The organism is Variovorax sp. V15 (genome assembly GCF_041154425.1).
GTDB classification, from domain to species: domain Bacteria; phylum Pseudomonadota; class Gammaproteobacteria; order Burkholderiales; family Burkholderiaceae_C; genus Variovorax; species Variovorax guangxiensis.
The window spans coordinates 3,474,295-3,697,299 of sequence record NZ_AP028659.1 but is presented as its reverse complement, the minus strand read 5'-3'; the positions used below and the strand labels follow the sequence as shown (position 1 = coordinate 3,697,299).

General features: G+C 67.5%; 214 protein-coding genes, 2 tRNA genes and 3 pseudogenes (2 of these 219 cut by a window edge). 120 read left to right on the top strand and 99 right to left on the bottom strand.

Annotated elements, in window-relative coordinates:
* Positions 1 to 913, top strand: the 3' portion of a protein-coding gene (locus ACAM57_RS17460) for an adenylate/guanylate cyclase domain-containing protein (protein ID WP_369658306.1). Its footprint begins 986 nt before the window's first position; 913 of the gene's 1,899 nt are visible here — the last part of the coding sequence; its start codon lies off the left edge, out of view; its stop codon occupies positions 911 to 913.
* Here ACAM57_RS17460 and ACAM57_RS17455 read toward each other — a convergent pair.
* The 3 genes from ACAM57_RS17455 to ACAM57_RS17445 are packed head-to-tail and all read right to left on the bottom strand — an operon-like array spanning position 887 to position 4,094.
* On the bottom strand, positions 887 to 1,870 hold the full coding sequence (locus ACAM57_RS17455; protein WP_369658305.1) for a 2Fe-2S iron-sulfur cluster-binding protein: 984 nt from the start codon (positions 1,868 to 1,870) through the stop codon (positions 887 to 889). The genes ACAM57_RS17460 and ACAM57_RS17455 overlap by 27 nt on opposite strands.
* Positions 1,867 to 3,090 (bottom strand): Rieske 2Fe-2S domain-containing protein, encoded by a 1,224-nt coding sequence (locus tag ACAM57_RS17450; RefSeq protein ID WP_369658304.1) that lies wholly within the window; start codon positions 3,088 to 3,090, stop codon positions 1,867 to 1,869. Before ACAM57_RS17450 ends, ACAM57_RS17455 begins: the two co-directional genes overlap by 4 nt.
* Positions 3,087 to 4,094, bottom strand: a complete 1,008-nt coding sequence (locus ACAM57_RS17445; RefSeq protein ID WP_369658303.1) for a Bug family tripartite tricarboxylate transporter substrate binding protein — start codon at positions 4,092 to 4,094, stop codon at positions 3,087 to 3,089. The genes ACAM57_RS17450 and ACAM57_RS17445 overlap by 4 nt, the downstream gene beginning before the upstream one ends.
* A gap of 84 nt (positions 4,095 to 4,178) precedes the next feature.
* On the opposite strand from ACAM57_RS17445, the gene ACAM57_RS17440 reads away from it, so the two are divergent.
* On the top strand, positions 4,179 to 5,120 hold the full coding sequence (locus ACAM57_RS17440) for a LysR family transcriptional regulator (protein ID WP_369658302.1): 942 nt from the start codon (positions 4,179 to 4,181) through the stop codon (positions 5,118 to 5,120).
* Here ACAM57_RS17440 and ACAM57_RS17435 read toward each other — a convergent pair.
* On the bottom strand, positions 5,107 to 5,850 hold the full coding sequence (locus ACAM57_RS17435) for a TetR/AcrR family transcriptional regulator (protein WP_369658301.1): 744 nt from the start codon (positions 5,848 to 5,850) through the stop codon (positions 5,107 to 5,109). The genes ACAM57_RS17440 and ACAM57_RS17435 overlap by 14 nt on opposite strands.
* 112 nt (positions 5,851 to 5,962) lie before the next feature.
* On the opposite strand from ACAM57_RS17435, the gene ACAM57_RS17430 reads away from it, so the two are divergent.
* Positions 5,963 to 7,273 carry an aspartate aminotransferase family protein gene (locus ACAM57_RS17430; RefSeq protein ID WP_369658300.1) on the top strand — a complete coding sequence of 437 codons (1,311 nt, stop codon included), beginning with the start codon at positions 5,963 to 5,965 and terminating at the stop codon, positions 7,271 to 7,273.
* Here ACAM57_RS17430 and ACAM57_RS17425 read toward each other — a convergent pair.
* The 9 genes from ACAM57_RS17425 to ACAM57_RS17385 form a co-directional block, all read right to left on the bottom strand.
* Positions 7,270 to 8,352, bottom strand: a complete 1,083-nt coding sequence (locus ACAM57_RS17425; protein WP_369658299.1) for an NAD(P)/FAD-dependent oxidoreductase — start codon at positions 8,350 to 8,352, stop codon at positions 7,270 to 7,272. The genes ACAM57_RS17430 and ACAM57_RS17425 overlap by 4 nt on opposite strands.
* On the bottom strand, positions 8,310 to 8,639 hold the full coding sequence (gene fdxA / locus ACAM57_RS17420) for a ferredoxin FdxA (protein ID WP_126019243.1): 330 nt from the start codon (positions 8,637 to 8,639) through the stop codon (positions 8,310 to 8,312). Before fdxA ends, ACAM57_RS17425 begins: the two co-directional genes overlap by 43 nt.
* Before the next feature lie 44 nt (positions 8,640 to 8,683).
* Complete coding sequence (locus tag ACAM57_RS17415; RefSeq protein WP_369658298.1) at positions 8,684 to 10,024, bottom strand: sulfate adenylyltransferase subunit 1; 1,341 nt, start codon at positions 10,022 to 10,024, stop codon at positions 8,684 to 8,686.
* Positions 10,025 to 10,138: 114 nt separating this feature from the next.
* Entirely contained in the window at positions 10,139 to 11,080 is a 942-nt protein-coding gene (gene cysD / locus ACAM57_RS17410) for a sulfate adenylyltransferase subunit CysD (protein WP_126019247.1), read from the bottom strand.
* A gap of 46 nt (positions 11,081 to 11,126) precedes the next feature.
* Complete coding sequence (locus tag ACAM57_RS17405) at positions 11,127 to 11,747, bottom strand: phosphoadenosine phosphosulfate reductase family protein (protein ID WP_126019249.1); 621 nt, start codon at positions 11,745 to 11,747, stop codon at positions 11,127 to 11,129.
* Between the two features lie 21 nt (positions 11,748 to 11,768).
* Positions 11,769 to 12,164 (bottom strand): DUF934 domain-containing protein, encoded by a 396-nt coding sequence (locus ACAM57_RS17400; protein WP_126019251.1) that lies wholly within the window; start codon positions 12,162 to 12,164, stop codon positions 11,769 to 11,771.
* Entirely contained in the window at positions 12,161 to 13,966 is a 1,806-nt protein-coding gene (locus ACAM57_RS17395; RefSeq protein WP_369658297.1) for a nitrite/sulfite reductase, read from the bottom strand. The genes ACAM57_RS17400 and ACAM57_RS17395 overlap by 4 nt, the downstream gene beginning before the upstream one ends.
* A gap of 283 nt (positions 13,967 to 14,249) precedes the next feature.
* Positions 14,250 to 15,218, bottom strand: coding sequence for a Bug family tripartite tricarboxylate transporter substrate binding protein (locus ACAM57_RS17390; protein WP_369658296.1), 969 nt, complete (start codon positions 15,216 to 15,218; stop codon positions 14,250 to 14,252).
* Between the two features lie 21 nt (positions 15,219 to 15,239).
* Complete coding sequence (locus ACAM57_RS17385; protein WP_369658295.1) at positions 15,240 to 16,577, bottom strand: arylsulfatase; 1,338 nt, start codon at positions 16,575 to 16,577, stop codon at positions 15,240 to 15,242.
* 93 nt (positions 16,578 to 16,670) lie between these two features.
* Here ACAM57_RS17385 and ACAM57_RS17380 point away from each other — a divergent pair, with 93 nt between their 5' ends.
* Positions 16,671 to 17,576 carry a LysR family transcriptional regulator gene (locus ACAM57_RS17380; RefSeq protein WP_126019260.1) on the top strand — a complete coding sequence of 302 codons (906 nt, stop codon included), beginning with the start codon at positions 16,671 to 16,673 and terminating at the stop codon, positions 17,574 to 17,576.
* Positions 17,577 to 17,601: 25 nt separating this feature from the next.
* On the opposite strand, the gene ACAM57_RS17375 is transcribed toward ACAM57_RS17380, so the two are convergent.
* The 8 genes from ACAM57_RS17375 to ACAM57_RS17340 form a co-directional block, all read right to left on the bottom strand.
* Positions 17,602 to 18,420 (bottom strand): M55 family metallopeptidase, encoded by an 819-nt coding sequence (locus tag ACAM57_RS17375; RefSeq protein WP_369658294.1) that lies wholly within the window; start codon positions 18,418 to 18,420, stop codon positions 17,602 to 17,604.
* A 16-nt stretch (positions 18,421 to 18,436) separates the two neighbouring features.
* Positions 18,437 to 19,519, bottom strand: a complete 1,083-nt coding sequence (locus tag ACAM57_RS17370) for a P1 family peptidase (RefSeq protein WP_369658293.1) — start codon at positions 19,517 to 19,519, stop codon at positions 18,437 to 18,439.
* Positions 19,520 to 19,537: 18 nt separating this feature from the next.
* Positions 19,538 to 20,461 (bottom strand): glutathione ABC transporter permease GsiD, encoded by a 924-nt coding sequence (gene gsiD, locus ACAM57_RS17365; protein ID WP_184638303.1) that lies wholly within the window; start codon positions 20,459 to 20,461, stop codon positions 19,538 to 19,540.
* A 10-nt stretch (positions 20,462 to 20,471) separates the two neighbouring features.
* Positions 20,472 to 21,392, bottom strand: a complete 921-nt coding sequence (gsiC, locus tag ACAM57_RS17360; protein ID WP_126019272.1) for a glutathione ABC transporter permease GsiC — start codon at positions 21,390 to 21,392, stop codon at positions 20,472 to 20,474.
* Positions 21,393 to 21,517: 125 nt separating this feature from the next.
* Complete coding sequence (gsiB, locus tag ACAM57_RS17355; protein WP_126019275.1) at positions 21,518 to 23,074, bottom strand: glutathione ABC transporter substrate-binding protein GsiB; 1,557 nt, start codon at positions 23,072 to 23,074, stop codon at positions 21,518 to 21,520.
* Positions 23,075 to 23,143: 69 nt separating this feature from the next.
* Complete coding sequence (locus ACAM57_RS17350; protein ID WP_369658292.1) at positions 23,144 to 25,021, bottom strand: dipeptide ABC transporter ATP-binding protein; 1,878 nt, start codon at positions 25,019 to 25,021, stop codon at positions 23,144 to 23,146.
* A 30-nt stretch (positions 25,022 to 25,051) separates the two neighbouring features.
* Positions 25,052 to 26,032, bottom strand: a complete 981-nt coding sequence (locus ACAM57_RS17345; protein ID WP_369658291.1) for an isoaspartyl peptidase/L-asparaginase family protein — start codon at positions 26,030 to 26,032, stop codon at positions 25,052 to 25,054.
* Positions 26,029 to 27,006: a MurR/RpiR family transcriptional regulator gene (locus tag ACAM57_RS17340; RefSeq protein WP_369658290.1), complete on the bottom strand. Its 978-nt coding sequence runs from the start codon at positions 27,004 to 27,006 to the stop codon at positions 26,029 to 26,031. The genes ACAM57_RS17345 and ACAM57_RS17340 overlap by 4 nt, the downstream gene beginning before the upstream one ends.
* 274 nt (positions 27,007 to 27,280) lie before the next feature.
* Here ACAM57_RS17340 and ACAM57_RS17335 point away from each other — a divergent pair, with 274 nt between their 5' ends.
* Both ACAM57_RS17335 and ACAM57_RS17330 read left to right on the top strand, forming a co-directional pair.
* Positions 27,281 to 27,823 (top strand): demethoxyubiquinone hydroxylase family protein, encoded by a 543-nt coding sequence (locus ACAM57_RS17335; protein WP_184638297.1) that lies wholly within the window; start codon positions 27,281 to 27,283, stop codon positions 27,821 to 27,823.
* A 115-nt stretch (positions 27,824 to 27,938) separates the two neighbouring features.
* On the top strand, positions 27,939 to 28,241 hold the full coding sequence (locus tag ACAM57_RS17330; protein WP_369658289.1) for a hypothetical protein: 303 nt from the start codon (positions 27,939 to 27,941) through the stop codon (positions 28,239 to 28,241).
* Positions 28,242 to 28,307: 66 nt separating this feature from the next.
* Here the strand turns inward: ACAM57_RS17330 and ACAM57_RS17325 are convergent, their stop codons facing one another.
* The 3 genes from ACAM57_RS17325 to ACAM57_RS17315 form a co-directional block, all read right to left on the bottom strand.
* On the bottom strand, positions 28,308 to 28,763 hold the full coding sequence (locus ACAM57_RS17325) for a GNAT family N-acetyltransferase (protein ID WP_184638293.1): 456 nt from the start codon (positions 28,761 to 28,763) through the stop codon (positions 28,308 to 28,310).
* Between the two features lie 94 nt (positions 28,764 to 28,857).
* On the bottom strand, positions 28,858 to 29,412 hold the full coding sequence (locus ACAM57_RS17320) for a hypothetical protein (protein ID WP_369658288.1): 555 nt from the start codon (positions 29,410 to 29,412) through the stop codon (positions 28,858 to 28,860).
* Positions 29,409 to 29,750, bottom strand: coding sequence for a hypothetical protein (locus tag ACAM57_RS17315; protein WP_369658287.1), 342 nt, complete (start codon positions 29,748 to 29,750; stop codon positions 29,409 to 29,411). Before ACAM57_RS17315 ends, ACAM57_RS17320 begins: the two co-directional genes overlap by 4 nt.
* A 275-nt stretch (positions 29,751 to 30,025) precedes the next feature.
* On the opposite strand from ACAM57_RS17315, the gene ACAM57_RS17310 reads away from it, so the two are divergent.
* On the top strand, positions 30,026 to 31,054 hold the full coding sequence (locus ACAM57_RS17310; RefSeq protein WP_369658286.1) for an aldo/keto reductase: 1,029 nt from the start codon (positions 30,026 to 30,028) through the stop codon (positions 31,052 to 31,054).
* Positions 31,055 to 31,062: 8 nt separating this feature from the next.
* Here the strand turns inward: ACAM57_RS17310 and ACAM57_RS17305 are convergent, their stop codons facing one another.
* Positions 31,063 to 31,956 carry a LysR substrate-binding domain-containing protein gene (locus tag ACAM57_RS17305; RefSeq protein WP_369658285.1) on the bottom strand — a complete coding sequence of 298 codons (894 nt, stop codon included), beginning with the start codon at positions 31,954 to 31,956 and terminating at the stop codon, positions 31,063 to 31,065.
* A 169-nt stretch (positions 31,957 to 32,125) separates the two neighbouring features.
* Between ACAM57_RS17305 and ACAM57_RS17300 the strand changes: the two genes are divergently transcribed.
* Genes ACAM57_RS17300 through ACAM57_RS17290 form a run of 3 tightly spaced genes read left to right on the top strand, consistent with a single transcriptional unit; the run spans position 32,126 to position 35,403 of the window.
* On the top strand, positions 32,126 to 33,280 hold the full coding sequence (locus ACAM57_RS17300) for a branched-chain amino acid ABC transporter substrate-binding protein (protein WP_369658284.1): 1,155 nt from the start codon (positions 32,126 to 32,128) through the stop codon (positions 33,278 to 33,280).
* Positions 33,281 to 33,294: 14 nt separating this feature from the next.
* Positions 33,295 to 34,194: a delta(1)-pyrroline-2-carboxylate reductase family protein gene (locus ACAM57_RS17295; protein ID WP_369658283.1), complete on the top strand. Its 900-nt coding sequence runs from the start codon at positions 33,295 to 33,297 to the stop codon at positions 34,192 to 34,194.
* A gap of 36 nt (positions 34,195 to 34,230) precedes the next feature.
* The gene (locus tag ACAM57_RS17290) at positions 34,231 to 35,403 is read left to right on the top strand and encodes an NAD(P)/FAD-dependent oxidoreductase (protein WP_369658282.1); all 1,173 of its coding nucleotides are present in this window, start codon (positions 34,231 to 34,233) and stop codon (positions 35,401 to 35,403) included.
* Between the two features lie 11 nt (positions 35,404 to 35,414).
* Here ACAM57_RS17290 and ACAM57_RS17285 read toward each other — a convergent pair whose 3' ends face one another.
* Together ACAM57_RS17285 and ACAM57_RS17280 are read right to left on the bottom strand one after the other, a co-directional pair.
* Positions 35,415 to 36,731, bottom strand: coding sequence for a DUF3443 family protein (locus tag ACAM57_RS17285; protein ID WP_369658281.1), 1,317 nt, complete (start codon positions 36,729 to 36,731; stop codon positions 35,415 to 35,417).
* 73 nt (positions 36,732 to 36,804) lie between these two features.
* Positions 36,805 to 37,359, bottom strand: coding sequence for a DUF2844 domain-containing protein (locus tag ACAM57_RS17280; RefSeq protein WP_369658280.1), 555 nt, complete (start codon positions 37,357 to 37,359; stop codon positions 36,805 to 36,807).
* Positions 37,360 to 37,529: 170 nt separating this feature from the next.
* Between ACAM57_RS17280 and ACAM57_RS17275 the strand changes: the two genes are divergently transcribed.
* A complete protein-coding gene (locus ACAM57_RS17275) occupies positions 37,530 to 38,537 on the top strand; it encodes a class I fructose-bisphosphate aldolase (RefSeq protein ID WP_369658279.1) in 1,008 nt (335 codons plus the stop codon).
* Between the two features lie 12 nt (positions 38,538 to 38,549).
* Here the strand turns inward: ACAM57_RS17275 and msrA are convergent, their stop codons facing one another.
* The 4 genes from msrA to ACAM57_RS17255 form a co-directional block, all read right to left on the bottom strand.
* On the bottom strand, positions 38,550 to 39,254 hold the full coding sequence (gene msrA, locus ACAM57_RS17270) for a peptide-methionine (S)-S-oxide reductase MsrA (RefSeq protein ID WP_369658278.1): 705 nt from the start codon (positions 39,252 to 39,254) through the stop codon (positions 38,550 to 38,552).
* Positions 39,255 to 39,350: 96 nt separating this feature from the next.
* On the bottom strand, positions 39,351 to 39,602 hold the full coding sequence (locus ACAM57_RS17265; protein WP_184638273.1) for a pentapeptide MXKDX repeat protein: 252 nt from the start codon (positions 39,600 to 39,602) through the stop codon (positions 39,351 to 39,353).
* Positions 39,603 to 39,706: 104 nt separating this feature from the next.
* Positions 39,707 to 40,498: a molybdopterin-dependent oxidoreductase gene (locus ACAM57_RS17260; protein WP_369658277.1), complete on the bottom strand. Its 792-nt coding sequence runs from the start codon at positions 40,496 to 40,498 to the stop codon at positions 39,707 to 39,709.
* The gene (locus ACAM57_RS17255) at positions 40,495 to 41,139 is read right to left on the bottom strand and encodes a cytochrome b/b6 domain-containing protein (RefSeq protein WP_369658276.1); all 645 of its coding nucleotides are present in this window, start codon (positions 41,137 to 41,139) and stop codon (positions 40,495 to 40,497) included. The genes ACAM57_RS17260 and ACAM57_RS17255 overlap by 4 nt, the downstream gene beginning before the upstream one ends.
* 99 nt (positions 41,140 to 41,238) lie before the next feature.
* Between ACAM57_RS17255 and ACAM57_RS17250 the strand changes: the two genes are divergently transcribed.
* The 3 genes from ACAM57_RS17250 (at position 41,239) to ACAM57_RS17240 (ending at position 44,475) form a co-directional block, all read left to right on the top strand.
* Positions 41,239 to 41,964: a response regulator transcription factor gene (locus tag ACAM57_RS17250; protein WP_369658275.1), complete on the top strand. Its 726-nt coding sequence runs from the start codon at positions 41,239 to 41,241 to the stop codon at positions 41,962 to 41,964.
* A 2-nt stretch (positions 41,965 to 41,966) separates the two neighbouring features.
* Entirely contained in the window at positions 41,967 to 43,457 is a 1,491-nt protein-coding gene (locus tag ACAM57_RS17245; RefSeq protein WP_369662449.1) for an ATP-binding protein, read from the top strand.
* Positions 43,458 to 43,542: 85 nt separating this feature from the next.
* Positions 43,543 to 44,475 (top strand): crotonase/enoyl-CoA hydratase family protein, encoded by a 933-nt coding sequence (locus tag ACAM57_RS17240; protein ID WP_369658274.1) that lies wholly within the window; start codon positions 43,543 to 43,545, stop codon positions 44,473 to 44,475.
* An 18-nt stretch (positions 44,476 to 44,493) separates the two neighbouring features.
* Here the strand turns inward: ACAM57_RS17240 and ACAM57_RS17235 are convergent, their stop codons facing one another.
* On the bottom strand, positions 44,494 to 45,402 hold the full coding sequence (locus ACAM57_RS17235; protein ID WP_260319278.1) for a transglutaminase family protein: 909 nt from the start codon (positions 45,400 to 45,402) through the stop codon (positions 44,494 to 44,496).
* A gap of 132 nt (positions 45,403 to 45,534) precedes the next feature.
* Between ACAM57_RS17235 and ACAM57_RS17230 the strand changes: the two genes are divergently transcribed.
* Positions 45,535 to 45,870: an antibiotic biosynthesis monooxygenase gene (locus tag ACAM57_RS17230; protein WP_369658273.1), complete on the top strand. Its 336-nt coding sequence runs from the start codon at positions 45,535 to 45,537 to the stop codon at positions 45,868 to 45,870.
* 122 nt (positions 45,871 to 45,992) lie between these two features.
* Here the strand turns inward: ACAM57_RS17230 and mnmC are convergent, their stop codons facing one another.
* The gene (gene mnmC / locus ACAM57_RS17225; protein ID WP_369658272.1) at positions 45,993 to 47,924 is read right to left on the bottom strand and encodes an FAD-dependent 5-carboxymethylaminomethyl-2-thiouridine(34) oxidoreductase MnmC; all 1,932 of its coding nucleotides are present in this window, start codon (positions 47,922 to 47,924) and stop codon (positions 45,993 to 45,995) included.
* A 15-nt stretch (positions 47,925 to 47,939) separates the two neighbouring features.
* A complete protein-coding gene (locus ACAM57_RS17220) occupies positions 47,940 to 48,215 on the bottom strand; it encodes an oxidative damage protection protein (RefSeq protein WP_126019332.1) in 276 nt (91 codons plus the stop codon).
* Positions 48,216 to 48,380: 165 nt separating this feature from the next.
* Here ACAM57_RS17220 and ACAM57_RS17215 point away from each other — a divergent pair, with 165 nt between their 5' ends.
* The 19 genes from ACAM57_RS17215 (at position 48,381) to ACAM57_RS17125 (ending at position 65,137) form a co-directional block, all read left to right on the top strand.
* Positions 48,381 to 49,430, top strand: coding sequence for a sulfate ABC transporter substrate-binding protein (locus tag ACAM57_RS17215; protein ID WP_184638257.1), 1,050 nt, complete (start codon positions 48,381 to 48,383; stop codon positions 49,428 to 49,430).
* A gap of 133 nt (positions 49,431 to 49,563) precedes the next feature.
* A complete protein-coding gene (gene ssuE / locus ACAM57_RS17210) occupies positions 49,564 to 50,148 on the top strand; it encodes an NADPH-dependent FMN reductase (protein WP_126019337.1) in 585 nt (194 codons plus the stop codon).
* Between the two features lie 140 nt (positions 50,149 to 50,288).
* A complete protein-coding gene (locus ACAM57_RS17205; protein WP_165909539.1) occupies positions 50,289 to 50,426 on the top strand; it encodes a hypothetical protein in 138 nt (45 codons plus the stop codon).
* Between the two features lie 31 nt (positions 50,427 to 50,457).
* Positions 50,458 to 51,414: a sulfonate ABC transporter substrate-binding protein gene (locus ACAM57_RS17200; RefSeq protein ID WP_369658271.1), complete on the top strand. Its 957-nt coding sequence runs from the start codon at positions 50,458 to 50,460 to the stop codon at positions 51,412 to 51,414.
* Positions 51,414 to 52,583, top strand: a complete 1,170-nt coding sequence (ssuD, locus tag ACAM57_RS17195) for an FMNH2-dependent alkanesulfonate monooxygenase (RefSeq protein WP_369658270.1) — start codon at positions 51,414 to 51,416, stop codon at positions 52,581 to 52,583. The genes ACAM57_RS17200 and ssuD overlap by 1 nt, the downstream gene beginning before the upstream one ends.
* A gap of 121 nt (positions 52,584 to 52,704) precedes the next feature.
* Entirely contained in the window at positions 52,705 to 53,553 is an 849-nt protein-coding gene (gene ssuC / locus ACAM57_RS17190) for an aliphatic sulfonate ABC transporter permease SsuC (RefSeq protein WP_369658269.1), read from the top strand.
* Between the two features lie 10 nt (positions 53,554 to 53,563).
* A complete protein-coding gene (locus ACAM57_RS17185) occupies positions 53,564 to 54,538 on the top strand; it encodes an aliphatic sulfonate ABC transporter substrate-binding protein (RefSeq protein WP_369658268.1) in 975 nt (324 codons plus the stop codon).
* A 7-nt stretch (positions 54,539 to 54,545) separates the two neighbouring features.
* A complete protein-coding gene (locus ACAM57_RS17180) occupies positions 54,546 to 55,388 on the top strand; it encodes an ATP-binding cassette domain-containing protein (protein WP_369658267.1) in 843 nt (280 codons plus the stop codon).
* A gap of 145 nt (positions 55,389 to 55,533) precedes the next feature.
* Complete coding sequence (locus ACAM57_RS17175; protein ID WP_369658266.1) at positions 55,534 to 56,823, top strand: O-acetylhomoserine aminocarboxypropyltransferase/cysteine synthase family protein; 1,290 nt, start codon at positions 55,534 to 55,536, stop codon at positions 56,821 to 56,823.
* Between the two features lie 22 nt (positions 56,824 to 56,845).
* Positions 56,846 to 57,442: a malonic semialdehyde reductase gene (locus ACAM57_RS17170; RefSeq protein ID WP_369658265.1), complete on the top strand. Its 597-nt coding sequence runs from the start codon at positions 56,846 to 56,848 to the stop codon at positions 57,440 to 57,442.
* Positions 57,443 to 57,506: 64 nt separating this feature from the next.
* A complete protein-coding gene (locus ACAM57_RS17165; protein WP_007829250.1) occupies positions 57,507 to 57,722 on the top strand; it encodes a molybdopterin-binding protein in 216 nt (71 codons plus the stop codon).
* Between the two features lie 260 nt (positions 57,723 to 57,982).
* Positions 57,983 to 58,645 carry an N-acetylmuramoyl-L-alanine amidase gene (locus ACAM57_RS17160; RefSeq protein ID WP_369658264.1) on the top strand — a complete coding sequence of 221 codons (663 nt, stop codon included), beginning with the start codon at positions 57,983 to 57,985 and terminating at the stop codon, positions 58,643 to 58,645.
* Positions 58,642 to 59,208 carry a hypothetical protein gene (locus ACAM57_RS17155; RefSeq protein ID WP_369658263.1) on the top strand — a complete coding sequence of 189 codons (567 nt, stop codon included), beginning with the start codon at positions 58,642 to 58,644 and terminating at the stop codon, positions 59,206 to 59,208. Before ACAM57_RS17160 ends, ACAM57_RS17155 begins: the two co-directional genes overlap by 4 nt.
* Positions 59,209 to 59,376: 168 nt before the next feature.
* Positions 59,377 to 60,333: a TauD/TfdA dioxygenase family protein gene (locus ACAM57_RS17150; RefSeq protein ID WP_369658262.1), complete on the top strand. Its 957-nt coding sequence runs from the start codon at positions 59,377 to 59,379 to the stop codon at positions 60,331 to 60,333.
* Between the two features lie 137 nt (positions 60,334 to 60,470).
* The gene (locus ACAM57_RS17145; protein WP_369658261.1) at positions 60,471 to 60,956 is read left to right on the top strand and encodes a rhodanese-like domain-containing protein; all 486 of its coding nucleotides are present in this window, start codon (positions 60,471 to 60,473) and stop codon (positions 60,954 to 60,956) included.
* A gap of 39 nt (positions 60,957 to 60,995) precedes the next feature.
* Complete coding sequence (epsC, locus tag ACAM57_RS17140; RefSeq protein ID WP_126019365.1) at positions 60,996 to 61,910, top strand: serine O-acetyltransferase EpsC; 915 nt, start codon at positions 60,996 to 60,998, stop codon at positions 61,908 to 61,910.
* Positions 61,907 to 62,176: a helix-turn-helix transcriptional regulator gene (locus tag ACAM57_RS17135; protein ID WP_125950756.1), complete on the top strand. Its 270-nt coding sequence runs from the start codon at positions 61,907 to 61,909 to the stop codon at positions 62,174 to 62,176. Before epsC ends, ACAM57_RS17135 begins: the two co-directional genes overlap by 4 nt.
* Positions 62,177 to 62,239: 63 nt before the next feature.
* Positions 62,240 to 63,172, top strand: a complete 933-nt coding sequence (locus tag ACAM57_RS17130) for a family 2A encapsulin nanocompartment shell protein (protein WP_184638231.1) — start codon at positions 62,240 to 62,242, stop codon at positions 63,170 to 63,172.
* A 6-nt stretch (positions 63,173 to 63,178) separates the two neighbouring features.
* A complete protein-coding gene (locus tag ACAM57_RS17125) occupies positions 63,179 to 65,137 on the top strand; it encodes a family 2A encapsulin nanocompartment cargo protein cysteine desulfurase (protein ID WP_369658260.1) in 1,959 nt (652 codons plus the stop codon).
* A 17-nt stretch (positions 65,138 to 65,154) separates the two neighbouring features.
* Here ACAM57_RS17125 and ACAM57_RS17120 read toward each other — a convergent pair whose 3' ends face one another.
* Positions 65,155 to 66,165 (bottom strand): alpha/beta hydrolase family protein, encoded by a 1,011-nt coding sequence (locus ACAM57_RS17120; RefSeq protein WP_369658259.1) that lies wholly within the window; start codon positions 66,163 to 66,165, stop codon positions 65,155 to 65,157.
* Positions 66,166 to 66,270: 105 nt separating this feature from the next.
* Here ACAM57_RS17120 and ACAM57_RS17115 point away from each other — a divergent pair, with 105 nt between their 5' ends.
* Positions 66,271 to 67,629 carry an NAD(P)/FAD-dependent oxidoreductase gene (locus ACAM57_RS17115; RefSeq protein ID WP_184638225.1) on the top strand — a complete coding sequence of 453 codons (1,359 nt, stop codon included), beginning with the start codon at positions 66,271 to 66,273 and terminating at the stop codon, positions 67,627 to 67,629.
* Here the strand turns inward: ACAM57_RS17115 and ACAM57_RS17110 are convergent.
* Positions 67,616 to 68,284, bottom strand: coding sequence for an Asp/Glu/hydantoin racemase (locus ACAM57_RS17110; RefSeq protein WP_369658258.1), 669 nt, complete (start codon positions 68,282 to 68,284; stop codon positions 67,616 to 67,618). The two genes, ACAM57_RS17115 and ACAM57_RS17110, sit on opposite strands and share 14 nt — an antisense overlap.
* Before the next feature lie 7 nt (positions 68,285 to 68,291).
* Positions 68,292 to 69,233: a 2-dehydropantoate 2-reductase gene (gene panE, locus ACAM57_RS17105; RefSeq protein WP_369658257.1), complete on the bottom strand. Its 942-nt coding sequence runs from the start codon at positions 69,231 to 69,233 to the stop codon at positions 68,292 to 68,294.
* A 336-nt stretch (positions 69,234 to 69,569) separates the two neighbouring features.
* Here panE and ACAM57_RS17100 point away from each other — a divergent pair, with 336 nt between their 5' ends.
* Positions 69,570 to 70,124, top strand: a complete 555-nt coding sequence (locus ACAM57_RS17100; protein WP_184638219.1) for an NADPH-dependent FMN reductase — start codon at positions 69,570 to 69,572, stop codon at positions 70,122 to 70,124.
* Between the two features lie 70 nt (positions 70,125 to 70,194).
* On the opposite strand, the gene ACAM57_RS17095 is transcribed toward ACAM57_RS17100, so the two are convergent.
* Positions 70,195 to 70,842, bottom strand: coding sequence for an FMN-dependent NADH-azoreductase (locus ACAM57_RS17095; RefSeq protein ID WP_369658256.1), 648 nt, complete (start codon positions 70,840 to 70,842; stop codon positions 70,195 to 70,197).
* Positions 70,843 to 70,978: 136 nt separating this feature from the next.
* On the opposite strand from ACAM57_RS17095, the gene ACAM57_RS17090 reads away from it, so the two are divergent.
* From ACAM57_RS17090 to ACAM57_RS17055, 8 genes are all read left to right on the top strand, one after another.
* Positions 70,979 to 71,893: a LysR family transcriptional regulator gene (locus ACAM57_RS17090; RefSeq protein WP_126019381.1), complete on the top strand. Its 915-nt coding sequence runs from the start codon at positions 70,979 to 70,981 to the stop codon at positions 71,891 to 71,893.
* A 131-nt stretch (positions 71,894 to 72,024) separates the two neighbouring features.
* Complete coding sequence (locus ACAM57_RS17085) at positions 72,025 to 72,666, top strand: peroxiredoxin (protein WP_126019383.1); 642 nt, start codon at positions 72,025 to 72,027, stop codon at positions 72,664 to 72,666.
* Between the two features lie 24 nt (positions 72,667 to 72,690).
* Entirely contained in the window at positions 72,691 to 73,266 is a 576-nt protein-coding gene (locus ACAM57_RS17080) for an RBBP9/YdeN family alpha/beta hydrolase (protein WP_369658255.1), read from the top strand.
* Positions 73,263 to 74,279, top strand: a complete 1,017-nt coding sequence (locus ACAM57_RS17075; RefSeq protein WP_369658254.1) for a sulfate ABC transporter substrate-binding protein — start codon at positions 73,263 to 73,265, stop codon at positions 74,277 to 74,279. The genes ACAM57_RS17080 and ACAM57_RS17075 overlap by 4 nt, the downstream gene beginning before the upstream one ends.
* Complete coding sequence (gene cysT / locus ACAM57_RS17070) at positions 74,280 to 75,167, top strand: sulfate ABC transporter permease subunit CysT (protein ID WP_184638211.1); 888 nt, start codon at positions 74,280 to 74,282, stop codon at positions 75,165 to 75,167.
* Between the two features lies 1 nt (position 75,168).
* A complete protein-coding gene (gene cysW, locus ACAM57_RS17065; protein WP_369658253.1) occupies positions 75,169 to 76,071 on the top strand; it encodes a sulfate ABC transporter permease subunit CysW in 903 nt (300 codons plus the stop codon).
* Between the two features lie 21 nt (positions 76,072 to 76,092).
* Positions 76,093 to 77,190, top strand: coding sequence for a sulfate/molybdate ABC transporter ATP-binding protein (locus ACAM57_RS17060; protein WP_126019394.1), 1,098 nt, complete (start codon positions 76,093 to 76,095; stop codon positions 77,188 to 77,190).
* Positions 77,187 to 77,690 carry a disulfide bond formation protein B gene (locus ACAM57_RS17055; protein WP_369658252.1) on the top strand — a complete coding sequence of 168 codons (504 nt, stop codon included), beginning with the start codon at positions 77,187 to 77,189 and terminating at the stop codon, positions 77,688 to 77,690. Before ACAM57_RS17060 ends, ACAM57_RS17055 begins: the two co-directional genes overlap by 4 nt.
* Positions 77,691 to 77,764: 74 nt before the next feature.
* Here the strand turns inward: ACAM57_RS17055 and ACAM57_RS17050 are convergent, their stop codons facing one another.
* Positions 77,765 to 78,115: a hypothetical protein gene (locus ACAM57_RS17050; RefSeq protein WP_369658251.1), complete on the bottom strand. Its 351-nt coding sequence runs from the start codon at positions 78,113 to 78,115 to the stop codon at positions 77,765 to 77,767.
* Between the two features lie 364 nt (positions 78,116 to 78,479).
* Between ACAM57_RS17050 and macA the strand changes: the two genes are divergently transcribed.
* The 3 genes from macA to ACAM57_RS17035 are packed head-to-tail and all read left to right on the top strand — an operon-like array spanning position 78,480 to position 83,030.
* Positions 78,480 to 79,646, top strand: coding sequence for a macrolide transporter subunit MacA (macA, locus tag ACAM57_RS17045; RefSeq protein ID WP_369658250.1), 1,167 nt, complete (start codon positions 78,480 to 78,482; stop codon positions 79,644 to 79,646).
* Complete coding sequence (macB, locus tag ACAM57_RS17040; RefSeq protein ID WP_369658249.1) at positions 79,643 to 81,640, top strand: macrolide ABC transporter ATP-binding protein/permease MacB; 1,998 nt, start codon at positions 79,643 to 79,645, stop codon at positions 81,638 to 81,640. Before macA ends, macB begins: the two co-directional genes overlap by 4 nt.
* Positions 81,633 to 83,030, top strand: a complete 1,398-nt coding sequence (locus ACAM57_RS17035; protein WP_369658248.1) for an efflux transporter outer membrane subunit — start codon at positions 81,633 to 81,635, stop codon at positions 83,028 to 83,030. Before macB ends, ACAM57_RS17035 begins: the two co-directional genes overlap by 8 nt.
* Positions 83,031 to 83,043: 13 nt before the next feature.
* Here the strand turns inward: ACAM57_RS17035 and ACAM57_RS17030 are convergent, their stop codons facing one another.
* From ACAM57_RS17030 to ACAM57_RS17020, 3 genes are read right to left on the bottom strand one after another with little or no spacing between them, the layout of a single operon-like run.
* Positions 83,044 to 83,820 carry a glycosyltransferase family 2 protein gene (locus ACAM57_RS17030; protein ID WP_184638195.1) on the bottom strand — a complete coding sequence of 259 codons (777 nt, stop codon included), beginning with the start codon at positions 83,818 to 83,820 and terminating at the stop codon, positions 83,044 to 83,046.
* Positions 83,787 to 84,584 carry a 1-acyl-sn-glycerol-3-phosphate acyltransferase gene (locus ACAM57_RS17025; protein ID WP_126019414.1) on the bottom strand — a complete coding sequence of 266 codons (798 nt, stop codon included), beginning with the start codon at positions 84,582 to 84,584 and terminating at the stop codon, positions 83,787 to 83,789. The genes ACAM57_RS17030 and ACAM57_RS17025 overlap by 34 nt, the downstream gene beginning before the upstream one ends.
* Positions 84,585 to 84,632: 48 nt before the next feature.
* Complete coding sequence (locus ACAM57_RS17020; protein WP_240650476.1) at positions 84,633 to 85,715, bottom strand: Rid family hydrolase; 1,083 nt, start codon at positions 85,713 to 85,715, stop codon at positions 84,633 to 84,635.
* A 126-nt stretch (positions 85,716 to 85,841) separates the two neighbouring features.
* Between ACAM57_RS17020 and ACAM57_RS17015 the strand changes: the two genes are divergently transcribed.
* From ACAM57_RS17015 to rng, 9 genes are all read left to right on the top strand, one after another.
* Positions 85,842 to 86,567: a YebC/PmpR family DNA-binding transcriptional regulator gene (locus ACAM57_RS17015; RefSeq protein ID WP_126019416.1), complete on the top strand. Its 726-nt coding sequence runs from the start codon at positions 85,842 to 85,844 to the stop codon at positions 86,565 to 86,567.
* 56 nt (positions 86,568 to 86,623) lie between these two features.
* A complete protein-coding gene (gene purD / locus ACAM57_RS17010; RefSeq protein WP_126019418.1) occupies positions 86,624 to 87,922 on the top strand; it encodes a phosphoribosylamine--glycine ligase in 1,299 nt (432 codons plus the stop codon).
* Complete coding sequence (gene hemF, locus ACAM57_RS17005; protein ID WP_369658247.1) at positions 87,922 to 88,839, top strand: oxygen-dependent coproporphyrinogen oxidase; 918 nt, start codon at positions 87,922 to 87,924, stop codon at positions 88,837 to 88,839. The genes purD and hemF overlap by 1 nt, the downstream gene beginning before the upstream one ends.
* Positions 88,836 to 89,471 carry a nicotinate-nucleotide adenylyltransferase gene (gene nadD / locus ACAM57_RS17000; RefSeq protein ID WP_369658246.1) on the top strand — a complete coding sequence of 212 codons (636 nt, stop codon included), beginning with the start codon at positions 88,836 to 88,838 and terminating at the stop codon, positions 89,469 to 89,471. Before hemF ends, nadD begins: the two co-directional genes overlap by 4 nt.
* A complete protein-coding gene (rsfS, locus tag ACAM57_RS16995; protein WP_126019424.1) occupies positions 89,471 to 90,136 on the top strand; it encodes a ribosome silencing factor in 666 nt (221 codons plus the stop codon). Before nadD ends, rsfS begins: the two co-directional genes overlap by 1 nt.
* Entirely contained in the window at positions 90,133 to 90,600 is a 468-nt protein-coding gene (gene rlmH / locus ACAM57_RS16990; RefSeq protein ID WP_070060813.1) for a 23S rRNA (pseudouridine(1915)-N(3))-methyltransferase RlmH, read from the top strand. The genes rsfS and rlmH overlap by 4 nt, the downstream gene beginning before the upstream one ends.
* On the top strand, positions 90,597 to 91,301 hold the full coding sequence (locus ACAM57_RS16985) for a phytanoyl-CoA dioxygenase family protein (RefSeq protein WP_369658245.1): 705 nt from the start codon (positions 90,597 to 90,599) through the stop codon (positions 91,299 to 91,301). Before rlmH ends, ACAM57_RS16985 begins: the two co-directional genes overlap by 4 nt.
* A 3-nt stretch (positions 91,302 to 91,304) precedes the next feature.
* The gene (locus ACAM57_RS16980) at positions 91,305 to 91,907 is read left to right on the top strand and encodes a nucleoside triphosphate pyrophosphatase (RefSeq protein WP_184638187.1); all 603 of its coding nucleotides are present in this window, start codon (positions 91,305 to 91,307) and stop codon (positions 91,905 to 91,907) included.
* A gap of 135 nt (positions 91,908 to 92,042) precedes the next feature.
* The gene (rng, locus tag ACAM57_RS16975; RefSeq protein ID WP_184638185.1) at positions 92,043 to 93,572 is read left to right on the top strand and encodes a ribonuclease G; all 1,530 of its coding nucleotides are present in this window, start codon (positions 92,043 to 92,045) and stop codon (positions 93,570 to 93,572) included.
* Between the two features lie 10 nt (positions 93,573 to 93,582).
* Here the strand turns inward: rng and msbA are convergent, their stop codons facing one another.
* On the bottom strand, positions 93,583 to 95,367 hold the full coding sequence (msbA, locus tag ACAM57_RS16970) for a lipid A export permease/ATP-binding protein MsbA (RefSeq protein ID WP_369658244.1): 1,785 nt from the start codon (positions 95,365 to 95,367) through the stop codon (positions 93,583 to 93,585).
* 255 nt (positions 95,368 to 95,622) lie between these two features.
* Here msbA and tolB point away from each other — a divergent pair, with 255 nt between their 5' ends.
* The 5 genes from tolB to ACAM57_RS16945 all read left to right on the top strand — a co-directional run bounded on the left by tolB (position 95,623) and on the right by ACAM57_RS16945 (position 99,139).
* Entirely contained in the window at positions 95,623 to 96,849 is a 1,227-nt protein-coding gene (gene tolB, locus ACAM57_RS16965) for a Tol-Pal system beta propeller repeat protein TolB (protein WP_221297482.1), read from the top strand.
* A 28-nt stretch (positions 96,850 to 96,877) separates the two neighbouring features.
* Positions 96,878 to 97,393: a peptidoglycan-associated lipoprotein Pal gene (pal, locus tag ACAM57_RS16960; RefSeq protein WP_126019437.1), complete on the top strand. Its 516-nt coding sequence runs from the start codon at positions 96,878 to 96,880 to the stop codon at positions 97,391 to 97,393.
* Positions 97,393 to 98,142: a tol-pal system protein YbgF gene (gene ybgF / locus ACAM57_RS16955; protein ID WP_126019439.1), complete on the top strand. Its 750-nt coding sequence runs from the start codon at positions 97,393 to 97,395 to the stop codon at positions 98,140 to 98,142. The genes pal and ybgF overlap by 1 nt, the downstream gene beginning before the upstream one ends.
* Before the next feature lie 19 nt (positions 98,143 to 98,161).
* Complete coding sequence (locus ACAM57_RS16950) at positions 98,162 to 99,013, top strand: ThiF family adenylyltransferase (protein WP_369658243.1); 852 nt, start codon at positions 98,162 to 98,164, stop codon at positions 99,011 to 99,013.
* Positions 99,014 to 99,063: 50 nt separating this feature from the next.
* Positions 99,064 to 99,139, top strand: a tRNA-Lys gene (locus ACAM57_RS16945).
* Positions 99,140 to 99,224: 85 nt separating this feature from the next.
* On the opposite strand, the gene ACAM57_RS16940 is transcribed toward ACAM57_RS16945, so the two are convergent.
* The 7 genes from ACAM57_RS16940 to ACAM57_RS16910 all read right to left on the bottom strand — a co-directional run bounded on the left by ACAM57_RS16940 (position 99,225) and on the right by ACAM57_RS16910 (position 107,116).
* Positions 99,225 to 99,503 (bottom strand): hypothetical protein, encoded by a 279-nt coding sequence (locus ACAM57_RS16940; protein ID WP_369658242.1) that lies wholly within the window; start codon positions 99,501 to 99,503, stop codon positions 99,225 to 99,227.
* Positions 99,504 to 99,965: 462 nt separating this feature from the next.
* Positions 99,966 to 101,093 carry an ABC transporter ATP-binding protein gene (locus tag ACAM57_RS16935; protein WP_369658241.1) on the bottom strand — a complete coding sequence of 376 codons (1,128 nt, stop codon included), beginning with the start codon at positions 101,091 to 101,093 and terminating at the stop codon, positions 99,966 to 99,968.
* 12 nt (positions 101,094 to 101,105) lie between these two features.
* Positions 101,106 to 101,957, bottom strand: coding sequence for a carbohydrate ABC transporter permease (locus ACAM57_RS16930; RefSeq protein ID WP_369658240.1), 852 nt, complete (start codon positions 101,955 to 101,957; stop codon positions 101,106 to 101,108).
* The gene (locus ACAM57_RS16925; RefSeq protein ID WP_369658239.1) at positions 101,950 to 102,819 is read right to left on the bottom strand and encodes a carbohydrate ABC transporter permease; all 870 of its coding nucleotides are present in this window, start codon (positions 102,817 to 102,819) and stop codon (positions 101,950 to 101,952) included. The genes ACAM57_RS16930 and ACAM57_RS16925 overlap by 8 nt, the downstream gene beginning before the upstream one ends.
* Positions 102,820 to 102,846: 27 nt before the next feature.
* Positions 102,847 to 104,103: an ABC transporter substrate-binding protein gene (locus ACAM57_RS16920; RefSeq protein ID WP_369658238.1), complete on the bottom strand. Its 1,257-nt coding sequence runs from the start codon at positions 104,101 to 104,103 to the stop codon at positions 102,847 to 102,849.
* Between the two features lie 158 nt (positions 104,104 to 104,261).
* A complete protein-coding gene (locus ACAM57_RS16915) occupies positions 104,262 to 105,629 on the bottom strand; it encodes a carbohydrate porin (protein ID WP_369658237.1) in 1,368 nt (455 codons plus the stop codon).
* Between the two features lie 509 nt (positions 105,630 to 106,138).
* The gene (locus ACAM57_RS16910; RefSeq protein ID WP_184638165.1) at positions 106,139 to 107,116 is read right to left on the bottom strand and encodes a LacI family DNA-binding transcriptional regulator; all 978 of its coding nucleotides are present in this window, start codon (positions 107,114 to 107,116) and stop codon (positions 106,139 to 106,141) included.
* 251 nt (positions 107,117 to 107,367) lie between these two features.
* Between ACAM57_RS16910 and ACAM57_RS16905 the strand changes: the two genes are divergently transcribed.
* Positions 107,368 to 109,989: a GH92 family glycosyl hydrolase gene (locus tag ACAM57_RS16905; protein WP_369658236.1), complete on the top strand. Its 2,622-nt coding sequence runs from the start codon at positions 107,368 to 107,370 to the stop codon at positions 109,987 to 109,989.
* 101 nt (positions 109,990 to 110,090) lie between these two features.
* Entirely contained in the window at positions 110,091 to 113,024 is a 2,934-nt protein-coding gene (locus tag ACAM57_RS16900) for a GH92 family glycosyl hydrolase (RefSeq protein WP_369658235.1), read from the top strand.
* A 17-nt stretch (positions 113,025 to 113,041) separates the two neighbouring features.
* Here the strand turns inward: ACAM57_RS16900 and ACAM57_RS16895 are convergent, their stop codons facing one another.
* The 4 genes from ACAM57_RS16895 to ACAM57_RS16880 all read right to left on the bottom strand — a co-directional run bounded on the left by ACAM57_RS16895 (position 113,042) and on the right by ACAM57_RS16880 (position 120,200).
* A complete protein-coding gene (locus ACAM57_RS16895; protein ID WP_369658234.1) occupies positions 113,042 to 116,137 on the bottom strand; it encodes an efflux RND transporter permease subunit in 3,096 nt (1,031 codons plus the stop codon).
* Positions 116,138 to 116,147: 10 nt separating this feature from the next.
* Positions 116,148 to 117,317: an efflux RND transporter periplasmic adaptor subunit gene (locus ACAM57_RS16890; protein ID WP_369658233.1), complete on the bottom strand. Its 1,170-nt coding sequence runs from the start codon at positions 117,315 to 117,317 to the stop codon at positions 116,148 to 116,150.
* A gap of 53 nt (positions 117,318 to 117,370) precedes the next feature.
* Complete coding sequence (locus ACAM57_RS16885; protein WP_369658232.1) at positions 117,371 to 118,999, bottom strand: efflux transporter outer membrane subunit; 1,629 nt, start codon at positions 118,997 to 118,999, stop codon at positions 117,371 to 117,373.
* 484 nt (positions 119,000 to 119,483) lie between these two features.
* On the bottom strand, positions 119,484 to 120,200 hold the full coding sequence (locus ACAM57_RS16880) for an XRE family transcriptional regulator (RefSeq protein ID WP_126019449.1): 717 nt from the start codon (positions 120,198 to 120,200) through the stop codon (positions 119,484 to 119,486).
* A gap of 69 nt (positions 120,201 to 120,269) precedes the next feature.
* Between ACAM57_RS16880 and ACAM57_RS16875 the strand changes: the two genes are divergently transcribed.
* Both ACAM57_RS16875 and ACAM57_RS16870 read left to right on the top strand, forming a co-directional pair.
* Positions 120,270 to 120,509 carry an XRE family transcriptional regulator gene (locus tag ACAM57_RS16875; RefSeq protein WP_126019452.1) on the top strand — a complete coding sequence of 80 codons (240 nt, stop codon included), beginning with the start codon at positions 120,270 to 120,272 and terminating at the stop codon, positions 120,507 to 120,509.
* A 13-nt stretch (positions 120,510 to 120,522) separates the two neighbouring features.
* A complete protein-coding gene (locus tag ACAM57_RS16870) occupies positions 120,523 to 120,759 on the top strand; it encodes a hypothetical protein (RefSeq protein WP_184638158.1) in 237 nt (78 codons plus the stop codon).
* Here ACAM57_RS16870 and ACAM57_RS16865 read toward each other — a convergent pair.
* The 10 genes from ACAM57_RS16865 to ACAM57_RS16820 form a co-directional block, all read right to left on the bottom strand.
* On the bottom strand, positions 120,710 to 121,213 hold the full coding sequence (locus ACAM57_RS16865) for a hypothetical protein (RefSeq protein WP_126019457.1): 504 nt from the start codon (positions 121,211 to 121,213) through the stop codon (positions 120,710 to 120,712). The genes ACAM57_RS16870 and ACAM57_RS16865 overlap by 50 nt on opposite strands.
* 43 nt (positions 121,214 to 121,256) lie before the next feature.
* Positions 121,257 to 123,236, bottom strand: a complete 1,980-nt coding sequence (locus tag ACAM57_RS16860) for an ABC-F family ATP-binding cassette domain-containing protein (RefSeq protein WP_369658231.1) — start codon at positions 123,234 to 123,236, stop codon at positions 121,257 to 121,259.
* 155 nt (positions 123,237 to 123,391) lie between these two features.
* Entirely contained in the window at positions 123,392 to 124,273 is an 882-nt protein-coding gene (gene prmB, locus ACAM57_RS16855) for a 50S ribosomal protein L3 N(5)-glutamine methyltransferase (protein ID WP_369658230.1), read from the bottom strand.
* Positions 124,270 to 125,451 (bottom strand): succinyl-diaminopimelate desuccinylase, encoded by a 1,182-nt coding sequence (gene dapE / locus ACAM57_RS16850; RefSeq protein ID WP_184638151.1) that lies wholly within the window; start codon positions 125,449 to 125,451, stop codon positions 124,270 to 124,272. Before dapE ends, prmB begins: the two co-directional genes overlap by 4 nt.
* A gap of 122 nt (positions 125,452 to 125,573) precedes the next feature.
* Entirely contained in the window at positions 125,574 to 126,722 is a 1,149-nt protein-coding gene (locus ACAM57_RS16845; protein WP_126019465.1) for a PilT/PilU family type 4a pilus ATPase, read from the bottom strand.
* A gap of 84 nt (positions 126,723 to 126,806) precedes the next feature.
* Positions 126,807 to 127,640 (bottom strand): 2,3,4,5-tetrahydropyridine-2,6-dicarboxylate N-succinyltransferase, encoded by an 834-nt coding sequence (gene dapD / locus ACAM57_RS16840; RefSeq protein WP_184638149.1) that lies wholly within the window; start codon positions 127,638 to 127,640, stop codon positions 126,807 to 126,809.
* A 46-nt stretch (positions 127,641 to 127,686) separates the two neighbouring features.
* The gene (gene dapC / locus ACAM57_RS16835; protein ID WP_369658229.1) at positions 127,687 to 128,907 is read right to left on the bottom strand and encodes a succinyldiaminopimelate transaminase; all 1,221 of its coding nucleotides are present in this window, start codon (positions 128,905 to 128,907) and stop codon (positions 127,687 to 127,689) included.
* A 71-nt stretch (positions 128,908 to 128,978) separates the two neighbouring features.
* Positions 128,979 to 129,617 carry a LysE family translocator gene (locus ACAM57_RS16830; protein WP_369658228.1) on the bottom strand — a complete coding sequence of 213 codons (639 nt, stop codon included), beginning with the start codon at positions 129,615 to 129,617 and terminating at the stop codon, positions 128,979 to 128,981.
* Positions 129,618 to 129,653: 36 nt separating this feature from the next.
* On the bottom strand, positions 129,654 to 131,000 hold the full coding sequence (gene argA / locus ACAM57_RS16825) for an amino-acid N-acetyltransferase (RefSeq protein ID WP_126019475.1): 1,347 nt from the start codon (positions 130,998 to 131,000) through the stop codon (positions 129,654 to 129,656).
* Positions 131,001 to 131,078: 78 nt separating this feature from the next.
* Positions 131,079 to 133,076, bottom strand: coding sequence for an AAA family ATPase (locus ACAM57_RS16820; protein ID WP_369658227.1), 1,998 nt, complete (start codon positions 133,074 to 133,076; stop codon positions 131,079 to 131,081).
* A 471-nt stretch (positions 133,077 to 133,547) separates the two neighbouring features.
* On the opposite strand from ACAM57_RS16820, the gene hrpA reads away from it, so the two are divergent.
* Positions 133,548 to 137,333, top strand: coding sequence for an ATP-dependent RNA helicase HrpA (hrpA, locus tag ACAM57_RS16815; RefSeq protein ID WP_369662448.1), 3,786 nt, complete (start codon positions 133,548 to 133,550; stop codon positions 137,331 to 137,333).
* A 74-nt stretch (positions 137,334 to 137,407) separates the two neighbouring features.
* On the opposite strand, the gene ACAM57_RS16810 is transcribed toward hrpA, so the two are convergent.
* The 7 genes from ACAM57_RS16810 to lptF form a co-directional block, all read right to left on the bottom strand.
* Positions 137,408 to 137,566 carry a DUF3309 family protein gene (locus tag ACAM57_RS16810; protein ID WP_126019481.1) on the bottom strand — a complete coding sequence of 53 codons (159 nt, stop codon included), beginning with the start codon at positions 137,564 to 137,566 and terminating at the stop codon, positions 137,408 to 137,410.
* Between the two features lie 99 nt (positions 137,567 to 137,665).
* Complete coding sequence (locus ACAM57_RS16805; RefSeq protein ID WP_369658226.1) at positions 137,666 to 138,121, bottom strand: DUF3592 domain-containing protein; 456 nt, start codon at positions 138,119 to 138,121, stop codon at positions 137,666 to 137,668.
* 32 nt (positions 138,122 to 138,153) lie between these two features.
* Complete coding sequence (locus ACAM57_RS16800; protein WP_369658225.1) at positions 138,154 to 139,320, bottom strand: pyridoxal phosphate-dependent aminotransferase; 1,167 nt, start codon at positions 139,318 to 139,320, stop codon at positions 138,154 to 138,156.
* A gap of 160 nt (positions 139,321 to 139,480) precedes the next feature.
* Complete coding sequence (locus ACAM57_RS16795; RefSeq protein ID WP_125950822.1) at positions 139,481 to 140,422, bottom strand: CysB family HTH-type transcriptional regulator; 942 nt, start codon at positions 140,420 to 140,422, stop codon at positions 139,481 to 139,483.
* A gap of 63 nt (positions 140,423 to 140,485) precedes the next feature.
* Positions 140,486 to 140,863, bottom strand: a complete 378-nt coding sequence (locus ACAM57_RS16790) for a sirohydrochlorin chelatase (protein ID WP_369658224.1) — start codon at positions 140,861 to 140,863, stop codon at positions 140,486 to 140,488.
* Positions 140,860 to 141,972, bottom strand: coding sequence for an LPS export ABC transporter permease LptG (gene lptG / locus ACAM57_RS16785; RefSeq protein ID WP_126019490.1), 1,113 nt, complete (start codon positions 141,970 to 141,972; stop codon positions 140,860 to 140,862). Before lptG ends, ACAM57_RS16790 begins: the two co-directional genes overlap by 4 nt.
* Positions 141,969 to 143,099, bottom strand: coding sequence for an LPS export ABC transporter permease LptF (gene lptF / locus ACAM57_RS16780; RefSeq protein WP_369658223.1), 1,131 nt, complete (start codon positions 143,097 to 143,099; stop codon positions 141,969 to 141,971). Before lptF ends, lptG begins: the two co-directional genes overlap by 4 nt.
* 21 nt (positions 143,100 to 143,120) lie before the next feature.
* Between lptF and ACAM57_RS16775 the strand changes: the two genes are divergently transcribed.
* The 4 genes from ACAM57_RS16775 (at position 143,121) to ACAM57_RS16760 (ending at position 146,851) form a co-directional block, all read left to right on the top strand.
* Positions 143,121 to 144,662, top strand: coding sequence for a leucyl aminopeptidase (locus ACAM57_RS16775; RefSeq protein ID WP_369658222.1), 1,542 nt, complete (start codon positions 143,121 to 143,123; stop codon positions 144,660 to 144,662).
* Complete coding sequence (locus tag ACAM57_RS16770) at positions 144,659 to 145,099, top strand: DNA polymerase III subunit chi (protein ID WP_369658221.1); 441 nt, start codon at positions 144,659 to 144,661, stop codon at positions 145,097 to 145,099. Before ACAM57_RS16775 ends, ACAM57_RS16770 begins: the two co-directional genes overlap by 4 nt.
* Before the next feature lies 1 nt (position 145,100).
* Positions 145,101 to 145,496, top strand: coding sequence for a hypothetical protein (locus ACAM57_RS16765; protein WP_369658220.1), 396 nt, complete (start codon positions 145,101 to 145,103; stop codon positions 145,494 to 145,496).
* 137 nt (positions 145,497 to 145,633) lie between these two features.
* Entirely contained in the window at positions 145,634 to 146,851 is a 1,218-nt protein-coding gene (locus tag ACAM57_RS16760) for a branched-chain amino acid ABC transporter substrate-binding protein (protein WP_126019500.1), read from the top strand.
* An 84-nt stretch (positions 146,852 to 146,935) separates the two neighbouring features.
* Here the strand turns inward: ACAM57_RS16760 and ACAM57_RS16755 are convergent, their stop codons facing one another.
* The 5 genes from ACAM57_RS16755 to ACAM57_RS16735 form a co-directional block, all read right to left on the bottom strand.
* Entirely contained in the window at positions 146,936 to 147,325 is a 390-nt protein-coding gene (locus ACAM57_RS16755) for a response regulator (protein ID WP_126019503.1), read from the bottom strand.
* Positions 147,326 to 147,415: 90 nt separating this feature from the next.
* On the bottom strand, positions 147,416 to 147,772 hold the full coding sequence (locus tag ACAM57_RS16750) for a hypothetical protein (protein ID WP_126019505.1): 357 nt from the start codon (positions 147,770 to 147,772) through the stop codon (positions 147,416 to 147,418).
* Between the two features lie 180 nt (positions 147,773 to 147,952).
* Positions 147,953 to 148,043, bottom strand: a tRNA-Ser gene (locus ACAM57_RS16745).
* Between the two features lie 25 nt (positions 148,044 to 148,068).
* Positions 148,069 to 149,013, bottom strand: a complete 945-nt coding sequence (locus tag ACAM57_RS16740) for an SPFH domain-containing protein (protein ID WP_369658219.1) — start codon at positions 149,011 to 149,013, stop codon at positions 148,069 to 148,071.
* Between the two features lie 40 nt (positions 149,014 to 149,053).
* Positions 149,054 to 149,479, bottom strand: a complete 426-nt coding sequence (locus ACAM57_RS16735; protein ID WP_126019510.1) for an NfeD family protein — start codon at positions 149,477 to 149,479, stop codon at positions 149,054 to 149,056.
* Positions 149,480 to 149,708: 229 nt separating this feature from the next.
* Between ACAM57_RS16735 and ACAM57_RS16730 the strand changes: the two genes are divergently transcribed.
* Complete coding sequence (locus ACAM57_RS16730) at positions 149,709 to 152,015, top strand: arginine/lysine/ornithine decarboxylase (RefSeq protein WP_126019512.1); 2,307 nt, start codon at positions 149,709 to 149,711, stop codon at positions 152,013 to 152,015.
* Between the two features lie 50 nt (positions 152,016 to 152,065).
* On the opposite strand, the gene ACAM57_RS16725 is transcribed toward ACAM57_RS16730, so the two are convergent.
* Together ACAM57_RS16725 and fabI are read right to left on the bottom strand one after the other, a co-directional pair.
* Positions 152,066 to 152,908, bottom strand: a complete 843-nt coding sequence (locus ACAM57_RS16725; protein WP_369658218.1) for a DNA ligase — start codon at positions 152,906 to 152,908, stop codon at positions 152,066 to 152,068.
* Between the two features lie 70 nt (positions 152,909 to 152,978).
* Entirely contained in the window at positions 152,979 to 153,761 is a 783-nt protein-coding gene (gene fabI, locus ACAM57_RS16720) for an enoyl-ACP reductase FabI (protein WP_126019517.1), read from the bottom strand.
* Between the two features lie 61 nt (positions 153,762 to 153,822).
* Between fabI and ACAM57_RS16715 the strand changes: the two genes are divergently transcribed.
* From ACAM57_RS16715 to ACAM57_RS16660, 12 genes and pseudogenes are all read left to right on the top strand, one after another.
* On the top strand, positions 153,823 to 155,631 hold the full coding sequence (locus tag ACAM57_RS16715; protein ID WP_260319275.1) for an extracellular solute-binding protein: 1,809 nt from the start codon (positions 153,823 to 153,825) through the stop codon (positions 155,629 to 155,631).
* Positions 155,632 to 155,688: 57 nt separating this feature from the next.
* Positions 155,689 to 156,702: a microcin C ABC transporter permease YejB gene (locus tag ACAM57_RS16710; protein WP_126019520.1), complete on the top strand. Its 1,014-nt coding sequence runs from the start codon at positions 155,689 to 155,691 to the stop codon at positions 156,700 to 156,702.
* Positions 156,695 to 157,753 carry an ABC transporter permease gene (locus tag ACAM57_RS16705; RefSeq protein WP_240650478.1) on the top strand — a complete coding sequence of 353 codons (1,059 nt, stop codon included), beginning with the start codon at positions 156,695 to 156,697 and terminating at the stop codon, positions 157,751 to 157,753. Before ACAM57_RS16710 ends, ACAM57_RS16705 begins: the two co-directional genes overlap by 8 nt.
* Positions 157,753 to 159,414, top strand: coding sequence for an ABC transporter ATP-binding protein (locus ACAM57_RS16700; RefSeq protein WP_369658217.1), 1,662 nt, complete (start codon positions 157,753 to 157,755; stop codon positions 159,412 to 159,414). The genes ACAM57_RS16705 and ACAM57_RS16700 overlap by 1 nt, the downstream gene beginning before the upstream one ends.
* A 19-nt stretch (positions 159,415 to 159,433) precedes the next feature.
* Positions 159,434 to 160,642 carry a YbfB/YjiJ family MFS transporter gene (locus ACAM57_RS16695; protein ID WP_369658216.1) on the top strand — a complete coding sequence of 403 codons (1,209 nt, stop codon included), beginning with the start codon at positions 159,434 to 159,436 and terminating at the stop codon, positions 160,640 to 160,642.
* A 191-nt stretch (positions 160,643 to 160,833) separates the two neighbouring features.
* Positions 160,834 to 161,478 (top strand): ribosome maturation factor RimP, encoded by a 645-nt coding sequence (gene rimP / locus ACAM57_RS16690; RefSeq protein WP_126019526.1) that lies wholly within the window; start codon positions 160,834 to 160,836, stop codon positions 161,476 to 161,478.
* A gap of 16 nt (positions 161,479 to 161,494) precedes the next feature.
* Entirely contained in the window at positions 161,495 to 162,988 is a 1,494-nt protein-coding gene (gene nusA, locus ACAM57_RS16685) for a transcription termination factor NusA (protein WP_184638110.1), read from the top strand.
* A gap of 24 nt (positions 162,989 to 163,012) precedes the next feature.
* Complete coding sequence (infB, locus tag ACAM57_RS16680; protein WP_184638108.1) at positions 163,013 to 165,976, top strand: translation initiation factor IF-2; 2,964 nt, start codon at positions 163,013 to 163,015, stop codon at positions 165,974 to 165,976.
* A gap of 117 nt (positions 165,977 to 166,093) precedes the next feature.
* The gene (gene rbfA / locus ACAM57_RS16675) at positions 166,094 to 166,465 is read left to right on the top strand and encodes a 30S ribosome-binding factor RbfA (RefSeq protein ID WP_019652808.1); all 372 of its coding nucleotides are present in this window, start codon (positions 166,094 to 166,096) and stop codon (positions 166,463 to 166,465) included.
* Between the two features lie 2 nt (positions 166,466 to 166,467).
* Positions 166,468 to 167,423: pseudogene (truB, locus tag ACAM57_RS16670) on the top strand (tRNA pseudouridine(55) synthase TruB).
* Positions 167,420 to 169,257: pseudogene (gene typA / locus ACAM57_RS16665) on the top strand (translational GTPase TypA). The pseudogenes truB and typA overlap by 4 nt, the downstream one beginning before the upstream one ends.
* 46 nt (positions 169,258 to 169,303) lie before the next feature.
* Positions 169,304 to 170,221, top strand: a complete 918-nt coding sequence (locus ACAM57_RS16660; protein WP_369658215.1) for a DMT family transporter — start codon at positions 169,304 to 169,306, stop codon at positions 170,219 to 170,221.
* 9 nt (positions 170,222 to 170,230) lie between these two features.
* On the opposite strand, the gene ACAM57_RS16655 is transcribed toward ACAM57_RS16660, so the two are convergent.
* From ACAM57_RS16655 to smpB, 6 genes are all read right to left on the bottom strand, one after another.
* On the bottom strand, positions 170,231 to 171,655 hold the full coding sequence (locus ACAM57_RS16655) for a hypothetical protein (protein ID WP_369658214.1): 1,425 nt from the start codon (positions 171,653 to 171,655) through the stop codon (positions 170,231 to 170,233).
* 99 nt (positions 171,656 to 171,754) lie between these two features.
* Entirely contained in the window at positions 171,755 to 172,150 is a 396-nt protein-coding gene (locus ACAM57_RS16650; RefSeq protein WP_126019540.1) for an ATP-binding protein, read from the bottom strand.
* Between the two features lie 94 nt (positions 172,151 to 172,244).
* Positions 172,245 to 173,057, bottom strand: coding sequence for an anti-sigma factor (locus ACAM57_RS16645; protein ID WP_369658213.1), 813 nt, complete (start codon positions 173,055 to 173,057; stop codon positions 172,245 to 172,247).
* Positions 173,058 to 173,079: 22 nt separating this feature from the next.
* On the bottom strand, positions 173,080 to 173,595 hold the full coding sequence (locus ACAM57_RS16640) for an RNA polymerase sigma factor (RefSeq protein ID WP_369658212.1): 516 nt from the start codon (positions 173,593 to 173,595) through the stop codon (positions 173,080 to 173,082).
* Between the two features lie 15 nt (positions 173,596 to 173,610).
* The gene (locus ACAM57_RS16635; RefSeq protein ID WP_184638094.1) at positions 173,611 to 173,979 is read right to left on the bottom strand and encodes a hypothetical protein; all 369 of its coding nucleotides are present in this window, start codon (positions 173,977 to 173,979) and stop codon (positions 173,611 to 173,613) included.
* A gap of 93 nt (positions 173,980 to 174,072) precedes the next feature.
* Positions 174,073 to 174,552 carry an SsrA-binding protein SmpB gene (gene smpB, locus ACAM57_RS16630; RefSeq protein ID WP_126019548.1) on the bottom strand — a complete coding sequence of 160 codons (480 nt, stop codon included), beginning with the start codon at positions 174,550 to 174,552 and terminating at the stop codon, positions 174,073 to 174,075.
* Between the two features lie 63 nt (positions 174,553 to 174,615).
* On the opposite strand from smpB, the gene ACAM57_RS16625 reads away from it, so the two are divergent.
* Together ACAM57_RS16625 and ACAM57_RS16620 are read left to right on the top strand one after the other, a co-directional pair.
* Complete coding sequence (locus tag ACAM57_RS16625; RefSeq protein WP_126019549.1) at positions 174,616 to 175,062, top strand: type II toxin-antitoxin system RatA family toxin; 447 nt, start codon at positions 174,616 to 174,618, stop codon at positions 175,060 to 175,062.
* Positions 175,063 to 175,069: 7 nt separating this feature from the next.
* Complete coding sequence (locus ACAM57_RS16620) at positions 175,070 to 175,408, top strand: RnfH family protein (RefSeq protein ID WP_126019551.1); 339 nt, start codon at positions 175,070 to 175,072, stop codon at positions 175,406 to 175,408.
* A gap of 15 nt (positions 175,409 to 175,423) precedes the next feature.
* On the opposite strand, the gene ACAM57_RS16615 is transcribed toward ACAM57_RS16620, so the two are convergent.
* A complete protein-coding gene (locus ACAM57_RS16615) occupies positions 175,424 to 175,957 on the bottom strand; it encodes a DUF4124 domain-containing protein (RefSeq protein ID WP_126019553.1) in 534 nt (177 codons plus the stop codon).
* Between the two features lie 128 nt (positions 175,958 to 176,085).
* Here ACAM57_RS16615 and guaB point away from each other — a divergent pair, with 128 nt between their 5' ends.
* From guaB to guaA, 4 genes are all read left to right on the top strand, one after another.
* Positions 176,086 to 177,555 carry an IMP dehydrogenase gene (gene guaB / locus ACAM57_RS16610; protein ID WP_369658211.1) on the top strand — a complete coding sequence of 490 codons (1,470 nt, stop codon included), beginning with the start codon at positions 176,086 to 176,088 and terminating at the stop codon, positions 177,553 to 177,555.
* Positions 177,556 to 177,631: 76 nt separating this feature from the next.
* Positions 177,632 to 177,880, top strand: coding sequence for a type II toxin-antitoxin system Phd/YefM family antitoxin (locus tag ACAM57_RS16605; RefSeq protein WP_093195299.1), 249 nt, complete (start codon positions 177,632 to 177,634; stop codon positions 177,878 to 177,880).
* Positions 177,877 to 178,311 (top strand): type II toxin-antitoxin system VapC family toxin, encoded by a 435-nt coding sequence (locus ACAM57_RS16600; RefSeq protein WP_184638092.1) that lies wholly within the window; start codon positions 177,877 to 177,879, stop codon positions 178,309 to 178,311. The genes ACAM57_RS16605 and ACAM57_RS16600 overlap by 4 nt, the downstream gene beginning before the upstream one ends.
* 11 nt (positions 178,312 to 178,322) lie before the next feature.
* Complete coding sequence (guaA, locus tag ACAM57_RS16595) at positions 178,323 to 179,942, top strand: glutamine-hydrolyzing GMP synthase (RefSeq protein ID WP_184638090.1); 1,620 nt, start codon at positions 178,323 to 178,325, stop codon at positions 179,940 to 179,942.
* Between the two features lie 66 nt (positions 179,943 to 180,008).
* Here guaA and ACAM57_RS16590 read toward each other — a convergent pair whose 3' ends face one another.
* Complete coding sequence (locus tag ACAM57_RS16590) at positions 180,009 to 180,620, bottom strand: porin family protein (protein ID WP_369658210.1); 612 nt, start codon at positions 180,618 to 180,620, stop codon at positions 180,009 to 180,011.
* A 218-nt stretch (positions 180,621 to 180,838) separates the two neighbouring features.
* Here ACAM57_RS16590 and ACAM57_RS16585 point away from each other — a divergent pair, with 218 nt between their 5' ends.
* Positions 180,839 to 181,414 (top strand): 2'-5' RNA ligase family protein, encoded by a 576-nt coding sequence (locus ACAM57_RS16585; protein ID WP_369658209.1) that lies wholly within the window; start codon positions 180,839 to 180,841, stop codon positions 181,412 to 181,414.
* A 104-nt stretch (positions 181,415 to 181,518) separates the two neighbouring features.
* Positions 181,519 to 182,013 (top strand): RidA family protein, encoded by a 495-nt coding sequence (locus ACAM57_RS16580; RefSeq protein ID WP_369658208.1) that lies wholly within the window; start codon positions 181,519 to 181,521, stop codon positions 182,011 to 182,013.
* On the opposite strand, the gene ACAM57_RS16575 is transcribed toward ACAM57_RS16580, so the two are convergent.
* Positions 182,010 to 183,080: a DUF72 domain-containing protein gene (locus ACAM57_RS16575; RefSeq protein WP_126019565.1), complete on the bottom strand. Its 1,071-nt coding sequence runs from the start codon at positions 183,078 to 183,080 to the stop codon at positions 182,010 to 182,012. The genes ACAM57_RS16580 and ACAM57_RS16575 overlap by 4 nt on opposite strands.
* Positions 183,081 to 183,140: 60 nt before the next feature.
* Here ACAM57_RS16575 and ACAM57_RS16570 point away from each other — a divergent pair, with 60 nt between their 5' ends.
* From ACAM57_RS16570 to ACAM57_RS16535, 8 genes are all read left to right on the top strand, one after another.
* Positions 183,141 to 184,628: a sensor histidine kinase gene (locus ACAM57_RS16570; protein ID WP_126019567.1), complete on the top strand. Its 1,488-nt coding sequence runs from the start codon at positions 183,141 to 183,143 to the stop codon at positions 184,626 to 184,628.
* The gene (locus ACAM57_RS16565) at positions 184,625 to 185,269 is read left to right on the top strand and encodes a response regulator transcription factor (protein ID WP_369658207.1); all 645 of its coding nucleotides are present in this window, start codon (positions 184,625 to 184,627) and stop codon (positions 185,267 to 185,269) included. Before ACAM57_RS16570 ends, ACAM57_RS16565 begins: the two co-directional genes overlap by 4 nt.
* A gap of 118 nt (positions 185,270 to 185,387) precedes the next feature.
* Positions 185,388 to 185,900, top strand: coding sequence for a heme-binding protein (locus ACAM57_RS16560; protein ID WP_369658206.1), 513 nt, complete (start codon positions 185,388 to 185,390; stop codon positions 185,898 to 185,900).
* Complete coding sequence (locus ACAM57_RS16555; protein WP_369658205.1) at positions 185,900 to 186,598, top strand: ankyrin repeat domain-containing protein; 699 nt, start codon at positions 185,900 to 185,902, stop codon at positions 186,596 to 186,598. Before ACAM57_RS16560 ends, ACAM57_RS16555 begins: the two co-directional genes overlap by 1 nt.
* Positions 186,599 to 186,651: 53 nt before the next feature.
* The gene (locus ACAM57_RS16550) at positions 186,652 to 187,296 is read left to right on the top strand and encodes an FMN-binding negative transcriptional regulator (RefSeq protein ID WP_369658204.1); all 645 of its coding nucleotides are present in this window, start codon (positions 186,652 to 186,654) and stop codon (positions 187,294 to 187,296) included.
* Between the two features lies 1 nt (position 187,297).
* Positions 187,298 to 187,522, top strand: a complete 225-nt coding sequence (locus tag ACAM57_RS16545; RefSeq protein WP_126019577.1) for a hypothetical protein — start codon at positions 187,298 to 187,300, stop codon at positions 187,520 to 187,522.
* Positions 187,512 to 188,621, top strand: a complete 1,110-nt coding sequence (gene tadA / locus ACAM57_RS16540; protein WP_369658203.1) for a tRNA adenosine(34) deaminase TadA — start codon at positions 187,512 to 187,514, stop codon at positions 188,619 to 188,621. The genes ACAM57_RS16545 and tadA overlap by 11 nt, the downstream gene beginning before the upstream one ends.
* Positions 188,618 to 189,586 carry an LD-carboxypeptidase gene (locus ACAM57_RS16535; RefSeq protein WP_126019582.1) on the top strand — a complete coding sequence of 323 codons (969 nt, stop codon included), beginning with the start codon at positions 188,618 to 188,620 and terminating at the stop codon, positions 189,584 to 189,586. The genes tadA and ACAM57_RS16535 overlap by 4 nt, the downstream gene beginning before the upstream one ends.
* Before the next feature lie 62 nt (positions 189,587 to 189,648).
* Here the strand turns inward: ACAM57_RS16535 and ACAM57_RS16530 are convergent, their stop codons facing one another.
* Positions 189,649 to 189,984 (bottom strand): hypothetical protein, encoded by a 336-nt coding sequence (locus ACAM57_RS16530; protein ID WP_126019584.1) that lies wholly within the window; start codon positions 189,982 to 189,984, stop codon positions 189,649 to 189,651.
* A 351-nt stretch (positions 189,985 to 190,335) separates the two neighbouring features.
* Between ACAM57_RS16530 and ACAM57_RS16525 the strand changes: the two genes are divergently transcribed.
* The 5 genes from ACAM57_RS16525 to ACAM57_RS16505 all read left to right on the top strand — a co-directional run bounded on the left by ACAM57_RS16525 (position 190,336) and on the right by ACAM57_RS16505 (position 195,697).
* Entirely contained in the window at positions 190,336 to 191,283 is a 948-nt protein-coding gene (locus ACAM57_RS16525) for an adenylate/guanylate cyclase domain-containing protein (protein WP_126019586.1), read from the top strand.
* Positions 191,284 to 191,410: 127 nt separating this feature from the next.
* The gene (locus ACAM57_RS16520; protein WP_126019588.1) at positions 191,411 to 191,764 is read left to right on the top strand and encodes a hypothetical protein; all 354 of its coding nucleotides are present in this window, start codon (positions 191,411 to 191,413) and stop codon (positions 191,762 to 191,764) included.
* A 204-nt stretch (positions 191,765 to 191,968) separates the two neighbouring features.
* Positions 191,969 to 193,804 (top strand): DUF1800 family protein, encoded by a 1,836-nt coding sequence (locus ACAM57_RS16515; protein WP_369658202.1) that lies wholly within the window; start codon positions 191,969 to 191,971, stop codon positions 193,802 to 193,804.
* 28 nt (positions 193,805 to 193,832) lie between these two features.
* Entirely contained in the window at positions 193,833 to 195,293 is a 1,461-nt protein-coding gene (locus ACAM57_RS16510) for a DUF1501 domain-containing protein (protein ID WP_369658201.1), read from the top strand.
* Positions 195,290 to 195,697, top strand: a complete 408-nt coding sequence (locus tag ACAM57_RS16505; RefSeq protein ID WP_369658200.1) for a hypothetical protein — start codon at positions 195,290 to 195,292, stop codon at positions 195,695 to 195,697. The genes ACAM57_RS16510 and ACAM57_RS16505 overlap by 4 nt, the downstream gene beginning before the upstream one ends.
* Here the strand turns inward: ACAM57_RS16505 and ACAM57_RS16500 are convergent.
* The 5 genes from ACAM57_RS16500 to ACAM57_RS16480 are packed head-to-tail and all read right to left on the bottom strand — an operon-like array spanning position 195,694 to position 202,270.
* Complete coding sequence (locus ACAM57_RS16500) at positions 195,694 to 196,053, bottom strand: response regulator (RefSeq protein WP_126019594.1); 360 nt, start codon at positions 196,051 to 196,053, stop codon at positions 195,694 to 195,696. The genes ACAM57_RS16505 and ACAM57_RS16500 overlap by 4 nt on opposite strands.
* Positions 196,050 to 197,297: an ATP-binding protein gene (locus tag ACAM57_RS16495; protein ID WP_369658199.1), complete on the bottom strand. Its 1,248-nt coding sequence runs from the start codon at positions 197,295 to 197,297 to the stop codon at positions 196,050 to 196,052. Before ACAM57_RS16495 ends, ACAM57_RS16500 begins: the two co-directional genes overlap by 4 nt.
* Entirely contained in the window at positions 197,287 to 197,904 is a 618-nt protein-coding gene (locus ACAM57_RS16490) for a chemotaxis protein CheB (protein ID WP_369658198.1), read from the bottom strand. The genes ACAM57_RS16495 and ACAM57_RS16490 overlap by 11 nt, the downstream gene beginning before the upstream one ends.
* Complete coding sequence (locus tag ACAM57_RS16485) at positions 197,901 to 198,776, bottom strand: protein-glutamate O-methyltransferase CheR (protein ID WP_311737013.1); 876 nt, start codon at positions 198,774 to 198,776, stop codon at positions 197,901 to 197,903. The genes ACAM57_RS16490 and ACAM57_RS16485 overlap by 4 nt, the downstream gene beginning before the upstream one ends.
* On the bottom strand, positions 198,773 to 202,270 hold the full coding sequence (locus ACAM57_RS16480; RefSeq protein ID WP_369658197.1) for a response regulator: 3,498 nt from the start codon (positions 202,268 to 202,270) through the stop codon (positions 198,773 to 198,775). The genes ACAM57_RS16485 and ACAM57_RS16480 overlap by 4 nt, the downstream gene beginning before the upstream one ends.
* Before the next feature lie 143 nt (positions 202,271 to 202,413).
* On the opposite strand from ACAM57_RS16480, the gene ACAM57_RS16475 reads away from it, so the two are divergent.
* The 4 genes and pseudogenes from ACAM57_RS16475 (at position 202,414) to ACAM57_RS16460 (ending at position 206,867) form a co-directional block, all read left to right on the top strand.
* Positions 202,414 to 204,717: a helicase C-terminal domain-containing protein gene (locus tag ACAM57_RS16475; RefSeq protein WP_369658196.1), complete on the top strand. Its 2,304-nt coding sequence runs from the start codon at positions 202,414 to 202,416 to the stop codon at positions 204,715 to 204,717.
* 181 nt (positions 204,718 to 204,898) lie between these two features.
* A pseudogene (locus ACAM57_RS16470) lies at positions 204,899 to 205,306 on the top strand (hypothetical protein); the annotation flags it as partial.
* Positions 205,307 to 205,318: 12 nt separating this feature from the next.
* A complete protein-coding gene (locus ACAM57_RS16465) occupies positions 205,319 to 206,173 on the top strand; it encodes a family 16 glycosylhydrolase (protein WP_369662447.1) in 855 nt (284 codons plus the stop codon).
* A 1-nt stretch (position 206,174) separates the two neighbouring features.
* Positions 206,175 to 206,867 carry an alpha-ketoglutarate-dependent dioxygenase AlkB gene (locus tag ACAM57_RS16460; RefSeq protein WP_369658195.1) on the top strand — a complete coding sequence of 231 codons (693 nt, stop codon included), beginning with the start codon at positions 206,175 to 206,177 and terminating at the stop codon, positions 206,865 to 206,867.
* Here the strand turns inward: ACAM57_RS16460 and ACAM57_RS16455 are convergent.
* The 3 genes from ACAM57_RS16455 to ACAM57_RS16445 are packed head-to-tail and all read right to left on the bottom strand — an operon-like array spanning position 206,761 to position 208,018.
* Entirely contained in the window at positions 206,761 to 207,489 is a 729-nt protein-coding gene (locus ACAM57_RS16455) for a UdgX family uracil-DNA binding protein (protein WP_369658194.1), read from the bottom strand. The genes ACAM57_RS16460 and ACAM57_RS16455 overlap by 107 nt on opposite strands.
* Positions 207,462 to 207,812 carry a four-helix bundle copper-binding protein gene (locus tag ACAM57_RS16450; RefSeq protein ID WP_240650482.1) on the bottom strand — a complete coding sequence of 117 codons (351 nt, stop codon included), beginning with the start codon at positions 207,810 to 207,812 and terminating at the stop codon, positions 207,462 to 207,464. Before ACAM57_RS16450 ends, ACAM57_RS16455 begins: the two co-directional genes overlap by 28 nt.
* Positions 207,809 to 208,018: a hypothetical protein gene (locus tag ACAM57_RS16445; protein ID WP_184638047.1), complete on the bottom strand. Its 210-nt coding sequence runs from the start codon at positions 208,016 to 208,018 to the stop codon at positions 207,809 to 207,811. The genes ACAM57_RS16450 and ACAM57_RS16445 overlap by 4 nt, the downstream gene beginning before the upstream one ends.
* A 257-nt stretch (positions 208,019 to 208,275) precedes the next feature.
* Here ACAM57_RS16445 and ACAM57_RS16440 point away from each other — a divergent pair, with 257 nt between their 5' ends.
* From ACAM57_RS16440 to bioD, 5 genes are all read left to right on the top strand, one after another.
* The gene (locus ACAM57_RS16440; RefSeq protein WP_126019609.1) at positions 208,276 to 208,587 is read left to right on the top strand and encodes a plasmid stabilization protein; all 312 of its coding nucleotides are present in this window, start codon (positions 208,276 to 208,278) and stop codon (positions 208,585 to 208,587) included.
* A gap of 20 nt (positions 208,588 to 208,607) precedes the next feature.
* Positions 208,608 to 209,474, top strand: coding sequence for an NmrA family NAD(P)-binding protein (locus ACAM57_RS16435; RefSeq protein WP_369658193.1), 867 nt, complete (start codon positions 208,608 to 208,610; stop codon positions 209,472 to 209,474).
* Positions 209,475 to 209,784: 310 nt separating this feature from the next.
* The gene (gene bioA / locus ACAM57_RS16430) at positions 209,785 to 211,170 is read left to right on the top strand and encodes an adenosylmethionine--8-amino-7-oxononanoate transaminase (protein WP_369658192.1); all 1,386 of its coding nucleotides are present in this window, start codon (positions 209,785 to 209,787) and stop codon (positions 211,168 to 211,170) included.
* Positions 211,154 to 212,389, top strand: coding sequence for an 8-amino-7-oxononanoate synthase (gene bioF / locus ACAM57_RS16425; RefSeq protein ID WP_369658191.1), 1,236 nt, complete (start codon positions 211,154 to 211,156; stop codon positions 212,387 to 212,389). The genes bioA and bioF overlap by 17 nt, the downstream gene beginning before the upstream one ends.
* On the top strand, positions 212,386 to 213,132 hold the full coding sequence (bioD, locus tag ACAM57_RS16420) for a dethiobiotin synthase (RefSeq protein ID WP_369658190.1): 747 nt from the start codon (positions 212,386 to 212,388) through the stop codon (positions 213,130 to 213,132). The genes bioF and bioD overlap by 4 nt, the downstream gene beginning before the upstream one ends.
* Here bioD and ACAM57_RS16415 read toward each other — a convergent pair.
* Positions 213,115 to 214,167, bottom strand: a complete 1,053-nt coding sequence (locus tag ACAM57_RS16415) for an aldo/keto reductase (protein WP_369658189.1) — start codon at positions 214,165 to 214,167, stop codon at positions 213,115 to 213,117. The genes bioD and ACAM57_RS16415 overlap by 18 nt on opposite strands.
* 261 nt (positions 214,168 to 214,428) lie before the next feature.
* Between ACAM57_RS16415 and ACAM57_RS16410 the strand changes: the two genes are divergently transcribed.
* The 4 genes from ACAM57_RS16410 to ACAM57_RS16395 all read left to right on the top strand — a co-directional run bounded on the left by ACAM57_RS16410 (position 214,429) and on the right by ACAM57_RS16395 (position 219,309).
* Positions 214,429 to 215,421, top strand: a complete 993-nt coding sequence (locus ACAM57_RS16410) for an AraC family transcriptional regulator (RefSeq protein ID WP_184638033.1) — start codon at positions 214,429 to 214,431, stop codon at positions 215,419 to 215,421.
* Between the two features lie 27 nt (positions 215,422 to 215,448).
* Entirely contained in the window at positions 215,449 to 216,378 is a 930-nt protein-coding gene (locus ACAM57_RS16405; RefSeq protein WP_369658188.1) for a cation diffusion facilitator family transporter, read from the top strand.
* A 120-nt stretch (positions 216,379 to 216,498) separates the two neighbouring features.
* The gene (locus ACAM57_RS16400) at positions 216,499 to 217,731 is read left to right on the top strand and encodes a class I SAM-dependent methyltransferase (protein WP_369658187.1); all 1,233 of its coding nucleotides are present in this window, start codon (positions 216,499 to 216,501) and stop codon (positions 217,729 to 217,731) included.
* Between the two features lie 84 nt (positions 217,732 to 217,815).
* Positions 217,816 to 219,309 (top strand): MFS transporter, encoded by a 1,494-nt coding sequence (locus tag ACAM57_RS16395; protein ID WP_369658186.1) that lies wholly within the window; start codon positions 217,816 to 217,818, stop codon positions 219,307 to 219,309.
* A 6-nt stretch (positions 219,310 to 219,315) separates the two neighbouring features.
* Here the strand turns inward: ACAM57_RS16395 and ACAM57_RS16390 are convergent, their stop codons facing one another.
* On the bottom strand, positions 219,316 to 219,744 hold the full coding sequence (locus ACAM57_RS16390; RefSeq protein ID WP_369658185.1) for a GNAT family N-acetyltransferase: 429 nt from the start codon (positions 219,742 to 219,744) through the stop codon (positions 219,316 to 219,318).
* Positions 219,745 to 219,881: 137 nt separating this feature from the next.
* Between ACAM57_RS16390 and ACAM57_RS16385 the strand changes: the two genes are divergently transcribed.
* The 3 genes from ACAM57_RS16385 (at position 219,882) to ACAM57_RS16375 (ending at position 222,827) form a co-directional block, all read left to right on the top strand.
* The gene (locus ACAM57_RS16385) at positions 219,882 to 221,501 is read left to right on the top strand and encodes an FAD-dependent oxidoreductase (RefSeq protein WP_369658184.1); all 1,620 of its coding nucleotides are present in this window, start codon (positions 219,882 to 219,884) and stop codon (positions 221,499 to 221,501) included.
* Positions 221,498 to 221,827 carry a 4Fe-4S binding protein gene (locus ACAM57_RS16380; protein WP_369658183.1) on the top strand — a complete coding sequence of 110 codons (330 nt, stop codon included), beginning with the start codon at positions 221,498 to 221,500 and terminating at the stop codon, positions 221,825 to 221,827. The genes ACAM57_RS16385 and ACAM57_RS16380 overlap by 4 nt, the downstream gene beginning before the upstream one ends.
* A 91-nt stretch (positions 221,828 to 221,918) precedes the next feature.
* Positions 221,919 to 222,827: an ABC transporter substrate-binding protein gene (locus ACAM57_RS16375; RefSeq protein ID WP_369658182.1), complete on the top strand. Its 909-nt coding sequence runs from the start codon at positions 221,919 to 221,921 to the stop codon at positions 222,825 to 222,827.
* 18 nt (positions 222,828 to 222,845) lie between these two features.
* Here the strand turns inward: ACAM57_RS16375 and ACAM57_RS16370 are convergent, their stop codons facing one another.
* On the bottom strand, positions 222,846 to 223,005 hold the end of the coding sequence (locus ACAM57_RS16370; RefSeq protein ID WP_369658181.1) for a substrate-binding periplasmic protein. 716 nt of this gene lie beyond the right edge of the window; 160 of the gene's 876 nt are visible here — the last part of the coding sequence; its start codon lies beyond the right edge, outside the window — the gene reads right to left on this strand; it ends in the stop codon at positions 222,846 to 222,848.

The window sequence follows — 223,005 nt, the reverse complement described above, 5'->3', positions numbered from 1 at the left end:
GCCCGAGGAGCTGCTGCTCGGTGGCCTGCAGCGCTCGGTGCTCTGGTCGCTGGCGCTGACGGTCAGCTTCCTGGCGCTGGCGCTCATCATTTCGCTGCGGCTGTCGAAGCTGGTGACCGGGCCCATCGAGAACCTCTCGCGCGTCGCGCGCCGCATCGGGCGGCTGGAACTCGACGATCTGCCGATCGAGCCGAGCCGGGTGCTCGAGGTGCAGCACCTCAACCAGGCGCTGGACGAATCCGCGCGCAGCCTCAAGGCCTTCAGCAAGTTCGTGCCGGTGGACATCATCCGGCAACTCGTCGCGGAAGGGCACGCGCTGGGGCCGAGCGGCTCGCCGAAGCGCATCACCGCGATGTTCACCGACGTGGAGGGCTTCACCAGCATCTCGGAGTCGATGCCGGCCGAGGTGCTCGTGCGCCAGCTCACCGAGTACTTCAATCTCGCCGCCGGCATCTTCGCGCGTCACGGCGGCGTGATCGACAAGTTCATGGGCGACGGCATCATGGTGCTGTGGGGCGCACCCACCGAACTCGAGGATGCTGAGTACCGCGCCTGCCTCGCGGCGATCGAGCTGCATGCCGAGATGAACGCGCTCAACGAGAAGTGGCGCGCCGAGGGCCTGCAGGAGTTCCGCACGCGCGTGGGCATCCACACCGGCCATGTGATCGCGGGTGTGCTCGGCTCGAGCAACCGCCTGTCGTACACCGCCATCGGCGACGCGATCAATGCGGCGAGCCGCATCGAGGGTGCCAACAAGGAGCTGGGCACGCGCACGCTGATCTCCGAGGCCACCTTCGAGGGGTTGGGCGGCCGGCTCGCCACGCGCCGCATCGAAGAGCTCGCGGAGCTGCGCGGCCGGCAGACGCGCATGGTGCTCTACGAGCTGCTACAGATCGAGCATCAGCCGGGCTGAACGGGCCCGCGAGCAGCAGGGCAGGAACTGGTCGTTGGCGGCCTGCTCCTCGGGCGTGAGATAGAGGTCGCGGTGCTCGACCTCGCCCTGCAGCACGCGCGTAAGGCAGGTGCCGCACACGCCCTGCGCGCAGGACACGGGGATGTCGACACCCTCGGCCGCCAGTGCGTCCACCACGCTGAGCGAGGCTGGCACGCGCACCACGCGGCCCGAACTGCGCAGCTCGACTTCGAACTCGCCTTGTTCGCCTGCCGGCTGCATCGCGCCCGAGAAGTATTCGAAGTGCACCTGGGCGTCCGGCCATTGCAGGTCGCGTGCCATGGCTCGCACCGCATCGAGGAAGCCCTGCGGGCCGCACACGTAGATGTGCCTGCCGGGTGCCGGGCGGCCGATGGTCGCGGCGAGATCCAGCCGTTGCGTGGGCGGACCGTCGTCATGGTGGAAGAACACCCTGTCGGCGAAGTCGCTGCCTTCCAGCCGACGCCGGTAGGGCGCCCGCGCGGCGGTTCGGCTGCAGCAGTGCAGCGCGAAATCGGCACCCAGCGAGGCCAGCCGCTGAGCCATCGACAGCAGCGGGGTCACGCCGATGCCGCCGGCCAGCAGCAGGCTGTGCGCGGCGCCTTCGTCCAGCGGAAAGTGGTTGCGCGGCGGGCTGATGTTCAGCACCGCGCCTTCATGCACCGCATCGTGCATCGCGAGGGAGCCGCCGCGTGAGGCGGCGTCGCGCAGCACACCGATCTCGTAGTGCTCGTCTTGCCCTGGCAGGTTGCACAGCGAATACTGGCGCACCAGCCCGCCGGGCAGCGACACGTCGATGTGCGCGCCTGGCGCGAAGCCCGGCAGCGGCGCGCCGCTGGCCGAGACCAGCCGGAAGCTGGCCACGTCCTCGGCCTCGACCGTCTTGCGCGCCACCCGCACGGCGATGGGCTGGCCCGCGATGGACGCCGCTGCGCTCATTCGCTCACGATGAAGTTTCCGGCGTCGAAATGCACGGGCGGCGGTGCCGGGTCGAAGCTCACGCCCGCCGGATCGCGCCCCTCGCGCACCGCATCGAGCTGGCGCTGCAGCAGCCGGCGCAGCATCACGATGCCGCGGTCGGAGGTGGCCAGGTGCTCTTCCGAATGCGCGGTGATCGCGCCCTGGCTCACCTGCGCTTCGTAGTCGCCCGGGAAGGCGCGGTGCTCGGCCTCGGTCAGTTCTTCCCACAGCTTGCCGTTCAGGCGCGAGCGCACGCGGGCCAGGTCGCCCGGCGTCTTCACGCGGCCCACGGTGTAGATGCGGAAGCTGTGGTCGTCGATGGGCAGCACCCAGCCGATGGACTCCACCCGGCCGTAGGCCGCCACGCGCGGGTTGGGCACCACGCGCAGCGTGGGCAGCACCGGACCCGCCACGCGGCGGAAGACGCTGCCGTCCTCCAGCTTGCGTATCGAGATGATCTTCACGCCGGTGTCGGTGCTCTCGAAGGTCACGTCGGGCATCTGGCCCATCAGTGCCACGAACTGCGTGCCACTGAAGCTGCCGTGCAGCACCGGCACGTGGAAGGGATCGGCCACGTTCTCGTAATGCTGCAGCCAGTTGCACGGAATGATCTGCGGCCCGCCGCCGCCGATGCTGTTGCCGTCGGCTTCCAGCGTCTCGCCCTCATCCAGCGTCTCCAGGCAGTCGTAGCGCGGCAGCACCGGCTTTTTCTCGGCCGGGCCGAGGTAGGCCCAGATCAGCCCGTACTGTTCCTGCACCGGATACCAGGGCTGGCGCACGCGGCCCCGGCTGCGCGCGCCGCCGTCGGGCTCGCAGGGCTGGTCGACGCAGTGGCCCTGCACGTCGAACATCCAGCCGTGGTAGCAGCAGCGGATGCCTTCTTCCTCGACGCGCCCGTAGTAGAGCGAGGCGCCCCGGTGCGCGCAGCGCCAGTGCACGAGGCCCGCTCGGCCCTTCCTGTCGCGAAACAGGATGAGGTCCTCGCCCAGCACGCGCACCTGGCGTGGCGTGTCAGTGGCGTCGGCGGCAAGGCCGATCGGGTGCCAGTAGCGGCGCAGCAGCTCGCCCATGGGCGTGCCGGCGCCGACCTCGGTCAGCTCTGGCTTGTGGCTGGGCGGCTTACGGCCGTAGGCGGTGCCGGTATCGAAGGCGATCGGCTGCCATTCGGCAGCAGGGGATGCGGATGCGACGGTGCTCATTCGGGAGTGACTCCTGCGGCCTTGATCAGGTCCGCGACACGGGGAAAGTCGGCCATGTAGCTGGCCCTGAACTCGGCGGGCGTGCTGCCTAGCGGCTCGAATCCGAAGCCGGCCAGGCGCTCCTGGATATCGGGCATCTTCGTGATCTCGCGCAGCGCGCTCGACCATTCGTCGAGCACGGGCCGAGGCGTCTTCGCGGGGGCATACACGCCGATCCAGCTGTCGAGGTCGAAACCGGGAAAGCCCTGTTCGGTGAAGGTCGGCACGTCGGGCATCGAGCGCACGCGCTGGCGCCCGGTGATGCCCAGGACCTTGATGCGCCCGGCCTGCGCGAGGCCGCGCGCAGTCGCCGGATTGGCCCAGGCCACGCCCAGCGCCTCGCCGAACATGTCGTTGTGCGCCGCGGCCTCGGCCTTGTAGGGCACATGCACAAGATCGAGCTTGTTCTGTCGCGCCAGCAGCTCGCCGAACAGATGCGCGTTGGAGCCGTTGCCCCAGGTGCCGTAGGAGATGCCGGGATGCGCCTTGGCATAGGCCACGAACTCGCGCACGTTCGAGAACGGCGCCGAGGCGCGCGCGATCAGCATCGGCCCGCCGGTGGCCAGCTGCGACAGCGGCTCGAAGTCCTTCACCGGGTCGTAGGGCAGCTTCGGCTGCAGCACCACGTTGTTGATGTGCGTGAGCGGCAGCGTCAGCAGCACGGTGTAGCCGTCGGGCGCAGCCTTGGCGACGGTGTCGGCGGCGATGGTGCCGCTCGCGCCCGGCTTGGCCTCGACGATCACCGGCTGGTTCCAGCGCGCCTTGAGCTTTTCGGCGTAGACGCGGGCGATGGTGTCCATCGGGCCGCCGCCGGAGCCGAAGGGGATGATGCGCACCACGCGGCTCGGAAAGTGCGGCGTCTGCGCGAAGGCCGGCAGGGCGAGTGCCGCGAGGCCCGCGCCGAGGGTGCTGAGCGCGCGGCGGCGTGTGGCCTCGCCGGGCGGCGAGGGTCTGAACCGATTCATCGTGTCTCCAGTCGTGATGTACTTGTGCGCTCGACGATACGGACAGCCCGCCCCGCGGGCAATTCGAAGCTTTTGATATGAGATATGGCCCAACGTGATATCCGCAGCCTCGACGTCGGCATGCTGCGGACCTTCGATGCGCTGATGCGCGAGCGCAGCGTGTCGCGCGCGGCGACCCGGCTCTTCCTGAGCCAGCCTGCGGTGAGCGCCTCGCTCAACCGGCTGCGCGATACCTTCGGCGATCCGCTCTTCACCCGCACCGCGCACGGCGTGGAGCCCACCGCCCGCGCGCAGGCCCTGGCCGGGCAGGTAGAGCGCGTGCTGGCCGACCTGTCGGCGATGCTCGAGCCCGGCGAGGGCTTCGACCCGGCCGGGTCGCAGCGCATCTTCCGCATCTCGGGCGGCGACTACGCGAGCCACCTGCTGCTGCCGAGGCTGGCCAACGAGCTGGTGGCCTGCGGCTCGCGCGTGCGCATCTACTGGGAGACCAGTTCCTTCCTCACGCTGACCGAGCGGCTGCGCAAGGGCGACTTCGACATCGCCGTGCTGCCGCGGCTGCAGCCGCCGAGCGACTGCGAATCGGAGTTGCTGTACGAGGACCGCTACGTGGTCGCGGTGCGGCTGGGCCATCCGACGATGACGCAGCAAGCCACGCTCGACGACTTCTGCGAGGCGCCGCACGTGTTCCTGGGCTACGGCAGTTCGGCACTCGACGATCTCATCGACCAGGTGCTGGCGCGGCTGGGCCGCACGCGCACTATGAGCGTGGCCATGACCAGCTTCGGCCAGATCGTCGACCTGCTGGCGCAGACCGACCATGTCGCCGTGATGCCGCTGCGCGTGGCCGAGCGCTTCAGGCATCTGCTCGCGGTGCATCCACTGCCCTTCGAACTGCAGGGCTACCGCTCGGTGGTGTGCTGGAACCGGCGCTCCAACTCCGACGCCGGCCTGCTTTGGCTGAAGGACGCGCTGCTGCGCATCGGGCGCGACGCGCCGGCCGAAGGCGCTGCCGCTAGCGGGCTCTGATCCGGCGCGCGAAGGCTTCGAGCCCGTCGATGGTGATCTGGATATGGCGCTCGAAGCTGCTGTCCAGCGGCACCGTCGTGCCGTTGTCCCAGCGCAGGATGAAGGCCTTGTTTGCCAGCTGAGCGAGATTGCGCGTGAGTACCGGGTGGTCGAGCGGACGGATCGTGTGCACGCGTTCGCGCAGCTCCTCGGCCCAGGCCTGCGTGTTGTCGGCGGGCAGGGGCGAGAACTCCATCGTCAGGAAGCCCAGCATCGCGGCGACCACGCAGTTGTAGGCCTCCAGCAGCGCTTCGTCTTCGAAGCCGGCGTCGGCCAGCGTGGCGAGGATGCCTTCGACCAGCTCCATCGGCAGGCTGCCGTTGGACACCAGCTGCGCGCCCAGCAGCTGCGCCACGTTCGGATGGCGCCGTACGGTGGCGCGGCAGCGGCGGAAGAGTTCGGCGATCCAGTCCTTCCAGACGAGCTTGCCGGGCGGCGGCGCGACCTCGGCCATGACCAGCGCCGCCACTTCGGCCAGCAGTGCCTCGCGCGTGCTCACGTGCCAGTGCACGGTGGCCGGGTAGACGTCGAGCCGGGCCGCCACCTCGCGCATGCTGAAGGCGCCCAGGCCGAATTCGTCGATCTGCGCGAGCGCCTCCTCGGCGATGCGCTGCTTCGTCAGGCCACCGCCGCCGGAGGGGCGGCCGGCAGTGCGGGGTTTCGGTGGCTTGGGGGGCGATTGCTTCGTCATGGTTGCAGCCATTGTGCGGCAGTCGGGTTGACTGTATAAACAAAATAAATTGAGCATCGAACAATAAATCGCGCTGCATGCGACGGGCGCACAACCTACGAAGGACATCGCCATGGCGCACGCCGACATCGACCAGGCCCTCGCAGCAGCGCACCGCCGCTTCACCGAAGGCAATCCCGCCAGCCTGCGCCAGTTCGAGGCGCAGGCGCGCTACATGCCAGGCGCCAACAGCCGTTCGGTGCTGTTCTATGCGCCGTTCCCGCTGACCATCGCGAAAGGCGAGGGTGCGACGCTGTGGGACGCCGACGGCCACCGCTATGCCGACTTCATCGCCGAGTACACGGCCGGCGTCTACGGCCATTCGGCGCCAGAGATCCGGGAGGCCGTCGCCGAGGCGATGAACAGCGGCATCAACCTCACAGGCCACAACCTGCTCGAAGGCCGGCTCGCCAGGCTCATCTGCGAGCGCTTTCCGCAGATCGAGCAACTGCGCTTCACCAACTCCGGCACCGAGGCGAACCTTATGGCGCTGACGGCGGCGCTGCACTTCACCGGCCGCCGCAAGCTCGTCGTGTTTTCGGGCGGCTATCACGGCGGCGTGCTGGGCTTCGGCGCCAAGCCGCTGCCGACGACCGTGCCCTTCGACTTCCTGGTGCTGCCCTACAACGACGAGCGGACCGCGCGCGAGCAGATCGACAGGCTCGGCCCCGAGATCGCCGCCGTGTTGCTGGAGCCGATGCAGGGCGCGGGCGGTTGCATTCCGGGCCGGCTGGAGTTCCTGCAGGCGCTGCGCGAATCGGCCACCCGCGTCGGCGCGCTGCTGATCTTCGACGAGGTGATGACTTCGCGCCTCGCGCCGCATGGGCTGGCGAACAAGCTGGGCATCCGCTCCGACCTGACCACGCTGGGCAAGTACATCGGCGGCGGCATGTCCTTCGGCGCTTTCGGCGGACGTGCCGACGTGATGGCGCTGTTCGATCCGCGCACCGGGCCGCTGGCCCATTCGGGCACCTTCAACAACAACGTGCTGACCATGGCGGCGGGCCATGCCGGGCTCACGAAGCTGTTCACGCCGGAGGCCGCGGGCGCACTGGCAGCGCGTGGCGATGCGATGCGGCAGCGGCTGAACGCACTGTGCGCAAGCGAGGGCGTTGCGATGCAGTTCGCCGGCATCGGCTCGCTGATGAACGCGCATTTCGTGGGCGGCGAGGTGCGCAGCACCGACGACCTTGCACCGGTCGACGCCCGGCTGCGGCAGTTGCTGTTCTTCCATCTGCTGAGCGAGGGCATCTACACCTCGCCGCGCGGCTTCGTGGTGCTGTCGCTGCCGCTGACCGATGCGGACATCGACCGCTACGTGGCCGCCATCGGCAGCTTCATCGGCGAATACCGGGCGCTGCTGCCCGGTGCCGCCAGGAACTAGCGGGAGCCGGCCACGCCCAGCAGCTCGTGCAGGCGGGTGCTGGTGGTCGTGTACTGCAGCGGAACGGCCTTGCCGGGAAACACGATGGCCGTGGCGCCCCAGGCAGCCAGCGTGGCCTCGTGGAAGCCGCAGACGATGAGCTTCTTCTTGCCCGGATAGGTGTTGATGTCGCCCACCGCGAACACGCCGCGTTCGCGGGTTTCGTACTTCTCTGTGTCCACCGGCACCTGCTTGCGCTCCAGCTCCAGCCCCCAGTCGGCGATGGGGCCGAGGCGCGGCGAGATGCCCAGGCAGGCGACCAGCGCGTCCAGCGGCAGATCGAGCGTGGTCGCGTCGGGCGTGGTGATCTGGAACTGCTTGCCGTCGAAGGCCGTGGGCTGGCCGACCTGGAAGGCCATCTTGCTCGCGGCCACGAGGGCGCGCATGGCCGAAACGGTGGCTTCCTCTGCCTGGAAGCCGTCGCGCCGGTGCACCAGCGTGACCTGCTTCGCGATGGCGGTGAGTGCAATGGCGGTTTCGAGCGCGATGTCGTCGCCACCGTTGACCACCACCGTCTGCCCGGCGAAGCGGTCCAGCGAATCAGGGTGATAGAAGAGCGAGGAGCCCTCGAATTGCGCGATGCCTTCGACCGCGATGCGCTTGGGCACGAAGGCGCCGACACCGGCCGCGATGAACACCGTTTTGGCGAGGAATGATTTGCCCGCCGAAGTGGTGAGAAGCAGCCGCCCGTCGGCCCCGCGTGCCAGGGTGGAAACCTGTTCGCCGAAATGGAATTGCGGCTTGAAAGGCGCCACCTGCTGCAGCAGCGACTGCGCCAAGTCGCGCCCGCTGGTCACGGGCGTGCCGGGGATGTCGTAGATGGGCTTGTCGCCATACAGCGCCACGCACTGGCCGCCGGCGGCGGGCAGTGCATCGACGATGTGGCAGGAGATTTCGAGCAGGCCCAACTGGAAGGCCTGGAACAGCCCCACGGGGCCGGCGCCGACGATCAGCGCGTCGGTCTCGATCGGGGAAACGGCAGGGGCGGCGGGCTGGTTCAGCGCACCAGCTCCCCGATCTTGTCCGTCTTGTCCTTCCACTCCTCGGCGTCGGGCAGGGCGGGCTTGCGCTTGGTGATGCTCTTCCAGCCGTCGGCCTGGGCCAGCTCGGCGTTGATCTTGATGAAGGCGATCTGGTTGGCCGGCAGGTCTTCCTCGGCGTAGATCGCGTTGACCGGGCACTCGGGGATGCACACCGCGCAGTCGATGCACTCGTCCGGGTCGATCACCAGCATGTTGGGACCTTCGCGGAAGCAGTCGACGGGGCAAACGTCCACGCAGTCGGTGTATTTGCAACGGATGCAGGCTTCGGAGACGACGTGGGTCATTTGTTTTCTGGCGTCAGTGGTGAGGTCGGGGAAAACCCGGGATTTTAGGCCTTTGCGGCGGAAGGCTGCACGAGCACGGCAGCGGCGGTCTTGTGGGAGGCCGTATCGACCAGCACCAGCGAGCCCAGGGCGCGCGATTGCGTGAAGGGCAGCACCGCCAGCGGCTGCTGCAGCGCCAGCACCACGTCGCCGATGGCGTTGGCCTCGATCTGCGTTGCGGCTTCCGATTCGAGCGTGGTGATGTTCACGCGATCGACGATGCGCGCGACCTTGGCCTTGACCCAGCGGTGGCCCTGCAGAGCCCAGTAGACGCGTCCCGCGACCAGCGGCTCGTCGTCGAGCCAGGCCACGGTGGCGGTGATCTCGCGCACCGGCTCGAAGGCGCCGGGCGCCAGCAGCCAGTCGCCGCGCGAGACGTCGACCTCGCGGTCCAGCACGATGCCGGCGCTGTGGCCCGCATGCACCGCCTTCGGCTGGCGCGTGTGGCTCAGCACTTGGGCGACGGTGGCGGTCTGGTTGCTCGGCAGCACGGTCACGCGCTGGCCCGGCTCCACGTGGCCCGAGGCGACGCGGCCCCAGAACACGCGGCGGCCCTGCGAGGTGTCGGCCGACGACGAGAACTTCTCGACCCACTGCACCGGGAAGGCGAAGGGCACGGCTTCGTCCTGCGCCGTCACTGGCAGGTCTTCCAGCAGCTCGAGCAGGCTGGGGCCTTCGTAGCCGACCCAGTCGGCATGGCGCGTGGCCACGTTCCAGCCCTTGAGCGCGGAGATCGGCACGATGGCCGCGACCTTCACGCCGGCCGCTTCGGCAAAGGCGTTCAGCGCGGTCGAGATGCGCTCGAAGGCAAGGCCGGCATCGCCGATGGCGTCGAGCTTGTTGATGGCGAAAACGATCGACTGCACGCGCAGCAGGTGGCACAGCAGCGTGTGGCGGCGCGTCTGCGGCAGCAGCTCGCGCTTGACGACGGTGCCGTCTTCCACCTCGGCGGCCCAGGCCAGCTTGGTCGCGTCGACCAGCACCACGGCCGCGTCGGCGGCCGAGGCGGCCGTGACCATATTGCGCGTGTACTGCTCATGGCCCGGCGCGTCGCCGATGATGAACTTGCGCTTGGCCGTCGAGAAGTAGCGGTACGCCACATCGATGGTGATGCCTTGCTCGCGCTCGGCCGAGAGGCCGTCGGTCAGCAGGGCCAGGTCGGTCTCGCCGCCGCGCTGCACGCCGGCGAGCTGGTCCTGCAGCACGGTCTTGCTGTCGACCAGCAGTCGGCCGATGAGCGTGCTCTTGCCGTCGTCGACGGAGCCGCAGGTGATGAAGCGCAGGGCGGTGCCGGTGTCGCCGTGGACTTCGGCGGGCGAGGCGTTTGAAATGACAGCAGCGTTCATTGAGTGATTCTCCAATTCGTGGAACACCGCGGAACCGGCTCTGCCGGGCCGCTGGTGTTGCCCCTTCGAGGGGGTGGGCGTAGCGACACGAAGTGCGCGAAGCCTGGGGGTGGGTCAGAAGTACCCGTCTTTCTTGCGCTTCTCCATGGAAGCTTCCGAAGTCATGTCGTCCATGCGGGTGGCGCCGCGCTCGCTCACGTCGACCGACAGCGTCTCGAGCACCACGTCGCTCGCGTCGGCCGCCAGGCTTTCCACCGGGCAGGTGGTGGTGATGTCGCCCACGGTGCGGAAGCGCACGTCGCGCACCTGCACCGTCTCGCCGTCGCGAGCGGGGGTCAGCCCGGTCACCGGCACCAGCAGGCCGCGGCGCTCCACCACTTCGCGCTTGTGCGTGTAGTAGATCGAAGGCAGGCCGACTTCCTCACGGGCGATGTACTGCCACACGTCGAGTTCGGTCCAGTTCGAGATCGGGAACACGCGGAAGTGCTCGCCCGGGGCGAGGCGGGTGTTGAACAGCGTCCACAGCTCGGGGCGCTGGTCCTTGGGCTGCCACTGGCCGAAGCTGTCGCGGTGCGAAAAGATGCGCTCCTTGGCGCGCGCCTTCTCCTCGTCGCGGCGGGCGCCGCCGATCAGCGCATCGAAGCGGAATTCTTCAATGGCTTCCAGCAGCGTCACCGACTGGTGCGCATTGCGCGACTCGCCGGGGTGCGCCAGGCGCACGGTGCCGCGCTTCATCGAGTCCTCGACGCTGCGCACGATCAGCTCGGCACCCAGTTCCTTCGCGCGACGGTCACGGTACTCCGTGACCTCGGGGAAGTTGTGGCCGGTATCGATCATCAAGAGCGGGTAGGGAATGCGCCCGACGCCGAAAGCCTTCTCCGCGCACTTCAGCAGCACCAGCGAATCCTTGCCGCCCGAGAACAGCAGGGTGGGGCGTTCGAAGGCGGCCGCCACTTCGCGCAGGATGAAGATGGTTTCTTCCTCCAGCGCGTCGAGGTGCGTGTTGGACAGGTGCGCCGGCGGCAGCAGCAGTTCGGTTTCGGTTCGGGCGTTCATCGGAGGATGGGGTGCTGGATGCGGTAGGTCGATGCGGTGCAGGGGCTCAGTGCGCGAGGTGCAGTCCGCACTCGCGGTTGTCTTCGCCCTTGGTCGGGTCGACGTAGTCGAAGTTGTTGGGCAGGCCGTGCTTCACGCAGTACTCGTGCAGGTCCTTGGAAGACCAGTGCAGCAGCGGCGCGACCTTGATCAGCCCGTCGGGGTTGATGCTGACCGGGTCCATCTGCGCACGCACGGCCGTGTCGGTGGCGCGCAGCGCGGTGAACCACACTTTCGGCGCCGTCTCGCGCAGGGCGCGCGCGAAGGGCTCCAGCTTCACCTCTTCGGTGAATGCGGCGTGGCGCGGGTCGTCCAGCGCGGGTGTCGGGCCTTCCACCGCCTCGCGATGGGCGCGCGAGCGGCGCGGCAGGTAGATGTGCAGGTCCAGGCCCAGCTGCTTCGTCACTTCGTCGGCGAAGCGGTAGGTGGCCTCGGTGTTGTAGCCGTTGTCCATCCACACCACCGGCACGTCGCGCTTCACCTGAGTGACCAGATGCAGGATCACAGCCTCGAAGGGGCGGAAATTGGTGGTGACGATGGCCGGCTGGCCCAGGCCGAGTGCCCAGTCCACCAGGCCCTGCGCGTTTCGGCCGAGTTCGGCGTTGATGCGTTCGATGTCGATGCTCATGTGCGGTGCTTTCCTGCGCTCTCAGTTGCCGGCCGCGAAGTGCGGCGCGGTCTTCACCGCGTCGCCCTGGTAGAAGGAAGCGAAGCGGTCGAACTGGCGCTGCGCGTCGGTGGCGTCCACGCCTTCCTTGAGCACGGCGCTGGAGAAGCCGGTGCGCTCCATCTGCACGAGCTGGTCGATCAGCACGTCGCCGGTGGCGCGGATGTCGCCGGTGAAGCCCAGGCGGCGGCGCAGCAGGAAGGCCTGGCTGTAGGCGCGGCCGTCGGTGAACTTCGGAAAGTGCAGGTCGATTCGCTCGATGTCGGCCAGGCACTCCTCGATGGCGAGCGGGTCGGCGTCGTTGGCCAGCTGCAGCACCTTCGGGTCGCCGTCGTCGACGTGCTCTTCCGCCGAGAGAATGTTCAGGGTCTTCTTCATGCTGCTTCCTCCACCTTGAAACGTGCACCGTTGGCGGCGGCCTTGAACGCGTCGTGGCCGACGCGGCGCAGCGTGTCGATGAAGTTCTCGCCGCTTTCGCGGGTGTCGCGGTAGGTGTTGAGCACGGCCTCGATCACGCCGGGCACTTCTGCCGCCGAGAACGAGGGGCCGACCACCTTGCCGGCCTGCGGCGTGCCGCTGAGCGCGGAGCCGTCGGAGCCGCCGAGGGTGACCTGGTACCACTCCTTGCCGTCCTTGTCGACGCCGAGGATGCCGATGTGGCCGCTGTGGTGGTGGCCGCACGAGTTGATGCAGCCGCTGATGTGCAGGTCGATCTCGCCCAGGTCGTCGAGCTCGTCGAGGTCCTGGTAGCGCTCGGTGATGGCTTCGGCCACCGGAATGGAGCGTGCGTTGGCCAGCGCGCAGAAGTCGCCGCCGGGGCAGGCGATCATGTCCGTCAGCAGGTGCACGTTGGCGCTGGCGAAGCCGGCGGCGCGGGCTGCGATCCACAGCGCGTGCAGGTCTTCGGCATGCACCCAGGGCAGCAGCACGTTCTGGTCGTGCGTCACGCGGGCTTCGCCGGCCGAGAAGCGGTCGGCGAGTTCGGCGATGGTGTCGAGCTGGTCGGCCGAGGCGTCGCCGGGCGCCTGCTTCAGGCGCTTGAACGACAGCGTCACGGCGCGCAGGGCCGGGTTCTTGTGCGGCGCCACGTTGCGCGCCAGCCAGCGTGCGAACTGCACGTCGTCGGCGGCGTGGTGGCGCAGCTCGGCGTCGGTCTTCTCGGCGCTCTGCAGCACGCGGGTGGCGAGCGCGGGCGGCACGAAGGACGCAGCCACGCGGTCGTACTCTTCCTGCGTGATGGTGTGCGGCGCGCCGTCGTGCTCGAGGATCTGCTTGTACTCGGCCTCGACATCGTCGATGTAGCGCTGCCCCTCGGCCTTCACCAGGATCTTGATGCGAGCCTTGTAGATGTTGTCGCGCCGGCCGTACCGGTTGTAGACGCGGATCACGGCCTCGAGATAGTTCATGATCTGCTGCCACGGCAGGAACTCGCGCAGCACCGTGCCCACGATGGGTGTGCGGCCCATGCCGCCGCCCACCTGCACGCGGAAACCCACATCGCCAGGGGCGATGTTTTGTGATGCATCGCCGGCTTCGTGCTTCACCACGTGCAAGCCCACGTCGTGCCAGCCGGTGGCGGCGCGGTCCTCGGTGGCGCCGGTGATGGCGATCTTGAACTTGCGCGGCAGGAACGCGAACTCGGGGTGCAGCGTGCTCCACTGGCGCATGATTTCCGCGAACGGACGTGGATCGGCCACCTCGTCGACGGCGATGCCGGCGCGCTCGTCGCTCGTGATGTTGCGGATGCAGTTGCCGCTGGTCTGGATGCCGTGCATGTCGACCGAGGCCAGCAAGTCCATCACGTCGGCCGACTTGGCCAGCGGAATCCAGTTGTACTGGACGTTCTGGCGGGTCGTGAAGTGGGCGTAGTGGGTGGGCAGCTTGTGGCTGCCGAGCAGGCCCTGCGTCTCGATGGCCTTCTTGTAGACCTCCGCCTCGGGCTCGTCGTATTCGCGGGCGATGCGGGCCAGCACGCGCAGCTGGCGGCTCGACAGTTCGCCGTAGGGCACGGCCACGCGCAGCATCGGCGCGTAGCGCTGCACGTACCAGCCGTTTTGCAGGCGCAGGGGGCGGAACTCGTCTTCGGCGAGCTTGCCCTTCTGCCAGCGCTCGAGCTGGTCGCGGAATTGGGCAGCCCGCTGGTGGACGAACTGGCGGTCGAATTCTGTGTATTGGTACATCGTGCGTTTGTCTTGAGGGAAGTGCGGTGCCGCGCGCGTAGCGGGTACCCCAGCAAGAAGGCGCGATTGTCCAAGCGCTCCTTATGGAACCAAACTATTTTTTGGTTCGCGCTTTATGCGGATAAGCTTATTCGCCAGTATCCATGCGGGTTTCCGGACGGTTTGATGCTTATTCCGGATAAGGCGAGGCAGCCGGAGCGAAGAGTCCGGCAAGGCGTTTCCGGGCACGCGCCTGCCCGGTGGCGGAAAGACGGAGGGCCGGGCAGCGCCGGCCGTCATCCGCTCAATCCAGCGGCAGATCGGCCTTCTTCGCCAGCGTCTGCCAGCGCTGGAGTTCCTGCACCACGAAGGCCGTGGTCTGCTCCGCCGTGGCGGGAGCCGGCGTCACGCCCGCGGCCGCGTAGCCCGACTGCACCTCGGGCTTCTGCAGCGCCTGCGCAATCGCCGCGTTGAGCGCACGCACCCGCTCGGCCGGCACGCCCGCGGGCGCGGCCACCACGAACCACTGGTCCGCGTCGAAACCGGGCAGGCCGGCTTCGCGCAGCGTGGGCACATCGGGCAGCGCAGGCGAGCGCGTGGCAGTGGTCACGCCGTACGCATGCAGCTTGCCCGACTTGATGTGCGGCAGCACCGGCGTGATGCCGAGCATGCCCAGCTGCACCTGCCCGCCGACCACATCGGTGGCGGCCTGGCTGCCGCCCTTGTAGGGCACGTGGACGATCCGCGTGCCGGCGATCTGGTTCATCAGCTCGCCGGCCAGGTGCTGGCTGGTTCCGTTGCCGGACGATGCGAAGCTGAAGGCCTTCGGGTCCTTGCCGGCGGCGAGCAGCGCGGCCAGCGTGGGCGGCATCGGGCTGGCCGTGGTGCCCACCAGCACCATCGGCCCCTTGGCCAGCGTGGCCACGCCGGTCAGTTCCTTGCCGATCCGGGGCACGGGCATGCTGGTCAGGATCGGCCCGGGAATGGTGACGACCGTCAGCCCGTCATGCGGTGCCCGTGCGGCCGCCTGCAGAGCGATGGCGCCCGCGGCGCCGGGCCGGTTGTCCACCACCACCGGCTGGCCGAGCGCCTGCTCGACGTGGCGCGCCACGAGGCGGGTCAGGATGTCCACGCTGCCGCCGGCCGGCTGGCCGACCAGCCAGGTCAGCGGGCGGGCACCTTGGGCAAAGAGGCGGGGAGAGGCCGCGAGCGCGACGGCGCCACCCAGGGCGGCCATTGCATGACGACGGGAGACGGAAGGCATCTTGTTCATGGGAGCTCGCTGTTCATCAGGTTAGTCGTCAAGCTGGCCGGGCGGCGTGTTCGGATGCCGCGCGAAGCTGTCCTGGAACGCCTTCACCAGCTTGAGCACCGGCCCCAGCACCCAGGTGTTGTAGACCAGCACGTCGGTCGTCTCCTTCGGGTCGCGGGTGATGTTGAAGAGGTAAGGCGACTCCAGCTTGCCCTTGCCTTCGTTGACCTCGGGCTCCCAGTAGAAGTGCAGCTTCCAGTCGCGCCATTTCACTGCCCGCAGCTCGTTCTTTATGTAGAAGGGAAAGGCCTCGCGGGCCGACTTCTCCTGCTCGCCCAGCAGGAAGGGCAGTTGGTCCACGCCGTCGATAGGTCTGTCCTGCGGCAGCTCGGCACCGGCCACGCCCGCCAGGGTGGTGAAGAGGTCGGTCACGTGCACGATCTCGTTGCTCACCCGGCCGGGTGCGATGCGGCCCGGCCAGCGCGCGATGAAGGGCACCCGCAGGCTGCCTTCCATGGCGGTGTGATAGGTGCCGCTCCAGGGGCCGGCCGTGCCCCGGTAGGGAGCGCGGAACTCGGGGCCGTTGTCGCTGCAGAAGATCAGCAGCGTGTCCTCGGCCGCGCCCATCTCGTCGAGCGCGCGCACCACCTGGCCCACGCGGTGGTCCATTTCCACCATCGAATCGGCGAAGTCGCCTGCGCCCGTGCGGCCGGCGAACTCGGGGTGCGGCAGCGTCGGGAAATGCAGATGCACCAGCGGCAGGTAGAGAAAGAAGGGCTTGCCGGCCTCGCGCTGGCGCCGCATGAAGCCGATGGACATGTCGACCAGGTCGGCGTCGATCTGCCGCCGCGCTTCCAAGTCGTACACCTTCACGCCTTCCGAGGGCTCGCCGCTGCGGCCGCGCATGATCCAGGGCAGCTCCACCACGCTGGGGTCGAAGCCCACCGTCGAGGTGAACTGGCTCTCGTCCGTGGTGCGCGGAATGCCGTACCACTCGTCGAAGCCGCGGTCCGACGGAAAGCGCCCCGGCACGTCGCCCAGGTGCCACTTGCCGTAGTGCGCGGTGGCATAGCCCCGGGCAGAGAGCAGCTGGGCCAGCGTGATCTCGCGCCGCGTCAGCCCCTGCGGAAGGCCCGGCGGCACCGACTGCAGGCAGCCGGTGCGGATCGGGTGGCGCCCGCTCATCAGCGCGGAGCGGGTCGGCACGCAGTCGCTCTCCACATTGAAGTTCTGCAGCAGCAGGCCCTGCTTTGCGAGGGCGTCGATGTTCGGCGTGGGTGCGCCGCGCAGCGCGCCGCCGCCGTAGCAGCCCAGCTCGCCCCAGCCGAGGTTGTCGGCGACGATGAGCACGATGTTGGGAGAGTAGGAGGGTGAGGGCATGGCGATGGGCTCCGGGATTGGCGTTTTCGGAATCTAAGTGCCGGTGCTTCCCAGGCTCATTCCCAAGTCATCACTGAGTCATAAACTCGGGGAATGTCCCTGTCGATGCGCGATGTCCAGTATTTCCTCGCCGTGGCCAAGACCGGCCTGCTTTCCGCCGCGGCCGACGAGCAGGGCGTGACCCAGCCCGCCTTGACCAAGGCCGTGCGCCGGGTCGAGGGCGAGTTCGGGCTGCAGCTGTTCGAGCGCAGCGCGCGCGGCATGGTGCTGACTTCGGCCGGGCAGCGGGTCGCCGAACAGGTGCGGCGCCTGCAGGCCGACTACGCCGACACCGTGTTGCTGGCCAACGAGATGCGGGCGCAGCAGGCCGGGCTGCTGCGCGTGGGCGTTACCGATACCACCTCGGGCAACCGCGTCGCCGCTGCGTTGGGCACGCTGCTGAACCAACGCCCGGGGCTGCGGGTGCGCCTGCGCGTCGACCGCTCCGACACGCTGGCCACACTCGTGCGCGAAGGCGAGCTCGACCTGGCGCTGGTGCCCGCCTACGAGGGCCAGCCGCTGGACGCCGAGCGCACCAAGGTCGACAACGACCCGATGCTGCCGCTGGTGCGAACCGGCCATCCGCTGACGCAGCGCTCGCGGGTCTCGCTGGCCGATGTCACGGCCTACGGATGGATCTCGGGCCCGGCCACGTCGGCCGCCTTCAAGGCGATCACCGACATCTTCGCGCGCAACAACCTCGCTGCGCCCCGGGTCGTGATGGAAGTGCCGTTCGCGTCCGAGCTGAACCTGTCGGTGCTGGCCGCGACCGACCTGGTCACGCTGGTGCCGCGTTCCTTTATGCGGCATGCCGACGACAGCCGCTTCGCGGTGCTGCCAGTGCCGGCACTGCGCGTGCCGCGCGCGGTTGTGCTGCTTTCGCGCCCGGGCTCATCGTGGTCGCCGCTGATGCAGGCGCTGCGCGACAGCCTGCTGGCGCTCAAGGCCGCGTCGGCCTGAGTTGTTTGGATTGGGTCGTCGCGCCTCAGCGCAGCATCGACGACATCGCCGAGCAGCAGTTCAGCATGCGCACGGCCGCCTCCACCGTCGGCGCGGTGAAGCGCAGGGTGACGCCGTCCACGCGCTCGAAGCTCGGCCACTGGCAGAACAGGTCGGCCAGCGCGGAGGTCTGGGCGCGCAGCGTCACCGTCTGCGGCCCTTCGAAGACGAGCGGCTTGGCATTCGCGCGGGCCGCCAGTGCTTCTTCCACGCCCGCACGGATCGCCCGGCGCGACTGCTCGGGCGAGAGCGACACGCCACTGGTGCAGCCCGTGGCCTTCTTCGTTTCGACGAAGGTGGCGTGCGGGAAGAGCGGGCGGTTCTCGGCGATGAACACGTCGTCGCCGCTGGCCATCACCACCGGCACGCCGTATTCGCCGGCCAGCGCGCCGTAGAGCCCGGCCTCGCCCAGTTCCTCGCCGCCGAGCGAGATGCCCGCGAACGCGAAGCTGTTGATCGTGTGCGCGAGGATGCCGCGCCCCTGCGCGCGCGAGTGGTAGCCGACCATGCACAGAGCGTCCACGCCTTCTTCCACGCCCGCCACCATGCTCAGGTACCGCGGCTTGCCCTGGATCACGCGGGCGCGTGCGTCGAGCAAATCCGGCGGCATGTTGCGAAAGCCCCCGTGCGAATCGTTCACCAGCACCTCGGTCGCGCCCGCGTCGAAGGCGCCGGCGATGGCTGCGTTGGCCTCGTGCGTCATCAGCAGCCGCGCGCGCTCGTATTCGGGGTTGCCCGCGCGCACCTGCTCGGAGTGATAGACGCCGGCGACGCCTTCGATGTCGGTGGAGATCAGGACTTTCATGGGTGAAGGCTCGCGCTCAGGCGTGGTTTGAGAAGAGGGTGGAGGCGGGCAGCACGTCGGCCAGCGAGGCGCGGTGGTTGCCGTCGCGGCCGGTGACGGCGGTGGCGCGCCAGAGGGCATGGATGATCGCCTGCTCGGTGCTGTCGGCCGCGGCCTGGAACAGGCCGTCGAGCAAGCCGTCGTGCAGCATCGCCACGGCGGGCATCGGCCGCTCGACGCTGTCGGGCACGGTGTAGGCGGTGGAGAAGGCCAGCACGATGTCGCCGCTGCCGTGCCCGAAGACCGAGCCCGTGCGGGCCAGCCCGGCGCCGGCGCGCAGCGCGAGGCGGCGCAGCTGGCGCGCGTCCAGCGGCGCGTCGGTGGCCACCACGATGATGATCGAGCCCTTCTCGGCCTCGTTCACCGCCGGCAGGCTGCGTTCGGCCTGCAGCGCGGCGAGCCGTTCGCCCACGGCGTGGCCGGCCAGCAGCAGCTGCGGCTGGCGCCCGTAGTTCGCCAGCACCAGCGCGCCGACCGTGTGGCACAGGCCCTCGCGCGCCGACACCCGCCGCGAGGCGCTGCCGATGCCGCCCTTGAGCTGGAAACTCGACATGCCGCGCCCCGCGCCGACCGAGCCCTGCTCGAAGTCAGGGGTGGCGCCGGCCAGCGCGTGCAGGTAGTCGGCCTCGCTCACGGCCATGCGCTGGATGTCGTTGAGAAAGCCGTCGTTGCACTCGAACACCAGCGGATTGACCGTGGGCAGCGTGCGTCCGCATTCGGGGTTGTCGGCCACGCAGCGGCGGATCTGCGCCGCCGCCACCGCGCCGACCGAGAAGGTGTTGGTCAGCGCGATGGGCGTTTCGAGCACGCCCAGTTCTTCGACCTGCAGCAGGCCGACGCTCTTGCCGAAGCCGTTGAGCACGGCCACGGCGGCCGGCACCTTGTCGCGGAAGAGGTCGCCGGCGTGCGGACGGATGACGGTCACGCCCGTCTGCACGGGGCCGTCGGCCAGCGTGCGGTGGCCCACGGTGACGCCTGCGACGTCGGTGATGGCGTTGCGTTCGCCCTGGAGCAGGCTGCCGATGAAGGGAAGGGAGGCCTGCTGCTTGCTGGAAGACATGAAGAAGGAGAACCGGATTTACTGGCGGTCGATCTTCGGATCGAGCGCGTCGCGCAGTGCATCGCCCAGCAGGTTGAAGGCGAGCACGGTGAAGAAGATGGCCAGGCTGGGGAAGAGCGCCACGTGCGGCGAGGTCACCATGTCGGCGCGGGCCTCGCTGAGCATCGCGCCCCATTCGGGCGTCGGCGGCTGCGCGCCCATGCCCAGGAACGAGAGGCTGGCGGCCGTGATGATAGAGGTGCCCACGCGCATCGAGAAATACACCACGATCGACGAGATGGTGCCCGGCAGGATGTGCCGCACGATGATGGTCCAGTCCGAGGCGCCGATGCTGCGCTCGGCCTCGATGTAGGTCTGCTGCTTCAGCACCAGCGTGTTGCCGCGCACGAGGCGCGCGAAGGCCGGCACGCTGAACACCGACACAGCCACCACCACGTTGGTCATGCTGCTGCCCAGGATGGCCACCACGCCCAGCGCCAGCAGGATGCCGGGGAAGGCGAAGAGCACGTCCGAGATGCGCATCACGATGCGGTCCCACCAGCCTTCGTAGTAGCCCGCCAGCAGGCCGAAGGCGGTGCCGACGATGCCGCCCAGCACCACCGACAGGAAGCCCGCCATCAGCGAGATGCGCGCGCCCATCAGGATGCGGCTGAAGATGTCGCGGCCCAGCGGGTCGACGCCGAACCAGTGCGCGGCTGAAGGGCCGGTGTTCAGCATGTCGTAGTCGAAGAAGTTCTCCGGATCGAAGGGCACGATCCACGGCGCGAACACCGCGACGAACACCAGCAGCAGCACGAAGAGCGCGGCGACGATGCCCACCGGCTGCTTCTTGAAGCGGCGCCAGCACTCGCCCCAGGGCGTGCGGACCTTGCCGGCGGTTTGAACGGCCACGACCGGTGGCGCGATGGTTTCGGCAGGCACGCCGGAAGCTTGTTGCGTCATGGCTGCTTGCTCACTTGTATCGAATAGTCGGGTTGATGTAGCCATAGAGCACATCCACCACCAGGTTGATCAGGATGAATTCGAGCGAGAACAGCAGCACCAGCGTCTGGATCACGGGGTAGTCGCGCATCTGCACCGCATCGACCAGCAGGCGGCCGAGGCCGGGCCAGTTGAACACCGCCTCCACAAGAATGGAGCCGCCCAGCAGGAAGCCGAACTGCAGGCCCATCATCGTCACCACCGGAATGAGCGCGTTGCGCAGGCAGTGCTTGATGATCACGGCGCGCTCGCGCACGCCCTTGGCGCGCGCGGTGCGCACGAAGTCTTCCTGGATCACCTCGACGAAGGAGGCCCGCGTGAAGCGCGCCATCACGGCCGCCACGGCCGCGCCCAGGGTGATGGAGGGCAGGATGTAGTGCTTCCAGCTGCTGGCGCCCACCGTGGGCAGCCATCCGAGCTGGACCGAGAAGATCTGCATCAGCAGCATGCCGAGCGCAAATGCGGGAAAGGAGATGCCCGAAACCGCGAGCGTCATGCCCAGCCGGTCGGGCCACTTGTTGCGGTACACGGCCGAGACGATGCCGATGGCCATGCCGAAGATCACCGCCCACACCATGCTGGTGATGGTCAGCATCACCGTCGGGAAGAAGCGCTCGCCGATCTCGGTCGCCACCGGCCGCCGCGTGCGGATGGAGGTGCCGAAGTCGCCCTGCAGCATGTGGGTGAAGAAGTTCACGAACTGCTGCGGCAGCGGCTTGTCCAGCCCGAGCTCCGCGCGGACCATGGCCACGGTCTGCTCGTCGGCGTCCTGGCCGGCGGCGAGACGCGCCGGATCGCCGGGCAGCATGTGGACGAACAAGAACACCAGCACCGCCACGATGAGCAGCGTGGGGATCAGGCCCAACAGTCGTTTGAGGAAGTAATTCAGCATGGCATCAGGAAACAGTCACCCTCATTCGGGGAACACCGCGGAACCGGCTTTGCCGGGCCGCAGGTGTTGCCCCCGGCGAGGGGGTTGGCGTAGCGACACGAAGTGCGCGAAGCCTGGGGGAGTACTTAGTTCGACACGGCGATGGCGTCGATGTTGATGTTGCCGTCAGGCATCACGAACACGCCCGACAGACGCTTGGCGTGCGCCGACAGGTTCTGCTCGGTGATCATCGGCACGCGCGGCAGGTCCTTGCGGATCTCTTCCTGCGCGGTCTTGTACAGCGCGGCGCGTTCCTTCTCGTCGGTGGTCACCAGCGCCTTGGCCAGCGAGCTGTCGACCACCTCGCTCTTGTAGAACGACATGTTGTTCAGCTTCGGAGCCCAGGCTTCCGAGGCGAACAGCGGGCGCAGGCCCCAGTCGGCCTCGCCGGTCGACGACGACCAGCCGGTGTAGTACATGCGGACCTTGGCCGTCTTCGGATCGGGCCATGCATCCACCTGCTCGGTGCGCTGGCCCACTTCGAGCGCCTGCACCTGCAGCTTGATGCCGATCTGCGCGAGCTGCTGCTGCACGAACTGGATCGTCTTCTGCGAGGTCGTGTTGTTGTAGGCGCTCCACAGCACCGACTCGAAGCCGTCGGGGTAGCCGGCTTCCTTCATCAGCTCCTTGGCCTTCTTCAGGTCGTAGGGAATGGGAGCCATCTTCTCGGCGTACTTCACGCCCTGGGGCAGCACGCCCTGCGCCGGGAAGGCATAGCCGCCGAACGCCACCTTGGCCAGCGCCTCCTTGTTGATGGCGTAGCCGATGGCCTCGCGCACCTTCGGGTTGTCGTAGGGCTTCTGCAGCATGTTGAATGCCAGGAAGCGCGTGATGATCGAGGGCGTTGCCACCACTTCGAGCTTGTCGCTCTTCTTCAGCAGCTCGGCCTGTTCATAGGGAATGGGGAATGCGAAGTCGGCCTCGCCGGTCTGCAGCATCGCGGCGCGCGTGTTGTTCTCGAGCACCGGCTTCCACGAGATGTTGTCGACCTTCGGGTAGCCCTTCTTCCAGTAGCCGTCGAACTTCTTGGCCTTGACGGCTTCGGTCTGCTTCCACTCGACGAACTCGAAGGGGCCCGTGCCCACTGGGTGGAAGGCGATGTCCTTGTTGCCCCACTTCTTCAGCGCGGTGGGCGAGATCATGGCGGCCGATGCGTGGGCCAGCGAGTTGATGAAGGGGCCGAAAGGCTCCTTCAGCGTGATGCGCACGGTGCTCGGGTTGACCACCTCGACCTTGCTCACGCGGTTGAACTGGTTGTAGCGCAGCAGCTTGTTGTCCTGGTTCAGCACGCGGTCGAGCGTGAACTTCACCGCGTCGGCGTTGAAGTCGGTGCCGTCGTGGAACTTCACGCCGGTGCGCAGCTTGATCGTGTAGACCAGGCCGTCCTTCGACACTTCGTAGCCCTCGGCGAGCACGTTCTGCACCTTCAGGTCCTTGTCGAACTGGAACAGGCCTTCATAGAAGGTCTTGGTCACGGCCGTGGTGATGGTGGTGTTGGTGTTGTACGGGTCCAGCGTTTCCGGCTGGTAGCCGATGGACAGCACCACGTCTTTCGCGGCCAGTGCCGTGCCCGAGGCGGCCAGCGCGGCCAGGCCCAGCAGTGCGGATGCCCATCGCAGGGAGGAGGAAGCTTGTTGCGTCATGGAAGAACTCCAGTCGGTTCGAGGAAAAAAAGCAGGAGGGCCTGCGGGTTGAAAAAATTGATTGACCGTTCAGAACGCACCGCCGATGGCGTGCTGCGCGACGAAGTGACCCGGCGCGACCTGCACCAGCGGCGGCACCACGGGCTCGTCGCCCACGGCGCGGATCGGGCTGGGAATCTCGCCTTCGAGCAGCGCGCGCGGCTTGTGGCGGCGCGACGGGTCGGCCACCGGCACCGCGGCCATCAGCTTGCGCGTGTAGGGGTGCTGCGGCGCCTCGAACACCGCGCGGCGCGGGCCGATCTCGACGATCTGGCCCAGGTACATCACGGCCACCCGGTGGCTGATGCGCTCCACCACCGCCATGTCGTGCGAGATGAAGAGGAAGGCCACGCCCAGCTCGCGCTGCAGGTCGAGCATCAGGTTGACGATCTGCGCCTGGATGGACACGTCCAGCGCCGACACCGATTCGTCGGCCACCACCACCTTGGGGTTGAGCGCCAGTGCCCGCGCGATGGCAATGCGCTGGCGCTGGCCGCCCGAGAACTCGTGCGGATAGCGCTGCGCCGCCTCGGGCGGCAGGCCCACCTTCTGCAGCAGCCAGTCGACGCGCTGCTGCGCCTCGGCGCCCTTGGCGATGTTGTGGATGAGCAGCGGCTCCATGATCGAGAAACCCACCGTCACGCGCGGATCGAGCGAGGCGAACGGATCCTGGAAGATGAACTGGATGTTGCGGCGAAGCGCCTGCAGCTCGCGCGTGGGCAGTTCGCGGATGTTCTTGCCGCCGAACTCGATCGCGCCGCTCTGGCTCTCGACCAGACGCAGCAGCGAGCGGCCGGTGGTCGACTTGCCGCAGCCCGATTCGCCAACCAGCGCCAGCGTCTCGCCGGGGTACAGGTCGAAGCTGATCTTCTCCACCGCATGCACGCGGCGCTTCACGCGGCCGAAGAGGCCGCTGCGCACGTCGAAGCGGGTGACGAGGTCGCGCACGCGCAGGATCGGGCCGGCGTCGGCGCGCACGGTGTCCTGCGGGGTGGCCTGATGGGGCGCCGCGGCGTCGGCGCTGGCCTCGGTACGCAGCAATTCGAACTTGGCCGGCAGGTCGGTGCCCTGCATCGCGCCCAGCTTGGGCACGGCCGACAGCAGCGCGCGGGTGTAGGGGTGCCGAGGCGCCGCGAACACGTCGTCGGAGACGCCTTCTTCCACCTTGTCGCCGCGGTACATCACCAGCACGCGGTCGGCGATCTCGGCTACCACGCCCATGTCGTGCGTGATGAAGAGCACGCCCATGCGCATCTCCTTCTGCAGCTCGCGGATGAGCTGGAGGATCTGCGCCTGGATGGTCACGTCCAGCGCGGTGGTGGGTTCGTCGGCAATCAGCAGCTGCGGCTTGCACGACAGCGCCATCGCGATCATCACGCGCTGGCGCATGCCGCCCGAGAGCTGGTGCGGGAAGCGGTCGAGCACGTTGCGCGCCTCGGGAATGCGCACCAGCTCCAGCATGCGCAGCGCCTCGGCGCGCGCTGCCGCGTCGCTCTTGCCCTGGTGGATGCGGATGGCCTCGGCGATCTGGTCGCCGGCCGTGAACACCGGGTTCAGCGATGTCATCGGCTCCTGGAAGATCATCGCGATGTCCGCGCCGCGGATGTTGCGCATGGCGCTGTCGCGCGCCTGCGCCAGGTCGAGCACCTCGCCGTTGCGGCGGCGGAACATCATGCTGCCGTTCAGGATGCGGCCGCCGCCGTGCTCCACCAGGCGCATCAGCGCCAGCGAGGTCACCGACTTGCCCGAACCCGATTCGCCCACCACCGCGAGCGTTTCGCCATGGTCGACGTGGAAGGACAGCTTCTTCACGGCATCGACCGTGCGCTCGGAAGTCGAGAAGCGAACGGTGAGGTCGTCGACGGCGAGAACGCGGCCGTCCGGCAGGGCGAGGGAAGGGGTGGACATGGGAATGCGAGGAAAAAAGGGGCTGCTGCGTCAGGCGAAGATGGCCGTGAGCGGCGCTTCGTTGCCGCGCGCGTGGCCGCGGTACATGCCTTCGCTGTTGAAGGCCAGGCTCAGGTTGCCGTGGCGGTCCACGGCGATCAGCCCGCCGGAGCCGCCGATGGCCGGCAGCGACTGCTGCACCACGGCGTGCGTGGCGGCTTCGAGCGTCGCGCCGCCGTAGGCCATGCGCGCGCACACGTCGTAGGCGGCGGCGACGCGGATGAACATTTCGCCGCTGCCGGTGCACGACACGGCGGCGGTGCGGTCGTCGGCATAGGTACCGGCGCCGATGAGCGGCGAATCGCCGATGCGGCCCATGCGCTTGTTGGTCATGCCCCCGGTGGAGGTGGCTGCGGCCAGATGGCCGTGCATGTCGAGCGCGACCGCGCCGACGGTGCCGAACTTCTTGTCCTCGTCGAGCGGGGACGGAGTTGCTGCTGCAGCCGCCGCCATCGTCGCGCCTTCATGGTCCGTCACCACGCGGCCCGTGCCGCGCACGCGGTAGAGCTGCTGGCGGCGCGCCTCGGTGGAGAAGAACGAAGGCTCGACCATCTCCAGCCCGCGTTCGCGCGCGAATGTCTCGGCGCCGGCGCCTGCGAGCAGCACGTGAGCGCCGTCTTCGAGCACGGCGCGCGCGGCGCGCACCGGGCGGCGGATGTGGCAGACGCCTGCGATCGCGCCGGCGGCGAGCGTGGCGCCGTCCATCACGGCGGCGTCGAGCTCATGGGTTTCGTCGTGCGTGAACACCGCGCCGTGGCCGGCGTTGAAGAGCGGACACTCCTCGAGCATCTCCACCGCGAGGCAGGTGGCATCGAGCGCGGAGGCGCCCTTGAGCAGCATCGCCTGCGCGGCGGCCACGATGTTCTTCAGAGCATCGTGATAGGCCTGCGCCTGTTCCGCGCTCGTCGTTGCGGCGCTGATGGTGCCGGCGCCGCCATGGATGGCGATCACGGGCACATGGGTCTGGGTCATCGGGAAGCTTTCTTCTTCTTGCTGCCCGCGCCGCTGGGGGCGGGGGCATCGGGTGTCTGGGGTGCTGCCGCGGCGGTTCCGCTGATGCGCTGCAGGCCGTTGGCGCCATGCAGCCAGGGGCGCACAGCCTGCAGGATGCGGCCGGCCGACTGCACAGGGTCGGGCGCGCGCAGCGACACCGCGCTGGTCAGCGCCTCGATCAGCGCGAGCACGCTGGTCTCGCAGTTCGGGCGGTAGCTGGTTTCGGTCTGGCAGAACAGCGCCACGTCGGCCAGCGGCGCCAGCGGCGAGCTGGGCCGGTCGGTGAGGGCGATGACGGCGCAGCCCTGGCTGCGCGCGAGCTGCGCGAGCGAGATGGTGTCGGTCAGGTAGCGGGGAAAGGTCAGGCCGATGAACACGTCCTGCGGCCCCGCGTGCATCAGCGTGCGCGCCGCATGCGTGACGCCGCTCACGCTGGAGAGCATGCGCACGTCGCTGCAGCTGCCGTCCAGCCCGTGCTGCAGCAGCCCGGCGAGCCACGCGCTCGCGCCGAAGCCGCCGATGTACACCGAGCGCGCCTTGCCGATGCGCTCCACGGCCGCCTCGCAGGCGGCGTAGTCGAGCGTCTGGCGCGTCGCGTCGATGTTGCGGCGGCTCTCGTCGAGCGCGGTGGCGAACACCTCGGCCACCGTGGTCGGCCGCTCCAGATTGCCCCGCAGGCGCTCCACCGGCGCCACCAGCGGCTCGAAGCCACGCACGAGCTCGGCGCGGAAGGTGGCGTAGCCGTCGAAGTCGAGCGCCCGAGCGAAGCGGTTGGCCGTGGCCACCGACACGCCCACCACCGCAGCCAGCTCGTCGATGGGCAGCGTCGCCACCTGCAGCGGGTGCTCCAGCACGTAGTCGGCCACCTGCCGGTGCGAGCGCGACAGCCGCGGCAAAGCCTGCGCGATGCGCTGTGCCACGGTGGTGCCTGGGGTATCGAAAGGTGTGCTCATGAAGGGTGCGTTGCGCCCGAAAGTGTGCGTTTTTTGAAAACCAGTTTACAAATATAAGTCAGATAAGAAAATTTTCTGTCATTTTTGATCACGATCGCAAGTAGCGGGCCAGGGGTGAAGGGGATTCGGGAGGTGTAGAGGCGCGCCGTTTCCCTCGTGGAGGGAACGCCCGGGCCGGTGACGGCGTGGTCTCTAGGTATTTCCCCTGATGTCGCTGATTTGCGCCGGCTGAAGGCCCGACTCGTCAAAATCCTCGGCAAATGAGGGATCTGCAATGAATGAGGGGAAGCAACCGGACCGGGGTTCGACGCTGGGCGGACGGATCCTCAAGGTCGACCATGCGGGCGAGCAAGGCGCGGTCAACATCTACAGGGCGCAGATCTTCGTGGCGCAATGGACCGCACCCTCGCTCGTACCGGAGTTGCGTGAGTTCAAGTCCCACGAGGAAAGACACCGGGCTCTGTTCTGGGCAGAACTGCAGAGACGGGGATTGCGCAGTTGCCGCAGCTATTGGTTGTGCGGCATCGGCGGATGGGTACTGGGTCTGCTCACCGGGCTGCTGGGTCGCGATGCCATCGCTGCGACCACAGTGGCTGTCGAGCGCGTGGTGCTGGGACACCTGAAGACGCAATTGCGCGAACTGGCTGGCAAGGACGAAACGGCCGTCCATGTCATCTCGCAAATCGTCGAGGAGGAGCAGTTGCATCACGACCAGTCGGCGTCGCATGTGCGTGCGGGCCATGTGTGGACGAAGTTGCTGAGCCCGGTTGTTGCGGCCTCGACCGAGACGGTAATCTGGCTCGGAATGCGGCTTTGAGTTCGCTTCGATGAGTTCTTCATCCGGGCGATAAACTGCGCCCCGCACGTCGAAAGCTCGGCGTGCTCGGGATTGGCGTCTCGAAGCATCTCTGCGTTTTCACCGGAGGCCATTCATGGCTGCTTCTACTCGCTCGCGTACGCCATCCGCATCAACCCGCTTCGACGCTGCCGAAGCCCTCGCTCTTCAAGCCTGCGACGACATCGACAGTCTTCGCGAAGTGCTCTGCGCCTATACATGCCTTGAAAAGCTCATCGCGCCGCTGGAGGTGGGCGATACAGAACAACTCGGTCCCACGCGCACCGAACTCGGCTCCTTGGTGCGTCTGGTCAATGACGAAATGAGCCGTCGCATCGAAGCTGCCGACAGCGCGACCCGCGCGATGCGTGCGGCGTTGTCGGGGCCGGAGGCAGGCTGAGCGCAGCGCGGCCTTGGTGCGGATCAGGCGCTGACCGGATTCATCGGCGATGGAGGCTGCGGCCTCTCAGCCCGCGACTTCCTTTTGCATGAACACGCTCAGCGGATCGTCCGGGTACGTCCCGAACGGTCCGCGCCGCGCATAGCCCGCGCGCGCATAGAACGAGAGCGCCTCCGGCTGGCTCACGCCCGTTTCGAGCCTGAACATCGCGCAGCCGCGCGCCTTCGCTTCGCCCTCAAGGAAACCCAGCACTTTCGCGGCGACGCCTTGCCCCCGGTTCTCGGGCCGCACGTACATGCGCTTGAGTTCACCGAAGCCGGGCTCCATCACTATGGCGCCGCAGCCCACGGCCGTGCCTTCGCCATCGCGGGCGACCGCGAACAGCACGTTCGGCGCAGACAGCGCCGCAATGTCGATGCCGTAGTGGCACTCGGGTGGATACAGCGGCTTCTGGTAGGCGTCGAGGTCGTCGATGAGCTGGATGACGTCGGGCTGGGCGGGGCTTTCGAGGGAGATTCGCATCGGGTGATGGTAGCCAGACGCTGGTCTGCCCAATGCGAGAGGTTGCGAGGGTCGGAGCCAGAGAAACCCGCCGAAGCGGGTTGGGTGTAGTCGCTCAGCGGCTGATTCGCAAGGCTTTCAGCCGGCGCTCGGCCTCGCCGGGAGGGATCTTTCCTTCCGCCTCCAGCCTTTTGAGCCGTCGCTCGTCTGCTCTGTCCAGCGCATCTTTCAGGAGCGCCATCTTGCGGTCCCGGCAAGGGCTGCATTCGTAGAAGCTCGTCGGACTGTTCATGCGGTTCATCCTTGCGTCGTACTCGAGAGCAAGAGTTCGTCCGTTGGGCTCGATACCCATGATGAGGATTTTTCCGTTCTTGAACGTGACGTTGGCACCTCCTTCGCACCCCGTGGTATCGGTTTTTTCAGGGTCGTAGGCACTGCGCGAAATCCGGCGCATATGGCGTAGGACAAAAAGAACGTCCTCTTCCGTCAAAACTACATCATCGCAATCGAGAAAATCCTTGTTCTCCCATACCGTTCTGCCCGAAGGTTCTGTGATCTCAACCTTCTGTACACGGCTGATGGGATATCGCCTGTCGGACGCTTGTGCCGGAAACACCGCAGCCGCAATCAGCACTGCCGCTGGAATCAAGAAATCGATGCTTCGTTTCATGGCGTTGGCACCTGCATTTTCCAATTTGCCCCCTGAGCCTCTGTCGGGTTCTTGCGGCTGACCAGAGGATGGCGAAAGACTTCCTCGCTATCGATTCGAATTGCCTCCTGAAGCACGCTGACAAGCCATGAGAGCGATTGATTCTGCGCCGCAGTCGGCTCGTCATAGATTCCACGCCTGCCGCGCAATTCATCAAGAGTCAGTTCTGCTTCTTTCCCAACAGCTTTAAATCCCGCAGGCAATCTGGCCCTTCCGACGATCTCGATCCCGATTGGACTGCGCGCATGTCGCACGCGCGCGTGACTGATCATTCCGTGTTCGTCGATTTCGACAAGCATGGGTTTTCCTCCCTGAAGAATTTGTTGGTTATCGACTCTCTGCAGAAGCCAGGCCTCGCGCATCGGATGAGCGCGAGGCCACGACCTCGCGGCGCATGCTAAAGGCTTAAAAAGTGAACTGGTTGATGACTTCGTCAACCACTTGTGACCCGCTGCGCAAAGCCCATTCGTCCGCAGGGTTGAACGCGCCAACCAACAATGGCCGCGCGGCAGTCCGACCGGTCTGTCGGCCACCTTTCTTCATCCCGAATCCGCAAGCACCAAGGAGCACCACTTTGGAATACCGTCATCTGGGCAAATCCGGCCTCAAGGTCCCCGTACTGAGTTTTGGCACCGGCACCTTCGGGGGCAAGGGCGAGTTCTTCAGCGCATGGGGCAGCACCGACGTGGCCGAGGCGCGCAAGCTCATCGACATCTGTCTCGAAGCCGGCGTGAACATGTTCGACAGCGCCGACATCTATTCGTCCGGCGCGGCCGAGTCGGTGCTCGGCGAGGCGATCAAGGGGCGGCCGCGCGACAGGCTGTTGATCTCGACAAAGGCCACCTTCCGCAGCGGCGAGGGGCCGAACGACGTGGGCTCTTCGCGTCACCACCTCGTGCAGGCGGTCGATGGTTCGCTCAAGCGGCTGGGCACCGACTACATCGACCTGTTCCAGTTGCATGGCTTCGACGCGAGCACGCCGGTGGAAGAGACGCTCTCCACGCTCGACGACCTGGTGCGCGCGGGCAAGCTGCGCTACATCGGCGTGTCGAACTTCTCGGGCTGGCACCTGATGAAGTCGCTGGCCGTGTCGGAGCGCTACGGCCTCGCGCGCTATGTCGCGAACCAGGCCTACTACTCGCTGGTCGGCCGCGACTACGAATGGGAGCTGATGCCGCTGGGCATTGACCAGGGCATCGGCGCCGTGGTGTGGAGCCCGCTGGGCTGGGGCCGGCTCACGGGCAAGATCCGCCGCGGCCAGCCGCTGCCTGCCAACAGCCGCCTGCACGTGACGGCCGACATGGGTCCGCCGGTGCCCGACGAGTTGCTGTACCGCGTGGTCGATGCGCTGGAAAAGATCGGCGCCGAGGTCGGCAAGACGGTGCCGCAGGTGGCGCTCAACTGGCTGCTGCAGCGCCCGACGGTGTCCAGCGTGGTGGTCGGCGCGCGCGACGAGGCGCAGCTGCGGCAGAACCTCGGCGCGGTGGGCTGGAACCTCACGCCCGAACAGGTTGCCGAGCTCGACGCGGCCAGCGCGACGACGCGGGCCTATCCCTACTGGCACCAGCAGGGATTTCTCGAACGCAACCCGAACCCGGTCTAGCGCCTTTCCTAGCCGGGTGTCAGCCCGAGCACCCAGCGCTTGAAGTCTTCCAGCGCCCCGGAGGCCGGCCGGCCTTCGGGGTACGCGAAGTAGTAGCCCTGGGGCACGTCGAGGTGCCGGTCGACCGGAATCACGAGTTCGCCCGTGCGCAGCTCGTGCTCGATCAGGATGCGCGGCGCCAGGCCCACGCCCATGCCGGCGGCCGTGGCCGCCACCACCATGGTGAAGAGTTCGTAGCGCGGCCCGCGCGAGGCGTGCACCGTGTACTCCCAGCCCTGCTGCGCATACCAGTCGCGCCATGCATGGGCGCGCGTGCTCAGGTGCACGTGGCGGCAGCGCTCGAAGCCGGCTTCGTCCCACGGCCCGTGCGCGTCGCGGAAGGCGGGGCTGCAGATGGGCACCATCTCGCCCTCGGAAAAGATCAGCCCGCCGCGCGTGTTCGGCCAGAACTGGTCGCCGAAGTAGATGGCCGCGTCGTAGGCGTTCTCCTGGAAGGAAAAAGGCTGCGAGCGCGCCGACAGGTTCACCGTGATGTTCGGATGCAGCCGGCTGAACTCCGGCAGGCGCGGTATGAGCCACTGCGTGGCGAAGGTGGGCACGACGGCAAGCTCCAGCATGAAGCCCATCTCGTGGCCGGCGCTGATCTCCAGCGTGTCGCGGCGGATCTGGTCGAGGTGGCGGCGGATGCGCGCCGCGTATTCGCGCCCCGTGTCGGTAAGCGTGAGGCGGCGCCGCACGCGCGAGAACAGCGGCACCCCCAGGCGCTGCTCCAGCATGGCCACCTGCCGGCCGACGGCGCTCTGCGTGAGCGCCAGTTCGCTCGCCGCGCGGGTGAAGCTGCCCAGCCGCGCAGAAGCCTCGAAGGCCTGCAGCGCGCCGAGGTTGGGAATGTCTTTTCTCATCGATCGATAGCCAGCAGTTGTCTCGTTGCCGGTGCCGAAGCACCGGTCGTGCCCGGGTCGGATTCCTTCCCGGCTCGCACAACGTTGTGAGTTTTTAGCGTTTGTTCCGTGTCCGCCCGCGACTCTATTCTGCGTGCCGACCCCTGCCAACGATACGAGGAGACTTCCGATGATTGTTTCGCGCACCCGTCGCAATGCCGCCATTGGCATCGCGCTGGCTTCCGCCCTGGGTCTGCCCGCCGCCGCGTTCGCGCAGGCCGCCGCGGAGCAGACCGTCACCATCGGCCACGCGGGCCCGCTCACCGGCGGCGCGGCCCACTGGGGCAAGGACAACGACAACGGCGCGCGCCTCGCGGTCGAAGACCTGAACAAGCAGGGCCTCGTCATCGGCGGCAGGAAGATCAGGTTCGTGCTGCAGTCCGAGGACGACCAGGCCGACCCCAAGCAGGCCATGGTGGTCGCCAACAAGCTCACCGACATGGGCGTGAAGGGCATCCTGGGCCACTTCAACTCGGGCGCGGCCATTCCGGCCTCGGCGGTCTACAGCCGCGCGGGCCTGCCCGACGTGTCCACCGCCACCAACCCGAGCTTCACGAAGCAGGGCTACGACAACGTATTCCGCATCCTCGCGAGCGACGAGGACGTGGGCATGGCCATCGCCAGCTACACGGTGAAGGACCTGAAGGCGAAGAACATCGCAGTGATCGACGACCGCACCGCCTACGGCCAGGGCGCCGCCGAGGTGTTCACGCGCGGCGTGAAGGCGCTGGGCGGCAACGTCGTGGCGCAGGAGTACGGCAGCGACAAGGCCACCGACTTCATGGCCATCCTCACCACCATCAAGAGCAAACAGCCCGACGTGGTGTTCTACGGCGGCATGGACGCGCAGGGCGGTCTCATCGCGCGGCAGATGAAGCAGCTCGGCATCACCGCCAAGCTGCTGGGCACCGACGGGCTGTGCACCGACGAGGTCGCGAAGATCAGCGGCGGCGCGGTCGACGGGCTGCTGTACTGCACGCGCGGCGGCAAGGAGGTCGAGAAGACGTCCAGGGGCGCCGAGTTCGAGCAGCGCTACAAGGCCCGCTACGGCACCGAGGTGCTGACCTACGCGCCGTACCTCTACGACGCCATGATGGCGCTGGCCGCCGGCATGCGCGCCGCCAACTCGGTCGAGCCGCAGGCCTACCTGCCGGCCATGCGCAAGGTGAAGTTCGACGGCGTCACCGGCACCATCAGCTTCGACGCCAAAGGCAACCTGCAGAAGCCCGACTTCACCGTCTTCACCTACAAGGACGGCAAGCGCGTGCGCGTGGCGGGTTCCTGAAGAGGGTGGCCCGCATGCGCACGCTGGATGCCGCGCAGACCGCCGCCGCGCTTCCTTACGGCGCGCTGGTGAAGGCGCTGCTGCAGATGTTCGAGCGCGAGCGGCTTGGCGAGGCGCATGCATCGCCGCGCACCTGCGTGCAGCTCGCCGGAGGCGGCGTCATGCTGCTGATGCCGGCCGCCGGCCGGCGCTTCGCCGCCCTGAAGACGGTGACCGTGCACGCCGCCAACGCGGAACTCGGCCTGCCCGTGGTGCAGGGCGATGTCACGCTGATGGATGCGGCCACCGGCACCCGGCTGCTCGCGATGGATGGCAACGTGCTCACGGCGCGTCGCACGGCGGCGCTGTCGCTGGCCGGAGCGGCGAGGGCGGGACGCACGGAGGCGCGTCGCATGCTGCTGATCGGCGCCGGGGTGCAGGCTCGCGCGCATGCCGAGGCCTTCGCGGAGGTCGGGGGCGTGCAACAGATGAAGATCCACGCGCGGACGCCCGAGCACACCGAGGCGCTGGCCCGGCACATGCGCTCGCAGGGCGTCGATGCCGAAGCGATCGCCGACCCTGCTGCGGCAGCGGAAGAGACCGACCTGATCGTCGCCGCGACCAATTCGCAGGAGCCCGTGGTGCCGCCAGGCGTGAGGCCGGACGCCACCCTCATCGCCGTGGGCGCCTATCGCCCCGACATGGCCGAGGTGCCGCCAGAACTCGTGCGCCGCTGCGCCGTGTTTGTGGATACGCTGGAGGGCGCGCGCAACGAGGCGGGCGACCTGATCCGCGCGGGCGTGGACTGGGCGGCGGTGCAGGCGTTCCGCGATGCATCGCCGGCGTCGCCGGGCCGCCCGGTGCTGCTCAAGACGGTGGGGCATGCACTGTGGGACCTCGCGGCGGCGCAATTGGCCCATGAAGGGCAGGGCTGAATCAATGAAGGCAGACAGCAGCAAGGAAGGCAATTCATGCGGCGTGTGGTGATCATCGGCGGCGGGGCCATCGGCTCCGCCATCGCCTACTTCCTGACCCGCGACTCCGACGGCGAGCGCTTCGAGGTCACGGTGGTCGAGCGCGACTTCTCTTACAAGCAGGCATCGTCGGCGCTGTCGGCCAGCTCGATCCGCCAGCAGTTCTCCACCGCCATCAACATCCGGATGTCGCTCTACGGCATCGACTTCTTCCGCAATCTCGGCGAGACCCTGTGCGTGGGCGATGAGGTGCCCGACATCGGCCTCGTCGAGCCCGGCTACCTGTACCTGGCCTCGCAGGCCGGCGTCGAGGTGCTGCGCGAGAACCACGCGATGCAGAAGGCGCACGCGGTGGACGTGGCGCTGCTCACGCCCGATGAACTGAAGGCGCGCTTTCCGTGGATCTCGACCGACGGCGTCGAACTCGCCTCGCTCGGTCTCTCAGGCGAGGGCTGGTACGACGGCTACAGCCTGCTGCAGGCTTTCCGCAGGAAGGCGGTGTCGCAGGACGTGCGCTACGTGCAGGCGCATGCGATAGGCCTGCGCCGACACGGCCGCACCGTGACCGGCGTGCAGCTCGACAGCGCCGAGACGCTGGAAGCCGACTTCGTCGTCAACGCCGCCGGCGCCTGGGCCGCGAAAGTGGCGCAATGGGCCGGCATCGACCTGCCGGTGCGCGGCCGCCGCCGCAGTGTCTTCAGCTTCTCGTGCCCCGAGACGCTGCCCGGCTGCCCGCTGGTGATCGACACCTCCGGCATCTGGCTGCGCCCCGAGGGCCGCCAGTTCATCTGCGGCTTCGCGCCGCCGGAAGACCATGACCTGGATGACGCGCCGCTCGAGGTCGAGTACGAAGCCTTCGACAGCTTCATCTGGCCCTCGCTGGCCGAGCGCGTGCCCGCTTTCGAAGCCATCCGCATGACCGGCGCCTGGGCCGGCTACTACGAGATGAACGTGTTCGACCACAACGCCATCCTCGGCCTGCACCCCGACTGCGACAACCTCTACTTCGCCAACGGCTTCTCGGGCCACGGCCTGCAGCAGTGCCCGGCGGCGGGGCGCGGCGTGGCGGAGTTGATCCGCTTCGGCGAATACCGCAGCCTCGATCTGTCGCCGGTGTCCTTCGCGCGGATTCTCGAGAACAGGCCCTTGCTCGAGAAGAACGTGATCTAGGTCCTGTTTCGTCAGGGCATCGCCAGCGCGGTGAACGGCCCTTGCTGGCCCAGCGCGGATTGGCCTTCATTGAGCACCGCGACCAGCCTGCCGTAGAAGAACGGAAGGCCGAAGTCGATCGCGCTGGTGCCCGAACTCGCGGCGGCGATGTTGTCGACCGCCACGACGCCTGGATTGCCGGTGAAGAGCGATTGCGCGCTCGCGATCGCGAAGCTCTGGCTCAGCGCCGGGCCCGTCGCAGCCGTGAAGCTGGCGCTGAGGGCCAGTGTGCTCGCAGGGCAGTAGAAGCCCTTGAACGTGCCATTGCTCGCGCACTGGGCGATCGTGGAATCGTTGAGAAAGAAGAAGTTCGACCCGCTGTCCAGGAAGCTGTCGGGAAAGCTGGTGTTCTTGTAGCTGACCGAAACGCTGAGCGTGCGCGAGTCGGTTTTCAGCACCGTGGCTCCGCTCATGGCGTTGTTGCCTTGCGTCGCCACGCCGAAGTAGAGCGTGCCGACGGTCACGCCTTGGCCGGCCGATGAGATCGCCGGCAGGCCGAGCACGACGCCGTTGTTGTCCTGCGCGAAATTGGCGACCACGTTCTGGGCCTGCATCGCGAGCGGAACCGTGGTCCCCCTGCACGACGCGCCGGCGGCGCAGGTGTAGTAGGTGGCCGGGATGGCCTGCTGCGCGCATGCCGAGCCGCAGTCCTGGAGAACCGCGGCGACGCCGATGATGCCGTTCGTACCGAGTTTGTCCGGAGTGTTCTCGGGCTGCAGCGTGTTGTTGTCCGAGCATGCGGCGGGCACGTTGCCGGAGTTCGGATCGCCCACGATCTGCAGCGGCTGCGCGCTGGCGGACTTCGGCCCGAGCGTGACGTCGGCGACGCGCATCGTTCCCCATGTGTAGCCGTCGAGGAACTGGGCGCAGGCGTTCAGCGGCGCTCCGTTCACGGCTTCCTGGGGCAGGGCCGACTTCATCGCCGAGTTCAGTGCGTCGGCCGCGATGCGGATGCCGGTGGAGCCGGTGTCGACCAGCACGTTGTCGATGGTCTGGCAGGTGCCGGTTCCCGGTGCGCAGAGCCTGATGCTCACCTGCGGCAGGTTGACGCCGCTCGAGTCGGTGCCGTTGGACACGGTGAGCGGCATCGAATTCTGCGAACTCGACGCGGCGGTGGCGGGGGGAGTACTGGGCGCCGGAGCAGGCGCCGGCGCGGAACTGCCCGCGGCCGGCGTCGAAGTGGGCAGGAGCCCGATCGGCAATGCGCCACCACCGCCTCCGCCGCCGCCACCGCAGGCAGCAAGGCCCAGCAGGCTCGCGGCACAAGCCACGGCGCGAAGAAGGTTCATGGCACCGGCTGCGCGCCGGTTGCCTGCTTGTCGTGAGTCCATGGGCACGAAGGGCGAAGATGAGTTGAAACGATCAGGAGCCTTGCGCGATGGCCAGCGAGTCGGGGTCGACTCCCGCGGGCAGCATCCGCGGAAGCCAGGCGACGCCGGCCGACAGCCGCTGGTGCGACGAGGCATGGACCGCGAAGTCCTCGTCGTGTTGCGACGTCGTGGCGTGGGAGCCCCTGCCAAGCTGGCGCTGCGCCCGGGCGTTGTCGGCCATCTGCCTGGCGTAGCGCGTGCCAAGCAGCACCGAGAGTTCCGGTCGGCGCGGCCCGCGCCACGCGACGGCGAACACCGTGCCGTCGGCCGTCAGGTACTCGCGCTGGACCAGGCCATCGTCGGACGTGCTTTCCCGTGTGCTCCAGTCGGTGGCGGATTCCGTCTTGGCTGCGGCACCGGTCGCTTCGGCAGCGGCCGCCTTGCGCGACACCATGTCGATCCGCTGGCCCGGCGCCAGCGTGGGCGCGCCGCCTAATTCGGCGAACGCGAAAGGCGTGGCGAACAAAGACGCAGCCAGCGCCAGGGCCGCCCGCATCGATGCCCTTCCGGCGCCGCGCGCATTGCACTCTCGTGACCCACGTTCCATTCAGTTTCCTTTCCGTCCCGACCGCGCGCAGATTACTGCCGGCCAGCGTCGGCTTGATAAAGACCCGGCGGGCCGCACAGGCAGGAGCGCCAAGTCGGCCAGCGATCAGGTTCGCGGTGTTAACGAGTGAGCGGCACGGGCGTACCATGCCCGCCAGAGAGGTGCCCCGCATGACCGAACGAACACTGATCGACACCGCCCGCGCGCTCGTCGCGGACGATAAGGGCCTGCTCGCGATGGACGAGAGCAACGCCACCTGCAACAAGCGCTTCGCCGCACTCGGCATACCGCAGACGGAGGCTGCGAGGCGCGACTGGCGAGAGCTGATCGTCACCGCACCGGGCCTGGCCGACAGCATCTCTGGCGCGATCCTTTTCGACGAGACGATCCGGCAGAAGACCAACGCAGGCCAGCCCTTCGCGAAGGCGCTGGCCGACGCCGGCATCATTCCCGGCATCAAGGTCGACACGGGCGCCAAGCCGCTGGCCGGGCACCCGGGCGAGACCGTCACCGAAGGGCTCGATGGCCTGCGCGAGCGCCTTGCCGAATACGCCACGATGGGCGCGCGCTTCGCCAAGTGGCGCGGCGTGATCGCCATCGGCGACGGCCTGCCGAGCCGCGCCTGCATACGTGTCAACGCACATGCACTGGCACGCTATGCCGCCTTGTGCCAGGAGGCCGGGCTGGTGCCCATCGTCGAGCCCGAGGTGCTGATGGACGGCGACCATTCGCTCGCGCGCTGCGCAGAGGTCACCGAGGAGGTTCTGCACCGCACCTTCGTTGAATTGCGCGCACAGGGCGTCCTGCTCGAAGGCATGCTGCTGAAGCCCAACATGGTGCTGCCGGGGCTGAAGGCTGCCGTGCAGGATTCCGTCGAGGCAGTGGCAGAGGCGACTGTGCAGTGCCTGCTGCGTACCGTGCCGGCCGTGGTGCCCGGCGTGGCTTTTCTCTCGGGCGGCCAGCCTGCGCAGCTGGCGTCGGTGCGGCTCAACGAAATGAATCGCCGCTACAAATCGCGCCTGCCATGGGCGCTGACCTTCTCGTTCTCCCGCGCGGTGCAGCAGCCAGCGCTCGACGCATGGAAGGGCGATGCGGCCAATGTGGCGACTGCACAGCGGGCGCTGGTGGAGCGCACCAGCGCCAACCGGGCCGCGCGCCGCGGCGAATACAAGGAATGACCTGGCGCCCGCTCAGCCTGCCTTGGCCGCCTTCACCAGTGAAGGCGTGGCCTTGTAGCTTTCGGGGAAGAGCTTCTTCAGGTCGTCGATCTTCGGCATGTCGTTGATCGCGATGTAGGGCTGGCTCGGGTGCAGCGTCAGGTAGTCCTGGTGGTAGTCCTCGGCCGCGTAGAAGGGCTTCGACAGCTCGACCGTGGTGGCCAGCGGCTTGCCGAAGGTCTTCGCCTGGTTGAGCTGCGCGATGTAGGCGTTGGCGATGCGGGCCTGCTCGGCGTTCTCGGCGAACACGGTGGAGCGGTATTGGGTGCCGGTGTCCGGCCCCTGGCGGTTGAGCTCGGTGGGGTCGTGCGCCACCGAGAAATAGATCTGCAGCAGCTTGCCGTAGCTGACCTGCTGAGGGTCGTAGGTGATGCGCACGGACTCGGCATGTCCCGTGCGGCCCGAGCCGACTTCATCGTAGCGGGCGGTCTTCGCCTCGCCGCCGGCATAGCCCGACACGGCGTTGCTCACGCCCTTGACGCGCTGGAACACGCCCTGAACGCCCCAGAAGCAGCCGCCGGCGAACACGGCGGTTTCGGTCTTCGTGCCCGGTGCCGAGACGAGGTCGGCGGTGGGCGCGGGCACGCGGCGGGCGGTTTCTGCGAAGGAGGGCGCCGCCTGCCAGACGAGGACTGCGGCAGCCAGCGTGCCGGCGGTGAGTGCGAAGGATTTCTTCATGGTGCGGATTCCTTGAGGGAGGTGACATTGACGCCGAATCGCCCCGGCGTCAATGGTGATGCGGTAGCGCTGTGGGGCGGCAGCGCGGCGGGGCGCCTACTTCTTCATCTCGTCCTTGCCCATGGCGTCCTTCTTCATGCCGTCCTTGGACATGGAGTCCTTCGCCATCGAGTCCTTCTTCATCGCGTCTTTCGACATGGAGTCCTTGGCCATCGAATCCTTCTTCATGCCGTCCTTGGACATCGAGTCCTTGGCCATGCCGTCCTTCGCCATTTCGTCGGCGGCAAAGGCCGAGGCGCCGGCGAAGGCCATGCAGGTGGCGAGAAGGGTTGCGGTGAGCTTGTTCATTTGGCGTCTTCCTGAGTGAGTTGAGGTTGGGTCTTCAATGTCGGCTCGGTCCTGGTGGAACTCCGCCTTTCGCTTTCTTCGGCAGTCGAGTGGCTGTCGGCCCCTCAGCTCCCTCCGAACCAGTTGTAGCCCTGGTCTTCCCAGTAGCCACCGGAATAGGTGTTGGTGACGAACATCGCCTTGATGTGCTTCGGGTTCTTGTAGCCAAGCTTGGTCGGCATGCGCAGCTTCATCGGAAAGCCGTACTTCGGCGGCAGCGGCTGCCCGTCGTAGCTCAGCGCGAGCAGCGTCTGCGGATGCAGGGCGGTGGGCATGTCGATGCTGGTGTAGTAGTCGTCGGCGCACTTGAAGCCGACGTACTTGGCCGTGAGGTCGGCGCCGATGTGGCGCAGGAAGTCGGCGAAGCGCACGCCGCCCCATCGGCCGATGGCGCTCCAGCCCTCCACGCAGATATGCCGCGTGATCTGCTCCTGCTGCGGCATGGCGCGCAGTTCGGCCAGCGTCCAGGCGTGCCTGTCGGCGACCATGCCGGTCACTTCCAGCCTGTAGCTGGCCTCGTCGACTTCGCGCACCTCGTCCTCGCCGTAGTAGGCGTTGAAGGGGAAGGGGCGGGTGATCTCGGCCTCCGTGTAGGTCGGCGCGAGCTGCGTGGGGCTGAAGATCAGGCCCTGCACCTTGTCGTTGAAGCGGGAGATCTTCGTGAGCGCGGCCTCCACCTGCGCGTTGTCGCTGATGCTGCAGCCGGTGAGCAGCGAAAGGCCGCCGAGGGTCAGCGAGCGCCGCAGGAAGACGCGGCGCGAGGGCTCGTCGAGCTTCTTCGAGATCAGCGTGCGGGCTTCGCGCAGCACGGCGTCGCCGTCGATGCCGCTCAGGGTGGGGGCTTTGAAGATTTTCATCGGGCTTCGGGCTTGCCGCCGCGGATCATGGTGAGGAGCGTGCGGGGCACCAGGGCCACCATCACGAGGTGCACAACGACGAAGGCGACGATCGCGGCCATGCCGAAGAAGTGCACGCGGCGCGCCGACTCGTAGCCGCCCATCAGCTCGCGCAGCACCGGGAACTGCACCGACTTCCACAGCACCAGGCCCGAGAGCACGATCACGATCAGGTCGAGCATCACGAACAGGTAGGCCAGCTTCTGCACGCTGTTGTAGTGGCGCGGGTCGGCGTGCGAGAGCCTGCCCTTGAGCGCGGCCAGTGCGTCGTGCAGCACGCCGCGCGGCGTCAGCGGAAAGAACTTCGTGGCCAGCCTGCCGGTGGCGATGTTCATGAACAGGTAGAACAGGCCGTTGGCCACCAGCAGCCACATCGCCGCAAAGTGCCATTGCAGGGCGCCGCCGAGCCAGCCGCCGAGCGTGACCACGGTCGGGATGGTGAAGGGGAAGAAAGGCGAGGCGTCGTAGATGCGCCAGCCGCTGGTCACCAGGATCCCCACGGCCAGCGCGTTGAGCCAGTGCGAGATGCGCATCCACAGCGGATGTACCGGCCCCGCCTCGGCCGTGGCGGGGATGGGGGCGGTGGCTGTCGTGCTGTTCATGGGGCGGATTGTTCGGCGCACCCCATGGCCGATTCATCACGCAAAGTTCAATTAATCGTGATAACTCCGCCGGCCGGATGGCGGGACAATGGCGCCACCATGGACACTCCCAAGCGCGTGCTGATCGTCGAGGACGACGCCCACATTGCCGAACTGCTGCGCATGCACCTGCGCGACGAGGGCTACGCCATCGAGCACGCCGCCGACGGCCACGCCGGCCTGCGCGAGCTGGAGCGGGGCAACTGGGACGCGCTGGTGCTCGACCTGATGCTGCCCGGCATCGACGGCCTCGAAATCTGCCGCCGCGCCCGCGCGATGGCGCGATACACGCCGATCATCATCATCAGCGCCCGCTCGAGCGAGGTGCACCGCATCCTCGGCCTGGAACTGGGGGCCGACGACTACCTGGCCAAGCCCTTCTCGGTGCTGGAGCTGGTTGCGCGCGTGAAGGCGCTGCTGCGGCGCACTGACGCGATGGCGCGCAACGCACGCATGGACTCGGGCAGCCTCACGCTGGGCAACCTCGACATCGAGCCGCTGGCGCGAGAGGTGCGGGTGGACGGCAAGCCGGTGGAGCTCACGCCGCGCGAGTTCGACCTGCTGTACTTCTTCGCGCGCAACCCTGGCAAGGTGTTCTCGCGGCTCGACCTGCTCAACCAGGTCTGGGGCTACCAGCACGACGGCTACGAGCACACCGTCAACACCCACATCAACCGGCTTCGCACCAAGGTGGAGGCCGACCCCGCGCAGCCGAAGCGCATCCTCACCGTGTGGGGGCGCGGCTACAAGCTCTCGGCCACCGGCAGCGCGGAGGAGGCCGCATGACGATGGCCTGGGCCACGCTCTCGCGGCGGCTCTCGGCCGTGTTCGCGGTGCTGCTGCTGGTGTGCTGCGGCGCGTCGGTGTGGCTGCAGGTTCGCTCCAACGGCATGCACGAGCAGGAAGTGGTGCAGCGCCTCTCGCTCGGGCTGGCGGCGCACATCGCCGAAAACTCCGAACTCATGAAGCCCGGAGGGCTCGACCAGGCGGCGGTGAAGGACCTGTTCGACAAGCTGATGGCCGTCAACCCGAGCGTGGAGGTCTATTTGCTCGGGCTGGACGGCCGCATCGAGGCGCAGGCCGCGCCGCCGGGGCACCTGAAGCGCGACAGGGTCGACCTGGGGCCGGTCCGCAAGCTGCTCTCGGGCGCACCGCTGCCCATCGCGGGGGACGATCCGCGCAGCCCGAACGGCGCCAAGGTGTTCAGCGCCGCGCCGCTGCAGATGGGCGGGCGCGACGCGGGCTATGTCTACGTGGTGCTGCAGGGCGAGGATCATGACGCGCTGGTCGCCAACGTGGCGGCCGACAACGTGCTGCGCACCACGCTGTGGGCGATGGGGCTGGTGGCGCTGCTCGGGCTGCTGGCGGGGCTGGCCGCGTTCCGGCTCATCACGCGGCCGCTGCGCGAACTCACGGCGGCGGTGAAGCGCTTCGAGACCGAAGGCATCGCGTCGCTCGAAGGCGAGGCGCCCACGCTGGAGCGGCTTTCGAGCGGCAGCGACGAGATCGCCCAGCTGGGCCACGCCTTCGCGCAGATGACGCGGCGCATTGCCGAGCAATGGCGCGAGCTGACCTTGCAGGACCAGCAGCGCCGCGAGCTCTTCGCCAACATCTCGCACGACCTGCGCACGCCGCTCACCTCGCTGCATGGCTACCTCGAAACGCTGCTGCTCAAGGCCGGCACGCTCGACGAGGCGGAGCGGCGGCGCTATCTGGAAATCGCCCTCGGCCAGAGCCGCAAGGTCGGCCGGCTGGCGCAGGAGGCCTTCGAACTGGCGCGGCTCGAATACGGCGTGGTCAAGCCCGAGAAGGAAAGCTTCGCGCTGGCCGACCTGGTGCAGGACGTGTTCCAGAAGTTCGAACTGGCGGCAGAAGCAAGGCACCAGCGCCTGAAGCCCGACATCGCGCCGGGCCTGCCGGTGGTGTCGGCCGACCTCGGCATGATCGAGCGCGTGCTGACCAACCTGCTGGACAACGCCATCCGCCATACGCCCGAGGGCGGAGAGATCGCGGTGCAGCTGCGCGCCGAGAACGGCGGCGTGACGGTGCAGGTGAGCGACACGGGGCCGGGCATTCCGGGCGAGCTGCAGAAGGCGATCTTCACGCGCCCGGTGTTCATGAGCGGCTCGCGCGCCGACGGCACGGCGAGCAGCGGCGGGCTGGGGCTGGTGATTGTCAAGCGCATCCTGCAGCTGCACGGCAGCGACATACGGCTGGTGCAGCAGGCCGACAAGGGCGCGGTGTTCCGCTTCCAGCTGGGTGGGGCAACAGCGGGCTGAAGGCTCTTTCCGGGTCTGGGCGTGCGAGGCGGTCGATGCTAAAAAAGCAGCGCGACCGCCCCTCAACACAAGGAGACAGCCCGTCATGCCAGCCTTCGAAACCGTCCTGATCGACAAGGACCCGCAGCACCCGCGCATCGCGCGCCTCGTGCTCAACCGGCCCGACAAGCTCAACGCCATCGGTGAGACCACGCCCGCCGAGATACGCCGCGCGGTCGAATGGGCCGAGGCCGACGAAGAGGTGCACGTGATCGTGGTCGAGGGCGCGGGCCGTGCCTTCTGCGCCGGCTACGACCTCGGCGACTACGCCGAAGGCCATGGCCGCCAGGGCGAAGGTGAGCAGGGCGACCACCCCTGCCGGCAGGAGAAGACGCCCTGGGACCCGATGCTCGACTACGCCGCCATGAAGCGCAACACCGACGACTTCATGGCCCTGTGGCGCAGCCGCAAGCCCACCATCGCCAAGGTGCATGGCTACGCGGTGGCCGGCGGCAGCGACATCGCGCTGTGCTGCGACCTGCTGACCATGGCCGACGATGCGCGCATCGGCTACATGCCCACGCGCGTGTGGGGCTGCCCGACCACCGCGATGTGGACCTACCGCCTCGGCGCCATGCGCGCCAAGCAGCTCATGTTCACCGGCGACACCATCACCGGCACGCAGGCAGCCGAATGGGGGCTGGCCAATCTCTCGGTGCCGGCCGAGCGGCTCGAGGAGGCCACGATGCAGCTCGCGCAGCGCATCGCGGGCGTGCCGAGCTCGCATCTCATGATGCACAAGCTGGTCGTCAACCAGGTCTGGCATTCGATGGGGCTGGAACAGAGCCAGATGTTCGCCACTGTGTTCGACGGCATCACGCGCCACAACCCCGAGGGCATGTGGTTCAGGCGGCAGGCGGAGGCCGAAGGCTTCAAGAGCGCGGTGCAGTGGCGCGACAGCGGCCGGCCGATTCCGGAAGGCGACGAGGCGAGGGCGCGCATCGCCGAACTTGAAGCGAAGCTGGCGGCGCGCGGTTGAGCACCGCTGCCGCGGCGCTCAGCCTTCGCGGCGCGTGACGACCACCGTGGCCTCGAGTCCGTCGTAGGCCTCGGGGTCGCCGAACCAGCTGCCCGAGATCGGCGCCGCCAGCGAAGGGTCGCGTGCCACGCCGACACGGATCAGCTGGCCGCTGCCCATGAGGTTGTTGGTGGGGTCGAAGGCGAGCCAGCCCACGCCCGGCAGGTAGGCCTGCAGCCAGGCGTGCGTGGTGCCGGCGCCGGTCATCGAGTCGGGCTCGCCCTGCGCCCGCGCGGCGGTGTCGAGTGCCGCGTCGTAGAGGTAGCCCGAGACGAAGCGGGTCGCGATACCCAGGCGGCGCGTGGCTTCCATCATCAGCAGCGCGTAGTCGCGGCAGCTGCCGCTGCCCAGCGCCAGCGTTTCCAGCGGCGTCTGGGTGCCTTCCTCGTCGCGCGCCTTGTATTCGAAGCTCCGGCCGATGTGCGCGTTCATGCGCGTGAGCACCTCGCGCGTGCTGTTGGGCTTGTCGGCCTGCAGGAACTGGTGGGCCCAGCGGATCAGCGTACCTTGCTCGTCGTCGTCGTGGTGCGGGCGCAGGTAGTGCTCCAGGTCGAGCCGCTCCTGCACCGAGTAGGCGAAGGGCAGGAATTCCGCGGACGGATCGAGCGTGAACAGGTCGCGCTGCGACGGCGGCACGTGCTCGATGGTGAAGGAGCACACGATGCGCAACTCGGTGGCTTCGCCCAGCGGCTGCACCAGCGCGACGGAGTTGGAGTACGGGTCCTGGATGAGCCGCGTGTTCGCTTCCGGGCTCACCTGCAGGTCGGTGGCCAGCACGCGCAGGTCGTGGCTGTCGCGCGGGCGGAACATCACCCGGTGCAGGCCGAAGCTGACCGGCTGGTTGTAGCGGTAGACGGTGGTGTGCCTGATGTCGTACTGGGTGGCCATGCGCCGCATTCTCGTGCCTTCGCGCGGCAAAAGTGTGGAACGCACGTGCGTCGATGCCGCAGAATCGGCGCCCGTCCATTCGACCGTCCGGCTCGCACATCCGTTGCGCCACCCAGGAGATTCCGGCCCGCCATGTACTGCGCCACCTTCATCTTCGCCAAGAAGCAGTTCGACGACGAGTTCCATCGCCTCGACCAGACCATCGCCGCAGCCGCCAGGTCGCTGCCCGGCTACCTGGGCGAGGAGACGTGGGAAAACCCCGGCAACGGGCTCGTGTCGAACGTCTACTACTGGGATTCGCTCGACAGCCTGCAGGCGCTGATCAGCCACCCCGCGCACCAGCAGGCCAAGGCCGCGCAGGCGAACTGGCTCGACGGCTACAAGGTGGTGATCTCCGAAGTGCTGCGCACCTACGGGGACAGCCGCATCGACCACATGCTGGCGCCCTCGGTGCACAGCGCCGGGTAGCCAGGCAGGCAACCGATGCCCGAAGCCTTCGGCCCTTTGCAGGTTCTCGGCGGGCCGGCGATCGGCATCTTCCCGGGCGCCATGGTGGCCTGCTGGGCGTGACCCCGGCGACGGGCTGATTCTCAGAGCCGCTGAGTGCCGAGCGCCTTGGCCAGCGTGGCGGGCAGGGGCAGCGGTTCGGCATGCCACTGCGCGGCGAGCAGCTCGGCGCACAGGGCCGCGAAGCTCAGGCCGCGCGAGCCCAGGGCTGTGCAGGTCCAGAGGCCGGCATCGACCGGGCCTGCAAGAGGGCGCCGGTCGCCCGAAGCGCATCGAACGCCGACCCATGTGTGGCTCTCGCCGCCGGCCAACGCCCTGGCGGCGTCCGGGTGCAGACGCTCGAGGCGCTCGCGGTTTGCGTTGCTGTCCGCCTCGGTGGGGTCGAGGCTGGTGCTGTCGCGATCGAAGGTGGCACCGGCCAGCCACATCGGGGCCTCGCCGTGTTCGCCTGGGACGTGAGCGACCAGATGGCCGTCGCCGTTGACTGGCGTCGTGGGTAGCAGGGCGCTGTCGTCGGGCATCGGGCCCCAGGCGACCTGCCCGCGCACCGGCTGCAAGGGGAGCGCGGGAGCGAAGCGGCCCGATTCGAAGCCGGCGCAGATGACGACGCGATCTGCTTCGGTCAGCAGCTCGCCCGCCGCGTCGAACAGTTGCCAGCCGTCTGCATGGCGCTCCAGCCGTTCCACCCGGCAACCGCCGCGGAACTCGATGCCCGGTTGGCGCAGCCAGGCTGCGACCAGCCGCTGCGGCTTCACCCAGGCCGCCCGCGCATGCCAGATCGCGGGAGTGCCGGCGGGCAGGCCGGCCGCCGACAGCTCGTCGCCATCGGCAGGCCACGATTCGTTCGGCCCCTGGCTGCTCCAGCCGGCGGGCACGCGGACATCGCCATCGGGCCGGCGCTCCAGCACGCCGCTGGCGCGCCAGTCCCGGCCTTCTTCGAGCAGCCGTGTCAGTTCGATCCAGGTCGCACGGATGCCGGCGCGCGTGAGCCGCGAGAGCAGCGCGTCGTCGGGCGATACATGCGGCGCGAGCATGCCCACCGGCAGCCCCGAGGCGCCGGATGCGGGCCAGTCGGCCGCGTCGAACACCGTCACCTGCCAGCCGCGCCGTGCCAGGCTGGCCGCCACGGCTGCACCCGCGAGGCCCGCGCCGATGACGGCACAGCGGCCCGGCGCCTCGACGCGCTCCGGCGCTGGTTCGCGGCGGCGCACGGTCCAGGCGGGGGCGAAGGTGCCGCGCAGGCAGTCGCGCTTGGGCGGCAGGCCGGGTCGCTTCTCGACGGCGAAGCCTTGCTGCGCGAGCGCATCGCGGATCGCCCGCGCGATGGTCCAGGTGGCGATGCGTGTGCCCTGGCGGGCGAAGCGCGACACGGCCTTGAGCGTGTCTGCGGACCACATTTCCGGGTTCTGTTGCGGGCTGAAGCCGTCCAGGAAGATGCTGTCGGCCTCGAAGCGCTGGGCGCGCAACATGGGCTGCACGTCGCCGACGCACAGCGTGAGCAGCACGCGGCCCTCGTCGAAGGCCAGCCGGTGGAAGCCGGGCAGCAGGCCATTCCACTGCGCGGCCAGTTCACCAGCCAGGGGTGCGAGTTCGGGGTACGCCCCGGCCGCGCGCACCAGATCGCCGGCCGAGACCGGATGGGCCTCGACCGAGACGAAGTGCAGCAGCCGAGGCCGTGCCGGATCGGCGCGCCACGCCTGCCAGGTTGTCAGGAAATTGAGGCCCAGGCCGAAGCCGGTTTCGAGAATCCGCCATTGGGGTTGTCCGCCCCAGGCCTCGGGCAGGCTGCAGCCGCCGAGGAAAACATGGCGCGACTGAGCCAGTGCGCCGGTTTCGGTGTGATAGATGTCGTCGAAGCGCTCGCTCCGAGGAACGCCGTCGGCGCGCCAGGTAACAGGCTCACCCCCAGGCTTCGCGCACTTCGTGTCGCTTCGCCCACCCCCTTCGAGGGGGCAGCACCTGCAGCCCGACGAAGTCGGTTCTGCGGTGTTTCCCGAAGAAGAGGGGGGCGGCAATCGCAGGGGTGACCGTCAGGGGGCCGATGGGGGAACGTAGCCCTGGGCCACGTCGGCGCCTTCGCCGAAGAAGTGCTTTTCCATCTGCCGCGCCAGGTACTGGCGGGCGCGCAGATCGGCAAGGTTCAGGCGGTTTTCGTTGACCAGCATGGTCTGCTGCTTCAGCCAGGCAGCCCAGGCTTCCTTGCTGACGCTTTCCCAGATCCGCTTGCCCAACTCGCCGGGGTAGGGCGGGAAGTCGAGACCTTCGGCTTCTTTGCCGAGCTTGATGCACTGAACCATGCGTGCCATTTCTGTTGCCTTTTGAACGGGAAAAGTGGGGATACGGGGAAAAAGCGGGAAAGGGCTGCTTAGTTGATTTGGCTATTTAGAACTGAAAACTTGGTCGTTCCAGTTTCTATATGTCGTATTGAGAATACGCAGCTTCATCGATATGCCTTTTCAGAGCAAGACACCATGAGCCTTCGCCGCGACTTTATCAAGCTTTCCCTGGGTGCCGGCGTGGCCGGTGCCATGGCCCTGTCGGCGTTGCCGACGTTCGCGCAGGGCGCCGCGGCGGCCAAGGGCCCCGTGACGCTGCTGAACGTGTCGTACGACCCGACACGCGAGCTCTACGTGGACTACAACCAGGCCTTCGCCAAGTACTGGAAGGCCAAGACCGGCCAGGACGTGACGGTCAAGCAGTCGCACGGCGGCTCGGGCAAGCAGGCCCGCTCGATCATCGACGGCATCGACGCCGACGTGGCCACGCTGGCGCTCGGCGGCGACATCGACGCGCTGGTTTCGCACGGCGGCCTGGTCAAGGCCGACTGGCAGAAGCGCCTGCCGCACAACTCCGCGCCCTACACCTCGACCATCGTGTTCCTGGTGAAGAAGGGCAACCCCAAGGGCCTGAAGGACTGGGACGACCTGGTCAAGCCCGGCGTGCAGGTGATCACCCCGAACCCCAAGACCTCGGGCGGCGCCCGCTGGAACTACCTGGCTGCGTGGGAATTCGCCAAGCGCAAGTACGGCGGCGACGCGAAGGCCAAGGAATACATCGGCAACCTGTTCAAGAACGTGCCCGTGCTCGACACCGGCGCGCGCGGCGCGACCATCACCTTCGTGCAGCGCGGCGTGGGCGACGTGCTGCTGGCCTGGGAGAACGAAGCCTTCCTGGCGCTGAAGGAATTCGGCCCCGAGAAGTTCGAGATCGTCGTGCCGTCGATCTCCATCCTGGCCGAGCCCAGCGTGTCGGTGGTCGACAAGGTCGTCGACAAGAAGGGCACGCGTGCCGTCGCCGAGGAGTACCTGAAGTACCTGTACTCCGACGAAGGCCAGGACATCGCGGGCCGCAACTTCTACCGCCCGACCTCCGAGAAGGCCAAGGCCAAATACGACAAGCAGTTCCCCAAGCTCACGCTGGTGACCATCGACCAGGCCTTCGGCGGCTGGGCGAAGGCCGACAAGGAGCACTTCGCCGACGGCGGCTCCTTCGACCAGATCTACACAGCGAAACAAAAGTAACCCCCCCCCAGGCTGCGCGCACTTCGTGTCGCTTCGCCCACTCCCCTGCCGGGGTGCGGGCCGGCCGCTTCGGGCGGCCGTGCGCGGCGGCCCCCGCGAATTCGCGCTTTTTTTCATCGAACTGAGGTTTTCCGTGTCCGTTCTCCTGATTGCCGGTAGCCCGACGGCCCCGTCCCGTTCCACCGCCTTGCTCGATGCGGTGGGCGAGCGGCTGGCCCGGCGCCATGCGCGGATCGAGCGGCTCGCCGTTCGCGAACTGCCGGCGCAGGCGCTGCTCCTGGCCGAGTGGAACCATCCGGCCATCGAGCGCGCCATCGCCCAGGTGGCGGCGGCCCGCGTGATCGTGGTGGCCACGCCGGTCTACAAGGCGGCCTACAGCGGCCTGCTCAAGGTTTTTCTCGACCTGCTTTCGCAGAACGCGCTCAAGGGCAAGACGGTGCTGCCGCTGGCCACCGGCGGGAGCCCGCACCACATGCTCGCGCTCGACTACGCGCTGCGGCCCGTGCTGCAGTCGCTGTCTGCGCGCCACATTCTTCCGGGCGTATACGCCAGCGAATCGCAGATCGCGCTGACGCCCGAGAACGCCTACCAGGTGCACAACGACCTGGCCGAACGACTCAACGAGGCCGTCGAGGTACTGGCCACCGAGGGCCTGAAGCTGCCGGCGACGCACGGCTTCGAGCCGGTGCCGTTCTCGCGCGTGCGATGTAGCGTCTGAAAGCACGGGCCGCGCGCCAGCGCGAGCCCGGCTTTTCCGGAACTCTTCCTCCGGTCATCCCGCTTCCCTTTTTGAACACCGCCTGTGCGCGGTGCGGGACAGCCTTTGCCTTTCGTTTCGCAACACCAAGGAACCCACGCATGACTCCCGTTGCCACCGAAGACTCCGTGCTCGACACGACCCCGCGCTCCCTCTGGCATGCGCTGGGCGACCTGGCCGCGAGCGTGATCGTCGTCAGCGCCGTCGCGCTGATCGTGAGCTTCATCGCCGCTGCCTGAGCGCGCGGCCAACACAGTCGAAAGCCTTCTCATGACACTGATCTCCGCACCCCGCCGCCGCCTGCTGCAGGGCGTTGCCGCCGCCATCGCGCTGCCTTCGTTCGGCGCGCTGGCGCAGTCGCCGGCGCGCCAGTTCCGCATCGGCCACCAGAAGGGATACCTCACGCTGCTCAAGGGCCGCGGCACGCTCGAGAAGCGCCTCGCGCCGCTGGGCGTGAGCGTGAAGTGGACCGAGTTCACCGCCGGCCCCGTGCAGCTCGAGGCGCTGAACGTCGGCTCCATCGACTTCGGCGACGTGGGCGAGGCGCCGCCGATCTTCGCGCAGGCCGCCGGCGCGCCGCTGGCCTACGTGGGCGCGACCGTGCAGCGTCCGCAGTCCGAAGCGGTGCTGGTGCCCAAGGGCTCGGCCATCAAGACGGTGACCGAACTGAAGGGCAAGAAGATCGCGCTCAACAAGGGTTCGAACGTCCACTACTTCATCGTCAAGCTGTTCGAGAAGCACGGCCTCTCCTACGCCGACCTTAACCTGGTCTACCTGCCGCCCGCCGACGCGCGCGCGGCCTTCGAGAAGGGCTCGGTCGATGCCTGGGTGATCTGGGACCCGTTCCTGGCCGCCGCCGAGAAGTCGCTCGAAGCACGCGTGCTGGCCGACGCCACCGGCGTGGTCGGCAACCGCGCCTACTACTTCTCCTCGCTCGATTACGTGGCGAAGAACGCCGACGTGCTCGCCATCGCGATCGAGGAGCTGAACAAGGTCGACGTCTGGGGGGCCGCCAACAAGGGCGAACTGGCCGGCGAGCTGGCCACGCTCTGGGGCCTGCCCAAGCCGGTGGCCGAACTGTCTGTGAACCGTTCGGCGTACGGCACCACGCCCATCACCAAGGGCATCCTGGCAGAGCAGCAGAAGATCGCCGACACCTTCTTCGAGCTGAAGCTGATCCCGAAAAAGATCAACGTGCTCGAAGCAGCCGGTGCGGGAGTCGCGTGATGCAGATCTTCTGGTTCCTCCCCACGCACGGCGACGCCCGCTACCTCGGCACCAGCGAGGGCGCGCGCCCGATCGACCTGGCCTACCTGCAGCAGATCGCCGGCGCGGCCGACAACCTCGGCTACGAGGGCGTGCTGATTCCGACGGGCCGCTCCTGCGAAGACCCGTGGGTCATCGCCTCCAGCCTGATCGGCGCGACGAAGAAGCTCAAGTTCCTGGTGGCGGTGCGCCCCGGGCTGCACCAGCCCAGCCTGGCCGCGCGCATGGCAGCGACCTTCGACAGGCTCTCGGGCGGGCGCCTGCTCGTCAACCTCGTTACGGGCGGCGACCAGGCCGAGCTCGAAGGCGATGGCGTGTACCTGGACCATGCCTCGCGCTATGAGCAGTCGGCCGAGTTCATCCGCATCTGGCGCGAGATCATCGCGCGCAGCCACGACGGGCAGGCCTTCGACTACGAGGGCAAGCACCTGAGCGTGAAGGGCGCGAAGCTGCTCTACCCGCCGGTGCAGAAACCGTATCCGCCCGTGTGGTTCGGCGGCTCCTCCGCGCCCGCGCACGAGCTGGCGGCGGAGCAGGTCGATGCCTACCTCACCTGGGGCGAGCCGCCCGCCGAAGTCGCGAAGAAGATCGCCGACGTGCGGGCGCGCGCCGAGCGCAAGGGCCGGCGAGTCGAGTTCGGCATCCGCCTGCATGTGATCGTGCGCGAGACGGAAGACGCCGCCTGGAAGGCCGCCGAGGAACTCATCAGCCGCGTGGACGACGAGACCGTGATCCGCGCGCAGGCCGCCTTCGCGCGCATGGATTCGGAAGGACAACGCCGCATGGCCGCGCTGCACGCGGGCGGCGCCAAGCGCACCCGCGCCGAGCTGGAAATCGCGCCCAACCTGTGGGCCGGCGTGGGCCTGGTGCGCGGCGGTGCCGGCACGGCGCTGGTGGGCGATGCGAAGACGGTTGCGGCGCGCATCGAGGAATACGCGGCGCTGGGCCTGGACAAGTTCATCCTGTCGGGCTACCCGCATCTCGAAGAGGCCTACCGCTTCGCCGAGCTGGTGTTCCCGCTGCTGTCGCGCAAGGCGAAGACACGGCTGGCGGGCGGCTCGCTGAGCGGCCCGTTCGGCGAAGTCGTCGCCAATCTCGATGCGCCTTCGCGCCTCGTCTCCCAAAGTTAGAAATGACACACACCCCCAGTCTTCGCGCACTTCGTGTCGCTTCGCCAACCCCCTTGCAGGGGGCAACACCAGCGGCCCGGCAAAGCCGGTTCCGCGGTGTTTCTCGAAAAGAGGGAACCAGATGACCGAACAAGTTCAGGAACTGCCGGCGGTCGTGCCGGCCGAGGAGACAGGCGGCAGCGCGTTCAAGGCCTTCGCAGCCAGCGTCGCGAAGCGGCTGGTGCCGTGGCTCGTGCCGGTGGGGCTCATCGTCTTCTGGCAGATCGCCTCGTCGCTGGGCTGGCTCAGCACCCGCGTGCTGCCGGCGCCGGTCGACGTGGTGAAGGCCGCGTGGAACCTCACGGTGTCGGGCGAGCTGTGGACGCATGTGAAGGTCAGCGCGGGCCGGGCGCTCGCGGGACTGGCCATCGGCGGCGGCGCGGGACTGGTGCTGGGGCTGCTCACGGGTTCGGTGAAGTTCTTCGAGACGCTGCTCGACTCCACCATCCAGATGGTGCGCAACATCCCGGCGCTGGCTCTGATCCCGCTGGTGATCCTGTGGTTCGGCATCGACGAGTCGGCCAAGCTGTTCCTCATCTCGGTCTCGGTGTTCTTCCCGATCTACCTCAACACCTTCCACGGCATCCGCAACGTCGATCCGCAGCTCATCGAGATGGGGCGCACCTACGGCCTGTCGCGCTGGCAGCTGTACCGCGAGGTGATCCTGCCGGGCGCGCTGTCGTCGATTCTCGTGGGACTGCGCTTCTCGCTGGGCCTGATGTGGGTGATCCTGATCGTGGCCGAGACGATCTCGGCGCAGGCCGGCATCGGCTACCTCACGATGAACGCCCGCGAGTTCCTGCAGACCGACATCGTGCTGGTGGGCATCCTGCTGTACGCGCTGCTCGGCAAGCTGGCCGACCTGTTCGCGCGCGGTCTGGAGCAATGGTGGCTGCGCTGGCACCCCGGCTACCAGAAGAAGGCGAAGTGAGGGCAGGGGAATGACGCATTCATCAGCCTCCATCTCCCGCCGCACCGCCATCGCGACGATCGCGGCGCTCGGCTCGGGCGCGGTGCTCGCGCAGGGCGTGGCCGCCCGGCCCGCCACCGTGCGCCTGGGCTACCAGAAGTCGTCGACGCTCATCGCCGTGCTCAAGGCGCAGGGCACGCTCGAGAAGCAGCTCGCACCGCTCAACGCCGCGCTGAGCTGGCACGAGTTCACCAGCGGCTTGCCGCTGCTGGAGGCGCTGAACCTCGACAACCTCGACATCAGCGCCGACGTGGCCGACACCGTACCGGTGTTCGCGCAGGCGGCTGGTGCCGACCTGACCTTCATCGCGCAGGAAGCGCCGTCGCCCGCCGCGCAGGCCATCGTGGTGCGCGAAGACTCGCCGCTGAAGACAGTGGCTGACCTGAAGGGCAAGAAGATCGGCTTCGCGAAAGCGGCCGGTGCGCACTACCTGCTGATCGCCGCGCTCGACAAGGCCGGCCTCTCGTTCAAGGACATCGAGCCCGCCTACCTCACGCCCGCCGACGGCCGCGCCGCCTTCGAGAAGGGCGCGATCGACGCCTGGGTGGTGTGGGACCCGTTCCTAGCCGCGGCCCAGCGCCAGTCGAAGGTGCGCGTGCTGGCCGACGGCGCGGGCATCGCCTCGTACCAGCGCTACTACCTCGCGAGCAGCAAGTTCGCCAAGGCGCGGCCCGACGTGCTGCGCGTGGTCTACGCCGAGCTGGAGAAGACCGGCAGATGGGTGAAGCAGAACCCGAAGGAGGCGGCCACGCTGTTGTCACCGGTGTGGGGCCTCGACGCCGCCACCATCGAGCAGGCCAACGCCCGCCGCAGCTACGCGGTGCGCCCGGTGGTGCCCGAAGTGCTGGGCGAGCAGCAGCGCATCGCCGATGCGTTCCTCGCCGAGAAGCTGCTTCCCAGAAAGATCGACGCGCTCAACGTGGCGCTGTTCAAGTCAGGAGCCTGAAGACATCATGAGTGCCGTCCTCAAAGACATCCAGACCCCGCCCGAGCCGCAAGCCGTTGCCGGCGGCGTGCGCCTGGAGGCGCGCAACCTGCACAAGCGCTACGGCGCGCGCGAGGTGCTGCGCAACACCCGCCTGACCATCGAGCAGGGCCAGTTCATCGCCATCGTCGGGCGCAGCGGTTGCGGCAAGAGCACGCTGCTGCGGCTCGTCGCGGGCCTGGAGGAGCCGAGCTCCGGCGGCCTCTACACCGACGGCAAGGCCGTGAACGGCCTGCACGACGACACGCGCATCATGTTCCAGGAGGCGCGCCTCTTGCCGTGGCGCCGCGTGCTCGACAACGTGACGCTGGGGCTGCCGAACGACGCCAAGGCGCGCGGCAAGGAAGTGCTGGCGCAGGTCGGCCTGGCCGATCGCGAGAACGAATGGCCGGCGCGCCTGTCGGGCGGCCAGCGCCAGCGCGTGGCCCTGGCGCGCGCGCTGGTGCACCACCCGCGGCTGCTGCTGCTCGACGAACCGCTGGGCGCGCTCGACGCGTTGACGCGCATCGAGATGCATCGCCTCATCGAGAACCTGTGGCAGCGCCACCGCTTCACCGCGCTGCTGGTGACGCACGACGTGCAGGAAGCCGTTGCGCTGGCCGACCGCGTGATCCTGATCGAGGACGGGCGCATCGCGCTCGACGAGAACATCGCGCTGGCCCGTCCGCGCTCGCAGGGCGACCCGGCCTTCGCCGCGATCGAAAAACGAATCCTCGACAGGGTGCTGCAGAAGTCCGGAGAGACCGAAGCCGAGAGCACCGACGCCAGCTGGCTCGCCACGCCCGCGCACGCATTGCGCTGGGCGATTTGATGTCCACCCCCAGGCTTGCCCACTTCGAGTGGCCGCCAACCCCCTCGCCGGGGGCAATACCAGCGGCCCGGCAGAGCCGGTTCCGCGGTATTCCTGGATGAACCCGTCAGCCCGTTCTTTCCTTCAACCCTGAAAGGTATTCCGCATGTCGCAGAACTGGAAATTCGAAACCCTGTCGGTCCACGCCGGCTATTCGCCCGATCCGACCACCCGCGCCGTGGCGCCGCCCATCTACCAGACGGTGGCCTACGCTTTCGACAGCGCCCAGCACGGCGCCGACCTGTTCGACCTGAAGGTGCCGGGCAACATCTACACCCGCATCAACAACCCGACGCAGGACGTGCTGGAGCAGCGCGTGGCGGCGCTCGAAGGGGGCATCGCCGCGCTCGCGCTGGCCTCGGGGCAGGCGGCTGTGACCTACGCGATCCAGACCATCGCGGAGGCCGGCGACAACATCGTCAGCAGCACCGCGCTGTATGGCGGCACCTACAACCTGTTCGCCCACACGCTGCCGCAGTTCGGCATCACCACGCGCTTCGCGGACCATCGCGATCCTTCGAGCTTCGAGAAGCTCTTCGACGAGCGAACCAAGGCCGTGTTCGTCGAATCGCTGGGCAACCCGGCGGGCAACGTGACGGACATCGCGGCCATCGCCGAGATCGCGCACCGCAACGGCGTGCCGCTGATCGTCGACAACACGGTGCCCTCGCCATACCTGAGCCGGCCCATCGAGCACGGCGCCGACATCGTGGTGCACTCGCTCACCAAGTACCTGGGCGGCCACGGCACCAGCATCGGCGGCGCCATCGTCGACTCGGGCAAGTTCCCGTGGGCGGAGCACAAGCAGCGCTTCAAGCGCCTGAACGAGCCCGACGTGAGCTACCACGGCGTGGTCTACACCGACGCGCTGGGACCGGCCGCCTACATCGGCCGCGCGCGCGTGGTGCCGCTGCGCAACACGGGCGCGGCCATCTCGCCGTTCAACGCCTTCCTGATCCTGCAGGGCATCGAGACGCTGGCGCTGCGCGTCGACCGCATCAGCGACAACGCTCTGCGCGTTGCGCAGCACCTGAAGACCCACAAGGCGGTGAAGTGGGTCAACTACGCGGCGCTCGAAGACCACCCCGACCATGCGCTGGCGAAGAAGTACCTCGGCGGCAAGGCCAGCGGCGTGCTGACCTTCGGCATCGGCTCGGGGCGCGAGGGCGGCGCCAGGTTCCTCGACGCGCTGAAGCTCTTCACGCGCCTGGTCAACATCGGCGACGTGCGCTCGCTGGCCACGCACCCCGCATCGACCACGCACCGGCAGCTCTCGCCCGAGGAGCTGGCCAGGGCCGGCGTGACCGAGGACACGGTGCGCCTGTCAGTCGGCATCGAGCACATCGACGACCTGATCGCCGACCTCGACCAGGCGCTGGCGGCAGCATCGAACTGAATCAAAGCTTTCTCCTGAAGCCATGACCACACTGCTATCGATTCCCGAAGCCGCGCTGGACCAGCTGTTCCGCAAGGCCCGCACCGTGCACGCGTTCAAGCCCGTGCCGGTGACCGACGAGCTCATCCACAAGCTGTACGACCTCCTTAAGTGGGGCCCGACCGCCTTCAACGCCCAGCCGGCACGCTACCTGTTCGTGCGAAGCGAGGAGGCCAAGGCGAAGCTGAAGCCGGCCGTGTCGGCGGGAAACACCGCGCAGACGCTGGCCGCAGGCGTCACGGTGATCGTGGCGCAGGACACGCGCTTCTACGAGCACCTGCCCAGCCAGTTCCCGGCCTACGACGCCAAGCCGCTCTTCGAGAAGAGCGCCGAGGCCGCGCAGGCCACGGCCTTCCGCAACAGCAGCCTGCAGGGCGCCTACCTGATCCTGGCCGCGCGAGCGCTCGGGCTCGATGCGGGGCCCCAGTCGGGCTTCAACGCCGACCTGGTCGACAAGGCCTTCTTCCCCGATGGCCGCTATCGCGCGAACTTCCTCGTCAACCTCGGCGTGGCCGACCACGCGGGCACCTTCGAGCGCGGGCCGAGGCTGGCGTTCGACGACGTGGCCGAGATCGTCTGAGCGCCACCAGTACGCCGTGCTTTTCCTCAACGAATTCCCTCATCAACCTGAAAGAGAAACCATCATGTCCATCCAAGCCATCAACGTCCGCAACCAGTTCAAGGGCAAGGTCCGCGAAATCATCCGCGGTGATGTCGTCTCCGAAGTCGACGTCGAAACCGCCTGGGGCATCGTCACCTCGGTCATCACCACGCGCTCGGTCGACGAACTGCAGCTGAAGGTGGGCTCCGACGTGGTTGCCCTCGTGAAGTCCACCGAGGTTTCGATCGCGAAGCTCTGACGGACCCTCGGGCATCTGCGACGACCCGGCGCTGTGATGGCGCCGGGTTTTTTCGTTTGCGGGGTGTGAGTTTTCAGCGGTTTACAGGCTGCGAGCTCATCGACTGTGCGTAATTCCGGAAATCGTTCGAATCTTTCAAAGACCTGAATCTTCCTTGAAGTCGTCGCCATAGCATGCGCCGCGAAGTCGTGATCCGCACATCGATGCGTCGATCACGGCTTCGTGAATGCATTCAAACAGACACTTCAGGGAGGAACCGCATGCTCGTTGAGATTGACGAACATGGAATGATCAGCCACGCGCGAGTGAGACATGCTCGCAGTCCACAGATCGAACGAGGGAAGAGGGCCGGGGCGATCACCGGCATCGTCGTGCACCAGACGGACGCCGATACTTCGGCGTCTTCGTTGAACAGCTACAAGCGGCCGAAGGCGAACGGGGCGCACTTTCTCATCGACAAGGATGGGACGATTTATCAGACGGCGGCCATTTATCAGCGGACGAATCATGTGGGGCCGTTGAAAGCGCGTTGCCTGATCGCGGGGAAATGCAGCCCGGGCGATTTCAAGAGCGTAGGAGCCGAGGGAATGCATCGCATCGAGATGCGCAAGCCACCAGGTGAACGCTATCCGAGCAACATGGAGGCAATCGGAATCGAGATAGTCGGTAGAGCCAGGTTGCCTGCGGGGTTCAAACCAGCTGGCAAGCAGATCGAATGGTCGCTCGAGAAAATTCGAGGCGAACACGGCATCTTCGATGAGCCTACCGCAGCCCAGAATCAAGCGCTCTCCTGGCTCGTCAGCGTGCTCGCGGAGTCGATAAAGATCGGATCGACCGAAGTATTTCGTCATCCGGTGGTCAGCAGAAAGAACATCACGGAGGCACAAGGCGCGAACTGGAGTCCGGCCGTAACGACACCATGAACAACATCAGCATTCTCAAAATCGCAGCCGCGCTTATCGCAATGGCTGCGGCGCTCCTGGCGCAAGCGGCGGACAAGCGATATCCGATCGATTACGTGCGGAAGGTGAAAGTCACCGAGCCATCAAAGCGAAACATTGCCTGGGAGAACAAGGATTTCTTGAACTGCGATGACGTTGTATTGACGCAGGAGGACGTCCTTTACGCCTTGCGGCATATGCGGAGAGTCTCGTGGAAAGGCTATGACCCGGAAAAGGTGGACGCCACCGGATGCGAAGGGGAGGCACTCGTGACGTTCAAGAACGGGCAAGTACTCGCCATGGGCATCGAGCCCACGGGACGGATCGGTACTGCGGAGTACGACGCGCAGATGAAGATCGTTTCGGGCTCCACGAGCTTCTATGAGTGTGTTCCATGCCGAGACCGCAAGATGGCTCTCCTGAAAGATGCGCTGTACCGCGCAGATGAGCGAAGGCTGAAGAAGCTGGTCGTAGAAGGCCAGCTCTCCGCCAGCGAAGCGCAGACCCGGCTGAAGAGGGCTCGAGATTCGCGCGACAAGCCCTGAGTGAGGTATCGATCGATCCGAAAACCCGCCACGGCGGGTTTTCTTTTGCCAACCCTTCATCGACGCCCCTCTTAGTTGCCCTGTGCATTAGAAATTGCAAACACCTTCCTTCCACCCCCAACAGGCGCCTCGCAGAATCTTCCGGATCCCCCGAAAAAAGGACCTCCGATGAGCGCCATTCCTTCTTCCACAACCCCCGCGCAAGCCGAGCATCACCACGAACTCGACGTCGTCCGCCAGGCCGGCCACATCGGCGCCGAGGTGCGCGGCGTGCGCCTTTCGGGCTTGCTCCAGCCCGAGGTGTTCGGCGCCATCAAGGCCGCGCTGCTGAAGCACAAGGTCCTCTTCTTCCGTGGCCAGCAGCATCTGGACGACGCGCAGCAGGAGGCCTTCGGACGCTTGTGGGGCGAACTGGTGCCGCATCCCACCGTGCCTTCCCGGGACGGCACGCGGCTGCTGGAGCTCGACTCGCGCCACGGCGGCCGCGCCAATTCGTGGCACACCGACGTGACCTTCGAGGTCGCCTATCCGCAGGTGTCGATCCTGCGAGCGGTGGTGATCCCGGCCTATGGCGGCGACACGGTCTGGGCCAACACGGTGGCGGCCTACGAGAGCCTGCCCGACGATGTGAAGGCGCTGGCCGACCGGCTGCGCGCCATCCACGGCAACGACTACGACTACGCCGCCACGCGCTCACCGGCCGATCTGGACGAGGAGGGCACGAAGCGCTACCGCGATGTCTTCACTCGCCGCCTGCTCGAGGCCGAGCATCCGGTTGTGCGCGTGCACCCCGAGACCGGCGAACGCAGCCTCGTGCTCGGCCACTTCGTGAAGCGGCTGGCCGGGCATTCCACGCACGATTCCGGCCATCTGCTGAACGTGCTCCAGAGCCATGTGCACCGGCTGGAGAACACGGTGCGCTGGCGCTGGACCCAGGGCGACGTCGCCATCTGGGACAACCGTGCCACGCAGCACTACGCGATCAACGACTACGGCGACCAGCACCGCGTGGTGCGCCGCGTGACCATCGCGGGCGACGTGCCGTATGGCGTGGACGGTGCGAAGAGCGTGGACCTGACGGCCCCGGCCGTGCGTGCGGCCGAAGCTGCACGAGCCGTCGCCTGATCGCGCCTGAATCGATCCTTTACAACGGCTGGTTGTTAGAAATCGACTTTTCGGTTGTTTGAGCTTCGGCGCCCGGCTCCTACAGTGGTGGTTATCGCCACCAAGGCGTATCCAACGCACAACAGGAGCCTCACAGCATGTCAGCGGAAGTTGAAGAAGAAGTCATCGCCTTGCCCGAAGTACTCGAACAGGCGCGCGCCAGGGCCGCCGGCAGCAATCTGCCCTATGCGGGCGGCGTCGCGCCGCAGAAAGCCTGGGAACTGGTACAGAACGGCCAGGCCGTACTGGTCGACGTGCGCTCCGGCGAGGAGCGCAAGTTCGTCGGCCACGTGCCCGGCAGCCAGCACGTGGCCTGGGCCACGGGCACGGCGCTCACGCGCAATCCGCGCTTCGTGCGCGAGCTCGAAGCCAGGCTCGCGAAGGACGGCGGCAAGGAAGCCGTCGTGCTGCTGCTGTGCCGCAGCGGCAAGCGTTCCGCGCTGGCGGCCGAGGCTGCGGCAAAGGCCGGCTTCACGAACGTCTTCAACGTGCTCGAAGGCTTCGAGGGCGAGATCGATGCGCAGCAGCACCGCGGCGGCTCCGACGGCTGGCGCTTCCACAAGCTGCCCTGGGTGCAGGACTGAGACCGCACCCGAACACTACTTCTCCGGGAGGAACTACAGATGGCCCATTTCGAGGTGAGCGACATCGTGCGCGCACTGCATGGCGTGCGCGACGAGTGGCGCGATTCGCAGCGGCGCTCGCGCGAGCCCGGCGCGCGCGAGTTTCCGTCGCGCGATGCGCTCGCGCAGATCGTCGAGTCGCTCAAGGGCGCACTCTTTCCGATGCGGCTCGGCCCGCCGGACCTGCGCCACGAGAGCGAGGACTTCTACGTCGGCCACACACTCGACTCGGCCCTGCAGGCGCTGCTGGTTCAGGCGCGGCTGGAGCTGAACTTCAATGCGCGCCACGAGCCGCGCCCTGCCAGCGAAATCGACGATATCGCCACCGAGGCCGTGCGCCGCTTCGCGAATGCGCTGCCGGGTCTGCGCAGCCTGCTCGACAGCGACGTGCTCGCCGCCTACCAGGGCGATCCGGCCGCGCGCAGCGTCGACGAGGTGCTCCTGTGCTATCCCGGCGTGCTCGCGATGATCCACCACCGCCTCGCGCATGAGCTCTACAAGCTCGGGCTGCCGCTGCTGGCGCGCATCGTGGCCGAGCTGGCGCATGCGCAGACGGGCATCGATATTCATCCGGGCGCGAAGATCGACGCGGGCTTCTTCATCGACCACGGCACGGGCGTCGTGATCGGCGAGACGGCCGTCATCGGCAAGCGCGTGCGGCTCTACCAGGCCGTCACGCTGGGTGCCAAGCGCTTCCCGACAGATACCGAGGGCAACCTGCAGAAGGGCCTGCCGCGCCATCCGGTGGTGGAGGACGACGTGGTCATCTACGCCGGCGCGACCATCCTCGGGCGCGTGACGCTCGGCAAGGGCGCCGTCATCGGCGGCAACGTGTGGATCACCGACGACGTGCCGCCGGGCGCGAGCGTCACGCAGGCCAGCCTGCAGAACGCACCGAAGGCAGGTGGCGTATGAAGGCGTTCGTCGAAGACTTCGGCGTGACCATCCGTCAGCTGCGCGAGGACAGGGGCTGGTCGCAGGAGGAACTGGCTGAGCGTTCCGATCTGAACCGCTCCTACGTTGGGGAGATCGAGCGCGGCCGCGTCATTCCATCGATCGTCACCGCGCAGAAGCTGGCTACCGCGCTGGGTATCAACATGGTCGGCCTGCTCATGCGCTGCGAGCAGTTGGAGCAGTCGCGTCTCGCGCGAAGGATCAACTTGGCGGCTATAGCCTGTTGAGGGAAAACCCGTGGCCGCCGGACACTGGCGGCCACTTTTTTCTCAACCACGAAAGCCTGATCCATGAGCGCAACAGTTGGTGGTACCACCGCCCTTGGCGACAACGCCGCAAGACAGCTGGCCAATGCCACCAAGACAGTCCCCCAACTCGAGACCATCAGCCCGCGCTGGCTGACGCACCTGCTGCAGTGGGTTCCGGTGGAGGCGGGCATCTACCGCGTCAACAAGGTCAAGAACCCGGAGGCCATCAAGGTCACCTGCACGTCGCGCGAAGAAGAGAACCAGCTGCCGCGCACCTTCGTCGACTACGAGGAGAACCCGCGCGAGCACTACCTGAACGCCGTGAGCACCGTGCTCGACGTGCACACCCGCATCTCCGACCTCTACAGCAGCCCGCACGACCAGATCAAGGAGCAGCTGCGCCTGACGATCGAGACGATCAAGGAGAACCAGGAGAGCGAGCTCATCAACAACCCCGACTACGGGCTGCTGGCGCAGGTGAGCGAAGAGCAGCGCATCTTCCCGCTGACCGGCGCGCCCACGCCCGACGACCTCGACGAGCTGCTGGCCAAGGTGTGGAAGGAGCCGGCCTTCTTCCTCACGCACCCGCTGGCCATTGCCGCCTTCGGCCGCGAAGCCACGCGCCGCGGCACGCCGCCGCCCACGGTAAGCCTCTTCGGCTCGCAGTTCATCACCTGGCGCGGCATTCCGCTGATCCCGTCGAACAAGGTGCCGGTGGCCGATGGCAAGAGCAAGATCCTGCTGCTGCGCGTGGGTGACAAGCGCCAGGGCGTGGTGGGCCTCTTCCAGCCGGGTCTGTCGGGCGAGCAGGGCCCGGGGCTGTCGGTGCGCTTCATGGGCATCAACAACCATGCGATCGCGTCGTACCTGATCTCGCTGTACTGCTCGCTCGCGGTGCTGACCACCGACGCACTGGCGGTGCTCGACGATGTCGAGATCGGCAAGTACCACGACTACGCCGACACCTACAAGTAAGCCGCTGTGAGCAGCACTCCATCGATCCCGGGCGAGGCGCCGTTCGACCCGGCGGTTCTCGCGCGCATGGCCAGCGCCATGTTTTCCGCACTGCCGGGCACGCCGCCCGACTCGGTGCCCGGCGTGGCGAACGGGCTGGTGCCGGGAGCGCAGTTTCCGACCAACGTCGCGCCCGCGGGTTCGCCGCTGGCGAGCCCTGCCGGCTTCGGGCCCAGCGTGCCGGGTACGCCCTTCCCACAAGGGCAGATTCCGGGCGCCAACCTGGTGCCGGCATCGCCGACGCAGGTGCCTTCGCTCGCGAACCGCGCGCCGGCGCTGGTGCCGCACGCGGTGGCGGGCAACGGCGTGCCGGACAGCGTGCTCTCGGTGGCGCCGGCCTTCGAGCCGCGCTCGGGTGGCACGGTGCAGGGCGTGCCACAGCTGAATGGGGCAGTGGCACCGCAAGCCGCGGCTTCGTCGTTCTACTTTCTGGACAACGGCTACGGGCATCCGTCGGCCGGCGCGACTCCCGTGGTCTCGCCCCCTCTCCCGCTTGCGGGTGAGGACTGGAGTGAGGGCCAGCGGACGACGCAAGGTGCGGGGCTGCCCCTCACCCCAACCCTCTCCCCAGAGGGGGGAGGGAGTGAACCCCAGTTCTACTTCGTCGACGCGGTGCGCCTGCCCAGCGGCTTCGTCACGCCCGCCAAGCCCGATCCGCGCGGGCCCGGCGCCGTGCCGCTGGCCGGCAGCGGCCAGCATCCTCCCTTCGACATCCACGCCGTGCGGCGCGACTTCCCGATACTGCAGGAGCGGGTGAACGGCAAGCAGCTGGTGTGGTTCGACAACGCGGCCACCACGCACAAGCCTCAGTCGGTCATCGACCGCATCTCGTATTTCTACGAGCACGAGAACTCCAACATCCACCGAGCGGCGCACGAGCTGGCCGCGCGCGCGACCGACGCCTACGAAGGCGCCCGCGAGCGCGTGCGCAGGTTCATCAATGCGCCCGAGGTCGAAGAGGTGATCTTCGTGCGCGGCACCACCGAGGCCATCAACCTCGTGGCCAAGAGCTGGGGCGGGCAGCACGTGGGCGAGGGCGACGAGATCGTCGTGTCGAACCTCGAGCACCACGCCAACATCGTGCCGTGGCAGCAGCTTGCCGCCGCCAAGGGCGCGAAGCTGCGCGTGATTCCGGTGGACGAATCGGGCCAGGTGCTGCTCGACGAATACCGCAAGCTGCTGAACGACCGCACGAAGATCGTCGCCGTCACGCAGGTCTCCAACGCGCTGGGCACGGTGGTGCCGGTGAAGGAGATCGTCGAGCTGGCGCACCGCGCTGGCGCGAAGGCGCTGGTGGACGGCGCGCAGTCGGTCTCGCACATGCGCGTGGACGTGCAGGACATCGGCGCCGACTTCTTCGTCTTCTCCGGCCACAAGGTGTTCGGCCCGACCGGCATCGGCGTGGTGTGGGGCAGGCGCGAGGTGCTCGAAGACATGCCCCCGTGGCAGGGCGGCGGCAACATGATTGCCGACGTGACCTTCGAGAAGACGGTGTTCCAGCCGATCCCGAACAAGTTCGAGGCCGGCACCGGCAACATCGCCGACGCCGTGGGGCTGGGCGCCGCCATCGACTACGTCAACAAGATCGGCATCGAGAACATCGCGCGCTACGAGCATGACCTGCTGGTGTACGGCATGGCGCAGCTCGGCGCGATTCCAGGCGTGCGGCTGATCGGCACGGCAGCCGACAAGGCCAGCGTGATGTCCTTCGTGCTCGACGGCTACACCACCGAGGAGGTGGGGCAGGCGCTGAACGAGGAGGGCATCGCGGTGCGCACCGGCCACCATTGCGCGCAGCCCATCCTGCGCCGCTTCGGCGTGGAGACGACGGTGCGGCCCTCGCTGGCCTTCTACAACACCTTCGACGAGATCGACCGGCTGGTGGCGGTGGTGCGGCGGCTCGCGTCGCAGCGGCGCGCGGGCTGATGCCTGGTCAGTGAAGGTCAGTGCGTTGGCCCGAGGTGGCGGCTGAAGAAGGCCGCTACCTCGGCGTTGAATGCCTTGTGGAAGGCGATTCGGTCGAAGCCGGGCGCGTCGCGGCAGATCTCGATCCTGGCGTCGAGCTGTGCTTGCGAGCACGGTGCGAGAAAACCGAAGTGTTCGGCCTTGTCGGCCACATGCCATTCGGGCGCCACAGGCAGGTTGCCGCGAACGGCTGCCACGCTCTCGGGCGTGACGCCGTCGCCGCCGTAGGTCGACGCCCAGAGCTCGATCGGGATCTTCATGTTCTTCAGGCCCCGGGCGTCGAAGAGCATGCCGAGCGGGTCGGCGATCACGGCCGCCTTGATGCGGGTGTCGTGCGTCAGTGGCGTGGCCAGCAGTTCCTGGAAGCCCTGCTTCACCCATTCGCACGCCTTGCCTTCGGGCTGCGTTGCGCACGGGGATGAGGGCAGCGGCGACAGCCGCTCGAAGTCCGGGCGCGCTCCCGCGAGCACGAGGCCCGTGTAGCCGCCCCTCGAAAAACCGTAGAAGCCGATCCGGTCGGCCGCGATCCTGCCGTGCGCGGGCCACTTCTGGAGCATGTGGTCGATCAGCCGCTTGATGTCGGTGGTTCGCGTCGCCAGCGCGACGATCCTGTCGTCCGGGCCGCCGCGGAGCTGGAAGTTGTCTTGCGAATGGCTGATGGCCGCGACGATGAAGCCCGCGTCGGCGAGCGCCTGCGCCGTGTCGTGATGGCCGAGGAAGGAGCCGCCGTAGCCGTGCGAGATCACGATGAGCGGCAGCCGGGCGTTGCCCGGCGGGAGCGGGCAGTCCCGCACGCCCTGGATCGTGTTGCGGCCCAGCTTGATCTCGCCCGCGGGTGCGGCGCACGGTGTCCATACGGCGCCCTGCATCGCCGGGCCTTCGCGGTCGGCAGGTATATCGATGGTGCTGAAGCCGGCGGCATGGGTGAACACCGCCGACAGGCATGCGGCGGCGAGGCAGAAGGGGCGCAGAAGATGGAGGAGGCGCATTGCCCCAGTGTGCGGCGCCAGCCGGTGGGCTGCTTAGCAGGCTTTGCGGTCTTCGCAGGCCGCCGCGCTATGCTTGCGATTGTTAACAACGTTGCCTGCCTTCGCATGTCCCTGTCCCAAGCTTCTTCTCCCGCGCCCCGGGCCGCCGACGAATCCTGCGACGTGCTGGTCGTCGGCGGCGGTCCCGCCGGATCGACCATCGCCACGCTGCTGGCACGGCAGGGCCGCAAGGTGGTGCTGCTGGAGAAGGCGCACCACCCGCGCTTCCACATCGGCGAATCGCTGCTGCCCGCGAACGTGGAGCTGTTCGACAAGCTCGGCGTGCGCGACCAGGTCGAGAAGATCGGCATGCCGAAGTTCGGCATCGAGTTCGTCTCGCCCGAGCACGAGCACCGCAGCTATGTGGAATTCGGCGAGGGCCTGGACAAGTCGCTCGACTCGGCCTGGCAGGTGCGCCGCTCGGAGCTGGACGAGCTTCTGTTCCGCAACGCCGCCACCTGCGGCGCGCAGGCCATCGAAGGCTGCAAGGTGCGCGACGTGGCCTTCGACGCCGAGGGCGCGACGGTCCAGGCCGAGATGGACGACGGCGCGCGCCGCAGCTGGCGCGCCCGCTTCGTGGTCGATGCCACCGGCCGCGACACGCTGCTGGCCAACAAATTCCGCTGCAAGCAGAAGAACCCCGACCACAACAGCACCGCGCTCTTCGGCCACTTCACCAACGCCGAGCGGCTGGAGGGCAAGAAGGAAGGCAACATCAGCATCTGCTGGTTCCCGCACGGCTGGTTCTGGTTCATTCCGCTGGCCGACGGCACCACCAGCGTGGGCGCGGTGTGCTGGCCGTACTACCTGAAGACGCGCGACAAGCCGCTCAAGGAGTTCTTCTACGACACCATCGCGACCTGTCCGGTGCTGGTGGACCGCCTGAAGAACGCCACGCTGGTCGACGACGCGGTGCATGCCACCGGCAACTTCTCGTACTCCAGCACGCACGCCACGGGCGATCGCTACCTGATGCTGGGTGATGCCTTCACGTTCATCGACCCGATGTTCTCCTCGGGCGTATACCTCGCCATGCACAGCGCCTTCGACGGCGCTGAACTGGTGGCGACAGCGCTCGATAAGCCGGCCCAGCTGGCCGCGGTACGCAAGGGCTTCGAGGCCATGATGCGCAAGGGCCCGCGCGAGTACTCGTGGTTCATCTACCGCGTGACCAACCCGACCATCCGCGACATGTTCATGCATCCGGGCAACCCGTTCCGCGTGAAGGAAGGGCTGATGACGCTGCTGGCCGGCGACATCTACCGCGGCACGCCGATGCGCGGCCCGGTCGGCATGTTCAAGGTGCTGTACTACCTGATCTCCATCGGCAACATGCGCCGCACCTGGGAAGGCTGGAAGCGCCACCGCTTCAACATCCGCGACATGGGGATGCTGAAGGGCGAGACGATCCTCAAGTCGGACTGAGCGCCAGGGCCAGTGTCACCGCGTGGGCGGTGCCGGGTACGGGGCTGCTGAGCACGTCGATGCCCAGGTCGGCGAGCGTATCGGCCACGGGGGCCATCGAGGCCTGGGCCAGCACGACGACGTCGGCCTCGATTGCCGCCGCACGGATCGCGCCAGCCAGTGTCTCGATGTAGCGCGCGTGGGCTCCGGCTTCGAAATGCGGCCATGCGTCCTCGACGAACAGCAGGGCCGGCTGGACGGCGATTCCAGCGTTCTGTGCGGCGGAAAGAACGAGGGCCTTCGTAGGCGCCAGCGTGCTTTCGAGCGCTGCGGCGATCAGCACGCGAGGCCCGGTGCGAACGGCCTTGTCGGCCATGGCCCGGTCGATGCGCAGGGCTCTGAATGCATCGCCGGAGGGCGTGCGTTCCGCGATGGCGCCGATGGTCGAGCAGGTGCACACCACGACCTTTGCGCCGCCCGCGGCGGCTTCGTGCATCGCCTCGTTAACGCGGGCGATGAGGTCGGCGTCGTCGACGCCGGTGACGCGCGCGTCAGCCAGCAGCTCTCCGCGCACCACGTGCCGCACACGCAGCGCGGGCGCGTTCTCGCGCACCAGCCGCTCGAATGTCGGCACGTGGACCTGTGCCGTGTGCAGGAAGGCGAGCGCGTCTTTCATCGGATCCTCAAACAGCCGCGGCAGCCTCGCGTGCGCGTCGCGCCTCGTAGGCCTTGAGGTGCACGTAGGCGGTGCGCAGCACGGTGGGCACCGTGGCGTTGCCGCGCGCTGCGCGGCTCAGGAGGTCGCCGACGATGTGATCGGCTTCCACGGCCGCGCCGCGCGCCATGTCCTTGTACATCGAGGCCGTCATCGGCGAGCCGGCGGCCGTGATGATGGCGCGGCCGCGCTGCACGGCGGCGGGGCGCGGCGCGAAGCCGTTGTGGGCGGCGATGGCGCAGCACTCGTCGAAGATCGACAGCGCCACGTCCTGCCCGCCGGCGGCCACGATGTCGCCGATGGAAGCGTGCATCAGGCTGGTGAGGCCGGCGGCCGAGGCGATGAAGACCCACTTCTCCCACATGTCCTGCGAGATGTTCTCGCTGGCGGTGGCATCGAACTTCGCGCCGGCGAACTGCGCCGCGATGGCGTCGACCCGCGCCGAGCGGCCGCCCGCGCGTTCGCCGAAGCTCAGGCCGTGCATGTCGTTGAGATGCAGCACGCGGCCTTCGTCGTCGAGGGTGGCGGAGATCATGCACAGTCCGCCCAGCACGCGCTCGCTGCCGAATCGCTCGGCAAGCCTGTCGATGTGGCTCATGCCGTTGAGCAGCGGGAGGATCACGGTGTTCGGGCCCACGGCTGGCGCGAAGGAGTCCATGGTCGAGCCGAGGTCGTAGGCCTTGCTGCCGACCACGATCACGTCGTAGGTGCCGTCGATGCCATCGGCCAGCACATGCTTCGGAGATGGCAACTGCAGGTTGCCGAAGGGGCTCTGCACCACCAGCCCGGTCTTGGCGAGCTGGGCCGCGCGGCGCGGGCGCAGCAGGAAGGTGACGTCGCGTCCCGCCTCCAGCAGACGGCCGCCGAAATAACCACCGAGTGCGCCGGCACCCACCACCAGAAATCTCATCGCGTTTCGCTCCTGTATTCGACAGAGGAAAAAAGACCGGCCGCGATGATGCCCGGGATCGCCGCAGCCTGCTTCGAGCGGGCGCCTTCCCCGGCTGTCGGCGGCGGGCAAATGGCAAGAGGTGGAACACGCGCGGGCGGTCCGGCACATGATGCGCGATGGCATCGCCCGGCAGGCCTGGGCGCAGGGCAGGTTCGACATGCCCCGAGCGCATCGATCGCGAGGCAGCGATCGGGTGCCACGGTGTAAATGCATGAACTTTTCCGGATAAGGTCTTGGGCGCTTCGCATAATCGCGTTCGTCATTTCCGACCCCCTCATCAAAGGAGCTTCACCCATGGCACAGACCCGCATCGCCGTCATCGTCGGCAGCCTGCGCAAGGATTCGTTCAACCACAAGCTGGCCCTCGCGCTGGCGCAGCTCGCGCCCTCGGACTTCACCTTCGAAAGCCTGCGCATCGACGACCTGCCGCTGTACAACCAGGACGACGACGCCAACCAGGCTCCTTCGGTGAAGCGCCTGAAGACCGAGATCGCGGCGGCCGACGGCCTGCTGTTCGTCACGCCCGAGTACAACCGCTCCATTCCCGGCGTGCTGAAGAACGCCATCGACCACGCCTCGCGCCCCTACGGCCAGAGCGCCTGGGCGGGCAAGCCGGCCGGGGTGGTCGGCATCTCGGTCGGCGCCATCGGCACCGCGCTGGCGCAGCAGCATCTGCGCAACATCCTGGCCTACCTCGACGTGCCCACGCTTGGCGCCCCCGAAGTGTTCCTGCAGGCCAAGGACGACCTGTTCGACGACAAGGGCCACATCGGCAACGAGGGCTCGAAGAAGTTCCTGCAGGGCTGGATGGACAAGTACGTGGCCTGGGTGAAGAGCCACTCGGCCTGAGATTCCCCGCAGGCCGGAACGAAAAAACCGCCCATCGGGCGGTTTTTTCATGGTGCGAGGCTGAACGTGCTCAGGCAGCCTGCGCGACGCTCTTCTGGTTCGCGGCTTCTGCCGTCGCCACCAGGATGTCGGCGCGGGCAGCCGCCAGGGCGCTGTTGCGGGCTTCGTCGCCCATCGCCACGCCCTCGGCGCGCACGATGCGCACGTCGGTGATGCCGAAGAACCCGAAGACTGCCTTGAGGTAGCTCTCCTGGTGTTCCATGGCCTGGCCGCCTTCGCTGGTCGAGTAGACGCCGCCGCGGCTGGAGGCCACGATGATGGTCTTGCCGCCGGCCAGGCCCACGGGGCCCTTGTCGGTGTACTTGAAGGTGCGGCCGACCTGACCGAGGCGGTCGATCCACGCCTTGAGCTGCGTCGGGATCGAGAAGTTGTAGAACGGCGTGCCGATGACGACCACGTCCGAAGCCAGGAACTGGCTCACAAGCTTTTCGGACAGGGCGTTTTCACGCGCCTGGGCTTCGGTGGGCTGGGCCTGCACGCCGACCTTGATGCCCAGCGCGTCGGCGCTGAAGTGCGGGGGTGCGTTGACGGCCAGGTCGAGGTACTCCACGGTGGTGTCGGGGTGGGCGGCGCGCCATGCGGTCACGATCTCGGCCGAAAGCAGGCGCGAGGTCGAGTTGGTGCCGAGGATGCTGGAGTCGATGTGGAGCAGCTTCATTTCAATCGATCACTTTCTGTGTTGGCTGTCGGCACTCAAAATCGGCCGGCAATGGCGTAATTCTATTTTTGGGTCGAGTTGCCGATAAGTAGCCAAAAATTGCATAGATCGTCCTGATTGCAGGACAATGGCCGCCATGCAGGACCTCAACGACATGGTTTTCTTCGCCGAAGTGGCCGAGCGCGGCGGCTTCGCGGCCGCCAGCCGGGCCTTGGGCATTCCCAAGTCGCGGCTCTCGCGGCGGGTGGCGGAGCTGGAAGAGCGCCTCGGCGTGCAGCTGATGCAGCGCAGCACCCGGCGGCTGTCGCTCACGCCGGCCGGCGAGATCTACCTGCGGCACGCTTCCGCGATGCGCGACGCGGCGCAGGCGGCGGCCGAGGCGGTGGCGCAGGTGCAGACCGAGCCCAGCGGACTGGTGCGGCTGAGTTGCCCGGTCACCATCGCGCACAGCGGGCTGGCGCAGCTGATGCCGGTGTTCATGGAGCGCTACCCCGCGGTGCGCATCGACATGAAGGTGATCAACCGGCCGGTGGACCTGATCGAGGAGGGTATCGACATCGCGCTGCGCGTGCGGCCGGCCATCGAGGACAGCACGGTGCTGGTGGCCAAGACCTTCGGCTACAGCCGGGGCGTGCTGGTGGCGAGCCCGGGGCTGCTGGCGCGACACGGGCCGGTGCAGACGGTGGCCGACCTGGGGAAGCTGCCCACGGCGGCCATGTCGGTCAACGGGGAAGGGCGCAGCGACTGGCGGCTGGAAGGCCCGAACGGCGAGAGCCTCGTCCATTCGCACACGCCGCTGTACGTAGCGGACGACCTCGCCACGCTGCAGTTCGGCGCGCTGGGCGGCATCGGCGCGACCATGCTGCCCGACTACATGTGCCGTGCCGACGTGGAAGCCGGCCGTCTGGTACGGCTGCTGCCGGGCTGGGGGCCGCCGCCGGTGGTGGCGCACATGGTGTTTCCGGCGCGGCGGGCGCTGGTGCCGGCGGTGCGCAAGCTGATCGATTTCCTGATGGAACACCTGCAGAGCGCAGACATGCGGATGTTCTAGCGCCCGGCCGATTTGGGGCCGGGTTGCCCTCGTTATGCGGAAAACGTCATATCCAAACAAGCAGATATTCGTTTGGCATTGAAGCAAGGGTTCGCACAATCCGGGACTCCCATCCCCATCCAGGAGCGATCATGGCTACTCTGCGTCTAGGCGACACCGCCCCCAATTTCACCCAGGATTCCAGCGAAGGCCCCATCGACTTCTACCAGTGGGCCGGCGATTCGTGGGTCGTGTTCTTCTCGCACCCCGCCGACTTCACGCCCGTGTGCACCACCGAACTCGGCAAGACCGCGGCGCTGTCGGGCGAATTCGCCAAGCGCGGCGTGAAGCCCATCGCGCTGAGCGTGGACCCGGCCACCAGGCACAAGGAGTGGATCGGGGACATCAACGACACGCAGAACACCACGGTCAACTTCCCCATCATCGCGGACGCAGACCGCAAGGTGGCCGACCTGTACGACCTGATCCACCCGAACGCCTCGGCCACGGCCACCGTTCGCAGCGTGTTCATCATCGACCCGAAGAAGATCGTCCGCACGACCATCACCTACCCGGCGTCCACCGGCCGCAACTTCGACGAGATCCTGCGCGTGATCGACTCACTGCAGCTCACCGACAGCCACAAGGTCGCCACGCCGGTGAACTGGAAGGACGGCGACGATGTGGTCATCATCCCGGCCATTCAAGACCCGGCCGAGCTGGCCGAGCGCTTCCCCAAGGGCTTCAAGGCCGTGCGCCCGTACCTGCGCATCACGCCGCAGCCGAACAAGTAAGCAAGCGGGCAGGGCGGCTCAGTCATGAACACGCGCGTTGTCATCGTGCCTGGGTGGCGCGACTCCGGGCCCGGCCACTGGCAGAGCCTGTGGCAGGAGCGCATTCCGGGCGCAGCGCGCGTGGTGCAGGACGACTGGGCCTCGCCCAAGCGCGAAGCCTGGGTGAGCACGCTGGCCAGGCTGGTGCTCGAGAGCGAAGGCCCGGTGGTGATCGCCGCGCACAGCCTGGGCTGCATCGCCACGGCGCACCTGCCGCCCGAGGCGGCTGCCCGCATCCGCGGCGCGCTACTGGTGGCGCCGGCCGACCCCGAGCGCCGCGCCGTGTTGTCCGATTTCGCACCCGTGCCTTATGCCGCGCTGCCGTACCGCAGCATCGTGGTGGCCAGCAGCAATGACCCGTACTGTCCGATCCGCCTGGCAGGCGCATATTCGCGCGCCTGGGGCAGCGAGTTCGTCCGGATGCAGAATGCGGGCCACATCAACATCGATTCGGGGCACGGGGACTGGCCGCTGGGCCTTGCCTTGCTCCAGTCGCTGACCGACGAGCCCGCCGCATGGTCGGCGGGCCGTGAATTTTCAGAGAACCTCGCAACCACATGACTTCCAGAATCAAGACCTTCGTCGCCGTGCTCGCGCTGGCGTCCTCCGCACTCGCCGGCAGCACCGCCTTCGCACAGGGCACGTCGCTGCTGAACGCCTCCTACGACGTGGCGCGCGAGTTCTACAAGGACTACAACGCGGCCTTCGTGGCGCACTACAAGAAGGCCACCGGCAAGGACGTGAAGATCGACCAGTCGCACGGCGGCTCCAGCGCGCAGGCCCGCGCGGTGGCCGACGGCCTCGACGCCGACGTGGTGACGATGAACACCTCCACCGACATCGACTTCCTCGCCAACGCCGGTGTGGTCGCGAAGGACTGGAACAAGAAATTCCCCGAGAACGCATCGCCGACCACGTCGACCATGCTGTTCCTGGTGCGCAACGGCAACCCCAAGGGCATCAAGGACTGGGACGACCTGGTCAAGCCCGGCGTGCAGGTCGTGATCGTCAACCCCAAGACCGGCGGCAACGGCCGCTACGCCTACCTGGCCGCCTGGGGCTACATCAAGAAGAAGGGCGGCACCGATGCCCAGGCCGCCGAGTTCGTCGGCAAGCTCTTCAAGAACGTGCCGGTGCTGGCACGCGGCGGCCGCGACGCGACCACCGCCTTCCTGCAGCGCAACATCGGCGACGCGCTGATCACCTTCGAGTCGGAAGTGGTCTCCATCGACCGCGAATTCGGCACCGGCAAGGTCGACTCGGTCTATCCGTCGATCAGCATCGTGGCCGAGAACCCGGTGGCCGTGGTCGAGCGCACCGTCAACAAGAAGGGCACCGGCGAGCTCGCCAAGGCGTATCTCGACTGGCTGTACTCCGAAGAGGCGCAGGAAATCGCCGCCAAGCATGCGCTGCGTCCGCGCTCGCAGACGGTGCTCAAGAAGTACGCCTCGACCTTCAAGCCGCTGCAGCTCTTCACGGTGCAGGAACTTTTCGGCAGCCTCGGTGAAGCGCAGAAGGTGCACTTCAACGACGGCGGCCAGTTCGACAAGCTGTACACCCCTGGCGGCAGGTAAATGAGCGGCGCTGTTACTTCGGCGCTCCCGTCTGCGGGAGCGCCTTTTTCTCGTGCCAACCGGGCAGGCGGCGCCAAGCGCGTGCTGCCCGGTTTCCACATCACGCTGGGCTTTTCGATTCTTTATCTGAGCCTGATCGTGCTGATCCCGCTGTCGGCGCTGGTCTTCAAGACCTTCACGCTGAGCTGGGAGCAGTTCTGGGTGGCCGTGACCGCGCCGCGCGTGATGGCTTCCTACCGGCTGACCTTCGGCGCATCGCTGCTGGCCGCCATCGTGAACGCTGTGTTCGGCCTGCTGGTGGCCTGGGTGCTGGTGCGCTACAAGTTTCCGGGCAAGCGCATCGTCGACGCGCTGGTCGATCTGCCTTTCGCGCTGCCCACGGCCGTGGCCGGCATTTCGCTGACCGCGCTGCTCGCGGGCAACGGCTGGATCGGCCAGCTGCTGGAGCCGCACGGCATCAAGCTGGCCTTCACGCCGGCGGGCGTGGTGATCGCGCTGATCTTCATCGGGCTGCCCTTCGTGGTGCGCACGGTGCAGCCGGTGCTGGAAGACGCCGAGAAGGAGCTGGAAGAAGCCGCCACCTCGCTGGGCGCGACGCGTCTGCAGACCTTCACCAAGGTGATCTTCCCGTCGATCGCGCCTGCGCTGCTGACGGGCTTCGCCATGGCCTTCGCCCGCGCCATCGGCGAGTACGGCTCGGTGATCTTCATCGCCGGCAACATGCCGATGATCTCGGAGATCACGCCGCTCATCATCATCGGCAAGCTGGAGCAGTACGACTACGCGGGTGCCACCGCGGTCGCGCTGGTGATGCTGGTCATTTCCTTCGTGCTGCTGCTGGTCATCAACGGCCTGCAGGCATGGCAGCGTCGCCGTTCGGGGAGTTGACATGAGTGCCCCTTCCAAAGTCGTTCGCCGCGCGCAGGCCGGCACTACCGAGGCCGCCTGGGTGCGCTGGCTGCTGATCGGCCTCGCGCTCGGGTTCATGTTCCTGTTCCTCGTGCTGCCGCTGGCCGCCGTGGCGACCGAAGCGCTGCGCAAGGGCGTCACGGCCTATCTCGAAGCGTTGAAGGAACCCGATGCCTGGAGCGCCATCCGCCTCACGCTGATCACGGCCGCCATCGCGGTGCCGATGAACCTGGTGTTCGGCGTGGCCGGCGCCTGGGCTATCGCCAAGTTCGAGTTCCGCGGCAAGGCGCTGCTGACCACGCTGGTCGACCTGCCGTTCGCGGTGTCGCCGGTGGTGGCGGGCCTGATCTACGTGCTGGTGTTCGGCGCACAGGGCTGGCTGGGCCCGTGGCTGGCCGAGCACGACATCAAGATCATCTTCGCGGTACCCGGCATCGTGCTGGCGACCGTGTTCGTGACCTTCCCGTTCATCGCGCGCGAGCTCGTGCCGCTGATGCAGGCGCAGGGCACCGACGAGGAGCAGGCCGCCATCGTGCTCGGCGCGACCGGCTGGCAGACCTTCTGGCGCGTGACGCTGCCCAATATCAAGTGGGGCCTGCTGTACGGCGTCATTTTGTGCAACGCGCGCGCCATGGGCGAGTTCGGCGCGGTGTCGGTGGTGTCTGGCCACATCCGCGGCCAGACCAACACCATGCCGCTGCACGTGGAAGTGCTCTACAACGAATACCAGTCGGTGGCCGCCTTCGCCGTGGCGTCGCTGCTGGCGATCCTGGCGCTGGTCACGCTGGTGATCAAGTCGGTGATCGAATGGCGCCACGAGCGCGAGATGAAGGCCATTGCCGAGCTGCCCCCGGAACGCCCCCCTGAAGCCACCGCGGCCTGAGAGAGTGAGAGAGAAGAAATCATGAGCATCGAAATCCGCAACATCAGCAAGCAGTTCGGCGACTTCCGCGCGCTGCGCGACGTGAGCCTCGACGTCGATTCGGGCGAACTGGTCGCGCTGCTCGGCCCCTCGGGCTGCGGCAAGACCACGCTGCTGCGCATCATCGCGGGGCTGGAGACGGCCGACACCGGCAGCATTCTTTTCTCGGGCGAGGACACCACCGACGTGCACGTGCGCGAGCGGCAGGTGGGCTTCGTGTTTCAGCATTACGCGCTGTTCCGCCACATGACGGTGTTCGAGAACGTGGCCTTCGGCCTGCGCGTGAAGCCGCGCAAGGAGCGCCCGAGCGACGCGCAGATCAGGCAGAAGGTGACCGACCTGCTCAAGCTGGTGCAGCTCGACTGGCTGGCCGACCGCTATCCCTCGCAGCTCTCCGGCGGCCAGCGCCAGCGCATCGCGCTGGCCCGCGCGCTGGCGGTGGAGCCCAAGGTGCTTCTGCTCGACGAACCCTTCGGCGCGCTCGACGCCAAGGTGCGCAAGGAACTGCGCCGCTGGCTGCGCCGGCTGCACGACGAGCTGCATGTCACCTCCATCTTCGTCACGCACGACCAGGAAGAGGCGCTCGAGGTAGCCGACCGCGTGGTGGTCATCAACAAGGGCCAGATCGAACAGGTCGGCTCGCCGCAGGAAGTGTGGGACCAGCCCGCCAGCCCCTTCGTCTACGGCTTCCTCGGCGACGTGAACCTGTTCCACGGCCGTGCCGACAACGGCGCGGTGCAGCTCGACGGCATGCGCCTCGAGTCTCCCGAACACAGCGGCGCGCGCGACGCCAAGGCGCGTGCTTATGTGCGCCCGCATGACATCGACGTGACACCCTACGTGAACGGCGCCTCGGGCATCGTCGCCACGCTGTCGCGCGCGATCGTCGTCGGACCCATTGCGCGGCTGGAACTTGAGCCCACGGAATCGAATCCAGATAATCCGGGCTCCGGAACCATCATCGAAGCGCAACTCCCTGCGCAACAGTTCCGCGATCTGGGCTTGAAGGAGGGCGACACCGTCGTCGCCAATCCGCGCAAGGCCAGAGTGTTCGTAGAAGAAGATTGGGTATCTCCTTGATCGATTGGTACTTCGGCGCGCCGCGCCGCGCGTTCGGGCTGATCTGCCTGGCCTGTGTCCTGATGCTGGCCTTCGGGCTCTACCTGCAGCACGTGGTCGGGCTCGAACCCTGTCCCATGTGCATCGTGCAGCGCTACGCGCTGGTGCTGGTGGCGCTGTTCACCGGACTGGCCGGCGTGTTCCGCAACGTGGGCCTGCGTGTGGTGAGCGGCGTGCTGGCGCTGCTGGCCGCTTTCGGCGGCGCCTACACGGCGGCCTCGCAGAGCTGGCTGCAGTGGTATCCGCCCGAAGTCGTCACCTGCGGGCGCGACCTCTACGGGATGATCGAGACCTTCCCGCTGAAGCGCGCTCTGCCGATGATCTTCCGCGGCGGCGGCGATTGCTCGAAGGTCGACTGGTCGCTCTTCGGCCTGACGCTGGCGAACTGGTCGTTCATCGCGTTCGTGGTTCTGTCGCTGATGCTGATCACGCTGCTGATTCGCTCGCGTCGCGCGCGCTGAGACGGTCGCGCAAAGAAAACGCCGCCCGACAGGCGGCGTTTTTGCGTTCTCGAAGAGAGCGAGGCGGATTCGCCTCAGTTGAACCAGCCCTGGCCCGAGAAGCCGCAAGCCATTTCTTCCAGCAGGCTGCGCCAGTACCAGCGGGCCGAGCAGCTGTTGACCATCGCGGTGTTCATGGGCTGAGCCGTTTCGGTCTTGGCAGCAGGCGCGACGAAGCTCAGCAAGTCCTGCTGGGCCGAAACCTCTTCCACCTTCGTCTTCGAAGCGGGCGCGCCGACGCTGGCGATGACGCCCGTCGTCTGCATCATGTCGCTGTCCTGCGGCGTATGGGCCGCGCCCGCAATACCGCTGAAAGCCAGCAGCGTCGCAATTGCACCGGCCAGGGCTGCATTGCGCAGCAGCGTGTTCGACTGTTTGAATTTCATGGTCGTTTCCCTTAATTGAATACGTCGGAAAAGTGATGCCCCGGTCGCGAAAAAAGATATTCGCGGGCCCATTGGCATCTGCTGTGGCGGGCGGCTTTCAGTGCACTGCCCAATTGCCAATGTAGGAGGGCAATTCGCGTGCATACAGTGCCTAAAGTCACGATCTGGCCGGGGTGTGAGCCGCAGTGCGTTTCCTTGTAAGAGGATGGTGTCAATGCACTGCGCTGGTCTTTAAAAGTCCTTCAGCAAACGCGGCTAGGATCGTGCGAAAACCGTGGAGCTTCTCCGGAACTTCCTTTCCGGCGCCGAATTCTTCTTGAAGGAAAGCGGCCCGCCCCGGAGCCTTTCATCCATTTCCTTCCGCATGCCCAATAACCCACCCCGGCGATCGCGCAAATACCTGATCGGCATTGCCGTTTTCATCGTGCTGGTCGTCATCGCCTCTTCATGGCTGCGGCCGGCGAAAAAAAGCGAATACCTCACCGCCACGGTGCAGCGCACCGATCTCGAGAACGCGGTGCTCGCCACCGGCGTGCTGCAGGCGCTCAAGCAGGTGGAGGTGGGCGCTCAGGTGAGCGGCCAGCTCAAGTCGCTGAAGGTGGTGCTCGGGCAGACGGTGAAGAAGGGCGACTGGCTCGCCGAGATCGACCCCGTCATCTCGCAGAACACCCTGGCGCAGGAGCAGGCCAGGCTCGACAACCTGCAGGCGCAGAAGCTCGCGAAGGAAGTGCGCGTCAAGCAGGCGCAGCTCACCTGGACCCGCCAGCAGGAAATGCTCGCGCAGGACGCCGCCGCCAGGCAGGACATGGAGAGCGCGGACGCTGAACTGCGTGCGCTGCGTGCAGACGCGGTGTCGCTCGAGGCGCAGATCCGCCAGCAGAAGCTGGCTGTCGCCTCGGCGCAGCAGAACCTCTCTTACACGCGCATCGTCGCGCCCATCGACGGCGACGTGGTTTCCATCAACACGCTCGAAGGCCAGACCGTGGTCGCCGCTTTTCAGGTGCCCACGCTGATGAAGCTGGCCGACCTGTCGACCATGACCGTGAAGGCGCAGGTGTCGGAAGCCGACGTGGTGCGCGTGAAGCCGGGGCAGCCGGTGTACTTCACCATCCTCGGCGACCCCGACAAGCGCTATCACGGCACGCTGCGCGCGGTGCAGCCTTCGCCGGAGAAGATCAACAACGCCGTGTTCTTCAACGCGCTGTTCGACGTGCCCAACCCCGACCGCACGCTGCGCGTGGACATGACGGCGCAGGTCGCCATCCTGCTGGGCGAAGCGAAACAGGCGCTGACGGTGCCGTTGACCGCACTGGGCGCGCGCGACAAGGACGGCCGCCAGGAGGTGCGCGTGCTCAAGCCCGACCAGACCGTGGAGACGCGCAAGGTGCGCGTCGGCATCTCCAACAACTTCCAGGCGCAGGTGCTCGAAGGCCTGAAGGAGGGCGACAGCGTCATCACCGGCGACGCCTCGGCGGTACCCGAGCGCGGCGAGACCGCCGACAACGGCGGCGGACGAGGCAAGCCTCAATGACGCAGCCGCTGCTCAGCCTGCGCGGCATCGGCCGCAGCTTTCCCTCGGGCGAGCAGGAAGTGCAGGTGCTGAAGGACGTGAACCTCGACGTCGGCAGCGGCGAAATGCTGGCCATCGTCGGCGCCTCGGGTTCGGGCAAGTCGACGCTGATGAACATCCTGGGCTGCCTCGACCAGCCGAGCACGGGCTCCTACACCGTCTCCGGCCAGGACGTGGGGGCGCTCGACAGCGACGCGCTGGCCGAACTGCGGCGCGAGCACTTCGGCTTCATCTTCCAGCGCTACCACCTGATGCAGCACCTGACGGCCACCGGCAACGTCGAGGTGCCCGCGGTGTACGCCGGCACCGACGGCCAGGCGCGCGAGTCGCGTGCGCGCCAGCTGCTCGCGCGGCTGGGCCTGGGCGACCGTACCGAGCACCGGCCCAGCCAGCTCTCGGGCGGCCAGCAGCAGCGCGTGAGCATCGCGCGCGCGCTCATGAACGGCGGGCAAGTGATCCTGGCGGACGAGCCGACCGGTGCGCTCGACAGCCGCAGCGGCCAGGAGGTGATCGGCATCCTGCGCGAGCTGCATGCCCAGGGCCACACGATCATCATCGTGACGCACGACATGCAGGTGGCGAGCTGCACCGAGCGCATCATCGAGATCGCCGACGGCGTGATCGTGGGCGACAGGCCGAACGTGCCGAGTGTGCCGACCGTGGCGGCCCCGGCGCAGGAGGCTTCGCAGGCCGCAGGCGAACCTCCGGCTGCGATGACGAAGCCCGGGCTGGGCATCGCCCGCTTGAACACCGGCTGGGCCCGCTTCGCGGAAGCCTTCCGCATGGCCTGGCGCTCGATGATGGCGCACCGCATGCGCACGGCGCTCACCATGCTGGGCATCGTCATCGGCATCACTTCGGTGGTGTCGATCGTGGCGATAGGAGAGGGCGCCAAGCGCTACGTGCTGTCGGACATCCGCGCCATCGGCACCAACACGCTCGATGTGTACCCGGGCCGCGACTTCGGCGACGACAAGGCGTCGAGCATCCGCACGCTGATACCTCCCGACCTCGACGCCATCGCGGCGCAGCCCTACGTTCACAGCGTGACGCCCGTGACCTCGCGCAGCCTGCGGCTGCGCTACCGCAGCGTGGACATCAACGGCACGGTCAACGGCGTGAGCGACAGTTTCTTCCGCGTGCGCGACATGCAGATGGCCAGCGGCGCGGCCTTCACCGCCTCCGACGTGCGCCACCAGTCGCAGGTGGTTGTTATCGACCAGAACACGCGGCGCAAGCTGTTTCCCGACGGAACCGAACCGGTGGGCAAGATCATCCTCGTAGGCAGCCTGCCATGCACGGTGATCGGCGTGGCGCAGGAGAAGAAGACGGTGTTCGGCGACGGCAACAAGTCGCTCAACCTCTGGCTGCCCTACAGCACGGGCGCGAGCCGGCTCTTCGGGCAGCAGCACTTCGACAACATCACGGTGCGCATCCGCGACGACCAGCCCACCAAGGCGGCCGAGGACAGCATCGTCAAGCTGCTCACGCTGCGCCACGGCACCAAGGATTTCTTCACCTTCAACATGGACAGCATCGTCAAGACGGCCGAACGAACCAGCCAGTCGCTGACGCTGCTGCTGTCGCTCATCGCCGTGATCTCGCTGGTGGTGGGCGGCATCGGCGTGATGAACATCATGCTGGTGTCGGTGACCGAGCGCACCCGCGAGATCGGCATCCGCATGGCGGTGGGCGCGCGCCAGAGCGACGTGCTGCAGCAGTTCCTGACCGAGGCGGTGCTGGTGTGCCTGGTGGGCGGCCTGATCGGCGTGACGCTCTCGTACGGCATCAGCTTCCTGTTCTCGCTTCTCGTCAAGCAATGGCAGATGATCTTTTCAATCGGCGCCGTGGTTTCGGCGTTTCTCTGTGCATCGCTGATCGGCGTGCTGTTCGGCTACCTGCCGGCGCGCAACGCGGCGCGGCTGGACCCCATCGAGGCGCTGGCTCGTGAGTAAGGCGGATGTTCTTTCCCTGGCCTCGGTGGCCATCGCGGTGCTCGCCCTGGGCGGCTGCACACTGTTCCAGCCGGAGCAGCGCGCCCAGCGGCCGTTCGACATTCCGCCGCGCTGGCAGCAGTCGGCTTCGCCCGCGACCACCGGGGCCGCGGTGGCGCTGTCCGCCCACTGGTGGACGGCCTTCGATGATCCGCAGCTCGACCGGCTGATCGACAACGCACTGCGCACCAACAACAACCTGGCGGTGGCCGGCATCCGCGTGCAGCGCGCGCAGCTGCAAGCCGGGCTCACGAACACGAATCTCACGCCGGGCGTGATCGGGCAGGCCAGCACCAGCCGCAGCTACGACCTCAAGCGCGGCGGCGTCGCCGGCTCGGCGTCGAACTCGTCGGTGGCGCTGAGCTACGAACTCGACCTGTGGGGCCGGCTCTCGGCGCTGCGCAGCGCCGCCGACTGGGAGCTGAAGGCCACCGAGTCCGACCGGCAGGCGACTGCGCTGTCATTGATCGGCACCGTGGCGGGGCTCTATTGGCAGACCGGCTACCTGAACCAGCGCATCGCGCTGAGCGAGGCGGGCATGGAAGACGGCCGGCGCATCCTCGCGCTGGCGCGGGCCAAATACGCGGCCGGCGCGGTGTCGGGGCTGGACATGGCGCAAGCCGGCCAGAATCTCGCGACGCAGGAAGCCGCCCACACTCAACTGCTGCAGCAGCGCGTGGAGGCACGCAACGCGCTGGCGATCCTGTTCGACCAGCCGCCGGAGCCGATGGCCGCCGAGCCGGCGCAACTGCCCGACATCGCATTGCCCGCCATCGATGCCGGCGTGCCCGCGAGCCTGCTGGGCCGCCGCCCCGACCTGCGCGCTGCCGAGCAGCGCCTGCGCAGCGCGCTGGCAAACGTAGACGCCACGCGCACCGGCTTCTATCCCACGCTGAGCCTGACGGGCACGCTGGGCACGTCGAGCACCGCGCTCGGCGAACTGCTGAAGAACCCCGTCGGCACGCTGGGCGCCGGGCTGACGCTGCCGTTCCTGCAATGGAATACCGCGCGGCTGACGGTGGCCGTGTCGCAGACGCAGTACGAAGAGGCGGTGGTGGGCTTCAGGCAGTCGCTGTACACGGCGCTGTCGGAGGTAGAGAACGCGCTGTCGTCACGCACGCAGCTGCGTGCCGAAAGCGAGAGCCTGGTGCTGGCGCTGCAGGAGGCGCAGCGCGCCGAGCGCCTGTCGGAAGTGCGCTACCGCGCGGGGGCGACCGCGCTGCAGCCGGTGCTCGACGCGAAGGACAGGCGCCGCGCGGCCGAGGTGTCGCTGGCGCAGAACCGGCTGAACCAGCTCAACGCGACGATGACGCTCTACAAGGCGCTGGGCGGGGCGGCCGACGCGTCGTAGCCGGACGGCTTCCTCAGTCCTGGAACGGCGGCTTCTTCGCCAGCTTGCGCAGCAGCAGCAGGGGCAGGCGCAGCACGAACTCGACCATAAGCCGCGTGTGCATCCAGGTGAGCAGCACGTTGTCGCGGCCATAGCGGAAGTGCGAGACGCCGCCTTCCTCGGCCGTCAGGTATTTCACCGGCGCGTCGATGTTGACCGGCTTCACGCCGCGCCAGGCCAGTCGCACGACGGCCTCGGTGTCGAAGTCGAAGCGGCGCATCCAGGGCTGGCGCGCCATCACCGCGATCAGGTCGGCCACCGGATACACGCGAAAGCCGTAGAGCGAGTCGCCGACGCCCGCGAACAGCGTTTCGAGCTGCGTCCACCCGTTCGACACGCGCCGGCCGCGCACGCGCAGCAGCGGCGCGCTGGCGTCGAACACCGGGCGGCCGAGCACCATGGTTTCGGGGCGAGCCAGCGAGGCTTGCATGAAGGCGGGGATCAGGTCGGCCGGATGCTGGCCGTCGGAGTCCATCGTCAGCGCGTGGGTGAAGCCGGCTTCCTTCGCGGCGCGCAGGCCGTGCAGCACGGCGGAGCCCTTGCCCTGGTTCTGCGGCAGCACCCACACGCGCAGTCCCGGGTCGCCCTCGGCCATCTGTTGCAGGCGCTCGCCGGTGCCGTCGTCGCTGCCGTCGACCACCACCCACACCGGGTTCCATTGCGCGCGCGCGGCGGCGACCGTGGAGAACAGGCGCTCGCCGGTGTTGTAGCTGGGGATCAGGACAAGGTGTGTGCGCGAGGCGTCTGGCATTCGGGGGACGCGTCGGTGGCGCGCTGCTCCATGTTTTGTCGGAAGTATTGTTCGAGCTCCGCCTGCAGCACGTCGCTGTCCTGCGTGGGCGCAAAGCGCTTGCCCAGCCGCAGCCTGAAGACGATGGGCAGCGGCGGCACGCGCCACAGCGGCCAGCCCTTGGCGAGGTAGGGCGAGTCGGTGTCGATGAACACTGTCTGGATCGGCGCCTGCGCCAGCTTGGCGATCAGCGTGGTGCCCGGGCGGAACGGGTTGAGCGGCGGCGTCACCGTGCGCGTGCCCTCGGGGAAGATCACCAACTGGCCGCCGTTGCGCAGGTCGTTCACCGCCAGCCGCACCATGGTGCGCGCCGACTTGTTGCTGATGTAGCGCGCCAGCCGGGCGCCCGCGCCCAGGAAGATGTTGCCCATCAGGTCGGCCTTCATGATGCAGGCGCTGCGCGGCAGCCGCGCCACCAGCAGCAGCGCGTCGAGCATGGTTGGGTGGTTGGCCACGAAGATCACGCCGGGCTCCTTGCTCATCGGGTCGAGGCAGCTGGCGTCGATGCGCATCATGCCGGTCACCGAGGCCAGCCACCAGAACATGCGGTAGGCGAAGGCGATGGTCATGCGGCCCAGGGCACGGGCGGGCGCCGCCGGCATCACCGGATGGATGAGCATGGCGAAGATGTTCCAGACCAGCGAAATCAGGCCGAGAAACAGCAGCAGCGCATAGAGCATCACCGCGAGCGGAATCGACGTGAGAAATCTCAGCACGCGGTTCATTGAATCGGTCAATCGGACGGAAGGACGGAACGGCCGGGCAACAGCCGGTCAGGCCCGCAGCTGCCCCGCGGCGACGGCGTGGGCCTCGATCTCGACCAGCAGGTCGCTGCGGCAGATGTCCGCCTCGAGATATACGGCGTGGCGAGCCATCGGCGCGTCGGCGCCCAGCGCTTCCTCGATGACGGCGCGCACCGTGGCGGTGTCGGAAGGGTGCCGCACGTAGACCACGCAGTCGAGCCCGGCCAGCGAGAAGGTCGCGCTGCAGCGCTCGTTCGCGGCTGTGATGACGGCCTGCAGGTTGCGCAAGGTCTCGCGCGTCTGCTCTTGCACGTCGCCATGGTGCACGGTCTCGTGGCCGACGATGCTCGCGGTGCCGGAGATGAAGAGGGCGAGGTTGCCGTCGCCGGTGTCAGCCAGCGCGGCGCGGGAGAAGGTCGGAGAGCGGGGGCCGTAGGTTTCGGGATAGCGGTAGGCCGAAACCTGCCGCGGATTCTCGACCGGCAGCGGCGCCTGCTGGCCGGCCAGGAAGCGGATCGACAGCGCACCCTGGTGGATGCCCAGCGCGCAGGCGGCCGGCGCGCCTTCGAAGGCTGCGCGGCCGGCTTCGAGGAAAGCTTCCTGACGGCCCAGGTTGAACTGGCGGTAGCGCTCCAGGCCGCCGCCGTCGGCGTTGATCTGCGGCAGGTAGTTCCAGATGCGCTGCAGGTGCGGCGTGCCGGCCTGGTCCAGCGTCTTGAAAAGATCGCGGTAGGCGCGGTGCGCGAGTTCGGCCAGGCCCTGCTTCTCGGCGGATTCGTCGAGGTCGATGGCGCCGAGCAGCCAGTGGCCGTCGGTGCGCCAGCGCGCGATGCCGGTGGTGCCCGACTTGATCTGCGCACCGCCCGCGTGCCACACGTCGGCCATGGCGCCGCTGTCGGAGAGCACGCGCGCGTTGACCGTCGGCATCCAGGCCACGCCGTGCGGCGTGCCGTAGCCGAGCGCGGCGAAGGGGGCCTTGCCGTCGGTCGCCAGCGCCAGGCTGGCCGGCAGCGACAGGCGCTCGACGCGCAGATGGGTCTCGTGGCGCTGCGGCAAGGTGGCGTGCGACGGGGTGTCGGGATTCCCGGGCCCGACGGAAGGCGATGGCGTCATCGAACAATTATCACCAAAAGCATTGACCCGAATTCCGGCCTCCAGGGCCGGCGTTGTGTGCGCCGGACAGTAAACTCGGGGCTGCTCGGATTGACACAGAAACACAGGACAGCGAGATAGAAAGCCATGGCCGGACATAGCAAGTGGGCGAATATTCAGCACCGGAAGGGCCGCCAGGACGAGAAGCGGGGCAAGCTCTGGACCCGCGCGATCCGCGAAATCACGGTGGCCGCCCGCGCCGGCGGCGCCGATCTGGGCGCCAACCCCCGGCTGCGGCTGGCGGTTGAAAAAGCCAAGGCCGTCAACCTGCCCATCGACACCATCAAGCGCAACATCGACAAGGCCACGGGCAACCTTGAAGGCGTCAATTACGAAGAAATTCGTTACGAAGGGTACGGCATCGGCGGCGCGGCAATCATCGTCGACACCATGACCGACAACCGCGTGCGCACCGTGGCCGAAGTGCGCCACGCCTTCTCCAAGCACGGCGGCAACATGGGCACCGAAGGCTCGGTGGCCTTCCAGTTCAAGCACTGCGGCCAGATCATCTTCGCGCCCGGCACCAGCGAGGACAAGGTGATGGAAGCGGCCCTCGAGGCGGGCGCGGAAGACGTCGTCACCGACGACGACGGCGCCATCGAGGTGATCACCTCCGTAGCCGAATTCGAGGCGGTGAAGAACGCGCTCGAAGCCGCCGGCCTGAAGCCCGACGCCGCCGAAGTCACCATGCGCGCCGAGAACACGGTGGAAGTGACCGGCGAGGACGCCGCAAGAATGCAGAAGCTGCTCGACGTGCTCGAGGACCTGGACGACGTGCAGGACGTCTATCACAACGCCTCGCTGTCCGAGTGAGCTGCCGTCGTCGAATGAATGTTTGTTGAATCACAGCGAGAAATGAAGGCCCGCGAATGAAGGTACTGGTAATTGGGGGAGGGGGCCGCGAACACGCTCTGGCATGGCGCCTGGCGCAGGCCGCACGGGTGAGCCGCGTGTACGTGGCGCCGGGCAATGGCGGCACCGCCAGCGACGAGCGCTACGACTGCATCGACATCACCGAGCCCGCCGCGCTGCGCGAGTGGGCCATCAAGGAAAAGATCGCGCTGACGGTGGTCGGTCCCGAGGCGCCGCTGGCGGCCGGCGTGGTCGACGAGTTCCGCGCGCATGGCCTGCGCATCTTCGGCCCGACCCAGGCAGCCGCGCAGCTCGAAAGCTCGAAGGCCTTCTCCAAGGCCTTCATGAAGCGCCACAAGATCCCGACGGCCGAGTACGAGGCCTTCACCGACGCCGCTGCCGCGCACGCCTACATCGACGCCAAGGGCGCTCCCATCGTCGTCAAGGCCGACGGCCTGGCAGCCGGCAAGGGCGTGGTGGTGGCCATGACGGCCGAGGAAGCGCACGAGGCCGTCGACTTCATGCTGGTCGACAACAAGTTCGGCGTGTCCCACAACGAAGGCGGCGCGCGCGTCGTCATCGAGGAATTCCTGCAGGGCGAGGAAGCCAGCTTCATCGTGCTGTGCGACGGCAAGAACGTGACCGCGTTGGCCACCAGCCAGGACCACAAGCGCCTGCTGGACAACGACGAAGGCCCCAACACCGGCGGCATGGGCGCGTATTCGCCCGCGCCGGTGGTCACGGCCGAGGTGCATGCGCGCGCCATGCGCGAGATCATCCTGCCGACCATCCGCGGCATGGAAAAGGACGGCATCCCGTACACCGGCTTCCTGTACGCCGGCCTCATGATCGACGCGGCCGGCCACCCCAAGACGCTCGAATTCAACTGCCGCATGGGCGACCCCGAGACGCAGCCGATCATGATGCGGCTCAAGTCCGACCTGTTCGAAGTCTTCTGGCACGCCACCGACGGCACGCTCGACCAGGTCGAGTTGCAGTGGGACCGCCGCGTGGCGATGGGCGTGGTCATGGCCGCGCACGGCTATCCGCTGTCGCCGCGCAAGGGCGACCGCATCACCGGCATTCCGGCCGAGGCGCCCGATGCGGTGGTATTCCACGCGGGCACCACGCTCGACAACGGCGAGCTCAAGACCAGCGGCGGCCGGGTGCTGTGCGTGACCGTTCTGGCCGACAGCGTGAAGCAGGCGCAGCAGCGGGCCTACGAGGTCGCGGCGCGCGTCAGCTTCGATGGCGCCCAGTACCGCAAGGACATCGGCTTCCGCGCGGTGCACGCACGCAACCCCCACGGCAGCTGATGCAGCAGGCCAATCCGGCGGCGGTCGGCGAGTACCTGCGCGGACTGCAGCAGTCGATCATCGCGGCTGTCGAGAAGGCCGACGGCGGCACCTGCGTGCGCGATGCCTGGCAGAAGGCGCCCGGCGAGCCGCTGCAGGGCAACGGCCTGACCTGCATCCTCGAAGGCGGCGAGCTTTTCGAGCGCGCGGGCTGCGGCTTTTCGCAGGTGCGCGGGCCGAAGCTGCCGCCCTCGGCCACGCAGAACCGTCCTGAGCTGACCGGCGCGCCTTTCGAGGCGATGGGCGTGTCGCTGGTGTTCCATCCGCGCAATCCGTACGTGCCGATCGTCCACATGAACGTGCGCATGCTCGCCGCGCTCCCCGAGGGCAAGGAACCGGTCTGCTGGTTCGGCGGCGGCATGGACCTCACGCCCTGCTACGGTTTCGAGGAAGACGCGGTGCACTTCCACACCGTGTGCCGCGATTCGCTTGCCGCGTTCGGCGACGACAAGTACACGCGCTTCAAGACCTGGTGCGACGAATATTTCTTCCTCAAGCACCGCAACGAGCAGCGCGGCGTCGGCGGCATCTTCTTCGACGATTTCTCCGAAGGCGGCTTCGAGAACGGCTTCGCGATGATCCGCTCGGTGGGCGACAGCTTCCTGACGGCCTACCTGCCCATCGTCGAGCGCCGCCGCGCCACGCCGTACACGGAGCGTGAGCGCAACTTCCAGCTCTACCGGCGTGGCCGGTACGTGGAATTCAACCTCGTGTGGGACCGCGGCACGCACTTCGGCCTGCAATCGGGCGGGCGCACGGAATCGATCCTGCTGTCGATGCCGCCGCTGGCGAGCTGGGCCTACCAGCAGCAGCCCGAGCCGGGCAGCCCCGAAGCCGCGCTCTACAGCGACTTCATCGTGCGGCGAGATTGGTTGTGAACTCTCCTCCCGGTAAGGCGCAACGCCGCATCGGCGTGTTTGGCGGCGCGTTCGATCCACCGCACAACGCCCACGTGGCCCTTGCCGAAGCCGCGATGGCGCAGCTCGATCTCGACGAGCTGCATGTGATTCCCACCGGCCAGGCCTGGCACAAGAGCAGGGCGCTCACGCCGAAGGAGGATCGCCTCGCCATGGCCCGGCTGGCCTTCGGCGACCTGAAGGGCACCATCGTCGTCGACAGCCGCGAGGTGCTGCGCGACGGCCCCACCTACACGCTCGACACCCTGCACGAACTGCAGCGCGAGCAGCCCGGTGCCCAGCTGGTGCTGATCATGGGCGCCGACCAGGCCAGCGCGCTGCCGACCTGGCACGGCTGGCAGGATATACTCGGCATTGCTATTGTTTCTGTAGCGTATCGCGCACTATCGACGGGTAACACTGCCCGTTTTGATCCGAAATCACTGCCCGGCCTTCCTGCTGGCGCGCGTTTCGAGGCGCTCGAACTGCCTCCCATGGACATCAGCGCCACCGAGATCCGGCGGCGCGCGGCGCTCGGCGTGGACATTTCCTCGCTGGTTCCGCCCACGGTTGCACGCTATATTGACCAACACCACCTCTACCGCACTGCCTGATGACCACTGAAGCCGCCGCAAAGAAAGACACCCAGAAACTCCAGCGAGCCATCATCGATGGCCTCGAAGACGTCAAGGCGCAGGACATCCAGGTATTCGACACCGAGCATCTCTCGCCGCTGTTCGAGCGTGTGATCGTTGCCTCGGGCACCTCCAACCGCCAGACCAAGGCGCTGGCCGCCAGCGTGCGCGACGCGGTACGCGAGGCCGGCTTCGCCAAGCCGCGCGTGGAGGGTGAGGACAACGGCGAGTGGATCATCGTGGACTGCGGTTCGGCCGTCGCGCACATCATGCAGCCCGCCATCCGCCAGTACTACCACCTGGAAGAGATCTGGGGCGACAAGCCGGTGCGCGCCAAGCTCGGCGGCACCAAGCCCGCGGTAGCCACCGCCTCCAAGGCCGGCGCCGAAGAGAAGAAGGCCGCCGCCAAGGCCCCGACGCTGCGCCGTTCGAGCGCCGCCAAGACCGCGATCCGCGCGGCCGAGCAGGAAGCCAAGGCCGCGAAGGCCCCGGCCAAGAAGACGGCTGCGAAGAAGGCTCCCGCCAAGAAGGCCGCAACCACCACTGCGCGCGTGCCGGTCAAGGTCGTGGGCAAGCCCGCCGCCAAGAAGCCGGCGGCAAAGAAGACGACGGCCGCCAGGAAGGCGCCAGCCCGCCGCGCATGAAGCTGCTGGTGGTCGCCGTCGGGCAGCGCATGCCCGACTGGGCACAGACTGCCTGGGACGACTATGCCAAGCGCTTTCCGCCCGAACTCAAGCTCGAACTGCGCGCGGTCAAGACCGAGCCGCGCGGTTCAAAGACGCTGGAAACCCTCTACGCCGCCGAGCGCGAGCGCATCGAAGGCGCCATCGCGCGCGGCATGCGCATCGTGGTGCTCGACGAACGCGGCACGGCGCTGACCACCAAGGCGCTCGCCGCGCGCCTGCAGACCTGGCAGGGCGAGGGCGATGACGTAGCCCTGGTCATCGGCGGGCCCGACGGGCTCGACCCGGCCTTCAAGGCCGCGGCGCACGAACGCATCCGGCTGTCCGACCTCACGCTGCCGCACGCGATGGCGCGCGTGCTGCTGGTCGAGCAGTTGTACCGTGCGTGGTCGGTCAACGCGGGCCATCCCTACCACCGCGAATGACGAACGCCGCCGGGCACGTCGCGTTGCTCGACGAACGGGGCCATGCGCTGGTGCCGGCGCTGCTGCCGGCCGAACTCCTGGATGCCGCCGCGCGGTCGCTCGACGACCGGCTGGGGCAGGCGGCGGGCAGCCGCAACCTGCTGGTCCATCCGCTTTGCAGCGACATCGCGGTTCGCCTGAAAGCGTGGCTGTGCGGCATGGGCCTGCTCGATGCCCGGTCGGTAGCCGTGCAATGCACGCTCTTCGACAAGACGCCCGACAGCAACTGGCTGGTCGCGCTGCACCAGGACACGTCGGTCCCGGCCTCGGGCGCCGGCATGCCTGCCGTCATCAAGGAGGGTGAGCCCTACGTACAGCCTCCGATCGACGTCCTGCAGTCGCTGCTTGCCGTGCGGGTGCATCTGGACGACTGCGGCGCCGACGCAGGACCGCTGCGCGTCGTGCCGGGCAGCCACCGCGCCGGTCGGCTCGATGGCGAGGACGCGCTGGCGCTGCGAGCCGCCCATGGAGAAACCGTCTGCACCGCAGCGCAAGGCGATGTCTTGCTGATGCGTCCCTTGCTGCTGCATGCCTCGTCGCGCGCGAAATCGCCGGCGCGTCGCCGCGTCCTTCATTTTCTTTTCGGACCTCCGGGCCTGCCGCACGGGCTGGCCTGGAACCACACGGTGGCCGGCGATCCGCCGAGTCCACAGGAGACTTGAACCTTGCCCGATTTCATCTACCTCGCCTCGCAGAGCCCGCGCCGCGCGCAGTTGCTCGGCCAGCTCGGAGTGCGCCACGAACTGCTGCTGGCCGATGCTGACGAGGATGCCGAATCGCTGGAAGCCGTGCTGCCCAACGAAGCCCCGGCCACCTACGTGCAGCGCGTCACCGGCCTGAAGCTCGACGCCGCCGTGGCCCGGATGCGCAGGCGCGGCCTGCCCGACGCGCCGGTGCTTTGCGCCGACACCACGGTCGCGCTCGGCCGCACCATCCTCGGCAAGCCGGAGGACGAAAAGGACGCCTCTCGCATGCTGCGGATGCTCTCGGGCACCACCCACCGCGTGCTGACCGCCGTGGCGCTGCATCACGGCAGAAAGAGCCATGCCGCGCTCAGCGTGTCGCGCGTGCGCTTCGCCGACATCACGAAGCCGCAGATCGCCCGCTACGCCGAAAGCGGCGAGCCGCTGGGCAAGGCCGGCGCGTACGCCATTCAGGGCGCGGCGGCGGCGTTCGTCGAGCACATCAGCGGGTCCTATTCGGGCATCATGGGCCTCCCCATGTTCGAGACCGCACAACTCTTGCGGCAGGCGGGGATGCTCAAGTGAATACGCCATGACACTCAAGACCGCATTCTTTTTCAGGGCCGCTGCGGAACCGGCTTCGCCGGGCCGCTGGCGGCGCCCCCCTGCAGGGGGGTGGGCGAAGCGACACGAAGTGCGCGCAGCCTGGGGGGCGAACCTATGAGTCAAGACATATTGATCAACTGGTCTCCGCAGGAGACCCGCGTGGCGCTGATCGAGCACGGTGCGGTGCAGGAACTGCACGTCGAGCGCACGCTGGAGCGCGGGCTGGTCGGCAACATCTACCTGGGCAAGGTGTCGCGCGTGCTGCCGGGCATGCAGTCGGCCTTCATCGACATCGGCCTGGAGCGCACTGCCTTCCTGCATGTCGCCGACATCGTCGCGCCGTTCACGCCGGGCTCGCGCCCCAGCGCCCCGGCACCCGAGCGCGACCACCGCAACGGCGGACCGATGGTGCCCATCGAGAAGCAGGTGTTCGAAGGCCAGTCGCTGCTGGTGCAGGTCATCAAGGATCCCATCGGCACCAAGGGCGCCCGGCTTTCCACGCAGATCAGCATCGCCGGGCGGCTGCTGGTGTTCCTGCCGCAGGACAACCACATCGGCGTGTCGCAGAAGATCCCGGCCGAGCAGCGCGAGTCGCTGCGCACCCGCATGCTGGCGCTCATCGAGGCGGCTGCCGCGGCCGACAGCGGCGGCGTGGTGCCGGCCAACACGGGCGGCTTCATCCTGCGCACCAACGGCGAAGACTCCAGCGACGCGGAGCTTGCCGAAGACATCGCTTACCTGCGCAAGACCTGGTCGCGCATCCGCGAAGTCTCGATGCGCATGCCGCCGATGTCGCTGCTGCACCAGGACCTGAGCCTGCTTCAGCGCGTGCTGCGCGACATGACGGGCGAGGAGACGCAGACCATCCGCATCGACTCGCGCGAGCAGTTCGAGCTGCTTTTGAAGTTCGGCCTCGAATACATGCCCAAGGCAGCGGGCAAGCTGCAGCACTACAAGGGCGAGCGCCCGATCTTCGACCTGTACTCGGTCGACGAGGAAATCGCCAAGGCGCTGGGCCGGCGGGTCGACCTGAAGTCGGGCGGCTATCTGGTGGTCGACCAGACCGAGGCCCTGACCACGGTGGACGTGAACACCGGCGGCTTCGTCGGCGCGCGCAACTTCGACGACACCATCTTCAAGACCAACCTGGAAGCAGCGCAGGCCATCGCGCGGCAGCTGCGGCTGCGCAACCTGGGCGGGATCATCATCGTCGACTTCATCGACATGGGCCGCGACGACCACCGCGAGCAGGTGCTGGCGGAGTTCCGCAAGCAACTCGCGCGCGACCGCGTGAAGACCACGGCGGGCGGCTTCTCGCAGCTGGGGCTGGTGGAGATGACGCGCAAGCGCACGCGCGAATCGCTTGCGCACATGCTGTGCGAACCCTGCATCGCCTGCGGCGGGCAGGGCATCGTGAAGACCGCGCGCAGCGTGGCCTACGACGTGATGCGTGAAATCTTGCGCGAGGCGCGTCAGTTCACGCCGCGCGAGTTCCGCATCGTCTCGTCGCCGCAGGTGATCGAGCTCTTCCTCGACGAGGAAAGCCAGCACCTGGCGGGTTTGAGCGACTTCATCGGCAAGCCGATCTCGCTGCAGGCCGAGCCGGCGATCGGGCAGGGGCAGTACGACATCGTGCTGCTCTGACCGGGCAGGATCAGAGCGTCGGATCCTGCCCCGGCGGTGCGCTTCGCACGGCCAGCGTCTGCAGCCGCGCATACAGCCCGTCGAGCGCCATCAGCTGTTCGTGGCTGCCTTGCTCGGCGATGCGGCCTTGCTCCATCACGATGATCCGGTCGGCGTGCTGGATGGTCGAAAGGCGGTGCGCCACGATCAGCGTGGTGCGGTTCTGCATCAGGCGCTGCAGGGCGTCCTGCACCAGGCGCTCGGATTCGGTGTCGAGGGCAGACGTCGCCTCGTCGAGCAGCAGCACGGGCGCATTCTTGTAGAGGGCGCGGGCGATAGCCAGGCGCTGGCGCTGACCTCCGGAGAGCTGCGTGGCGTTATGGCCCAGCACGGTGTCGATGCCCTGGGGCAGGTTCTCGACGTGCGAGCTCAGGTTGGCCGCTGCTATGCATTGCTGCACGCGCTCGCGGTCGATCTCGGCGCCAAGCGCCACGTTGGCTGCCAGCGTGTCGTTGAGCATCACCACGTCCTGGCTCACCATCGCGAACTGGGCGCGCAGGCTCTTGAGCTGCCATTCGCTGGTGTCGTGGCCATCGAGCACCACCTGGCCGCCGCTGGGCTGCACGAAGCGCGGCAGCAGGTTGACCAGCGTGGTCTTGCCCGAACCCGAGGGGCCCACGAAGGCCACCACCTGGCCGGGCTCGATGGTCAGGCTCACGCCGTCGAGCGCGCGCTGCTCGTCGTCGCCGCGGTAGCTGACCCGCACGTCGCGCAGCTCGATGCGGCCCTGGGCATGTTCGAGGCTGAAGCTGCCTTGCGACTCTGGCGCCACTTCGTCGATGAGGATCAGCCCGCGCTCCAGAGCAGCGAGGCCGCGCGTGATCGGGCCGGCCACTTCGGCAAGGCGGCGGATCGGCGCGATCAGCATCAGCATGGCCGTGATGTAGGCCACGAAGCCGCCCACGGTGAATCCCTGCTTGCCGCTTTGCCACAGCGCGATCATCACCACCACCGAGAGCGCGAGCGAGGCCATCATCTGCGTGAGCGGCGTGGTGGCCGCCTGGGCGATGGTCGACTTCACGGCCAGCCGGTTCAGGCGCTGGCTGAGCTGCTCGAAGCGGCGGCCCTGTGCGCCTTCGGCGCCGTGCAGCCGCACCACGCGGTGGGCGAGCACGTTTTCCTCGACCACGTAGGCCAGCTCGTCGGTGGCCTGCTGGCCCTGCTGCGTCAGGCGGTAGAGCCGCTTGGAAAATACCTTCATGATCCAGGAGATGCTGGGCACCAGGAAGGCGACGATGAGCGTGAGCTTCCAGTTCAGGTAGACCAGATAGCCCAGCAGCGCAATCAGCGTGAAACCGTCGCGCGTGAGCCCGAGCAGCGCCTGCACCAGCAGCATCGCACCGGTCTGCACTTCATAGACGACCGTGTTCGAAAGTGCGCTGGCCGACTGACGGGCGAACAGCGCGAGCTCGGCGCCGAGCAGCCGCTCGAACAGCACCCGCCGCAGCTTCTGCATGCCCTCGTTGGCGATGCGCGAGAGCGCGTACTGCGAAATGAACTGGGCGATGCCGCGCACCGCGAACAGCAGCAGCACGGCTGCGGGCACGAACCACAGGGGCATCTGGCCGCGCGTGAAGCCGCGGTCGAGCAGCGGCTTGAGCAAGGCAGCCATCAGCGGTTCGGTGACGGCGGCGAGCAGTGCCCCGATCAGTCCGAGGGCCCACCATTGACGGGAGCCGCCAAACCAGGTCATGAGTCGCGCCAGGCGGCGCATCAGGGGAGGGCGCGCGTTCTCGGCGCCGGGGGATGCTTGCATGGCGGCGGATTTTACGGGGCGGGCCTTTGCAGGCCCGGTGCTGCCCCGTCTGTAGGACCGGATCGACGGATAAACGTTTTGTGACGGCAGGCCCTGGCCAGTGTGTAACATGTCGGCCGTTGAAGCCGGGGAGAACTTTTTCACCCCGAAACCTCTCCGAACCGCATGAACAAGCCGTTGCCAGCCCAAATTCCAACTCCTTCTTCATCGCTATTTGCACGCCGCACCGTCATCGCGGCTCTCGCTGCCACCCCCATGATTCCCGCTCTGGCCCAGTTCCGGGTCGAGGTTTCCGGTGTGGGGCTCACGCAGCTGCCGATCGCGCTCGTTCCATTCAAGGGGCAGGAATCCTCCCCGCAGAAGATCTCCGACATCGTCCAGGCCGACCTGGAGCGCAGCGGCCAGTTCCGCGGCGTCGATGCCTCGGGGCAGGCCCTCGACGAGGCATCGCGCCCCGATCTTTCGCTGTGGCGCCAGCGCACCGCCGATTCGCTCGTGGCGGGCAGCGTCACCCGTCTGGCCGACGGCCGCTTCGACGTGCGCTTCCGCCTGTGGGACGTGGTGAAGGGCCAGGACCTCGGCGGCCAGAGCTACACCGTTCCCCAAGGCGACCTGCGGCTGGCATCGCATCGCATCGCCGACTACGTTTACGAGAAGCTGACCGGCGAAAAGGGCATCTTCTCGACCCGCATCGCCTACGTCACCAAGGGCGGCAGCCGCTACTCGCTGTGGGTGGCCGACGCCGACGGCGAGAACGCGCAGGCCGCGCTCGCCAGCCCCGAGCCGATCATCTCGCCGTGCTGGTCGTCCAACGGCCAGCAGCTCGCGTACGTGTCCTTCGAGTCGCGCAAGCCCGTCGTGTACGTGCACAACGTGGCCACCGGCCAGCGCCGCCTGCTTGCCAACTTCAAGGGCTCCAACAGCGCCCCGGCCTGGGCACCCGACGGCAACTCGCTGGCCGTCACGCTCAGCCGCGACGGCGGTTCGCAGCTTTTCTCCATTCCCGCCAGCGGCGGCGAACCGCGCCGCCTGACGCAGAGCTCCAGCATCGACACCGAGCCGGTGTACTCGGCCGACGGCAGCACGATCTATTTCGTGAGCGACCGCGGCGGCGCTCCCCAGATCTACAAGATGAGCGCCGGCGGCGGCAGCCCGACGCGGGTGACCTTCAGCGGCACCTACAACATCTCTCCATCTGTCAGCGGCGATGGCCGGTGGTTGGCCTACATCTCGCGAGTGGGCGGCGCCTTCAAACTCCATGTGATGGAGTTGGCAACCGGCAACGTCAGCGCGATCACCGACACCTCCGCGGACGAAAGTCCGAGTTTTGCTCCGAACAGCAAGCTGATCGTCTACGCCACCCAGCTCCAGGGCCGCGAAGCCCTGATGACGACCACGCTCGATGGAAAAATAAAGGCACGACTGGCGGGACAGGCGGGAGACATCAGGGAACCGGACTGGGGTCCGTTCCAAAAGCAATGACCAAGGTTTATTTGAGGAGTTTGAAAAAATGTTGAAACGTACGCTCTATTCGCTGGCGATCGTGGCTCTCATCGCCGGTTGCTCGTCGGGCACCAAGCTCAACGAAACGCCGGTGACCGACCGCTCGGGCACGGCTGGCGGCCAGCAGGGCGCCAGCACCGTGGCACCTGTCACCATCGACCCGACCGCGGGCACCGCGCAAGGTCCGGTGGGCGTCGAGCGCATCGTCTATTTCGACTACGACAGCTACACGGTCAAGCCCGAGTTCCAGTCGCTGATCGACGGCCATGCCCGCTTCCTCAAGGCCAACCCGCAGCGCCGCATCTCGATCGAAGGCCACACCGACGAGCGCGGCGGCCGCGAGTACAACCTGGCCCTCGGCCAGAAGCGTTCCGAAGCCGTGCGTCGCGCACTGACCCTGCTGGGCGTGAACGACAACCAGATCGAAGCCGTGAGTTTCGGCAAGGAAAAGCCGGCCGTGACCGGCTCGGGTGAGGAAGTCTGGGCGCAGAACCGCCGCGCCGAAATCCGCTACACCCGGTGATGCCACGCGCCCTACTGCGAGGCGCGGCGCTGGCCGCCGCCTTGCTCTGCGTCTCGGCGGCCTCGCAGGCCGCGCTGTTCGAGGATGACGAGGCTCGCCGCGCCATCCTCGACCTGCGCCAGCGCGTCGAGGCCATGCGCCAGCAGACCGACCAGCGGCTCACCGACGAAAACGGCCAGCTGCGCCGCAGCCTGCTCGACCTGCAGAACCAGATCGAGCAGATGCGTGGCGATCTGGCCCGCATGACCGGCCAGAACGAGCAGCTCACGCGCACGCTGAGCGAAATGCAGTCGCGCCAGACTACCATCGACGACAAGCTCAAGCAGAGCGAGCCCTCGAAGGTGTCGGTGGACGGCCGCGAATTCACCGCCGATCCCAAGGAAAAGGCCGACTTCGAGGCTGCCCTCGGCGTGTTCCGCTCGGGCCAGTTCGCGCAGGCGCAGACCGCGTTCGCCGAATTCGTCAAGCGCTACCCTCAGAGCGGCTACAACGCCTCGGCGCTGTTCTGGCTGGGCAATGCGCAGTACGCCACGCGCAACTACAACGAGGCCATCGCGAACTTCCGCTCCATGCTCTCGCTCGCGCCCGACCATGCCAAGGCTCCCGAGGCCGTGCTGTCGATCGCGAACTGCCAGATCGAGCTGAAGGACACGCGCGCCGCGCGCCGTACCCTGGAAGACCTGACCAAGGCCTATCCGCAATCCGAAGCCGCGCAGGCCGGCCGCGAGCGTCTCTCGCGCCTGCGCTGATGCGAGCGGAGCATTCCGCTTGAGCGCCATCATCGCTACCGCATCTCTCACTCCTCCCACAGCCGCCGCGGACGTCGTCACAGACACCGCGGCGCCTGACTTTGCGCGTCGCTTCGGCGGGCTCGAGCGGCTCTACGGCGTGGCCGGCGCAGCGCGCATCCGCGATGCGCACGTGCTGGTCGTCGGCATCGGCGGCGTGGGCTCGTGGGCGGTCGAGGCCCTGGCGCGCAGCGGAGTGGGGTGCCTGACCATGATCGACCTCGACCACGTGTCGGAGTCGAACATCAACCGCCAGATCCATGCCCTCGACGCGACTGTCGGGCAGGCCAAGGTCGAGGCGATGCGCGAGCGCATCGCCCAGATCAACCCCGAGTGCAAGGTGCAGGCCATCGACGATTTCGTCGAGCCCGGCAACTGGCTTTCGCTGCTCGAGGCCGCGCAGGCTGCGAACGGGCCGGCAACGGCCGTCATCGACGCCTGCGACCAGGTGAAGGCCAAGGTGGCGATGGCGGCCTGGGCGCGTGCTTCGCGCGCCACCTTCGTCACCGTGGGCGCGGCGGGCGGCAAGCGGCAGGCGCACAAGGTGGACATCGAGGACCTGTCGCTGGTCACGCACGACCCGCTGCTGGCCCAGCTGCGCCAGCGCCTGCGCAAGGAGCATGGCGCCCCGCGCGAGGGCCGCAAGATCGGCGTCGCCTGTGTCTTCAGCCGCGAAAGCGTGGCTCCGCCGGACGCCTCGTGCGCCATCGACAGCGGCGACGGCACGCTCAACTGCCACGGCTACGGATCGGTGGTCAGCGTGACCGCGACTTTCGGCCAATGTGCGGCAGGTTGGGTTCTGGACAAAATCGCGTCCAACGTCGCGCTATAATCTTTGGCTTTGCCGGATATCACTTCGGCAAAGAACAGAAAAATGGTTCCGGGACGTTAGCTCAGTTGGTAGAGCAGCGGACTTTTAATCCGTTGGTCACTGGTTCGAATCCAGTACGTCCTACCAGACCTTCTTCGAAATCCTCGCCTGCCTTGTGCACGCGAGGATTTTTTCTTGGCCGCTCCAATACGCCTTGCCCGGCGACATGTGTTCAAGGCCGCTGCTGAGGACACCCCAGCCTGAACTGCCTGTCCCGCGTGCGGTGCCGTTCGGCGCGCTGCCAATCCTGGGTGTACATGCCTTGCGGCTGCCTCCCAAGTGCGTCCAGCCACTTGATGCGCTCGGCAAGTCCGCTGCACTCATCGGCGAAACCTTGATCGACGTTCTGCGCCACCTGCCGTTCGTATTCCTGCTGTTGCGCCGCGATGACCGCGTTGTTCCGCCGCGATGCCTCGCGCTCCTGCGGACTCATCCCATCGGCGATGTTCACGTCGCGCCGCAGGCGCACCGTCGTGGCGCGTGAGCCTTCTGGACACGGTCCGTCGGAGTACGCCGCCTTGCCGGAAGGCGTGAGGCACTTCGTGACCTCGAAGGTGTCCGGTGTCGTCGTTCTTCCCTGGGGAAGCGAAGGCGGCGCCGTAGGTGCAGGACGATTGCTCGCGACGGCGACGTGGCGGGCGAGGGCATCGGGATGGAACGCGGTCCGACAGGCTGGGTCAGCAGCCACTCGGCCAGCAGGTAGAACACGAACACCACCACAACGCCCACAACCAGCCACAGCCCCAGGCGACGTTCCGGCTGGGGCTGTCGCAAGCTGCGCTCCCAGGCGGCCATGGCCTCCCGGCGTTCGCGCATCGGATCGTGTTCGTCTTCGGTGCTCATGGGGCCGTAGTATCTGCGTTGAAGGCTCCTGCAGAGCGGTCGCCTGGCCCGGCAAGCACTCGGCTTTCACCTACGCAATCAGCTCTTCACTCTCCACATCGAAGAAAACCACCTTCGACAGATCGACCGAAAACCGCGCCCGCACCCCAGCCGTCAACGCCACATCCGGCGCCAGCCGCGCCGTGAAGTCGTGCCCGTCGATGTCCAGCAGCACCAGCGTGTCGGCCCCGGTCGGCTCGACCACCTGCACGCGCGCTTCCAGATGGCACTGCGAGGGACCGGGCACCGCATCCGAAGCAACGAGGCTCACCGCCTCGGCCCGCAAACCGACGATGACATCCTGCCCAGCGCAGACCGCCTGCGGCACAGCCGCCAACACCTCCGCCGGCAGATTGATCGCCGTTTCCCCGGCACCACCATCCGCAGCCACCAGCCGCATCTCCCCATGCCGCTCGCTTGCCATCCGCATGCGCAGCAGATTCATGCGCGGCGATCCCATGAAGCTGGCCACGAAGGTATTGGCCGGCCGGTTGTAGACCTGGTGCGGCGTGCCCAGCTGCTGCAGCACGCCGCCCTTCATCACCGCGATGCGCGTGGCCAGCGTCATGGCCTCGATCTGGTCGTGGGTGACATAAACGATGGTGGCGTTCAGGCGCTGATGCAGCTTCTTGATCTCGGTGCGCATGTCCAGCCTGAGCTGGGCGTCGAGGTTGGACAAGGGCTCGTCGAACAGGTAGAGCTGCGGCTCGCGCGCCAGCGCGCGCCCGATGGCCACGCGCTGGCGCTGGCCGCCGGAGAGCTGGCGCGGCTTGCGGTCCATCAGGTGGCCGATCTGCAGCAGCTCGCCCACCTTTTTCACGCGCTCGGCGCGGGTGGCCTTGTCGACCTTGCGCATCTCCAGCGGAAACTCGATGTTCTTCGCCACCGTCATGTTGGGGTAGAGCGCATACGACTGGAACACCATCGAGATGTTGCGTTCCGCCGGCGCGGCGTGCGTGATGTCGCTCCCGTTGAGCTGCAGCCGGCCTTCGCTGGGCTCTTCCAGCCCCGCGATGATGTTCATCAGCGTGCTTTTGCCGCAGCCCGAAGGGCCGACGAGCACGAGGAATTCGCCGTCTTCCAGCGCGATGGAGATGTCGTGCAGGATGTGCACGGGGCCGAAGCTCTTGCGGATGCCAATCAAGTCCAGAGAAGCCATTCACCTACCCAACTAACCTTTGACCGAGCCGGCCATGAGGCCGCGCACGAAATACTTGCCGGAGACCAGGTACACGATGAGCGTCGGCAGCGCCGCGATGAAGGCGCCCGCGAAGTGCACGTTGTATTCCTTGACCCCCGTGGAGCTGTTGACGAGGTTGTTCAGCGCCACGGTGATGGGGAAAGAGCTGTAGTCGCTGAACGAGGCCCCGAAGAGGAACTCGTTCCAGATGTTGGTGAACTGCCAGATCACCGTCACCACGATGATCGGCGTGCTGTTGGGCAGCAGGATGCGCCACAGCACGCCGAAGAAGCCCGCGCCGTCCATGCGCGCCGAGCGCACCAGTTCCTGCGGAAAGGCCGCGTAGTAGTTGCGGAAGAAGAGGGTGGTGAAGCCGATGCCGTACACCGTGTTGACGAACACCAGCCCCGTCACCGTGCCCGCGATGCCCAGCAGGCCCAGCGTCTTGGCCATCGGGATCAGCACGATCTGGAACGGGATGAACACCGAGAACAGCATCGCCGCGAACAGCAGGTGCGCGCCGCGCACCCTGAACTGCGTGAGGATGTAGCCGTTCACCGCGCCGATCAGCGTCGACAGCACCACGCCCGGCACCACCAGCAGGAACGAGTTGATGAAGTAGGGCTTCAGCCCGGTGGGCTGCACGCCGATCTGCGCTGTGCTCCAGGCGGCGCGCCAGGGCGCGAGGGTCCAGTCCACCGGCAGCGTCATCAGGTTGCCGTTGCGGATCTCCTCCAGCGGCTTCAGCGAGTTGACGACCATCACGTACACCGGCATCAGGAACACCAGCGCCATCACGGCCAGGAGCGCGTAGAGCGCAATGCGCAGGCTTCGCTCAGCCATTGTTCTTCGCTCCCCGCATCTCGCGCAGCAGATAGGGCACCACCACCACGCTGATCGCCAGCAGCATCAGCACCGAGCTCGCCGCGCCCACGGCCATCTCGTTGCGCGCGAAGGTGTACTGGTACATGAAGACCGAAGGCAGCCAGGTCGAGCGCCCGGGCCCGCCGTTGGTCAGCGCGATCACCAGGTCGTAGGACTTGATCGCCATGTGCGCCAGGATCACGAAGGCCGAGACGAACACCGGCCCCAGCTGCGGAATGACGATGCGCGCGTAGATCTGCCAGGTGCGCGCGCCGTCGACGCGCGCGGCGCTGATCTGCTCGCTGTCCACGCCACGCAGCCCGGCCAGGAACATCGCCATCACGAAGCCGGAGGTCTGCCACACGGCGGCGATGACCACGCAGTAGATGGCCATGTCGCCGTCCTTGATCCAGCCGAAGGCGAAGCTGCTCCAGCCCAGGCTCTGCAGCGTGTGCTCCAGGCCCACGCCGGGGTCGAGCAGCCATTTCCAGGCCGTGCCGGTGACGATCAGCGAGAGCGCCATCGGGTAAAGGAAGATGGAGCGCAGCACGCCCTCGGCGCGGATCTTCTGGTCGATGAGTATCGCCAGCGCCAGCCCCAGCACCATCGCAATGACGATGTAGAGGCTGGCGAACACCGCGAGGTTGCGCAGCGACACCTCCCAGTTCTCCAGGCCGAGCAGGCGTTCGTAGTTCGCCGTGCCCGCCCACTCGGCGGTGGGCAGCATGGTCGACGTCGTGAACGACAGGTACACCGTGAACATGATGTAGCCGTACACGCAGACCAGCACGAGCAGGGCGCTGGGGCTCAGCAGGAGCCGGGGGAGCAGGTTGAATTTCAAGGGCGGCAGCAGGCGTCGGTGAGGTCTTCAGTTCTTCGCCGCCGACACCAGTGCCGCGACGGCCTTCCTGTCGTCCAGCTGGCCGTTGAAGTGCCGGGTGATCACGTCGTAGAACGCGTTCTTGATCGACGCGGGCACCGCGTGGCCGTGCGCCATCGAGCCCACCAGCGTGTTGCCGGTGCTGGCCTCGGCCACGTCCTTGATGGCCTTCTTGCCGCAGGCGTCGAAGGCGGTGTCCGGCACGTCCGTGCGCGCGGGCGCCGAGCCCTTCACCACGTTGAAGGCCGACTGGAAGCCCGGCTCCATGATCGCAGCGGCCAGCTTCTGCTGCGCGGCCTCCTTGTCGGCGTCCTTCATCTTGAACATCACGAACTGGTCGGTGTTGAAGGTGACCACGCCCTGCGTGCCCGGGAAGCGGAAGCAGGCGAAGTCCTTGTCCGGCACCTGCCTGGCGTTGACGAATTCGCCCTTGGCCCAGTCGCCCATCACCTGGAAGCCGGCCTTGCCGCCGATCACCATGCCCGAGGCCACGTTCCAGTCGCGTCCCGAGAAGTCCTTGTCGACCAGCTTGCGCAGCTGGCCCATGCGCTGGAACACCTTCTCGGTGGTGGGCGAGCCGATGGTCTTGCCGTCGAGCTCGATGAAGACCTTGCGGTAGTAGTCGATGCCGCCCGTGGAGAGCGCCACGCTCTCGAACAGCGTCGCGTCCTGCCACGGCTGGCCGCCATGGGCGATGGCGACGAAGCCGGCCTTCTGCACCTTCTCGGCGGCGGCGATGAACTCGTCCCATGTCCCGGGCTCGGCCGTCACGCCGGCCTTGGCCAGCACCGCCTGGTTGGCCCACACCCAGTTGGTCGAATGGATGTTGACCGGCGCGGCGATCCACTTGCCGTTGTACTTCGAGAACTTCTGCAGCGCGGGCGGCACCACCTTGTCCCAGCCGCCTTTCTGGGCGAGTGCGTTGAGGTCGGCCACCACGCCCTGCTTGCCCCAGTCGAGGATGTCGAAGCCCAGCATCTGCGAGGCCGTGGGCGGGTTGCCCGCGGTCACGCGTGCCCGCAGCGCGGTCATCGCGGCCTCGCCGCTGCCGCCGGCCACGGGCATGTCGTTCCACTTGACGCCCTGTTTCTCGAGGTTGCCCTTGAGCACGTTGAGCGCGCCGGCCTCGCCGCCGGAGGTCCACCAGTGCAGGACTTCCACACTCTGCTGTTGCTGGGCCATGGCGGCACCGCTGCCCATGGCGAGGCTGAGGGCGGCTGCGGTGAATCGGGATGAGGTTTTCATGTGCTTGTCTCTTCTCATTGCAGTGTTGGATGCCGGAGCCGGCGGCAGTTTAGGCAGCCCCTCCGGGGCCGCGCGCTGTGATTTCCCGGACGAAACACAGCGTTGCGAGCGCAACAAGAGCGCCGCCAGGAGCGTGTGCGGGATCGCCATTGCCTGGTTCACTCCCACCAGGCTTCCATCTGGATGCCGAACACGGTGGCGCTGCGCCGTCCGTTGGCGCCGAAGGTGCCTGCGTTGGCGTCGGCCGCGGCCTTGTTCCAGCTGGCGCGCGTGGCGTAGATGCGGAATTCGGGCCGGGTCCAGAAGTCGGTGTTCGGCGAGAAGGCCACGGCGATCGTGCCCTTGTTCAGCGTCTGCCTGGGCTGGCCGTCGATGCTGCGCCGCGTCGTGCCCAGCTCGGCCAGCAGCTTCGTGTACTTGGCGATGCCGTAGGACACGCGCCCGCCCAGCGTGAAGTCGCGCGTCTCGGGGCCGTCGTCGGGGCGCGTGGTCTGGTAGCCGATCAGCGTCTGGCCGCCGAAGCGCCCGATCTGGAAGTCCATCGAGTCCAGGATGCGCCGCTGCTTCGCGCCCGCCTGCGGCGTGATCACCGTGCGCTCCACCAGCGGTGCGAAGAAGAAGCTGTCCGACTGGCCGATGCCCGCCGGCAGCAGGAAGCCGGTGGTCGTCGTGCTGTTGTCCAGGTTGTAGAACTTGCCGCTGAGCGAGGAATGCCCGTTGGAGGCCTGCGCGATGAAGATGTTGTTCAGCCCCGGCGTCAGGAAGTTCTTCTGCACGTGCATCAGGCCCAGCGCACCGCCGTCCTTGCCCTTGGCGAAGTTGCCAGAGATCAGCCCGCCGGTGACGGTGAGCTTGCCGTCCGGGTTGGTCGGAATGTCGCGCCACTGCACGTTGATGCGCTTGGCGTTGTTGGGGTTGCCGCTCCTGTTGTCGACCGAGTCGGCCGTGTGCACCGCCACGTTCAGCCGCCCGAGGCCGCCCAGCGGAATGTCGTCGATGCCGGCGCCGTAGTTGTCGCCGTCTTCCACCACCCACTTGTCGACGATGTGCACGTCCTGCACGCGGTGGTAGCGCTGGCCCGCCCACAGCGTGGCGCTGTTGCCGAAGATGCCGCTGAGCGAGAAGTAGGCCTGCGCAGTGCCGCTCTTGCCGTTGTAGATCGTGGGCATGTAGAACACGCCCCACTTGATGCCGTCGCCCAGGTCGAAGCGCTTGCCGATGCCGAACTCCAGGTAGTTGTCGCCCTCGTTGCCCAGGCGGTACTTCTGCAGGTCGCCGCCCAGCGAGTAGCCGCCCTTGGGCTTGCCGTTGCCGGCGCTGTAGAAGCCGCCGCGGCCGTAGCCCCAGAACTCCAGGCCGGTGGCCTCATTGACCTTCTTGACGAAGTCCTTGGTGGGGTCGGACTTAACCGCCGCCTCGGGCGGTGCGTCCGTCGGTATCTCCGCAGTCTGGGCATGCGCCAGGCCGTGCAGGCCGGCGAGCAGCACGACGGCCGCGGCGGTGATTCGGTTCAGCTTGGGTCTCACGGGAGTCTCCTTGGTCAGGGTTGTTGTGAAGGCGTGAAAGAAGCGGGAAAAAAGAGAAAAAAAGGCCGTCCGGCCGCTTTGGGCAAAAGCGGTCCCGCACCGGTCGAGGAGCCGGCGTTTCGCGTTCAGACGCGTTCGAACGGAAAGGGGGAGAGGGGGAGCGGGGGAGGCGCTATCGCTTCATCGGGCGACAGGCAGGGCGGGCGCACAGCACAGGGCGTTCGCGAAAGAAGTGACGCACGGCGATGCGGCAATGAGGCCTGCGTTCAGGCATTTGCCGGTCGTGCATGCAGGTCGCTGCCATGTGCTGTGTCTCCTCTTGTTGTGCTGCGTTTGCCGTGTCGCTCTTTGTCGGAAGGCCGGCTTCCCGAGGGGGCCCGACGTGTGACGGCACGCAGTGTAGGAGCGGGGTTTCGCGCGGCGATCTTGTGATTTCCCGGACGAAACACAGCGTTGCCAGCGCAAAAAGCGCCGGGGTGAAGAGCCTGCTGTGGCGGAAGAAAAGCGCTTCAGCCGCTCGTGCTCGCGCGCACGATCAGCTCGACGGGCAGCGTGTTGAGCCGGGGCATCGAGGAGCCCTGCAGCACCAGCTCGACACCGAAGCGGCCGAGTTCCTGGCGGTCCACGCGCAGCGTGGTGATGGGCGGATCGGACTGCGCCGCGGCGAGTGTGTCGTCGAAGCCGACGATGGCGATATCGCCCGGCACCGAGAGGCCCGCCTGCCTGCAGGTGCGCAGCGCAGCGAGCGCGGCCGCGTCGTTGTACGCGAACACCGCGTCGGGCGGCCGGCGCAGCCGCAGCAGCTGCTGCATCGCGGCCGATGCGCCCAGGTCGTGCAGCTGGCCCGTGGGCGCCACCACCTCCAGCTCCGGGTCGGCGAGGATGCCGGCCTCGAAGAGCGCGCGGCGGTAGCCCTGCGCGCGCTCGAGGATGCTCACGTGCGCCAGCGAGCCCGCGATGTACGCGACGCGCTTGCGGCCGATGTCCAGCAGGTGGCGCGTGGCCATGTAGCCGCCCACCGCGTTGTCGGGGTTCACCGAGGGAAGGTCGCCCTGCGAGAAGTCGATGAGCGCGATCGGCAGCTCCAGCCCCGCCACCATCTGCAGCACCTCGCTCTCGAAGTAGCCGGCCGCGAGGATCATGTCGGGCTCGTGCATGCGCAGCTGCTCGCGTATCGGATCGGTGGGCCCGCAGGTCAGCAGCGTGGGCACGATGCCGAACCTGCGGCACGCCTCCTCCACGCCATGCAGTACGTCGGAGAAGAAGGGGTTGGTCGAGAAGTGGCTGTGCTGCCTGTGCACCATGAAGGCCAGCTGCCTGGCCTTGGCGCCGCGCAGTCGCGCCGCGTTGTAGCCGATGTCGCGTGCCACCTGGCGGATCATGCGGCGCGTCTCGTCGGAGAGGCCGCGCTGGTTCTTCAATGCGCGCGATACGGTGCTGATGGAGACGCCGGAGGCCTCGGCCACATCGCGGATGGTTACGGGCATGGATCTCCTTGGGATGAGCCGTCGCGGTGAGAAAGGGCGCCATTTTGGGGTTGGCGGCGCGGCCTTGTCGAGGCACTCCTGCACGCGCGAAGCCCCTGCCTGGAAGGGGAAGCGCGCTGATTTGTTTCCCTGCCAACGCCATGTTTCGTTCGGGAAATCACAAGACCGCCGCAGCCGCGGCCGTACCTACACTGCGGCCGTCCGGCGCTCCGACCGTGAGCGATGTACAGACAACCAGGGAGACAGACAACATGGAAAAGAAGCTCGCATGCGGCAGGACCCTGGCCGCGAGCATGATCGGTGCGTCGCTGCTTTGGGGCTGCGGCGGCGGTGGTTCGGGTGGCTTCTCGATGCCCCTGCCGACGGCGGCAGGCGGGACGGCCACGGCTCCTCCGGCCGCGAACGGTTCCGACCCCGGCACCGTCGCCTCGGGCACGAGCCCTGGCCCCGATGCGGGTGCGTCGACGCCGACCGTGCCGGTGCAGGAAAAACGCATCGACATCCCGCTCACGCAGTACGTCAACCTGTTCGTCGGAACGAAGATCTCCGACACCGGCAGCGGCCACTCCGGCAACGTCAACCCCGGCGCGCAGACGCCCTTCGGCATGGTGAGCTTCGGGCCCGACACGCGCGGCAGCGGCTCGCCCTGGGGCTACGGCTCCGGCGGCTACTACGACGGCGACAACGCTATCCGCTACTTCAGCATGACCCATCTCAACGGCCCGGGCTGCAGGGGGCAGGGCGCGGTGGCCATCCTGCCGAACAACGCCGGCGGCGGCATTCCCTCGGGCGGCCTTGGCTACACGAAGGCCAACCAGTCGGCCAGCCCCGGCTACTACAGGGTGAAGTTCAACAACGGCATCACCAGCGAGCTGACGGCGACCACGCGCACCGGCATGGCAAGGTTCAGCTACGCGGACAAGGACAAGGCCTTTCTCGTCATCGACTCCGCGCGCAACAACCCCAACCAGAGCGGCGTGCCCTACAGCGGCCTGACCGACATCGCGCTGGGCGCCGATCTCAGGTCGGTGTCGGGCACGGCGGTCGCCAACGAATTCTGCGGCGGCACCTGGAAGCAGCCCGTCTACTACTACGCGAGCTTCGACAAGCCGCTGAAAGCCGGCTCGGCCATCTCGGGCAAGGCCGCGCAGCTGCAGTTCGACCTGAAGGACAACGACCTCTCGGTGCAGCTCAGGGTCGGCATCTCCTCGGTGAGCGTAGCCAACGCGAAGGCCAACCTCGAGGCCGAGAACCTCGACGCCTCCTTCGACACCGTCAAGGCCACGGCCGACAGCAACTGGAACAGCCGGCTCAACGTCGTGCAGCTCGACCTCGCCAGGGCCGGCGAGCTCGACAAGCTCGATGCCGGCAAGAAGGACGACGCGACCACCCAGCTCGCGAAGTTCTACACCGCGCTCTACCGCGTCTACAGCGGGCCGACCGTCTACAGCGACGTCAACGGCGACTACCGCAGCATGAAGCAGGCCGACCTCTCGCAATCGAACAGCGTGCTGCCGGCGAGGGCCACCGAGAACGTCGCGAACTACAAGTTCAAGCTTGACGGCAAGGATGCGAGCTACAAGACGCACTACAGCGGCTTCTCGATGTGGGACACCTACCGCAGCCAGGCCCAGTTGCTCGCCATGATCGCGCCCGATGAGGCCAGCGACATGATGCAGTCGCTGGTGGCCGACGCGCAGCAGTGCGGCGCCTTCCCGCACTGGGTGGACGGCAGCGAGGACACCACGCCGATGAACGGCGACCATGCGCCCACGGTCGTCGCGGGTTCCTACATGTTCGGCGCACGCAAGTTCGACCTCGACACGGCGCGCAAGTACATGCTGCAGGCCGTCACCAACCCCAGGGGCCAGTGCAACGACAAGTTCTCCATCGGCAAGCCCGGCGACAGCCTGGCCGACTACATGAGCCTCGGCTGGATTCCCTCCGACAGGGGCTACGACAACCCCTCGTCGACAACGCTGGAGGCCATCACCACCGACCGCTCCGTCGGTGCCTTCCTCGATGCGCTGCCCGCCACCCGTGCCACCGACAAGAGCGTGATCGACACGGTGTTCAGGCGCGCGGGCAACTGGCAGAACATCTTCGACGACACGAGCAAGACGCTGAAGTCGAAGACCGCGGCGGGCGACTGGGCCGGCGGCGTGTTCCATGAATCGACCGAAGCCAACTACCTCTGGACCTTCGCATACGACTGGACCCGTCTCGCGCAGAAGCTCGGGGGCCAGAAGGGCACGCTCGACCGGCTCGCCAGCCTGTTCTCGCTCGATGCCGCCGATCCCTTCAACGGCGCCGAGCCCAGCGGCCAGGACCTGAACGGCGGCGAGAGTTCCGACAACTACTACATCGGCAACGAACCCGCCTTCCAGACGCCGTGGGCCTACAACTGGATCGGCTCCGCCAAATACGCGCAGTACGTCATCCCGGTCATCCTGCGCAAGAACTTCAGCCTCGGCTCGGGCGGACTGCCTGGCAACGACGACATGGGCGCGACCTCGGGCTGGTTCGTGTGGGCTTCGATGGGGCTGTATCCGGTGATTCCTTCTGCCCCCGGGCTGGCCGTGTCCACGCCGCAGTTCTCGGGCATGACCCTCTGGCTGGGCAACGGGAAGAAGCTGCGCATCGAGGCCGACCGGCAGGCGCTCATCGACAACGTGCGCTACATCGGCGAGATGAAGCTCAACGGCACGACCTACGCGGGCTCGTGGCTGCCGCTCGACAGGATCAAGGACGGCGGAACGCTCTCCTTCAAGCTGTCGACGACGCCCACCGACTGGGCTTCCGATCCGTCGCTGACGCCGCCCTCGGGACCAGCCGCGGACTACACCAAGGCAACCGCCGCGGGTGCGATGTGAGCGCCCCGGCATGGTTCGCGGGCAGGACTGCCCGGGCTGCCGCATGGGTTGTCGCGGCAGCACTTTGGGGGTGCGGCGGCGGCTCCGGCGGGGGCTTCCCGGTGCCGCCACCGCAGGGTGGAGCACCCGGCGATCAGCAGCAGGTCGCCGGAAGCAATGGAGGCGAGGGCAACGGCAGCACAGGCGCGGGCAACACCGCCGTCACCGTCGTCACCACGGGCGGCACGGGCGGCACGAGCGGGAGCGCCCCAGCCCGCGAGAAGCAGGACCTCGCCGACTACGTCAACACCCTGCGCGGCTCCCACTCCAACGCCTACATCTACGACGGCTACTCGCGTGGCAACACCTTCCCGGCCACGGCCGTGCCCTTCGGCTTCACCATGTGGTCGCCCGTCAACCGCATCGACCCCGATGACGAGAGCTCCGGCTGGAGCAACACCAAGCCCTATGACGGCTACATGGGCAACGACTTCTTCTACACCTTCTTCGAGGACGAGAACGACACCAAGCCGCTGGACCGCATCTTCGCCTTCGCGGCGGTCCACGAGGCGAGCCCGTGGATGGGCAACCGCCAGTCGCTTCAGTTCATGCCGGTCACGCAGACCGACAGCGCTGGCAACCCGGTGCTCGACAAGGCCTCGCGCGGCGAGAAGTTCAGCCACAGGAACGAAGTGGCGCATGCGCACTACTACAGCGTGACCTTCGAAAACGGCACCCGCACCGAGATCACCCCCACCGACCACGCGGCGTACTTCCGCTTCACCGCCGCCGCGAACCAGCCATCGCTGGCGGTGGTGTTCGACATGTTCAAGGGCGTGTCGGGTTCGCTGAACGTCGACGCAGCCAACGGCACGGTCTCGGGCTACACCGACCAGGGCTCGCCGCGCATGTACTTCCACGCGGTGGCCGACGCACCGGTGAAGGCCTCGGGCGCGGCCTCGTTCCCGACATGGCTGAGCTTCGACACCGCCTCCGCGGGCAGGCAGGCGGTGGGCCTGAAGGTCGGTACCTCCTTCATCAGCGTGGAGCAGGCCAAGGCCAACCTGATGCAGGAGATCGGCGCCAGGTCCTTCGACGACGTGCTGGGCGCGGCCAAGGAGGCCTGGAACGACAGGCTCAACACCATCCAGGTCGAGGGCGCGACGGAGGACCAGAAGACCATCCTGTACTCCAACATGTACCGGGCCTTCCTGTACCCCAACTCGGCCTGGGAGAACGTGAACGGCGCGCCGTCGTACCTGAACCCCTACGTGAGCCCGATGACGGTGCGGCCCGGCAAGCTGTGGGTCAACAACGGCTTCTGGGACACCTACCGCACCACCTGGCCGCTGTACACGCTGCTCTTTCCGCAGCAGACCGGCGAGATGCTCGACGGCTTCGTCAACGGCTACAAGGACGGTGGCTGGACCACGCGCTGGGCCAGCCCGGGCTATGCCGACATGATGGTGGGCACCAATTCCGACATCATCCTTGCCGATGCCTACCTGAAGGGCGTGCGCAACTTCGACGTCAACGCCGCCTACGACTCGATGCTGAAGAACGCGTCCGTCTACAGCCCCAACAGCGACCGCGGCCGCAAGGGAATGGAGAAGACGCCGTTCTACGGCTACTCGACGGTCTACGACGAGTCGGTGTCGTGGTCGCTCGAGGGTTACCTGAACGACTTCGGCGTGAGCCAGATGGCGAAGGCGCTGGGCAAGACCGACGACGCAGCCTACTTCGCCAACAGCGCGACCGGCTACGCCAACATCTTCGACGGCGCCTCCACCGGCACCTGGGCCGGCGGCTGGTTCCGCCAGAAGAGCACGGGCGGCGCCTTCGGCGGCGGCGCGCCGAACCCGATGGCCTGGTACTACGGCTACACCGAGGGCAACGCCTGGACCTACGCCTTCGCCACGCCACAGGACGGCCGGGGCCTGGCCAACCTCTACGGCGGCCGCGCCGCGCTCAAGGCGAAGCTGGATGCCTTCTTCACGACCAGGCCGGGCCTCGGCTACGACGGCACCGATCCGAACGGCTCGCACACCGGCATCAAGCCCGAGATCAAGTCGGCCTACGACGTGGATGCGCTGGCAGGCGTCGGGCAGTACCAGCATTCCAACCAGCCGGTGCACCACACGATCTACATGTACAGCCACGCCGGAAGCCCGGCCTCCGGCCAGAAGTACCTGCGCGACGTGATGGACAAGCTCTACTTCTCGGGTTTGGACAAGAACGGCGTGCCGAACGGCGACGGCTACATGGGCGACGAGGACAACGGAGAGATGTCGGCCTGGTACGTGCTCAGCGCCATGGGCTTCTATCCGGCCTCCACGGGCCGGCCCGAGTACACGATCGGCGCGCCTTACTTTCCGAAGATGAGCGTGCTGGTGCCCAACGCGAAGGGCGAGCCGCGCGCCATCACCATCAGCGCACCCGGCGTGAGCAGCACCAATCGCTACGTGCAGGGCCTGAAGCTCAACGGCACCAGCATCACGCGCACCTACCTGACGCACGCCGAACTGGTGGAGGGCGCGACGCTGGAGTTCCAGATGGGGCCGAACCCGTCGTCATGGGGCACTGGCGACGACGATGCGCCTTCGTCCGTCACCAAGGACGCTGCCAGGCCTTCGCCCTTGCAGTCGCTGCTGCCAACCTCTGCCTTCGCCACCACCGCGAGCAACACGACCGGGCTGAAGAACCTGAACGACCGGACCTCGCTCACGGAATGGAGCAGTGGTGCCGGCGCGGCGTGGATCCAGGGCAGCACGGCCGGTACGGCGCGCAAGGTGGCGATCTACACGCTCACCTCCAGCGGCAAGACCGGGCAGGATCCGGCCGGCTGGACATTGAAGGGCTCGAACGACGGCATCGACTGGACCACGCTCGACACGCGCCAGGGCGAAGTGTTCGCCTGGCGCCGCCAGGTACGGCCCTTCGTCGTGAAGACCCCGGGCGCTTATTCGACCTATCGGCTGGAGATCGGGCGAGGAGTGGGTGGGGGCGGGGCGGTCAGCCTCTCGGAATTCGAGCTGCTGGCCGCGCCGCTGAACTGAAGACCCGAGCCAGCCGTTCAGGCCTCGGGTGCCACGCTGCCCGGCAGCGCGGCTGGCGGCGTTGCACCGCTGGCAGGTTCCTCGTCCGGGCCTTCTTCCTTCTGGTGCCGCGCGGCGATGAAGAGGTACATCGCTGGCACCACGAAGAGCGTGAACAGCGTGCCGATGGAAAGTCCGCTGAAGATCACGATGCCCATCGCCTTGCGGCCCGCGGCGCCGGCGCCCGAGGCGATCACCAGCGGCAGCACGCCGAAGACCATGGCGGCGGTCGTCATCAGGATGGGGCGCAGTCGGGTGCCGGCGGCTTCCACGATGGCGTCGAGCTTGCTCAGGCCCTGCTTCTGCAGGCGGTTGGCCACCTCGACGATCAGGATGCCGTGCTTGCTGATGAGGCCCATCAGCGTCACCAGGCCCACCTGCGTGTAGATGTTCATCGAGGCGAAGCCCCAGAAGATGAAGATCATCGCGCCGAAGAGCGCCAGCGGCACCGACACCAGGATCACCACCGGGTCGCGGAAGCTCTCGAACTGCGCCGCCAGCGCCAGGAACACGATGATCAGCGCGAACACGAAGGTGATGGCGAAGTTGCCCGACTCCTGCACGAACTGTCGCGACTGGCCCGAGTAGTCCACCGTGTAGCCGCTGGGCGCCATCTGCTGCACCAGGCCGCGCAGGTACTCCAGCGTCTCGCCCTGCGTGCCGCTGGGCACGCCCTGGATGGTCACGGAGTTCAGCTGCTGGAAGTGGTTCACCGTCTCCGGCTGCACGCTGTACTTCAGGCTCGCCACCGTGCTGGCCGGCACCACGCCGCTGGGCGTCTTGATGTAGAAGTTCAGCACGTCCGACGGGTTCAGCCGGTCGACCTGCTGCACCTGCGGGATCACCTTGTACGAGCGGCCCGAGATGGAGAAGTAGTTGACGTAGGCGCCGCCCAGCGCCGCACCCATCGCGTTGCCCACGTCCTGCTGCGTGATGCCCAGCGTGGCGATCTTGTCGCGGTCGACCACCACGGAGGCCTGCGGCAGGTCGATCTTCAGGTCGGCGTCGATGTAGTAGAACTTTCCGTCGGCGCGCGCCTTGTCCATGATCTGCTGGGCGAGGGCATTCAGGTTCTCGAAGGGCTCGGTCGTCTTGATGACGAACTGCACCGGCAGGCCCGAGGCGCCCGGCAGCGCCGGGAACTGGAAGGCCACCACCTTCGCGCCGGCGATGCCGTTCCAGCGCTTCTGCAAGTCGGTCTGGATGTCGTGCGCGCTGCGCGTGCGCTCGTCCCAGGGCTTGAGCAGCACGCCCGCGATGCCCGCGTTGGTGCTGGGCACGCCGGTCAGCTGGAAGAGCTGCGCGTATTCGGGCGTGTCGTGCGCGATCTTGAAGATCTGGTCCGCATAGGTCTGCATCTGGTTGATGGTGGCCGTGGGCGCGCCCACCACCTGCGACAGCACGATGCCCTGGTCTTCCTCGGGCGCGAGCTCCGACTTCGACATCTTGAACATCACGAACAGCAGCGCCACCAGGATCGCGCCCATGACGATCATCACCGGCCAGGTCTTGAGCACGCCGCGCAATATCAGCTGGTAGCGGTGGTGCACGCGCTCGAAGACGTGCTCGATCTTCATCGCGAACTTGCCGCTGTCCTGCTCGGGCTTGAAGAAGCGCGAGCACATCATCGGCGACAGCGTGAGCGCCACGATGCCCGACACCACCACCGAGCCGGCCAGCGTGAAGGCGAACTCGGTGAAGAGCGAGCCGGTCAGCCCGCCCTGGAAGCCGATGGGCACGTACACCGCCACCAGCACCACCGTCATGGCCAGAATGGGCCCGCCCAGTTCGCGCGCCGCGAGCAGCGAGGCCTGCATGGGCGACTTGCCCTCTCGCATGTGCCGGTCGACGTTCTCCACCACGATGATCGCGTCGTCCACCACCAGGCCGATGGCCAGCACCAGCGCCAGCAGCGTGAGCAGGTTGATGGAGTAGCCCAGCGCCAGCATGATGAAGAAGGTGCCGATCAGCGACAGCGGCATCGCGATCACCGGCACCACCACCGCGCGCAGGCTGCCCAGGAACAGGTAGATCACCACCGTCACGATGACCAGCGCCTCCACCAGCGTCTTGATCACTTCGCTGATGGACGTGTTGATGAAGTCGGTCGAGTCGTAGACGATCTTGCCCGTCAGGCCGGTGGGCAGCTGGGACTGGATGTCGGGGAACACCGTGCGCACCTGCTTGGCCACGTCGAGGATGTTGGCCTCCGGCGCGACCTTGATGCCGATGAACACCGAGCGCACGCCGTTGAAGGCCACGTTGAAGTCGTAGTTCTCGGAGCCCAGCGTCACGTTGGCCACGTCCTGCAGCCGCACGATCGCGCCGTTGGAGCTCTTCACCGACAGCTGCTTGAACTCGTCCACGCTGTGCAGCGAGGTGCCGGCCGTGAGAGGCACGCTCACCATCTGGCCCTTGCTCTGGCCGACGGCCGCGAGGTAGTTGTTGGCGGCCAGCGCCGCGCTCACGTCGGTGGCGGTCACGCCGTAGGCGGCCATCTTCTGCGCGTCGAGCCAGGCCCGCAGCGCGAAGGTGCGCGCGCCGAGGATCTCGGCGGTCTGCACGCCCGGAATGGCATTGAGCTTGGGCTGCACCACGCGCACCAGGAAATCGGTGACGTTGTTGTTGGGCAGCGTGTCGCTGTAGAAGCCGATGTACATCGCGTCGGTGGTCTGGCCCGTGGCCACCGTCAGCACCGGCTGCTGCGCCTGCGGCGGCAGCTGGTTGCGCACCGAATTGACCTGCGTGTTGATCTCGGTCAGCGCGCGGTTGGAGTCGTAGTTCAGCCGCAGCGTGGCGGTGATGGTCGACACGCCCAGGCTGCTGGACGACGACAGGTAGTCGATGCCCTGCGCCTGCGACACGGCGGCCTCCAGCGGCTGCGTGATGAAGCCCGCGACCGTGGCCGCGTCCGCGCCGTAGTAGGCGGTGGTGATGGTGACCACGCCGTTCTCGGTCTTCGGGTACTGGTTGACCGGCAGCCCGGCCAGCGCGCGCAGCCCGAGCACCACGATCAGCATGCTCACCACCATCGCCAGCACCGGCCGGCGGATGAAGATGTCCGTGAAGTTCATGCGGGCGACCTCACTTTTCCTGCGGCGTCGGCGCCGGGTTGTTGGCGGGCTGGACGCTGTTGTCCACCACCACCGGCGTACCGTTCTTCAGCTTGTTCTGGCCGCCGCTCACCACCACCTGGCCGGCCGTGAGGCCCTTGACGATGGCGATCTGGTCGCCGCGCGTGGCGCCGGTCTCGATGAAGACCTGCTGCGCGACGAGCTGCTTCGCCCCCGAAGGATTGGCGGGCTGCGCCGGCTGGGCGGGCGTGCCCGGCGCACCGGCGGTCCCGGGCTTGGGCGGCTCGGCTTCCTTCACCACGTACACCGTCGAGCCGTAAGGGTTGTAGGTGACGGCGGTGGCCGGCAGCGTGAGCAGCTCCTGCTCGCCGCCGACATCGATCTTCACGCTCGCGAACATGCCGGGCAGCAACTGCTGCTTCGGGTTGGAGACGGTGGCCTCCACCTGCACGTTGCGCGTGGCGGCGTCCACCTTCGGGCTGATCGCGTTGATCTTGCCGCTGAAGGCCTGGCCCGGAAAGGTGTCCACCGTCAGGTTCACCACCTGGCCCACCGCCAGCCCCGCGAGCTGCTGCTGCGGGAGGGCGAAGTCGACGTAGATCGGGTCCAGCGTCTGCAGCGTGACCAGCTTGTCGCCCGCGTTCACGTACTGGCCGGGGTTCAGCGCGGTGATGCCCAGGCGGCCCGAGAAGGGCGCGCGGATCGACTTCTTCGCCACCACCGCGGCCTGCTGCTCGACCTGCGCGCGCTTGGCCTTCAGGTCGTTGGTGTCGGCGTCGATCTGCGCCTGGCTCACCGCCTGCACCGCGAGCTGCGCCTGGTCGCGCTTGAGCACGGTGGCGGCCTGCGCTGCGGCGGCTTCGGCCGAGTGCAGCAGGGCGATGTCGGAATCGGCGTTGAGCTCGACCAGCAGGGTGCCGGCCTTCACGTCCTGGCCCGACTTGAAATGCACCGTGCGCACCAGCCCGGCCACTTCGGTGCTCAGGTCGGCGCCGCGCACCGGGTTCAGCGTGCCGACCGCGGTGAACTGCGACTGCCACTGAAGCTTCTGCACCTCGGCCGTCGACACCGTCTGCGGCGCCGGCTTGGGCACGGCAGCGATCAGCGCGCGGATCTGCATGAACTTGCCGAACGCGAGCACGGCGACCAGCAGCAGTACGCAGCCGATCATGATGATCATTCTTCGGGTCATAAATTGGCTTTTCTTGGAGTTTTTGGAGTGTTCGGGGCCGCTCAGTTCTGCGGCGCTGCTGCCTGGGAAGCCTGTTGAGCCGATTGAGCCGATTGCGCCGGCTGTCCGGGCGCGATGGCCGCATTGGCGAGCGCACCGCGGTTCCACCAGCCGCCCCCCAGCGCCTGGAAGAGGGCGGCCGTGTCGGCATAGCGCGCGGCCTGCGCCTGCACCAGCGCGGTGTGCGTCTGCAGCCAGGCCTGCTGCGCGGTCAGCAGCGTCACGTAGCTCACCGCACCGGCGCGAAACTGCGCGGTCGACAGGTCGAGCGATTGCCTGGCGAGCGATTCGGCCGTGGCCTGGGTCTGCAGCGCGGCGGCGTCGAGTTCGAGCGCGCGCAGTGCATCGGCCACGTTCTGGAAGGCGCCGAGCACGGTGTTGCGGTATTGCGCCGCCGCCGAGTCGTAGGCCGCGACGGCGGCGCGCTGCTGCGCGCGCAGGGCTCCGCCGTTGAAGATCGGCTGCGTGAGCCCGGCGCCGATGTTCCACAGCGTGGTCGGCCCGGTGAACAGGTCGCGCGCGCGCAGCGAGGTGTTGCCGTAGCTGGCGCTCAGCTGTATCTGCGGATAGAGGTTCGCCGTGGCCACGCCGACCGCCGCGCTGGCCTGGTGCAGCTGGGCTTCACTGGCACGCACGTCGGGCCGCTGGCGCGCGAGCTCGGAGGGCAGCGACAGCGGCAGCTCCTGCGGCAGCGAGAGGCTGGCGAGATCGAATTCGGGCAGGCCCTGCTCAGACGGCAGGCGGCCCGCGAACACTGCAAGCTGGTGGCGCGTCTGCGCGAGCGACTTCTCCAGCGGCGGGATCGCCGCCTGCGTCTGCGCGACCTGCGTGCGCTGCTGCAACACGATCGACTTCGGGATCGCGCCGGTATCGAACTGCTTTTCGATCACGCCCAGTTGCTCGCGCTGCGCCTGCAGCACCTCGCGCGTGGCCTGCAGCTGGCCACGCAGCGCGGCTTCGCGGATCGCGGTGGTGACGAGGTTCGACGTGAGCGTGAGGTAGGTCGCCTCGACCTGGTAGCGCTGCGCTTCCACGGCGGCCTGCGCGCCCTCGATCTGCCGGCGCGAGCCGCCGAACACGTCGAGGTTGTAGCTGACGTTGACCGATGCGTTGTACAGCGTGAGCAGCTGGCCGCCCGGCACCTGCGTGCTGACCTCGGAGGCCCGCTCGCGCTGCGCGCCCAGTTGCGCCGTGACCTGCGGCCACAGCAGGTTGCCCGACTTCGCGTCATAGGTGGCTTCGGCCTGCCGCAGCGCGGCCTGCGCAGACGCCAGCGTGGGGCTCTGTTCGAGCGAGGCGCGGATCAGCCGGTCGAGCTGCTCGGAGCGGAACACCTCCCACCACTGGGCCGGGATGTCACGGCCCGGCAGCAGTTCCTGGGCCTGTCCGGCCGGCACGTCGGACTTCGCGGTGCGCGCCGGCATCGGCGCGGGGGTGTAGTCGGCACCGCTGGCGGCGGCGGGAAGATCGGGCGTCTTGAAATCCGGCCCGACCGCGCAGCCGCCCACCAGCAGCAGGACGACGCCGAGCACGGCACCCTGAACGGGCCACCCCGGCCGCGAGCGCGCAGGCGCAGCGCGCAACGACGAACCGGGGTGATCCTCCAACGCATTGTTTTCTTGATATTGCATGGGGCAGCGGTTGTACACCCGGAACGCCCGGGCTGCCTGACTTTCCCGAAGTCTCGTAGCCGTCGCCCCGCGTTGCGAGGCCGTTGCGACGAAACAGGATCTGCACGACGCGAAATGTACGGGCAAGGCGCCAAACGCACCACCCCGAGACGCGGCACAAGCCTCACCGCTGCCCCAATGCCAGGAACACCGAGGAACCGGCTTTGCCGGGCCTCGGGTGTTGCCCCCGGTAGGGGGTTGGCGAAGCGGCACGCAGTGCCGCGCAGCCTGGGGGCGAGCAACGCCCAAAAAAAAGCCCGCACGAAGGCGGGCTCGAAGGTGACCTGCTGGAGGAGGGAGGATCAGAGGATGCAGGCCACAGGGAGAGCCATGAATATCGCTTCCGAACCTGCACGCAACCTGACCTCGACGGAATCCTGTTCCACGCTAATTTCCGGCTCATTCTTCGCCGGACGCGTCAATCGCGCTCGCGATCGGTCCTCGCTCAGTCTTCGTCTTCCCACTTGCCGACAACGGTGCCCAGCACGGTGAAGGACGTGCGTACCGGCTCGTGCTTCGGGTTCAGCGGCAGCAGCCAGCGGCGGCCGTCGTCCTGCTTGAACACCTTGAAGGTGACCTCGTCGCTGTCATCGAGCTTCGCGATGACGCGTTCGCCGTCGTCGGGCTTTCTCAGTGCGGTATCGACGAACACGATGGAGCCTGGCGGGTAGCTCTTCAGCAGGCCGCTGGTGGAGGTCATGCTGTCGCCGCGAACGCGCAGCGCATAGCTCTGGAGGCTGTGGTGGGCGATGCAGGGAATCCAGCGCTCGGCGTGCGGCTGCTGCGAGATCTCGTGGCTGTCCCAGTTGGCTGCGTCGGCCCAGGAGATCAGCGGCACCGTGCCCGGCGTGCGCGGGTTGAAGCTGGGAATGGACGGCGGCGTGTGCGTCACCCGATAGGGGCCGAGCGGTTCGCTGACCCGGTCGCGGGCCTGGCGGAGCTGGTCTTCGTCCCACGGGGCGGGGCCGTCGCCGGTGTCCAGCCAGTTCGGATCGGCACGGTAGGCGCGCGCCAGGGCCAGCACGCTCATGGAGCGGGTGACGTCGCCTCGTTCGATCTTGGAAATGCTGGATTGCTTGACGCCCGAGACCGCTTCGGCCTGCTTCTGCGTCATCTTGGCGAATTTGCGCGCGGCAAGGGCGCGTTTGGCAATGCTGTCCATCGAGTGGGGATTTAAGCCCAAACGAATATTCTTCTCAAACTCTAGAATAGTAAAAAAAGGGAGAAAAGAATGAAGCCACGGGAGTTGGTTCTGGCGCTGAGGGCCATGGGCCTCACGCAGAAGCAGATTGAAGAGAGAACGGGAATTCCCCAGCCGACGGTCTCCAAGATCGGCCTGGGCCGGGTGGCCGACGTGATGTCGCGCCACTATGTCGCGCTGGTGGCCGCCTACGAGCAGCGGGTGAAGGAAGAAGCGCTCAAGCCCGGGCCGGAGGCTTTCCGCCAGCCCGAGAAGAAAAAGCAGCCGTAGCGATGAGCGCGCGATGCGCCGTCAACGATGGCCGTCGGGCCTGTGGCTCGACCGCACGCTTTGCGTGCTGCTGGCGCTGCTGTCCCTCGCGGGGCTTGCCTTCGGGCTGATCGCGGCGCGCCCGGCCTTTGCGGGCGGCGGCTGCTTCGGGTTGGTCTGCGCGGCGTGGGCGGCGCAGGTGCTCTTCGACGGCGAGGCGCTCAGGCGCTCGCGTGCGGTTCGGGCGGCGCGAGAGCGAGGGTGGTACTGACCCGGACGCAGTCCTTAATGTGCTGTTCGCCGAGGGCGCGCAGCGCCGCGTAGCCGAGCGCGGCCGACACCACCTGCCCGGCGATGGGCACGTACTTGGTCGCCTGCTTGGCCGTGAGGCGCACGCCCGCGTGCCTGGCGAGGCGCAGCAGCAGGTCGCGCGTGACCAGCCTGCCGACCAGCAGCGCGCCCACCGTGGTCGCGGCCTTCTGGATGCGCTCGCGCTGGTGCGGCGCGAGCTTCTCGACCTGCGTGACCGAAAGGCCGAACTCCGCGCTGATCTGCGGCACCAGCCGCGAGAGCAACGCGGCGTCGGCCATCCAGTCCAGGCCGGGCAGGGGAACCGCGCTGGCCGCTGCCGCCATCAGCGCCTTGCGGCTGATGAGGCGGCGGCTGCGGTGGACGGCGGCGATGAGCTTTTCATCGCCCCGGGCCAGTTCGATGGCTGACGGCATCCGGCGGCTCCCTTCCTTCTTCCTGCCTGCGTGGCCTTGCGGTTCAGGCCGCCAGGGCTTCCAGCTGGTCCGAAAGGGCCAGCCAGCGCTCCTCGAGGCGGCCGATTTCGTCGTTGAGCGCCTTCAGCCGCTTGCCGGCTTCGGCGATCTCGCCGGCGGGCAGCGGCTGCGCCAGCCGCGCTTCAAGTTCGGCACGCTCGGTGGCGGCCTTGGCCAGGCGCTCGTCGATCTGGGCGATCTCGCGCTTGATCGGCTTGGCCTGGTCGCTGCGCTGCTGGCGCTCCTGGGCATCCTGCTTGCGCTGCTGGGGCGCGGGCGTGGCTGCGGCGGCCGGTGCCGCGGCGGCTTCGGCCTCGCGCACCGCCACCTTGGCTTCCTCGCGCAGGCGCTTGGACTCGTCGAGCAGGTAGCGCTGGTAGTCGTCGAGGTCGCCTTCGAAGTCGCCGACCACGCCGCGGCCCACCAGCCAGAACTCGTCGCACACCGAGCGCAGCAGCGCGCGGTCGTGGCTCACCAGCATCAGCGTGCCCTCGAACTCGTTGAGCGCCACGGCCAGTGCCTCGCGGGTGGCGAGGTCCAGGTGGTTCGTCGGCTCGTCGAGCAGCAGCAGGTTGGGGCGCTGCCACACCATCATCGCGAGCACGAGGCGGGCCTTCTCGCCGCCGCTCATGGTGCCCACGGGCTGCTTGACCATGTCGCCGCTGAAATTGAAGCTGCCCAGGTAGCCGCGCAGCGCCTGTTCGCCCGAGGGCTCCCGGGCGTTGCCGCCGAGCTCGCGCGCCAGGCGCACCATGTGCTCCAGCGGGTTGCTCCCGGGGTGCAGCACGTCGAGTTCCTGCTGCGCGAAGTAGCCGATGTTCAGTCCCTTGCCCTCGGTGACCTGGCCCGCCAGCGCACCCATCTCGCGCGCGATGGTCTTCACCAGCGTCGACTTGCCCTGGCCGTTGGCGCCCAGGATGCCGATGCGCTGGCCCGCCAGCACCGAGCGGTTGACGCCGCGCAGGATGGTCTTGGGCTCGGCGTCTTCCACGACGTAGCCGAAGCTCGCATTGCTGATCGACAGCATCGGGTTCGGGATGTTGCCCGGCTCCTTGAACTCGAAGCTGAAGTCGGCTTCGGCCAGGAGCGGCGCCACGCGTTCCATGCGCTCCAGCGCCTTGACCCGGCTCTGCGCCTGCTTGGCCTTGCTGGCCTTGGCCTTGAAGCGGTCAATGAACTTCTGCAGGTGGGCGATCTTTTCCTGCTGTTTGGCGAAGGCCTGCTGCTGCTGCTCCATCTGCAGCGCGCGCATGTCCTCGAACTTGCTGTAGTTGCCGCCGTAGCGCGTGAGCTGGGCGTTGGCGATGTGCAGGGTGACGTCGGTCACGGCGTCGAGGAACTCGCGGTCGTGGCTGATGACGATCATGGTGCCCGGGTACTTCTGCAGCCAGGCTTCGAGCCACACCAGCGCGTCCAGGTCCAGGTGGTTGGTGGGTTCGTCCAGCAGCAGCAGGTCGCTCGGGCACATCAGCGCGCGGGCCAGCTGCAGGCGCATGCGCCAGCCGCCGGAGAAGCTGTTGACGGGCGCGTCGAGCTCGTGCGTCTTGAAGCCCAGGCCCAGGATGAGCGCCTGCGCGCGCGGCACGGCGTCGTGCTCGCCGGCGTCGGCCAGGTCGGTGTAGGCGTGGGCAAGCTCCATGCCGATGTCGGCGTCGTCGGGGTTCTCGGCGTAGGCGGCCTCGATGGCGGCCAGCTGCTCGCGCAACTCGGTCAGGCGGGTGTCGCCGCCAACCACGAAGTCGGTGGCCGACTCCTCGGTCTCGGGCATGTTCTGCGCCACCTGGGCCATGCGCCACTGCTTGGGAATGGAGAAATCGCCGCCGTCTTCGTGCAGCGTGCCGTTGAGCAGGGCGAAAAGGGTCGACTTGCCGGCGCCGTTGCGGCCCACCAGCCCGACCTTCTCGCCGGGGTTGAGGGTGACCGTGGCGCCGTCGAGCAGGACCTTGGCGCTGCGGCGAAGAATGACGTTCTTGAGAGTGATCATGAAAGAGGAACCGTAGGGGCGATTATCCCGCCCGGCCTCCGGAGCCCCGGAAAAAGGGGCAAAGGCACGGGGAAATCGGCATCGATCGCCCGGTGAATGGGGTTTCGCAGCCAATGGCTGCGAGAAGGCGGCTGAAGGGGGCGCGGCGGGCGCAGCTAACGCACGCCGGCGCCGGCCACCAGGGCATCGCGCGTCACGAGCAGAACCTGGTCTTCGCCCGCCGAGGTTTCGAGCCAGAAGACTTCGAGCTGAGGAAATGCCGCCTCGAAGTATTCGCGCTCGTTGCCGATCTCCAGCACCAGCACTGCGCGCTCGCTCATGCGCGAGGGCGCGTCGGCGAACAGCTGGCGCACGAAATCCATGCCGTCGGTGCCGCCGGCCAGCGCCAGCTCGGGCTCGGCGCGATATTCGGCGGGCAGGGCGGCCATGCTGGCGCTGTTCACGTAGGGCGGGTTGCACAGCACCAGGTCGTAGGGGCCGGGCAGGTTCTTCAATCCGTCGGATTCGACCAGCCTCACGCGCGAGTCCAGCTCGTGGCGGGTGACGTTGATGGCCGCCACTTCGAGCGCCGGCACCGACAGGTCGCCTGCGTCCACCGTCACTTCCGGGTAGGTGAGCGCGGCCAGCACGGCAAGGGAGCCGTTGCCGGTGCACAGGTCGAGCACGCGCTGCGTGTGTTCGCCCAGCCAGTAGTCGATGGTTCCGTCGGCGATCAGCTCGGCGATGAAGCTGCGAGGCACGATGGCGCGCTCGTCCACGTAGAAGGGCACGCCCTGCAGCCAGGCTTCCTTCGTGAGGTAGGCGGCGGGCTTGCGCGTGGAAATGCGCTCGTCGATGAGCGCTGCCACCTTGCCCGCGTCGGCGGGCGACACGGGCCTGTCGGCCACGCCGTCGAGGTCGTCCAGCGGCAGCTTCAGGCGCCACAGCACCAGCCAGGCGGCTTCGTCGAAGGCGTTGGCGGTGCCGTGGCCGAAGGCGACGCCGGCTTCTTCCAGCCGCTTCGCGCCCGACTCGATGAGTTCGATGACGGTGCTCATCCGGCGAGCGCGGCGTCCAGCCGCTTCAGGGCGCGCAGGTAGATGTTCTTCAGCGTCTCGATCTCGGCCACTTCGATGTGCTCGTCGATCTTGTGGATGCTGGCGTTCACCGGGCCCAGTTCGACCACCTGCCTGCAGATCTTGGCGATGAAGCGTGCGTCGCTGGTGCCGCCGCTGGTCGAAAGCTCGGTCTCGATGCCCGTTTCTTCGCGGATGGCGCCCTGCACTGCCTCCACCAGCTCGCCCGGCGTGGTCAGGAAGGGCAGGCCGCCGATGGTCCAGGCCAGGGTGTAGTCGACCTGGTGCGCGTCGAGCACGGCGTGCACGCGCTGCTGCAGCGACTCGGGCGTGGATTCGGTCGAGAAGCGGAAGTTGAAGTCGATCACCGCGCTTCCCGGGATCACGTTGCTCGCGCCCGTGCCCGCGTGGAAGTTGCTGATCTGCCAGCTGGTCGGCTGGAAGTACGGGTTGCTCGCCGCGTCCCAGCCGCCGGCGGCGTTGATGGCCACCAGCTCGGCCAGCGCGGGCGCGACCGCATGCACCGGGTTCTTCGCCAGGTGCGGATAGGCGATGTGGCCCTGCACGCCCCTGACCGTGAGCTTGCCGCTCATGGTGCCGCGGCGGCCGTTCTTGATCATGTCGCCGCAGCGCTCCACGGCCGTGGGCTCGCCGACGATGCAGTAGTCGATGGTCTCGCCGCGCGCGGCCAGCGCGTTGCAGACCACCACGGTGCCGTCGACGCCGGGGCCTTCCTCATCGCTGGTGAGCAACAGGGCCAGCGTGAGCCGCGGCTCGGGCACGGCCTGCAAGAAGTCTTCGATGGAGGTCACGAAGGCCGCGACCGAGGTCTTCATGTCGCAGGCGCCGCGGCCGTAGAGCTTGCCGTCGCGGTGCGTGGGCGTGAAGGGGTGGCTGGTCCACTGCTCGACGGGACCGGTGGGCACCACGTCGGTGTGGCCGGCGAACACCAGCGTCTTCGTGGCGGCCTGGGCGTTCGCGGGACGGCGCACCGCCCACAGGTTGGTCACCCGGAAGTCGGCCGGGCCGCTCTCGATGGTCTCCAGCGTGAAGCCCAGCCGCGCCAGCCGCTCGCCGAGGATCTGCTGGCAGCCCGCGTCGTCGGGGGTGACGGAAGGGCGCGAGATGAGTTGTTCGGCTAGCTGGAGAGTTCGGGACATGGCACAGGAATGGAGGGTGACTCTTCCAGGAACACCGCGGAACCGGCTTTGCCGGGCCGCTGGTGTTGCCCCCTGCGAGGGGGTGGCGAAGCGACACGAAGTGCGCGCAGCCTGGGGGAGAGTCAGAATTTGACGTCTAGCGTGATGTCGGTGAAAGTGGGTTCGTCGACCTGGTCCGTGAGGTGGCGGTCGTCGACCTGCTGCTTGGGCGCCGCGCGGTTCTGCAGGCGCCACATGAGGTTGGTGGGCGAGTCGGCCTGCGACAGGCCCTCTTCGCGGGTGATGCGCTCTTCGACGATGAGGCGGGCGATGTCTTCCTCGAAGGTCTGCGAGCCTTCGGCCATCGACTTTTCCATCGCCTCCTTCACGCCGGAGAAGTCGCCCTTCTCGATCAGCTCGGCCACCAGCGCGGTGTTGAGCATGACTTCGAGCGCCGGCACGCGGCCGCCGGTCGGCGTGCGCAGCAGGCGCTGCGACACGATGGCGCGCAGCGCGCCGCCCAGGTCGCCCAGCAGCGTGGGGCGCACCTCGACGGGGTAGAAGCTCAGGATGCGGTTCAGCGCGCGGTAGCTGTTGTTGGCATGCAGCGTGGCCACGCAGAGGTGGCCCGACTGCGCGTAGGCGATGGCGGCGGACATGGTGTCGCGGTCGCGGATCTCGCCGATCTGGATCACGTCGGGCGCCTGGCGCAGCGCGTTCTTCAGCGCCGTCTGCAGCGAGGTGGTGTCGCTGCCCACGTCGCGCTGGTTCACCACCGACTTCTTGTTGGTGTAGGTGAACTCGATCGGCTCCTCGACCGTGAGGATGTGGCCGCTGGCGTGCTCGTTGCGGTAGTCCAGCATCGAGGCCAGCGTGGTGGTCTTGCCCGCGCCGGTGGCGCCGACCATCAGGATCAGCCCGCGCTTTTCCATGATGAGCGTCTTCAGGATGTCGGGCAGGTTCAGTTCGTCGAAGCTGGGAATGGTGGAGGCGATGTGCCGCACCACCACCGCGTAGGTGCCGCGCTGGCGCATGGCGCTGATGCGGTAGTTGCCGGCGCCCTCGATGTGCACCGCCATGTTCAGCTCGCCCGTGCTCTCCAGCTCCTGGATGCGCCCGGCGGGCACCACCTCGGACAGCAGCGCCAGCGGCGCCGTGGGCGGCAGCACCTGTGCGTTGACCGGCAGGCAGATGCCGTTGATGCGGATCAGCACCGGCGAGTGGGCCGAGAGATAGATGTCGGAGGCCTTGCGTTCGGCCATCAGACGAAGAAGCCGTTCCATCATGTTCATCGGTCTCTCTCCTCGGGTGCTGTTTGTTTTCTCTGGGGCTCTGAAGAAGACCGGCCCCGCAAAGGAGGGGCCGGCGGGAGGCGATCAGTCGCGCAGCAGGTCGTTCAGGCTGGTCTTGGAGCGGGTCTGCGCGTCGACCGTCTTCACGATGATCGCGGCGTAGGTGCTGTAGTCCTGGCCCGACTTGGTCTTCTTGGGCAGGTTGCCGCTGATGACGACGCTGCCCGACGGCACGCGGCCGTAGGAGATCTCGCCGGTGTCGCGGTTGAAGATCGGGGTGCTCTGGCCTATGTACACGCCCATGCCCAGCACGGAGTTCTCTTCGACGATCACGCCCTCCACGACTTCGGAGCGCGCGCCGATGAAGCAGTTGTCCTCGATGATGGTCGGGTTGGCCTGCAGCGGCTCCAGCACGCCGCCCAGGCCCACGCCGCCGGACAGGTGCACGTTGGCGCCGACCTGCGCGCACGAGCCCACGGTGGCCCAGGTGTCGACCATGGAGCCTTCGCCCACGTAGGCGCCGATGTTCACGTACGAGGGCATCAGGATCGCGCCCTTGGCGATGAAGCTGCCGCGGCGGGCCACGGCCGGCGGCACGATGCGCACGCCCGAGTCCTTCAGTTCGTTGGCCGACAGGTGCGAGAACTTGGTGGGCACCTTGTCGTAGAAGCCGAGCGAGCCGGCCTGCATCTGCTCGTTGTCCTTCAGGCGGAACGACAGCAGCACGGCCTTCTTGACCCACTGGTGCACGGTCCACTTGCCCACGCCTTCGCGGGTGGCCACGCGCAGCTTGCCGTTGTTGAGTTCGGTGATGACGTGCTCGACGGCGTCGCGCACTTCGGCCGGCGACGAGGCGACCGAGATGTTGGCGCGGTCTTCCCACGCGGCGTCGATGATTTGTTGCAGTTGCTGGGTCATGGAGGGTCTCGGGTGAAAAATGGGAGCAGGGGCCAGGAGAGGCGGATCAGCGGCGGGCTTCCTTGCAGAAGCGCACGATGCGCTGTGCGGCCTCCACGCATTCGGCCGTTTCGGCCACAAGCGCCATGCGGATGCGGCCCCGGCCGGGGTTGACGCTGTGCGCGCCGTAGGTGGTCTGGCGCGCCAGATAGCTTCCCGGCAGAACCGTCACATTGTATTGAGCGTAAAGCGCCCGGGCGAAGGCTTCGTCGTCGCCAGCCCACACTTCGGGCACGCCGGCCCACAGGTAGAAACTGGCGTCGGGCAGGCGCACGTCGAGCACCGGCTCCAGCAGCGGGGTGACGGCGGCGAACTTGGCGCGGTACTGGGCGCGGTTGTCGACCACGTGCGACTCGTCGCCCCAGGCCGCGATGCTGGCGGCGGCTACGGTGCCGCTCATGGCGCTGCCGTGGTAGGTGCGGTAGAGCAGGAATTTCTTGATGATGGCCGCGTCGCCCGCCACGAAGCCGCTGCGCAGGCCGGGCACGTTGCTGCGCTTGGACAGCGAGGTCAGCGCGATCAGGTTGCGGAAGTCGGGCCGGCCGAGCTTGACCGAGGCCTCGAGGCCGCTGAGCGGGGGCTCGTCGCGGAAGTAGATCTCGCTGTAGCACTCGTCGGCCGCGATCACGAAGCCGTGGCGGTCGGAAAGCGCGAAGAGCTTCTTCCACTCGTCCAGCGCCATCACCGCGCCCGTGGGGTTGCCCGGCGAGCAGACGAACACCAGTTGGGTGCGCGCCCAGATCTCCTCGGGCACGCTGTCCCAGTCGACCGCGAAATTGCGCTCCGGCACGCTGGGCACGTAGTACGGCTCGGCGCCGGCCAGCAGGGCCGCGCCTTCATAAATTTGATAGAACGGATTCGGCGACATCACCACCGGCTGCGGCGAGGCCGTCGGGTCGACCGCCGTCTGGGCCAGCGAGAACAGCGCCTCGCGCGAGCCGTTGACCGGCAGCACCTGCGTGGCCGGGTCGAGGGTGAGGCTGTAGCGGGTCTTGAGCCAGTCGGTGAAGGCGGTGCGCAGCTTCAGGTCGCCGGCGGTGGCGGGGTAGGCGGCCAGCGCGCCGAGGCTGGCGCTCAGCGCGTCCTTGATGAAGCCCGGCGTGGCGTGCTTGGGTTCGCCGATGCCCAGGCTGATGGCCGTGAACTCAGGGTTGGGCGTGACGCCCGCGAACAGCTGCTTCAGCCGCTCGAAGGGGTAGGGTTGCAACCGGGAAAGCAGGGGATTCATGGCCGGGATTATCGGTGACAGGTGTTACCGCTCCCGGCGAAGCGGCTACTCGCGGCGGCCGGCAGCAAGGCTCAGGCTGCGCTGCGGCGATAGAACGCCAGCGAGCCCGCCAGCGCCAGCAGCATGCCGCCGCAGGCGCGGTCGATCCAGCGCGTGGCCGACACGGTCAGAAGCCGGATCGCCCGGGCGCCGACGAAGGCATAGGCCAGCATCACCGCCATGTCCAGGCCCGCGAAGATCAGCGCGATGACGATGTACTGCGGCGCCTGAGCCGCCGACGGGTCGATGAACTGCGGCAGCAGCGCCGAGCAGAAGATGTAGCCCTTGGGGTTGGTCACCGCCACCAGGAAGGACTTGAAGAAGATGCGCCGGCTCTCGCCCGCCGTGGCCGAGGGCGCCGCATCGGCGGCCGGCAGGTGGAAGCCGCCCCTGGAGCGCAGCATGCGCAGGCCCAGCCAGGCCAGGTAGATGGCGCCCACCCATTTCAGCATCGAGAACCAGAACTCCGACGCAGCCAGCAGGGCGCCCAGGCCGAGCGCCACCGCGCCGACGAGCACGAAATCGGACAGCACCGCACCGAGCATCCCCGGCAGCGCACGCCGCACGCCGTGGCGCGAGCCGTTGCTGAGCGCCAGCAGCACCGTGGGCCCGGGCGTGGCGATGGCGGCGAAGGCCACGATGGCGAAGAGCAGGGCGGTGGCGAGCGTCATCGGGGCAGTCTCCTTGTTGAGCTTTGGCGGCCGGGGCTAGATCTTCTTGACCAGCACCTGGCTCTTGCGGTCCCAGTTGTACTTGCGCTTGCGGGCCTCGGGCAGCCAGTCGGGGTTGACCTGCTGGAAGCCGCGCTTGAGGAACCAGTGCATGGTGCGCGTGGTGAGCACGAAGATGCTCTCCAGGCCGATGGCCTTGGCGCGATGCTCGATGTGCTTGAGGATGCGTTCGCCGTCGCCCTGCGACTGCGATTGCGGCGACACCGTGAGCGCTGCCATCTCGGCCGTGCGCGCCTCGGGGTAGGGGTAGAGCGCCGCGCAGCCGAAGATCACGCCGTCGTGCTCGACCACCGTGTACTGATGGATGTCGCGCTCGATCTCGGTGCGGTCGCGCTTGACCAGCGTGCCGTCGCGCTCGAAGGGCTCGATCAGCTGCAGGATGCCGCCGATGTCGTCCACCGAGGCTTCGCGCAGGCTCTCGAGCTTCTCGTCGATCACCATGGTGCCCACGCCGTCGTGCACGTACACCTCCAGGAGCAGAGAGCCGTCGAGGGCGAAGGGCAGGATGTGGTTGCGCTCCACGCCGGCCTTGCAGGCCTTCACGCAGTGCTGAAGGTAGAAGGCGGTGTCGGTGGGCTTCTGCGGCGGCGGCAGCGAGGCCAGCAGCTTCTCGGCGGCGTCCAGCGGCAGCTCGGTGTCGATGGGGTTGTCCTCGCTCTCGGGCAGTTCGCTGTCGATGCGGATGCCGGGAATCTCGGTCAGGAAGATCAGCTTGTCGGCCTGCAGCGAAATGGCCACGCTGGTGGCGACTTCTTCCATCGTCAGGTTGAAGGCCTCGCCCGTGGGCGAGAAGCCGAAGGGCGACATGAGCACCATGGCGCCGAAGTCGAGCGTGCGGCGGATGCCGGCGGCGTCCACCTTGCGCACCAGGCCCGAATGCTTGAAGTCCACCCCGTCGACCACGCCCACCGGCCGCGCGGTGATGAAGTTGCCCGAGATCACCCGCACCGTCGAGCCCGCCATCGGCGTGTTGGGCAGGCCCTGGCTGAAGGCCGCTTCGATCTCGTAGCGCAGCTGGCCGGCGGCTTCCTGGGCGGAGTCGAGCGCCACTTCGTCGGTGATGCGGATGCCGTGAGAGTACTTCGCCTCGTGCCCCTTGGCCGCCAGTTGCTCGTTGACCTGCGGGCGGAAGCCGTGCACCAGCACGATCTTCACGCCCATGCTCTGGATCAGCGCCAGGTCCTGCGCGATGTTCTGCAGCTTGCCCGCCGCAATCGCCTCGCCCGCGAGCCCGACCACGAAAGTCTTACCGCGGTGCGTGTGAATGTAGGGCGCGACCGAGCGGAACCAGGGCACGAAGGTGAAATTGAAGACGGTGGACATGGGGCGTGATTGTGCATTCATGAAGGGGCATTTGCCTGACTCGGCCGACTCGGCCCGACCCGGGCCGGGTCAGGCGAATCAGGCGATCGCGCGCAGCACGCGGGCCGCGCTGGCGGGGACCGAGCCGCCGCCTGCGCGAGGCGCGGGAGGCGGCGGCAGCGGCAGTCCCCCGTGCCGGGCACGGAAGCCCGCCAGCAGCGCCGCGTAGGCGTCCGTGGCCGCGTTGGCCTCGCCCGAGCCCGGATCGGGTAGTCCCAGCATTGCCGCCAGCGCTGCCGGCGCGATGGAGCCGTCGCGCAGCAGCGCATCGACCACCGTCATCAGCGCCGGCGTGTGGGCCTCCAGCAGCGCCAGCGCGCGCTCGTGCTCCTGCGCCAGCAGGGCTTCGATCTCGGGGTTGGTGGCCGCGATATCGGTGTTGACGTTGTCGCCCGGGTCGTTCGCGACGTCGGTGCGGCTCAGCCGCGTGCCGAAGGCGAAGTGGCGCACGTACTGCGCCGCATTGGCGGTCGCCTGCATGAAGTCCTGCGTGGCGCCCGAGGTGCAGGCCTGCTCGCCGAACACCAACTGCTCGGCGGCGCGGCCGGCCAGGCTCACGCAGATGCGGTCGCGCAGGTTCTCCTTCGACCAGGCCTTGCGCTGCTCGTAGCTGTTGTAGCCGCCCTCGAACGAGGCCACGTTGATCTTGATCTCCTGCGGCGCGCAGCCGAAGAGCAGGCCGTACGCCACGCCGTGTCCGGCCTCGTGCACCGCGAGCAGGGCGCGGAAGTCCTCGCTCGAACGCTGCTTGAGGCGGTTCAGCTCCAGTGCCACCGGAAACTGGCGGCGCGCCTTGCGGTACTTCGCCGAAATGGCCGACACGCCCGCGTCCAGCGAGAGCCATACCGGCTCGCTGCCGTTGGCGCCTTGCTCCAGCGCCCACAGCGCGGCGTTGACCAACGTGGCGCTCAGGATCGCGTGGATCGACGAGAACAGCGGCCGCGTGCCCTGCGCCGGGAACACCGCGTTGGCGTAGATCTGCTCGTACACGCTCGCATCGAGCACGAAGCGAACGCCGGAACTTTCCTGGATCTCGGCCACGTAGCGGTCGCAGATCGACAGGATCAGGCGCACGTAGGTCGCGCGGTTGAACGAGGGGTAGATCACGTGGTTGTTGCCGAGGCGGGCGATCTGCTCGGGTCGGAAGCGCTCGGCCAGCGCCTTCTTCACGTCGATGACGGAGAGCTTCTTCGTCAGGGCGTGGAAGATGTCGGCGTCGGTGTCGCAGTCTTCGACGCGCTGGGCCGTCTCGGCATACATCTCGTCGAGGTTGCCCGAGACGAACACCAGCAGCTTGCTGTAGTCGGTCTCCCAGCTCTGCTGCGTGTCGCGGAAGGCGCGCAGGCGCGCGTGCACCTCGGCGGGCTTCCAGGCCATGATCTGCAGCAGCGTTTCCGACAGCTTCAGGCAGCGCTTCACCTCGCGCGCCTCCCAGGGCGACAGGTGCAGCTTGCGCTTCTTGTCGTACTTCTTCTTGTCGGTGCCGTCGCGGTCCTGCGTGTATTCGGCGTAGGCCAGCGACGACTCGATCTCGCCGAGCATCGAAAGCGCGGGCGGCAGGCGGCCGTCGGACAGCAGCGCCCACACGTCCTGGTAGCGCTCTACCTTGGCGTCGTTGCCGCCGTTGTCGACCGTGCGGAAGCGCTGGAACTCGTCCAGCACCAGGATGCCGGGCATGCCCTCGGCGATGCCCGACTCGGCCAGCATCGCCGAGATGGAGCCGCGGCTGTGATGGCCCGAGCCATGGCTGAAGCCGTCCATCTGCACTTCGATGAAGCGGTCGTAGAAGCCCAGGTGCTGCGCGAGCCTGCGCACCAGCTGCGTCTTGCCGGTGCCGGTGAGGCCCCAGAGGCAGACGATGACGGGGCGGCTGATGAGCTGCGGCAGCACATACCAGGCGCGGATCGAGTCGATCACGCGATCGATGATGTCGTCGATGCCGAAGAGCTCGGTCTTCAGTGCTTCGGCGACGGTCTGCAAGTGGCGAGTGCGCTCGGCGAGCTCGGCATGCAGTTGGGTACGGATGTCTTTGGACATGTTTTTCTTCTTGGATATCTGACGGGAACAGGAATGCGGCCGCCCCTTCACCATGAAGGAGTCGGCGGGCGTGACGCTGTGGGTGTCGGTTGCGGCGCTTCGGTCTGCGAAGCGCGCCGACCGTGTCGAGGGCGCGGACTTCAGGCCGGGCGAGGCAACTTGACCCTTCCGTGCGCACGGGGCGCACGGCTTGCGCAGCGACGGCGCAAGGTGGTGAGGGCAAGGCGGCAGGACATGGACGCGATCGTAGTGGCGGTTTGCAATCGAGTAAAGACTATTTACGGATCGTGTCGCGATCTTGCTGCAATCGGACTGCGGCTGTGGATGCCGTGCAACAACGGTGGTGCGCGCCGATAATCGACGGTTTGCCTGCCGCGCCGGCCCGACGACTGTTTTCCCTTGACGACCACCACACCCCTTCGCATCGAGTTCCCCGAATCGCTCCCTGTCTCCAGCAGGCGCGACGAGATCATGGCCGCCATCTCGGCGCACCAGGTCGTGATCGTCTGCGGCGAGACGGGTTCGGGCAAGACCACGCAACTGCCGAAGATCGCCCTCGCGCTGGGCCGCGGCAAGCTCAACGCCGAGCCCGGCAAGGGCCGGCTCATCGGCCACACGCAGCCGCGCCGCATCGCCGCGAGCTCGGTGGCCAAGCGCATCGCCGAAGAACTGAAGACACCGCTGGGCGAGGTGGTCGGCTTCAAGGTGCGCTTCCAGGACCGCCTCTCGCGCGACGCCTCCGTCAAGCTGATGACCGACGGCATCCTGCTGGCCGAGACGCAGACTGATCCGCTGCTGAAGGCCTACGACACGCTCATCATCGACGAGGCCCACGAACGCTCGCTGAACATCGACTTCCTGCTGGGCTACCTGCGCGAGATCCTGCCGCGCCGGCCCGACCTGAAGGTGATCGTCACCTCGGCCACCATCGACGCAGATCGCTTTGCCCAGCACTTCGCCTCGGCGAAGGGGCCGGCGCCCACCATCTTCGTCTCGGGCCGCACCTATCCGGTGGAGCAGCGCTATCGCCCCTTCGAGGAATCGCGCGAACACGACCTGAACGACGCCATCGCCGACGCGGTCGACGAACTCTGGCGCGATCCGCACAACGCGGGCGACATCCTCGTCTTCCTGCCCGGCGAGCGCGAGATCCGCGAGGCGGCCGACCACCTGCGCCGCCACCTGAGCCACCAGCCGCTGCTGCGCAGCGCCGAGGTGCTGCCGCTGTTCGCGCGGCTCTCGGGCCCCGAGCAGGACCGCATCTTCGACGGCCACACGGGCCGGCGCATCGTGCTGGCCACCAACGTGGCCGAGACTTCGCTCACCGTGCCGGGCATCCGCTACGTGATCGACACCGGCACCGCGCGCGTCAAGCGCTACAGCTTCCGCAGCAAGGTCGAGCAGCTGCTGGTCGAGCCGATCAGCCAGGCCGCGGCCAACCAGCGCGCGGGCCGCTGCGGCCGCGTGGCGAACGGCATCTGCATTCGCCTGTACGACGAGAAGGATTTCGAAGGCCGTCCGCGCTTCACCGACCCTGAAATCCTGCGCTCCTCGCTGGCAGGCGTGATCCTGAGGATGAAGTCGCTGCGCCTGGGCGACGTGGCGCGCTTTCCGTTTCTCGAGGCGCCGTCGCCGCGCGCCATTGCGGACGGCTACCAGCTGCTCAACGAGCTGGGCGCGGTCGACGACGCCAACGAACTCACGCACACCGGCGCCGAGCTGTCGAAGCTGCCGCTGGACCCGCGCGTGGGCCGCATGATCCTGGAGGCCCGCTCGCGTGGGGCGCTGGAAGAAGTGCTGGTCATCGCGTCGGCCCTGAGCGTGCAGGACGTGCGCGACCGCCCGATGGACGCGCAGCAGCAGGCCGACCAGGCACATGCGAAATTCGACGACGAGAAGAGCGAGTTCAGCGGCTACCTGCGGTTGTGGAAGTGGATCGCCGATGCTCGCGGGGGGCATGGAGACACCCACAAGCTCAGCAACCGGCAATACGAACAGCTGCTGCGCCAGAACTTCATCAACATCCGCCGCGTGCGCGAGTGGCGCGACATCCATTCGCAGCTGCTCACCGTGGTCACCGAGCACAAGTGGCGCATCAATGCGCAGCCGGCCGGCTACGAGGCGCTGCACATGTCGATGCTGTCGGGGCTGCTGGGCAACATCGGCTGGAAGCTGGAGGACGACGAGGCCTACCTCGGCGCGCGGGGCATCAAATTCCACAAGCACCCCGGCGCTCACCTGAAGAAGAAGCCCGGGCGCTGGATCGTCGCGGCCGAGCTGGTCGAGACCACGCGGCTCTTCGGCCGCGGCATCGCCAACATCGAGCCGCAGTGGCTCGAACAGGTGGCGGGGCACCTGCTGAAGAAGCAGCTGCTCGATCCGCACTGGGAGAAGAAGGGCGCGCAGGTGTCGGCGCTGGAGCGCGCGACGCTCTACGGCCTGGTGGTCTACAGCGGCCGGCGCGTCGACTTCACCCGGGTCGATCCGGTGGCGGCGCGCGAGATCTTCATCCGCGAGGCGCTGGTGGGCGGCCAGTGGGAAACCAGGTTCCCGTTCCTGCAGGCCAACCGCAAGCTGGTGCGCGAGGTCGAGGGGCTGGAGCACAAGTCGCGCCGGCAGGACGTGCTGGTCGACGACGAGTTGATCTTCGCCTTCTACGACGCGCAGCTGCCCGCCGACGTGGCCGGCGGCGCCAGCTTCGAGAACTGGTACCGCCAGGCCTCCAAGGACCAGCCGCGCCTGCTGTACCTGACGCGCGACGAGCTCATGCGCCACCAGGCTGCGGGTATCACCACGCAATCATTCCCGCCTACGCTGCGGCTGGGCGGCGTCGATTGCGCCGCGACTTATCTGCACGAGCCTGGCGACGCGAAGGACGGCCTCACCGTCAGCGTGCCGCTCTTCGTGCTCAACCAGGTGAGCGAAGAGCGCTGCGAATGGCTGGTGACGGGCATGCTCAAGGACAAGATCCAGGCGCTGCTCAAGAGCCTGCCGCAGCGGCCGCGCTCGCGGCTGGTGCCGCTGCCTGAAACGGCCTCGAAGCTGGCGGAGGAACTGTCGGCCCCCGAAGTGTTCGGCACCGGCTCGCTGACCGACGTGCTGCTCAAGCGCGTGCGCGACATGACCAGCATCGACGTCAAGCGCGCCGACTTCAAGCTCGACATGCTGGCGCCGCACCTGTTCATGAACCTGCGCGTGGTCGACGAGCACGGCCGGCAGCTGGGCATGGGGCGCAACCTCGGCGCGTTGAAGGCGGAGCTGGGCGCGCAGGCGCGCGGTGCCTTTCAGGCGCTGGCGGGGTTGAACGTCAAGGCGTCGCCGCAGAAGAAGGCAGCCGCTGCCGCGCCGGACGACCGGTCGAAGACACCTCCCGCGAAGGCGGCCGAGGCCCCCGCCGCGCTGCCCGCCGGCCAGCGTTACACGGCCTGGACTTTCGGCGAGCTGCCTGAACTGATGGAAGTGCGCCGCGGCTCGCAGTCGCTGATCGGCTTCCCGGCGCTGCGCGACGAGGGCGACGCGGTGACCATCGAAGTGTTCGACGAACCGGCCGTGGCGGCCGCCAGGCATCGCGCCGGCCTGCGCCGCCTGTTCGCGCTGCAGCTCAAGGACGCGCTCAAGTACCTGGAAAAGAACATCCCCGACCTGCAGAAGATGTCGGTGGCCTACATGCCGCTGGGCACGTCGGAGGAACTGCGCGCGCAGATCATCGACGTGGCGATCGACCGCGCCTTCCTGCAGGAGCCGCTGCCGACCGACGAATTCGCGTTCAAGCGCCGGCTGGAGGAGGGCCGCGGCCGGCTCACGCTGATCGCCAACGAGGTCGCGCGGCTCGCGTCGGCCATCCTCGTCGAATACGCCGCAGCCGCGCGCAAGATCAAGGACACCAAGATCCAGCCCGAGGCCGTGCAGGACGCCGCGCAGCAGCTGCAGCGCCTTGTCGGCAAGCGCTTCATCTCCGACGCGCCCTGGACGCAGCTGCAGCACTTCGCGCGCTACCTGAAGGCCATCGTGCTGCGGCTGGACAAGCTGCGCGCCGATCCCGCACGCGACGCGAGCAAGCTCGCCGAGCTGAAGCCGCAGGATCAGCGCTACTGGCGCCTGGTCGCAGAGCGCAAGGGGGTGGTGGACGAGCGCATGCTCGAATTCCGCTGGCTGCTGGAAGAGCTGCGCGTGAGCTTCTTCGCGCAGGAGCTGCGCACGCCGCAGCCGGTGAGCGTGAAGCGGCTGGAAAAGGCCTGGGCGCAGCTGCAGGCCTGATGGCACGAAGAAAAGCCCGCTTGCGCGGGCTTTCCCTTGGTTCCCTCAGTAACGTGACGCGTTGGCCGCAAAGGCTATATGCGTCCCATGAGCACGAGGATCACCACGATCAGCACGACCAGGCCAAGGCCGCCGCTGGGTCCGTAGCCCCAGGAGCGGCTGTAGCCCCAGCTTGGCAGGGCGCCGATCAGCAGCAGGATCAGGATGATCAGCAGAATGAATGAGAGCGACATGTTTTCTCTCCAGGGCGTTGTTGCGATGAGTCTTCATGCTGGCCCCATCGAATCGCGCGGAGGGCCGGAGGGTAGCCCCTCCGGTGGTCAGGCAACGTCCTACCGTGGGCGTCGGCGCTTTGCCGGCGTGCTCGCAGGCATGAACAGAAGCCCCGCCGTCACCAGCAGGAAAACAAGGCCCAGGCCGCCCGTGATGGCCGCGCCGCCCCATAGCGAAAAGAAGCCGTCGAGCATGGCGTCCTGCGGGTCGTTCGGATCGAAGAACACATCGACCGTTTCGCCGACCTCGTAGGCCGGCGGGCTGCTGCTGCTCGACGGCGCGAACTCGATGATCTCGCCCGACGGTGCCTTGAAGCGCACCAGCGGCTTCCAGGTGCCCGACTCGTTGCGCTTCGAGCTTTCGACGTGGAGCAGCCGCATCACCTCGCCCTGCGTGCGGCCGGCCGAAGCGATGAAGGTTGCCGTGTTGTGGTGCAGCAGCCAGGCGACGGCGCACAGCACCAGGCCGACCGCACCGAAAACGAGCCTCAGGATCGCAACCGGGTTGTTCTTCATTCGGGCAGCGTCGTCCGGGCAACGCCGCCGCGTCAGAGGCGCGCGAGGCGCTCCAGCGCCGCGAGCAGCGTTTCGTCCTTCTTGGCGAAGCAGAAGCGCACCACGCGCTGGTCGAAGCCATTGCCGTAGAAGGCCGACAGCGGAATGGCGGCCACGCCGATCTCGCGCGTGAGCCACAGGCAGAACTCCGCCTCCGAGAGGTCGCTCACCGCCGAGATGTCCACGCACTGGAAGTAGCTGCCTTCGCTGCGCAGCAGCCTGAAGCGGGTCTTCTCGGCCAGGCCGGCGGCGAACAGGTCGCGCTTGCGCTGGTAGAAGGCCGGCAGTTCCAGGTACGGCTTCGGCTCGGCCATGTACTGCGCGAGCGCGTGCTGCATCGGCGTGTTGACGGTGAACACGTTGAACTGGTGCACCTTGCGGAACTCGGCCATGAGCGGGGCGGGCGCGGCCACGTAGCCGACCTTCCAGCCCGTGACGTGATAGGTCTTGCCGAAGCTGCTGACGATGAAGCTGCGTGCGGCCAGCCCCGGAAAGCGCGCTACGCTCTCGTGGCGGGCACCGTCGAACACCATGTGCTCGTAGACCTCGTCGCTGATCACGAACACGTCGGTGGGCGCGAGCAGTTCCTCGAGCTTGCGCATCTCGGCTTCGGTCCAGACCGTGGCGCTCGGGTTGTGCGGCGTGTTGATGATGATGGCCCGCGTGCGCGGCGTGAGCGCGGCGGCGATCCTGTCGAAGTCGGGGCGGAAGGTGCCGGGCACCAGCGGCACGCGCACCACGCTGCCGCCGGCGAGCTCGATGTTGGGCACGTAGCTGTCGTAGCAGGGCTCCAGCACGATCACCTCGTCGCCCGGGCGCACCACGGCGAGGATGGCCGTGATGATGGCCTGCGTGGCGCCAGCGGTGACGGTGATCTCGGTCGCCGCGCTGTAGGTGTGGCCGTACTGCGCCGCGATCTTGGCCGAGATGGCATCGCGCAGCGCCGGGATGCCGGGCATCGGCGGGTACTGGTTGTGGCCCGCGGCCATGGCGGCCGTCACGTCTTCGAGCAGCTTCGGATCGCAGTGGAAGTCCGGGAAGCCCTGGCCCAGGTTGACCGCGTTCTTCTCCGCGGCCAGCGCCGACATCACGGTGAAGATGGTTGTGCCGACGGCCGGCAGCTTGGTGACGATGTCGGGCGTGCGTGGGGACGTGCTCATGATGTTCGTGATTTCTTCAACTGTTGTTCCACATGCCACTTGCTCGTCGCGGCCCCTTCCAGGAACACCGCGGAACCGGCTTTGCCGGGCCGCAGGTGTTGCCCCTGCAAGGGGGTTGGCGAAGCGACACGAAGTGCGCGAAGCCTGGGGGTGATCCTGTTTACAGTTCGTAGTCTTGTTGGTGGCCGCTCAGGGCCTTGGCGATCAGGTTGCGGTCGAGTCGGTCGGAGAGCAGCTCGGCGAACTTGAACACGAAGTTGCGCAGGTACGCACTGCGCTTGAACGCGACCCGCGCAATATTCTGGCCGAACACATGGCCCATCGGTCGCACCACGAGGTCGGCGTTCGACTCGTCGCGCACCGCCATCTCGGCCACGATGCCCACGCCCAGCCCCAGGCGCACGTAGGTCTTGATCACGTCGGAGTCGATGGCCTCGAGTGCGATGCGCGGGGTGAGCTTCTTCTGCGCGAAGGCGTGGTCGATGCGCGTGCGGCCGGTGAACGAGGGGTGGTAGGTGATGATCGGCTCGCTCGCCAGGTCTTCGAGCGAGACGCGCTCCTTGGAGGCCAGCGGGTGGTCCTTGGGCAGCACCAGCACGTGCTGCCATTCGTAGCAGGGCAGGGTCACCAGCTCGGCGTAGCCGTCGAGCGACTCGGTGGCGATGCCGATCTCGGCGATTTCGTCGATCACCATGCGCGCCACCTGGTCGGGCGAGCCCTGGTGCAGGCTGACGTTGACCTTGGGGTAGGCCTCGCGCAGGTTGGCCACGGGCACCGGCAGCACGTAGCGCGCCTGGGTGTGGGTGGTGGCGATGGAAAGCGTGCCGCTGTCCTGTGCGCTGAACTGCTCGCCGATGCGCTTGAGGTTGCCCACCTCGCGCATGATCAGTTCGATGCTGGCGATGACGTGCTGGCCGGGTTCGGTGACGCGCTTCAGCCGCTTGCCGTGGCGCGCGAAGATCTCGACGCCCAGTTCTTCCTCGAGTTCGATGATGGCCTTGGAGACCCCGGGCTGCGAGGTGTGCAGTGCCTTGGCCGCCTCGGTGAGGTTCAGGTTGCGCCGCACGGCTTCCTGAACAAACTTGAACTGATGCAGATTCATATCAAATTCCGTCTTATTGCGGAATTCATTATGCCTTCGGAATCTATCGAAATTGCCGAATGTTCATGATTTGACCGCAATCCGGGCCAGGAGATCGACCAGTTCTGGCTCTTCGCCAACGATGCGAGCGAGCGAGAAGCCGATGGCGGGCCAGCGTTGGCGCAGCGCCTCGACCTGCAGCGGCAGGTCTTCGCGCGCGTGCTTGCCCATGCCGAGGAAGAGCGGAACCACCCGGATGGCGGTGGCGCCGCCGCCGATCAGCGTCTCGACTGCGGTGGGCAGGTCAGGCGTGGCCAGCTCCATGTAGGCGCAGGCCACGAGGGCGTCGGGATCGTCGGCGCGCACCCGCTGGGCGACGGCCTCGATGGGCTGGCGCCAGCGCTCGTCGCGCGAGCCATGCGCCAGCAGGACGATGCCCCGGATGCCCTGGTCTGCGGTCATCGTCGCAGCACCAGCCAGCTGAAGGCCGTGAGCGACATCACCGAGTAGATCAGCCCCGGCGCCGCCGCAGTGAGCCATGGCGACCAGTTGCTGAGGTTGCCCAGGTAGCCGAACACGTTGTTCAGCAGGAAGAAGCTGATGCCGATCATCACGCCGCCGAACACGTAGGTCGTGATGCCCGACTGGCGGAAGTGCAGGTAGGCGAAGGGCAGGGCGAGCACCACCATCACCAGGCACGACAGCGGGTAGAACACCTTGCGCCAGAACTCGATCTCGTAGCGCTGCGCGGTCTGGCCGTTGGCGTCGAGGTGGCGGATGTAGTCGAACAGGTCGATCGTGCTCATCCGGTCGGGTCGCAGCAGCGCCACCGACACCATCTCGCCGGTCAGCGAGGTCGGCCAGTTCAGCTGCGGGATCTTGGTGGTGACGATGTGCGCCTGCTCGGCCGAGCTGCGCGTGTCGTATTTCTGCTCTTCCACGCCGGTGAGCATCCAGTGGCCGTCGTTGCCGATGGCGGCCGAGGCCGCGGTGATCTGTGTCTTGATGTAGCCGTTCTCGTCGAACTCGAAGATGCGCGGGCTCTTCAGCGCGCCCTTGCGGTCGATGGCCAGCACGTTCACCGCGTAGGAGACGTTGTCGCGCTTCTCCTTGAGCCAGGCGCCGGTGTTGCCGGCCAGCGAGTAGGTGCCCTGGTACTTGGCCTTCAGCAGCTGGCCGGTGCGCTCGGACAGCGGCGCGACGTAGTCGCCGATGGCGAAAGTCAGCACCACGAAGCCGATGCCCATGAGCAGCAGCGTGCGCAGCGCGCGCCAGGGACCCAGCCCGCTGGTGCGCAGGATGGTGTATTCGGAGCTCTGCGCCAGCCGGGCCATCACGAAGATCGAGCCGATCAGCACCGTGATCGGCAGCAGCTCGTAGAGATGGCTCGGGACCAGCAGGGCCACGTAGACGAGCGCCTGCGCGGGTCCGTAGTTCAGGCTGTCCGGCTTGCCGATGGACTGGAGTTCGTCGACGAAGTCGAAGAAGAAGAAGAGGCTCAGGAAGCCGAGCGTCACGAACGCGACGGCCTTCAGCACCTCGACGTAGATCAGGCGTCTTATCGTTTTCACGTGGGTTCGATCCTGGGAGCGGAAGGCGGCATGGCCGGGGTGGCGGACGGGCTCCTCCTGATCCGGCGTCCCCAGTTGTTCTGGCGGGCGCCGAGCCATGCCAGGTTGATCAGAAGCACGCCGCCGTGCAGCAGCAGCATGAAGCCACCCATGCCGAACTTGCCCGAGCTGATCCAGCTCTGGCCGAGGTTGAGCATGTTGTAGTAGACGACGAAGGCGAAGAGGGCGAGCAGGAGGTTGCCGCTGCGGCCCACGCGTGGATTGCCGCTGGAGACGTTCAGCGCCAGCAGCACGAAGTTGATGGCCGCCAGGAGCATGCCGATGCGCCAGGCCAGCTCGCCGCGACTCGCATCGCTCGCGTCGGTCAGCAGCGACAGCGTGGTGCGCGCGCGCGGAGGCGTCGCGTCTCCCGTGAGGCCGGAGCTTCCGCCGGCACGCGTACCGTAGGTCTTGAATTCGCTGATCTTCAGGCCGGTGGCGGTCATCGGCTGCTCGAGCCGCTGGCCGTTGTTGAGCAGCAGGTAGCGCGAATCGCCGATGTTCTCGATGCTGCCGCTGCGCGCCGAGGTCGTGATCTGCATGTTGCGCTCGATCGACCAGATGAAGACGTTGGTGGCCCTGGAGTTGTCGGGCGTCTCCTTGTCGATGAAGAACACGCGCACCCGGCCGGCGGATTCGCGGAATTCACCCGGAGCCACGCGCTCGATGTCGCTGCGCTGCTCGTACTGCTTGCGCATGCCGATGGTCTGCGAATTGGCCCAGGGCCAGCCCACCAGCGCCATCACGGCGATCAGGATCAGCACCGGCCAGGCGAAGCGGAACAGCGGCTTGACGAAGTCGGCCATGCCCTGTCCGCTGGAGAGCCAGATGACCATTTCGCTGTCGCGGTACATGCGCGACAGGGTGCCGACGATGGCGATGAACAGGCTCAGGCTCAGGATGGTCGGCATGTAGCCGAGCACCGTGTAGGCCATCACCAGGAACACCTCCTGCGGATTCACACTGCCCTTGGACGCGAGCCCGAGGGTGCGGATGAGCATCATGGTCATCACGATGGTGACCAGTACCACGAGGGTCGCTCCGAAGCTGCGGGACAGCTCCTTGCGTAGGGAAGAATGGAATAACATCGTTCGAGGAAAAAAAGGATTATGGACTTTCAACTCAAGACCCTCACCGTCGCCCAGGCCGCAGCCGAGAAATCCGATGTCCTGATCGTGCTCGTCGGCAGCGCTCCCATCACTTCCAAAGACCCGCTTTCCGTGCTCGCCGCCAGCGCCCGCAAGGCCGGCGACCTGCCCGACAAGGCCGGCAAGCTGCTCGGCCTCTACCGTCCTGAAGACGTGGTCGCGGGCCGCGTGGTGCTCGCCGCCATCGGTGACGGCAAGCCCGCCTCGGTGCGCAGCGGGGTCGCGGCGGCAATCAGTGCCGCCAAGGCGCAGGCTCCCAAGCGCGTGACCCTGGCCTTCGCGCAGCCCGCCGATGGCGCGGCGGTGGCCGCAGCCGTCACCGCGGCGGCCGACGCCAGCTATGTCTACACCACCACCAAGTCGAAGGCCGAACCCCGCAGCATCCGCCAGCTGACCATCGGCGTGGCCGACGCCGGGGCGGTCTCCGCCGCCTTCGACGAAGCCCGCGCCACCGTCCGGGGCATCGAACTGGCCAAGGAATGGGGCAACCGCCCCGCCAACCACGCCACGCCCACGCTGCTGGGCGAGGCAGCAAAGGAGTTGGCGAAGCTGCCGAACATCAAGTGCGAGGTACTGGGGCCGAAGGAAGTCGAGAAGCTCGGCATGGGCTCCTTCGCCGCCGTGGCGCAGGGCTCGGCGCAGCCGCTGCGCTTCATCGTGCTGCGCTACCACGGCGCGCCCAGGAGCCAGGCACCCGTGGTGCTGGTCGGCAAGGGAATCACCTTCGACACCGGGGGCGTCTCGCTCAAGCCGGCGGCCGAAATGGACGAGATGAAGTTCGACATGTGCGGCGCGGCCAGTGTGCTCGGCACCTTCCGCGCGCTGGGCGACATCCAGCCCGCCATCAACGTGGTCGGCCTCATCCCCTCGTGCGAGAACATGAACGACGGCCGTGCCGTGAAGCCGGGCGACGTGGTGACCAGCATGAGCGGCCAGACCATCGAAGTGCTCAACACCGACGCCGAGGGCCGGCTCATCCTGTGCGACGCGCTGACCTACGCCAAGCGCTTCGAGCCCGCCGCCGTGATCGACATCGCCACGCTGACGGGCGCCTGCGTGATCGCCCTGGGCGGCGTGCGCAGCGGCCTGTTCGCCAGCGACGACACGCTGGCAGCCGCGCTCGAAGCCGCCGGCGAAGCCTCGCAGGACCGCTGCTGGCGCATGCCCCTGGACGACGACTACGCCGAGGGCCTGAAGAGCAACTTCGCCGACGTGGCCAACATCGCCGGCCGCGCGGGCGGCGCCATCACCGCCGCCAAGTTCCTGCAGCGCTTCACCAGCGACTTCGCATGGGCGCACCTGGACATCGCCGGCACGGCCTGGAAGAGCGGGGCGGCCAAGGGCTCGACCGGCCGGCCAGTGGGGCTGCTGGTGTCCTACCTCATGGGCCGCGCGGGCAGCGCCGACGCAGCGGGCAAGGCCGACGGTGCCAAGGCGAAGTCCGGCAAGAAGGCCGCCAAGGCCGCCGCGGCTCCCGCTGGAAAGACCCGGACCGAGAAGTGACCGAGATCGGCTTTCACTACAACGCGCGCGACAAGCTGAACTACGCCTGCCGGCTGGTTCGCAAGGCCGTGAACACGCGCGGCCTGCGCGTGGTGGTGGTGGGCGATGCGCGCTCGCTCGATGTGGTCGATGCGGCGCTCTGGCAGCTGTCGCCGGTGGACTTCGTCGCGCACTGCCGCGACGATGCGCCGGCCCACGTGGTCGCGCGCTCGGCCGTGGTGCTGTCGTCGCAAGGCGCCGACGCGGCCTCGCTGCCGCACCGCGAGATGCTGGTGAACCTGGGCCTCGAAGTGCCCGCGGGCTTCGAGCGCTACGAACGCATGATCGACATCGTGAGCGACGAGGCCAACGACCGGCAGCTCGGCCGGTCGCGCTGGCGCCACTATGCCGATCGTGGCTACACCATCCAGCCGCACGACTTCGCAAAGAGTTCCTGACATGGCCAGCACGCTGCGCACGCCGCCCCGGTTCGTTCCCACACTGACGACGGTGCTCGACATTCCCGCGGAGCCCGCGAGTCCCGAGCCGCAGGCAGAGCCGGTGCCCCAGCCCGACCCCGCGAACTCGATGGCATTGCCGCCTGCGGCACAGCTATCGCAGGCGGAAATCGTCAGCCTCGAAGAGCAGTTGCTGCACCGCGTCCTGCAGCGCGTCGACCTATCCCTGGAGGAGCGTTTGAGCGACACCGTGTCAGCTGCCGTTCAGCATCAACTCGATGCGATGGTGCCGCGTCTGCGCAATGAAATCGAGGCTGTTCTGCGTGCGCTCGTGATCGAGGCAATGGCCGCGGAACTCAGCGAAAACACCGGGTCTACGCCAGCTTCCGGGGCCTGAATACTGGGCTAAACTGCGCCGCAGGTCGGAAGGGCGTGAGGGTGCCGCTGGTCTGCGGCGCGAAACTTGCGAGGTCTGCGCGCCCGGATCACACGACCGGTGTTTTTATTCTTTTCATCCAAGTTCTGGAGGTTCCCATGCAATTGAAATGGACTGCGGTCGCACTGGCTGCAATCACGCTTGTGGCTTGCGGCAAGAAGGAAGAAGCCGCTGCCCCTGCGGCAGCGCCCGCGCCAACGGCCGCGGCCCCGGCTGCTGCGCCTGCACCCGCACCTGCCGGAGACACCCTGGTCGTCAAGATCGGTCACGTGGCACCTACCAGCGGTCCCATCGCCCACCTCGGCAAGGACAACGAGTTCGGCGCCAAGATGGCCATCGAAGACCTGAATGCAAAGGGCATCAAGATCGGCGACAAGGTCGCCAAGTTCGAACTGGTTCCCGAAGACGATGCTGGCGACCCGAAGCAGGGCACGGCCGTCGCCCAGAAGCTCGTGGACGAAAAGGTCAATGGCGTTGTCGGTCACCTGAACTCCGGCACCACCATCCCCGCCTCCAAGCTGTATAGCGACGCTGGCATTCCGCAGATCTCGCCTTCGGCAACCAACCCGAAGTACACCCGCCAGGGCTTCAAGACCACCTTCCGCGTCGTGGCTGACGACACGCAACTCGGCGGCACGCTGGGCAAGTACGCCGTCGAAACGCTCAAGGGCAAGAACATCGCCGTGATCGACGACCGCACCGCCTACGGCCAGGGCGTCGCAGAAGAATTCGAGAAGTCGGCCAAGGCAGCTGGCGCCACCATCGTGGGCCACGAGTTCACCACCGACAAGTCGACCGACTTCAACGCCATCCTGACCAAGCTGAAGGCTGCCAAGCCCGACGTCCTGTTCTTCGGCGGCATGGACGCCGTGGGCGGCCCGATGCTCAAGCAGGTCAAGCAACTCGGCCTGAACGTCAAGTTCATGGGCGGCGACGGCCTGTGCACCGGCGAACTGCCGAAGCTGGCTGGCGATGCCATCGGCGAAGACATGGTGGTGTGCGCTGAAGCCGGCGGCGTCGACGGCGACTTCAAGCAGCCCCTGGAAGACTTCAAGGCCAAGTTCAAGACCAAGAACGGCGTGGACGTGCAGATCTATGCACCGTACGTGTACGACGCGGTCAACGTGCTGGCAGAAGCCATGGTGAAGGCCGGTTCGTCCGACCCCGCCAAGTACCTGCCCGAAGTCGGCAAGGTCCAGTACAAGGGCGTGACCGGCCCAATCGCCTTCGACGAGAAGGGCGACATCAAGAACGGCGCCCTGACGCTGTACACCTACAAGGGTGGTGCGCGTACCCAGATCGCCGTGGTGCGTTGATTCGCTCCAGCCGAAAAGAGAAAAGGGCCTTCGGGCCCTTTTTCATTCCCGCTCTGTTTGCGGGGGCTGTGGATCAGAGTGGCGTCAGAGCGGCGCCAGGCCAGACGGACGGTTGGCGTTGCAATATTCGATGAAGGCGTCGAGGTCCCGCGACTTGTCGAACACCGCGTCGGCGCCCAAGGCGGTGCAGCGCGCCCGGATGTCGGCCGTCACGTAGTTGCTGAGGACCACGACCCGCTGGCTGGGCTTGCGCTCCTTGCAGCCGCCGAGCACGCCGAGGCCAGAGCCTTCCTTCAGGAACAGGTCGACGATGAGCAGTTGCCAGTCGTCGGGATGCGCAGCGAGCCAAGCGAGGGCGTCGCTCTCGGTCTCGGCGAAGCCGACCACACGGCCATTGACCAAATCCTCGAGTGCCGGGACCAGGTTGTCCCTGATGGTCTTGTTGTCCTCGACGAGGAACGTGATGAGGGCCATGCCGTGGTTTCGCTTTGAGAACGAATAGCGTAGCGTGCCTGACGCTGCCCACGCGTAGGAGAAAGGATATGGACGCGGTGCGCCGCCCCGTCAGTCCGAACCCTCGGCGCGGATCTTCGCCTTGAGCTTCTCGGCCAGCGCCTGGCTTTCGTCGCGCTCGGCCGTCACCTCGAGCCGTTTCTCGATTTCCTCGCTCAGGGCCGCATTCACCTCGGCGAGCTTCTCGGCAGACTGGGCCAGCTTTTCCTCCAGCTGGCTGGTGTGCTCGATGGCCTGCGCCACCTCGCCGACCTGCACTTCCTCGGGCAGCTCCTGCTCGAGCACCGTGTTCACCACGGCGAGGTTGTCCGATGCCCGCTGCACTTCGGCGGCCACCTGCTCGCTCTTCTCGAGGGTGTGGTCCAGCGTTGTGGTGCCGCGCGGCGGGTTTTTGGGTTTTCCGGCCATCGGAGTTCCTTAGGGGGGCTTGGAAGTAGAACCTTTGGATCGTACTGCCAGACGAGGGGCTCGGGAGGCCATGGCTGGTTGTTGCAAAGCAACGCATTGCCTTTCAAGCCGAGGGCGCGACCCGGATGGCAAAAACAAAAAAGCCCAGGTGCTTTGGGCAACCTGGGCTTCTTGTTTCTCTGGCGGAGCAGGCGGGATTCGAACCCGCGGAGGGCTATTAACCCTCACACGCTTTCCAGGCGTGCGACTTAAACCGCTCATCCACCGCTCCGAAGCCCACGATTGTAGCAGTCAGATCAGCCCTGATTCGCCTGACCTTGCGCCGAAGACTTGCCGGCCTGCACCATCCGCATCGCCGAAGCGATGAGCGAGGCGGTCTCGGTCATGTTGCTCGGCACAATCAGCGTGGTCTTGGAGTCGGCCGCGACCTTGCCGTAGGCGTCGACGGCGCGCTCGGCCACCTTGAGCTGCACGGCCTGCTCGCCGCCCGGCTGGCGGATGGCGGCCGCCACCCGCTCGATGGCATCCGCCGTCGCCGCTGCCACCGCCGTGATGGCCGCTGCCTCACCCTGGGCGTTGTTGATCTGCGCCTGCTTCTCGCCCTCGGAACGGGCGATGAAGGCCTCGCGCTCGCCGGTGGCGATGTTGATCTGCTCCTGGCGGCGGCCTTCCGAAGCCGCGATCAGCGCGCGCTTCTCGCGCTCGGCGGTGATCTGGCGCTGCATCGCCTGCAGGATTTCCTTCGGCGGCGTCAGGTCCTTGATCTCGTAGCGCAGCACCTTCACGCCCCAGTTCAGCGCCGCCTCGTCGATCGCCGCCACCACCTGGGCGTTGATGACATCGCGTTCCTCAAAGGTCTTGTCGAGTTCCAGCTTGCCGATCACGCTGCGCAGCGAGGTCTGGGCGAGCTGCGTCACGGCCACGATGTAGTTCGACGAGCCGTAGCTGGCACGCATCGGGTCGGTCACCTGAAAGTACAGGATCCCGTCGACCTGCAGCTGCGTGTTGTCGCGCGTGATGCAGATCTGGCTGGGCACGTCGAGCGGGATTTCCTTCAGGCTGTGCTTGTAGGCCACCCGGTCGATGAACGGGATCAGGAAGTTGGGGCCGGGCGTCATCGTGCCGTGGTACTTGCCCAGCCGCTCGCGGATCCAGGCGTTCTGCTGCGGCACGAACTTGACCGACTGGCTGATGAAGATGATCGCGATGACCAGGATGATGAGGGGTACCGAAAATTCCATGGTGCGCTTCCTTTTCTGAGTTCTACCTACGACTGACTGACTAAACCTTGTCGACCACCAGCCGGCTGCCGACCACCTCGACCACGCGATGCTCGCCGGTGGAAGGCGTACGCCCCGCACGCTGGACCACCGTCCACTGAGCGCCCCGGTAGCGCACGGTCGCCGTGCCGTCGGCGTTCCAGGCATCGACCTGCACGCTCTCGCCGATGTCGAGGTTCACGTCGCGGTTGGCTTCGGTGGGCGGGGCAGGGGGGCGCCTGCGCTGGATCGTGTACCAGACCAGCACGGCCCCCACGCCGATGACGGCCGCCACGATCAGCTGAGTGACGGTGCCGAAGCCCAGGTGCGCGGAGATCGCCGCAGCCGCGAAGCCCGCCGCCAGCAGCAGGAGATAGACGGTGCCCGAGAGCAGTTCGAGCACGATGGCCGCCCCCGCGATCAGCCACCAGACAGTGGAATTTGCCATGTCGACTCCTCGTTTTTGCTTGTTCGATGCGCGCCATTCTGAGGCATCCGATCCAAGCGCTTGTCCTACGTAGGGATACTGGGCAGGAAAGGGAAAAACCGGTCTTGTCCGACGGCACCGGATGTCTTGCGCGAAGCTGACCGGATCCGTCATCCGAATTCCGTACACTTCGCGCCTCGCTACATTGCCCTGTGTGTCCTTTCCAGCCTGACCGTCCGGAGCCCCGCTCATGAAATTCCGCTTTCCCATCGTCATCATCGACGAGGACTTCCGCTCCGAAAACACTTCGGGCCTCGGCATCCGCGCTCTCGCGCAGGCCATCGAGACGGAAGGTTTCGAGGTGCTGGGCGTCACCAGCTACGGCGACCTGAGCCAGTTCGCCCAGCAGCAAAGCCGCGCCAGCGCCTTCATCCTGTCGATCGACGACGAGGAGTTCACCATCGGCCCCGACCTCGACCCGGCCGTGCTGAACCTGCGCACCTTCATCGGCGAAGTGCGGCGCAAGAACGCCGACGTACCGATCTACATCTACGGCGAGACAAAGACCTCGCGGCACCTGCCCAACGACATCCTGCGCGAGCTGCATGGCTTCATCCACATGTTCGAGGACACCCCCGAGTTCGTGGCGCGCCACATCATCCGCGAGGCCAAGAGCTACCTCGAGAGCGTGCAGCCGCCGTTCTTCAAGGCGCTGATCGACTACGCGGAAGACGGCTCCTACTCGTGGCACTGCCCGGGCCACTCGGGCGGCGTGGCCTTCCTGAAGAGCCCCGTGGGCCAGATGTTCCACCAGTTCTTCGGCGAGAACATGCTGCGCGCCGACGTCTGCAACGCCGTGGAAGAGCTGGGCCAGCTGCTCGACCACACGGGCCCTGTGGCGGCCAGCGAGCGCAACGCGGCGCGCATCTTCAACGCCGACCACTGCTTCTTCGTGACCAACGGCACCAGCACCAGCAACAAGATGGTGTGGCACCACACGGTGGCGCCGGGCGACGTGGTGGTGGTCGACCGCAACTGCCACAAGTCGATCCTGCACGCGATCATCATGACCGGCGCGATTCCGGTGTTCATGAAGCCCACGCGCAACCACTTTGGCATCATCGGCCCCATTCCGAAGAGCGAGTTCGAGCAGAGCGCCATCAAGGCCAAGATCAAGGCCAACCCGCTCTTGGCCGACGTGGACGCCGACAAGGTCAAGCCGCGCGTGATGACGCTCACGCAGTCGACCTACGACGGCGTCATCTACAACACCGAAACCATCAAGAACATGCTCGACGGCTACGTCGACACGCTGCACTTCGACGAGGCATGGCTGCCGCACGCGGCCTTCCACCCGTTCTACGGCGCCTACCACGCGATGGGCAAGCGCCGGGTGCGTCCGAAGGAGTCGCTGGTGTTCGCCACGCAGTCCACCCACAAGCTGCTGGCCGGCATCAGCCAGGCCAGCCATGTGCTGGTGCAGGACTCGCAGAACCGCCAGCTCGACCGCGACCTCTTCAACGAGGCCTATCTGATGCACTCGTCGACCAGCCCGCAGTACGCGATCATCGCGAGCTGCGACGTGGCCGCCGCCATGATGGAGCCGCCCGGCGGTACCGCGCTGGTGGAAGAGAGCATCCTCGAGGCGCTGGACTTCCGCCGCGCCATGCGCAAGGTCGAGGAGGAGTTCGGCAAGGACGAGTGGTGGTTCAAGGTCTGGGGCCCCGAGAAGCTCGTCGAAGAGGGCATCGGCCGTGCCGAAGACTGGATCATGCACGGCGAGAAGAACGGCCAGCAGAAGACCGGCAAGGGCAAGAACTCGTCGCGCAACTGGCACGGCTTCGGCGAGCTGGCCGACGGCTTCAACATGCTCGACCCGATCAAGTCGACCATCGTCACGCCGGGCCTGGACCTCGAAGGCAACTTCGCCGAGACCGGCATCCCGGCCAGCGTCGTGACCAAGTTCCTTGCCGAGCACGGCGTGATCGTGGAGAAGACCGGCCTCTACAGCTTCTTCATCATGTTCACCATCGGCATCACCAAGGGCCGCTGGAACACGCTGCTGACTGCGCTGCAGCAGTTCAAGGACGACTACGCGCGCAACCAGCCGATGTGGCGCATCATGCCGGAGTTCTGCCAGCAGCACCCCGGTTACGAACGCCTGGGCCTGCGCGACCTGTGCCAGCACATCCACCAGCTGTACGCGCGCTACGACGTGGCCCGCCTCACGACCGAGATGTACCTGAGCGACCTGACGCCGGCCATGAAGCCCAGCGACGCCTTCGCCCACATCGCGCACCGCAAGACCGAGCGCGTGGAAATCGACGACCTCGAGGGCCGCATCACCACCAGCCTGATCACGCCGTACCCGCCGGGCATTCCGCTGCTGATCCCGGGCGAGGTGTTCAACAAGAAGATCGTCGACTACCTCAAGTTCTCGCGCGAGTTCAACACGCAGTGCCCGGGCTTCGAGACCGACATCCACGGCCTCGTGGCGCGCGTCGACGAGACGGGCAAGAAGCGCTACTACGCGGACTGCGTCAAGGAATCCAGGTAAGGGGCGAGAGGGCTGATCAGGGCTGATTGGCCAGCCCAGCAGCCGGCCAATCAGCCTTCGCGCACCCGCATGAAGCGTGCGAAGCGGGGCAGGCCCTTGGCGGTCAGGCCGTTGTAGCGGTAGGTCACCCAGGTGCCGATGGCGGGCGGATTCTCTCGCTCGGCATCGGTCAGGCCGGTGCCGAGCCTGAAGCGTTTGCCTTCGGGCGTCTCGACCACCAGCGCGCCCAGCCGGGTGCTGTGCCTGCCCTTGCCGGGCAGGTGCTCGATCACTCGGGCTTCGGCGTCCTCGTAGGGCTTGACCTTGAGCAGGTCGTTGCCACGTTCGCCCTTGTAGAGCGAAGCCCCGCGGTGGAGCATCAGGCCTTCGCCGCCCATCTTCACCGTCTTGTCGAGCAGCGCCTGCAGGGCTTCGTGCGTGGTGGCGCGCTCCTGTGGCACGGGCACGACCCACGGCGCGTCGGTGATGGGCAGCAGCCTGCGCAAGGCAGCCAGCCGCGTCGTGAAGTCGCCGGGCTGCGCAGGCAGGTCGAAGACCATGTAGCGCATCTCGTGCCAGGCGATGTCGTTGGGCGTCTGGTTGCGTGCGGTCGACACCGCGTGCGCGAACCGGCCCCGGCCGGCCCAGAGCTCGCCGTCGAGCGGCTGCTTCGGCAGTGGAGTGGTGAACCATGCCGGGGCGACGATGCGCTCGCCGCCGCGCGTCCAGAGCTGCCTGCCGTCCCAGAAGGCGCGCACGCCGTCGTACTTCTCGCTGACCCAGTAGTCCGCCAGCGACATGTCCCGGCGGTAGGTCTCGGCCAGCATCAGCGGCGGCGCGGGCTCGCGCGCGAGCGCGGCCGGCGCGATGGCCAGGCCGAAAGCGGCAAGCAGCAGGGAGCGGCGGTTCAACACGATGCTATGAAATAGAGAGCAAAAAAAGCAAGGCCGCTTGCGCGGCCCGTCTTGGTGGGCGTTGGGCGGGCTACTCGGCCATGCCTCCGACCACGTTGCTGAAGCCGCCGTCCACGTAGGTGATCTCGGCAGTCACGCCGCTGGCCAGGTCGCTCAGCAGGAAGGCGGCGACGTTGCCCACTTCCTCGATGGTCACGTTGCGCCGGATCGGCGATGCGTCGGCCACGGCCGCCAGCATCTTGCCGAAGCCCTTGATGCCGCTGGCCGCCAGCGTTTTGATCGGGCCCGCGCTGATGCCGTTGACGCGCATGCCCTTCGGGCCCAGCGAGGCGGCCGTGTAGCGCACCGAGGCTTCGAGCGAAGCCTTGGCCAGGCCCATGGTGTTGTAGTTGGGCAGCGCGCGCTCGGCACCCAGGTAGGTCAGCGTGAGCAGGGCCGACTTGTCGTTGAGGTAGGGCAGGGCCGCCTTGGCCATGGCCGGGAAACTGTAGGCGCTGATGTCGTGCGCGACCTTGAAACCCTCGCGCGAGAGCCCGTCGAGGAAGTCCCCCGCGATGGATTCGCGCGGCGCGAAGCCGATGCTGTGCACGAAGCCGTCGAACTTGGGCCAGGTTTGGGCGAGGTCGGCGAAGAGCTTGTCGATCTGGGCGTCGTCGCTCACGTCGCAGTCGAAAATCAGCTTCGAGCCGAAGTCTGCGGCATATTCGGTGATACGGTCCTTGAATCGCTCGCCGACGTAGCTGAAGGCGAGCTCCGCGCCCTGGTCGTGACAGGCCTTGGCAATGCCATAAGCAATGGAGCGATTGCTCAGTACACCGGTGATCAGCAGTTTCTTGCCCGAAAGAAAGCCCATGGGGTTGCCTTGTGAAAATCTTGGGCAGAATTCTCGCATGCGAGGTTGGCTGCTTCTGACGATGGCTCTCTTGGCGCCCACCTCGTGGGCGGCACACGGTCTGGGCATGGGCTACGAGCCCAAGTACCCGGCGTCCTTCAAGAATTTCGACTACGTGAACCCCGACGCCCCCAAGGGCGGCGACCTGGTCCTGTCGTCCAGCGGGAGCTTCGACAAGCTCAATCCGTTCACGCTCAGGGGTGTGCCGCCGGTGGGCATGGGCTACAGCTCCAACGGTTTCGTGTTTTCCGAGTACGGCCTGGTCTTCGACTCGCTGATGACGCCCAGCGAGGATGAACCCTTCTCCAACTACGGCCTGCTCGCCGAGGACGTTCAGCTGGCGCCGGACCGCCTGAGCGTCACCTTCCGCCTGAACCCGAAAGCGAAGTTCTCCGACGGTTCCCCTGTGCTCGCGAAGGACGTGAAGTACTCCTTCGACACCCTGATGAGCAAGCAGGCCGGCCCGACCTTCCGCTCCTACTGGGTGGACATCAAGGACGCCGTGGTGGTCGGGGAGCGCACGATCCGCTTCGATTTCAAGCGCCAGAACTCCGAGTTGCACATGATCATCGGCCAGTTGCCGGTGTTCTCCAGCGCCTGGGGCAAGGGCAAGCCCTTCGACCAGATCGTGAGCGAGCCGCCGATCGCCAGCGGGCCCTACGTGGTGGACAAGGTCGATTTCGGCAAGTACATCTCGTACCGCCGGCGGACGGACTACTGGGCCGCCGATCTGCCGGTACGCAAGGGCATGTTCAATTTCGGCTCGGTGTCCTACCAGTACTTCAAGGACAAGCTCGGCGAGGAAGAGTCGCTCAAGGCCGGCTCGCTGGACGCGATGGAAGAGGGCTCGATCATCGCCTGGGTGCGTCGCTACAAGGGCCGCCGCTTCGACTCCGGCGAGCTGATCAAGGAAGAGATCTCGCACCGCCGCTTCACCGGCATGCAGGGCCTGGTGCCCAACCTGCGGCAGCCCCGCTTCCAGGACATGCGCGTGCGTCAGGCACTCGCGCTGGCCTTCGACTTCGACTGGCTCAACCAGCATCTGTTCTATGGGCGCCGGGCGCGCACCACGAGCTACTTCCAGAACAGTGACGACCTGATGGCGCAGCCCGATGTCACTCCGGAAGAGCAGGCGCTCATGGATCACCTGAAAAACAGGCAGCGCTACATCGACAACACCAGGGGCGAGCTGCCGCGCCCGGCCGCAAGCGGAGACACGGCCGAGGGCCTGCGCCGCAACCTCGTGCGCGCGCAGGAACTGCTGCGGGAGGCGGGCTGGACCTACAGGAACGGCGCCCTGCGCGACAAGGACGGCACGCCCTTCGTCATCAACTTCGACATCGCGGATCGAAGCTCGGGCGTGGTGCTCGCGCCTTACGCGCGCAACCTCGCCAAGCTCGGGATCACGCTCGACTACCGCCTTCGCGATCCGAGCCTGCTGAAGAAGAAGCAGGACGACCTCGAGTTCGACATGGCCATCAACATCGCCGGTGGCTCGTCGAGCCCGGGCAACGAGCTCTTCGACGACTTCGGCTCCAAGTCGGCCAACGAGAAGGGCAGCCAAAACCTTGGCGGCATCAGCGATCCGGTGATCGATGAGATCCTGGAGGTGATCGTCAACTCCCCCGACCGCAAGTCGCTTGCCGCTGGCGCGCGCTTGCTGGACCGTTACTTGCTCCACCAGAACTACGTGATCCCGATGTACTACGGCAAGCAGTATTTCATTGCCCACAAGCGCAAGCTGCGCCGGCCGGAGGCCCCGCTGCCGCAGCGCCTGCTCGCCGGCTCGGCGATGCTGACGATGTGGTGGATCGACCCCGCCGCGAAGTAGCCGGGCGGACGGACCAGCAACCCATAAGCAAACCGAGACACGAGCAGACCAGACCGCATGGCCGCCTACCTCCTCAGACGCCTTCTGCTGATCATTCCCACGCTGTTCGGGGTGCTGCTGATCAATTTCATCATTGTCCAGTTCGTTCCGGGCGGCCCCGCCGAGCAACTGCTGTCGCAGCTGACGAACAAGGAGAACCGCATCTCCGGCGGTCCCGCCGGGCGCGCCCTCGATGCCAGGCAGGTGGCGGAAATCAAGGCGCTCTATGGCTTCGACAAACCGGCGCCGGAGCGTTTCTGGCAGATGCTCAAGCAGTTCGCCAGCTTCGACCTGGGCAAGAGCTTCTTCCAGAGCAAGGACGTATGGCAGCTCATCAAGGAGAAGCTGCCAGTCTCCATCAGCCTCGGGCTCTGGACCTTCTTCATCAGCTACCTCATAGCGGTGCCGCTCGGCGTGGCAAAGGCGGTGCGCGCTGGTTCGCGCTTCGACTTCCTGACCACGCTTCTGGTGCTGGTCGGCTATGCCATTCCGGGCTTCGTGCTGGGCGTGGCGCTACTGGTGATCTTCGGCGGCCAGCTCCAGTGGTTCCCGTTGCGCGGGCTGACCTCGCCGAACTGGGAGTCGCTGAGCTGGGGCGCGCGAATCGTCGATTACCTGTGGCATATCACCCTGCCGGTCACGGCGATGGTGCTCGGCAGCTTCGCGATCACCGCGATGCTCACCAAGAATTCCTTCCTGGAGGAAATCCGCAAGCAGTACGTGCTGACGGCGCGCGCAAAGGGGCTGGCCGAGCGCCAGGTCCTGTGGAAGCACGTGCTGCGCAATGCGCTGATTCCGATCATCACTGGCTTCCCGGCGGCGTTCATCGGCGCCTTCTTTGCGGGTGCGCTCCTGATCGAGACGCTGTTCTCGCTCGACGGCATGGGCCTTCTGAGCTACGAGAGCGTTCTGCGGCGCGACTACCCGGTGTTCCTGGGCACGCTCTATCTGTTCACGCTGATCGGACTGGTGACCAAGCTCATCTCCGATCTCTGCTATGTCTGGGTCGATCCGAGGGTGAAGTTTGACTGACAAGAAGAACGAAGCACCCGCCGTGGTGTCGGTGAGCCCGGGGCGCCGCGCCTGGCGCCGCTTTCGCCGCAATCCGCTCGGGTTCTGGAGCCTGGTGATCTTCTCGGCGCTTGTGGTGCTGAGCCTTTTCGCCGACGTGCTGTCCACCGACAAGCCGCTCATCGTGCGCTACGAGGGGCAGACCTATTTCCCTGTACTGCGCGACTATTCCGAGAAAACCTTCGGCGGCGATTTCGAGACGCCGACCGACTACCTCGATCCATTCATCGAGCAGCGCATTACGCAGGGCGGCAACTGGGCGATCTACGCGCCCAACCGCTACGGTCCCAGCACGCTCAACTACTTCTCGAAGCCGCCGAACCCCGCGGCGCCCTCGGGCGAAAACCTGCTCGGCACGGACGAGCGGGGGCGTGACCTGCTGGCGCAGCTGATCTACGGTTTCCGCGTGAGCGTGCTGTTCGCGCTGGCGCTCACGGTGATCGGCGTGGTGCTGGGCGTTGCGACCGGCGCGGTACAGGGCTTCTTCGGTGGCAAGACCGATTTGACCTTCCAGCGACTGATCGAGATATGGAGCGCGATGCCGGAGCTGTACCTGCTGATCATCTTCAGCGCGATCTTCACGCCCAGCGTGGCGCTGCTGCTGATTTTGCTGAGCCTGTTCGGCTGGATGGGGCTGTCCGACTACGTTCGTGCCGAGTTCCTGCGCAACCGGCAGATGGACTACGTGCGCGCGGCAAGGGCGCTCGGCGTGGGCAACCTGCAGATCATGTGGCGTCACATCCTTCCCAACAGCATGGTGCCGGTCGTTACCTTCCTGCCGTTTCGCATGAGCGCGGCGATCCTTGCGCTGACTTCGCTCGACTTCCTCGGGCTCGGCGTGCCGCCCGGTACGCCGTCGCTGGGCGAGTTGCTGAGCCAGGGCAAGGGCAACATCGATGCCTGGTGGATTTCGCTGTCGACCTTCGTTGTGCTGGTCGTCACGCTCATGCTGCTGACCTTCATGGGCGACGCCCTGCGCGACGCTCTCGATCCCCGGAAGGCCGATAAGTGATGAGCAGCGACGCACAACAATCCGCCGGCAATCGGCAGCCTCTTCTCGAAGTGGATGGCCTTCGCATCGCCTTCGGCGGCAAGGAGGTGGTGCACGGCATCGACTTCCGGATGGCCGCGGGCGAGAAGCTTGCGCTCGTCGGCGAATCGGGCTCGGGCAAGACCGTCACCGCACTGTCGCTACTGCGGCTGGTGCAGAACGCCGAGCTTTCGGGCAGCGCCCGGCTCTTCGGCAACGGGCAGAAGGAGCAGAAACAGCAGGCGTCGCGCGACCTGTTGTCGATCCCCGAGCGTCAACTGCGCGGCATCCGCGGCAAGGAGATCGCCATGATCTTCCAGGAGCCGATGACCGCGCTGAACGCGCTCTACACCGTGGGCGACCAGATCGCCGAGGTGCTCGAGCTGCACGAGGGCCTCTCGAAACGGGAGGCGCAGGCGGCGGCGGTCCAGCTGCTGGCCGATACGGGCATTCCCGAGCCGGCGCGGCGGGCCAGGGCGTTTCCGCACCAGCTCTCGGGAGGCCAGCGCCAGCGCGCGATGATCGCCATGGCGCTCGCCTGCAAGCCGCGCCTGCTGCTGGCCGACGAGCCGACCACCGCACTCGACGTGACCGTGCGCGCGCAGATCCTCGACCTGCTCGCCGACCTCCAGCGCAAGCACGGCATGGCGGTGCTGCTCATCACGCACGACCTGAACCTGGTGCGCCGCTTCGCCGATCGCGTGGTGGTCATGGAAGGCGGCCGCATCGTCGAGCATGGCCGGGTGGCCTCGGTGTTCGAGGCGCCGCAGCATCCCTACACGCGCAAGCTGATCGACAGCCATCCCGAGCGTGACGTGGCAGCCGTGGCCGTGAACGCCGGCACGTCGCCGCTGATCGAGGCGAAGGCGCTGCGCGTGAGCTATCCGGTGCCGAAACCGGGTTTTGCCGGCTGGTTCGGCAAGGGCGAATTCGTGGCGGTGCAGGGCGCCGATTTCCGCATCGCGCCCGGCGAGACGCTGGGCGTGGTCGGCGAGTCGGGCTCGGGCAAATCGACACTGGCGCTGGCAGCGCTGGGATTGCTGAAGCACAAGGGCGCGCTCACGGTCGTCGGCAAGGGCTGGGCGATGGACCGGGCCTCCGACCTGGCGCTGCGCCGGGTGATGCAGGTGGTGTTCCAGGATCCGTTCTCCTCGCTTTCTCCGCGCATGACGGTGGAGCAGATCGTGGGCGAAGGGCTGCGGGTGCATGCGCCGGAGCTGGGAGTCGAGGCGCGCCGCGCGCGTGCGCTGGCCGCGCTGGCCGACGTCGGCCTGACGGAGGCGCAGTTTCCGGCGCTGCTTGATCGCTATCCGCACGAGTTCTCGGGCGGGCAGCGGCAGCGGCTGGCGATCGCCCGGGCGCTGATCGTCGATCCGCAACTCCTGGTGCTCGACGAGCCCACGAGCGCGCTCGACGTCACGATCCAGAAGCAGGTGCTGGGCCTGCTGCAGCGGCTGCAGCGTGAGCGGGGGTTGAGCTACCTGCTGATCACGCACGACGTGGAGGTGATCCGTGCGATGGCGCACAACGTCATCGTGATGAAGGACGGCGCCATCCTCGAAACCGGGCGGGTCGAACAGGTGCTGGACGCGCCCGAGCACCCCTATACGAAGAAGCTGGTGGCCGCCGCGCTGCTGGAATAAGACGGAGACTGCAAGAAGAATGTCGGAAATCGGACGTGACCGGCGCGGTGCATGGCGCGCGGCGCTTGCCTGCATGGTCACCCTCGCGGTGGCGATGGGCCTGGGGCGCTTCGCCTTCACGCCCATGCTGCCCATCATGCTGCACGAAGGAAAGCTCGAGTTGGCTGCCGGCGGGGTGCTGGCGTCGCTCAACTACCTGGGCTACTTCCTCGGCGCCGTGAGCTGCGCGGCGATCGGCATCAAGGCATCGAGCATGGTGCGCGGCGGCCTGCTGGCCACGGCCGCGCTGCTGGTGGGCATGGGGCTGCTGCACAGCTTCGCGAGTTGGGGCGTGTTGCGCACGGCGGCGGGCGTGATGAGCGCCTGGGTCTTCGTCTTCGCCTCGGGCTGGGGGCTGCGCCGGCTGGCGGAGACGAATGCGCCGACGCTGGCCGGAGTGATCTATACGGGGCCGGGGATAGGCATCGCCATGACCGGGCTGCTGGGCGGTGCGCTGGGGCGGTGGGGCTCGGACGCGGGCTGGATCGGGCTGGGCATCCTCGCGGTGGTGCTGATCGCCCTGATCTGGCGGGTGTTCGACGACGGCGAAATTGCGCCGGCCGGCGGTGCGGCGGCTCCGGCGCCGGCTGCGGCGGCCCGCATTGCCGGGCCGGACGACCGCAGCGACGCGATCTGGCTGGTCGTGCTCTACGGACTGGCGGGCTTCGGCTACATCATCACGGCCACTTTCCTGCCGGTGATCGCCCGGCAGGCGCTGCCGGGGTCGTCCTGGCCGGATTTCTTCTGGCCGCTGTTCGGGGCGGCCATCATTCCGGGCGCGTTGATCGGCGCCCGTGCCCCTGCGCATTGGGACAACCGGCTGCTGCTGGCTGTGGCCTACGCGCTGCAGGCGCTGGGCGTGGTGCTTTCGGTGGCATGGCCCAGCATTCCTGGGTTCGCTCTGGGCAGCCTGCTGTTGGGCATGCCGTTCACCGCCATCACTCTTTTTGCGATGCGGGATGCGCGCCGGCTGCGCGGCAACGCGGCGGCGGGGCTGATCGGCTATGCGACGGCCTCGTACGGGGTGGGGCAGATCGTCGGGCCGCTGTTCGCCGCGCCGCTGGCGCAGCGGACCGGGTCGTTCCAATTGCCCTTGCTGGTTGCGGCGGCTGCGTTGGCGCTCGGGGCGGTGCTATTCGCCTTCGTCTGGTTCAAATCGCGCCGCGCGGCCGTGGGGCCCCCCCAATAGCGTGTCAGGGCGCTTGGAAGCCCTTCATTAATTGCGCAAATAGCATATAATTCGAGGCTCACGACCAAACGGGCGGGTACCAACCGCCCGTTTTTTTTGGTCCATCCATTCCGGGCTTTCATTCATGGCTATCTGGCATCCGTGGCGGGCGGATGGCAGGGCCGGGCATTTAAAAAGGCACTTTCGAACACGTGGCATTGCAGCAAGTAGTGGAACAAACCGTGGCCGGCCTCGGCTACGACCTGGTCGAGATCGAACGTTCGGCCGGGGGATTGCTGCGCGTGACGATTGATTTGCCCTGGAAAGCCCCCACCTCCGAAGCTGTGGCCGCAGGGCTGCCGGAACCTTTCGTCACGGTCGAGGACTGCGAAAAGGTCACGCGCCAGCTGCAATTCGCGCTCGAGGTCGATGGCGTCGATTACAAGCGGCTCGAGGTGTCCTCGCCGGGTATTGACCGGCCGCTTCGCAATGAGCAGGATTTCGAGCGTTTCGTGGGCGAGGTGATCGACATCACGCTCAAGGCGCCGATGGGCGCCGCCGCGGCCGGCCAGGTGGCGGCCAACCGCAAGAAGTTTCGCGGCACGCTGGAGCGGGCCGCACAGGTAGAGGGCGCCGGCGCCCCGGGCTGGCAGATCGTCTGGAGCGATGCGCCCGAGCCCAAGCCGGGTCAAAAAGTGAGCAAGAAGCGCGCGCCCGCAACGCTGCAGGCGCTCGGCTTCGCGCTGGACGAGCTGCGCGAGGCGCGGCTCGCGCCAATTGTGGATTTCAAGGGCCGCAAGGCCAGAACCCAGCCGGGTTTTTCGGATATTGACGACGGAACGCAGGTTCCGGACTGACCAGAGGAGTGGTGGCATGAATCGCGAAATGTTGATGTTGGTGGATGCGATCTCGCGCGAGAAGAACGTCGAGCGCGACGTGGTCTTCGGCGCGGTCGAGTCCGCGCTGGCGCAGGCCACCAAGAAGCTCCATCAGGGCGATGTGGACATCCGCGTCTCGGTCGATCGCGACAGCGGCGACTACGAAACCTTCCGCCGCTGGCACGTCGTGCCCGACGAGGCCGGCCTGCAGCTGCCCGACCAGGAAATCCTGCTGTTCGAAGCCAAGGAAGAAATGCCCGACATCGAGGTCGGCGAGTACATCGAGGAGGCCGTCGACTCGGTGCCCATCGGCCGCATCGGCGCCATGGCCGCCAAGCAGGTGATCCTGCAGAAGATCCGTGACGCGGAGCGCGAAATGCTGCTCAACGACTTCATGTCGCGCGGCGACAAGATCTTCGTCGGCACCGTCAAGCGCCTGGACAAGGGCGACATCATCGTCGAGGCCGGCCGCGTCGAAGGCCGTCTGCGCCGCAGCGAAATGATCGCCAAGGAGAACCTGCGCAACGGCGACCGCGTGCGCGCCATGATCATGGAGGTCGACCTGACGCTGCGCGGCGCGCCGATCATCCTGTCGCGCTCGGCGCCCGAGTTCATGATCGAGCTGTTCCGCCAGGAAGTGCCCGAGATCGAGCAGGGCCTGCTCGAAATCAAGAGCTGCGCCCGCGACCCGGGCTCGCGCGCCAAGATCGCCGTGCTCTCGCACGACAAGCGCGTCGACCCGATCGGCACCTGCGTCGGCGTGCGCGGCACCCGCGTCAACGCCGTGACCAACGAACTGGCCGGCGAGCGCGTGGACATCGTCCTGTGGAGCGAAGACCCCGCCCAGTTCGTGATCGGTGCGCTGGCTCCGGCCAACGTGTCGTCGATCGTGGTCGACGAAGAGAAGCACGCCATGGACGTGGTGGTCGACGAGGAGAACCTCGCCATCGCCATCGGCCGCGGCGGCCAGAACGTGCGCCTGGCTTCCGACCTTACCGGCTGGAAGATCAACATCATGGACGCCAACGAGTCGGCCCAGAAGCAGGCGAGCGAAACCGACGCCAGCCGCAAGCTCTTCATGGAGAAGCTCGACGTCGACGAGGAGATCGCCGACATCCTCATCTCGGAAGGCTTCAACAGCCTCGAGGAAGTGGCCTATGTGCCGATCTCCGAGATGCTGGAGATCGAGGCGTTCGACGAAGACACCATCAACGAGCTGCGCGCGCGTGCCAAGGATGCGCTGCTGACCATGGAGATCGCCAAGGAAGAGGGCGTCGAGTCGCAGTCCGCGGTGTCGCAGGACCTGCGCGACCTCGAAGGCCTGAACCCCGAGCTGATTCCCAAGCTGCACGAAGCGGGCGTGAACACCCGTGACGACCTTGCCGACCTCGCGGTCGATGAACTCACCGAGATCACCGGCCAGAGCGCCGATGACGCCAAAGCCCTCATCTTGAAGGCCCGCGAACACTGGTTCGCCGGCCAAGAGTGACGGTCATGGAGGCACGAAACCAATATGTCCAGTACCACTGTCGCCGAGTTCGCGAACGAGCTCAAGAAGACTCCCGAAACCTTGCTTGACCAGCTCAAGAGCGCAGGCGTGCCCAAGGCTTCCGCCGCCGACGCCCTCACCGAGGCCGACAAGCAGCGCCTGCTCGGCCACCTGAAGGCCAGCCACGGCACTGTCGAGCCCGAGCGCAAGAAGATCACGCTGACCAAGAAGTCGACCAGCGAGATCAAGCAGGCCGACTCCACCGGCCGCGCCCGCACCATCCAGGTCGAGGTGCGCAAGAAGCGCACCTTCATCCAGCGCGACGACGGCCACCTGGCCGCCGCCTCCGAGACGACGCCTGCCGCCGTCGAGGCGCCCGCTGCGGCTCCCGCGGCCCCTCGCATCGACGAGGCCGAACTGGCCCGCCGCGAGGAAGAGGCACGCCGCCAGGCCGAACTGATCCGCCGCCAAGAAGAAGAACTGGCCGAGAAGCGCCGCCAGCGCGAGGAGGCCGAGGCACGCGAACGCGAGCAGGCCGAGAAGGCTGAAAAAGCCGAGCAGGAAGCTGCGCGCGCCGCCGCCGAAGCAGCCGAGAAGAAGGCTGCCGCTGCGGCCGCGGCTGCTGCTGCCGCCGCCAAACCGGTCGCTGCCCCTGCGCCTGCGGCTGCCGCGGTCAATGCTGCCGCCGATGCTGCTGCTGCCGAAAAGGCAGCAGCCGAGCAGAAGGCCGCCCAGGCCAAGGAAGACGCGAAGGCCAAGGCCGCCGCCGAATCCAAGGCCCGCGCCGAGGAAGAAGCCGCGCGCGCCCGCGATCTGGACGAGCGCCGCCGCAAGGCCCTGGCCGAGGCCGAGGCCATCCGCGCCATGATGAACGCGCCTGCCCGCGTGCTGGTGCCGCACAAGGCGCCCGAGAAGCCGCAGGCCGAAAAGGCTGGTGGCGTCAAGGGCACGCTGCACAAGCCGACCGCTCCGGCAGCGCGCGCGGGTGCGCCCGCGGCTCCTGGCGCTGCAGCGGCTCCCGCCGCGCCCGGCAGCGGCAAGGAAGTCAAGTCCGCGAAGCTCTCGTCGAGCTGGGCTGGCGATCCGGCCAAGAAGAAGGAAATCAAGACCCGCGGCGACGCCAGCGGCGGCGTGGGCCGCAGCAACTGGCGCGGTGGCCCGCGCGGCCGCCGTGGCAACGACCGCGGAGGCCATGAAGAGCAGCACGTGCCGGCCGCACCGGTCGAGGCACGCGTGCTCGAAGTGCACGTGCCCGAAACCATCACCGTGGCCGAACTGGCGCACAAGATGGCCGTCAAGGCGCAGGAAGTCATCAAGCAGCTGATGAAGCTGGGCCAGATGGCGACCATCAACCAGTCGCTCGACCAGGACACCGCCATGATCCTGGTGGAGGAAATGGGCCACAACGCGGTGGTCGCCGCGCTGGACGACCCCGAAGCCTTCACCGACGAGGACGTGTCGGCGCAGATCGCCGAGCCGCTGCCGCGCGCTCCGGTCGTGACCGTCATGGGTCACGTCGACCACGGCAAGACCTCGCTGCTGGACTACATCCGCCGCGCCAAGGTCGCCGCGGGCGAAGCCGGCGGCATCACGCAGCACATCGGCGCCTACCACGTGGAAACCGAACGCGGCATGGTGTCGTTCCTCGACACCCCGGGTCACGAGGCCTTCACGGCCATGCGTGCCCGCGGCGCGCAGGCAACCGACATCGTGATCCTGGTGGTGGCGGCCGACGACGGCGTCATGCCCCAGACCAAGGAAGCCATCAAGCACGCGAAGGCTGCTGGTGTGCCGATCGTGGTCGCGATCAACAAGATCGACAAGCCCGATGCCAACCTGGACCGCGTGAAGCAGGAACTGGTGGCCGAGGAAGTCGTGCCCGAAGAGTACGGCGGCGACGTTCCGTTCGTCGGCGTGTCGGCCAAGACCGGCCAGGGCATCGACGACCTGCTCGAGCAGGTGCTGCTGCAGGCCGAAGTGCTGGAACTCAAGGCGCCGGTGGATGCCGCCGCCAAGGGCCTGGTCATCGAAGCCCAACTCGACAAGGGCCGCGGCCCGGTCGCCACCGTACTGGTGCAGTCCGGCACGCTGAAGACCGGCGACGTGGTGCTGGCCGGCTCGACCTACGGCCGCGTGCGCGCCATGCTGGACGAAGACGGCAAGCCGACCAAGTCCGCGGGTCCGTCGATCCCGGTCGAGATCCAGGGCCTGACCGAAGTGCCGCAGGCCGGCGACGAGTTCATGGTGATGGGCGACGAGCGCCGTGCGCGGGAAATCGCCACCTACCGTGCCGGCAAGTTCCGCAACACCAAGCTGGCGAAGGCCCAGGCCGCGAACCTGCAGAACATGTTCACCGACCTGTCGGCGGGCGAAGTGCAGACGCTGCGCATCATCATCAAGGCCGACGTGCAGGGCTCGCAGGAAGCGCTGTCGCAGTCGCTGCTCAAGCTGGCGACGGACGAGGTCAAGGTGCAGGTGGTCTACGCCGGCGTTGGCGGCATCAGCGAAAGCGACATCAACCTCGCCATCGCCTCGAAGGCGGTCGTGATCGGCTTCAACGTGCGCGCCGACGCCGGTGCGCGCAAGCTGGCCGAGAGCAACGGCGTGCAGCTGAACTACTACAGCATCATTTACGACGCCGTGGACGAGATCAAGGTCGCGATGTCGGGCATGCTGGCGCCGGAGCGCCGCGAGGAAATCATCGGCTCGGCCGAGATCCGCACGGTGTTCGTTGCCTCGAAGATCGGTACGGTCGCGGGTTCGTACATCACCTCGGGTTCTGTCAACCGCAGTGCGCATTTCCGCCTGCTGCGCGACAACGTGGTGATCTACACCGGCGAGATCGACTCGCTCAAGCGCATGAAGGACGACGTGCGCGAAGTCCGCGAAGGCTTCGAGTGCGGTATCAAGCTCAAGAACTTCAACGACATCAAAGAGGGCGATCAGCTCGAATTCTTCGAGATCAAGGAGATCGCTCGCACGCTGTAAAGCGCGCCGCGATATCGGGCTCATTGCCGCGTTGCAGCCGTCTTGCCGTACTGAAGTACTGTCTGCGACGGCGCGCCTTGCACTGAGCCCGATCTCGCGACGCTAGTGATTTATCAAATGCCCAAGAAAAAAGCAGCCGCTCCCAACCGCGCCTTCAAGGTCGCCGACCAGATCCAGCGTGATCTGACGGAGTTGATCGCGCGCGAGTTGAAGGACCCGCGCGTGGGCATGGTCACGCTCCAGGCCGTCGAGGTCACGCCCGACTACGCGCATGCGAAGGTGTTCTTCAGCCTGCTCACGGGCGACGTGGCCGAAACGACCGAGGCTCTGAACCAGGCCGCAGGCTTCCTGCGCAACGGCTTGTTCAAGCGCCTGCATATCCACACCGTGCCGACGCTGCACTTCGTGTTCGACCGCACCACCGAGCGTGCGGCCGACATGAACGCGCTCATCGCACAAGCCGTCGCTTCGCGCTCGAAAGACGACTAGCCATGAACGCGCCACGCACAAGGGTGCAGCGGCGCCCTGTGCATGGGGTGTTGTTGCTCGACAAGCCGCTGGGTTTCTCCAGCAACCAGGCCTTGCAGAAAGCCAAGTGGCTGCTGCGCGCCGAGAAGGCGGGCCATACCGGCACGCTCGACCCGCTGGCCACCGGCGTACTTCCGCTGTGCTTCGGCGCCGCCACCAAGTTCAGCCAGCTGCACCTGGACGCCGACAAGACCTACGTGGCCACGGCACGCCTTGGCGTGAAGACGTCCACCGGCGATGCCGAGGGCGAGGTTGTTTCCCGGCGCCCGGTCCATGTCACCCCTGAGGACCTGGCACGCGTTGAGGCGCAGTTCACCGGTCCGATCCGCCAGGTGCCGCCGATGCACAGCGCGCTCAAGAAAGACGGCAAGGCGCTGTACGAGTACGCCCGCGAAGGCGTGGAGGTCGAGCGGGCGCCGCGCGACGTGGTCATCCACAAACTCGAGATCCGGGTGATCGACGCCGACACCGTCCGCATCCTCGCGTCCGTCAGCAAGGGCACCTACATCCGCACGCTCGGCGAAGACATCGGCGAGGCGCTCGGCTGCGGCGCGCACCTGAGCTCGCTGCGGCGCGTCGCGACCGGCGGCTTCGCCGAGGCCCAGTGCGTCACCATCGAGGCGCTGGAGGCCATGGACGAGGAGGAGCGCCTCGCGCAGCTCCTGCCGGCCGAATCGCTCGTGGGCGGCCACAGCCGCGTCACGCTGGGCACGGAAGATGCGGCACGCTTTCTTTCGGGCCTGCGCCGCCGCGGGGCTGGGCCGATGCGGACGAGGTGGCCGTCTTCGGCGCCCAGCCGCCGGCTTTTCTCGGCACGGCCCACGTCAAGGCCGGCGAACTGATTCCGGGGCGCTTGCTGAACCCCATCGAAATCCAGCAAATTCTTTTGAACGCACAACAGACCGAAGCGACACCATGAGTACCAAGCAAATCCGCAATATCGCCATCATTGCCCACGTTGACCATGGCAAGACCACGATGGTCGACCAGTTGCTGCGCCAGTCGGGCACCTTCGCCGAGCACGAAAAAGTGGTCGACACCGTGATGGACAACAACGCGATCGAAAAGGAACGCGGCATCACTATCCTGGCCAAGAACTGCGCCGTGAGCTGGAAGGGCACCCACATCAACATCGTCGACACCCCCGGCCACGCGGACTTCGGCGGCGAGGTGGAGCGCGCTCTCTCGATGGTCGACGGCGTGCTGCTGCTCATCGACGCCCAGGAAGGCCCGATGCCGCAGACCCGCTTCGTGACCAAGAAGGCGCTGGCGCTGGGCCTGAAGCCCATCGTGGTGGTGAACAAGGTCGACAAGCCGGGCGCCAACCCCGACAAGGTGGTCAACGCCGCCTTCGATCTGTTCGACAAGCTCGGCGCGACCGACGAACAGCTCGACTTCCCGGTGGTGTACGCCTCGGGCATCAACGGCTGGTCCTCGCTGGAAGAAGGCGCGCAGGGCGAGCAGTGGGGCCCCGACATGTCGGCCCTGTTCGACACCATCCTGAAGCACGTGCCCTCGCAGAAGGGCGACCCGGCCGCGCCGCTGCAGCTGCAGATTTCCGCGCTCGACTTCTCGACCTTCGTCGGCCGCATCGGCGTGGGCCGCATCAGCCAGGGCACGCTCAAGCCCATGATGGACGTGCTGGTCATGGAAGGCCCCGATGGCAAGACCATCAAGGGCCGCGTGAACCAGGTGCTGACCTTCCAGGGCCTGGACCGCGTGCAGGCCACCGAAGCCGGTCCGGGCGAGATCGTGCTGATCAACGCATTGCCGACATCGGCATCGGCGTGACCGTCACCGACCCGGCCAACCCGGCTCCTCTGCCGATGCTGAAGGTCGACGAGCCGACGCTGACGATGAACTTCTGCGTCAACACCAGCCCGCTGGCCGGCCGCGAAGGCAAGTACGTCACCAGCCGCCAGATCTGGGACCGCCTGCAGAAGGAACTGCAGCACAACGTCGCTCTGCGCGTGAACGAGACCAGCGAAGAGGGCGTGTTCGAAGTGATGGGCCGCGGCGAACTGCACCTGACCATCCTGCTGGAGAACATGCGCCGCGAAGGCTACGAAATGGCCGTGTCCAAGCCGCGCGTGGTGTTCCGCGAAATCGACGGCGAGCGCCATGAGCCGATCGAGCTGGTGACGGCCGACATCGAGGAAGGCCACCAGGGCGGCGTGATGCAGGCACTGGGCGAGCGAAAGGGCGAACTGGTCAACATGGAACCGGACGGCCGCGGCCGCGTGCGCCTCGAATACCGCATTCCGGCGCGCGGCCTGATCGGCTTCACGAACGAGTTCCTGAACCTCACGCGCGGCTCGGGCCTCATCAGCAACATCTTCGACAGCTACGAGCCGCACAAGGGCGACATCGGCGGCCGCAAGAACGGCGTGCTGATCTCGATGGACGACGGTGAAATCTTCACCTACGCGCTGGGCAAGCTGGACGACCGCGGCCGCATGTTCGTGAAGGCGAACGACCCGGTGTATGAAGGCATGATCGTCGGCATCCACAGCCGCGACAACGACCTGGTGGTGAACGCCACGCGCACCAAGCAGCTGACGAACTTCCGCGTCTCGGGCAAGGAAGACGCGGTCAAGATCACGCCCCCGATCGAACTCACGCTCGAATACGGCGTGGAATTCATCGAGGACGACGAGCTGGTCGAGATCACGCCCAAGAGCGTGCGCCTGCGCAAGCGCTTCCTGAAGGAGCACGAGCGCAAGCGCGCCAGCCGCGACCTGATGCAGGGCTGAGATCGAACGGCCGCTCGCAAGGCACTGTTCTTTTTCTTCTCTCTCCATGCGCCTGACGCACGGCGGCGCCGTCTGGCTGATGGTCGTCGTGACCCTGATGTGGGGCACGGCGGGCGTCGTCACGCGGCATCTGACGCAGGCGCACAGCTTCGAGATCACCTTCTGGCGCAGCCTCTTCACGACGCTGGCGCTGCTGGTGATCCTGCCGCTTTGGCGCGGACGCGCCGTGTTCTCCCAATTGCGCCGCGGCGGGCGCGAGATCTGGATCTCCGGCGCGTGCTGGGCCGTGATGTTCACGGCCTTCATGGTCGCGCTCACGCTGGCTTCGACGGCCAGCGTGCTGGTCACCATGTCGCTCGGGCCGCTGTTCACGGCGCTGGCGGCGCGATTCTTCATTGGGCACCGGCTGCCGGCGCGTACCTGGCTGGCCATCGTGGTCGCGGGGGCGGGCATCGGCTGGATGTATGGCACGCAGCTGATGGCAGGCGGTGGCGGGTCGCTGGCCGGCACGCTGCTTGCGCTGTGCGTACCGCTGGCGGGCGCGGCGAACTGGACCGTGGTTCAGCACGCTCAGGCCAAGGGGCACAAGATTGACCTGGTGCCGGCGGTGCTCATCGGCGCGGTGATCACGGCGCTCTTCACGCTCCCGTTGGCGTGGCCGTTCCGGGCCGGCGCGCATGATCTCGGGCTGCTGGCTTTCCTGGGCGTGTTCCAGCTCGCCATTCCGTGCGTGCTCTCGGTGCTGTGCGCCCAGGTGCTGAAGGCGCCCGAGGTCGCGCTGCTGGCCTTGCTGGAAGTGATCTTCGGCATCGCGCTGGCCTGGATCGGTGCAGGCGAACAACCCGCGCCAAGCGTGCTGGCCGGCGGCGCGCTGGTGATCGGCGCCCTTGTGTTCAACGAGCTCCTGGCGCTGCGCGGACGGCGCACCGCCGTTGCCGACACCGCGGTGCCGGGCGCGCACTGACTTTTTTCGCTACTGCCGCAGGCTTGGATTCGGCACGCCGATGCTGCCCATGCGCGCCTCGAGCACCTTGCGCATGAAGGTCTGGGCGAAATCGTCGCCCACGCGCCAGCCGCCGTTGTCGTCTTCCACGAAGGTGAATTCACCCTTGACCGGCAGCGAGCTGTCGCTGCCGGAAAGAGCGCTCATCAGGCTGTCGTTGTATTCGACGACCAGCGGGCAGGCATGGCCCGTGCCGTCCTCCAGCTTTCGGCAGGGGCCGGTGGGCTCAATCTCGGCAATCGCGCGCGAACGGTTGGGGTCCTTGCGCACGAGGCCGGAGTCGGTGCGCGGGCGCATGCGCGCGGCCGAGGCCATCCGCGCGGCGCCGAGCGGCGCCGCGCCTTCGCGGAAAGCCTTTTCCATCGCCTCGCGGCCGATGGGCTCGGCGTTGTAGAGCGGCCGGCCGTCGGCGTCGAGATTCCCGAAGCGGGCCTCGACGATGGCCACATCCGCGCCTCGCACCACCATGTCGTCGCCCTTCGGTTCGGTGGGGCCGATGGTGTAGGCCATCGGCTCCCTGCTGTCGCCCTGGGTCATGACCGCGGTGCAGCCGCGGATGCGCTCCGGCTTGCGGTAGCCGACTTCGCGCATGCCGCCGACGGTGGGCGTTTCGATCACGGCTCCCGCGTCGGGATCGAGGCGGCGCATGCGCACGTCCATGCTCACGCGGCGCATGAGGCTGTCGAGCGTCTTTCGGGTGGACGCGGCATCGCAGGCGGGCACGCTGGCCGGAGCGAAGGCATACCAGCCGATCCCGCCGCCGATCACCGCCACCGCTACGGCGAACTTCAGCGCGCCGATGCGGCTGGTGCGTTTCTGGCGCGCTTGCCATGCCTTCACGGCCTGCTCGTCCGCCTCGATGAGTGCCTGCGCGCCGGCCACGATGCGCACGCGCTCGACGGCCGTGGCAAAGGCCGGCTCGGCCGCGACCTGGGCACGCAGGGCGTCGAAGCGCTCTCTTTCGAGCGGACCTTCCGTGGCCAGCCAGGCCAGCGTGGCGATGGGGGAGGCGGGCACGGTGCCCACGACGGGCGTTTCTATCAGCGCCATGTCGCGCGTCTCGGCGTCGATCAGGGAGTCCTTGCAGAGCGATTCGACGGCTTCGTGCGTGATTCCCTGTTCCGCGAGTTCGAAGAGGTCGTCGGCGTCGATGGCTGTGTCGGTGGCGTCGTCCCAGTGCGGGGCGTCCTCGTCGATACGGTCGACCGCGGCGTTCTGTTCTGCCTCGGTGACGAGGCCGCGCACGCGCATCCATGCCAGTGCATGGGCCGGGCTCGGCAGCGGAGGGAGTGCGGCGGTCTCGGGGTGGGCGAGCACGGCGCCGTGCTGCGCATCGCTGATCAGGCCATGGTTCAGCAGGGCGCGGAACGCGTCCGGATTGGCGTCGGGAGTCATGCGGGGATTCTGCCGTGTGCGGCGCCGGCCCCGTACCGGGGGAACCGGCAAGAAAAACGCCGGCGGGAGCCGGCGTTTGCAAGTCGAGCCTGAAGTCGATCAGGGACGGGCGATCTTCCAGGCGCCGTTCGCGAAGCCGTCGCCGGTCTTGTCGCCTGGCTTGGCGTCCTTGGCCCAGTAGTACAGCGGCCAGCCCTTGTAGGCCCACTGGCGCTTGCCGTCTTCGCGAATGATGATGGTGTAGCCACCGATGGGCTTTGCGGTGTCGGCCACGCCCAGCGGAGGCCAGTTGGCGGCGCATTGGCCGTTGCAGGCGGAGGTGCCGGCACCGGCGGTGTCCTTGGTGAAGGTGTACAGCGTCATTCCGTTCGGCCCGACCAGCACGCCGTCGGCGGTGCGGGTGGGCGTGTCGGGTGCGCTTGCGGTCTTGTTGGACATGCTGCCGCAGCCGGCAAGCAGGGCCGCCGCGAGGATCGAGGCGCTGAGCAATTTCATGCAGTTTCTCCTTCGGTTGAAAAATCGCGAAAACCAGGGCCGGCGGCGAAGCACCGGACGAGGGGGATGCGCGAGCCGGCAGTTTATGCGGTCATCAAGACAGATCGCGGTAGGCCAGCGTCGCAAGTTTGAGCAAAAGGTCGCGCGGCAGCTTGCCGGCGATGGCGTAGCCGAAGCCCTGGTCCACCCAGTAGAAGCTCGGCACGGGGCCCTCGGAGGCAAAGCGGAAGGCGGTTTCGTTGCCGACGGGGCCGCCGGCGGCACGTGCGTCGAGGGTGCCGACGTAGAGCGTCACGCGCTCGCCGGCGGCATCCTCGAACATGAACTGCGCGCGCGCGCCGGTCTCGCCGGGCAGCAGGCGGCCGCCGACCAGCGTGTAGCCCTGGCTGGAGAGATCGGGCACCTTCAGCGGCCGGTCGAGGCGCCTGGAGAGCCACTGGACCAGGTGCTGCTGCTCGGACGCGGCCACTTCGACGGGGTGCCGTTTTTCGGGCGCATAGACGGCATGGGCCACCGAGGCGTCGTGCACGAATTCGCGCAGGGCCGGCGCTCGGGCCAACTGCGCGCCTGCGTGCGGCGCGGACCATCGGGCCCATTGCGCATTCCCGATCCAGCCGGCGGCGAAGGCCACCAGCAGGCCGGCAGCCAGGCCACCCCAGCGCATCCAGGAGCCGCCTGGGTTGCGATCGAGCGCGCCCATCAGCGGCGTGGGAATGGGCGTGTCGAGCAACTCGCCGTGCAGCCGGCGCAGCGCATCGCGCTGCGAATGCCACGCCGCGACCTTGGCGGCCACGGCGGGATCGCGCGCCATCGCAGCCTCGACCGCCTCGCGGCGATCGGGGGCCAACTGGCCGTCGACCCAGGCATGCAGTTCGTCTTCGGTAGGGGGCTGGGCGGGGCGGTTCATGGTCTTGCTGCGGTGGGTTCGTTCACTTGAGACGGCGCAGGCCCGGGCGTGCCGGGGCCGATGCGCCATCCATCAGTTCCTGCAGCCGGACGCGGGCGCGCGAGAGGCGCGACATCACCGTGCCGACGGGAACGCCGAGCACCTTGGCGACCTCGGCGTACGACAGGTCTTCGAGTGTCACCAGCAACAGCACGGCACGCTGCTCCTCGGGCAGTTGCATCAGGCAGCGCTGCAGGTCCAGGCCCGTGCCCTGGTCGCGGCCGGGATCGGCGAGGCCCTGCACCTCGTGCGCCACGTCGTCGAGCGGCACCACAGCGTGGGGCGGCGGCGTGCGCCGCACCTGGCTCGCGAAGATGTTGTGCATGACGGTGAAGAGCCAGGCGCGCAGGTCGCTGCCCACCACCCACAGTCGCCACTTGCCGCAGGCGCGCTCCAGCGTGTCCTGCACCAGGTCGTCGGCCGCCCAGGCATTGCCCGTGAGCGCCCGCGCGTAGCGGCGCAGGCTCGGGATGTGCTCTACGAGCAGGCGGGCGTCCATGGGGTGGCTGGCTGGTCAGGGCCTGGCGGTCTTCCAGGTGCCGTTGACGCCGTCACCGGTCTTGTCGCCAGGCTTCGTGTCCTTGGCCCAGTAGTACAGGGGCCAGCCCTTGGCGGCCCATTGCTTCTTGCCATCGTCGCGCGTGACGATGGTGAAGTCGCCACCGGGCTTGTCACCATCGGCGGCCATGAAGGGCGGCCAGTTGGTGGCGCAGGCGCCGTTGCAGACCGACTTGCCGTTGCCGGCCGTGTCCTTGTCGAAGGTGTATAGCGTCATGCCGTTCGGCCCGACGAGCGCGCCGTCGGCGGGCTTGGGCTGGGCGAAGGCGGGGACCGCGAGAACGGCGCTGAGCAGAACGGCCGAAGATGCACGGAAAGGCGACATGGAGAACTCCTTGTGTTGGCGACACCGGCGTTCCGGTGACATCCGCACAAACGCCCGCGGCCGGGCCTTTATTCCACCACCCCGCAAAAAAGTTCAGCGGTTGCGGCTCTTCATTGCGCGCTCGACCTCGCGCTTGCCTTCGCGGTCCTTGATGGTGTCGCGCTTGTCGTGCTCGGCCTTGCCCTTGGCCAGCGCGATCTCGCACTTCACCTTGCCGGCCTTCCAGTGCAAATTGAGCGGCACCAGCGTGTAGCCCTTTTGTTCGACCTTGCCGATCAGGCGGCGAATCTCGTCCTTCTTGAGCAGCAGCTTCTTGGTGCGCACCGAGTCCGGGTTGACGTGGGTGGAGGCGCTCTTGAGCGGGTTGATCTGGCAGCCCAGCACGAAGAGCTCGCCGTTGCGGATCACGACGTAGCCGTCGGTCAGCTGCACCTTGCCTTCACGCAGCGATTTGACTTCCCAGCCTTCCAGGACCATGCCGGCCTCGAAGCGCTCTTCGAAGAAATAGTTGTACGCAGCCTTCTTGTTGTCTGCGATGCGGGAGGAGGAGGTATCTTGTTTTTTGGTGGCCATGACTCGGAAATATGGGGGCTGCATGGCTTCAATACAATCCGTCGCGCACGCTGTGCCGATTCTATGAAAACAGTCAACAAGTCCGTCCTCATCTGGTACAGCGCCGAAGAGATGTATGCGCTCGTCACCGATGTGGCCAAGTATCCGCAGTTTCTTCCGTGGTGCGACAAGTCGCGCGTCATCGAGGAAGACGAGGCCGGCATGACGGCCGAAGTCGGTCTCGCATTCGCCGGCCTGCACCAGAGCTTCACCACCCGCAACACCCATGTTCCGGGGCGTGAGGTGCAGCTGAAGCTGGTCGACGGCCCGTTCTCCAACCTCGACGGCAAATGGAAGTTCACGCCGGTGGGCGAGCAGGGCGAGCGGGCCTGCCGCGTCGAGCTGCACCTGAGCTACGGCTTCAGCAACTTCGCCCTGCAGGCGCTCGTGGGCCCCGTGTTCGACACCATCGCGTCCAGCCTGGTCGAGGCCTTCGTCAAGCGCGCCGAGCAGGTCTACGGCTCGTCCTGAGCGGACGATGACCATCGAGGTCACACTGAGCTGCTCCCCCGCGCCCCGCGAGGTGTTCGAGCAGGTGCTGCATCTTCCTTCCGAGGCGACGCTGGCCGATGCCGCGAAGGCCAGCGACCTCTCGCAGCGCTTTCCGGATCTCGATTGGCGCCACGCCATGACGCCCGGTATCTGGGGCAAGGCCGTGGACTGGGACCAGACGCTCAAGGACGGCGATCGCGTCGAGCTGTGCCGGCCGCTCACGGTCGATCCGAAAGTGGCGCGCCGGGAGCGCTTCCAGCGCCAGGGTGCGCGGGGCACCGGCCTGTTCGCGAATCGCCGCAAGGGCGGCAAGGCCGGTTATTGATCGTTTGACCGCGGCTTACTTGCAGTCGCTGTTGATCACGTCCTGGATGCGCTTCTGCTCGGCGGCGCGGGCGTTGTCATCCATGATCTCGCGCTCGCCCTTGGCGTTGACACGCGCAAGGCGGATGCCGCTGTCGACCGTGGCCTTGCTCTGGCGGGCGAGGGCGCAGTTGTCGGCCTTGGCCTTGGCCACCTTGGCTTCTTCGGCGGCCTGCTTGGCCTTCTGCTCGGCTTCGGCTTTCTTGGTCTTTTCCTCGAGTTCCTTGTCCACGCCGGTGGGCTTCGGCGCTGCGGCGGCCTTCGGCGCGGCAGCGGGGGCCTCGGCGGTGCCTTCCGCGGCCGGTGGCGCGTCGACGTTCGGGTTGGCGGTGGAGCGCGCCGCGGGCGGCGGGCCCACGCGGCGCAGGATGTTTTTCTCGGGGACGTCGGGCGGCGGGGCCTGGTCGCTGAAGACCTTCTTGCCGTTCTTGTCGAGCCATTGCCATTGGGCGCTTGCCGACATCGGCAGCGCAACGACACATCCCAGTACCAGCCAGTGCACGAATTTCATCCCTGAAGTTTAGCCGGGCCTTACTTTTTGCAACATCCGGATAGGGTGGTTTTGCAACGTTCGTCAATCGCCCGCACCGGCAAACCCATTGGCGGCCTCGTTACAATCCTTCTTTTGGAGCCTCACCCATGCGCCTTCTCGGCAAAGCGCTGACCTTCGACGACGTGTTGTTGGTGCCAGCCTTCTCCCAGGTCCTGCCCAAGGACACCTCCCTCGCCACCAAGTTCTCCCGCAACATCACGTTGAACCTGCCGCTCGTTTCCGCGGCCATGGACACCGTGACCGAAGCCCGCCTCGCGATCGCCATCGCGCAGGAAGGCGGCATCGGGATCGTGCACAAGAACCTCACCGCGCAGCAGCAGGCCGCAGAAGTGGCCCGGGTGAAGCGCTACGAGTCGGGCGTGCTGCGCGATCCGGTCGTGATCACGCCGACGCACTCGGTGCGCCAGGTGATGGCCCTGTCCGACCAGCTCGGCATCTCGGGCTTCCCGGTGGTCGACGCCGGCAAGGTGGTCGGCATCGTCACCGGCCGCGACCTTCGCTTCGAGAGCCGCTACGACGTGCCCGTCAGCGAGATCATGACGCGCCGCGAAAAGCTCATCACCGTGCCCGACGGCACCACGCTGGCCGAGGCCAAGGCGCTGCTGAACAAGCACAAGCTCGAGCGCCTGCTCGTCATCAACGGCGACTGGGAGCTCAAGGGCCTCATCACCGTCAAGGACATCACCAAGCAGACCAGCTTCCCCAACGCCGCGCGCGACGCCAACGGCCGCCTGCGCGTGGGCGCCGCGGTGGGCGTGGGTGACGGCACCGAGGAGCGCGTCGAGGCGCTGGTGAAGGCCGGCGTCGACGCCATCGTGGTCGACACCGCTCATGGCCACAGCGCCGGCGTGATCGAGCGCGTGCGCTGGGTCAAGAAGAACTACCCGCAGGTCGACGTGATCGGCGGCAACATCGCCACCGGCGACGCCGCCCGCGCGCTGGCCGATGCCGGCGCCGACGCGGTCAAGGTCGGCATCGGCCCCGGCTCCATCTGCACCACCCGCATCGTGGCCGGCGTGGGCGTGCCGCAGATCATGGCGGTCGACAGCGTCGCCACCGCGCTGCAGGGCACGGGCATTCCGCTGATCTCCGACGGCGGCGTGCGCTACTCGGGCGACATCGCCAAGGCCATCGCGGCCGGCGCCAGCACCGTGATGATGGGCAGCATGTTCGCCGGCACCGAAGAGGCGCCGGGCGAAATCGTGCTGTACCAGGGCCGCAGCTACAAGAGCTACCGCGGCATGGGCTCCATCGGCGCGATGCAGCAGGGCAGCGCCGACCGGTACTTCCAGGAATCGACCACCGGCAACCCCAACACCGACAAGCTGGTGCCCGAAGGCATCGAAGGCCGCGTGCCCTACAAGGGCTCGATCGTCTCGATCGTCTACCAGATGGCCGGCGGCGTGCGCGCCAGCATGGGCTACTGTGGCTGCGCGACCATCGAGGACATGCAGAACAGGGCCGAGTTCGTCGAAATCACCACGGCCGGCATTCGTGAGAGCCACGTTCACGACGTGCAGATCACGAAGGAAGCGCCGAACTACCGCGCTGATTGACCACAATCTGGCCTGACCTTGAAAGTCAGGCCAGACTAGGTTTAAAATTTGGCCAGATTCAAATTTTCTGGCCCAAATGCAATCCATCGGCATCGCCGAAGCCAAGAACAACTTCTCCGCCCTGATCGACTCCGTCGAAAAGGGCGAGGAGGTTCGCATCACCCGCCACGGCAAGGAAGTCGTGCGCATGCTGCCGGTGCGCCGCAAGCCGGTCATCACCGACGAGCAGATCGAGCGCGAACTGGGCCAGATCGACGCGCTCCACGCCACCATCCAGCCCGGCCCGCAGCCGCGTGCGCTGCTCGACGAAGGGCGCCAGCAATGACGGCCTTCGTGATGGACGCCTCGGTCACCGCCGCCTGGCTGCTTCCCGACATGGCCAGCGAACATACCCGCAGGCTCTACGCCGCCATCCGCCGCGACGAGGTCGAGCCGCAGGCGCCCAACGCCTGGCAATGGGAGTGCGCCAACATCCTCGCCAATGGCGTGCGCAGCGGCCGCATTCCGTCGTCCGCCGTCGAAGGGCTGTGGAGCGTGCTCGACGCCATCCGCCACCGGGTCGAACTGCACGAGCTCGCGCCGGCCCAGCACAAGGCCGTGCTCGCCGTGGCCATCGACGCCGGCGTGTCTCTCTACGACGCGGGCTATCTCTGGCTCGCCAAATCGCTCAATCTCCCGCTCGCCACCTTCGACGAGCAACTCATCCAGGCTGCACCCCAGGCGGGAGTGAAGCTGCTCGACATTTCAACGCTCTGAGTCCTTTCGCCATGCAACACGACAAGATCCTCATCCTCGACTTCGGCTCGCAGGTCACGCAGCTCATCGCACGTCGCGTGCGCGAAGCCCATGTGCTGAGCGAAGTGCATCCCTGCGACGTCACCGACGAATGGGTGCGCGAATACGCCGCCGACGGCCACCTCAAGGGCGTGATCCTCTCCGGCAGCCACGCCAGCGTGTACGAGGAAACCACCGACAAGGCCCCGCAGGCCGTGTTCGACCTGGGCGTGCCCGTACTCGGCATCTGCTACGGCATGCAGACCATGGCACACCAGCTCGGCGGCAAGGTCGAAGGCGGCCACAAGCGCGAGTTCGGCTTCGCGGCGGTACGCGCCCACGGCCACACCGCGCTGCTGAAGGACATCGCCGACTTCACCACGCCCGAGGGCCACGGCATGCTCAACGTGTGGATGAGCCACGGTGACAAGGTCACCGAGCTGCCGCCGGGCTTCAAGCTCATGGCCAGCACCGAGAGCTGCCCCATCGCCGGCATGGCCGACGAGGCGCGCCGTTACTACGCGGTGCAGTTCCACCCCGAAGTCACGCACACCATGCAGGGCAAGGCGATCCTCGAGCGCTTCGTGCTCGGCATCTGCGGCGCGAAGCCCGACTGGGTCATGCGCGACCACATCGCCGAAGCCGTCGAGAAGATCCGCGAGCAGGTGGGCGATGAAGAAGTCATCCTGGGCCTCTCGGGCGGTGTCGATTCGAGCGTGGCCGCCGCGCTCATCCACCGCGCCATCGGCGACCAGCTGACCTGCGTGTTCGTCGACCACGGCCTGCTGCGGCTGAACGAGGGCGACATGGTCATGGAGATGTTCGAAGGCAAGCTGCACGCGAAGGTGATCCGCGTCGACGCCAGCGATCTCTTCCTCGGCAAGCTCGCGGGCGTGAGCGACCCCGAAGCCAAGCGCAAGATCATCGGCGGCGAGTTCGTCACCGTGTTCAAGCAGGAAGCCGCGAAGCTCAAGGCGGGCGGTGGTGGACACAAGGGCGCGACCTTCCTGGCGCAGGGCACCATCTACCCCGACGTCATCGAGTCGGGCGGCGCCAAGAGCAAGAAGGCCGTCACCATCAAGAGCCACCACAACGTGGGCGGCCTGCCCGAACAGCTCGGTCTCAAGCTGCTGGAGCCGCTGCGCGACCTGTTCAAGGACGAAGTGCGTGAACTGGGCGTGGCCCTCGGCCTGCCGCCCGAAATGGTGTATCGCCACCCATTCCCCGGTCCCGGCCTGGGCGTGCGCATCCTCGGCGAAGTGAAGAAGGAATACGCCGACCTGCTGCGCCGCGCCGACGCGATCTTCATCGAGGAGCTGCGCAACTTCACCGACGAAGCCACCGGCAAGACCTGGTACGACCTCACCAGCCAGGCCTTCACCGTATTCCTGCCTGTCAAGAGCGTGGGCGTGATGGGCGACGGCCGCACCTACGACTACGTGGTCGCACTGCGCGCCGTGCAGACCAGCGACTTCATGACCGCCGACTGGGCCGAGCTGCCGTACGCGCTGCTGAAGAAGGTGTCGGGCCGCATCATCAACGAGGTGCGCGGCATCAATCGCGTGACCTACGACGTGTCGAGCAAGCCGCCGGCGACGATCGAGTGGGAGTGACGAACGACGCAGCGCGGCTGCGCTGATGCAGGGTCGCGTCGATCAGGCCTCAGAAGAAACGGACTCTCAGAAGCTCGCCTTCAAACCCACCGTAAACATCCCGCCCTTCGCCTGCTTCGACAGCTTGCCGAAGTAGTCGTAATCCGCGGTGACCGACAGGTTCTGCGTCATGCGGTACTCGGCGCCGAAGCCGGCCATCATGCCGGTCGAGCTGCCCGAGATGCGCTGGCTGGGCAGCACCCAGTTGTTGTCGCCGGAGACGCGCCCGCGCGCGATGCCCAGGCGCCCGTTGAGCGCGAAGGATTCGCCCAGCGGCAGGCGGGCGGTGGCGGCCGCGTAGAAGACCTGGCCGGTGCCGGACTGCAGGCGTGAATAGGCGCCGTTCGAACTCCACTGGCTGACGCGGCCAAGGCGTGCATAGCCGGCTTCGACGCCGAAGGTTTCGGTGAAGCGATACCCGCCGTACAGCTTGTAGGCCGTTCCGCTCTTGCTGCTCTTCTCGCCGCCCCATGGCACGGGCACGCGGTTGGAGGACGAGAGGCTGTAGCTCGAACGGCCGATGGCGCCGCCCACATAGATGCCGGAGTCCTGGTTCTGGCCGGCGGCGCTCGCAGTCATGGAGACGGTACCTAGCAGAAGGGCTGCTGCGAGGACGGTGCAGGCTTGCGTTTTCGTCAAGATGAAGTTCCTGGTTGGATGGTTGATGAGATCGATCGACAGGTGGCTTCCGTGCATTGACTGCCGCAGTGCCACCAGCGTGAGACGATTCTCGAAACGCAGCCTGAAGGAGTGCTTGTCGCTTGCTGAAGAGCAGATGAAGGGCGCATGCCATGGGCGATGATCGAGGCATGTCAGATCAGCTTCTTCTTCCCGGTATCGAGCCTCCGCCCAAACCCTTGCCGCGCCCTCGGAGCAAGGCGCGCAGCAGCAAGGCTCCGGCGCCGGAGCACTCTCTCTTCTTCGCAATTCTTCCGGGCCCGCAGGATGCCGCTTCGATCGCCGCGCTGGGCGAGCGCATGAACTCGCAGCACGCACTGAAAGGAACGTTGGTAGCGGCGCATCGCCTGCACGTCACGCTCTTCGATCTGGGCGAGTACGCAGAGGTGCCGGCCGACAAGGTCTCGTTGGTCACGAAGGCAGCCGCCTCGGTGCCGCCTCCCGCGTTCGACATCGTCTTCGAGAAGGCGATGAGCTTCGCCAAGGGCGCGCTCGCGCTGTGCTCCGACGACGAGGAGGGCACCTCCGCGCTCAAGGCCTTCAGGCAGCGCCTGGGCGAGGCGCTCGCCGATGCGGGCCTGAAGCCCGCGCGCTCTTTCACGCCGCACATGACGCTGGCCTACGCACGGCGCAAGCTCGAAAGGCATGCGCTCGAAGCACCGGTCCGGTGGTCGGCAGGTTCGCTGGTGCTGATCGACAGCCATGTGGGCGAGGGCGTGCACGAAGTGCTGGGCCGTTGGCCCGATGCGGCCTGAAAGGATGGAGCTCTGCGCTCTGTTCTGCCTCGCATCGACGCCTTCTGTATCTGTTTCGTCTCGCACGCGCTGATGACAATGGCACTCCCTTTCACGGAATCGACATGACAGCAGAAATGACCCGGGACCAGATCGCAGACCAGATTGCCGCCGAGTTGGGCCACAGCTTCGACGGCGAGATCATTGCCGGTGGCCATTACGTGCCGCTGGTGCGCGACGGCCGCACGATCTACCTGAGCGGCCAGGTGCCGCGCGTGGGCACCACGGTGGTCGTCACCGGTCGCGTGGGCGATGCGGTGTCGCTCGACAAGGCGCGCGAGGGCGCGCAGATCTGCGCATTGCGCAGCCTCGCACTGCTGCGGCGCGCGCTCGGCTCGCTCGATGCGGTGGAGAAGGTCCTGCGCGTCGGCGTGTTCGTGCAATGCACGGCCGATTTCACCCAGCAGAGCGAAGTGGCCGACGCCGCTTCCGACCTGCTGCACCGCGTGTTCGGCGAGGCCGGCGTGCATGTGCGCACGGCGGTCGGCGTCTATGCGTTGCCGAAGAACGCGACCGTCGAGGTGGAGATGACGGTCGCCGCGAAGCACAACATCGGCTAGCGCGGCGCGATGGCCAGGATGTCCCGCGCCAGCTGCGCGATCGTCAGCGGCGCGCAGCCTTCGGCGTTGTTGCTCACGGTGACGAAGGCGTTCTGGCCCGCGCGGGTGGTGCCGGCAATCACCTTGGCGAGCGCGGCGCGCGTTTCCGGATCCGGGTCGACGATCTTGTCGAAGGGGCCGTAGAGCTTTTCGGCGTCTTCGTACCCGAAACGGCCGTGGCGCCGGTGCAGGTTCCAGCGGCACACCAGTGGGCCGGGCCACATGGCGCGCAGCATCGGAAGCTGGTCCTCGATCGGCGGCATCTTCGCGTGCAGGCCCATGCAGAAGGTGGCGCCCACGCTGCGCAGCATTTCGGCGAAGGCGGGGTTCAGCAGTTGCGGGTCGCGCACTTCGACGGCGATCACGGCGTCCGGCGCGGTCGACGAAATGTCGGGCAGCGATTCGAGCATCGCCGCGATGCGCGCCAGCAGCGCGGGCTGGTCGGCCAGGATGTGCCCCGGAATCGGGCTCAGCTGGAACACCAGCACGCCGATGCGATGGCCCAGCCCTTCGAGCGCGGGCAGCACGAATTCCTGCCGCGCGATCTCGCTGCTGAGGAACACCGGGTTGGCCTGCATGCCGCGGCCGCTTTCGTCGCGCACCGTCGCGTCGGTCACCAGGCTCGGCGCCTTCACCATGAAGCGGAAGTCGTCGGGCACCATGCCCGCGTAGCGGGCGTACTGGCTGGCGGTGAGGGCACGGTAGAAGTTGCGGTCCACGCTCACGGTGCGGAACAGCGGATGCTTCGCGAGCGCGGAGAGGCCGTTCTTCGAGAGCACTGTCTCGGCGTATTCGCCGTCCCAGACCAGGTTGGCCCAGCCGGGGTAGCTCCACGATGAGGTGCCGAGGCGCAGGTTGGGCGGCAGCGCAGCCGCCAGCTCGACCAGTTCCGGATCGCTGGGCGCGGGCTCGACCGTGGCGGCGCGCGGCTTCTTCTTCGCGGCTGGCTCGGCGGGCGGCGGCGCGGCCGAAGGAGCATCCTCGGGGCGCGGAAGATCGGGAAAGAGGGAGTCCTGTACGTCGGCCATGGCTGGTTCCGCATTTTCGGCCAGGCGAATGGCTTCGCCGCGCCGGGCACAATCCGCGCCATGAAACAGTGGTTGCGCGCGCAAGGTGGTTGGTGGCTGGCATGGCTTGCCCTTACCGCCGTGGGCGCTGTGTGGATCGCACGCGCCGAGCTCGCGCAGATGCAGCAGGACTTCGAGACCGACGTGCGCATCGCGCACCGTCTCATGAGCCAGCAGATGGTGCAGTACGACGCCGTGCTGGCCACGCTCGCGCTGCTGGAGCCCAGTACGGGCGCGGAACATCCCGAGCAGCGCCTGCCTTCCGTCTATTCATCGATCCTGCGCGTGCAGCGGCGCGACCGCGACCAGCCGTGGCCCGACAGCGCCCGCGCCGGCGCACTGGAAGCCGCCGAGGCGCGTTCGCGCAGCCTTCAGCGCGCCGATCTGGCCACGCTCGATCTGGCCCGTGGCCGCTACACGCTGGTGATCGGCGCCACGCCATTCAGCTATGCGCTCGACATCGACCTTGCAGGCTCCGTGCCGTGGCGCGACTGGCCGATGAATCCGCAGCGCAGCCCGGTACGGCTGAGCCTGCAGCGCGACGGCCAGCAGCTGGTGCTGCAACCCGGCGCCCTGTCCGCGAGCCCGGAGAGCGGATGGCGTTTCGCCCTGAGCAAGGCGCTGGCCTCGCCGAGCCAGCCTTTCGATCTGGTGGCCGAGCGGCAGGTGGGCTGGGGAGAGCTGCCATGGCGCGCCATCGCCGGCTGGGCCCTGGCGATGGCGGTGTTGGTGGCGGGACTGTGGGCCGCGCAGCGCCAGCGCGTGGCGCGGCGGCGGGCCGAGGAACTGCTGCGGCTCGGTCAGGTCGCGCGGCTCAATGCGCTCGGAGAACTGTCCGCAGGCCTCGCGCACGAACTCAACCAGCCGCTGACGGCGGTGCTCGCCAACGCCCAGGCCGCCCGCCGGTTGCTCGACGAAGAGCCGCCCGACCTGGCCACCGCACGCGACGCCATGGGGCAAGCCGTCGAGCAGGCCCGGCGCGCGGCCGGCGTGGTGGGGCGCCTGCGCCGCGTGATAGAGCGGCCCGAGGCCGGCGGCGATACCAGGCCACTGGTGCTGCAGGAGGTGGTGCGCAGCGCCATGCACCTGCTGGCGCCCGAGTTCGCGAAGCACGACGTCGCCGCGCAGTTCGATGCCACGGCCCAGGCGCCGGTGCGCGTGCAGGCCGAGGCGGTGGCGCTGGAACAGATCGTGCACAACCTGCTGATGAACGCGCTCCAGGCGCTGGAGCTCGTGCCGGCGGCCGAGCGGCGCCTCGTGGTGTCCGTCGGTCGCAACGGGCAGGAGGGCGTGCTGACCGTGACGGACAACGGACGCGGCATCGCCCCCGAAGCCCTGCCGCGCCTATTCGAACCTTTCTTCAGCACACGCGAGGGCGGGCTGGGCCTCGGCCTGAGTCTCAGCGAGACACTGGCCGGCGGCATGGGCGGCAGCCTGAGCGCCGCCAACGTCTCGCCGCGCGGCGCGCGTTTCACGCTGCTGCTGCCACTCGTCGCACCATCGCCGTGAACACCTCGAGCACCCATCCGCCGCAGTCCCCGCTGGTCCACCTGATCGACGACGACCAGGCGGTGCGCGACGGCCTCTCGCTGCTGATCGGCACGGTCGGGCTGCGGGTGCAGGCCTGGGCCGATCCGCAGGCTTTCATCGACGGGTTCGACCGCGCGAGCGTCGGCGCCATCGTGCTGGACGTGCGCATGCCCGGCATCAGCGGGCTCACCGTGCTCGACCGGCTGGTGGCGCAGGGCGTGGACCAGCCGGTGATCATGCTGACCGGCCACGGCACGGTCGAGATGTGCCGCCGCGCCTTCAAGGCCGGCGCGGCCGAGTTCCTCGAAAAGCCGGTGGACGACGAACAGCTGCTCGAGGCATTGCAGCAGGCGGTGCGCCAGCACGTGCGCTCGCGCGAACGCTCGCAGGCCGACAACGCCGCGCGCGAGCGGGTGGCGCAGTTGTCGGAGCGCGAGCGCGAGGTGCTGGCCTTCATCGTGCAGGGGCTCACCAACAAGGAGATCGCGCGCACGCTCGCGCTGTCACCGCGCACGGTCGAGACGCACCGCGCCAACCTGTTCGCCAAGCTCGGCTGCGATTCGCTGGCGCAGCTGATCCGGCGCTATGCGGTGCTGGTGGACGGGGAGGGCGCTCCGTAGAACTACGGAGCGCCGGGCGTAGCCGTACGAATGGCACGCGCGGGCGGCGTTTTCTACAGTGGCGCAGCCGTCGGCAACAGCCGGCGCAACAACCCGAATCCACTGGAGATAACGAACAATGCAATCCATCCTCCGCCTCGGCGGCGCCGCCGTCCTGCTCGCAGCATCCGTCGCCCAGGCACAAGCCCAGGCCCAGGCCCCCACACCGGCTGTGCGTACCGAGAAGAACATCTCGCTCGCCCTGGCCAACCAGATCGCCGCCGAAGCCGTGGCCGCCTGCGCCGCCAACGGCTACAACGTGGCCGCCACCGTGGTCGACCGCGCCGGCACCGTGCGTGCCGTGCAGCGCGCCGACAACGCCGGCCCGCACACGCTGGCGTCGAGCGAGCGCAAGGCCTGGACTTCGGCTTCGGCCAAGAGCCCCACGCAGGCCATGATGGAAGGCGCGCAGAAGAACCCCGGCGCCGCCAACCTGGTGTACCTGCCGGGCTTCCTGCTGCTGGGCGGCGGCGTGCCGGTCAAGTCGGGCAATGAAGTGATCGGCGCGGTCGGCGTCGGCGGCGCGCCCGGCGGCCATCTCGACGACCAGTGCGCCAACGCGGCGCTCGAGAAGGTCAAGGGTTCCCTCTGATGATGGCGCGCGGTATCTGGCCGGGCCTGCTGGCGGTCGCGCTCGGGCTGGGCGTGCCGCTCGGTGCGCTCGCCCAGGTGCCGCCACTGGCGGCCGAGGTTCTGGCCTTCGACGGGCTGCACCAGGCCGCCTGGCATGGCGATGCGCAGAAGTTGAAGGCGCTGATCGCCTCGGGGGCGAATCTCAATGCACGCGACACGCGCGGGCGCACGCCGCTGCACGTTGCCACCTTCGCCCGCCAGCGCGAGGCGATCAAGCTGCTGGCCAAGGCCGGCGCCGACCTCGACCTGCTCGAAGACGACCGCTACGACGCCGTCACCATCGCCGCGGTGGCCGACGATGCCGCGACGCTCTCGGTGCTGCTCTCGCTCGGCGCCAAGGCCGGGCAGACCACGAGCCGGTACGACGGCACGGCGCTCATCGCGGCCGCGCATCTCGGGCACGATGAGGTGGTGCGCAGGCTTATTGCAGCCGGCGCGCCGCTGGACCACCTCAACAACCTGCACTGGACGGCGGTGATCGAATCCATCGTGCTCGGCGACGGCGGCCCGCGCCACCAGCGTACGCTGTCCGCGCTGGTCGACGCCGGCGCCGACATCAGGCTGACGGACCGCCAGGGCAACACGCCGCTGCAGCTGGCGAAGGCGCGCGGCTACACCGCGATGGCGAAGCTGCTGGAGACACCGCGCGCAAAGTAGGCGGCTCGGGGAGAATGGGGCCTCGCCACGAGGCGCCACGAGGAAACCGCCCCATGTACATGCCCCCGCAGTTCAATGCGAAGGACCCGGCCATCGCGCTGGAGCTGATGCGCTCGCATCCCTTCGCGAGCCTGATCTCGAACGACGACGACGGGCTGCCGTACGTCACGCACCTGCCGCTGGTCGCCGAGCAGCGCGCGGGCGACGAACTGGTGCTGTGGGGCCATTGCGCCAAGCCGAATCCGCATTGGCGCTACCTGCAGGCCAGGCCCCGGGCGGTGGCCACCTTTCTCGGGCCGCATTCGTACCTCTCTCCCTCCGTCTACCCCGACCTGGCCCGCGTGCCGACGTGGAACTACCTGGCGGTGCATTGCACCGTCGAGGCACGGCTGATCGAGGAGCCCGCCGACAAGGACGCGCTGCTCAAGAAGCTCATTCACGACCACGAGCCCGCCTACGCGCAGCAGTGGCGCGACCTGGGCGAGGAGTTCCAGCTCAAGATGCTGGCCGGCATCGTGGGCTTCGAGCTGCGCGTGACTGCCCTGCAATGCAAGATCAAGCTCAACCAGCATCGCCGCGAATCGCATGCCGCGATGCACGCGGTCTACAGCGCTGGCACGCCGGACGAGCGGGCGCTCGCCGTGTGGATGGGCCGCCTGGGCATGGCCGCCGAGGCTCTCGTGGCGGAGGGCGGCTGAGATGCGCGGACTGGGCCTGATCGGCCTCGTGCTCGTGCTGGCGATCGTCGGGCTGGTCGCGAAGAAGCAGATGAGCAGCATGGCCTCTTCCGCACAACCGTCCGTGCCTGGCGTTGCGGCACCCGCCGCGGGCGATGCGCGAATGAATCCGCAGCAGGTGCAGCAGCAGGTCAAGGAAGCGCTGGACGCCGCGGTCAAGACACGCCAGATGCCCGATGACAACTGAGGCGACTCCATTGCCGGACGTGCACGACGACACGCACTGGATGGCGCTCGCGCTCGCCGAGGCGCGGCTTGCCGCCGAAGCGGGCGAGGTGCCGGTGGGCGCGGTGCTGGTGAAGGACGGCCGCCTGGTCGCGACGGGGCGCAACACGCCGGTCGCGCAGAACGATCCGAGTGCGCATGCCGAGATCAACGCGCTGCGTGCGGGAGCCCTCGCGCTCGGCAACTACCGGCTCGACGGCTGCGAGCTGTTCGTCACGCTCGAACCGTGCGCGATGTGTTCAGGGGCGATGCTGCATTCGCGCCTCGCTCGCGTGGTGTACGGCGCGGCCGATCCGAAGACTGGCGCGGCCGGCTCGGTGCTCGATCTCTTCGCGGAGCCACGGCTGAACCATCGCACGGTGGTGCAGGGCGGGGTGCTGGCGCAGGAGTGCAGCGCGGTCTTGCAGGCTTTTTTCCAGCAGCGCCGGAACGCTGCGCGCGCGACTGCCGAGCCCTTGCGCGACGACGCACTGCGCACGTCGCCCGAGCGCTTCGAGGCCTTGGCCGGCTATGACTTCGCGCCGCATTACGTGCAGGACCTGCCGAGCTTGCAGGGCTGGCGCATGCACTACGTCGATGAAGGTGCGGAGGATGCGGCCTGTTGCCTTTGCCTGCACGGTCCCGGCGAATGGGGCTACTTCTTCAGGCATCTCGTGGGCCTGCCGGGGCTGCGCACGCTGGTACCCGACCTGATCGGCTTCGGCAGGAGCGACAAGCCCAAGCGCGAGGCGGCGCATAGCCTGCAATGGCATCGCCACGTGCTGCTCGAATGGATGGCGCGGGTGGGAGTCGAGTCGGTGGCGCTCGTGCATAGCGAGGCCGCTTCCGAACTCGCCGTGCTGCTGCAGGCGGCAGCGCCCGGTCGGTTCGCGGCGGCACTGGTCGCGCCGGAGGGGCACGAGCACATCAAGGACGCATGGCGCGCGCCTTTTCCCGACCGGGGATACGAAGCAGCGCTGCGCGCACTGGGGCCTCTTGCCACTTCCTCGGGGCCGACGCCGGAGCAGGCCCGAACGGTCGTTCTGCAAGTGCGAAACGCAATGGGATACTCGAACGCGTGACCAAACACATCTATATCTACTCTCCCTCCAGCGCGGTCCGGGACAAGGCCGCTTTCCGGCGCGGCGTGAAGCGGCTCAGAGCGCTGGGTCATGAAGTCGAAGTCGACGACGCGGCGCTGTCGGTGCACCAGCGCTTCGCGGGCGACGATGCCACGCGGCTCGCCGCGATCTCGCGTGCCGCGGCCAGCGGCGCGGACGTGGCGCTCATAGCACGCGGCGGCTACGGGCTCACGCGCATCCTCGATGCGGTTCCGTACAAGGCGCTCACGAAGGCGATCGAGAAGGGCACGGAGTTCGTCGGCTGCAGCGACTTCACCGCGCTGCAGAACGCGCTGCTGGCCAAGACCGGCGCGGTGACCTGGTCGGGCCCCGCCGTCGGCGAGGACTTCGGTGCGGAGGCCGGTCCCGACGACATCATGGAAGCCTGCTTCGACGACCTGCTCACAGGGCAGGGCGAAGGCACGGGCTGGCGCATGCCGGCGCGCGATGTCGATCTGAAGTTCAAGCCCGTGCAGGACGCCACGTTGTGGGGCGGCAATCTGTGCGTGCTGACCAGCCTGCTCGGCACGCCTTACTTCCCGATGGTGGAGAAGGGCGTGCTCTTCATCGAAGACGTGAACGAGCACCCGTACCGCGTCGAACGCATGCTCGATCAGTTGAAGATGGCCGGTGTGCTGGCGCGCCAGCGTGCCATCGTGTTCGGGCAGTTCACCGGCATCCGGCCGGTGCCGGGCTACGACCGCGGATTCGGCCTCAACACCGTGATCGACCGGCTGCGCGCAACGCTCAAGGTGCCCGTGCTCGCGGGCCTGCCGTTCGGCCACGTGCAGACGAAGGTGTTATTGCCCGTGGGTGCGAAGGTGTCGATGGCTGCGGAAGGGCGTGATATTTTTCTCGTTTGGGGCCACAGGCATGCACATGGTCATGACGACCACCATGGACATGACCATCATCACGCCCATTGATCCGGACACAAAGAGAAATAGAACGTTAAAAATCAGAACGGCCCCGAGGGGCCGTTGCAGTTTCAGTTGTTTTTGGTGAAGCGCTGATGCGCGCGCGGCCCCATCGAGCCGGGCAATCCGCCCTTGAACATGCTGTTGATGGCTTTCATCTGGCGGCGCGCGGCGGTTTCGCCGTCGATGGCGCTCAGCGCGATCATCACGTCCTGCCGCAGGTACCAGAGAGCTTCGACGTCGGCGGCAAAGCGCACGCGCTGGCTGACGCGCTGCACGGAATGACCGCCATGGCCCTGGAGCGCCGACAGCATCGCGGTACGGATGCGCCCCAGCTGGTTCTCCGTCGCTTGACGGGATCCGGAGCCGGGTACGTTCAGCAGACGGAGAAGACGGCGAAAGAGCATGGGACGGGAAGTGTGTTGCCGGAACCGAGAACGGCCGCTACCTTAAGCCTGAGTTAACCATTCCACAAGATCTGAAACGTTGTTTCTTGTTTGCAAACAACACGCTTTACTTATCGTTTTCACTAGTCATTGAATTTTGTTTTCCAAAGTACTACAAGCCGATGAATGACTCTGTCTGCATTCGCCCTGTCGGCAGCAGCGTATACCCGGGAAGACAACAAAAGGGGCACGCAAGCTGCATATTCCGTGTGTGAGCGGGCGCGCGTACGCAGCGCCGGCCGCATGGACATGGAAGTGCGAAGGGCCCCGGGCAATTACAACCATCGGTAGAAATCGAGAAGAGCAAAAAGTATGGGTGTCAATTCCACAGTCGTATTCGCGGACTTGACGGGGAGCACGAGGGTCTTCGAGGCCATGGGAAATGCGCGGGCCACGGAGACAGTGACCCGTCTGACGCAATGGATCGGCGGCGTGTGCCAGGCGCACGGCGGCCGCGTGGTGAAGTCGCTCGGCGACGGCGTGTTCGCCATCTTCACCAGCGGTGCCGCGGCCACGCATGCGGTCATCGAGTTGCAGCGCTATCACCAGAAGCGGCTGCTCGCGTGGCCCGCGCCCCTGCGCATGGCGTTGCAGATCGGCGTGGCCAGCGGTGAGGTGGTGGAAGTCGAGGGCGACTGCTACGGCGATGCCGTCAACCTCGCCTCGCGTCTGAGCGACCTGGCCGGCCCGGGCCAGATCTGGGTGACTGCCGCGGTCATCTCCCAGTTGCGCGAAGGTTCGGTGCAGCACCGCGACCTCGGCCTCATCAACATCCGCGGGCGCAGCGAGATGTCGGTCGTCCACCGGATCGACTGGCAGGAGGACGTGACCTCGTTCCTCACCGTGCCCGCAGCGCTGGCCCCGCTGCGCATGCCCGATTCCTCGTTCGGCCAGATCGAACTCGCGTGGCTCGACGTGCGCTCGATGTTCCGCACAGAGGAGCTGCCGATCCACCTCGGCCGCGTCGACGACGCCCAGTTCGTCGTCAACGACCCGCGCGTCTCGCGCCTGCATGCGCGCATCGAGTTGCGCCAGGGCAGCTGCGTGCTGATCGACGTCAGCACCTACGGCACCTGGGTGCGTTTCCACGGCAACGACGGCCCCAGCACCGAGATCGCCTTGCGGCGCGAGGAGTGCGTGCTGCACGGCCGTGGAGAGATCGGCCTGGGCGCGCCGCTCAGCGATTTCAGTGCGCCGACCATCGCTTTCAATACGAGCAGCGGCGACGTGATGCTGTCGCGGCGCGAAATCGCGCGCTGATGCGGCCGCGCACCGCCCGAAGCGGTGACGTTTGGCTACCATGGCTGGATGCAATCGGGTGCACCGCGAGCACACGTCGGGCGTTGCGTATCCACTCGGGCGCTGTCCGCCCAGGCCTGGAGCCACTGTGAACTTCAAATCTCGATCTTCTGTTTTCAAGCTGGCGGCCATCGGTGCCGTCATCGCCGGCGCGCTGCTGGCGGCGGGAGCCGCGAACGCGCGCGGAAGCTGGTCGGTGCAGATCGGCACCCCCGGCTACGTGGCCGGCGGCTACCCGGCGCCGTACTACGCGCCGCCACCGGTCTACAGCTATCCGGCACCCATCTACTACGCGCCGCCGCCGCCGGTCTACTACCGGCCGCCGCCCCCTCCGGTGTACTACCGCCCGGCACCCATCTACACGCCGCCGCCCGGCCGCATCTACTACGGGCCCGGCTATCCCTACCGCCCGCCGAACGACTGGGACGACGAGCGCGACTGACACTGTCACCTGAATGTTTTCTGAAGCATTGGCATGCCCTCTGGCATGCCAATTTTGTTTCAAGGAGTGACTAAAAAGTCACATTGGCACACATTTTTGTGGTGACTTGGCCCGTCCTGGACACTTGCCTTGCTGTTTTTTGGAGGGCATGCCGCTTGCCTTTAACGCTCCAACAGGCGTCGATACGCCGCAGGAGCGAGGATCATGTTGGAACAGTTGGAGGCCGAGCACACAAGACCGGCCGACGAGGTGGTGTACGTCGCGGAGACGGCGGCCACCCATGAAAACGAGGCGGCGCCCGACGGCTCCCGCTCGCTGAAGGCGGCGGCCGCGTTTTCCATTTCGGCGGCGCTGGCCGCATGCGGCGGCGGCGGAGGAGGGGGTGGGAGCGGCGCCGGGGGCCTTGGCTTCCCCATTGGCGGCGGCACGCCCGGCGCCAACCCGGGCACCACGCCCGACACCGGTCCGTATCACTACCCCCAGGCGCAGAACGACGCCGAAGCCGCGCGCTTCCTGCTGCAGGCCCAGTTCTCGGCTTCCGACGACGAGATCGCCGCCGTGCGCGCCAAAGGCTACCTGCCGTGGCTCAGCGAGCAGCTCGGCGCGGCGCGACAGCCTTCGGCCTGGGAGTGGGTCAACAGCAAGGAGTACGCAGACGTCGAGACCGACGCCATGATCTGGCGCCAGCTCATGACGGCCGCCGACCCGGTGCGCAAGCGCATGGCACTGGCGCTCAGCGAGATCTTCGTGGTCTCGGGCACGGAGATCGGCTCGAGCTGGCCCACGGCCATGATGGCCCAGTACTGGGACATGCTCGCCAACGGCGTCACGGGCAACTTCCGCCAGCTGCTGGAAGACGTGACGCTCAACCCCGCGATGGGCTTCTATCTCAACACCCGCGGCAACAGGAAGGAAGACAACTCCGGCCGCCAGCCCGACGAAAACTACGCGCGCGAGGTCATGCAGCTCATGACCATCGGCCTCTACCAGCTCGAGGGCGACGGCACGGTGAGGACCGGCGCCGACGGCCAGCCCATCGAGACCTACGTGCAGAACGACGTGACCAATCTGGCGCGCGTCTTCACCGGCTACGACCTCGACATCCGCTCGTCCGAGCGCAACGCCTTCACTCCGCCCGGAGCCAGCTACACCATCGAGACCAACGCGTGGACCACGCGTCCCATGGCCTACAAGGCCTCCAATCACTCGATGCTGGAGGCGCGCTTCCTGGGCGCCACGGTGCCCGCGGGCACGGACGGTCCGGCGGCGCTGAAGATCGCGCTCGACACGCTCTTCAACCATCCGAACGTCGGGCCTTTCATCGGCCGGCAGCTGATCCAGCGGCTGGTCACGAGCAACCCGAGCCCCGCCTACGTGAAGCGCGTGGCCGACATCTTCGCCAACAACGGCGCGGGCGTGCGCGGCGACATGAAGAGCGTGTTCGCCGCAGTGCTGCTCGACGACGAGGCGCGCGGTCCCGCGGGCCTTTCCGATCCGAACTTCGGCCACCTGCGCGAGCCCATGCTGCGGTTCGTGCAATGGGGCCGTACCTTCGGCATCGGCTGCGCATCGGACAACTGGAACATCGGCAACACCTCCGACCCCAGTTCGAGCCTGGGCCAGTGCCCGCTGCGCTCGCCCTCGGTGTTCAATTTCTTCCGGCCCGGCTACGTGCCGCCCTCGACCGCCATCGCCAGCAACAAGATGGTCGCGCCCGAGTTCCAGCTGGTCAACGAGACCAGCGTGGGCGGCTATCTCAACTTCCTGCAAGGCAGGCTGCAGAACGGCTTCGACAACAAGGACGTGATCGCCACCTATACGGCCGAGAAAGCGCTGGTGAACGACCCCGCCGCGCTGGTGCGCCGGCTCAACCTGCTGCTCACCGGCAACCAGCTCTCGGCCGCCACGGTCGCGCTGATCACCGACGCCCTGAGCAAGGCGCCGCTGGCGAACCCCTCCACCGACGCCCGAAGGCTCGACCTCATCTGCGCCGGCGTGCTGCTGGTGATGGGCTCGCCCGAATACCTCGTGCAGAAATGAAGAAGAAAGAAGCCGGAGCGAACCGAACATGCACCTGATCGATCCTGCCCGCCACACGCGTCGCGCCTTCCTGCGCCGCTCGGGCCAACTCGCGATGGCCGGCACCGCGCTGCCGTTCGCGCTCAACCTCGCCGCCATGGGCGAAGCGGCCGCCCAGGCCGCGCCGGGCGACGACTACAAGGCGCTGGTCTGCGTCTTCCTCTTCGGCGGCAACGACTACGCCAACACGCTCGTCAACTACGACACGGACAGCTACGCCAAGTACAGCGCCATCCGTGGCGCCATCGCGCTGCCTTCCGACGCGGCGCTCGCGGCCACCGAACTCAAGCCCGCCGTCTCGCTCGCCAACGGCCGCAAGTACGCGCTGAACCCGGCAATGACCAGGCTCACCACGCTGTTCGACGAAGGCAAGATGGCCGTGCAGCTCAACGTAGGCCCGCTCGTCAAGCCGCTCACGCGCGCACAGTTCAACGGCACGAACCGCAGGGACTTCCCGATCCCGCCCAAGCTGTTCTCGCACAACGACCAGCAGTCGATCTGGCAGTCGTCATCGCCCGAGGGCTCGACCATCGGCTGGGGCGGCAACCTCGGCGACCTGATGCTCGGCGGGCAGCGCAATGCTTCGCTGTTCACCTGCATCTCGGTGGCGGGCAACGCGGTGTTCCTCTCGGGCGACGAGGCGCTCCAATACCAGGTCGGCACCGGCGGCGCGGTGCGCATCAACAGCGTGAGCCCGGCCACCGGCAGCGTCTACGGCTCGTCGGCCGTCAAGGCGGCCATGCAGCAGCTGGCGCAGCAGGGGCGCAGCCACACGCTGGAGAACGAATACAACAAGGTCACGCTGCGCGCCGTCGAGGCCGAAGGCAAGATCACCGCCGCCATTCAGGCCAACGACCTGAACGGCAACTTCCCGACCGGCAACAATCTGGCCGACCAGCTCAAGATGGTGGCGCGCCTGATCCGTGGGCGCACCTCGCTGGGCGTGAAACGCCAGGTGTTCTTCGTCTCCATGGGTGGCTACGACCTGCACGACGACCTCGACACCAAGCAGGGGCCGTTGATGCAGCGTCTGTCCGAGGCCATGACCGCCTTCCAGCGGCAGATGGAAACTCTCGGCGTCTCCGACAAGGTTACCGCCTTCACCGCCTCCGACTTCGGCCGCACGCTCTCGAGCAACGGCAACGGTTCCGACCACGGCTGGGGCAGCCATCACTTCGTGGTGGGCGGCGCGGTGAAAGGCAAGGCCTTCTACGGCACGCCGCCGCCGGTGAGCGTGGGCAACACCTCGGCCGACGACGACCAGTGGCACGTCGGCCAGGGCCGGCTGCTGCCCACCACCTCGGTCGACCAGTACGCGGCGACGCTGGCCAAGTGGTTCGGCGTGCCTGATCAAGACCTCAACGGCATCCTGCCGAACCTGAAGAATTTCAACAACATCACCGCGCCGAGCGGCATCAGCTACCCGCGCGACATGGGGTTCATGACATGAACACAGCAATGAGCAGCATGGCCAGCATGAGCGCCATCGGCGGCCTCAACGGCATGGAGGGCGGCGCCAGCGTCAACTTCAGCGCCGACCCACCTGAGCAGGCACACGCCCCCGCGCGCAACAAGGGCGTGACCCACGTGCGCCCCTTTACCAGCGTCGATGCCGCTGTCGCGGCGGTGGAATCGCTGGACCGCGATCTCAAGAAGTTCGAGCTCGCGGTGGCCGACAGCCTGCAGGACTACCTCGGCGTGCAGATGGCGCAGATCACCGACTGCGCGCTGGCGCGCGGCTGGGAGCCGGTCAGCTTCATGCAGCGCGACGGCTTCCGCGTGTATCGCTACGAAGCCATGCGCAGCCCCCGCAAGAGCAAGAAAGGTGCAGCGGGGAAGACCGATCGCGCCTAGCCAGCCGATGCCAGGATTTGCCCCAGCTTCTCGATGTCGACCGGCTTCTGCAGGTGATGGTCGAAGAGCCCCTCGGCCGAGCGGCCGCCCGCGTCCTGCGCGGAGAAGCCCGAGATGGCGACCAGCAGCTTCGGCGTGCCTTCGCCGGTGCTCTCGCGCAGCCGCCGCGCCACTTCGGCGCCGGGCAGGTCGGGCAGGCTGAGGTCGATCAGCGCCGCGTCGAAGCTCCCGGCGGCGGCCGCGTCCAGCGCCTGGCGTGCCGTGTAGGTGCATTGCGCGGTGTGGTCGTGCAGGCTCAGCAGCTCCTGCAGCAGGTCGGCCGAGGCCTGGTTGTCATCGACGATCAGCACGTTCACTGGGGGTTCTTCTTTCCGTCAGGTTGGGCGTCAGATTGATTGGGAAGTATGGCGGGCGCCTGCAGCGGCAGCTCGACCGTGAAACGCGACCCTTCGCCCGGCGCGCTTTCCACGCCGATGCGCCCGCCGTGCAGGTCCACGATCTTGCGGGTGATGAAGAGCCCGAGGCCCAGTCCGGCCGCGTGCTTGCGGCTGTCGTCGGTGCGCTCGAACTGCTCGAAGATGCGGGCCTGGTCCTCGGGCGCGATGCCGATGCCCTGGTCGCGCACGCTCACCTGGGCCGTGTTGCCCAGCTGCCGAACGACCATCTCGACCGGCTTGCCGCCGCCGTAGCGCAGCGCGTTGGTCAGCAGGTTGGTCAGCACCTGCTCGATGCGGAACTCGTCCCATGCGCCGCGCAGTTCGGCAGGCGCCGAGAGCGTGATGGCCGCGCCCGCGGCTTCGGCCTGCTGGCGCAGGTTTTCCACCACCGCGTGCGCGAGCGCCGCCAGATCGGTCGGCTGGGGCTTGATGGACAGCGCGTCGCGCCGCATGCGCGTGACGTCGAGCATGTCGTCGATCAGCCGCACCATGTTGCGGATCTGCCGCTGGTCGCGCTCGATCATCGCGGGCAGGCGCTCGGGCGAGAAACTGGCGAGATTGCCCTTCGCCAGATGCAGCTGCCGCAGCTGCGCCTCGAGGTAGAGGGTGTTCAGCGGCGTGCGCAACTCGTGCGACACCATCGACATGAAATCGTCGCGCATGCGCACCGCGCGCTCCAGGTCGTGCTGCGTCTGCTGCAGCTGCTGCACCAGTTCTTCCTGCTTCTTGTGGGCGGCGGCGAGCGAATCCATTTCGTGGCGCAGCGCCTTGCGGTGCTGGTAGAGGTCGACGAACACGTTCACCTTGCTGACCACCGCGTGCGGGTCCAGCGGCTTGTGCAGGAAGTCGACCGCGCCGCTCTCGTAGCCCTGGAAGGCGTAGTTCAGCTCGCGACCCGCGGCGCTCACGAAGATGATGGGGATGTGCCGCGTGCGCTCGGTGCCGCGCATCAGCTCGGCCAGCTCGAAGCCGTTCATGCCGGGCATCTGCACGTCGACGATGGCGAGCGCGAATTCGTGCTCCAGCAGCAGCGCCAGCGCGGCGTCGGCCGAACCGGCGCGGTAGGCGATGCGGCCGGGCGCGCGGATCAGCGCCTCCAGCGCCAGCAGGTTTTCGGGCAGGTCGTCCACGAGCAGCAGCTTGCTTTCGATGTCAATGTTCATGGACGGCTTCCAGTTGGAGCAGCAGGTTGCGCAGTTCGCGCAGGGGCAGCACGTAGTCGGGGATATGGCGCGCGATGGCGGCCTGGGGCATGGTGGGAATCTGGGCTTCCCCGGGTTCCTGCACGGCGGTGAGCCCGCCGGCCAGGTGGATGCGGTGCAGGCCTTGCGCGCCGTCGTCGTTCGCGCCGGTCAGGAGGAAGCCGGCGAGGGCGGGGCCGTAGGCATCGGCGGCCGAGCCCATCAGCAGGTCGATGGACGGGCGCGAGAACAGCACCGGCGGCTCGCAGCTCAGCGAGAAGGTGCGCTCGCGCTCGATCGACAGGTGATAGCCCGGCGGCGCGAAGTACAGGCTGCCGGCCGAAACCGGCATCTTGTCGTTGGCCTCGTGCACGGGAATCGGCAGGCGCTGCGCGAAGATCTCGGCCAGGCGGCTCTCGTGCTCCTCGGGCAGGTGCAGCACCACCGCCATCGGCAGGCGCCAGCTGGGCGGCAGGTCTTCGAGCAAGACGCAGAGCGCGTCGATGCCGCCGGCCGAGGCGCCAAGCACCACGGCGTCCACGCGCTTGCGGATGGGGAAGCGCAGCTGGCGTTTCATCTGGCCCGTCATGCGGCTTTCTTGCGGTAGATGCGTTCGGCGCGCGCATGCGCGTCGAAGCGGTCGGCGTAGCCCGAGAAGTCGATGCTCTCCTTCGAGCCCAGTCCCAGAAAGCCGCGGTGCGACAGCGACTCGTGGAACAGGCCCAGCGCCCGGTCCTGCAGCTCGCGGTTGAAGTAGATCAGCACGTTGCGGCACGACACCAGCTGCGTCTCGGCGAACACGCTGTCGGTCGCCAGGCTGTGGTCGGCGAAGATCACGTCGGCGCACAGCGAGGGGTCGAAGCGCGCGGCCTCGTAGGCGGCGGTGTAGTAGTCGGAGAACTCGCTGCGTCCGCCCGCGCGCTGGTAGTTGGTGGTGTAGCCCCGGATGGCCTCCAGCGGGAAGATGCCCTGCCTGGCCTTCTCCAGCGAAGCCGGGTTGATGTCGGTGGCGTAGATCTGCGTGCGCGCGAGCAGGCCTTCCTCGCGCAGCAGGATGGCCAGCGAGAACACTTCCTCGCCCGTGCTGCAGCCCGCCACCCATACCTTGACGGAAGGGTAGGTGTGCAGGATAGGCACCACGTGCTGGCGCAGGGCGAGGAAGTACGACGGGTCGCGGAACATCTCGCTCACCGGGATCGTCAGGAACTGCAGAAGCCGGCCGAAGAGGGCCGCATCGCGCAGCACCCGCTCCTGCAGCGCCGAGATGCTCGGCAGCCCGAGCTGGTCGAGCGCGTGCAGCACGCGGCGCTTCTGCGAGGCCACCGTGTAGTTGCGGAAGTCGTAGCTGTACTTGAGGTAGATCGCCTCCATCAGCAGCCGCAGCTCGATCTCGGTGTCGCTCAGCGGCGGCAGCGGCGCCGCGCCGTTGCCGTTCTTCGGATTGCGCGGGCTCGTGGTCACAGCCGCTCCATCTTCGGCAGCCAGACGCGCAGCAGCGAGAACAGGCGCTCCAGGTCCACCGGCTTGGCGAGGTAGTCGTTGGCGCCGGCGGCCAGGCATTGCTCGCGGTCGTCCTTGGTGGCCTTGGCGGTGATGGCGATCACCGGCATATGGGCGAAGCGCGGGTCGCCGCGCAGGCGCCGGGTGGCTTCCAGGCCATCCATCTCCGGCATCATCACGTCCATCAGCACCAGGTCGATCTCGCTGACCTGGTCGAGCTTTTCGAGCGCCTCGCGGCCGTTGCGGCCGATCTCGACGATGGCGCCGCGCTGCTCCAGCGCGCTGGTCAGCGCGAAGATGTTGCGCACGTCGTCGTCCACCAGCAGGAGGGTACGGCCCTCGAAGATGCGGTCGCGCCCGCGTGCCGTCTTCAGCATGCCCTGGCGCTCGCTCGAAAGCTCGGCCTCCACCTTGTGCAGGAAGAGAGTCACCTCGTCGAGCAGGCGTTCCGGCGAGCGGGCGCCCTTGATGATGATCGAGCGCGAGTAGCGCTGCAGCTCGGTCTCTTCGTCGCGCGTGAGGTTGCGCCCGGTGTAGACGATGACGGGCGGGAACGACACGATCTCCTCCGCCGCCATGGCCTTGAGCAGCTCGCTGCCCTGCATGTCGGGCAGCTTCAGGTCGGTGATCATGCAGTCGAACACGCGGGTGCGCAGCAGCTCCAGCGCCTCCTCGCCGGAGCCGACGGCGACGATCTCGATGTCGTCGTCGCCGATCAGCCTGATGACGCTCTCGCGCTGGAGTTCGTCGTCTTCCACCAGCAGCACGACCTTGACCTTCTGCGTGAGCTTTTCTTCCAGCCGGCCGAACACCTTCATCAGCTCGTCGCGGGTGGCCGGCTTCAGCGCATAGCCGACGGCGCCCATCTGCAGCGCCGCGCCCTGCGCGCTCTCGGCGGCCGAGACCACGTGGATCGGGATGTGCCGGGTGTGCGGCGAATCCTTCAGCCGCTGCAGCAGGTCGAGGCCGGTGCTGTCGGGCAGGCGCATGTCCAGCAGGATCGCGTCGGGCAGGAACTGCGAGGCCAGCTCGAAACCGTCGGCCGCGCCATGCGCCACCAGGCAGCGGTAGCCCAGCTCGTGCGCCAGGTCGTAGAGGATGTGCGCGAACTGCGGCTCGTCCTCGATCACCAGCACGCGGCGCACCTGGTCCCGCGGCAGGCTGCGGTCGTCGGCGAACTGCGGCGCAGGCACCGGCGCGGGAGGGTTGGGCGCCAGCGTGGGCTGCGCGTGGGCGGCAGGCGAGTGCGCGGAGCGGGGCGTGTAGACGGCCGGCGGCTTCTGCTGCTGCTGGTAGTCCGGCGAAGCCTGCGGCGCCCTGGCCGGCAGTTCGAGCACGAAGGTGCTGCCCTGGCCCGGCGTGCTGTCGACGGTGAGCATGCCGCCCAGCAGCTGCGTGAGGTCTCGCGAGATCGACAGGCCCAGCCCGGTGCCGCCGTAGCGCCGGCTGGTGGTGCCGTCGGCCTGGCGGAACGCTTCGAAGATCAGCTCGTGCTGCTGCGGATCGATGCCGATGCCCGAGTCGGATACCGCGAAGGCCGCGCCGCCGCCCGCCGCCGGCGAGATCTCCAGCTTCACCTCGCCGCTGTCGGTGAACTTGATCGCGTTCGACAGCAGGTTCTTCAGGATCTGCTCCACCCGCTGCCGGTCGGTGAGCAGCGAGACCGGTGCATCGGGCTGCAGTTCGAGCCTGAATTTCAGGTTCTTCTGCATGGCCAGCGGGCCGAAGGTGCTCTCCAGGCTGTGGGCCAGCCGGGCCAGGGGCACGTCCTCGGTCACCACCTCGAGCTTGCCGGCCTCGACCTTCGCGATGTCGAGGATGTCGTTGATCAGCACCAGCAGGTCGTTGCCCGACGAATAGATCGACTCCGCGAACTTCACCTGCTCGCTGGTCAGGTTGCCCTGCGGGTTGTCGCCCAGCAGCTTGGCGAGGATGAGCGCGCTGTTGAGCGGCGTGCGCAGCTCGTGGGACATGTTGGCGAGGAATTCCGACTTGTAGCGGCTGGCGCGCTGCAGTTCGTCGGCGCGGTCTTCCAGGTCGCGCTGCACGCGGCGCAGCGCGGTGTTGCGCTGGTCGAGCGCCTCGGTGCGCTCCGAAAGCTGGCTGTTGGTCTGCTCCAGCTCGGCCTGCTGGTTCTCCAGCATGGCCTGCGAGGCGCGCAGCGCGCGCGACTGTTCTTCCAGTTCCTCGTTGGCCGTGCGCAGCTCTTCCTGCTGCACCTGCAGCTCCTCGTTGAGCTGCTGGGTCTCGGCCAGCACCTCCTGCAACTGCTCGCGGTAGCGCGCCGCCGCCAGCGAGGTGCCGATGTCGTCGGACACCATCTCGACCAGCTGGCTGCCGCGCTCGTCCAGCGCGCCAGGCAGTCCGAGCTCGACCACGCCGTTGACCATGCCGCTGCTGGCCACCGGCACCAGCAGCACCGCCTTCGGCGCCATCTCGCCCAGGCCGGAGTTGACTCTCAGGTATTCGGCGTCGATCGGGTCGATCAGCATGCGCCGGTTCTCGGCCGCGGCCTGGCCGACCAGGCTTTCTGTGGGCGAGAAGACCTGCGGCATGGCCTCCGCGGCGCTGGAGAAACCGTAGCTCGCCGCCCGGCGCAGCGGGCCGTGGCGCTCGCGCACGTAGATGGCGCCCACCGAGGCGCCCAGGTGGCGCGAGAAGAAGGACAGGATCTTGCGGCCCATGTCCGGCGCGCTGAGCTCGCCCACCAGGTCGCCCACCAGTTCGGTCTGCGCGCCGCGCAGCCAGGCCTCGTGCGCCAGCCGGTCGTTATGGCCCGCCTGTTCTTGCAGCACCACGTCGTAGCTGTCCGACAGCCGCACCAGCTGCCTGCGTCCGAAGTAGGCCACCAGCCCCGTGAAGCCCAGCGTGAACAGCAGGAACAGGCCGACCACCCACCAGGCGGTGCGGTTTGCCTCGTTGTTGCGCTGGAAGCGCAGGGCCTGCTCGGTTTCCATGAACGCGGTGAACTCGGCGCGCATGCTGTCGGTCAGCCGCTTGCCCCGGCCCAGGCGCACCTGCATCTGGGTGTCCTGGCCGTTGCGGTGCGCCGAGATCAGGTCGGCGGCGTAGTCGTTCCAGCTGGCCTGGATGGCTGCGATGCGGTCGACGCGCTCCACCTGCTGGCGGTTGTCCGCCACGAGCTCGCGAAGCATCGCCGTATCGGCTTTCACGCGGGGCAGGGCGTTCTGGTAGGGCTCCAGGAAGCTCTCGTCGTTGGTGATCAGGAAGCCGCGCATGCCGGTTTCCATGTCGATGCTCTGGCGCTGCAGTTCGCTGGCGGCGCGGGTGACGCGGTCGGTGTGCTCGACCCAGCCGATGGTGGACAGCAGGAACAGGATCAGCCCGACGAACACCACGGCGCCGAACACACCGCCGATCAGGGGGAGCTTGATGTTGCGGCTCAGCAGTCGCTCGAAATCGTCGGGGTCGATCGCGGTGGGGGTTTTCGTCATCGGTGCTATTTGTAAGCAAAACTTGTGAAGTCTGGCCGATAAAAGCGCGTGACCCTGTCGGAAAACATCCCGACAGGGCACCAAGGCGGGGCGCGCAGGGTGGAGTGCCTCGTTATACTGTTATTTCATACAGTAAACGCCAGATGGGCTCCGAACCCTTCAAGCCGCAAGACGCGGCTCCCGCCGTTGCCAGGCACGTAGTGTCGGTCAAGGCCCTGTGCGCCTTCGGCGCGAAGGCAGGCGACCTCGACCTGCGCTTCGTGCCCGCGCCCAGCGCGCTCGAAGGCATGGCCGGGCATGCGCTGGTTCAGCACCGGCGCGGCGGCGAATACGAGTGCGAGGTCGCGCTCGAAGCCACCTGCGGCGCGGTTCACGTGCGCGGCCGTGCCGACGGCTACGAATTCCACCGGGCCAGGGTCGAGGAGATCAAGACCTTCCGGGGCGACTTCGACGCCATCCGCGGCAACCACCGCGCGCTGCACTGGGCGCAGGCCCGCACCTACGGCTGGATGCTGTGCGAGCGCGACGGCCACGACGAGATGGTGGTGGCGCTGGTCTACCTCGACCTCGCCACGGGCGACGAGACCGTGCTGGAGGAGCATCACACCCGAGAGGCCCTGCGCGAGCATTTCGAGCTGCTGTGCGGCCGCTACGCCGCCTGGGCCGCGAGCGAGGCTGCTCACCGTGCCGCGCTCGACGGCACGCTGGCCGGGCTGGAATTCCCGTACGGCAGCTTCCGCGCCGGGCAGCGCGAACTTGCGGAGGCCGTCTACCGCGCCGGTGCGGGCGGGCGCTGCCTCATGGCGCAGGCGCCCACCGGCATCGGCAAGACGCTGGCCACCATCTTCCCGTTGCTGAAGGCCCGTGCGGCCCGCAGGATCGACAAGCTGTTCTTCCTCACGGCCAAGACCTCGGGCAGGCCCGTGGCGCTCGATGCGCTGCGCGTGCTCGACAAGGGCCGGGGGCAGGGCAGGCTGCGCGTGCTCGAGCTCGCGGCGCGCGAGAAGGTCTGCGAGTACCCCGACCGCGCCTGCCACAGCGACGCATGCCCGCTCGCCCGGGGCTTCTACGACCGCCTGCCCGCCGCGCGCGAGCAGGCCGCACAGATGGCGTGGCTGGACCGCGAGGCGCTGCGCGACATCGGCCTCGCGCACGAGGTCTGCCCCTATTTCCTGGCCCAGGAGATGGCGCACTGGGCCGATGCCGTCGTCGGCGACTACAACTACTACTTCGACAGCAGCGCCTTTCTCTACGCCACCATGCGCGAAGACGACTGGCGTGCCGCGGTGCTGGTCGACGAAGCCCACAACCTGCTCGAACGCGCGCGCGGCATGTACACGGCCGAGCTCGACGGCGGCGCGCTCGAGGAGGCCCACCGCGCAGCCCCCGCCGTGCTGCGCGGCCCGCTCGCGCGGGTGTTCCGCGAGTGGGACACGGTGCAGCAGTCGCAGCAGGCCGGCTACGAAACCGCCGACGAGATCCCCGAGCGCTTCCTGCGTACCCTGCAGGCCGCCAACACCGCCATGGCCGAGCACTTCGCGGCCACGCCCGAGGCCTCGCAGGGGCCGCTGCAGCGCTTCTTCTTCGACGCGCTGCACTTCGCGCGGCTGGCCGAAGCCTTCGGCGACCACTCGGTGTTCGAGCGCACGCTGGGTGCCACGCAGCAGGCGCGCCGCCTGGCCATCCGCAACCTGGTGCCGGCGCCTTTCCTGCAGAACCGCTTCGCGGAAGCGGCTTCGGTCACCTGCTTCTCGGGCACGCTGTCACCCTTCGGGTTCTACCGCGACGCCCTCGGCATGCCCGAGGACGCCGCGCTGCTGGACGTGGCCTCGCCATTCCACAGCACGCAGCTGCGCGTCGAGGTGGCGATGCACGTGTCGACGCGCTTTCGAGACCGCGCGGGCTCGCTGCGCAACGTGGCCGACATCATCGGCGCCCAGTTCGAGCGCCTGCCGGGCAACTACCTGGCCTTCTTCAGCAGCTTCGACTACCTGGAGAAGGCCTGCGCCGCCTTCTCGCTGCGGCACCCCGGCGTTCCCGTGTGGACCCAGACGCGCGGCATGCGAGAGGCCGAACGCCAAGGCTTCGTGGCGCGATTCGAAGAGGGTGGGCAGGGCGTCGGCTTCGCGGTGCTGGGCGGCGCTTTCGGCGAGGGCATCGACCTGCCGGGCAGCCGCCTGATCGGCGCCTTCGTGGCCAGCCTGGGCCTGCCCCAATACAACGAACTCAACGAGATCACGCGCGAGCGCATGCAGGCGCGCTTCGGCAAGGGCTACGAGTACACGTACCTCTACCCCGGCCTGCAGAAAGTGGTGCAGGCCGCCGGCCGCGTCATTCGTACCGAGGAAGACCAGGGCGTGCTGCACCTGCTGGACGACCGCTTCGCACGCGCCGAGATCCGTGAGCTGCTGCCGCGCTGGTGGGACGTGCGAATGGTGAAGGACTGATGCGATGGGTGCCGGCCGGAGGAATTCGCCTTCGGGCGGGCGCAATTGCAAACTATTGGGGCCTGGCGCGCTCTCAATTGAAAAACATCTCAGAGGAGAACTCAATTCAATTGCTGGACTGAATTGTAAACTTTTGGGCGAATCTAGAATTAAAAACCGAATTCAATGAGGAGAAAATTCCATGCAATCAGATCGCCCGATCGAACAATCAGCCATTCCTGAAAAATCGCGCAGGCAATTCCTGCAAAAGGGTGCGCAGGCAGCCACGGCGCTCCTGGGCACTTCGGTCATAGGCGCTTGCGGCGGCGGTGGTGATGGAGGCAGTGGAGCGGCCAGCACCTCCAATCTCTCAGCCCTGCTGCCTGCCTCGGCAAATCCTGCGGGTCCGATTTCACCCGAGTCTTCCGCCGCACCGCCAGCGGCCGCAATGCCGGCCCTGGTAAAAAGCCCGGTCATCCATTCCTTTTCTCCGAGCCTGGAAAAGCGAGGCAAGGTAATTGTCATCAGCGGCGCCGAATTCGACTCGAGTGCTTCGGTTTGTTTTGGAGAGGTCGTTGCGACCAGGCTCAGCGTCGATTCTCCGAACCAGATTTCGGTTTTCGTGCCCGATTCGGCAAAGGACGCGGAAATCATCGTCCGTACCGCCGGCGGCGAAGCCAGATCGAGCCGCAAATTCGAAGTCGCGCTGGTGCCGGAGTCGGCCAGGGACTATCGGCTCGCGTGGCACGACGAGTTCGAAGGCAGCGCGCTCGACCCCGCCAAATGGGCCGCGGTCACCGGCGTGCGCGCCAACGCGGTCCAGACGCCCGAAGCCGCCACGGTGGCGGACAGCGTCCTGAAGATCTCGACCTACACCGACCCTTCGGCCGGCACCCATCACACCGGTTTCCTGCGCACGGCCCGGCTCTACGAATTCCGCTTCGGCTACATCGAGGCACGCGTGCGCTTCGCATCGAAGCCGGGGCAGTGGAGCGCGTTCTGGCTGATGTCCAATGCGAACAAGGCGGCCACGCCGCCCGATCCTGCCCCCGGGGTGGAGGTGGACATCATCGAGCACCGGGCGGTCCGCGGCACCGGCAAAGCGTCCGAAACAGGCGTCGACGTCAGCAAACAGTTCTCGGGCGCAGTGCACTGGAACGGCTACGAGATAGGCAAGACCATCAGCCGCAACACCGGCCAGCAGCAGCTGCCGGCAGGCCAGTCGTTTTCCGAGTGGCACACCGTGGGCCTGCTGTGGACCCCGGAGGGCTACGAGTTCTACCTCGACGGCGCGGCGACACCCTACGCGACCATCAAGGAGGGCGTGTCGCTGAGCAACCAGTACATCAAGCTCACCTGCGAGATCAAGGACAACGACTGGGCAGGCAATATTCCTTCCAGCGGCTACGGCCCCTTGGGCGCCGGCACGAACGCGACCATGGAAGTCGACTGGGTCCGCGTCTGGCAGGCCGCCTGAGATGACGCGCGCCACCAGACGCCTCGAACACGCCGGACAGCCCGACCTGTTCGGCGAGGCGCCGGTGGCTGCCATCGAAGGGCTTCGCTACGAGAACGGATTCCTGTCGCGCGAGGAGGAGGCCGGCCTGCTGGCCATCGTGCAGGCCCTTCCGCTCAAGGAAATGCGCTACAAGGAATACACCGCCCGCCGCAGGGGCACGAGCTTCGGCGGCAGCTACGACTTCGACACCAACCGCCTGAAGCCCGGCGCACCGCTGCCTCCGGAGTTGCATCCGCTTCGCGACAAGGCGGCGGCCTGGGCCGGCATCGCGCCCGAAGAACTCACGCACATGCTGATCGCCGAATACCGCCCCGGCACGCCGTTGGGCTGGCATCGCGACGTGCCCGATTTCGAGGACATCGTCGGCGTTTCGCTGAACAACGACGCCGTGATGCAGTTCAGGCCCTACGTGCCGGGCGCGGCGGCGTCGGGGCCGGTCACGCTTGAATTCCTGATCGAGCCGCGCTCCGTGTACCTGCTGCGCGGGCCGGCGCGATGGGCATGGCAGCACGCGATCGCGCCGACCGAGGCGCTGCGCTACTCCATCACCCTGCGTACGCGGGCTCATCGTGTCCGGACTGCTCCCGCGCCTTCCCCTTCTTCTCGTTCTTCCGCGGCGCGAACAGCGGGGCTGCCGCCGACAGGTCGCTGATCCACGCTTCCCACGCCGATTCGCGCTGCGCAGGGTCGCCACGCAGCAGCGCCGAGGGATGCAGCGTGACCAGCACGCGCCGGCCCGCCGGGTCTTCAAGCCACTGGCCGCGCAACCTGGTCACGGCCACCGGGCGCCCGAGCAGCGATCGGGCCGCCACGGCGCCCAGCGCCACGATGGCGTGGGGCCGCACCAGCTCCAGTTCGCTTTCCAGCCAGTGATGGCAGGCCTCGGCTTCGCGCTGCCCCGGCGTCTTGTGCATTCGCCGCTTGCCGCGCCACTCGTACTTGAAGTGCTTGACGGCGTTGGTCACGTACAGCTTCTCGCGCGACCAGCCCAGTTGCGCCACCGCCCGGTCGAAGAGCCTGCCGGCCGGGCCGACGAAAGGGCGGCCGGCAAGGTCTTCCTTGTCGCCGGGCTGCTCGCCGACCACCATCAGCACCGGCCGTACCGGGCATTCGCCGAACACCGACTGCGTCGCGTACTGCCCGATGGGGCATTCGCGGCACGCGTCGGTCGCTCTGGAGAGCGTGCGCAGCCCGGCTTGCGCGTCGCGCACGGAAATCCGTCGGCCGCGCATGCCGCCCTGGCTGCTCAGGCGGCCGCCGCCATGCTCCGGCATTCGGTCTCGCACTGCCGGCAGGCTTCGGCGCAGCGCTGGCAGTGGTCCATGTCATGGCTGCCGCATTCGGCGGCACAGCGCTGGCAGATCTCGGCGCACATGCCGCATGTGACAACGATGTTCTCGCCGCCGCGCGCCATCACGGCAGCGGCGAAGGCGCAAGCCGCGGCGCAGTCGATATCCAGCGCGATGCAACGCGCCATGCCGCTCCTGCCTTCAGCCAGGCAGGCGGCCGCGCAGCGATTGCACGCCAGCGCGCAGTCATTGCACGCCGCGATGCAGCGATCCATGGCGTCGCTCGTGTTCAGTGCCGCGGTGGTCATTGCGCACCTCCGCGGCGGGCCTGCAGCTGATTGCTGCCGCCTACGTGGCTCTCGCGGTCGCTGCGGCTCTCGGGCGTGCGCCGCGGCTCGTTCTTCGGGGTGGCCGGCTGGTTGCCGGCCTTGTTGTGCTGCGTGGGCAAGCTGTCGTGCTCGTCGGTGGTGACGGCGTCGGGATTCTGGTGCGGGGTCTGTTTGGGGGATGTCATGGGGACGGAACTCCTTCGAAAGAACGGGTTGAAAAACTGCTCGTCATGGTCTTTCTGCTGTGTCCCGCGAGGCATGCATGTGGGAATGGGCCGACCCCGCGCGTCGTCCCCGGAGGGCAAGCCGGCTTCCTGGTCAGGCCCGAGTAGGCAATCAGCAACGCCGGACAACGCCGACGCCCGGCATGACCGTCTTCTTACCCACGGCGCATATGCCGCGCCCAGCATGAAAGCTCCTCAACCAACTGCAGGAGCACCACATGCCAAGAGGCGACAAGTCGTCCTACACGGACAAGCAGAAGCGGCAGGCCGAGCACATAGAGAAGGGCTACGAGCATCGCGGCGTCGGCAAGGGCGAGGCTGAGCGCCGCGCGTGGGCCACGGTGAACGCCGAGACCGGCGGTGGCAAGAAGAGCGGTGGTGGCCGCGGCAAGGCCGAGAACCACGGGCCTTCGCGCAAGGGCGGAAAGCTGGGCGGTGCGGCCGCGGCGCACCGCACCGCGGCCGAACGATCGGCCTCCGCGAAGAAGGCCGCCGCCACGCGCAAGCGCAACGCCGAGAAGCGCGGCTGAACGGAACGCGGAGGCTGACGATGCACATCATCCCGGGAGCGACCGGCCACGTCGGCTCGGCGCTGGCGCAAGCCTTGCTCGAACGCAGCGAGCCGGTCACGGTGGTCACGCGCGACGCGCACAAGGCCGAGGCGCTTCGTACCAAAGGCGCGCACGTGGCGCAGGTCGACGTGTTCGACACACACGCGCTGCACCAAGTGTTCAGGGGCGGAAAGCGCGTGTTCGTGCTGAATCCTCCCGCGCCGCCGTCTTCGGACACGGTGGCCGAGGAGCACAGGAGTGTGCGCGCCATCGTTTCGGCGCTCGAAGGCTGCAAGCTCGAGAAGATCGTCGCCGAATCGGCCTACGGCGCGCAGCCGGGCGAAGGCATCGGCGACCTCAGCGTGCTGTACGACCTGGAACAGGCGCTCGCCGAGGGCTCGGTGCCGTTCAGCGCGCTCCGAGCCGCGTACTACATGAGCAACTGGGACACCGCGCTGGAAACCGCGCGCAAGGAAGGCAAGGTCCACAGCATGTTCCCCGCCGACTTCACGCTGCCCATGGTGGCGCCGCACGACCTCGGCCAGTACGCCGCGAAGCTGATGCTGGGCCCCGCCGAATCGTCGGGGCCGCACCACGTCGAAGGGCCCGAGCGCTATTCGCCAGGCGACGTGGCGCGGGCTTTCTCCGAGGCGCTCGGAAAGCCGGTCGAAGTGGTGGAGACGCCGCGCGAACAGCTGGAGCAGGCCTTCGGGCAGCTGGGCTTCTCGGACGCCGCTGCGAAGTCTTATGCCGCGATGACGCGCGCCACGATGGACCAGCATTACGAACCGGCCAGCAAGCCGGTGCGCGGGACGATCTCGCTGCGCGATTACATCGGCAGGCTGGTGAACAAGAGTTCGGGCTGAGTCAGGCGGTCCGCGAGGACTGCTGAAACCGGCCACGACGGATGTCCGAAATTCGCGCGCTTCGCCGCCGAGTCCCGAGAACCGGACATTCGTGACCTGTTTCTGGCGTCAGCCGGACAACTTGCGCTTTCCGGCCATGCGGCCGAGAAGGCAAGAAGCCGGCTTGTTCCACGACGTTGCTCCGAACGCAGGCGCTACGCCGCGGAACGTCGCTGAACCGGCCTTCATTTCACACGCTTGAGAGCGGTTTGCCGCCCCCTGAACGCGTCGATACGATCCCGCGCCTTGCCCTCACGAAAGGACCGCGCGGGTGCCTCCGACAACTGCTTTTTCCTCATCTTCCAACGCCGACCTGCAACAGCGCAGCCGGCGACATGTGTGGCATCCGTGCACGCAGAGCATCCGGCTCGAAGCGGTGCCGCCGCTGCCCATCGCCCGCGGCGAGGGCGTGTGGCTCATCGACCAGGAGGGCCGGCGCTACATGGACGCCACCAGCTCGTGGTGGGTCAACCTGTTCGGACATGCGCATCCGGCAATCAACGCCGCGCTGAAGCAGCAACTCGACACGCTTTCGCACGTGATGCTCGCAGGCTGCACCCATGCGCCGGCGGTGGAGTTGGCGCAGCGGCTCTCCGCGCTCACGGGTGGCGCGCTCGGGCATTGCTTCTATGCGTCCGACGGCGCCTCGGCAGTGGAGATCGCGCTGAAGATGAGCTTTCATTTCTGGCGCAATGCCGGCCGCGGCGACAAGCGGTGCTTCGTCGCACTGAAGCACGGCTACCACGGCGAAACGCTGGGTGCGCTGCACGTGACCGACGTGCCGGTGTTCCGCGACGCCTATGCGCCATTGCTCGCGAACGCGCATCTGGTGGCCTCGCCCGACGCGCGCAATGCCGCTGCGGGCGAGAGCGCGGCCGATGCCGCCAGCCGCGCCGCCGCCGAACTCGAAGCGCTGCTGGCCGAACAGCACGACACCATCGCCGCCGTGATCGTCGAGCCGCTGGTGCAGTGCGCCACCGGCATGGCGATGCACGACCCCGAATACCTGCGCCGCGTGCGCGCGCTTTGCGACCGGCATGGCGTGCACCTCATCGCCGACGAGATCGCGGTGGGCTGCGGGCGTACCGGCAGCTTCTTCGCCTGCGAGCAGGCAGGCATCTGGCCCGACTTTCTCTGCCTCTCGAAGGGCATCAGCGGCGGCTACCTGCCGCTGGCGCTGGTGATGGCGCGCGACGCCATCCACGACGCCTTCATCGACGACGACGCGGCGCGCAGCTTCCTGCATTCGCATTCCTACACCGGCAATGCGCTGGCCTGCCGCGCGGCGCTGGCGACGCTGGACCTGTTCGAGGCCGAGGACGCCTTGCGGCGCAACCGGGGCAGGGCGCAGCGCCTGCTGCAGCGGTTGAGCGGCGTACTCGAAGGCCGCGCGGTCGACCATCTGCGGCAGCGCGGGATGATCACCGCCTTCGACGTGCGCGAGCCCGGTGCCCGCTTCGCCGAGCGTTTCCACCTCGCGGCGCGCGCGCAGGGGCTGCTGATGCGGCCCATCGGCAACACCGTGTACCTGATGCCGCCGTACGCCATCGGCGACGGCGAGATCGACCTGCTGGTCGACGGCACGCTCGCCACGCTGGATGCCGTGCTGACCACGAATCCGAGGCAGGAAGGAGCCCGCGATGTCGCGCTTGCTTGACCGCCTGCAGGGCGAGATCGACGCGCTCGACGCCCAGTCGCTGCGCCGCCGCAGGCAGATCGCCGAAACAGCCTGCGCGCCGCTGCAGACGCTGACGCTGGCCGGCAGCAGCGCAGCGCGCACCATGCTCTGCTTCAGCAGCAACGACTACCTCGGGCTCGCGGCCCATCCCGCGCTGGCGAAGGCATGGGCTGAAGGCGCCGCGCTGTACGGCACGGGCAGCGGCGGCTCGCACCTGATCCTCGGGCACTCGCGCGCGCACGCCCAGCTCGAGGAAACACTCGCCGGCTGGATGTCGCCCTTCATCCCGGAGGCGCGCAGCCTGTTCTTCTGCACCGGCTACATGGCCAACCTCGCGGTGCTGTCGGCGCTCGGCGGGGCGGATGCCGTCATCTTCTCGGAGTCGCTCAACCACGCCTCGCTGATCGACGGGGCTCGGCTGGCCAAGGCGCGCGTGGAGCGCTACGCGCACTGCGACGTGGCCGCGCTCGACGTGCAGCTCGCCGCCTGCTACGCGCCGTTGAAGCTCATCGTGAGCGACGCGGTGTTCAGCATGGACGGCAACATCGCGCCAGTGGCCGCGCTGCTCGCGCTGGCCGAGAAGCACGATGCCTGGCTGGTGATCGACGATGCGCACGGCTTCGGCGTGCTAGGCGATACCGGGCGCGGCGTGCCCGAGGCACTGGGCCTGCATTCGCAGCGGCTGGTGCTGGTCGGCACGCTGGGCAAGGCGGCGGGCGTGTCGGGGGCCTTCGTGGCGGCGCATCGCACGGTCATCGACTACCTGGTGCAGCGCGCGCGGCCGTACATCTTCACCACGGCGGCGCCGCCGGCCGTCGCGCACGCGCTGCTTGCGAGCCTGGCGCTGATCGGGGGCGAGGAGGGCGCGCAGCGCCGTGCGCAACTGAAGGAGCGCATCGCCCAGCTTCGCCTGGGGCTGGAGGCTGTGCTGCCGGCGGACGGCAGTGCGTGGCTGCCCGATTCGCCAACCGCGATCCAGCCGCTGATCGTGGGCGACAACGCGCGCGCGATGCTGACCACGGCGCAACTCAATGCGCACGGGTTGCGCGTCGGCGCGATCCGCCCGCCGACAGTGCCGGCGGGCACGGCGCGGCTGCGTATTGCGCTGTCGGCCAGCCACACGGAGGCCGATGTCGCGCGGCTGGTCGATGCGCTGGGCGAGGCCCTCGCCAGCCAGCAGTTGACGGAGACGGCATGACGCAGCAGCGCCGCTGGTTCGTCACCGGCACCGACACCGGCATCGGCAAGACGCTCGTCAGCAGCGCCATGCTGAGCCTGCTGGCCGGATCGGGCCTGCGCGCGGCCGGCATGAAGCCGGTGGCGGCTGGCCTCGAAGAGGTCGACGGCGCCTGGCGCAACGAGGACGTGGAGCAGTTGCATGCCGCCGGCAACGTCGATGCACCGCTGGAGCTGCGCTGCCCCTATCTGCTGCGCGCACCGATGTCGCCGCATCTCGCGGCAAGGCAGGAGGGCGTGAGCATCACGCTGCAGCCGCTTCTGTCGGCCTTCGAAGAGCTCTCGGCCCGCGCCGACGCGGTGGTGGTCGAGGGCGTGGGCGGCTTCTGCGTGCCCTTCGGCGACGACCTCGACAGCGCCGACCTGGCCGTGGCTCTGAAACTGCCTGTGATCCTGGTGGTGGGGCTGCGGCTGGGCTGCCTCAACCACGCGCTGCTGAGCGCCGAGGCGATCCGCGCGCGCGGGCTGGTGCTGGCGGGCTGGGTGGCGAGCATGGTCGATCCGTCGATGCTCGCGCCGCAGGCCAATCTGCAGACGCTGCGCGCGCGGCTTGGCGCGCCCTTGCTCGGCATCGTGCCGCACCTGGAGAAGCCCGACGCATCCAGCGCGGCCCGCCACATCGACCTGCGCGCGCTGCGGGCGACGGCGGCACATGCCGCGCGCCGAGCCGCATCGCCCGAGGAGACCTCAGCCGCGCAGGCCTGATTCCGCAAGCCGCTTGCCGCGCACGCCGCCCTGGCGCTCCAGCATCCAGCCGGGGTACTCGGCCGGCAGCGCGCTCACCTTGTCCAGCGTGGCAAGTTCGTCGGCCGTGAGCTTGATGGCGGTGGCGGCGATGTTGTCGTCCAGTTGCTCGACGCGCTTGGCGCCGATGATCACGCTGGTCACCACCTGCTGGTGCAGCAGCCACGCCAGCGCGATCTGCGCCACCGACACGCCGCGCGACTCGGCCAGCCCGCGCATCACGTCGATGCAGTCGTAGGCGCGTTCGACGTTCACCGGCGGAAAGTCGAAGCTGGTGCGGCGGCTGCCTTTCTCTGCCTCGGCGTTGCGGCCGTACTTGCCGCTGAGCAGGCCGCCCGCGAGCGGGCTCCACACCATCAGGCCGACGTTCTCGCTGCGCAGCAGCGGCACCAGCTCGCGCTCCAGGTCGCGCCCGGCGATGGTGTAGTAGGCCTGCAGCGATTCGAAGCGTGCCAGCCGGTCGCGCTCGGCGATGCCCAGGGCCTTGGCGATCTGCCAGGCGGCCCAGTTCGACACGCCCACGTAGCGCACGTGGCCCTGGCGCACCAGGTTGTCGAGCGCGTGCACGGTCTCCTCGATGGGCGTGACCGGGTCGAAGCCGTGGATCTGGTAGAGGTCGATGTGGTCGAGCTGCAGGCGCCGCAGGCTGGCCTTGACGCCATCCATGATGTGGAAGCGCGAGGCGCCGGCCGAGTTGACGCCTTTGCTGCCGGTCTCGCCCAGCACCTTGGTGGCCAGCACGAAGCTGTCGCGCGGCACCTTGAGGTTCTTCAGCGCCTGGCCGGTGATGACTTCCGACTGACCTTCCGAATACACGTCGGCCGTGTCGATGAAGTTGATGCCGGCATCCAGCGAGCGGCCGATCAGGCCTTCGGCCTCCGACTGCTGCAGGTTGCCGATCTGTCCCCAGATGCCGGAGGAGCCGCCGAAGGTCATGGTGCCCAGGCAGAGTTCGGAAACGAAAAGGCCGGTGCGGCCGAACTTGCGGTATTGCATGGAGAGGTTCCTTTGTGGGAAGAGGCCGAAGAAAGAAAGGATGAAGAAGAAAGAGTCAAAGGCTCGATCCGCGGGAAAAAGTATCCCGCCGCCGTCCGTCCCGCGGCGAGTGCGTTCCTGCAAAGTATTTGCCTGATTCTCCAGACCTCCCGCGCGGGGCGTGCGAAGCGGCGGGAGGAGCGCTAAGCTTCCGCTCGCTCATTCCTCCAGGGGCCGTGCGGTCGTTTCCGCGGCTCCCCATCGCGACAAGGCTCCAGAAACATGTCCGACGAAACACCCGAAATCGCCGCCGCCATCGCACAGCCGATGCCGCTCGAACCCGAACTCGAAGAAGCCCGCAAGCAGCTCGTGGCGCTCATCGAGCACATCACGCAGGGGCAGGAAGGCACCGTCGTCACCGCGGTACCCGGCCTGCAGGTGTTCTGCATCCGCAAGCCCGAAGGGCCCAAGCACGGCTTCGCGTCCCCCGCGCTGGGGCTGATCGCACAGGGCTCCAAGCGCATCATCGTGGGCGATGACATCTACGTGTACGACCCGATGCACTACCTCGTGACCTCCGTCGACCTGCCCGTGTGCGGCCAGGTGTGCGTGAAGAGCGAGGACGAGCCCTACCTGGGCGTGCGGCTCGAACTGGCCATCGACGAGATCGGCGACCTCATCGGCGACGAGAAGCTGCCGGCCAAGGCCAATGCGCCGGCCTCGCGCGGCATGTACGTCAACCGCATCGCCATGCCGGTGCTGGAGCCGGTGCTGCGCCTGCTGCGGCTGCTCGACACGCCGGAAGACGTGCCCATCGTGGCGCCGCTGATCAAGCGCGAGATCATGTACCGCCTGCTGGTCAACGGCGAGGGCGCGCGGCTGCGGCAGATCGCCCTGCAGGACAGCCACACGCAGCGCATCACCAAGGCCATCAGCGCACTGCGCATGAACTACGCCCAGTCGCTGCGCGTGGAAGACATGGCGCGCGCGGTGCACATGAGCGTGTCGTCGTTCCACCATCACTTCAAGGCCGTGACCGCGATGAGCCCGCTGCAGTACCAGAAGCAGCTGCGCCTGCAGGAGGCCCGTCGGCAGATGCTGATCGCGGGCGCCGACGTGGCGAGCGCCGCGCACAGCGTGGGCTACGAGAGCACCTCTCAGTTCGCCCGCGAGTACGGCCGCATGTTCGGCGCGCCGCCGCTGCGCGACAAGCGCCGCTGGCTGGGCGAGGCGGGCAACGACGCGATGGGCGCGGCTTCCATGGAGGCTGCGTGAACCTGTCGGCACGCGGAGCTGCGCCGCGTGGCTGAATCGAAGATCGCCATCTACGGCGCCATCGGCGCCAACGTGGCGATCGCTGCCACCAAGTTCGTCGTCGCGGGCATTACCGGCAGCTCGGCGATGCTGTCGGAGGGCGTGCACTCGGCGGTCGACACCTTCAACGGCGTGCTGCTGCTGGTGGGCCTGCACCTGAGCAAGCGGCCCGCGACGGCCGAGCATCCGTTCGGGCACGGCAAGGAGCTCTACTTCTGGAGCCTGATCGTCGCGGTGCTGATCTTCGGCCTGGGCGGCGGCGTGTCGTTCTACGAGGGCGTGCAGCACATCCGCCAGCCGGAGCCGATGCGCGATCCGTTCTGGAACTACGTCGTGCTGGCCGCGGCGGCGCTCTTCGAGGGCACGAGCTTCCTGATCGCGCTCAGGCAGTTCCGCGCGCAGGCACGCGGATTGCCCTTCTGGCAGGCGCTCGACCGCAGCAAGGACCCGACCACCTACACCGTGCTGGCCGAAGATTCGGCCGCGCTGGTGGGCCTGGCGGTCGCCGCGCTCGGCATCTACCTGAGCCATGCGCTGAACATGCCGGAGCTCGACGGCGTGGCCTCGGTGATCATCGGCGTGCTGCTGGCGGGCGTGGCGGTGGTGCTGGTCGCGCAGGCGCGCGGGCTGCTGATCGGGGAGGGCATCCGCCCCGAGACCGCCCGCGCCATCCGCGCGATGGCCATGGAGCAGGAATGCGTGGAGGAGGTGGGGCACATCCTCTCGATGTACATCGGCCCCGACGAGGTGCTCGTGATCGTCGACGTCAACTTCAAGGACGACACGCCCACCGGCGAAGCGGCCGATGCCATCGCGGCCATCGAGAAGCAGGCGCGTGCGCGGTTCCCGATGATCAGGCGGATCTTCATCGAGGCGAGCGAGGCGCCCGTTCCCGCCAAGACCAGCGGCGCCTTGTAGCACTTGCCGCGATTTCTTGCGTCGTCGCGGCCATGCAGGCTTCGCCGAACTTCGCTATCTTCTGGCGCGCTGCAGCGACGACCCGCCCGGGCGGGAGAACTCAACAACACGGAGAAATGCATGCTTTGGGAAAAGAAGCTGGCGCAGTGGAGCGCCGCGGTCCGCGAGCGCGCCAACCTGCCGGCGCGGCTCACCCTGTGGGATGGCCAGTCCTTCGACTTCGGCACCTTCAGCGGACCCGCCGTCACGCTGCACGTGAAGTCGCCAGCCGCGCTGTCGCTGATGCTGCAGCCCACCCTCGACAACCTGGGCGAGGCCTACGTCAAGAGCAAGATCGACATCGAGGGCAAGCTCAGCGACGTGATCGACATCGCCTACGGCCTCGCCCGGACCTCGGTCGACAAGCCCGGCGGCGCGCTGCAGAACATGGCGCGCTACTTCACGCACACCAAGTCCTCGGACAAGAAGTCCGTTCAATACCACTACGACGTCTCGAACGAGTTCTACAAGCTCTGGCTCGATCCGAACATGGTGTATTCGTGCGCCTACTTCGAGAACGGCGACGAAGACCTCGCCACCGCGCAGCTCAAGAAGATCGACCACATCCTCACCAAGATCGAGCTGAAGCCGGGCCAGACCCTGCTCGACATCGGCTGCGGCTGGGGCGCACTGGTGATTCGCGCGGCGCAGAAGTTCGGCGCGCGCTGCGTGGGCGTGACGCTGTCGCAGAACCAGTTCGACCTCGCGACCGAGCGCGTGAAGGCCGCGGGCCTGGAAGACCGCATCGAGATCCGCCTGCAGGACTACCGCGACGTGACCGGCCAGTTCGACCGCATCACCAGCGTCGGCATGTTCGAGCACGTGGGCCGAAAGAACCTGCCCGACTACTTCAGGCGCGTGCAGCAACTGCTGGCCGACGACGGCGTGGTGATGAACCACGGCATCACCTCGTCCGACCCCGAAGGCGGCGGCGTGTCTTACGGCGGCGGCGACTTCATCGACCGCTACGTGTTCCCCAACGGCGAGCTGCCGCACATCAGCCTCGCGCTGCAGGCCATGCAGCAGGGCGGGCTCGAAGCCTTCGACGTGGAGAACCTGCGCCGCCACTACGCGCAGACGCTGCGCTGCTGGAGCGACGCCTACGAGGCCAACAGCGAGAAGGCACGCGCGCTGGTCGACGAGGAGAAGTTCCGCATCTGGCGCGTGTACCTCGCGGGCTGCGCCTATGCCTTCGAGAACGACGACGTGGCGATCTACCAGATCGTGGGGCGCAAGGCCGGCCGGCCGGCGAAGACGCTGCCCTGGTCGCGCCGCTACATCTACGACGGCACTTCGGCGCTGAACGCGGGTTGAACGCGGGTTGAGCGCGCACGGCGCGGGCGCCCGAGAGCCCGAGCCAGCGACAGGGGCTCATGCCGTCTATAGCATGCACGGCTCATGACCTCCACGACCCCCAGAACAACAAGCCGCCCACTGGTCATCGCCTCGATCATGGCCTCCATGGCGATGGTGGCCATAGAAGCCACCATCGTCTCCACGGTGATGCCGCAGATCGCCTCCGAGCTGGGCGGGCTGCATCTCTACAGCTGGGTGTTCGCCTCCTTCCTGCTGGCGCAGACCGCGATGACGGTCGTGTTCGGCAAGCTCTCCGACCTCTATGGCCGCAAGCCCATCATGTTCGTCGGCATCGCCGTCTTCGTCATCGGCTCGGTGCTGGCGGGCTTCTCGTGGTCGATGCCCGCCATGATCTGCTTCCGGCTCATACAGGGCATCGGCGCCGGCGCGATCCAGCCGGTGGCGCTCACCATCGTGGGTGATCTCTACCCGGTGCGCGAGCGCGGCAAGGTGCAGGGCTGGCTCGCGAGCGTGTGGGCGGTGTCGGCGGTGGTGGGGCCGATGATCGGCGCGCTCATCGTGCAGAAGCTCTCGTGGGCGTGGATCTTCTGGGTCAACGTGCCGATCGGGCTGGCGGCTGCTGTCGGCTTCTGGCTCTTCCTGCACGAGGCGCCCTCGGTGCGGCGCTCTTCCATCGACATCGTGGGCGCGGTGCTCTTCACCATCGGCATCGCGGCGCTGATGATCGCGCTCACCGAATTCGGCGTGGGCAACTCGGGCGTGGCGCTCGCGTGGGCCGCGCTCTTCGCGGTCACGCTGGTGCTCTTCATCGCGCAGGAGCGCCGTGCGGCCGATCCGATGGTGTCGCTGCGCCTGTGGGGCGCGCGGATGATCGCCATCGTCAACGGCGCGGCCATGCTGGCCGGCATGGTGCTGATCGGCATCACCACCTTCCTGCCGATGTACGTGCAGGTGGTGCTGGAACGCTCCTCGGTCACGGCCGGCCTCACGCTCACGATGGTCATGCTGGGCTGGCCCATCGGCGCGACGCTGACCTCGCGCACCTTCCACCGCATCGGCCTGTGGCGCATGGTGGTGACGGGAGCGGCGCTGATTCCCGTAGGTGCCTCGACATTCGTGCTGCTGGGTGCCGGCAGTTCGCCTGTGCTTGCCGCCGTGGGCTCCTTCATCATCGGCCTGGGCATGGGCGTGATGAGCCTGAGCTCGCTCATCCTCATCCAGGAAGGCGTCGATCTCGCGCAGCGCGGTGTCGCCACCGCATCGAACGTGTTCTCGCGCAACCTCGGAAGTGCGCTGGGCGCGGCCTTCTTCGGGGCGGTCTTCAACTTCGGGCTCACGCACAGCGATGGCCGGCCGATGTTCTCCGACGAGCAGCTGCGCATGCTGCTGCAGGGCATGCACGGCTCCGTCGCGGGCGATTCGGCCATCCGCCTCGCGCTGGGCGGATCGCTGCACCTCACCTTCGTGGCGATGCTGGTCGTGAGCCTCGGAGTGATTGCGCTGGCCTTGCTGCTGCCCAGGGAAGGGCTGGTGGAGAGCAGGGCGGTGGCAGCTGGGGAAGCCGCGCCTAAGTAACCCGCCTCAGAGCGCCTGCAGCGCTTTCTTCATGTACGCGAGATAGAAGCCGGGCGCGTAGTCGTCGATGCGGGCGTATTCCTCGTAGCCCTGCTTCAGGTAGAAGCCGCGCGCCTGCCACTCGAAGGTGGACAGCTTCGCGTTCCTGGCACCGAGCGTGATGGCCTGCCGCTCGGCTTCGGCCAGCAGGCGACTGCCGAGGCCTGCGCCCCGGGCGTCTTCTTCCACGAAGAGCACTTCGACATCGAGCCAGTACAGGAACACGAAGCCGCGCAGCCCGCCGAGCAGGCGGCCGCTGTCGTCGCGTGCGTCGATACGGACGTATTCCTGCTTCGGGTATTCGCCGACGAAGCCGTAGTTGTAGCGGCGCAGCTTCAGGCCCAGTTCGCCGGAGCGAAGCTGTTCCTCGGTAGGGGTCGACAGCGTGATGTTCATGCTGGTGCTGCCTCGATCCTGGGGAGGCGGCATTCTGCCCGCACGCGCGGACCGCATATCGATCCGCGCTTTCCTTCTTTGTGCACTTGCGCAGCCGTTGATACGGTCTCGTTCTTTGCATTGCAAGGCGATCGACCATGGGCGCGAGGGATTTCGAGCGGCATCTTCTTTCGGGAGTGGACGGCTCCGTGCGGCACGAGGCCGATGTCCTGGTGATCGGCGGCGGCCCCGCTGGCGCATGGGCTGCGGTGAGCGCGGCCGCGCAGGGCGCGCGCGTGCTCCTGGCCGACAAGGGCTTCTGCGGCACCTCGGGCGCGACTGCGCCTTCGGGCACGGGACTCTGGCACGTGTCTCCCGAAGGTAAGGCGCGTGAGGAAGCCAAGGCCAGCCGGCTGGCGATGGGCGGCCATCTGGCCGAGCACGCATGGATGGACCGCGTGCTGGAGCAGACCTGGGAGAACGTCGAGCGGCTGAAGGACTGGGGCTACCCCTTTCCCGCCGACGACCAGGGTGCGCTGCGCTGCACCTCGCTGCAGGGCCCCGAATACATGCGCCTGATGCGCAAGCGGGTGAAGGAATCCGGTGCACGCATCCTCGACCACAGTCCTGCGCTCGAACTGCTGGTGGACGAGCACGGCACCGTCTGCGGCGCCACCGGCGTCAACCGCCAGACGGGCGAGAGCTGGGTGGCGCGCACCGGCGCGGTGGTCATCGCCACCGGCGGCTGCGCCTTCCTGAGCCGCGCGCTCGGCTGCAACGTGCTCACGGGCGACGGCCAGCTGATGGCGGCCGAAGTGGGCGCGGCGCTCTCGGGCATGGAGTTCTCGAACGCCTACGGGCTCGGGCCGGCGTTCTCGTCGGTGACCAAGTCGCTGTTCTACAACTGGGCGACCTTCTACACGGCCGACGGCGTGGCCATCGAGGGCGCGGGCTCCTCGAAGGGGCGGGGCGTGATCGCGCAGACGCTGCAGTCGCAGCCGGTCTTCGCGTGCCTGGACCGCGCCGATGCGCAGATCCGCGCCTGGATGCGCACCGCACAGCCCAACTTCTTCGTTTCCTTCGATCGGCAGGGCATCGACCCCTTCACGCAGCACTTCCCGGTGACGCTGCGGCTCGAAGGCACGGTGCGCGGCACGGGCGGCCTGCACCTGGTGGACGACAGCTGCGCCACCTCGGTGCCGGGCCTCTACGCCGCGGGCGACGCGGCGACGCGCGAGCTGATCTGCGGCGGCTTCACCGGCGGCGGCAGCCACAACGCGGCCTGGGCGCTGTCTTCCGGCTTCTGGGCCGGCGCGGGCGCGGCGGCCTTCGGGCGCGATGCACGCGCCAAGTCGCAGCGCACCGCACTGCGCGCGGGCGGCGTGGCGCTTTCGAAGCGCGGCGCCACGGCCTTCGACAGCCAGGAGGTCGTTCGCGCGGTGCAGGCCGAAGTCTTTCCGTACGAGCGCAACTGGTTCCGCGAAGGTGATGCGCTGCGCGACTCGCTCTCGCGGCTCGATGCCCTGTGGGAGCGCCTGCGCACCAGCGCGCCGGCCGCCACGGCCACCGAGGCGGTGCGCGCACGCGAGGCCGCGGCCATGCTAGCCACCTCGCGCTGGATGTACCGCAGCGCCCTGCAGCGCACCGAAACGCGCGGCATGCACCGCCGACGCGAGCACGGCACGCTCGATCCGTCGCAGCGCCACCGGCTGCTCAGCGGCGGGCTCGACGAGGTCTGGGTGCAGAAGCACGCAGTGAATGAAGGGGTGACCGCATGATCGAAGTCATCAGCGCCGAACGCTGCACCGGCTGCAATATCTGCGTGAACGCCTGCCCGACGAACGTGTTCGAGGCCGTGCCGGACGCACCGCCGCGCATCGCCCGGCAGGACGACTGCCAGACCTGCTTCATGTGCGAGTTGTACTGCCCGGAAGACGCGCTCTACGTCGCGCCGATCGCGGACCGCAGCGCCACCGCCGAGGAGCGCGATGCGGCGGCGGCGGCCCTCATGGGCAGCTACCGAAGCGCCATCGGCTGGGGCCGCGGCCGTCAATCGACCGCGTCGGCCGATGCGAGCTTCGAGCTGCTGCGGCGCGCGCACTGATTCTTTTCTTCTCCCGAGTTTCCCGATGTCCGATCTCCAAAGCCGCCGCCGCCTTTTGCGCGGAGCCGTTGCAGCCGCTGCCGCAAGCAGCTTGCCAGTCTTCTCATTTGCGCAAGGCAGCAGCCAGGTGCTGCGCCTGGGCTACATCGGCCCCGGCAAGAAGCCCGCCAACGCCACCGGCTGGGCACTGCGGCAGGGCCACCTGCTGCGCGAGCTGGCGCCGCTGGGCTTCAAGGAAATCACGACGCGCAACTTCCCGAACGGGCCCGACCTCAACGAGGCGTTTCTCTCCGGCGCGCTCGACGTCGGCATCTACGGCGACACGCCCGCGGTGGTGGCGCGCTCGCGCGGCCTCGACGGCCAGCTCATCGGCTTCGACGCGGTCGGCATGAACGTTTGGCTGCTCACGCCGCGCAACGGCGTGCGCAGCGTGAAGGAGCTCGAGGGTCAGTCCATCGGCGTGGCGCGCGGCTCCTACATGCATCGCTACGTGCTGGGGCTGCTGAAGGAGAACGGGCTGCAGAAGTCCGTCAAGGTGATCCACATGTTCCCGCGCGACGGCGAGGCGGCGCTCGACCAGGGCTCCATCGCGGCCTTCGCGGCGCAGATCGACGTGGGGCCGCTGCTGGCCTCGCGCGGCTATCCGGTGATCGACGAGGCGGAGAAGCACCCGACGCTGCGCGGCACCTCGGTGATCGTCGCCTCGGGCAAGCTGCTGGCCGCTGCGCCGGGGCTGCCCGCCGCGTGGACGCGCGCACGGCGCACCGCGCTGCAGGAGATCCATCGCAACAGCGCCGACTACTACGCCTTCCATTCGGAAGTGAGCGGCTTTCCGCTGGAGATCGTGAAGGTCTCGCACCCGCTGTCGCACTTTCCTGAGGCTGCGTATCCGCCCGAAGGGCTGGCGCTGCTCGACGAGGTCAAGAAGTTCCTGCTGGCCGAGAACCTCGTGAACCGTGATTTCGCGCTGTCCGAATGGCGCGCTCCGCAGCAGGCCTGAAACGCGCCGCAGCGCTGCTCAGGAATGGCAGACGAGGCCGTCCTTGAGGAGCGTGATCTCGAACTGCAGGTTGCCCGCGCGTGCGCCGCGCGCCTTTGCCAGTGTGCCGTCCGCACGCCATTGGCGCAGCGCGGCGGCCAGGTAGTCGCGAGACGCCTCGTCGCCCTGCGGCAGGCGG

Coding starts and splice junctions, on each gene's coding strand:
- ACAM57_RS16435 (WP_369658193.1), top strand. CDS start 208,608: ATGCACATCATCCCGGGAGCGACCGGCCACGTCGGCTCGGCGCTGGCG.
- ACAM57_RS16645 (WP_369658213.1), bottom strand. CDS start 173,057: ATGAACCGCCCCGCCCAGCCCCCTACCGAAGACGAACTGCATGCCTGG.
- guaA (WP_184638090.1), top strand. CDS start 178,323: ATGCAACACGACAAGATCCTCATCCTCGACTTCGGCTCGCAGGTCACG.
- ACAM57_RS16805 (WP_369658226.1), bottom strand. CDS start 138,121: ATGAAGAACAACCCGGTTGCGATCCTGAGGCTCGTTTTCGGTGCGGTC.
- ACAM57_RS17380 (WP_126019260.1), top strand. CDS start 16,671: ATGTCCCTGTCGATGCGCGATGTCCAGTATTTCCTCGCCGTGGCCAAG.
- fabI (WP_126019517.1), bottom strand. CDS start 153,761: ATGGGCTTTCTTTCGGGCAAGAAACTGCTGATCACCGGTGTACTGAGC.
- msbA (WP_369658244.1), bottom strand. CDS start 95,367: ATGCAAGCATCCCCCGGCGCCGAGAACGCGCGCCCTCCCCTGATGCGC.
- ACAM57_RS16380 (WP_369658183.1), top strand. CDS start 221,498: ATGATCGAAGTCATCAGCGCCGAACGCTGCACCGGCTGCAATATCTGC.
- ACAM57_RS17110 (WP_369658258.1), bottom strand. CDS start 68,284: ATGAAAGACGCGCTCGCCTTCCTGCACACGGCACAGGTCCACGTGCCG.
- dapE (WP_184638151.1), bottom strand. CDS start 125,451: ATGTCCCGAACTCTCCAGCTAGCCGAACAACTCATCTCGCGCCCTTCC.
- ACAM57_RS16985 (WP_369658245.1), top strand. CDS start 90,597: ATGACGAACGCCGCCGGGCACGTCGCGTTGCTCGACGAACGGGGCCAT.
- ACAM57_RS16505 (WP_369658200.1), top strand. CDS start 195,290: ATGAACACAGCAATGAGCAGCATGGCCAGCATGAGCGCCATCGGCGGC.
- ACAM57_RS17030 (WP_184638195.1), bottom strand. CDS start 83,820: ATGCCAGACGCCTCGCGCACACACCTTGTCCTGATCCCCAGCTACAAC.
- ACAM57_RS16575 (WP_126019565.1), bottom strand. CDS start 183,080: ATGGCCGACGTACAGGACTCCCTCTTTCCCGATCTTCCGCGCCCCGAG.
- ACAM57_RS17060 (WP_126019394.1), top strand. CDS start 76,093: ATGAGCATCGAAATCCGCAACATCAGCAAGCAGTTCGGCGACTTCCGC.
- ACAM57_RS17205 (WP_165909539.1), top strand. CDS start 50,289: ATGACTCCCGTTGCCACCGAAGACTCCGTGCTCGACACGACCCCGCGC.
- ACAM57_RS16600 (WP_184638092.1), top strand. CDS start 177,877: ATGACGGCCTTCGTGATGGACGCCTCGGTCACCGCCGCCTGGCTGCTT.
- ACAM57_RS17200 (WP_369658271.1), top strand. CDS start 50,458: ATGACACTGATCTCCGCACCCCGCCGCCGCCTGCTGCAGGGCGTTGCC.
- infB (WP_184638108.1), top strand. CDS start 163,013: ATGTCCAGTACCACTGTCGCCGAGTTCGCGAACGAGCTCAAGAAGACT.
- pal (WP_126019437.1), top strand. CDS start 96,878: ATGTTGAAACGTACGCTCTATTCGCTGGCGATCGTGGCTCTCATCGCC.
- ACAM57_RS17220 (WP_126019332.1), bottom strand. CDS start 48,215: ATGGCACGCATGGTTCAGTGCATCAAGCTCGGCAAAGAAGCCGAAGGT.
- ACAM57_RS16755 (WP_126019503.1), bottom strand. CDS start 147,325: ATGGCCCTCATCACGTTCCTCGTCGAGGACAACAAGACCATCAGGGAC.
- ACAM57_RS17315 (WP_369658287.1), bottom strand. CDS start 29,750: ATGCTTGTCGAAATCGACGAACACGGAATGATCAGTCACGCGCGCGTG.
- hemF (WP_369658247.1), top strand. CDS start 87,922: ATGCAGCAGGCCAATCCGGCGGCGGTCGGCGAGTACCTGCGCGGACTG.
- ACAM57_RS16875 (WP_126019452.1), top strand. CDS start 120,270: ATGAAGCCACGGGAGTTGGTTCTGGCGCTGAGGGCCATGGGCCTCACG.
- ACAM57_RS16735 (WP_126019510.1), bottom strand. CDS start 149,479: ATGGCAAATTCCACTGTCTGGTGGCTGATCGCGGGGGCGGCCATCGTG.
- ACAM57_RS16460 (WP_369658195.1), top strand. CDS start 206,175: ATGACGCGCGCCACCAGACGCCTCGAACACGCCGGACAGCCCGACCTG.
- ACAM57_RS17440 (WP_369658302.1), top strand. CDS start 4,179: ATGGCCCAACGTGATATCCGCAGCCTCGACGTCGGCATGCTGCGGACC.
- ACAM57_RS16750 (WP_126019505.1), bottom strand. CDS start 147,772: ATGGCCGGAAAACCCAAAAACCCGCCGCGCGGCACCACAACGCTGGAC.
- ACAM57_RS16740 (WP_369658219.1), bottom strand. CDS start 149,013: ATGGAATTTTCGGTACCCCTCATCATCCTGGTCATCGCGATCATCTTC.
- ACAM57_RS17020 (WP_240650476.1), bottom strand. CDS start 85,715: ATGACGCCATCGCCTTCCGTCGGGCCCGGGAATCCCGACACCCCGTCG.
- ACAM57_RS16390 (WP_369658185.1), bottom strand. CDS start 219,744: ATGAACATCACGCTGTCGACCCCTACCGAGGAACAGCTTCGCTCCGGC.
- nusA (WP_184638110.1), top strand. CDS start 161,495: ATGAATCGCGAAATGTTGATGTTGGTGGATGCGATCTCGCGCGAGAAG.
- ACAM57_RS16810 (WP_126019481.1), bottom strand. CDS start 137,566: ATGTCGCTCTCATTCATTCTGCTGATCATCCTGATCCTGCTGCTGATC.
- ACAM57_RS16870 (WP_184638158.1), top strand. CDS start 120,523: ATGCGCCGTCAACGATGGCCGTCGGGCCTGTGGCTCGACCGCACGCTT.
- ACAM57_RS16495 (WP_369658199.1), bottom strand. CDS start 197,297: ATGAACATTGACATCGAAAGCAAGCTGCTGCTCGTGGACGACCTGCCC.
- ACAM57_RS17375 (WP_369658294.1), bottom strand. CDS start 18,420: ATGAAAGTCCTGATCTCCACCGACATCGAAGGCGTCGCCGGCGTCTAT.
- ACAM57_RS17100 (WP_184638219.1), top strand. CDS start 69,570: ATGGCACAGACCCGCATCGCCGTCATCGTCGGCAGCCTGCGCAAGGAT.
- ACAM57_RS17260 (WP_369658277.1), bottom strand. CDS start 40,498: ATGAAAATCTTCAAAGCCCCCACCCTGAGCGGCATCGACGGCGACGCC.
- ACAM57_RS16885 (WP_369658232.1), bottom strand. CDS start 118,999: ATGCAATATCAAGAAAACAATGCGTTGGAGGATCACCCCGGTTCGTCG.
- ACAM57_RS16650 (WP_126019540.1), bottom strand. CDS start 172,150: ATGAAATTGCTCAGCGCCTCGATCCTCGCGGCGGCCCTGCTTGCCGGC.
- ACAM57_RS17160 (WP_369658264.1), top strand. CDS start 57,983: ATGCTCGTTGAGATTGACGAACATGGAATGATCAGCCACGCGCGAGTG.
- smpB (WP_126019548.1), bottom strand. CDS start 174,552: ATGGCCACCAAAAAACAAGATACCTCCTCCTCCCGCATCGCAGACAAC.
- ACAM57_RS17175 (WP_369658266.1), top strand. CDS start 55,534: ATGTCGCAGAACTGGAAATTCGAAACCCTGTCGGTCCACGCCGGCTAT.
- ACAM57_RS16635 (WP_184638094.1), bottom strand. CDS start 173,979: ATGTCGCCTTTCCGTGCATCTTCGGCCGTTCTGCTCAGCGCCGTTCTC.
- ACAM57_RS16660 (WP_369658215.1), top strand. CDS start 169,304: ATGCGCCTGACGCACGGCGGCGCCGTCTGGCTGATGGTCGTCGTGACC.
- lptF (WP_369658223.1), bottom strand. CDS start 143,099: ATGTTATTCCATTCTTCCCTACGCAAGGAGCTGTCCCGCAGCTTCGGA.
- ACAM57_RS17240 (WP_369658274.1), top strand. CDS start 43,543: ATGCCAGCCTTCGAAACCGTCCTGATCGACAAGGACCCGCAGCACCCG.
- ACAM57_RS17170 (WP_369658265.1), top strand. CDS start 56,846: ATGACCACACTGCTATCGATTCCCGAAGCCGCGCTGGACCAGCTGTTC.
- ACAM57_RS16480 (WP_369658197.1), bottom strand. CDS start 202,270: ATGACGAAAACCCCCACCGCGATCGACCCCGACGATTTCGAGCGACTG.
- ACAM57_RS17155 (WP_369658263.1), top strand. CDS start 58,642: ATGAACAACATCAGCATTCTCAAAATCGCAGCCGCGCTTATCGCAATG.
- ACAM57_RS16860 (WP_369658231.1), bottom strand. CDS start 123,236: ATGATCACTCTCAAGAACGTCATTCTTCGCCGCAGCGCCAAGGTCCTG.
- ACAM57_RS17285 (WP_369658281.1), bottom strand. CDS start 36,731: ATGAACCTTCTTCGCGCCGTGGCTTGTGCCGCGAGCCTGCTGGGCCTT.
- ACAM57_RS16730 (WP_126019512.1), top strand. CDS start 149,709: ATGAAATTCCGCTTTCCCATCGTCATCATCGACGAGGACTTCCGCTCC.
- ACAM57_RS17080 (WP_369658255.1), top strand. CDS start 72,691: ATGAACACGCGCGTTGTCATCGTGCCTGGGTGGCGCGACTCCGGGCCC.
- ACAM57_RS16440 (WP_126019609.1), top strand. CDS start 208,276: ATGCCAAGAGGCGACAAGTCGTCCTACACGGACAAGCAGAAGCGGCAG.
- ACAM57_RS17405 (WP_126019249.1), bottom strand. CDS start 11,747: ATGAGCATCGACATCGAACGCATCAACGCCGAACTCGGCCGAAACGCG.
- gsiC (WP_126019272.1), bottom strand. CDS start 21,392: ATGCTGAATTACTTCCTCAAACGACTGTTGGGCCTGATCCCCACGCTG.
- ACAM57_RS17025 (WP_126019414.1), bottom strand. CDS start 84,584: ATGAACCGCGTGCTGAGATTTCTCACGTCGATTCCGCTCGCGGTGATG.
- ACAM57_RS16560 (WP_369658206.1), top strand. CDS start 185,388: ATGCAATCCATCCTCCGCCTCGGCGGCGCCGCCGTCCTGCTCGCAGCA.
- ACAM57_RS17430 (WP_369658300.1), top strand. CDS start 5,963: ATGGCGCACGCCGACATCGACCAGGCCCTCGCAGCAGCGCACCGCCGC.
- ACAM57_RS17385 (WP_369658295.1), bottom strand. CDS start 16,577: ATGCCCTCACCCTCCTACTCTCCCAACATCGTGCTCATCGTCGCCGAC.
- ACAM57_RS16700 (WP_369658217.1), top strand. CDS start 157,753: ATGAGCAGCGACGCACAACAATCCGCCGGCAATCGGCAGCCTCTTCTC.
- tolB (WP_221297482.1), top strand. CDS start 95,623: ATGATTCCCGCTCTGGCCCAGTTCCGGGTCGAGGTTTCCGGTGTGGGG.
- ACAM57_RS16625 (WP_126019549.1), top strand. CDS start 174,616: ATGAAAACAGTCAACAAGTCCGTCCTCATCTGGTACAGCGCCGAAGAG.
- dapC (WP_369658229.1), bottom strand. CDS start 128,907: ATGAATCCCCTGCTTTCCCGGTTGCAACCCTACCCCTTCGAGCGGCTG.
- ACAM57_RS16395 (WP_369658186.1), top strand. CDS start 217,816: ATGACCTCCACGACCCCCAGAACAACAAGCCGCCCACTGGTCATCGCC.
- rng (WP_184638185.1), top strand. CDS start 92,043: ATGAGTCAAGACATATTGATCAACTGGTCTCCGCAGGAGACCCGCGTG.
- ACAM57_RS17450 (WP_369658304.1), bottom strand. CDS start 3,090: ATGAGCACCGTCGCATCCGCATCCCCTGCTGCCGAATGGCAGCCGATC.
- ACAM57_RS16765 (WP_369658220.1), top strand. CDS start 145,101: ATGGCCAGCACGCTGCGCACGCCGCCCCGGTTCGTTCCCACACTGACG.
- ACAM57_RS16400 (WP_369658187.1), top strand. CDS start 216,499: ATGCTTTGGGAAAAGAAGCTGGCGCAGTGGAGCGCCGCGGTCCGCGAG.
- ACAM57_RS16555 (WP_369658205.1), top strand. CDS start 185,900: ATGATGGCGCGCGGTATCTGGCCGGGCCTGCTGGCGGTCGCGCTCGGG.
- ACAM57_RS17335 (WP_184638297.1), top strand. CDS start 27,281: ATGAATGAGGGGAAGCAACCGGACCGGGGTTCGACGCTGGGCGGACGG.
- ACAM57_RS17325 (WP_184638293.1), bottom strand. CDS start 28,763: ATGCGAATCTCCCTCGAAAGCCCCGCCCAGCCCGACGTCATCCAGCTC.
- ACAM57_RS16715 (WP_260319275.1), top strand. CDS start 153,823: ATGGCTCTCTTGGCGCCCACCTCGTGGGCGGCACACGGTCTGGGCATG.
- ACAM57_RS16920 (WP_369658238.1), bottom strand. CDS start 104,103: ATGAAAACCTCATCCCGATTCACCGCAGCCGCCCTCAGCCTCGCCATG.
- ACAM57_RS17095 (WP_369658256.1), bottom strand. CDS start 70,842: ATGAAGCTGCTCCACATCGACTCCAGCATCCTCGGCACCAACTCGACC.
- ACAM57_RS16445 (WP_184638047.1), bottom strand. CDS start 208,018: ATGACATCCCCCAAACAGACCCCGCACCAGAATCCCGACGCCGTCACC.
- purD (WP_126019418.1), top strand. CDS start 86,624: ATGAAGGTACTGGTAATTGGGGGAGGGGGCCGCGAACACGCTCTGGCA.
- argA (WP_126019475.1), bottom strand. CDS start 131,000: ATGTCCACCGTCTTCAATTTCACCTTCGTGCCCTGGTTCCGCTCGGTC.
- ACAM57_RS16795 (WP_125950822.1), bottom strand. CDS start 140,422: ATGAATCTGCATCAGTTCAAGTTTGTTCAGGAAGCCGTGCGGCGCAAC.
- ACAM57_RS17235 (WP_260319278.1), bottom strand. CDS start 45,402: ATGGCCACCCAGTACGACATCAGGCACACCACCGTCTACCGCTACAAC.
- ACAM57_RS17245 (WP_369662449.1), top strand. CDS start 41,967: ATGGCCTGGGCCACGCTCTCGCGGCGGCTCTCGGCCGTGTTCGCGGTG.
- rbfA (WP_019652808.1), top strand. CDS start 166,094: ATGCCCAAGAAAAAAGCAGCCGCTCCCAACCGCGCCTTCAAGGTCGCC.
- ACAM57_RS17290 (WP_369658282.1), top strand. CDS start 34,231: ATGCGGCGTGTGGTGATCATCGGCGGCGGGGCCATCGGCTCCGCCATC.
- ACAM57_RS17400 (WP_126019251.1), bottom strand. CDS start 12,164: ATGAAGAAGACCCTGAACATTCTCTCGGCGGAAGAGCACGTCGACGAC.
- ybgF (WP_126019439.1), top strand. CDS start 97,393: ATGCCACGCGCCCTACTGCGAGGCGCGGCGCTGGCCGCCGCCTTGCTC.
- ACAM57_RS16845 (WP_126019465.1), bottom strand. CDS start 126,722: ATGAACATGATGGAACGGCTTCTTCGTCTGATGGCCGAACGCAAGGCC.
- ACAM57_RS17135 (WP_125950756.1), top strand. CDS start 61,907: ATGAAGGCGTTCGTCGAAGACTTCGGCGTGACCATCCGTCAGCTGCGC.
- tadA (WP_369658203.1), top strand. CDS start 187,512: ATGACAACTGAGGCGACTCCATTGCCGGACGTGCACGACGACACGCAC.
- ACAM57_RS17250 (WP_369658275.1), top strand. CDS start 41,239: ATGGACACTCCCAAGCGCGTGCTGATCGTCGAGGACGACGCCCACATT.
- ACAM57_RS17230 (WP_369658273.1), top strand. CDS start 45,535: ATGTACTGCGCCACCTTCATCTTCGCCAAGAAGCAGTTCGACGACGAG.
- ACAM57_RS16895 (WP_369658234.1), bottom strand. CDS start 116,137: ATGAACTTCACGGACATCTTCATCCGCCGGCCGGTGCTGGCGATGGTG.
- ACAM57_RS17120 (WP_369658259.1), bottom strand. CDS start 66,165: ATGCGCCTCCTCCATCTTCTGCGCCCCTTCTGCCTCGCCGCCGCATGC.
- rlmH (WP_070060813.1), top strand. CDS start 90,133: ATGAAGCTGCTGGTGGTCGCCGTCGGGCAGCGCATGCCCGACTGGGCA.
- macA (WP_369658250.1), top strand. CDS start 78,480: ATGCCCAATAACCCACCCCGGCGATCGCGCAAATACCTGATCGGCATT.
- ACAM57_RS16890 (WP_369658233.1), bottom strand. CDS start 117,317: ATGATCATCATGATCGGCTGCGTACTGCTGCTGGTCGCCGTGCTCGCG.
- ACAM57_RS16880 (WP_126019449.1), bottom strand. CDS start 120,200: ATGGACAGCATTGCCAAACGCGCCCTTGCCGCGCGCAAATTCGCCAAG.
- ACAM57_RS17085 (WP_126019383.1), top strand. CDS start 72,025: ATGGCTACTCTGCGTCTAGGCGACACCGCCCCCAATTTCACCCAGGAT.
- prmB (WP_369658230.1), bottom strand. CDS start 124,273: ATGAGCACCGTCATCGAACTCATCGAGTCGGGCGCGAAGCGGCTGGAA.
- ACAM57_RS16820 (WP_369658227.1), bottom strand. CDS start 133,076: ATGTCCAAAGACATCCGTACCCAACTGCATGCCGAGCTCGCCGAGCGC.
- ACAM57_RS17330 (WP_369658289.1), top strand. CDS start 27,939: ATGGCTGCTTCTACTCGCTCGCGTACGCCATCCGCATCAACCCGCTTC.
- ACAM57_RS17015 (WP_126019416.1), top strand. CDS start 85,842: ATGGCCGGACATAGCAAGTGGGCGAATATTCAGCACCGGAAGGGCCGC.
- ACAM57_RS17305 (WP_369658285.1), bottom strand. CDS start 31,956: ATGAGAAAAGACATTCCCAACCTCGGCGCGCTGCAGGCCTTCGAGGCT.
- ACAM57_RS17090 (WP_126019381.1), top strand. CDS start 70,979: ATGCAGGACCTCAACGACATGGTTTTCTTCGCCGAAGTGGCCGAGCGC.
- ACAM57_RS16530 (WP_126019584.1), bottom strand. CDS start 189,984: ATGCTCTTTCGCCGTCTTCTCCGTCTGCTGAACGTACCCGGCTCCGGA.
- ACAM57_RS17455 (WP_369658305.1), bottom strand. CDS start 1,870: ATGAGCGCAGCGGCGTCCATCGCGGGCCAGCCCATCGCCGTGCGGGTG.
- ACAM57_RS17165 (WP_007829250.1), top strand. CDS start 57,507: ATGTCCATCCAAGCCATCAACGTCCGCAACCAGTTCAAGGGCAAGGTC.
- ACAM57_RS16385 (WP_369658184.1), top strand. CDS start 219,882: ATGGGCGCGAGGGATTTCGAGCGGCATCTTCTTTCGGGAGTGGACGGC.
- ACAM57_RS17265 (WP_184638273.1), bottom strand. CDS start 39,602: ATGAACAAGCTCACCGCAACCCTTCTCGCCACCTGCATGGCCTTCGCC.
- ACAM57_RS17280 (WP_369658280.1), bottom strand. CDS start 37,359: ATGGAACGTGGGTCACGAGAGTGCAATGCGCGCGGCGCCGGAAGGGCA.
- ACAM57_RS17370 (WP_369658293.1), bottom strand. CDS start 19,519: ATGTCTTCCAGCAAGCAGCAGGCCTCCCTTCCCTTCATCGGCAGCCTG.
- ACAM57_RS17435 (WP_369658301.1), bottom strand. CDS start 5,850: ATGACGAAGCAATCGCCCCCCAAGCCACCGAAACCCCGCACTGCCGGC.
- ACAM57_RS17445 (WP_369658303.1), bottom strand. CDS start 4,094: ATGAATCGGTTCAGACCCTCGCCGCCCGGCGAGGCCACACGCCGCCGC.
- bioD (WP_369658190.1), top strand. CDS start 212,386: ATGACGCAGCAGCGCCGCTGGTTCGTCACCGGCACCGACACCGGCATC.
- ACAM57_RS17180 (WP_369658267.1), top strand. CDS start 54,546: ATGAGTGCCGTCCTCAAAGACATCCAGACCCCGCCCGAGCCGCAAGCC.
- ACAM57_RS17130 (WP_184638231.1), top strand. CDS start 62,240: ATGAGCGCAACAGTTGGTGGTACCACCGCCCTTGGCGACAACGCCGCA.
- ACAM57_RS16935 (WP_369658241.1), bottom strand. CDS start 101,093: ATGGCTTCTCTGGACTTGATTGGCATCCGCAAGAGCTTCGGCCCCGTG.
- ACAM57_RS16640 (WP_369658212.1), bottom strand. CDS start 173,595: ATGGACGCCCGCCTGCTCGTAGAGCACATCCCGAGCCTGCGCCGCTAC.
- ACAM57_RS17050 (WP_369658251.1), bottom strand. CDS start 78,115: ATGAAATTCAAACAGTCGAACACGCTGCTGCGCAATGCAGCCCTGGCC.
- ssuC (WP_369658269.1), top strand. CDS start 52,705: ATGACCGAACAAGTTCAGGAACTGCCGGCGGTCGTGCCGGCCGAGGAG.
- ACAM57_RS17150 (WP_369658262.1), top strand. CDS start 59,377: ATGAGCGCCATTCCTTCTTCCACAACCCCCGCGCAAGCCGAGCATCAC.
- ACAM57_RS17255 (WP_369658276.1), bottom strand. CDS start 41,139: ATGAACAGCACGACAGCCACCGCCCCCATCCCCGCCACGGCCGAGGCG.
- epsC (WP_126019365.1), top strand. CDS start 60,996: ATGGCCCATTTCGAGGTGAGCGACATCGTGCGCGCACTGCATGGCGTG.
- rsfS (WP_126019424.1), top strand. CDS start 89,471: ATGACCACTGAAGCCGCCGCAAAGAAAGACACCCAGAAACTCCAGCGA.
- ACAM57_RS16865 (WP_126019457.1), bottom strand. CDS start 121,213: ATGCCGTCAGCCATCGAACTGGCCCGGGGCGATGAAAAGCTCATCGCC.
- ACAM57_RS17300 (WP_369658284.1), top strand. CDS start 32,126: ATGATTGTTTCGCGCACCCGTCGCAATGCCGCCATTGGCATCGCGCTG.
- panE (WP_369658257.1), bottom strand. CDS start 69,233: ATGAGATTTCTGGTGGTGGGTGCCGGCGCACTCGGTGGTTATTTCGGC.
- ACAM57_RS16905 (WP_369658236.1), top strand. CDS start 107,368: ATGGAAAAGAAGCTCGCATGCGGCAGGACCCTGGCCGCGAGCATGATC.
- ACAM57_RS16830 (WP_369658228.1), bottom strand. CDS start 129,617: ATGACGCTCGCCACCGCCCTGCTCTTCGCCATCGTGGCCTTCGCCGCC.
- ACAM57_RS16580 (WP_369658208.1), top strand. CDS start 181,519: ATGACAGCAGAAATGACCCGGGACCAGATCGCAGACCAGATTGCCGCC.
- ACAM57_RS17320 (WP_369658288.1), bottom strand. CDS start 29,412: ATGAAACGAAGCATCGATTTCTTGATTCCAGCGGCAGTGCTGATTGCG.
- ACAM57_RS16455 (WP_369658194.1), bottom strand. CDS start 207,489: ATGCCGGAGCATGGCGGCGGCCGCCTGAGCAGCCAGGGCGGCATGCGC.
- bioF (WP_369658191.1), top strand. CDS start 211,154: ATGTCGCGCTTGCTTGACCGCCTGCAGGGCGAGATCGACGCGCTCGAC.
- ACAM57_RS17295 (WP_369658283.1), top strand. CDS start 33,295: ATGCGCACGCTGGATGCCGCGCAGACCGCCGCCGCGCTTCCTTACGGC.
- ACAM57_RS16930 (WP_369658240.1), bottom strand. CDS start 101,957: ATGGCTGAGCGAAGCCTGCGCATTGCGCTCTACGCGCTCCTGGCCGTG.
- ACAM57_RS17340 (WP_369658290.1), bottom strand. CDS start 27,006: ATGAGCACACCTTTCGATACCCCAGGCACCACCGTGGCACAGCGCATC.
- ACAM57_RS16550 (WP_369658204.1), top strand. CDS start 186,652: ATGTACATGCCCCCGCAGTTCAATGCGAAGGACCCGGCCATCGCGCTG.
- ACAM57_RS17215 (WP_184638257.1), top strand. CDS start 48,381: ATGAGCCTTCGCCGCGACTTTATCAAGCTTTCCCTGGGTGCCGGCGTG.
- dapD (WP_184638149.1), bottom strand. CDS start 127,640: ATGACCCAGCAACTGCAACAAATCATCGACGCCGCGTGGGAAGACCGC.
- ACAM57_RS16615 (WP_126019553.1), bottom strand. CDS start 175,957: ATGAAATTCGTGCACTGGCTGGTACTGGGATGTGTCGTTGCGCTGCCG.
- msrA (WP_369658278.1), bottom strand. CDS start 39,254: ATGAAGAAATCCTTCGCACTCACCGCCGGCACGCTGGCTGCCGCAGTC.
- ACAM57_RS17415 (WP_369658298.1), bottom strand. CDS start 10,024: ATGAACGCTGCTGTCATTTCAAACGCCTCGCCCGCCGAAGTCCACGGC.
- ACAM57_RS17075 (WP_369658254.1), top strand. CDS start 73,263: ATGACTTCCAGAATCAAGACCTTCGTCGCCGTGCTCGCGCTGGCGTCC.
- ACAM57_RS17115 (WP_184638225.1), top strand. CDS start 66,271: ATGTCCCTGTCCCAAGCTTCTTCTCCCGCGCCCCGGGCCGCCGACGAA.
- macB (WP_369658249.1), top strand. CDS start 79,643: ATGACGCAGCCGCTGCTCAGCCTGCGCGGCATCGGCCGCAGCTTTCCC.
- ACAM57_RS17350 (WP_369658292.1), bottom strand. CDS start 25,021: ATGTCCACCCCTTCCCTCGCCCTGCCGGACGGCCGCGTTCTCGCCGTC.
- ACAM57_RS17185 (WP_369658268.1), top strand. CDS start 53,564: ATGACGCATTCATCAGCCTCCATCTCCCGCCGCACCGCCATCGCGACG.
- ACAM57_RS17345 (WP_369658291.1), bottom strand. CDS start 26,032: ATGACCCAGACCCATGTGCCCGTGATCGCCATCCATGGCGGCGCCGGC.
- ACAM57_RS16790 (WP_369658224.1), bottom strand. CDS start 140,863: ATGACCGCAGACCAGGGCATCCGGGGCATCGTCCTGCTGGCGCATGGC.
- ACAM57_RS16695 (WP_369658216.1), top strand. CDS start 159,434: ATGTCGGAAATCGGACGTGACCGGCGCGGTGCATGGCGCGCGGCGCTT.
- ACAM57_RS16545 (WP_126019577.1), top strand. CDS start 187,298: ATGCGCGGACTGGGCCTGATCGGCCTCGTGCTCGTGCTGGCGATCGTC.
- ACAM57_RS16800 (WP_369658225.1), bottom strand. CDS start 139,320: ATGAGCACGTCCCCACGCACGCCCGACATCGTCACCAAGCTGCCGGCC.
- ACAM57_RS16620 (WP_126019551.1), top strand. CDS start 175,070: ATGACCATCGAGGTCACACTGAGCTGCTCCCCCGCGCCCCGCGAGGTG.
- ACAM57_RS16655 (WP_369658214.1), bottom strand. CDS start 171,655: ATGACTCCCGACGCCAATCCGGACGCGTTCCGCGCCCTGCTGAACCAT.
- ACAM57_RS16710 (WP_126019520.1), top strand. CDS start 155,689: ATGGCCGCCTACCTCCTCAGACGCCTTCTGCTGATCATTCCCACGCTG.
- ACAM57_RS16760 (WP_126019500.1), top strand. CDS start 145,634: ATGCAATTGAAATGGACTGCGGTCGCACTGGCTGCAATCACGCTTGTG.
- cysT (WP_184638211.1), top strand. CDS start 74,280: ATGAGCGGCGCTGTTACTTCGGCGCTCCCGTCTGCGGGAGCGCCTTTT.
- ACAM57_RS17395 (WP_369658297.1), bottom strand. CDS start 13,966: ATGTACCAATACACAGAATTCGACCGCCAGTTCGTCCACCAGCGGGCT.
- cysD (WP_126019247.1), bottom strand. CDS start 11,080: ATGAACGCCCGAACCGAAACCGAACTGCTGCTGCCGCCGGCGCACCTG.
- ACAM57_RS16525 (WP_126019586.1), top strand. CDS start 190,336: ATGGGTGTCAATTCCACAGTCGTATTCGCGGACTTGACGGGGAGCACG.
- fdxA (WP_126019243.1), bottom strand. CDS start 8,639: ATGACCCACGTCGTCTCCGAAGCCTGCATCCGTTGCAAATACACCGAC.
- ACAM57_RS16515 (WP_369658202.1), top strand. CDS start 191,969: ATGTTGGAACAGTTGGAGGCCGAGCACACAAGACCGGCCGACGAGGTG.
- ACAM57_RS17390 (WP_369658296.1), bottom strand. CDS start 15,218: ATGAACAAGATGCCTTCCGTCTCCCGTCGTCATGCAATGGCCGCCCTG.
- ACAM57_RS17145 (WP_369658261.1), top strand. CDS start 60,471: ATGTCAGCGGAAGTTGAAGAAGAAGTCATCGCCTTGCCCGAAGTACTC.
- ACAM57_RS16605 (WP_093195299.1), top strand. CDS start 177,632: ATGCAATCCATCGGCATCGCCGAAGCCAAGAACAACTTCTCCGCCCTG.
- ACAM57_RS16415 (WP_369658189.1), bottom strand. CDS start 214,167: ATGCAATACCGCAAGTTCGGCCGCACCGGCCTTTTCGTTTCCGAACTC.
- hrpA (WP_369662448.1), top strand. CDS start 133,548: ATGGCCGCCATCTCGGCGCACCAGGTCGTGATCGTCTGCGGCGAGACG.
- ACAM57_RS17275 (WP_369658279.1), top strand. CDS start 37,530: ATGACCGAACGAACACTGATCGACACCGCCCGCGCGCTCGTCGCGGAC.
- ACAM57_RS16475 (WP_369658196.1), top strand. CDS start 202,414: ATGGGCTCCGAACCCTTCAAGCCGCAAGACGCGGCTCCCGCCGTTGCC.
- gsiD (WP_184638303.1), bottom strand. CDS start 20,461: ATGACGCAACAAGCTTCCGGCGTGCCTGCCGAAACCATCGCGCCACCG.
- ACAM57_RS16570 (WP_126019567.1), top strand. CDS start 183,141: ATGAAACAGTGGTTGCGCGCGCAAGGTGGTTGGTGGCTGGCATGGCTT.
- ACAM57_RS16450 (WP_240650482.1), bottom strand. CDS start 207,812: ATGACCACCGCGGCACTGAACACGAGCGACGCCATGGATCGCTGCATC.
- ACAM57_RS16910 (WP_184638165.1), bottom strand. CDS start 107,116: ATGCCCGTAACCATCCGCGATGTGGCCGAGGCCTCCGGCGTCTCCATC.
- ACAM57_RS16775 (WP_369658222.1), top strand. CDS start 143,121: ATGGACTTTCAACTCAAGACCCTCACCGTCGCCCAGGCCGCAGCCGAG.
- ACAM57_RS16510 (WP_369658201.1), top strand. CDS start 193,833: ATGCACCTGATCGATCCTGCCCGCCACACGCGTCGCGCCTTCCTGCGC.
- ACAM57_RS16410 (WP_184638033.1), top strand. CDS start 214,429: ATGTCCGACGAAACACCCGAAATCGCCGCCGCCATCGCACAGCCGATG.
- gsiB (WP_126019275.1), bottom strand. CDS start 23,074: ATGACGCAACAAGCTTCCTCCTCCCTGCGATGGGCATCCGCACTGCTG.
- ssuD (WP_369658270.1), top strand. CDS start 51,414: ATGCAGATCTTCTGGTTCCTCCCCACGCACGGCGACGCCCGCTACCTC.
- guaB (WP_369658211.1), top strand. CDS start 176,086: ATGCGCCTTCTCGGCAAAGCGCTGACCTTCGACGACGTGTTGTTGGTG.
- cysW (WP_369658253.1), top strand. CDS start 75,169: ATGAGTGCCCCTTCCAAAGTCGTTCGCCGCGCGCAGGCCGGCACTACC.
- ACAM57_RS16490 (WP_369658198.1), bottom strand. CDS start 197,904: ATGACGGGCCAGATGAAACGCCAGCTGCGCTTCCCCATCCGCAAGCGC.